This is a genomic window from Herbiconiux liukaitaii (assembly GCF_041927495.1).
Taxonomy (GTDB): Bacteria; Actinomycetota; Actinomycetes; order Actinomycetales; family Microbacteriaceae; genus Herbiconiux; species Herbiconiux liukaitaii.
On record NZ_JBHFHG010000004.1, the window covers coordinates 509,512 to 732,679 of the forward strand.

213 protein-coding genes and 3 tRNA genes (2 of these 216 running past the window's edge) are annotated in these 223,168 nt (G+C 70.7%); 123 read left to right on the top strand and 93 right to left on the bottom strand.

The genetic code is table 11. The features are described from left to right. Both ACEXQC_RS10015 and ACEXQC_RS10020 read right to left on the bottom strand, forming a co-directional pair. Positions 1-143: the 5' end (the start) of a cell wall-binding repeat-containing protein gene (locus ACEXQC_RS10015; protein WP_374821168.1), read on the bottom strand. 2,161 nt of this gene lie to the left of the window's left edge; 143 of the gene's 2,304 nt are visible here — the first part of the coding sequence; the start codon lies at positions 141-143; its stop codon lies off the left edge, out of view. 98 nt (positions 144-241) lie between these two features. Continuing rightward, the gene (locus ACEXQC_RS10020) at positions 242-2,842 is read right to left on the bottom strand and encodes a fibronectin type III domain-containing protein (RefSeq protein ID WP_374821171.1); all 2,601 of its coding nucleotides are present in this window, start codon (positions 2,840-2,842) and stop codon (positions 242-244) included. Here ACEXQC_RS10020 and ACEXQC_RS10025 point away from each other — a divergent pair. After that, positions 2,835-3,152: a hypothetical protein gene (locus ACEXQC_RS10025; protein ID WP_374821174.1), complete on the top strand. Its 318-nt coding sequence runs from the start codon at positions 2,835-2,837 to the stop codon at positions 3,150-3,152. The two genes, ACEXQC_RS10020 and ACEXQC_RS10025, sit on opposite strands and share 8 nt — an antisense overlap. A gap of 159 nt (positions 3,153-3,311) precedes the next feature. Here ACEXQC_RS10025 and ACEXQC_RS10030 read toward each other — a convergent pair whose 3' ends face one another. The 7 genes from ACEXQC_RS10030 to ACEXQC_RS10060 form a co-directional block, all read right to left on the bottom strand. Beyond that, positions 3,312-4,292: a hypothetical protein gene (locus tag ACEXQC_RS10030; RefSeq protein ID WP_374821177.1), complete on the bottom strand. Its 981-nt coding sequence runs from the start codon at positions 4,290-4,292 to the stop codon at positions 3,312-3,314. Beyond that, positions 4,289-5,125, bottom strand: a complete 837-nt coding sequence (locus ACEXQC_RS10035; RefSeq protein WP_374821180.1) for a heme ABC transporter ATP-binding protein — start codon at positions 5,123-5,125, stop codon at positions 4,289-4,291. The genes ACEXQC_RS10030 and ACEXQC_RS10035 overlap by 4 nt, the downstream gene beginning before the upstream one ends. Then, entirely contained in the window at positions 5,122-6,192 is a 1,071-nt protein-coding gene (locus ACEXQC_RS10040) for a FecCD family ABC transporter permease (protein ID WP_374822051.1), read from the bottom strand. The genes ACEXQC_RS10035 and ACEXQC_RS10040 overlap by 4 nt, the downstream gene beginning before the upstream one ends. Positions 6,193-6,278: 86 nt before the next feature. Further along, a complete protein-coding gene (locus ACEXQC_RS10045) occupies positions 6,279-7,418 on the bottom strand; it encodes a heme/hemin ABC transporter substrate-binding protein (protein WP_374821183.1) in 1,140 nt (379 codons plus the stop codon). A gap of 99 nt (positions 7,419-7,517) precedes the next feature. Next, positions 7,518-8,780, bottom strand: a complete 1,263-nt coding sequence (locus ACEXQC_RS10050) for an HNH endonuclease (RefSeq protein WP_374821186.1) — start codon at positions 8,778-8,780, stop codon at positions 7,518-7,520. Between the two features lie 174 nt (positions 8,781-8,954). Then, on the bottom strand, positions 8,955-9,941 hold the full coding sequence (locus ACEXQC_RS10055) for a DsbA family protein (RefSeq protein WP_374821189.1): 987 nt from the start codon (positions 9,939-9,941) through the stop codon (positions 8,955-8,957). A gap of 96 nt (positions 9,942-10,037) precedes the next feature. Then, positions 10,038-10,982, bottom strand: a complete 945-nt coding sequence (locus ACEXQC_RS10060) for an acyl-CoA thioesterase (protein WP_374821191.1) — start codon at positions 10,980-10,982, stop codon at positions 10,038-10,040. Positions 10,983-11,108: 126 nt separating this feature from the next. Between ACEXQC_RS10060 and lipB the strand changes: the two genes are divergently transcribed. After that, the gene (lipB, locus tag ACEXQC_RS10065; RefSeq protein ID WP_374821194.1) at positions 11,109-11,825 is read left to right on the top strand and encodes a lipoyl(octanoyl) transferase LipB; all 717 of its coding nucleotides are present in this window, start codon (positions 11,109-11,111) and stop codon (positions 11,823-11,825) included. A gap of 56 nt (positions 11,826-11,881) precedes the next feature. Then, positions 11,882-12,886, top strand: a complete 1,005-nt coding sequence (gene lipA, locus ACEXQC_RS10070; protein ID WP_374822055.1) for a lipoyl synthase — start codon at positions 11,882-11,884, stop codon at positions 12,884-12,886. Positions 12,887-12,897: 11 nt separating this feature from the next. On the opposite strand, the gene ACEXQC_RS10075 is transcribed toward lipA, so the two are convergent. Further along, complete coding sequence (locus tag ACEXQC_RS10075; RefSeq protein ID WP_374821197.1) at positions 12,898-13,143, bottom strand: hypothetical protein; 246 nt, start codon at positions 13,141-13,143, stop codon at positions 12,898-12,900. 344 nt (positions 13,144-13,487) lie between these two features. After that, on the bottom strand, positions 13,488-15,158 hold the full coding sequence (locus ACEXQC_RS10080; protein WP_374821199.1) for an alpha-amylase family protein: 1,671 nt from the start codon (positions 15,156-15,158) through the stop codon (positions 13,488-13,490). 85 nt (positions 15,159-15,243) lie between these two features. On the opposite strand from ACEXQC_RS10080, the gene ACEXQC_RS10085 reads away from it, so the two are divergent. The 3 genes from ACEXQC_RS10085 to ACEXQC_RS10095 all read left to right on the top strand — a co-directional run bounded on the left by ACEXQC_RS10085 (position 15,244) and on the right by ACEXQC_RS10095 (position 19,865). Continuing rightward, entirely contained in the window at positions 15,244-16,038 is a 795-nt protein-coding gene (locus ACEXQC_RS10085) for a DNA-3-methyladenine glycosylase I (protein ID WP_374821202.1), read from the top strand. A gap of 131 nt (positions 16,039-16,169) precedes the next feature. After that, positions 16,170-18,464: a cell wall-binding repeat-containing protein gene (locus tag ACEXQC_RS10090; protein ID WP_374821205.1), complete on the top strand. Its 2,295-nt coding sequence runs from the start codon at positions 16,170-16,172 to the stop codon at positions 18,462-18,464. 39 nt (positions 18,465-18,503) lie between these two features. Beyond that, a complete protein-coding gene (locus tag ACEXQC_RS10095) occupies positions 18,504-19,865 on the top strand; it encodes an aminotransferase class III-fold pyridoxal phosphate-dependent enzyme (protein WP_374821208.1) in 1,362 nt (453 codons plus the stop codon). 286 nt (positions 19,866-20,151) lie between these two features. Here the strand turns inward: ACEXQC_RS10095 and ACEXQC_RS10100 are convergent, their stop codons facing one another. Then, a complete protein-coding gene (locus ACEXQC_RS10100) occupies positions 20,152-22,491 on the bottom strand; it encodes a transglycosylase domain-containing protein (RefSeq protein ID WP_374821211.1) in 2,340 nt (779 codons plus the stop codon). A gap of 146 nt (positions 22,492-22,637) precedes the next feature. Here ACEXQC_RS10100 and ACEXQC_RS10105 point away from each other — a divergent pair, with 146 nt between their 5' ends. Then, positions 22,638-23,156, top strand: coding sequence for a mycothiol transferase (locus ACEXQC_RS10105; RefSeq protein WP_374821214.1), 519 nt, complete (start codon positions 22,638-22,640; stop codon positions 23,154-23,156). Between the two features lie 45 nt (positions 23,157-23,201). Here ACEXQC_RS10105 and ACEXQC_RS10110 read toward each other — a convergent pair whose 3' ends face one another. Genes ACEXQC_RS10110 through purF form a run of 3 tightly spaced genes read right to left on the bottom strand, consistent with a single transcriptional unit; the run spans position 23,202 to position 25,860 of the window. Further along, positions 23,202-23,855 carry a hypothetical protein gene (locus tag ACEXQC_RS10110; protein WP_374821216.1) on the bottom strand — a complete coding sequence of 218 codons (654 nt, stop codon included), beginning with the start codon at positions 23,853-23,855 and terminating at the stop codon, positions 23,202-23,204. Positions 23,856-23,893: 38 nt separating this feature from the next. Beyond that, positions 23,894-24,364 (bottom strand): NUDIX hydrolase, encoded by a 471-nt coding sequence (locus ACEXQC_RS10115; protein ID WP_374821219.1) that lies wholly within the window; start codon positions 24,362-24,364, stop codon positions 23,894-23,896. Between the two features lie 35 nt (positions 24,365-24,399). Further along, complete coding sequence (gene purF, locus ACEXQC_RS10120) at positions 24,400-25,860, bottom strand: amidophosphoribosyltransferase (RefSeq protein WP_374821222.1); 1,461 nt, start codon at positions 25,858-25,860, stop codon at positions 24,400-24,402. A gap of 202 nt (positions 25,861-26,062) precedes the next feature. Here purF and ACEXQC_RS10125 point away from each other — a divergent pair, with 202 nt between their 5' ends. Continuing rightward, complete coding sequence (locus tag ACEXQC_RS10125) at positions 26,063-26,794, top strand: hypothetical protein (protein ID WP_374821225.1); 732 nt, start codon at positions 26,063-26,065, stop codon at positions 26,792-26,794. A gap of 97 nt (positions 26,795-26,891) precedes the next feature. Continuing rightward, a complete protein-coding gene (locus ACEXQC_RS10130; protein WP_374821228.1) occupies positions 26,892-28,421 on the top strand; it encodes a serine hydrolase in 1,530 nt (509 codons plus the stop codon). Positions 28,422-28,458: 37 nt separating this feature from the next. On the opposite strand, the gene ACEXQC_RS10135 is transcribed toward ACEXQC_RS10130, so the two are convergent. Beyond that, a complete protein-coding gene (locus ACEXQC_RS10135; protein WP_374821231.1) occupies positions 28,459-28,893 on the bottom strand; it encodes a hypothetical protein in 435 nt (144 codons plus the stop codon). On the opposite strand from ACEXQC_RS10135, the gene ACEXQC_RS10140 reads away from it, so the two are divergent. From ACEXQC_RS10140 to ACEXQC_RS10150, 3 genes are all read left to right on the top strand, one after another. Further along, a complete protein-coding gene (locus tag ACEXQC_RS10140; RefSeq protein ID WP_374821233.1) occupies positions 28,865-31,378 on the top strand; it encodes a cell wall-binding repeat-containing protein in 2,514 nt (837 codons plus the stop codon). The genes ACEXQC_RS10135 and ACEXQC_RS10140 overlap by 29 nt on opposite strands. 23 nt (positions 31,379-31,401) lie before the next feature. Beyond that, positions 31,402-32,520 (top strand): phosphoribosylformylglycinamidine cyclo-ligase, encoded by a 1,119-nt coding sequence (gene purM / locus ACEXQC_RS10145; RefSeq protein ID WP_374821236.1) that lies wholly within the window; start codon positions 31,402-31,404, stop codon positions 32,518-32,520. 106 nt (positions 32,521-32,626) lie between these two features. Next, the gene (locus tag ACEXQC_RS10150) at positions 32,627-32,857 is read left to right on the top strand and encodes a response regulator (protein WP_374821239.1); all 231 of its coding nucleotides are present in this window, start codon (positions 32,627-32,629) and stop codon (positions 32,855-32,857) included. Between the two features lie 26 nt (positions 32,858-32,883). On the opposite strand, the gene ACEXQC_RS10155 is transcribed toward ACEXQC_RS10150, so the two are convergent. Then, on the bottom strand, positions 32,884-33,906 hold the full coding sequence (locus tag ACEXQC_RS10155; protein ID WP_374821242.1) for a helix-turn-helix domain-containing protein: 1,023 nt from the start codon (positions 33,904-33,906) through the stop codon (positions 32,884-32,886). Positions 33,907-33,985: 79 nt separating this feature from the next. Here ACEXQC_RS10155 and ACEXQC_RS10160 point away from each other — a divergent pair, with 79 nt between their 5' ends. After that, positions 33,986-34,651 (top strand): VOC family protein, encoded by a 666-nt coding sequence (locus ACEXQC_RS10160; protein ID WP_374821244.1) that lies wholly within the window; start codon positions 33,986-33,988, stop codon positions 34,649-34,651. A 7-nt stretch (positions 34,652-34,658) separates the two neighbouring features. On the opposite strand, the gene ACEXQC_RS10165 is transcribed toward ACEXQC_RS10160, so the two are convergent. The 3 genes from ACEXQC_RS10165 to purD are packed head-to-tail and all read right to left on the bottom strand — an operon-like array spanning position 34,659 to position 37,718. Further along, a complete protein-coding gene (locus tag ACEXQC_RS10165; protein ID WP_374821247.1) occupies positions 34,659-35,390 on the bottom strand; it encodes an alpha/beta fold hydrolase in 732 nt (243 codons plus the stop codon). A 58-nt stretch (positions 35,391-35,448) separates the two neighbouring features. Continuing rightward, entirely contained in the window at positions 35,449-36,411 is a 963-nt protein-coding gene (locus tag ACEXQC_RS10170; protein WP_374821250.1) for a phosphoribosylaminoimidazolesuccinocarboxamide synthase, read from the bottom strand. After that, a complete protein-coding gene (gene purD, locus ACEXQC_RS10175) occupies positions 36,408-37,718 on the bottom strand; it encodes a phosphoribosylamine--glycine ligase (protein ID WP_374821253.1) in 1,311 nt (436 codons plus the stop codon). Before purD ends, ACEXQC_RS10170 begins: the two co-directional genes overlap by 4 nt. Positions 37,719-37,856: 138 nt before the next feature. Here purD and ACEXQC_RS10180 point away from each other — a divergent pair, with 138 nt between their 5' ends. Both ACEXQC_RS10180 and ACEXQC_RS10185 read left to right on the top strand, forming a co-directional pair. Continuing rightward, on the top strand, positions 37,857-38,219 hold the full coding sequence (locus tag ACEXQC_RS10180; protein ID WP_374821256.1) for a sterol carrier family protein: 363 nt from the start codon (positions 37,857-37,859) through the stop codon (positions 38,217-38,219). An 88-nt stretch (positions 38,220-38,307) separates the two neighbouring features. After that, positions 38,308-38,646 carry a hypothetical protein gene (locus ACEXQC_RS10185; RefSeq protein WP_374821258.1) on the top strand — a complete coding sequence of 113 codons (339 nt, stop codon included), beginning with the start codon at positions 38,308-38,310 and terminating at the stop codon, positions 38,644-38,646. Positions 38,647-38,718: 72 nt separating this feature from the next. Here ACEXQC_RS10185 and ACEXQC_RS10190 read toward each other — a convergent pair whose 3' ends face one another. From ACEXQC_RS10190 to ACEXQC_RS10205, 4 genes are all read right to left on the bottom strand, one after another. After that, positions 38,719-38,919, bottom strand: coding sequence for a DUF3073 domain-containing protein (locus tag ACEXQC_RS10190; protein WP_374821261.1), 201 nt, complete (start codon positions 38,917-38,919; stop codon positions 38,719-38,721). A gap of 101 nt (positions 38,920-39,020) precedes the next feature. Continuing rightward, positions 39,021-41,033 (bottom strand): APC family permease, encoded by a 2,013-nt coding sequence (locus ACEXQC_RS10195; RefSeq protein WP_374821263.1) that lies wholly within the window; start codon positions 41,031-41,033, stop codon positions 39,021-39,023. A gap of 75 nt (positions 41,034-41,108) precedes the next feature. Continuing rightward, complete coding sequence (locus tag ACEXQC_RS10200) at positions 41,109-41,237, bottom strand: hypothetical protein (RefSeq protein ID WP_374821266.1); 129 nt, start codon at positions 41,235-41,237, stop codon at positions 41,109-41,111. Between the two features lie 93 nt (positions 41,238-41,330). Beyond that, positions 41,331-43,952 (bottom strand): ATP-dependent DNA ligase, encoded by a 2,622-nt coding sequence (locus ACEXQC_RS10205; RefSeq protein WP_374821269.1) that lies wholly within the window; start codon positions 43,950-43,952, stop codon positions 41,331-41,333. A gap of 59 nt (positions 43,953-44,011) precedes the next feature. Between ACEXQC_RS10205 and ku the strand changes: the two genes are divergently transcribed. Beyond that, positions 44,012-44,914, top strand: a complete 903-nt coding sequence (ku, locus tag ACEXQC_RS10210) for a non-homologous end joining protein Ku (protein ID WP_374821272.1) — start codon at positions 44,012-44,014, stop codon at positions 44,912-44,914. A 5-nt stretch (positions 44,915-44,919) separates the two neighbouring features. On the opposite strand, the gene ACEXQC_RS10215 is transcribed toward ku, so the two are convergent. The 3 genes from ACEXQC_RS10215 to ACEXQC_RS10225 form a co-directional block, all read right to left on the bottom strand. After that, positions 44,920-45,498: a septum formation family protein gene (locus tag ACEXQC_RS10215; RefSeq protein ID WP_374821275.1), complete on the bottom strand. Its 579-nt coding sequence runs from the start codon at positions 45,496-45,498 to the stop codon at positions 44,920-44,922. Then, positions 45,495-46,475 (bottom strand): DMT family transporter, encoded by a 981-nt coding sequence (locus ACEXQC_RS10220; RefSeq protein WP_374821278.1) that lies wholly within the window; start codon positions 46,473-46,475, stop codon positions 45,495-45,497. The genes ACEXQC_RS10215 and ACEXQC_RS10220 overlap by 4 nt, the downstream gene beginning before the upstream one ends. Positions 46,476-46,556: 81 nt before the next feature. Next, the gene (locus ACEXQC_RS10225; RefSeq protein WP_374821281.1) at positions 46,557-47,882 is read right to left on the bottom strand and encodes an alpha/beta hydrolase; all 1,326 of its coding nucleotides are present in this window, start codon (positions 47,880-47,882) and stop codon (positions 46,557-46,559) included. A gap of 136 nt (positions 47,883-48,018) precedes the next feature. Here ACEXQC_RS10225 and ACEXQC_RS10230 point away from each other — a divergent pair, with 136 nt between their 5' ends. Next, positions 48,019-49,401: a glycine--tRNA ligase gene (locus tag ACEXQC_RS10230; RefSeq protein ID WP_374821284.1), complete on the top strand. Its 1,383-nt coding sequence runs from the start codon at positions 48,019-48,021 to the stop codon at positions 49,399-49,401. Between the two features lie 47 nt (positions 49,402-49,448). Here ACEXQC_RS10230 and ACEXQC_RS10235 read toward each other — a convergent pair whose 3' ends face one another. Together ACEXQC_RS10235 and ACEXQC_RS10240 are read right to left on the bottom strand one after the other, a co-directional pair. Next, positions 49,449-51,293: an alkaline phosphatase family protein gene (locus ACEXQC_RS10235; RefSeq protein WP_374821286.1), complete on the bottom strand. Its 1,845-nt coding sequence runs from the start codon at positions 51,291-51,293 to the stop codon at positions 49,449-49,451. Continuing rightward, a complete protein-coding gene (locus tag ACEXQC_RS10240; RefSeq protein WP_374821288.1) occupies positions 51,290-52,246 on the bottom strand; it encodes an aldo/keto reductase in 957 nt (318 codons plus the stop codon). Before ACEXQC_RS10240 ends, ACEXQC_RS10235 begins: the two co-directional genes overlap by 4 nt. 84 nt (positions 52,247-52,330) lie before the next feature. Between ACEXQC_RS10240 and ACEXQC_RS10245 the strand changes: the two genes are divergently transcribed. After that, the gene (locus ACEXQC_RS10245) at positions 52,331-53,101 is read left to right on the top strand and encodes a MerR family transcriptional regulator (protein ID WP_374821291.1); all 771 of its coding nucleotides are present in this window, start codon (positions 52,331-52,333) and stop codon (positions 53,099-53,101) included. Between the two features lie 65 nt (positions 53,102-53,166). On the opposite strand, the gene ACEXQC_RS10250 is transcribed toward ACEXQC_RS10245, so the two are convergent. The 7 genes from ACEXQC_RS10250 to ACEXQC_RS10280 all read right to left on the bottom strand — a co-directional run bounded on the left by ACEXQC_RS10250 (position 53,167) and on the right by ACEXQC_RS10280 (position 59,258). After that, positions 53,167-53,694, bottom strand: coding sequence for a GNAT family N-acetyltransferase (locus tag ACEXQC_RS10250; RefSeq protein WP_374821294.1), 528 nt, complete (start codon positions 53,692-53,694; stop codon positions 53,167-53,169). Positions 53,695-53,731: 37 nt separating this feature from the next. Beyond that, positions 53,732-54,529: a nucleoside/nucleotide kinase family protein gene (locus tag ACEXQC_RS10255; RefSeq protein ID WP_374821297.1), complete on the bottom strand. Its 798-nt coding sequence runs from the start codon at positions 54,527-54,529 to the stop codon at positions 53,732-53,734. Next, on the bottom strand, positions 54,516-55,385 hold the full coding sequence (locus ACEXQC_RS10260) for a sugar phosphate isomerase/epimerase family protein (RefSeq protein WP_374821300.1): 870 nt from the start codon (positions 55,383-55,385) through the stop codon (positions 54,516-54,518). The genes ACEXQC_RS10255 and ACEXQC_RS10260 overlap by 14 nt, the downstream gene beginning before the upstream one ends. A 10-nt stretch (positions 55,386-55,395) precedes the next feature. Then, a complete protein-coding gene (locus ACEXQC_RS10265) occupies positions 55,396-56,361 on the bottom strand; it encodes a sugar phosphate isomerase/epimerase family protein (RefSeq protein WP_374821302.1) in 966 nt (321 codons plus the stop codon). 2 nt (positions 56,362-56,363) lie between these two features. After that, positions 56,364-57,164 carry an ATP-binding cassette domain-containing protein gene (locus tag ACEXQC_RS10270; RefSeq protein WP_374821306.1) on the bottom strand — a complete coding sequence of 267 codons (801 nt, stop codon included), beginning with the start codon at positions 57,162-57,164 and terminating at the stop codon, positions 56,364-56,366. Beyond that, positions 57,161-58,141 carry an ABC transporter permease gene (locus ACEXQC_RS10275; protein WP_374821309.1) on the bottom strand — a complete coding sequence of 327 codons (981 nt, stop codon included), beginning with the start codon at positions 58,139-58,141 and terminating at the stop codon, positions 57,161-57,163. Before ACEXQC_RS10275 ends, ACEXQC_RS10270 begins: the two co-directional genes overlap by 4 nt. A 94-nt stretch (positions 58,142-58,235) precedes the next feature. Next, the gene (locus ACEXQC_RS10280) at positions 58,236-59,258 is read right to left on the bottom strand and encodes a substrate-binding domain-containing protein (protein WP_374821312.1); all 1,023 of its coding nucleotides are present in this window, start codon (positions 59,256-59,258) and stop codon (positions 58,236-58,238) included. 192 nt (positions 59,259-59,450) lie between these two features. Here ACEXQC_RS10280 and ACEXQC_RS10285 point away from each other — a divergent pair, with 192 nt between their 5' ends. Beyond that, complete coding sequence (locus tag ACEXQC_RS10285; RefSeq protein ID WP_374821315.1) at positions 59,451-60,647, top strand: ROK family transcriptional regulator; 1,197 nt, start codon at positions 59,451-59,453, stop codon at positions 60,645-60,647. A 31-nt stretch (positions 60,648-60,678) separates the two neighbouring features. On the opposite strand, the gene ACEXQC_RS10290 is transcribed toward ACEXQC_RS10285, so the two are convergent. Both ACEXQC_RS10290 and ACEXQC_RS10295 read right to left on the bottom strand, forming a co-directional pair. Further along, positions 60,679-61,728 carry an NAD(P)-dependent alcohol dehydrogenase gene (locus tag ACEXQC_RS10290; protein WP_374821317.1) on the bottom strand — a complete coding sequence of 350 codons (1,050 nt, stop codon included), beginning with the start codon at positions 61,726-61,728 and terminating at the stop codon, positions 60,679-60,681. A gap of 20 nt (positions 61,729-61,748) precedes the next feature. Then, a complete protein-coding gene (locus ACEXQC_RS10295; protein ID WP_374821320.1) occupies positions 61,749-62,384 on the bottom strand; it encodes a response regulator transcription factor in 636 nt (211 codons plus the stop codon). Between the two features lie 333 nt (positions 62,385-62,717). On the opposite strand from ACEXQC_RS10295, the gene ACEXQC_RS10300 reads away from it, so the two are divergent. The 4 genes from ACEXQC_RS10300 to ACEXQC_RS10315 all read left to right on the top strand — a co-directional run bounded on the left by ACEXQC_RS10300 (position 62,718) and on the right by ACEXQC_RS10315 (position 68,524). Continuing rightward, positions 62,718-64,007 (top strand): glycosyltransferase, encoded by a 1,290-nt coding sequence (locus tag ACEXQC_RS10300; RefSeq protein WP_374821323.1) that lies wholly within the window; start codon positions 62,718-62,720, stop codon positions 64,005-64,007. Then, a complete protein-coding gene (locus tag ACEXQC_RS10305) occupies positions 64,004-65,914 on the top strand; it encodes a right-handed parallel beta-helix repeat-containing protein (protein ID WP_374821326.1) in 1,911 nt (636 codons plus the stop codon). Before ACEXQC_RS10300 ends, ACEXQC_RS10305 begins: the two co-directional genes overlap by 4 nt. Continuing rightward, positions 65,911-66,987, top strand: coding sequence for a right-handed parallel beta-helix repeat-containing protein (locus ACEXQC_RS10310; protein WP_374821328.1), 1,077 nt, complete (start codon positions 65,911-65,913; stop codon positions 66,985-66,987). Before ACEXQC_RS10305 ends, ACEXQC_RS10310 begins: the two co-directional genes overlap by 4 nt. A gap of 106 nt (positions 66,988-67,093) precedes the next feature. Then, positions 67,094-68,524, top strand: coding sequence for a UDP-glucose dehydrogenase family protein (locus ACEXQC_RS10315; RefSeq protein WP_374821331.1), 1,431 nt, complete (start codon positions 67,094-67,096; stop codon positions 68,522-68,524). A gap of 59 nt (positions 68,525-68,583) precedes the next feature. Here ACEXQC_RS10315 and ACEXQC_RS10320 read toward each other — a convergent pair whose 3' ends face one another. Beyond that, positions 68,584-69,162, bottom strand: coding sequence for a TerD family protein (locus tag ACEXQC_RS10320; RefSeq protein ID WP_374821334.1), 579 nt, complete (start codon positions 69,160-69,162; stop codon positions 68,584-68,586). A gap of 105 nt (positions 69,163-69,267) precedes the next feature. Between ACEXQC_RS10320 and ACEXQC_RS10325 the strand changes: the two genes are divergently transcribed. After that, a complete protein-coding gene (locus ACEXQC_RS10325) occupies positions 69,268-70,509 on the top strand; it encodes a hypothetical protein (RefSeq protein ID WP_374821337.1) in 1,242 nt (413 codons plus the stop codon). Between the two features lie 59 nt (positions 70,510-70,568). Here the strand turns inward: ACEXQC_RS10325 and ACEXQC_RS10330 are convergent, their stop codons facing one another. Next, positions 70,569-71,132: a TetR/AcrR family transcriptional regulator gene (locus tag ACEXQC_RS10330; protein ID WP_374821340.1), complete on the bottom strand. Its 564-nt coding sequence runs from the start codon at positions 71,130-71,132 to the stop codon at positions 70,569-70,571. Between the two features lie 89 nt (positions 71,133-71,221). Between ACEXQC_RS10330 and ACEXQC_RS10335 the strand changes: the two genes are divergently transcribed. Beyond that, entirely contained in the window at positions 71,222-72,286 is a 1,065-nt protein-coding gene (locus ACEXQC_RS10335) for a zinc-binding alcohol dehydrogenase family protein (RefSeq protein WP_374821343.1), read from the top strand. Positions 72,287-72,345: 59 nt separating this feature from the next. Here ACEXQC_RS10335 and ACEXQC_RS10340 read toward each other — a convergent pair whose 3' ends face one another. Beyond that, on the bottom strand, positions 72,346-73,074 hold the full coding sequence (locus ACEXQC_RS10340) for a GAF and ANTAR domain-containing protein (protein WP_374821346.1): 729 nt from the start codon (positions 73,072-73,074) through the stop codon (positions 72,346-72,348). 200 nt (positions 73,075-73,274) lie between these two features. Here ACEXQC_RS10340 and ACEXQC_RS10345 point away from each other — a divergent pair, with 200 nt between their 5' ends. Further along, the gene (locus tag ACEXQC_RS10345; protein WP_374821349.1) at positions 73,275-74,012 is read left to right on the top strand and encodes a VIT1/CCC1 transporter family protein; all 738 of its coding nucleotides are present in this window, start codon (positions 73,275-73,277) and stop codon (positions 74,010-74,012) included. Between the two features lie 34 nt (positions 74,013-74,046). On the opposite strand, the gene ACEXQC_RS10350 is transcribed toward ACEXQC_RS10345, so the two are convergent. Together ACEXQC_RS10350 and ACEXQC_RS10355 are read right to left on the bottom strand one after the other, a co-directional pair. Next, positions 74,047-74,685 (bottom strand): potassium channel family protein, encoded by a 639-nt coding sequence (locus ACEXQC_RS10350; protein WP_374821352.1) that lies wholly within the window; start codon positions 74,683-74,685, stop codon positions 74,047-74,049. A 37-nt stretch (positions 74,686-74,722) separates the two neighbouring features. Further along, positions 74,723-76,105, bottom strand: coding sequence for a TrkH family potassium uptake protein (locus ACEXQC_RS10355; protein WP_374821355.1), 1,383 nt, complete (start codon positions 76,103-76,105; stop codon positions 74,723-74,725). 182 nt (positions 76,106-76,287) lie between these two features. Here ACEXQC_RS10355 and ACEXQC_RS10360 point away from each other — a divergent pair, with 182 nt between their 5' ends. From ACEXQC_RS10360 to ACEXQC_RS10385, 6 genes are all read left to right on the top strand, one after another. Next, positions 76,288-77,913, top strand: coding sequence for a GAF domain-containing sensor histidine kinase (locus ACEXQC_RS10360; RefSeq protein ID WP_374821357.1), 1,626 nt, complete (start codon positions 76,288-76,290; stop codon positions 77,911-77,913). 13 nt (positions 77,914-77,926) lie between these two features. After that, positions 77,927-78,619, top strand: coding sequence for a response regulator (locus tag ACEXQC_RS10365; protein ID WP_374821360.1), 693 nt, complete (start codon positions 77,927-77,929; stop codon positions 78,617-78,619). A 131-nt stretch (positions 78,620-78,750) separates the two neighbouring features. After that, on the top strand, positions 78,751-79,482 hold the full coding sequence (locus ACEXQC_RS10370) for a hypothetical protein (RefSeq protein ID WP_374821363.1): 732 nt from the start codon (positions 78,751-78,753) through the stop codon (positions 79,480-79,482). A gap of 6 nt (positions 79,483-79,488) precedes the next feature. Beyond that, entirely contained in the window at positions 79,489-80,679 is a 1,191-nt protein-coding gene (locus ACEXQC_RS10375; RefSeq protein WP_374821366.1) for an amidoligase family protein, read from the top strand. Further along, the gene (locus ACEXQC_RS10380; protein ID WP_374821368.1) at positions 80,676-82,016 is read left to right on the top strand and encodes a sensor histidine kinase; all 1,341 of its coding nucleotides are present in this window, start codon (positions 80,676-80,678) and stop codon (positions 82,014-82,016) included. Before ACEXQC_RS10375 ends, ACEXQC_RS10380 begins: the two co-directional genes overlap by 4 nt. Next, positions 82,013-82,693 (top strand): response regulator, encoded by a 681-nt coding sequence (locus ACEXQC_RS10385; protein ID WP_374821371.1) that lies wholly within the window; start codon positions 82,013-82,015, stop codon positions 82,691-82,693. The genes ACEXQC_RS10380 and ACEXQC_RS10385 overlap by 4 nt, the downstream gene beginning before the upstream one ends. Before the next feature lie 49 nt (positions 82,694-82,742). Here the strand turns inward: ACEXQC_RS10385 and ACEXQC_RS10390 are convergent, their stop codons facing one another. From ACEXQC_RS10390 to ACEXQC_RS10415, 6 genes are all read right to left on the bottom strand, one after another. Further along, the gene (locus tag ACEXQC_RS10390; RefSeq protein ID WP_374821374.1) at positions 82,743-83,639 is read right to left on the bottom strand and encodes a universal stress protein; all 897 of its coding nucleotides are present in this window, start codon (positions 83,637-83,639) and stop codon (positions 82,743-82,745) included. A 12-nt stretch (positions 83,640-83,651) separates the two neighbouring features. Further along, a complete protein-coding gene (locus ACEXQC_RS10395; protein WP_374821377.1) occupies positions 83,652-84,233 on the bottom strand; it encodes a DoxX family protein in 582 nt (193 codons plus the stop codon). An 11-nt stretch (positions 84,234-84,244) separates the two neighbouring features. Next, positions 84,245-85,105, bottom strand: a complete 861-nt coding sequence (locus ACEXQC_RS10400) for a universal stress protein (protein WP_374821380.1) — start codon at positions 85,103-85,105, stop codon at positions 84,245-84,247. Continuing rightward, positions 85,102-85,548 (bottom strand): pyridoxamine 5'-phosphate oxidase family protein, encoded by a 447-nt coding sequence (locus ACEXQC_RS10405; RefSeq protein ID WP_374821383.1) that lies wholly within the window; start codon positions 85,546-85,548, stop codon positions 85,102-85,104. Before ACEXQC_RS10405 ends, ACEXQC_RS10400 begins: the two co-directional genes overlap by 4 nt. A gap of 117 nt (positions 85,549-85,665) precedes the next feature. Continuing rightward, on the bottom strand, positions 85,666-87,204 hold the full coding sequence (locus ACEXQC_RS10410; protein ID WP_374821386.1) for a M1 family metallopeptidase: 1,539 nt from the start codon (positions 87,202-87,204) through the stop codon (positions 85,666-85,668). 54 nt (positions 87,205-87,258) lie between these two features. Further along, entirely contained in the window at positions 87,259-87,723 is a 465-nt protein-coding gene (locus ACEXQC_RS10415; protein ID WP_374821389.1) for an HD domain-containing protein, read from the bottom strand. Positions 87,724-87,765: 42 nt separating this feature from the next. Between ACEXQC_RS10415 and ACEXQC_RS10420 the strand changes: the two genes are divergently transcribed. From ACEXQC_RS10420 to ACEXQC_RS10440, 5 genes are all read left to right on the top strand, one after another. After that, the gene (locus ACEXQC_RS10420) at positions 87,766-88,074 is read left to right on the top strand and encodes a hypothetical protein (protein ID WP_374821391.1); all 309 of its coding nucleotides are present in this window, start codon (positions 87,766-87,768) and stop codon (positions 88,072-88,074) included. 165 nt (positions 88,075-88,239) lie between these two features. Then, positions 88,240-90,087, top strand: coding sequence for an IPT/TIG domain-containing protein (locus tag ACEXQC_RS10425; RefSeq protein ID WP_374821394.1), 1,848 nt, complete (start codon positions 88,240-88,242; stop codon positions 90,085-90,087). Positions 90,088-90,235: 148 nt separating this feature from the next. Beyond that, a complete protein-coding gene (locus ACEXQC_RS10430; protein WP_374821396.1) occupies positions 90,236-91,078 on the top strand; it encodes an alpha/beta fold hydrolase in 843 nt (280 codons plus the stop codon). Positions 91,079-91,088: 10 nt separating this feature from the next. Beyond that, positions 91,089-92,885, top strand: a complete 1,797-nt coding sequence (locus ACEXQC_RS10435; protein ID WP_374821399.1) for a putative bifunctional diguanylate cyclase/phosphodiesterase — start codon at positions 91,089-91,091, stop codon at positions 92,883-92,885. Then, a complete protein-coding gene (locus ACEXQC_RS10440; protein WP_374821402.1) occupies positions 92,882-93,832 on the top strand; it encodes a DUF8686 domain-containing protein in 951 nt (316 codons plus the stop codon). Before ACEXQC_RS10435 ends, ACEXQC_RS10440 begins: the two co-directional genes overlap by 4 nt. Here ACEXQC_RS10440 and ACEXQC_RS10445 read toward each other — a convergent pair. Both ACEXQC_RS10445 and ACEXQC_RS10450 read right to left on the bottom strand, forming a co-directional pair. After that, positions 93,770-95,512 (bottom strand): alpha/beta hydrolase family protein, encoded by a 1,743-nt coding sequence (locus ACEXQC_RS10445; protein ID WP_374821404.1) that lies wholly within the window; start codon positions 95,510-95,512, stop codon positions 93,770-93,772. The two genes, ACEXQC_RS10440 and ACEXQC_RS10445, sit on opposite strands and share 63 nt — an antisense overlap. Positions 95,513-95,639: 127 nt before the next feature. Next, positions 95,640-96,158 carry a hypothetical protein gene (locus tag ACEXQC_RS10450; protein WP_374821407.1) on the bottom strand — a complete coding sequence of 173 codons (519 nt, stop codon included), beginning with the start codon at positions 96,156-96,158 and terminating at the stop codon, positions 95,640-95,642. A 64-nt stretch (positions 96,159-96,222) separates the two neighbouring features. On the opposite strand from ACEXQC_RS10450, the gene ACEXQC_RS10455 reads away from it, so the two are divergent. The 3 genes from ACEXQC_RS10455 to ACEXQC_RS10465 are packed head-to-tail and all read left to right on the top strand — an operon-like array spanning position 96,223 to position 98,550. Next, complete coding sequence (locus ACEXQC_RS10455) at positions 96,223-96,906, top strand: hypothetical protein (RefSeq protein WP_374821410.1); 684 nt, start codon at positions 96,223-96,225, stop codon at positions 96,904-96,906. Positions 96,907-96,934: 28 nt separating this feature from the next. Next, positions 96,935-97,336 carry a PadR family transcriptional regulator gene (locus tag ACEXQC_RS10460; protein WP_374821413.1) on the top strand — a complete coding sequence of 134 codons (402 nt, stop codon included), beginning with the start codon at positions 96,935-96,937 and terminating at the stop codon, positions 97,334-97,336. After that, on the top strand, positions 97,333-98,550 hold the full coding sequence (locus ACEXQC_RS10465) for a hypothetical protein (protein ID WP_374821416.1): 1,218 nt from the start codon (positions 97,333-97,335) through the stop codon (positions 98,548-98,550). The genes ACEXQC_RS10460 and ACEXQC_RS10465 overlap by 4 nt, the downstream gene beginning before the upstream one ends. On the opposite strand, the gene ACEXQC_RS10470 is transcribed toward ACEXQC_RS10465, so the two are convergent. From ACEXQC_RS10470 to ACEXQC_RS10485, 4 genes are read right to left on the bottom strand one after another with little or no spacing between them, the layout of a single operon-like run. Beyond that, entirely contained in the window at positions 98,502-99,680 is a 1,179-nt protein-coding gene (locus ACEXQC_RS10470) for an alpha/beta hydrolase family protein (RefSeq protein ID WP_374821419.1), read from the bottom strand. The two genes, ACEXQC_RS10465 and ACEXQC_RS10470, sit on opposite strands and share 49 nt — an antisense overlap. Positions 99,681-99,733: 53 nt before the next feature. Next, positions 99,734-100,387 carry a pyridoxine/pyridoxamine 5'-phosphate oxidase gene (locus tag ACEXQC_RS10475; protein WP_374821422.1) on the bottom strand — a complete coding sequence of 218 codons (654 nt, stop codon included), beginning with the start codon at positions 100,385-100,387 and terminating at the stop codon, positions 99,734-99,736. 18 nt (positions 100,388-100,405) lie between these two features. Continuing rightward, on the bottom strand, positions 100,406-100,561 hold the full coding sequence (locus tag ACEXQC_RS10480) for a hypothetical protein (protein ID WP_374821425.1): 156 nt from the start codon (positions 100,559-100,561) through the stop codon (positions 100,406-100,408). A gap of 10 nt (positions 100,562-100,571) precedes the next feature. Next, positions 100,572-100,760 (bottom strand): VOC family protein, encoded by a 189-nt coding sequence (locus ACEXQC_RS10485; protein ID WP_374822070.1) that lies wholly within the window; start codon positions 100,758-100,760, stop codon positions 100,572-100,574. 174 nt (positions 100,761-100,934) lie between these two features. Here ACEXQC_RS10485 and ACEXQC_RS10490 point away from each other — a divergent pair, with 174 nt between their 5' ends. From ACEXQC_RS10490 to ACEXQC_RS10525, 8 genes are all read left to right on the top strand, one after another. After that, positions 100,935-101,483, top strand: a complete 549-nt coding sequence (locus ACEXQC_RS10490) for a winged helix DNA-binding protein (RefSeq protein ID WP_374821428.1) — start codon at positions 100,935-100,937, stop codon at positions 101,481-101,483. 148 nt (positions 101,484-101,631) lie between these two features. Beyond that, positions 101,632-102,033, top strand: coding sequence for a hypothetical protein (locus ACEXQC_RS10495; protein ID WP_374821431.1), 402 nt, complete (start codon positions 101,632-101,634; stop codon positions 102,031-102,033). Further along, a complete protein-coding gene (locus tag ACEXQC_RS10500; RefSeq protein ID WP_374821434.1) occupies positions 102,030-102,227 on the top strand; it encodes a hypothetical protein in 198 nt (65 codons plus the stop codon). Before ACEXQC_RS10495 ends, ACEXQC_RS10500 begins: the two co-directional genes overlap by 4 nt. 126 nt (positions 102,228-102,353) lie before the next feature. Then, positions 102,354-103,271, top strand: coding sequence for an ABC transporter ATP-binding protein (locus ACEXQC_RS10505; protein ID WP_374821436.1), 918 nt, complete (start codon positions 102,354-102,356; stop codon positions 103,269-103,271). Next, on the top strand, positions 103,268-104,113 hold the full coding sequence (locus tag ACEXQC_RS10510; protein WP_374821438.1) for an ABC transporter permease: 846 nt from the start codon (positions 103,268-103,270) through the stop codon (positions 104,111-104,113). Before ACEXQC_RS10505 ends, ACEXQC_RS10510 begins: the two co-directional genes overlap by 4 nt. Continuing rightward, positions 104,110-105,435, top strand: coding sequence for a sensor histidine kinase (locus tag ACEXQC_RS10515; protein WP_374821441.1), 1,326 nt, complete (start codon positions 104,110-104,112; stop codon positions 105,433-105,435). The genes ACEXQC_RS10510 and ACEXQC_RS10515 overlap by 4 nt, the downstream gene beginning before the upstream one ends. Further along, positions 105,432-106,097: a response regulator gene (locus ACEXQC_RS10520; protein WP_374821444.1), complete on the top strand. Its 666-nt coding sequence runs from the start codon at positions 105,432-105,434 to the stop codon at positions 106,095-106,097. Before ACEXQC_RS10515 ends, ACEXQC_RS10520 begins: the two co-directional genes overlap by 4 nt. Before the next feature lie 121 nt (positions 106,098-106,218). Further along, complete coding sequence (locus ACEXQC_RS10525; RefSeq protein WP_374821447.1) at positions 106,219-107,499, top strand: DUF3500 domain-containing protein; 1,281 nt, start codon at positions 106,219-106,221, stop codon at positions 107,497-107,499. Here the strand turns inward: ACEXQC_RS10525 and ACEXQC_RS10530 are convergent. Next, positions 107,496-107,930 carry a MarR family winged helix-turn-helix transcriptional regulator gene (locus ACEXQC_RS10530; RefSeq protein WP_374821450.1) on the bottom strand — a complete coding sequence of 145 codons (435 nt, stop codon included), beginning with the start codon at positions 107,928-107,930 and terminating at the stop codon, positions 107,496-107,498. The two genes, ACEXQC_RS10525 and ACEXQC_RS10530, sit on opposite strands and share 4 nt — an antisense overlap. A gap of 74 nt (positions 107,931-108,004) precedes the next feature. Between ACEXQC_RS10530 and ACEXQC_RS10535 the strand changes: the two genes are divergently transcribed. After that, positions 108,005-108,925, top strand: a complete 921-nt coding sequence (locus ACEXQC_RS10535) for a zinc-binding alcohol dehydrogenase family protein (RefSeq protein ID WP_374821452.1) — start codon at positions 108,005-108,007, stop codon at positions 108,923-108,925. A gap of 40 nt (positions 108,926-108,965) precedes the next feature. Here the strand turns inward: ACEXQC_RS10535 and ACEXQC_RS10540 are convergent, their stop codons facing one another. The 4 genes from ACEXQC_RS10540 to ACEXQC_RS10555 form a co-directional block, all read right to left on the bottom strand. Beyond that, positions 108,966-109,238: a hypothetical protein gene (locus ACEXQC_RS10540; RefSeq protein WP_374821455.1), complete on the bottom strand. Its 273-nt coding sequence runs from the start codon at positions 109,236-109,238 to the stop codon at positions 108,966-108,968. Continuing rightward, positions 109,235-109,558 carry a DUF7882 family protein gene (locus tag ACEXQC_RS10545; protein WP_374821457.1) on the bottom strand — a complete coding sequence of 108 codons (324 nt, stop codon included), beginning with the start codon at positions 109,556-109,558 and terminating at the stop codon, positions 109,235-109,237. The genes ACEXQC_RS10540 and ACEXQC_RS10545 overlap by 4 nt, the downstream gene beginning before the upstream one ends. 189 nt (positions 109,559-109,747) lie before the next feature. Next, positions 109,748-110,467, bottom strand: coding sequence for an ANTAR domain-containing protein (locus tag ACEXQC_RS10550; protein WP_374821460.1), 720 nt, complete (start codon positions 110,465-110,467; stop codon positions 109,748-109,750). Positions 110,468-110,538: 71 nt separating this feature from the next. Beyond that, the gene (locus ACEXQC_RS10555) at positions 110,539-111,108 is read right to left on the bottom strand and encodes a GAF and ANTAR domain-containing protein (RefSeq protein WP_374821463.1); all 570 of its coding nucleotides are present in this window, start codon (positions 111,106-111,108) and stop codon (positions 110,539-110,541) included. 272 nt (positions 111,109-111,380) lie between these two features. Here ACEXQC_RS10555 and ACEXQC_RS10560 point away from each other — a divergent pair, with 272 nt between their 5' ends. Further along, positions 111,381-111,755 carry a hypothetical protein gene (locus ACEXQC_RS10560; RefSeq protein WP_374821466.1) on the top strand — a complete coding sequence of 125 codons (375 nt, stop codon included), beginning with the start codon at positions 111,381-111,383 and terminating at the stop codon, positions 111,753-111,755. A 29-nt stretch (positions 111,756-111,784) separates the two neighbouring features. Here the strand turns inward: ACEXQC_RS10560 and ACEXQC_RS10565 are convergent, their stop codons facing one another. Next, a complete protein-coding gene (locus tag ACEXQC_RS10565; RefSeq protein WP_374821469.1) occupies positions 111,785-112,669 on the bottom strand; it encodes an aldo/keto reductase in 885 nt (294 codons plus the stop codon). A 154-nt stretch (positions 112,670-112,823) separates the two neighbouring features. Here ACEXQC_RS10565 and ACEXQC_RS10570 point away from each other — a divergent pair, with 154 nt between their 5' ends. Genes ACEXQC_RS10570 through ACEXQC_RS10580 form a run of 3 tightly spaced genes read left to right on the top strand, consistent with a single transcriptional unit; the run spans position 112,824 to position 114,555 of the window. After that, complete coding sequence (locus ACEXQC_RS10570; protein ID WP_374821472.1) at positions 112,824-113,270, top strand: MarR family winged helix-turn-helix transcriptional regulator; 447 nt, start codon at positions 112,824-112,826, stop codon at positions 113,268-113,270. Further along, positions 113,267-113,878, top strand: coding sequence for an SRPBCC family protein (locus ACEXQC_RS10575; RefSeq protein WP_374821474.1), 612 nt, complete (start codon positions 113,267-113,269; stop codon positions 113,876-113,878). The genes ACEXQC_RS10570 and ACEXQC_RS10575 overlap by 4 nt, the downstream gene beginning before the upstream one ends. Continuing rightward, a complete protein-coding gene (locus ACEXQC_RS10580) occupies positions 113,875-114,555 on the top strand; it encodes a DUF4166 domain-containing protein (protein ID WP_374821477.1) in 681 nt (226 codons plus the stop codon). Before ACEXQC_RS10575 ends, ACEXQC_RS10580 begins: the two co-directional genes overlap by 4 nt. Before the next feature lie 12 nt (positions 114,556-114,567). Here ACEXQC_RS10580 and ACEXQC_RS10585 read toward each other — a convergent pair whose 3' ends face one another. Genes ACEXQC_RS10585 through ACEXQC_RS10595 form a run of 3 tightly spaced genes read right to left on the bottom strand, consistent with a single transcriptional unit; the run spans position 114,568 to position 116,518 of the window. Then, entirely contained in the window at positions 114,568-115,140 is a 573-nt protein-coding gene (locus ACEXQC_RS10585) for a TetR/AcrR family transcriptional regulator (protein ID WP_374821480.1), read from the bottom strand. Next, entirely contained in the window at positions 115,133-116,014 is an 882-nt protein-coding gene (locus tag ACEXQC_RS10590; RefSeq protein WP_374821483.1) for an alpha/beta fold hydrolase, read from the bottom strand. The genes ACEXQC_RS10585 and ACEXQC_RS10590 overlap by 8 nt, the downstream gene beginning before the upstream one ends. 48 nt (positions 116,015-116,062) lie before the next feature. Then, positions 116,063-116,518, bottom strand: coding sequence for an SRPBCC family protein (locus tag ACEXQC_RS10595; RefSeq protein WP_374821486.1), 456 nt, complete (start codon positions 116,516-116,518; stop codon positions 116,063-116,065). A gap of 191 nt (positions 116,519-116,709) precedes the next feature. Between ACEXQC_RS10595 and ACEXQC_RS10600 the strand changes: the two genes are divergently transcribed. Together ACEXQC_RS10600 and ACEXQC_RS10605 are read left to right on the top strand one after the other, a co-directional pair. Next, complete coding sequence (locus tag ACEXQC_RS10600; RefSeq protein WP_374821489.1) at positions 116,710-117,270, top strand: TetR/AcrR family transcriptional regulator; 561 nt, start codon at positions 116,710-116,712, stop codon at positions 117,268-117,270. Positions 117,271-117,344: 74 nt separating this feature from the next. Next, a complete protein-coding gene (locus ACEXQC_RS10605) occupies positions 117,345-117,767 on the top strand; it encodes an ester cyclase (protein WP_374821492.1) in 423 nt (140 codons plus the stop codon). 19 nt (positions 117,768-117,786) lie between these two features. Here ACEXQC_RS10605 and ACEXQC_RS10610 read toward each other — a convergent pair whose 3' ends face one another. After that, entirely contained in the window at positions 117,787-118,602 is an 816-nt protein-coding gene (locus ACEXQC_RS10610; protein ID WP_374821495.1) for a suppressor of fused domain protein, read from the bottom strand. Positions 118,603-118,680: 78 nt separating this feature from the next. Here ACEXQC_RS10610 and ACEXQC_RS10615 point away from each other — a divergent pair, with 78 nt between their 5' ends. After that, positions 118,681-119,136: a hypothetical protein gene (locus ACEXQC_RS10615; RefSeq protein ID WP_374821498.1), complete on the top strand. Its 456-nt coding sequence runs from the start codon at positions 118,681-118,683 to the stop codon at positions 119,134-119,136. Positions 119,137-119,154: 18 nt separating this feature from the next. Beyond that, positions 119,155-119,781, top strand: a complete 627-nt coding sequence (locus ACEXQC_RS10620) for an HhH-GPD-type base excision DNA repair protein (RefSeq protein ID WP_374821501.1) — start codon at positions 119,155-119,157, stop codon at positions 119,779-119,781. Here the strand turns inward: ACEXQC_RS10620 and yczE are convergent. Next, positions 119,720-120,481, bottom strand: coding sequence for a membrane protein YczE (gene yczE / locus ACEXQC_RS10625; RefSeq protein ID WP_374821504.1), 762 nt, complete (start codon positions 120,479-120,481; stop codon positions 119,720-119,722). The two genes, ACEXQC_RS10620 and yczE, sit on opposite strands and share 62 nt — an antisense overlap. Positions 120,482-120,543: 62 nt before the next feature. Between yczE and yczR the strand changes: the two genes are divergently transcribed. Then, positions 120,544-122,034, top strand: coding sequence for a MocR-like transcription factor YczR (yczR, locus tag ACEXQC_RS10630; RefSeq protein WP_374821507.1), 1,491 nt, complete (start codon positions 120,544-120,546; stop codon positions 122,032-122,034). Positions 122,035-122,120: 86 nt separating this feature from the next. Here the strand turns inward: yczR and ACEXQC_RS10635 are convergent, their stop codons facing one another. The 3 genes from ACEXQC_RS10635 to ACEXQC_RS10645 all read right to left on the bottom strand — a co-directional run bounded on the left by ACEXQC_RS10635 (position 122,121) and on the right by ACEXQC_RS10645 (position 124,418). Then, positions 122,121-122,663 carry a Dps family protein gene (locus ACEXQC_RS10635; RefSeq protein WP_374821510.1) on the bottom strand — a complete coding sequence of 181 codons (543 nt, stop codon included), beginning with the start codon at positions 122,661-122,663 and terminating at the stop codon, positions 122,121-122,123. Positions 122,664-122,724: 61 nt separating this feature from the next. Then, positions 122,725-123,210 (bottom strand): pyridoxamine 5'-phosphate oxidase family protein, encoded by a 486-nt coding sequence (locus tag ACEXQC_RS10640; RefSeq protein ID WP_374821513.1) that lies wholly within the window; start codon positions 123,208-123,210, stop codon positions 122,725-122,727. Positions 123,211-123,284: 74 nt separating this feature from the next. Further along, a complete protein-coding gene (locus ACEXQC_RS10645) occupies positions 123,285-124,418 on the bottom strand; it encodes an AI-2E family transporter (RefSeq protein WP_374821515.1) in 1,134 nt (377 codons plus the stop codon). Positions 124,419-124,505: 87 nt separating this feature from the next. Here ACEXQC_RS10645 and ACEXQC_RS10650 point away from each other — a divergent pair, with 87 nt between their 5' ends. After that, entirely contained in the window at positions 124,506-124,853 is a 348-nt protein-coding gene (locus ACEXQC_RS10650; RefSeq protein WP_374821517.1) for a DUF7882 family protein, read from the top strand. A 27-nt stretch (positions 124,854-124,880) separates the two neighbouring features. Here ACEXQC_RS10650 and ACEXQC_RS10655 read toward each other — a convergent pair whose 3' ends face one another. Further along, positions 124,881-125,081 carry a hypothetical protein gene (locus tag ACEXQC_RS10655; protein ID WP_374821520.1) on the bottom strand — a complete coding sequence of 67 codons (201 nt, stop codon included), beginning with the start codon at positions 125,079-125,081 and terminating at the stop codon, positions 124,881-124,883. A gap of 135 nt (positions 125,082-125,216) precedes the next feature. Here ACEXQC_RS10655 and ACEXQC_RS10660 point away from each other — a divergent pair, with 135 nt between their 5' ends. Genes ACEXQC_RS10660 through ACEXQC_RS10670 form a run of 3 tightly spaced genes read left to right on the top strand, consistent with a single transcriptional unit; the run spans position 125,217 to position 131,855 of the window. Further along, complete coding sequence (locus ACEXQC_RS10660; protein WP_374821523.1) at positions 125,217-127,859, top strand: DUF4118 domain-containing protein; 2,643 nt, start codon at positions 125,217-125,219, stop codon at positions 127,857-127,859. Next, positions 127,856-128,551 (top strand): response regulator, encoded by a 696-nt coding sequence (locus ACEXQC_RS10665; protein ID WP_374821526.1) that lies wholly within the window; start codon positions 127,856-127,858, stop codon positions 128,549-128,551. Before ACEXQC_RS10660 ends, ACEXQC_RS10665 begins: the two co-directional genes overlap by 4 nt. 58 nt (positions 128,552-128,609) lie before the next feature. Next, positions 128,610-131,855 (top strand): efflux RND transporter permease subunit, encoded by a 3,246-nt coding sequence (locus ACEXQC_RS10670; RefSeq protein WP_374821529.1) that lies wholly within the window; start codon positions 128,610-128,612, stop codon positions 131,853-131,855. Positions 131,856-131,896: 41 nt separating this feature from the next. Here ACEXQC_RS10670 and ACEXQC_RS10675 read toward each other — a convergent pair whose 3' ends face one another. Continuing rightward, complete coding sequence (locus ACEXQC_RS10675) at positions 131,897-132,286, bottom strand: DUF1304 domain-containing protein (protein WP_374821532.1); 390 nt, start codon at positions 132,284-132,286, stop codon at positions 131,897-131,899. A 49-nt stretch (positions 132,287-132,335) separates the two neighbouring features. Between ACEXQC_RS10675 and ACEXQC_RS10680 the strand changes: the two genes are divergently transcribed. Continuing rightward, positions 132,336-133,232, top strand: coding sequence for an NAD-dependent epimerase/dehydratase family protein (locus ACEXQC_RS10680; protein ID WP_374821534.1), 897 nt, complete (start codon positions 132,336-132,338; stop codon positions 133,230-133,232). 47 nt (positions 133,233-133,279) lie between these two features. On the opposite strand, the gene ACEXQC_RS10685 is transcribed toward ACEXQC_RS10680, so the two are convergent. Then, positions 133,280-134,557 (bottom strand): MFS transporter, encoded by a 1,278-nt coding sequence (locus ACEXQC_RS10685; protein ID WP_374821537.1) that lies wholly within the window; start codon positions 134,555-134,557, stop codon positions 133,280-133,282. Between the two features lie 60 nt (positions 134,558-134,617). Here ACEXQC_RS10685 and ACEXQC_RS10690 point away from each other — a divergent pair, with 60 nt between their 5' ends. The 11 genes from ACEXQC_RS10690 to ACEXQC_RS10740 all read left to right on the top strand — a co-directional run bounded on the left by ACEXQC_RS10690 (position 134,618) and on the right by ACEXQC_RS10740 (position 141,298). Further along, entirely contained in the window at positions 134,618-135,343 is a 726-nt protein-coding gene (locus ACEXQC_RS10690) for a GntR family transcriptional regulator (protein ID WP_374821540.1), read from the top strand. 96 nt (positions 135,344-135,439) lie between these two features. Beyond that, positions 135,440-135,769 (top strand): PadR family transcriptional regulator, encoded by a 330-nt coding sequence (locus tag ACEXQC_RS10695; RefSeq protein WP_374821543.1) that lies wholly within the window; start codon positions 135,440-135,442, stop codon positions 135,767-135,769. Position 135,770: 1 nt separating this feature from the next. Then, positions 135,771-136,160 carry a DUF1048 domain-containing protein gene (locus ACEXQC_RS10700; RefSeq protein ID WP_374821546.1) on the top strand — a complete coding sequence of 130 codons (390 nt, stop codon included), beginning with the start codon at positions 135,771-135,773 and terminating at the stop codon, positions 136,158-136,160. Next, entirely contained in the window at positions 136,160-137,023 is an 864-nt protein-coding gene (locus tag ACEXQC_RS10705) for an ABC transporter ATP-binding protein (RefSeq protein WP_374822058.1), read from the top strand. Before ACEXQC_RS10700 ends, ACEXQC_RS10705 begins: the two co-directional genes overlap by 1 nt. After that, the gene (locus ACEXQC_RS10710; protein WP_374821549.1) at positions 137,020-137,781 is read left to right on the top strand and encodes an ABC transporter permease; all 762 of its coding nucleotides are present in this window, start codon (positions 137,020-137,022) and stop codon (positions 137,779-137,781) included. The genes ACEXQC_RS10705 and ACEXQC_RS10710 overlap by 4 nt, the downstream gene beginning before the upstream one ends. Before the next feature lie 106 nt (positions 137,782-137,887). Beyond that, positions 137,888-138,100, top strand: a complete 213-nt coding sequence (locus ACEXQC_RS10715) for a three-helix bundle dimerization domain-containing protein (RefSeq protein ID WP_374821552.1) — start codon at positions 137,888-137,890, stop codon at positions 138,098-138,100. Positions 138,101-138,212: 112 nt separating this feature from the next. After that, positions 138,213-139,049, top strand: a complete 837-nt coding sequence (locus tag ACEXQC_RS10720) for a Rho termination factor N-terminal domain-containing protein (RefSeq protein WP_374821555.1) — start codon at positions 138,213-138,215, stop codon at positions 139,047-139,049. Then, positions 139,046-139,843: a ParA family protein gene (locus tag ACEXQC_RS10725; protein ID WP_374821558.1), complete on the top strand. Its 798-nt coding sequence runs from the start codon at positions 139,046-139,048 to the stop codon at positions 139,841-139,843. The genes ACEXQC_RS10720 and ACEXQC_RS10725 overlap by 4 nt, the downstream gene beginning before the upstream one ends. A gap of 29 nt (positions 139,844-139,872) precedes the next feature. Then, positions 139,873-140,496: an RBBP9/YdeN family alpha/beta hydrolase gene (locus ACEXQC_RS10730; RefSeq protein WP_374821561.1), complete on the top strand. Its 624-nt coding sequence runs from the start codon at positions 139,873-139,875 to the stop codon at positions 140,494-140,496. A 59-nt stretch (positions 140,497-140,555) separates the two neighbouring features. Beyond that, positions 140,556-140,984 carry a DMT family transporter gene (locus ACEXQC_RS10735; RefSeq protein WP_374821564.1) on the top strand — a complete coding sequence of 143 codons (429 nt, stop codon included), beginning with the start codon at positions 140,556-140,558 and terminating at the stop codon, positions 140,982-140,984. Further along, positions 140,984-141,298, top strand: a complete 315-nt coding sequence (locus ACEXQC_RS10740) for a DMT family transporter (RefSeq protein ID WP_374821566.1) — start codon at positions 140,984-140,986, stop codon at positions 141,296-141,298. The genes ACEXQC_RS10735 and ACEXQC_RS10740 overlap by 1 nt, the downstream gene beginning before the upstream one ends. Positions 141,299-141,344: 46 nt before the next feature. On the opposite strand, the gene ACEXQC_RS10745 is transcribed toward ACEXQC_RS10740, so the two are convergent. The 5 genes from ACEXQC_RS10745 to ACEXQC_RS10765 all read right to left on the bottom strand — a co-directional run bounded on the left by ACEXQC_RS10745 (position 141,345) and on the right by ACEXQC_RS10765 (position 146,540). Beyond that, a complete protein-coding gene (locus tag ACEXQC_RS10745) occupies positions 141,345-141,758 on the bottom strand; it encodes a CBS domain-containing protein (RefSeq protein ID WP_374821569.1) in 414 nt (137 codons plus the stop codon). A 148-nt stretch (positions 141,759-141,906) separates the two neighbouring features. Further along, complete coding sequence (locus ACEXQC_RS10750) at positions 141,907-143,202, bottom strand: aspartate aminotransferase family protein (RefSeq protein ID WP_374821572.1); 1,296 nt, start codon at positions 143,200-143,202, stop codon at positions 141,907-141,909. A 46-nt stretch (positions 143,203-143,248) separates the two neighbouring features. Further along, positions 143,249-144,004: a FadR/GntR family transcriptional regulator gene (locus ACEXQC_RS10755; RefSeq protein WP_374821575.1), complete on the bottom strand. Its 756-nt coding sequence runs from the start codon at positions 144,002-144,004 to the stop codon at positions 143,249-143,251. A 151-nt stretch (positions 144,005-144,155) separates the two neighbouring features. Further along, complete coding sequence (locus tag ACEXQC_RS10760; RefSeq protein WP_374821577.1) at positions 144,156-145,658, bottom strand: APC family permease; 1,503 nt, start codon at positions 145,656-145,658, stop codon at positions 144,156-144,158. Between the two features lie 81 nt (positions 145,659-145,739). After that, entirely contained in the window at positions 145,740-146,540 is an 801-nt protein-coding gene (locus ACEXQC_RS10765; RefSeq protein ID WP_374821580.1) for a carbon-nitrogen hydrolase family protein, read from the bottom strand. A gap of 241 nt (positions 146,541-146,781) precedes the next feature. Between ACEXQC_RS10765 and ACEXQC_RS10770 the strand changes: the two genes are divergently transcribed. The 12 genes from ACEXQC_RS10770 (at position 146,782) to ACEXQC_RS10825 (ending at position 162,173) form a co-directional block, all read left to right on the top strand. Further along, entirely contained in the window at positions 146,782-148,188 is a 1,407-nt protein-coding gene (locus ACEXQC_RS10770) for an HNH endonuclease (RefSeq protein WP_374821582.1), read from the top strand. A gap of 219 nt (positions 148,189-148,407) precedes the next feature. Further along, positions 148,408-148,992 (top strand): TetR/AcrR family transcriptional regulator, encoded by a 585-nt coding sequence (locus ACEXQC_RS10775; protein WP_374821584.1) that lies wholly within the window; start codon positions 148,408-148,410, stop codon positions 148,990-148,992. 139 nt (positions 148,993-149,131) lie between these two features. Further along, positions 149,132-152,200, top strand: a complete 3,069-nt coding sequence (locus ACEXQC_RS10780) for an MMPL family transporter (protein WP_374821586.1) — start codon at positions 149,132-149,134, stop codon at positions 152,198-152,200. Then, positions 152,197-154,308: a YhgE/Pip family protein gene (locus tag ACEXQC_RS10785; protein WP_374821588.1), complete on the top strand. Its 2,112-nt coding sequence runs from the start codon at positions 152,197-152,199 to the stop codon at positions 154,306-154,308. The genes ACEXQC_RS10780 and ACEXQC_RS10785 overlap by 4 nt, the downstream gene beginning before the upstream one ends. 128 nt (positions 154,309-154,436) lie before the next feature. Next, a complete protein-coding gene (locus ACEXQC_RS10790; RefSeq protein ID WP_374821591.1) occupies positions 154,437-155,693 on the top strand; it encodes an MFS transporter in 1,257 nt (418 codons plus the stop codon). A 26-nt stretch (positions 155,694-155,719) separates the two neighbouring features. Further along, entirely contained in the window at positions 155,720-156,646 is a 927-nt protein-coding gene (locus tag ACEXQC_RS10795; protein ID WP_374821594.1) for an LLM class F420-dependent oxidoreductase, read from the top strand. A 117-nt stretch (positions 156,647-156,763) separates the two neighbouring features. Continuing rightward, positions 156,764-157,162, top strand: coding sequence for an L-rhamnose mutarotase (locus ACEXQC_RS10800; RefSeq protein WP_374821597.1), 399 nt, complete (start codon positions 156,764-156,766; stop codon positions 157,160-157,162). After that, the gene (locus tag ACEXQC_RS10805) at positions 157,159-158,262 is read left to right on the top strand and encodes an amidohydrolase family protein (protein WP_374821600.1); all 1,104 of its coding nucleotides are present in this window, start codon (positions 157,159-157,161) and stop codon (positions 158,260-158,262) included. Before ACEXQC_RS10800 ends, ACEXQC_RS10805 begins: the two co-directional genes overlap by 4 nt. After that, positions 158,259-159,233 (top strand): aldo/keto reductase, encoded by a 975-nt coding sequence (locus tag ACEXQC_RS10810; protein ID WP_374821603.1) that lies wholly within the window; start codon positions 158,259-158,261, stop codon positions 159,231-159,233. Before ACEXQC_RS10805 ends, ACEXQC_RS10810 begins: the two co-directional genes overlap by 4 nt. Positions 159,234-159,329: 96 nt before the next feature. Beyond that, positions 159,330-160,580 (top strand): mandelate racemase/muconate lactonizing enzyme family protein, encoded by a 1,251-nt coding sequence (locus ACEXQC_RS10815; protein ID WP_374821605.1) that lies wholly within the window; start codon positions 159,330-159,332, stop codon positions 160,578-160,580. Then, the gene (locus tag ACEXQC_RS10820; protein ID WP_374821608.1) at positions 160,577-161,428 is read left to right on the top strand and encodes a fumarylacetoacetate hydrolase family protein; all 852 of its coding nucleotides are present in this window, start codon (positions 160,577-160,579) and stop codon (positions 161,426-161,428) included. Before ACEXQC_RS10815 ends, ACEXQC_RS10820 begins: the two co-directional genes overlap by 4 nt. After that, entirely contained in the window at positions 161,421-162,173 is a 753-nt protein-coding gene (locus ACEXQC_RS10825) for an SDR family NAD(P)-dependent oxidoreductase (RefSeq protein ID WP_374821611.1), read from the top strand. The genes ACEXQC_RS10820 and ACEXQC_RS10825 overlap by 8 nt, the downstream gene beginning before the upstream one ends. Positions 162,174-162,200: 27 nt before the next feature. Here ACEXQC_RS10825 and ACEXQC_RS10830 read toward each other — a convergent pair whose 3' ends face one another. Further along, the gene (locus tag ACEXQC_RS10830) at positions 162,201-162,947 is read right to left on the bottom strand and encodes a FadR/GntR family transcriptional regulator (protein WP_374821614.1); all 747 of its coding nucleotides are present in this window, start codon (positions 162,945-162,947) and stop codon (positions 162,201-162,203) included. A gap of 130 nt (positions 162,948-163,077) precedes the next feature. Between ACEXQC_RS10830 and ACEXQC_RS10835 the strand changes: the two genes are divergently transcribed. The 6 genes from ACEXQC_RS10835 to ACEXQC_RS10860 all read left to right on the top strand — a co-directional run bounded on the left by ACEXQC_RS10835 (position 163,078) and on the right by ACEXQC_RS10860 (position 170,927). After that, on the top strand, positions 163,078-164,436 hold the full coding sequence (locus ACEXQC_RS10835) for an ABC transporter substrate-binding protein (protein ID WP_374821616.1): 1,359 nt from the start codon (positions 163,078-163,080) through the stop codon (positions 164,434-164,436). Beyond that, positions 164,366-165,394 (top strand): carbohydrate ABC transporter permease, encoded by a 1,029-nt coding sequence (locus ACEXQC_RS10840; RefSeq protein ID WP_374821619.1) that lies wholly within the window; start codon positions 164,366-164,368, stop codon positions 165,392-165,394. The genes ACEXQC_RS10835 and ACEXQC_RS10840 overlap by 71 nt, the downstream gene beginning before the upstream one ends. Further along, positions 165,381-166,346 carry a carbohydrate ABC transporter permease gene (locus tag ACEXQC_RS10845; RefSeq protein WP_374821621.1) on the top strand — a complete coding sequence of 322 codons (966 nt, stop codon included), beginning with the start codon at positions 165,381-165,383 and terminating at the stop codon, positions 166,344-166,346. Before ACEXQC_RS10840 ends, ACEXQC_RS10845 begins: the two co-directional genes overlap by 14 nt. Positions 166,347-166,616: 270 nt before the next feature. After that, positions 166,617-167,039 carry a hypothetical protein gene (locus tag ACEXQC_RS10850; protein WP_374821624.1) on the top strand — a complete coding sequence of 141 codons (423 nt, stop codon included), beginning with the start codon at positions 166,617-166,619 and terminating at the stop codon, positions 167,037-167,039. Between the two features lie 248 nt (positions 167,040-167,287). Next, on the top strand, positions 167,288-169,948 hold the full coding sequence (locus ACEXQC_RS10855) for a DEAD/DEAH box helicase (RefSeq protein WP_374821627.1): 2,661 nt from the start codon (positions 167,288-167,290) through the stop codon (positions 169,946-169,948). A gap of 16 nt (positions 169,949-169,964) precedes the next feature. Further along, the gene (locus ACEXQC_RS10860) at positions 169,965-170,927 is read left to right on the top strand and encodes a DMT family transporter (RefSeq protein WP_374821630.1); all 963 of its coding nucleotides are present in this window, start codon (positions 169,965-169,967) and stop codon (positions 170,925-170,927) included. A gap of 347 nt (positions 170,928-171,274) precedes the next feature. On the opposite strand, the gene ACEXQC_RS10865 is transcribed toward ACEXQC_RS10860, so the two are convergent. Then, complete coding sequence (locus tag ACEXQC_RS10865; RefSeq protein ID WP_374821633.1) at positions 171,275-172,099, bottom strand: energy-coupling factor transporter transmembrane component T family protein; 825 nt, start codon at positions 172,097-172,099, stop codon at positions 171,275-171,277. Next, complete coding sequence (locus ACEXQC_RS10870) at positions 172,096-174,162, bottom strand: ABC transporter ATP-binding protein (RefSeq protein ID WP_374821636.1); 2,067 nt, start codon at positions 174,160-174,162, stop codon at positions 172,096-172,098. The genes ACEXQC_RS10865 and ACEXQC_RS10870 overlap by 4 nt, the downstream gene beginning before the upstream one ends. Positions 174,163-174,337: 175 nt before the next feature. Here ACEXQC_RS10870 and ACEXQC_RS10875 point away from each other — a divergent pair, with 175 nt between their 5' ends. Further along, positions 174,338-175,903: a hypothetical protein gene (locus tag ACEXQC_RS10875; RefSeq protein ID WP_374821639.1), complete on the top strand. Its 1,566-nt coding sequence runs from the start codon at positions 174,338-174,340 to the stop codon at positions 175,901-175,903. Positions 175,904-175,958: 55 nt separating this feature from the next. After that, positions 175,959-176,504 (top strand): ECF transporter S component, encoded by a 546-nt coding sequence (locus tag ACEXQC_RS10880; protein ID WP_374821642.1) that lies wholly within the window; start codon positions 175,959-175,961, stop codon positions 176,502-176,504. A 60-nt stretch (positions 176,505-176,564) separates the two neighbouring features. On the opposite strand, the gene ACEXQC_RS10885 is transcribed toward ACEXQC_RS10880, so the two are convergent. Then, positions 176,565-176,849, bottom strand: coding sequence for a DUF202 domain-containing protein (locus tag ACEXQC_RS10885; RefSeq protein ID WP_374821645.1), 285 nt, complete (start codon positions 176,847-176,849; stop codon positions 176,565-176,567). Then, the gene (locus tag ACEXQC_RS10890; protein ID WP_374821647.1) at positions 176,846-177,274 is read right to left on the bottom strand and encodes a YidH family protein; all 429 of its coding nucleotides are present in this window, start codon (positions 177,272-177,274) and stop codon (positions 176,846-176,848) included. Before ACEXQC_RS10890 ends, ACEXQC_RS10885 begins: the two co-directional genes overlap by 4 nt. Positions 177,275-177,361: 87 nt before the next feature. Here ACEXQC_RS10890 and ACEXQC_RS10895 point away from each other — a divergent pair, with 87 nt between their 5' ends. After that, on the top strand, positions 177,362-177,502 hold the full coding sequence (locus tag ACEXQC_RS10895; protein ID WP_259529161.1) for an LPXTG cell wall anchor domain-containing protein: 141 nt from the start codon (positions 177,362-177,364) through the stop codon (positions 177,500-177,502). A gap of 69 nt (positions 177,503-177,571) precedes the next feature. On the opposite strand, the gene ACEXQC_RS10900 is transcribed toward ACEXQC_RS10895, so the two are convergent. Next, entirely contained in the window at positions 177,572-178,840 is a 1,269-nt protein-coding gene (locus ACEXQC_RS10900; protein WP_374821649.1) for an isochorismate synthase, read from the bottom strand. A 135-nt stretch (positions 178,841-178,975) separates the two neighbouring features. Here ACEXQC_RS10900 and ACEXQC_RS10905 point away from each other — a divergent pair, with 135 nt between their 5' ends. The 3 genes from ACEXQC_RS10905 to ACEXQC_RS10915 are packed head-to-tail and all read left to right on the top strand — an operon-like array spanning position 178,976 to position 182,071. Further along, a complete protein-coding gene (locus ACEXQC_RS10905; RefSeq protein ID WP_374822061.1) occupies positions 178,976-179,641 on the top strand; it encodes a class I SAM-dependent methyltransferase in 666 nt (221 codons plus the stop codon). A gap of 10 nt (positions 179,642-179,651) precedes the next feature. Continuing rightward, complete coding sequence (locus tag ACEXQC_RS10910; protein ID WP_374821652.1) at positions 179,652-180,695, top strand: polyprenyl synthetase family protein; 1,044 nt, start codon at positions 179,652-179,654, stop codon at positions 180,693-180,695. 17 nt (positions 180,696-180,712) lie between these two features. Continuing rightward, positions 180,713-182,071 (top strand): FAD-dependent oxidoreductase, encoded by a 1,359-nt coding sequence (locus tag ACEXQC_RS10915; protein WP_374821655.1) that lies wholly within the window; start codon positions 180,713-180,715, stop codon positions 182,069-182,071. Between the two features lie 172 nt (positions 182,072-182,243). Here the strand turns inward: ACEXQC_RS10915 and ACEXQC_RS10920 are convergent, their stop codons facing one another. Then, on the bottom strand, positions 182,244-183,185 hold the full coding sequence (locus ACEXQC_RS10920; protein ID WP_374821658.1) for a DMT family transporter: 942 nt from the start codon (positions 183,183-183,185) through the stop codon (positions 182,244-182,246). Between ACEXQC_RS10920 and ACEXQC_RS10925 the strand changes: the two genes are divergently transcribed. Both ACEXQC_RS10925 and ACEXQC_RS10930 read left to right on the top strand, forming a co-directional pair. Beyond that, positions 183,184-184,671 carry an aminotransferase-like domain-containing protein gene (locus ACEXQC_RS10925; protein ID WP_374821661.1) on the top strand — a complete coding sequence of 496 codons (1,488 nt, stop codon included), beginning with the start codon at positions 183,184-183,186 and terminating at the stop codon, positions 184,669-184,671. The two genes, ACEXQC_RS10920 and ACEXQC_RS10925, sit on opposite strands and share 2 nt — an antisense overlap. A gap of 157 nt (positions 184,672-184,828) precedes the next feature. Next, the gene (locus ACEXQC_RS10930) at positions 184,829-192,580 is read left to right on the top strand and encodes a DUF5979 domain-containing protein (RefSeq protein WP_374821664.1); all 7,752 of its coding nucleotides are present in this window, start codon (positions 184,829-184,831) and stop codon (positions 192,578-192,580) included. 127 nt (positions 192,581-192,707) lie between these two features. On the opposite strand, the gene ACEXQC_RS10935 is transcribed toward ACEXQC_RS10930, so the two are convergent. Beyond that, the gene (locus ACEXQC_RS10935) at positions 192,708-193,397 is read right to left on the bottom strand and encodes an NUDIX domain-containing protein (RefSeq protein ID WP_374821666.1); all 690 of its coding nucleotides are present in this window, start codon (positions 193,395-193,397) and stop codon (positions 192,708-192,710) included. A gap of 2 nt (positions 193,398-193,399) precedes the next feature. After that, positions 193,400-193,888, bottom strand: a complete 489-nt coding sequence (locus ACEXQC_RS10940; protein WP_374821668.1) for a YajQ family cyclic di-GMP-binding protein — start codon at positions 193,886-193,888, stop codon at positions 193,400-193,402. Positions 193,889-193,941: 53 nt separating this feature from the next. On the opposite strand from ACEXQC_RS10940, the gene ACEXQC_RS10945 reads away from it, so the two are divergent. The 4 genes from ACEXQC_RS10945 to ACEXQC_RS10960 all read left to right on the top strand — a co-directional run bounded on the left by ACEXQC_RS10945 (position 193,942) and on the right by ACEXQC_RS10960 (position 197,611). Further along, positions 193,942-194,736, top strand: coding sequence for a lytic transglycosylase domain-containing protein (locus tag ACEXQC_RS10945; RefSeq protein WP_374821670.1), 795 nt, complete (start codon positions 193,942-193,944; stop codon positions 194,734-194,736). A 94-nt stretch (positions 194,737-194,830) separates the two neighbouring features. Then, positions 194,831-194,915 (top strand) — tRNA-Tyr (locus ACEXQC_RS10950). Between the two features lie 16 nt (positions 194,916-194,931). Continuing rightward, positions 194,932-195,816 carry an inositol monophosphatase family protein gene (locus ACEXQC_RS10955; RefSeq protein ID WP_374821672.1) on the top strand — a complete coding sequence of 295 codons (885 nt, stop codon included), beginning with the start codon at positions 194,932-194,934 and terminating at the stop codon, positions 195,814-195,816. 253 nt (positions 195,817-196,069) lie between these two features. Then, entirely contained in the window at positions 196,070-197,611 is a 1,542-nt protein-coding gene (locus tag ACEXQC_RS10960; RefSeq protein WP_374821674.1) for a peptidoglycan DD-metalloendopeptidase family protein, read from the top strand. Between the two features lie 154 nt (positions 197,612-197,765). Here the strand turns inward: ACEXQC_RS10960 and ACEXQC_RS10965 are convergent, their stop codons facing one another. Next, positions 197,766-199,550 (bottom strand): glycoside hydrolase family 13 protein, encoded by a 1,785-nt coding sequence (locus ACEXQC_RS10965; RefSeq protein WP_374821677.1) that lies wholly within the window; start codon positions 199,548-199,550, stop codon positions 197,766-197,768. 142 nt (positions 199,551-199,692) lie between these two features. Between ACEXQC_RS10965 and ACEXQC_RS10970 the strand changes: the two genes are divergently transcribed. Both ACEXQC_RS10970 and ACEXQC_RS10975 read left to right on the top strand, forming a co-directional pair. After that, positions 199,693-199,764, top strand: a tRNA-Thr gene (locus ACEXQC_RS10970). Between the two features lie 45 nt (positions 199,765-199,809). After that, positions 199,810-199,883 (top strand) — tRNA-Met (locus ACEXQC_RS10975). Positions 199,884-199,974: 91 nt separating this feature from the next. On the opposite strand, the gene ACEXQC_RS10980 is transcribed toward ACEXQC_RS10975, so the two are convergent. Further along, a complete protein-coding gene (locus ACEXQC_RS10980; RefSeq protein WP_374821680.1) occupies positions 199,975-200,271 on the bottom strand; it encodes a DUF2277 domain-containing protein in 297 nt (98 codons plus the stop codon). Positions 200,272-200,365: 94 nt separating this feature from the next. Here ACEXQC_RS10980 and ACEXQC_RS10985 point away from each other — a divergent pair, with 94 nt between their 5' ends. The 6 genes from ACEXQC_RS10985 to ACEXQC_RS11010 all read left to right on the top strand — a co-directional run bounded on the left by ACEXQC_RS10985 (position 200,366) and on the right by ACEXQC_RS11010 (position 206,481). Then, a complete protein-coding gene (locus ACEXQC_RS10985) occupies positions 200,366-202,486 on the top strand; it encodes an amidase (RefSeq protein ID WP_374821682.1) in 2,121 nt (706 codons plus the stop codon). Between the two features lie 76 nt (positions 202,487-202,562). Further along, positions 202,563-203,312 carry a cupin domain-containing protein gene (locus ACEXQC_RS10990; protein ID WP_374821685.1) on the top strand — a complete coding sequence of 250 codons (750 nt, stop codon included), beginning with the start codon at positions 202,563-202,565 and terminating at the stop codon, positions 203,310-203,312. Positions 203,313-203,473: 161 nt separating this feature from the next. Next, complete coding sequence (locus ACEXQC_RS10995; RefSeq protein WP_374821688.1) at positions 203,474-204,793, top strand: phenylacetate--CoA ligase family protein; 1,320 nt, start codon at positions 203,474-203,476, stop codon at positions 204,791-204,793. 52 nt (positions 204,794-204,845) lie between these two features. Next, a complete protein-coding gene (locus ACEXQC_RS11000; RefSeq protein WP_374821691.1) occupies positions 204,846-205,049 on the top strand; it encodes a hypothetical protein in 204 nt (67 codons plus the stop codon). A gap of 2 nt (positions 205,050-205,051) precedes the next feature. Continuing rightward, positions 205,052-205,957 carry a fumarylacetoacetate hydrolase family protein gene (locus ACEXQC_RS11005; RefSeq protein WP_374821694.1) on the top strand — a complete coding sequence of 302 codons (906 nt, stop codon included), beginning with the start codon at positions 205,052-205,054 and terminating at the stop codon, positions 205,955-205,957. Positions 205,958-205,989: 32 nt separating this feature from the next. Then, complete coding sequence (locus tag ACEXQC_RS11010) at positions 205,990-206,481, top strand: VOC family protein (RefSeq protein WP_374821697.1); 492 nt, start codon at positions 205,990-205,992, stop codon at positions 206,479-206,481. A gap of 27 nt (positions 206,482-206,508) precedes the next feature. Here ACEXQC_RS11010 and ACEXQC_RS11015 read toward each other — a convergent pair whose 3' ends face one another. Both ACEXQC_RS11015 and ACEXQC_RS11020 read right to left on the bottom strand, forming a co-directional pair. Next, complete coding sequence (locus tag ACEXQC_RS11015) at positions 206,509-208,137, bottom strand: thiamine pyrophosphate-binding protein (protein WP_374821701.1); 1,629 nt, start codon at positions 208,135-208,137, stop codon at positions 206,509-206,511. Between the two features lie 2 nt (positions 208,138-208,139). Further along, entirely contained in the window at positions 208,140-208,922 is a 783-nt protein-coding gene (locus tag ACEXQC_RS11020; protein ID WP_374821703.1) for a cyclase family protein, read from the bottom strand. A gap of 181 nt (positions 208,923-209,103) precedes the next feature. Between ACEXQC_RS11020 and ACEXQC_RS11025 the strand changes: the two genes are divergently transcribed. The 6 genes from ACEXQC_RS11025 to ACEXQC_RS11050 all read left to right on the top strand — a co-directional run bounded on the left by ACEXQC_RS11025 (position 209,104) and on the right by ACEXQC_RS11050 (position 216,162). Then, positions 209,104-210,312 carry an ABC transporter substrate-binding protein gene (locus tag ACEXQC_RS11025; RefSeq protein ID WP_374821705.1) on the top strand — a complete coding sequence of 403 codons (1,209 nt, stop codon included), beginning with the start codon at positions 209,104-209,106 and terminating at the stop codon, positions 210,310-210,312. Beyond that, positions 210,305-211,117 (top strand): ABC transporter ATP-binding protein, encoded by an 813-nt coding sequence (locus tag ACEXQC_RS11030; RefSeq protein ID WP_374821708.1) that lies wholly within the window; start codon positions 210,305-210,307, stop codon positions 211,115-211,117. Before ACEXQC_RS11025 ends, ACEXQC_RS11030 begins: the two co-directional genes overlap by 8 nt. Continuing rightward, positions 211,110-211,844: an ABC transporter ATP-binding protein gene (locus ACEXQC_RS11035; protein WP_374821711.1), complete on the top strand. Its 735-nt coding sequence runs from the start codon at positions 211,110-211,112 to the stop codon at positions 211,842-211,844. The genes ACEXQC_RS11030 and ACEXQC_RS11035 overlap by 8 nt, the downstream gene beginning before the upstream one ends. Continuing rightward, the gene (locus tag ACEXQC_RS11040; RefSeq protein ID WP_374821714.1) at positions 211,841-212,725 is read left to right on the top strand and encodes a branched-chain amino acid ABC transporter permease; all 885 of its coding nucleotides are present in this window, start codon (positions 211,841-211,843) and stop codon (positions 212,723-212,725) included. The genes ACEXQC_RS11035 and ACEXQC_RS11040 overlap by 4 nt, the downstream gene beginning before the upstream one ends. Next, positions 212,725-213,816: a branched-chain amino acid ABC transporter permease gene (locus ACEXQC_RS11045; RefSeq protein ID WP_374821717.1), complete on the top strand. Its 1,092-nt coding sequence runs from the start codon at positions 212,725-212,727 to the stop codon at positions 213,814-213,816. The genes ACEXQC_RS11040 and ACEXQC_RS11045 overlap by 1 nt, the downstream gene beginning before the upstream one ends. A gap of 72 nt (positions 213,817-213,888) precedes the next feature. Next, on the top strand, positions 213,889-216,162 hold the full coding sequence (locus ACEXQC_RS11050) for a bifunctional salicylyl-CoA 5-hydroxylase/oxidoreductase (protein WP_374821719.1): 2,274 nt from the start codon (positions 213,889-213,891) through the stop codon (positions 216,160-216,162). A gap of 36 nt (positions 216,163-216,198) precedes the next feature. On the opposite strand, the gene ACEXQC_RS11055 is transcribed toward ACEXQC_RS11050, so the two are convergent. Continuing rightward, positions 216,199-217,791, bottom strand: a complete 1,593-nt coding sequence (locus ACEXQC_RS11055; RefSeq protein WP_374821722.1) for a phytoene desaturase family protein — start codon at positions 217,789-217,791, stop codon at positions 216,199-216,201. Between the two features lie 108 nt (positions 217,792-217,899). Here ACEXQC_RS11055 and ACEXQC_RS11060 point away from each other — a divergent pair, with 108 nt between their 5' ends. Genes ACEXQC_RS11060 through ACEXQC_RS11070 form a run of 3 tightly spaced genes read left to right on the top strand, consistent with a single transcriptional unit; the run spans position 217,900 to position 219,634 of the window. Next, the gene (locus ACEXQC_RS11060; protein WP_374821724.1) at positions 217,900-218,325 is read left to right on the top strand and encodes a cupin domain-containing protein; all 426 of its coding nucleotides are present in this window, start codon (positions 217,900-217,902) and stop codon (positions 218,323-218,325) included. Beyond that, positions 218,322-219,212 carry an acyl-CoA thioesterase gene (locus ACEXQC_RS11065; RefSeq protein WP_374821727.1) on the top strand — a complete coding sequence of 297 codons (891 nt, stop codon included), beginning with the start codon at positions 218,322-218,324 and terminating at the stop codon, positions 219,210-219,212. Before ACEXQC_RS11060 ends, ACEXQC_RS11065 begins: the two co-directional genes overlap by 4 nt. After that, positions 219,209-219,634, top strand: coding sequence for a RidA family protein (locus ACEXQC_RS11070; RefSeq protein WP_374821730.1), 426 nt, complete (start codon positions 219,209-219,211; stop codon positions 219,632-219,634). Before ACEXQC_RS11065 ends, ACEXQC_RS11070 begins: the two co-directional genes overlap by 4 nt. On the opposite strand, the gene ACEXQC_RS11075 is transcribed toward ACEXQC_RS11070, so the two are convergent. Both ACEXQC_RS11075 and ACEXQC_RS11080 read right to left on the bottom strand, forming a co-directional pair. After that, positions 219,631-220,674: an LLM class flavin-dependent oxidoreductase gene (locus ACEXQC_RS11075; protein ID WP_374821732.1), complete on the bottom strand. Its 1,044-nt coding sequence runs from the start codon at positions 220,672-220,674 to the stop codon at positions 219,631-219,633. The two genes, ACEXQC_RS11070 and ACEXQC_RS11075, sit on opposite strands and share 4 nt — an antisense overlap. A gap of 11 nt (positions 220,675-220,685) precedes the next feature. Next, positions 220,686-222,017 (bottom strand): O-acetylhomoserine aminocarboxypropyltransferase/cysteine synthase family protein, encoded by a 1,332-nt coding sequence (locus tag ACEXQC_RS11080; RefSeq protein ID WP_374821735.1) that lies wholly within the window; start codon positions 222,015-222,017, stop codon positions 220,686-220,688. Between the two features lie 121 nt (positions 222,018-222,138). Between ACEXQC_RS11080 and ACEXQC_RS11085 the strand changes: the two genes are divergently transcribed. Beyond that, positions 222,139-222,912, top strand: coding sequence for an alpha/beta hydrolase (locus ACEXQC_RS11085; RefSeq protein ID WP_374821737.1), 774 nt, complete (start codon positions 222,139-222,141; stop codon positions 222,910-222,912). Positions 222,913-223,039: 127 nt separating this feature from the next. Further along, positions 223,040-223,168, top strand: partial view of an aminotransferase class I/II-fold pyridoxal phosphate-dependent enzyme gene (locus ACEXQC_RS11090; RefSeq protein ID WP_374821740.1) — the 5' portion only. 1,185 nt of this gene lie beyond the right edge of the window; 129 of the gene's 1,314 nt are visible here — the first part of the coding sequence; the start codon lies at positions 223,040-223,042; its stop codon lies beyond the right edge, outside the window.

Consider the following 223,168-nt stretch of genomic DNA (forward strand, 5'->3'; position numbering starts at 1 on the left):
GCGGTGGGTGCGGTCGCGTCGGCGGTTGTCGTGGATGTCGCCGCCGTGGCCGGGAGGGCTGTGAGGGCCGAGAGGGCGACGGCGGCGGTGATGCCGGTCGCGAGGGCGGCGGCTGCGCGCCCTCGGGTGTGTGATCTGTGCACGGAGGCTCCGGGAGTGAGGCGCAGCCCGGGACGACCGGGACACGGCGGATTATCAGGAATAAGGTAAGCCTAGCCTTAATTAGGTTAGGCACACCTAATTAACTTCCTGCTCCACCGGGCCGACCGAGCACCACCAACCCGCCGCCGACGCCGGTCACGAGCACCACGAGCCCGAGCGATGCCAGCAGGAGCAGCACGAGCAGCTGCTCGGTGGGGCTGAGGGCGCCGAGCACTCCGGCGGGTTCGACGATCACCACCGAGTGCGCGGCCGCACCCGCATCCTGAGCCGAGGCGGCGCCTGCGGGCACCGCGGTCGCCGTCAGCGGCGCGAGCGGCGTGCGCACGGGTGGCAGCAGAGCCACGGGTGTGCGCGGGGCCGCCTTCTCCACCGACGGAGCCGCGGCGGTCGGGGTCACGAAGGTCGAGGAGTCGTAGCCCACCACCGCTGGGGTCGCCGGCTTGGCGCCATCCGCGATGCCACCGCTCGAGTACCAGTACGCGGCCTGCCCGGTCTCCCGCTGGAAGTCCACGAAGCTCTGCGGGAACGATCCCCAGTCCGCTCCCGTGGTGGCCTGCGGCACCTGGCCGGCCGGCAGCTGCACCTGCACGCCCCGGTAGTCGGGCTGCACCGTGAAGCCGTCGGCGCCCACCTGCACCCCCGAGAACGTCGCGAGCGTCACCTCGCGTTCGGGCAGAGGCTGCCACTTCGTGAGGTCGTCCATGTCGGTGCCGAAGCCGCCGGTGGTGGCGGTGAGGGTGCCCACGCCGTTCTGCACCGTGAGCACCGGATCCGAGAGGTACCAGAAGGTCATGCCGCCGTAGTAGGCCACGGTCACGTCGCCCTGCCAGCGCAGGGTGGCACTGCCGGTGGCGCGATCGACCTCGCCCGTGCCGCCCGACATCACGAACTGGTTGCCGCCGTAGGGCGAGCTCGTGCCAGAGGTGAGCGGGCGGCCGTCGCGGTCGAGGCACCTCGTGGCGAACTGGGCCTGCACGTAGCGGCCGGAGGCATCCGGTTTCTCGATGGTGACGGTGCCCGACTTCGAGGAGTACTGGGCGGCGGTGAAGACCGTCGAACCTCCCGGGTCGGGGGTGCGGCCGGCGGAGAGGTAGTTGCAGCCGCCGAAGTAGGAGCCGTTGTTCGACTCGTCGTTGAGGCCCCAGCGCAGCACGGCGTCGTCGAGGGTGAGCACGGGGGCGGTGCTCGGGGTGATCGTGACGGTCACGGCGGTGGCCTGGCCGCCCGGGGGTGCGGGTTCGCCGTCGAGCTCGGCGTCGGTGACGAAGAGCACGCGGTGGGTGCCGGGGGCGAGGCCCGTGGTGGGGAGCGTGACGGCGATGGAGGCGGCGGCGGTGGTGGCGGATGCGGTGGAGACGGATGCCGCGAAGGTCGCGTCGCCGTACCACCAGGCCTCGCCGGACTGGGCTGTGCGCCAGGGGACCGTCACCACGATGTCGGAGCCCTGCTCGGCCGTGTACCCGGTGTTGGTGGCGCTGCCGTTGCCGGTGCCGGTGCCGCCGCTGCCGGGCGTCGCGTCGATGACGGTGCCCGCCTTCACGGCGGCCTCCAGTGCGGCGCGGTCGGCGTAGGCAGGCGGGCGGCTGCCGGGGGCGGACCCCGCCGGGAGGGTGACAGAGGCGCTGAAGTCGGAGAGCTCGCCCGTGCCGACGGCGTTCACAGCGGCCACGCGCACGGAGTACACGCCCCCGGGGTTCAGTCCGGCGAAGCGGGCGCTCGGCGCGTCACCCGCCGTGCCGACCGACACCACGGTGCTCTGGACGAGCCCTGTGCCGGCGCGGTGCAGTTCGATCCGGTAGCCGGTGATGGCACGACCGCCGGTGAAGCGGCCTGTCGTGGGCGCGCCGGTCCACGTGATGCTCGGGGCGGATTCGGCCACCGGGGTGGCCGGCACGGCGGGCCAGTCGGTGAGGGGTGCACGCGATCCGAGGGTCTGGGCGGGGTAGTCGCTCGCCCAGCCCGGAACGGCGCTCACGGCGGAGGAGGGGCGGTAGCGCTTCGTGCCGTCGACGAGGTCGTAGGCCACGACGGCGGCGAGGTAGCGGCTCGACCCCTCGAGGCCGTGCACGGTGGCGCGTGTGGCGGACCCCACATCGAGAGTGGTGGCGATGAACGAGTTGGCGGTGGAGGCGGCCTGGTCGTGGCGGCGCTCGAGCACGCGCAGCACGTACCCCGCGGGGGTGGGCGCGTCGTCGGTGGAGGCGGGGGCCCACTCGGCGGTGAAGCCGTCGGCGGTGGGGTTCGAGAGGGCCGGCACTCCGGCGCGGGCCGTGCCGAGGGTGCCGACGCTCGACGAGGGGATGCTGAGCGGCTCACTGACCAGCGGGTCGGGGAGTGCGCGCGCGCCATCGAGCACGGTGACCCTCGCGGTGACCGCGGAGGCGCCGAACGACACACCCTCCACGCGGTGACGGGTGGTGCCGGCGGGCACCTCGACCCGGGCCACGAGGTTGCTCAGGTTGCTCACCGACCGCCCGGAGAACAGCTCCACCCGGTACCCGACCACGGCGATGGCATCGGCGGCGGACGCCCCGGAGGCGGCAGCGCCGACGGTCGTGGCCGGGGGTGTGAGCGAGGTCTGGGAGGCGAGTGGTGCCCAGGTGATGTCGACGGCGTAGTCGATGCGGGCGGGGTCGGTCTGCAGCAGCACCTCGCCGGGCGCGGCCGAAGTGGTGGCCACCCATGTCGACGCGGGCAGCGGAACCGGATCGCCGGCGGGCACGGGCGCGGGGGTCGGCGTCGGGGTGGGAGTCGGTGTCGGCGCAGGGGTGGGCGTCGGCGTGGCCGTCGGAGTTGGAGTAACCGTCGCGGTCGGCGTCGGAGCGGGAACGTCGGTCGGAGGGGGCACCGGCGTCGGGGCAGAAGTGGCCTCGGGCGCGGGGCTGTCCGTGGGAGCGGGGGTCGGATCCGAGGTGGGTGCCGCAACGGGCGCCGGCGTCTCACCGGCACCCGGACCGGGGACGGCCGTGGGGGTCGACTCGGGCCCCTGACCGTCGCCTGCCGTCAGGGCGCCGGCAGCATCAGGCGAGGGCGCGGTGGCGCTCGCCGAAAGAGGAGCCAGGGGCGCGAGCGCCACGGACGCGGCCAGCGCAACCGCCACCAGCAGCCCCCGCCGGCGCGCGGCGCGGAGCATCCGGGGGCGGGGATGGTCACGCATCGGAACCTCCGCTGCCTGCCGCCGGTGCGGTGGCCGCGGGCGCGGGTGCTGGTGCCGCGGCCGGGGTTGCCGCGCGCTTGCGGGAGGAGAGCACCGCCCACACGAGGAAGCCGATCGCGGCGACCGCGAGCACCCCCACGCCCACCACCGCGCCGAGGAGGATCGGCACGAGGTCGCCGCTGTCCTCGACCGCCGAAGGCGCCGCGATGATCGTGGTCGTCACCGGCGCAGGCACGGCTTCGTCGGCCGCGAGCTCCTCCCCGGCGGGTGGCGTCGTGGCGGCGGGCGCTGCGGCCGCTGCTGCTGCGGCGGCGGCAGCGGCCTCGGCGGCGACCGCATCGTTCGAGTACAGATCCTTGAACGCGATGGGTGTGAAGCTCTCGTTGCTCGGGTTCACCACGCCATGGGCGCCGATCGTGATGATGCCGCACTGCACCGCGAGGCAGTCCACCGTGCTCACCCCGCCATCCCGGTCGTACGACTCGAAGCTCGACCCCGGGATGCGCATGGTCGCCGACCACGAGCCATCCGCCGACACCTCGCCGCCGTTCGCCGCGTACTCGGTGGAGCTTCCGGGGAAGCTCACGAACAGCTGGTACCCCACCGGGTTCGCCTCGTCGTCGTAGACGTAGCGGTAGCTCGATCCGGTCGCTCCACCCTGGCTCGGTGCCCACGAACCGCCCTCGACCCAGCCGAAGAACACGTAGATGCCGCCGAAGCCGTTCGGCACCGACTGGAACCCGGTGCCCGTGACGGTCACCTCGGTGAGGTACGCCGGATCGGCCACACCCACGAGGTCGGGCCGATCCTTGACCGTCACCTGCACGGATCCCGCCGCGTGCGCCGGAGCCGCCGGCCCCCCGAGCGCCGGGGTCAGCACCGAGGTGAGCACGGCGGCCGCGAGAGCCGTGGCCGCGGCCCACCGCCGCCATCCGCGGGCCTGCCGGGTGGGGGTGGTCGTGGTGGCGTTCATGTCGTCTCCTGAAGAGGCTCGGCGGTGGAAAGAGAAGCGGTGCCGGAAGCGGCGGGCTCATGGCGCAGCGGCAGGATGAGGGCCGTGCCGGTCACGGGGTGCCGCATCACCTCGACCGGCAGCTCGTAGACCTCACTCAGCAGCGGGGCGGTGAGCACCGCATCCGGAGCGCCGTCTGCGACCACCTGACCCGCGGCGATGAGCACGATGCGGTCGGCGTAGGCGGCCGCGAGGCTCAGGTCGTGCAGCACCACCACCACGCAGTCGCCCGCCCGCGCGCGGTCGCGGGCGATGCGCAGCACGTCCTCCTGGTGGCGCAGGTCGAGAGCGGCGGTCGGTTCGTCGAGCAGCAGGATGCCGGTCTCCTGAGCCAGGATGCGCGCGAGCGAGGCCCGCGCCCGCTCCCCGCCCGAGAGCGAGGGCAGGGGGCGTTCGCGGAAGCGCTCCATGCCGGTGAGCGCGATCGACTCCTCCACCACACGCTCGTCGTCGGCATCGCGAGGGGTGCCCTGCCAGGGGGCCCGCCCCATCTCCACGACCTCGCGCACCGTGAAGGGGAAGAACACACCGTTCTGCTGCAGCAGCACCGCGCGCCGACGACCGAGCTCCTTGAGGCTCCACCGGCCGAGGGCCCGACCATCGATCTCGACCGTGCCCTCCGTGACCGACTGGTCGCCCGTCATCACCGAGAGCAGCGTCGACTTGCCTGCACCGTTCGGGCCGATGAGGGCCACGACCTCGCCGGCCGAGGCCTCGAACGAGACGTCGTGCAGGATGCGGGTGCCGTCGATCACGACACCGGCGCCGGAGACGCGCAGGGCAGGTGCGCTCATCCCCAGCCCCCCGCCCGCTTGCGGGTGCGCCTCAGCAGCCAGAAGAAGAACGGCCCGCCGATGAGGGAGGTGAGCATGCCGATCGGCAGGTCCGCCATGGGCACGGCCGTGCGGGCCACGAGGTCGGCGGCCACGAGCAGCACGGCTCCGCCGAGGGTGGAGGCGATGAGCAGCGGCAGGTGCCTGGGCCCGATGATCATGCGCATGAGGTGCGGGATCACGAGCCCCACGAACGCGATGATGCCGCAGAACGCCACGGCCGCCGCCACGAGCAGGGCCACCACCACGATCGAGACGATGCGCAGCAGCTCGACGTTCACGCCGAGGTGGCGGGCGGGCTTCTCGCCGAGCGACAGCAAGTCGTAGCGGCGTGAAAGCGTGAAGGCCACGATGAGCCCCACGATCACGACCGGGAGCACCACGAACACGTCGGGCCAGCGCGATCCGTTGAGGCTGCCGAGCTGCCAGAACACGATGGCCTCGCGGGACTGCGTGTCGGCGAGGAACATGAACAGGGCGAGCCCGGCCCCCGCGAAGGCGTTGACGGCGATGCCCGTGAGCACGAGGGTGACGACCTCGGTCTTGCCGTTGGCGCGCGAGACGGCGTAGACGAGCAGGGTGGCGAGCAGTCCGGCCACGAAGGCGCTCGCCGCGATGGACCAGTCGCCGAGGAAGGTGAAGCCGAACACGATGCTCGCCGAGGCGCCGAGGGCGGCCCCCGAGCTCACGCCCACCACACCGGGTTCGGCGAGTGGATTGCCGAAGATGGCCTGCATCACCATGCCGGAGGCGGCCAGAGCGGCACCTACGAGAACGGCCATCGCCACGCGGGGGAAGCGGATGCTCCACAGCGCGCTGTCGCCGTTCGGGTGCTCGGGGAGGGGGAACCAGGTGATGCCGATCCTGTGCAGGATCGAGCCGAGCACCTCATCCGGAGCCACGGAGAGCTGGCCGGTGCCGGCGGCCACGAGGGAGATGGCCACGAGCCCGACGCCGAGGGCGGTGAACAGGAGGGCGCGTCGGCCAGGGCCCGCCCGCTTGGGCAGCGGATCGGCGCCTGCGTCCAACCCGGCGTCCAACCCGGCGCCCTTCCGGGCGGGCTGCGGGGAGGGCTGTGCCGCGGCGGGCTCGGTGCCCTGCGGTGTCGTGGAGGTCACTGGGCGCCCGACTCATCCGGTGCGTAGATCGCGCGAGCCAGTGCGTCGAGCACGGCGGCGGTGCGGGGGCCGAAGCTCAGGATCTCGTAGTCGCTCATGTCGACGATGCGGCGGTTCTCCCCGGCCGGTGTCTCGGCCACGGCCGGGATGCGTTCGAGCAGTCCGTCGACGCTGTCGACCGATTCGAGGCCCTTCGTCATCATGAGGATGAGGTCGGGTTGCGCCTTCACGATTGCCTCGGCGGTCATCGGGCGCATGCCGGTCCAGCCGATCTCGCCCGCCACGTCGATGCCGCCGAGTGCTTCGATGAGGGTGTCGGCCCCGGATTCGTCGCCGAAGATGTAGTACACCCCGGCGTTGCCGCGCACGTAGAGGAACAGGATGCGCGGCCGGTCGGCCGGATCCTCGGGGGTGACGGCAGCGATGGTGGCGATCTCGGCGTCGATCTCCGCGTCGACGCGCTCGGTGAGGGTGGCGCCTGCATCGGGCACGCCGAGGCCCGAGGCCACCATGGTCGCGATCTCGCCGAAGTTCTCGAGGTTGCGGTCGGGGGTCACGACGATCACGGGGATGCCGGCCTCGCGCATCTGCAGCACCACGTCCCACGGGCCGATGGAGGAGTCGGTGATGATGACGCTCGGTGCGAGTTCGAGCATCGCCTCGCCGTTGAGTTCGTGGCCGTTCTGGGTGACGAGCGGGAGGTCTTCGGCGCCGGCGAAGCTCGTGGAGGTGTCGCGGCCCACGATGCTGTCGCCGAGTCCGAGGCCGAACACGGTGGCGGCGAGGGTGCCGTAGATGTCGAGGGCGAGGATGCGGCTCGTGTCGGTGACCGTGACCTCGGTGCCCTGGTTGTCGATCACGGTGGCGGGGAGCGCGGGGGTGGCGTCGATGCCGTCGTCGGTGACCGGGGTGATGCCGGTGTCTTCGAGGCATGCGGTCGACTCGCCGACGTGGTTCTTGGGGTCGCTCGCCAGGTCGAGGCTCGCGAGCGGCACGTCGCTCTGGAGGCAGCTGGTGCCGCCGGCTCCTGCGGTCGACTCTGCCGGTGTCGAGCACGCCCCGAGCGAGAGCATCACGGCGGCGACCACGGTCAGCGCGAGGCCGGCGCGCAGGCGGCGAAGTGGACGAAGCGGCATCGAGTTCCGAACTGGTGGAGGGGAGGCCCTGAAGACATCACGAGCGCCCCGAGCCTAGTTAGGTAAGGCTAACCTAGTCAACCGGCATGCCGATCGCGATCAGGTAGGGGCAGTGCGGTAGGTGGCTCCGAGTGGGGAACACCATTCGAGTTCTCGTGATCCCGGCGGTGAACCTGGTGGTCGATCGACCTTCCAACCGCCGTTGTGCTTGAGGTGGTGGTGACTCGAGCAGAGGTGGGCCAGGTTGGAGGCGGTGGAGCGGCCCCCGTGGGCCCAATCTTCGGTGTGGTCGAGTTCGCAACGCGCCGCCCGCCGGCCGCAACCAGGGAACCGGCAGTGCTCATCCGCCACGATGAGGGCTTCTCGGAGGGCGGCGGGGATGCGGTACCGGCCGGCCACCTCGATGGTGTCGCCCGTGCCCGGATGCGTCAGCACCTTGAGGAAGGTGGGCGCCTTCGCGGCGAGGCGCTTGGCGAGCTCGGGGTCGATGGGGCCGTACCCGTGCAGCTGTGCACGCCTGCCGCGCGCCTCCCCACCATCGCCGTCGTCACCTTCGCACCCGGCGAGAATGGCCGCCGGCACCGTGACGATCACCGTGGGCGTGAAGCCAACCGCGCCACCGGTTCGGCCGAGGATCGTGTCAGCGAGGATGTCGGAACGCAACTGCGCCTGAGTGCGCGGCTCGGTGTCGGAGCGGGCCGCGCGAGCGGCCTGGTCGAGCACATCGTGAATCGCGAGCGCATCGACCGCGGGCAAGTGGTGGTGGAGGGTGGCCATGCCGTCGCGCTCGGCATCGAGCCACACGGCTCGGTCTTCGTGAGCCTTCTTGGCGCGCTGGGTGATCGAGTCGGGGTGGTGGGTCTCGCGGAGTCGGCGAGCCGCATCATCGAAGCGGGCCGCGTTGCACTCCTTCGCCCGCGGCAGGATCGCCTTCTCGAACGATTCGCGTGACTCGATCGGCAGAGAGGTCGCGTGGGTGACCATCGACCGGGCGTGAGCGTAGGAGATCCTGCCCGTCGACAGCTCCTTGAAGGTATCGGGGAGGTCGCTGACGAGCGTCTCGGCATCGGCGATCAGGCGCACGATCGTGCCCTCGGAACGGCGTGCCGCAGTAGCGATCTCGGTCTTCACCGACCGCCGCGCCCAGTCACGAGCATCCGGAGTCAACCCACCCGCAAGAATCCCCGCCTTCTCCTCCGACGCCTCCAAAGCCCGCGCCAGCAACCGCGCCTGTCGAGCCTGAATCGCCGCGATCATCCGATCCGCCCGCCTGAATCCCTCCACCGCGAAGCGGATCCGCTCATCACAACGCTCGACGGCGTCGCCCGCCTGAGTGACTGTCTCGGAGAAGATCGGCTTCATGAGATTTATTCAATCACCAGCCACCGACACTGAGACGCATCCATCCGATCCGAGGGCAAGCGCGCAGCGCGCGGCAGCCCAGTCGGCCCCCGAACCATCAGGGCAGGAGGCGACTAGGGCTGCCGCGCGCTACGCGCTTGCCCGAGGATGGCGTGGCTGAGTTCAGGCGGTCGGCTAGCCGGCTGGCGTGGTCGTTGCAGGCGTCGGCGTGGCCGTCGGGGCAGGCGTGGTGGTGCCGTCGGTGGTGCCCTCGGTCGTGCCCTCTTCTGCCGTGCCGTCCTCGGTGGCGGTCTCCGAGGTGGCCGTGAAGACCTCGGTGATGAAGGTGTTGAGCGCCTCCGTGTCGTCGAGCGCTCCGGTGTAGGCGGTGCCCGAGGCCACGAGCAGCGGCACGGTAGTGAGCTCGGTCACATCCGAGTTCGGGATCGACGCCTGGGCGCGCGCCGTCGCATCCGTGACCCAGTCGGAGAACTCGTTGCCGCGGATGCAGTTCGCGATCCCCTCGTCGTCGAGCCCCGCATCCGTCACGAGGGTCACGAGCTCGTCGTTGCTGAGCCCGTCGTCGTCGAGATCGGGCTGGGCGGCCACGAGGGCGTTGTGCACCGCGAGCGCCGCATCCGGAACCCCGTTCGCCACACAGGCGATGGTGTTCGCCGCCCGCGCCGAGTACGTGTCGGCACCCTCGAGCGCCACGGGGTGCAGCTCGAGACTCGCGTACCCGGCCGTCACGTAGCCCTGAAGGGCAGCGCCGTTAGTGGTCTCGAAGGTCGCCACGTCGTCGCTCGCGTAGTCGACGTACTCGGTGAGCCGCAGCACGGTCGAGGTGTCGAGCTCCGAGGCCACGGGCTTCTCGCCCGGCTGAAGAGCGGCGGTGGTGGTCGCGGCCACGGCCTCACCGCTGCCGGTGAAGAGGATGCCGTCGCTCAGCATGTTCGCCGGGCCCACGAAGCTCGCGCGCACCCCCGAGTAGATGGCGAAACCGGCACCGGCGAGCACACCCACGACCACCACGACGGCACCCGTGCGGAACAGGATGCGGTTGCGCTTGCGACGCTTGCGCTCCTCCTCGCGCTGGATTCGGGCGAGCTCGCGGTTGAGGGCCTGGCGGTCCTTCTTCGAGAGGCCTTCGTACATGCTCTTGTCGGGCTGCGCGGGGCTCATGCCGTGATACTCCTCGTGGTGGTGCACGGCGACTGCCGGGCGATGCGACCTCGACCCTATCGAGCGAAGCTATGAGCGCGCCATCGCCGTGCCGCATCACACCACAGGCAGCGCCTCGAGCTCGGCCCGCAGCCGGATGAGCTCCTGCGCGTGCTCGGCGAGCCGCCTGTCCTCCTCGGAGTCGAGCTCGAGCGGCGCCACCCGACGGGCCCGCCCCTCCTCCGGATCCACGAAGATGCTCATGCACTGCGTCGTCAACTCGAGCGCAGAAGGAGTGCGCGGCGAGCCCGATCGCACGTGGATGGCGACGTGCATGCTGCGGTCACCGGTGTGGATGAGTCGCGCATCCACCTCCACGATGTGCCCGATCCGGATCGGCCGGTAGAAGTGGATGCCGCCCGAATAGACGGCCACCGCGTTCTCCGAGCTGTGGCTCGCCGCGCACGCGAACGCGGTCTCGTCGATCCAGCGCAGCACGGTGCCTCCGTGCGCGTTGCCGCCGTAGTTGGCGTCGGCGGGCGCGGCGAGGAAGCGGAAGACGGTGCGCGGCGTGGTGCCCTCATCCGAGTACACCTGCTGCTGCATGGCATCGCGGATGACGCGGCGGGGCGCAAGGCGCTCCTCGGCGCGCTCGTGCAGCATGCGGTCGGCGGAGGTCTCAGGCACCCACTGGGGCACACCGTGCGGGGCACCCTCCGCATCGACCGCCACGAACACGAGCAGGCAGTGCGTGGCCGCGGTGAACTGGCGACTCCGCACATCCGCTGCCGCGACCGTCACGAGCACCTGCATGCTCGTGCGCCCGGTCTGGATGATGCGCGCGGTCGCCTCGATCATGTCGCCCGAGGCGATGGCACGCGTGAAGTGCACGTTTCCCACGTAGGCGGTGACGCAGTACGACGCGCTCCAGCCGACGGCGCACGCGTACCCGGCCTTGTCGATCCACTCGAGCACACGGCCTGCGGCCACGGTGGTGCCGCCCGCCGCGGTGTCCTGAGGGGCGGCGAGGAAGCGGAGGGTGATGCGGTCGTTCGTGGGCACCCTCCAAGGATGGCGTGGGCGCGGGGATCCTCGCTGCTCGCGGCCCTGCAAGAACGTCGGTTCTTTCCCGCTGGACAACTCCTGAGTGCATTGTTGTACGCCGTCCATCAATCGTAGGATGGCGGCATGACTGACTTCGTGGTGGAGGGCGTGGGGCGCCGACTGGTGCCCTATGAGGATGGACTCGCGCTGCAGAGACGACTGCACGAGCGCGTGGTGGCGGGCACGGCCCCCGACACGATGGTGCTGCTCGAGCACGAGGCCGTCTTCACGGCGGGCAAGCGCACCGAGCCGTCGGAGCGCCCGGCGGCCACGGATCCGACGCCCGTGATCGACGTGGATCGCGGCGGCAAGATCACCTGGCACGGCCCCGGCCAGCTCGTCGGCTACCCGATCGTGAAGCTCCCCGATCCCATAGACGTCGTGGCATATGTGCGCTCGCTCGAGGCGATGCTGCTCGACGTGGTGCGCTCGTTCGGCGTGGTCGCACATCGGGTGGAGGGGCGGTCGGGCATCTGGACTACGGTCACGGATGCCGGCGGATCGCACGTCGTCTCGAAGCTCGGTGCCATCGGCGTGCGGGTGGCCGGCGGGGTCACCTCGCACGGCTTCGCGCTCAACTGCAGCAACGACCTCGAGCCGTATTCGCGGATCGTGGCGTGCGGCATCCGGGATGCGGGCGTCACCACCATGAGCGCCGTGCTGGGCTACCCGGTCGAGCCCGTTGATGTGACGCGGGCGGTGATCGCCCGGTTCGAGTCGCCTCGAGACCGGCTGGAGCATCTCGAGCGGGTGGGGCACGACGCGATCGAGCGCACGCCGCTGCTGGGGGCCGGGCTGTGAGCGGCGGGTGCGCATCCGGCGCCGCCACTGGCACCACTGCCACCTCCGCCGGGCACATTCCCGAGGGCCGCAAGCTGCTCCGTCTCGAGGTGCGCAACGCCTCGACGCCCATCGAGAAGAAGCCCGAGTGGATCAAGACGAAGGCCCGCTTCGGCCCTGAGTACCGTGCGCTGCAGACCCTCGTGAAGGACAAGGATCTGCACACCGTCTGCCAGGAGGCCGCCTGCCCCAACATCTTCGAGTGCTGGGAGGACAAGGAGGCCACGTTCCTCATCGGCGGTTCGCAGTGCACCCGACGGTGCGACTTCTGCCAGATCGACACCGGCAAGCCCGCCGACTACGACCGCGACGAGCCGCGCCGCGTCGCCGAATCGGTCACCACCATGGGACTCCGCTACGCGACCGTCACCGGTGTCGCGCGCGACGATCTGCCGGATGAGGGAGCGTGGCTGCACGCCGAGACGGTGCGCGCCATCCACGCCGCCAACCCCGGCACGGGCGTCGAGATCCTGGCCACCGACTTCTCCGGCGATCCCTCCCTGCTCGCCGAGGTGTTCTCGTCGCGGCCCGAGGTGTTCGCGCACAACGTGGAGACGGTGCCGCGCATCTTCAAGCGCATCCGCCCGGCGTTCCGCTACGAGCGCTCGCTCGGCGTCATCACGCAGGCTCGGGATGCGGGGCTCATCACCAAGTCGAACCTCATCCTGGGCATGGGCGAGACGCGCGAGGAGGTGTCGTCGGCGCTCGTGGATCTGCACTCGGCCGGTTGCGACATCATCACGGTCACGCAGTACCTGCGGCCCACGCCCCGGCACCTGCCGGTGGCGTCGTGGGTGCGGCCGGAGGAGTTCGTGGACATCCGGGAAGAGGCCGAGTCGATCGGGTTCCTCGGGGTGCTCGCCGGGCCGCTCGTGCGCTCGTCGTATCGGGCGGGGCGGCTGTGGGCGCAGTCGATGGCGCGCAAGGGGCTCGAGGTGCCTGCTGCGCTGGCGCACCTCGCCGCCGCGGCGGCTGCTGAGCCGGCCGCGCCCGGGTCGCCGGCGTTCGCTCAGGCGGTGTGAGGCCGGGCGCATCAGTCGGCACCCACCCTGTGGAAGGCGGCGCCGAGGCAACCGGTCGCTCGCCAGTCGCCCTCCACGCGGCCGTTCTCATCCCGGGCGCCGAGGAGTGCTGTGCTGGCCTCGGGCCTGGCTTGGGCCGGTAGCTCGTCCAGCCACTGCTCCGGATGGCGGGGTCCTGCATGCCAGACCCACTCGGGGGTGAGGCCGTAGCCGTGGAAGTCGGCGGCCCACATGCAGTCACGGGTATACGACTCCACGGCCCACGCCATCCTTGCGTGGTGGCGGCGTGCGTCCGACCACGAGCGGGGGATGTCGAACCCGATCCGATCGACGAAGTCGCGGTCTTCGAACGGAGGGCGGTCCAGCTTCTGGGGCCCTTCGGTGGTCGGAGTCGTCGCCGGGATCGGGAAAACTGCGACCGCTCCGACCAGCATCCTCACCACGAGCAGGCAGGCCCACGATCGCTCCCTCTGACCCACTCGCACGTGCCCCGATCCTGCGCCGTGGTCAGCGCGGGATCAGTGTGCCGCCTCGACCCCGGAGCACGTGATGAGCAATCGCTACCCGGGCGCGAACGCCATACGCGGCCCGCCCGATCCGGTCAGTAGTGCAGCGGATCATCCTCCGCGACCAACCGCAGCCACGTGAACCCGTAGCCCTCGAGCTCCACCCGAGCGCGCCCCTTCTCGTCGAGCGGCACCTGCTCGCCGCCCAGCATGCGATCGAGTCGCCATCCGCCCCCCGTCGCATCCAGAGTCAGCGGCACGTCCACCGGATCGGCGCTGAAGTTGTGCAGCACCACGACCGTGCGGCCGTCCCAGCGCAGCGAGTGCACGAAGACGGCGGGGTCCTCCGAGGGCAGCACCTCGAACTCGCCCCACCCGAACTCGGGCGCATTGCGGTAGTGCTGCACGAGCATGCGCACGAAGGAATACAACGAATCCGGATCGCGTCGCTGCTGCGTGACGTTGACGTGCGCCGGTCCGTAGCCGCCCTCCACCAAGGCGTTCCGCAGCCGGGAGGGCGGTGCGGTGGAGAAGCCGCCCGACGGTCCGTCGTTCCACTGCATGGGTGTGCGCACGGCCATCCGCCCGTCGGCGTCGAGGTTCTCGCCCATGCCGATCTCCTCGCCGTAGAAGAGCACGGGAGTGCCCGGCATCGAGAACAGGAGGCTGTAGACCATCCGGATGCGCCGGGGGTCGCCCTCGAGCATCGGCGGCAGTCGGCGCACGAGACCGCGGTCGTAGATCTGCATGCGCTTCTCGGGGCCGAAGGCGGCGAACACCTCCTCGCGCTCGCTGTCGGTGAGCTTGTCGAGGGTGAGCTCGTCGTGGTTGCGCACGAAGTTGGCCCACTGCGAATCGGGGGATCCCTTCGGCCGCGACTGCAACGCCTCGATGAGCGGGCGGGCGTCGCGGCGCGCGAGCGAGAGGTAGAGGTTCTGCATCGCGATGAAGTCGAACTGCATGGTGAGCTCGTCGCCGTCCTCGCCGCCGAAGAACAGCTGCTGCTCGTCACGCGGGAGGTTGACCTCGCCGAGGAGCACGCCGTCGCCGCTCCGGCGCCCGAGGTAGCTGCGCAGCGACCGCAGGAAGCTGTGCGGATCCGGCAGCAGGTCGGTGCCGCCCACCACGCCGCTCGCGTCGATCAGGAACGGCACCGCGTCCACCCGGAACCCCGAGAGCCCCAGCTGCAGCCAGAACCCCATGATCTTCGCGATCTCGTCGCGCACCACCGGATTCGTGACGTTGAGGTCGGGCTGGTGCTTGTAGAAGACGTGCTGGTAGTACTGGCCGGTCTTCTCGTCGAGCTCCCAGTTGCTCGTCTCCTGGTCGGGGAAGACGACCTCGCCGTCGTCCTTGGGCTCGTCGCGCCAGACGTAGTAGTCGCGGTAGGGGTTGTCCCGGCTCTTCCTCGCCTGCTTGAACCACGGATGCTGGTCGGAGGTGTGGTTGATCACCAGGTCGGCGATCACCCGCATGCCGCGGTCCTGTGCGATGCGGATGACCTCCACGAGGTCGCCGAGGGAGCCGAGCCGACCGTCGACGCTGTAGAAGTCGGTGATGTCGTAGCCGTCGTCGCGGTCGGGCGTCGGGTAGAAGGGCATGAGCCAGAGGCACGTGACGCCCAGCTCGGCGAGGTAGTCGAGGCGGTGCGCGAGGCCGGCGAAGTCGCCCACGCCGTCGCCGTTCCAGTCGAGGTAGGTCTCCACGTCGAGGCAGTACACCACCGCCGTCTTCCACCACAGGTCGCTCGTATCGGTGACTCTCATGCCCCCAGTCTGTGCACAGTCCCGACTTATGCACAGGTCAGCCACCGCACCCCACAGCGCCGCCCCCGCCTGCCACACTCCCCCCATGACCGCCACCGCCCCCGCACCTACCGCCGCCGCACCTCCTACCGGTGCGACTCCCGCCCTCGCCGCTGCACCTGCCGCCGCGCGTACCGCCACTTCCGACGCCGCGTCTGCCGCGGGCGCTTCTATTGCCGCCGCGCCTCTTGCTGCTGCCACTCCTGCCCTCGCTGCGCCACCCGCCACCCCGGTCGCGCCCCACGCCATCGTCGCCAACACCCCCGATGGCACATGCCCCTGGGCCACGAGCAGCGCTGCGATGCGCGCATACCACGACGAGGAGTGGGGCATACCGCGCCGAGACGACCCCTACCTCTTCGAGATGCTCATCCTCGAGGGTGCGCAAGCGGGCCTCTCCTGGTCCACCATCCTGAGCCGCCGCGAAGGCTACCGTCGAGCCTTCAAGGGCTTCGACGTCGCGGCAGTAGCCACTATGACCGACGACGAGCTCACGGCCCTGATGGCCGACCCCGGCATCATCCGCAACCGCCTCAAGATCTTCGGAGCCCGTCGCAACGCCCTGGCCTTTCAGCAGGTGCAGGCCACCCACGGTTCCTTCGCGGCCTACCTCTGGGGCTGGGTCGGCGACGAGCCGATCGTCAACGGCCCGCGCACCTTCGGCGAGCTAGCCCCCACAACCCCCCTCTCCGACGAGATGAGCCGAGACCTCAAGAAACGCGGCTTCACCTTCATGGGCTCCACCATCACCTACGCCTACCTAGAGGCGGTCGGCGTAGTAAACGACCACATCCAAACCTGCCCGGCCCCCTCCACCCGGCCCACCCCACCCCGCGCCTGAGTACCCACTACTCCCCACCCCAACCCCACTGAGTACTTCCCCCTCCGCCCTAGGCCCACCACCCCCCACCTGATAAATTCTCGCGTTGATCGAGGCCCCTCGACCACCCCGCCCGGCCCCCGGAGACCCGCATGCGCGCACGCACCCTCGCAGCACTACTCACCACCGTCGCCCTAGCCCTCACAGGCACAGCAGCCTCCCCGGCGGCCCTCGCGTCACCCGCCGCCTCACGAGCCCTCCCAGGCCCCTCCGAAACACAGATGGTCAGCGTGTCCACCGCGGCCCCGGGAAAAGCGGGAGGTGGCAGTTCCGGCATTAGCCTCATAGGGCAAGCAGCAATATCAGGCAATGGCAGATTCGTCGTGTTCGGGTCTACTTCAAAGGACATCGGTCCTCGACAGATGGTCGCCCAGAGCGCGTACGTTCGCGATCTCGAAACGGGAGTTACGCGAAACATCGCCACACGGCCCGATGGTTCGATCGTCGACGGTTCCATTTATAGACCTGCGATTTCGGACGACGGCGGCGTGATCGCGTTTATCTCGGAAGCCCCCGACATCGTTCCAGGCGCATTGTTCAAAATAGACCAGGCGTACATCTGGGATCGGAGTTCCGACAGCTTTCGTGTGGCCAGTGTCTCGAACGACGCGGTGCCGCAGCTCGCGAACAGATCCGTCACCGACATCGATATTTCCGGCGACGGCACTGTCGTTGCATTTACCACGGAAGCAACAAACCTGGATCCGGCGGCGGCCGCGGGAGTCACTCAAGTATTCGCGCACGATTTCAGGACGGGCCGGACAACCCTCGTCAGCTCTAGTGATACCTCTCCCGGTGCTCCGTTGGGAGCCTACGATCCATCTGTGTCTCGCGATGGGAAGCGTATCGCCTTCGTATCACGCAGCGATCTCACGTCAACCCCTGCCCGGTCTGTACAGCAGGTCTACCTCCGCGACCTGACATCTAATCGGACTTCCCTGCTGTCCACGACACCAGGCCAGGATCGGGCCGGAAGCCACCCCTCGGAGCAACCCTCAATCTCCTCGGACGGAACCAAGGTGGCGTTCCATGGTCGAGCGGGCGAGTTGGTCGGAACAGCTCTCACGGAATCTCAGGTATTCCTTCGTGATCTCCAGGCGAATCGAACCAATCTGATCAGTGTCGCTTACGACACCGGACTGCCCCTCGGTTCGGCGGCCCGGTTCCCGGCAATCTCTGGAGATGGTCGCCACGTGACGTTCAGTACACAAGACCCCAGAGCAGCACCCGAGACTGCTCACCTTCCCGGCATTCTCAACCAGATATATTCTCGAGACCTCGAGAACTCGTCGACGACTCTCGTGAGCACACCCTCGAAGAGCGCGGACGGGGCAAACGATAACACGTACGAATCAGACGTGAGTTTCGATGGCTCGATCGCAACCTTCTCCTCGTCCGCGACGAATCTGACACCGGACGATACAAGTGGGCCGATGCGGCCACAGGTTTTCGTGAGAGCCCTTGATCGCGGGATCCGGATCGATCGAATCGGCGGCGAGAACCGCTACGACGTCTCAGCTGCGAACTCAGCCGATGCCTTTGCCCCGGGAGTTCCGGTGGCGGTCATAGCCTCCGGAACGGTCTATGCAGACGCCATGTCTGCTTCCCCAATGACTTCATGGACACGGGGGAGCAGTGCGGGTGGACCTGTGCTGCTTTCTTCGAGAGATGCCTTACCCGCAGCGGTGATCGCCGAACTCCAGCGGCTCAAGCCGGACAAGATTCTCATTGCCGGCGGGCCCGCCTCGGTGAGTATTGAGGTCGAGGCTCAACTGCGATCGTACTCGGGGAACGTCGAACGAATCTCAGGCGAGACCCGCTATGCGGTGTCGGCTGCGATAGCCCTCACTGCCGGACCTGATCGAGACGTGTATGTCGCCTCCGGGCAGACATTCGCCGACGCGCTGTCGGCGTCAGCCACGGCAGGCAGCAGGACGAGACCCGTGCTCCTCACACCTCGAGACTCGCTTCCCCAAGCGGTCGCGGATGCGATCACTACTCTGAAGCCGCCTCGCATTATCGTCATCGGCGGGCCCAGTACGGTGTCGGACGCTGTCGTCGACACCCTTCAGCAGATTGCCCCAACCGTGCGGGTGAGTGGGGCGGACCGCTACGAAGTGTCGGCCAAAGTCTCCGCGTCGAACTTCCCTGCGCGCACGCCCACGGTGTACGTGGCTTCGGGGGAGGTGTTTCCCGATGCGTTGTCGGGGTCGGCTGCTGCTATCAAGGCGGGGGCTCCTGTGCTGCTCGTGCAGAAGGACGGGGTGCCGGCGGCTATCGATGCTGAGCTCAAGCGGTTGAAGCCGGCTCGGATCGTGGTGCTCGGGGGGCCTGCGACAGTGTCGGAGGCGACGTTCGAGAAGCTGCGGGCTTACTTGACGTCGTGAAGTCGGGCGCATGTCCCGGGCCAAGAATAGGCTCGGGACATGACTGACACTGTTGCTTCTGCTGGGTCCGGGTTCGCTGTCGAGCAGGTGCGCAGGCTCGTGACCGAGCTCCCGGGGCCGAAGTCGCGCGAGATGCACGCGAGGCGACTCAAGACCGTCAGCAAGGGGGCCGGGACGCTCGCCGACATCTACATGGACCACGGCGCCGGCGCCATCCTGGTCGACGTCGACGGCAACCAGATCATCGACCTCGGGTGCGGAATCGGCGTCACCACGATCGGGCACGCCCATCCGGAGGTCGCCAAGGCGGCGGCCGAGCAGGCCGGCAAGCTCACCCACACGCTCTTCACCGTCACCCCCTACGAGCACTACCTCAAGGTGTGCGAGAAGCTCGCCGAGATCACGCCCGGCGACTTCGAGAAGCGCAGCATCCTCGTGAACTCAGGCGCCGAAGCGGTCGAGAACGCCGTCAAGATCGCGCGCAAGTTCACGGGGCGCCGCGTCATCGCCACCCTCGACCACGCGTTCCACGGTCGCACCAACCTCACCATGGCCATGACCTACCGCCCCTGGCCCGAACGCGCCGGCATGGGCCCTATGCCCGGCGACATCTACAGCGTGCCGATCAGCTACCCCTTCCGCGACCCCGACGGCATGACCGGTGAAGAGGCCGCCGAGCGAACCATCGACTACATCGTCACCCACATCGGCGCCACCGAGCTCGCCGCCCTCTTCGTCGAGCCGATCCAGGGCGACGGCGGCATCGTCATCCCCGCGCCGGGCTACTTCAAGCGCCTCAGCGAGTTCTGCACCGAGAACGGCATCGTCTTCGTGGCCGACGAGATCCAGGCCGGCATCGCCCGCACGGGAGCGTGGTACTCCATCGAGCACCACGGAGTCGTGCCCGACCTCATCACGAGCGCGAAGGGGATCGCGGGCGGCTTCCCGCTCGCGGCCGTCACGGGCCGGGCCGAGATCATGGACGCCGTGCAGCCCGGCGGCATCGGCGGCACCTTCGGTGGCAACCCCGTGTCGACCGCAGCGGCGCTCGCCGTGTTCGACCTCATCGAGCGCGACGACCTCCTCGGCGAGGCCCAGCGCGTCGAGCGCGCCTTCTTCGCACGCATCGGCGACTGGGCCGAGCGCTTCCCGATCGTGGGCGAGGTGCGCGGCAAGGGCGCGATGTTCGGCGTCGAGCTCGTGCTGCCCGGCACCAAGAAGCCGAACCCGGATGCGCTCAAGGCCGTCATCCAGCACGCGGCGGCGAACGGCGTGATCGTGCTGGACGCGGGCAGCTGGGACAGCGTGCTCCGATTCCTCCCGAGCGTCGTCATCTCCGAGGCCCTCATCGACGACGCGGCCACCGTGATCGAGCAGAAGCTCACAGAACTCTCGGCCTGACCGCGGCCCGTCGGCTCACCGCCTCGCGGTCGCGCCGCTTCAAGTTCAGAACCGCACTCCGAGTCCGGTGAAGCGTCGGACGGCGCGACGACTGCGTTTCTGAAGCGTCAGGCCGGACTTCGGCACTCATGGCGCGGATCGGACCGCAATGGGCCTCGGTCATCGGTAGGGGTGGCGTTGTCCCCGCCGCATCAACACCAGCACACGCGCAGCCGCAGCGGCGTGCCCCGGCTAGCGGCGCTGGTGTGTGGGTGTGCCCCCAGCTAGCGGCGCCGGGGCGGCGGCGTCAGGGCGCCGTTGTGGGGGTCGGCGCGGGCACCGGGTCGGCGGTCGGCTCCGGCTCGGGCGCAGGCGCCTGCGTGGGTGCCGGCGCCGGCACCGCAGGCACGACAGGGTCGGGCACGGTCGGCAGCGTCGGCGCAGTCTCATCAGACGAACCAGAACCAGAACCAGAACCAGAGCCCGATCCCGATCCCGAGTCGCCGAAGCGCGTCGATGACCCGTCCACCAGATCCTCAGAAGGCTCAGCGAACTCACCGCCCCCGAGCACCTCGTCGTTCGCCGTCATGACCGTCCGCCACATCCGATGCCGCACCGACGATCCAGTCCAGTCGTTGGGGTAGACATCCGTCATCGACACGTTGCCGGTGGCGTTTCCCACCCACACCACGGTGGCTGCGGTCGTCGAGGCGCCGGCCATCCAGGTGTCCTTCTCGTTGTCGGTGGTGCCGGTCTTGCCGATGTGCGTGATGCCGTCGTCCGGATCGGAGGCCGTCGCCGTGCCGCTCTCGATCGGCCCGAGCATGGCGTACGCCACGGTGTTCGCCACGGCCGGGTCCAGGCCCTGCGTGCAGTCGGCGGCCGGCGGCGTGATCTCTCCACCGGTCGGGTCGACGATCCGGTCGATCGCGATCGGCGCGCAGTACACACCGGAGGCCGCGATCGCAGCATACGAGGCCGCCATGGTGAGCGGTGCGATCTCGTTGGTGCCGAGCACGGCAGACGGCTCCGTGTTGAGCGGATCGCCATCCGCGCGGTGCACGCCGAGCGCCTCGGCGGTGTCCTTGATGGCGCACTGGTCGAGCTCCTGCGCCATCGCGATGAAGGCGTTGTTGACCGAGTTCGTGAGCGCGCTCTGCACCGACATGGTGCCGGGCCGCGAGCTGCCGTCGTTGGCCGGCTCCCACGTTCCGCCCATCGACGTGCACGAGTTGGTGAACTCCGCGAGATCCCACGTGGTCTCGTTGCCGCTCACCCGATCCGAGAGGGTGTGACCCTGCTTGAGCCACTCAGCCAGCGCGAACACCTTGTAGGTCGACCCCACCTGGAAGCCGGAGGATCCGCCGTAGTCGATATCGGTGTTGTAGTTCACCGCGGTGGCCCCAGGCGCTGCTGCGTCGGGATCGTCGTCGAACGTGGTGTTCTGGGCCATGGCGAGAATGCGTCCGGTGCCGGGTTCGACGGTCACGATCGTCGACCCGATCTCGATGTCCTCCATCGTGGCCGGGATGTACTCGCGCATGGTCTCGTCGGCGTTGGCCTGGAGATCCATGTTGAGCGTGGTGTAGATCTGGTAGCCGCCCTGCTTGAAGTTCGACCACCGCTGATCCGAGGTGTCGCCGAACGTGGGGTCGTTCTTCACGATCCAGGTCACGTAGTCGCAGAAGTACGCGGCTCCGGAGACGGCGGCCTGGCAGCCGGTGGTGCGCGGCGTGATGGCGGGGGTGACCGGAGTGGCCACGGCCTCGTCGAACTGCTGCTGCGTGATGGTCTTCTCGCGCAGCATCGACGCGAGCACGTCCTTGTCGCGACGGGCCTGGTTGCCCTCGATGTTCTCGGGTTCGTCGATCCGCAGACCGTTGGGCTCGTTCACCGTGGCCGCGAGGCTGGCGGCCTGTGCGAGCGACAGGTTCGCGGCACTCACGCCGTAGTAGTACTGGGCCGCGGCCTCGATGCCGTAGACCGAACCGCCGAAGTTGGCGATGTTGAGGTAGCCGAGCAGGATGTCGTCTTTCGAGTACTGCTTCTCGAGGGCGATGGCGAGGCGCATCTCGCTGAGCTTGCGGTCGACGGACTCCGTGGTGGCCGCCTCGTAGGCGGCGTCGCGCTCGGCGGCGGTGTCGAGCGACTCCGCCTGCTGCACGAGGATGTTGCGCACGTACTGCATCGTGATGGTCGACGCGCCGCTCTCCACGCCGCCCGAGGCCACGTTGCCGAGGGCTGCGCGCAGGGTCGACGCGACGTCGACACCCGCGTGCTCGTAGAAGCGCGGATCCTCGGTGGAGACCACCGCATCCTTCACGTACTGCGACACGCCCTCCCAGCCGACCTCCTGCCGGTTCTGGTCGAACACGGTGGCGAGCAGCACGGGTGACCCGTCGCTGTTCGTGGCGTAGATCTCCGAGGCCTGGGCGAGCGTGGTGGGGCGGATGTAGTCGGGCAGCGTGTCGAGCACGTCGACGGTGCGCGAGGCGTAGACACCGGTGATCGCCATGGCGGGCACGGCCATGAGGGTGACGAGCAGAGCGGATGCGAGGCTGAGGACCGCGATCATGCCGACGGGGCGCTTGGTGCCGTCGATGAGCCGCTGGAAGGCTGAGACGAGGCGGTGGGGACGTTCGGGCATATGCGCCAGCGTACGCGGGGTCGCTCGCAGAAAGCTGATAGGGTCTCGCGTCCGTGCTGAACGCGGTGGCCTGTGGACAACCTGCCCGGCCGCGTGCCTGGCGTTCGCCGCTGTGCTGAGTCGCATGCCGTGCCTAGGGTGAGGGCATGACGGACAGCATCGACCTCCTCGAAGACGGCTTCACCCGCATCCGCGACACCGTGCGGCGGGTGACGGATGGCCTCGGCCCCGAGACCCTCGGCGCACGGATCGATCCGGAGGCGAACACCATCGCCTGGCTCGTCTGGCACCTCACCCGCGTGCAGGACGATCACATCGCCGATGCGGCGGGCACCGAGCAGGTGTGGACGAGCGGCGGATGGGCCGATCGCTTCGGCCTCCCCTTCGCCGACAAGGCCACGGGATACGGCCAGTCACCGGCCGAGGTGGCGCAGGTGGCGGGGCCGGGCGTGACCGCGGAGTCGCTCGTCGGCTACCACGAGGCGGTCTTCGCCGCGACGACGGCGTACCTCCGGTCGATCTCGGAGGGCGAGCTCGAGCGCGTGGTCGACGAGGCGTGGGATCCGCCGGTCACGCTCGCGGTGCGTCTCGTGAGCATCATCTCGGACGACCTGCAGCACGCGGGGCAGGCATCCTTCGTGCGCGGAGTGGTCGAGCGCCTCTGACACAAGCATTGAGACAAAAGCTCCTTACGCGCGAGCACGTACGGCTCAGTCTTCGGGGGCGCGGGCGATCCAGCCGTCGAACGTGGTGGGCCGGACGACGAGGCCGCCCAGGCGCAGCTGCAGGCGAATCGCCTCGATCATCGCGGCGTCGACGACCTTCTGTCGCGTCGCCGGGATGCGCCAGGAGGAGGCGAAACGGATCACGATCCGGCGACGGCTGACGCCGGGGAAGAAGGTGCCAAAGAAGAGGGATCCGCCATGGAATCGCTGCCGCGAGGTGAGCACCACCATCCCGCCGCTGTAGCGCGACCGGTACCACCGGGCCCAGCGCATCCCGCAGATGTCGATCTCCCGGCCGAGCAGGCCGCCGCGCACGAGCATCGACCGGTCATCGCGCTTGCGGATACGGTGTGCGCCCATCGAGGTGCGGACCGCGATCACGAGGGCGATGGCCAGGCCGGCAATGAGCACGCGGACGTCGTGCTGCACCCAGGTGCCGAAGGCGGCGAGGGCCAGCACAGGGACGATCGTCCAGGCCAGCGGTGAGGTGAACCGGACGGTGTAGGGAGCGGGGGGTAAACGGGTAATCCATCGCGGCGGCCGCGTCGGGGTGCGATGGAAGTCGCGCTCTTTCTGCTGTCGGCGCTCGGCGTCGGTGCGCTCCTCGTCGTCGAGATTGCTAAAGGTATCCCAGGTCACGCCCCGAGTATAGCTGAGCAAAGATCAGCTATCGATGATCAGAACTCGAACCGCGCCGCGACCTCGTCGCCCAGGGCGTAGCGGATGCGCGCATTCATCTCGTCCGACATCGCGGGCAGCGCGTCGAGCGCGAACCACGCGGCCTCGGTGTTCTCGCCGTCGGCGGGGAACGGCTCGCCCGAGACGTAGCGGAAGTGGAACGTGACATCGATGTACTGCGAGCGGTCGCCGTTGGCGTAGACGATCTCGGGGATGGTGTGCACCCAGGCGAGGCGGGTGGGCACGGCCACCACGTCGGCCTCCTCGAGCACCTCGCGGGCGGCGGCCACGGCGGGCTCCTCGCCGGGGTCGATGATGCCCGTCACGGGGGTCCACGCTCCGTTGTCGGAGCGGCGCACGAGCAGCACGTCGCCGTTCTCGCGGGTGACCACCGCGGTGATGCCGCTCAGCCAGAGCGGCTCGTGGCCGATCTTCTCGCGCAGGGCCAGAACGAAGTCGGGAGTCGCCATGAGGAGATGCTATCTGCGTGCCGCGGGGCGCGGAGTCAGCTGAGCTGGTTCTTCTCCACCCACGCCAGGTACTCGGGGGTGACCGATCCGGTGACGTAGTCGCCCGTGAAGCAGCTCATCTCGAGGTCGTGCACATCCGGCGAGCCGAGGGTGATGGCGGCGCGCATGTCCTCCACCTCCTGGTAGATGAGGTGGTCGGCGCCGATGGCCGCCGCGATCTCGGGGATCTTGCGGTCGTGCGCCACGAGCTCGTGCCGCGACGGCATGTTGATGCCGTAGACGTGGGGGAACCGCACGGGGGGAGCGGCCGAGGCGAACGTGACCTTGTTCGCACCCGCCTGCCGCGCCATGTCGACGATCTCCTTCGAGGTCGTGCCGCGCACGATCGAGTCGTCGACGATGAGGATGTTCTTGCCCTTGAACTCCGACGACATCGCGTTGAGCTTCTGCCGCACCGACTTCTTGCGCGCCGCCTGGCCGGGCATGATGAACGTGCGCCCCACGTAGCGGTTCTTGTAGAACCCCTCGCGGTACTCCACACCGAGCTTCTGGGCGACCTGCATGGCCGCCGGTCGAGACGAATCCGGGATGGGCATGACCACGTCGATGTCGCCCATCGGCGTGTAGCGGGCCACGGTGTCGGCGAGGTAGTTGCCGAGCCGCAGGCGGGCCTCGTAGACCGAGATGCCCGAGAGCACCGAGTCGGGGCGGGCGAGGTAGACGTACTCGAACGAGCACGGGATGAGCCGCGCGTTCGGCGCGCACTGCTTGGCGATGAGCTCGCCGTCGAGGGTGATGAACACGGCCTCGCCGGGGGCGACGTCGCGCACCACGTCGTAGCCGAGGCTCTCCATCACGAGGGACTCGGAGGCCACCACGTACTCCATCTGCCCGCTCTCGAGCAGGCGGCCGCCGATGGTGAGCGGGCGGATGCCGTACGGGTCGCGGAAGGCGAGCAGCCCGTGGCCGGCGATCATGGCGATGGTGGCGTAGGAGCCCTCCACCCGCTCGTGCACACGCTCGACGGCGGTGAAGATCTGCTCGGGATCGAGCGAGAGGCCCGTGATCTGCGACTGCAGCTCGTTGGCGAAGATGTTGAGCAGCACCTCGGTGTCGGAGTTGGTGTTGAGGTGTCGACGATCGATGTTGTAGAGCTCGCTCGTGAGTTCGCGCGTGTTCGTGAGGTTGCCGTTGTGCACGAGGATGATGCCGTAGGGCGCGTTCACGTAGAACGGCTGCGCCTCCTGCTCGTGCGAGGCCGATCCCTGCGTGGCGTAGCGCACGTGCCCGAGTCCCATGGTGCCGAGCAGCGAGCGCATGTCACGCGTGCGGAACGCCTCGCGCACCTGGCCTTTGGCCTTCACGATGTGGAAGATGCTGCCTTCGGCGGTCGCGATGCCCGTCGAGTCCTGACCCCGGTGCTGCAGCAGCAGGAGGGAGTCGTAGACGAGCTGGTTGACGGGGTCTGACGAGACGATGCCCACGATGCCGCACATTGCAACGATTCTACCGGGCGTGGAGGGCGACCCCGTCGTTTCTGGGGGCGGATGTGTGCGGTGGGGTGGGGCGGATGCGCGGCGCGGTGGTGGGCGGGTGGATGCGTGGCGCGGTGGCGGTGGCGGTGGCGGTCGGCGGAGAGCGGATGCGCGGCGCGGGCTGCGGGTGGCCTGCCGGTGGCGGGTGGGTGAGGATGGGGGCATGACTCGGGGAGCGAAGGGTGTGGGCGTGCGGATGGGCTCGGGCGTGCGGATGCGTGGGCGACGTCGGGTGCGGATGGGTTCGGGCGTGCGGTTGGGTTCGGGCGTGCGGTTGGGCGCGGGCGTGCGGATGGCCGGGGCCGGTGGGGTGGCCGCTGTGGCGGTGCTGCTCGCCGGGTGCGTGGGCGGGGGTGCCGAGGGAGGCATCTCGACGTACGAGCAGCCGGATGCGTGCACGCTCGACGCCGCGCTCGTGACCGAGGTGATCGGCACGTCGGCGTATGTGGTGGCCGAGGGCGACGCATCCGCTCTGCCGATCGATGGGGCCGCCGAGCAGTCGAAGCAGGTGTACCTGTGCCGGGTTGAGGGGGCGGGGGAGGTGGCGATCGTGGTGGAGATCGGGGTCGCCTCGCCCGAGGTGGTCACGCAGCGGCAGCAGGCCATCGAGGCCTCCTCGCTCGTCTTCACGACGGACGCGGATGCCGGGTCGACGGATGCGCCGCCTGCGGACGGGTCGACGGGTACGGGGTCGACCGGCACGGGTGGGGTCGGGGCGCCGCCTCCGTCGTCGCCGGATGCCGTGCTGGCCGATTGGATCTGCGACGAGGTGGGGCTGACGGTCCGTGGCACGGCGGCCGAACCTCCCGCCCCGGAGTCGGTCGAGGCCCTCGTCACGGCCTTCGCGGCTCAGGCCGGCTGCTGGACCCGCCCCGCCCCGGCACCCGCCGGCTGAGCTCACCACCCGGTCGGCCGGTCTCTCCGCCTGTAGGGGGAGCGGCGTCAGCCCCTGGCCGGATGTTTATGCCGGGGTAAATGGCGAGGCTTGGAGCATGGACTTCACGCGCATCCCGAACTCGCCCCAGATCACGCGGAACCGGCGAGGCCGGCGCAGTCGCGCATCCGTCGCAGCGTCGGCGACCGCTCTCGTGGCCGTGCTCACGCTCACGGGTGCCGCGCTCACCGGGTGCTCGCCCGCCACGAACAGTGCCGTGAGCAGCTCGACCGCGCAGCCCGCCGCCGAGGCCGCCGCCCTGCCCGATTCGCCGCTCGGCACGCAGGCCGCCTGGCTGCTCGACGCCCTCAACGGTGACATCGAGGCCATCGACATCGACGCAGGCATCTCGGAGCGCTTCACGGCGCAGATGACCGAGGAGGTGAGCGTCTCGGTGCTCCGACAGGGGATCGAGCAGCTGCAGGAGCAGGGCCCGTGGCGGGTCGACGAGGTCGAGGATGCGGGCACGCAAGCGGTCATCACCCTGCGCCCCGCCGAAGGAGATGCGCTCGACATGCAGATCGTGGTCGACGCGGAGGGGCTCGTGTCGGGGCTGCTGTTCACGCCGTCGGCCGCCGACCGCGTGGCGGCGACGTCGTGGGAGGAGCTCGAGGAGGCCGTGGAGTCGTTCGCGGCCGACACCACGATGGTCGTCACGGAGGTCGACCCCGAGGCGGCGGACCTCGTGGGCGAGCGCCTGCTCGAGACCGGCGATCCCACCGCAGTCCACCCCTCCGGCTCCATGTTCAAGCTCTACGTGCTCGGAGCGGTCGCCGACGCGGTCGCGGCCGGCACCCTCACCTGGGAGACCCCGCTCACCATCACCGACGACATCAAGAGCCTCCCCTCCGGTGTGCTGCAGGACGAGCCCAGCGGCACCACCGTCACCTTGCGCGAGGCCGCGGGCAAGATGATCTCGATCAGCGACAACACGGCCACCGACCTCCTCATCGCCACGGTCGGACCGGAGGCTGTGGAGGCGGCGTTCGCCGACATGGGTCACCACAATCCTTCGCTCAACTCGCCCCTGATCACCACGCGCGGGCTGTTCCAGCTCGGCTGGGGGTCGCAGGGCGAGGGCGGTACCGCCGGTGCCGGTGCGGACTCCGAGGCCGGGGAGGCCGAGTCGCGCGCCGACATCCGCGAGCGCTGGAGCGAGGGTGACGAGGCCGAGCGCCAGGCCATCGTCGACGCGCTCCCCGGCGGAGCCGTGACCGTGGAGCCGACCGATCTGACCGACTCCGTGTGGCAGCTCGGGCTCGACTGGTTCACCTCCGCCGACGATCTCGTGGCCGCGCACGTCGCATTGCAGCAGAGGGCGGCGACGGATGCGGGTGCGCCGGTGGGGGAGATCCTGGCCGAGAACCCCGGGCTGGGGGCGATCGGCGAGGAGTGGTCGACGGTGGCGTTCAAGGGCGGGAGCTCGATCGGCGTGCTGGCCGGGTCGTGGTACCTCGAGCGCGAGTCGGACGGCAAGGCCTTCGTCATCTCCATCCAGGGCGAGACCCTCACTCCGACCGACCTCGCCGACACCTCCACCTTCTTCGGCCAGGTCGAAGACGCGGTAGCCCTCCTAGCCGCCGGCTGACGCCCCGGTCGGCCGGGCGGGCGCCCTCCGTGGCTGGTTAGGATGAGGCGGACCGAGCCGCGGAGTCGCCGGCTCCGAGACGGATCGCCCGGTCGAACGCCCGGGAGGCCCACGTGTTGCACCACCACCGCACCCCACCGCGTGGCCGCACCGCGCCGATCCACACTGCGCCCGCCCACACCGCGCCGAACCGCAGTGCGTCGACCAGCAGCGCGTCGAAGCGCAGCGCCGTGCGTGCGGTGCGGCGCGCGGCGCTCGTGGTGGGGGCCGTGGTCGCGCTGGTGGGAGCATCCGTCGCTCCGGCGACCGCGCAGGCGCTTTCTCCGGCGGCGAACGCAGCGGCGTCGATCGGCCCCGCCGCGACTGCGAACGCCTCCGACCCCACCGCCACCTCCGACACCACCGTCACCTCCGATTCCAGCTCCGCGGCGTCGACTCCCAGCGTGGATGGCGGGGCGGTGCCGGTCGTCATGGGGGAGTATGACGCTCGTTCCTATGGGGTCGAGGCCGCTGCGATTCCTGCGGACCTCGCATCCGCTCTCGAGGACGACCTCGGCGTCGCTCCCGCCGAGTACCTCGCCCGGGCCGATGCCGCCGCCGCTGCGGTCGACGTGGTCGACGGGCTCGAGGCGGCCGGGGTGGAGGTCGTGGGCTCCCGCCTCGACGGCACGTCGCTCGTGGTGAATCTGCCCGAGGGCGCCTCCGCCGAGACCGTGCAGGCCGTCGAGGCCGTCAACGCCACCGCGGAGCTCGGCGATCCCCCGCCCTTCGAGCAGACCGAGCCCGCGCAGTTCCTCGCCGACGCGCAGCCCCAGCCGCAGGTGGCCGATGTGGATCCGCCAGCCGCCGATCCGACGCCGACCGCCGACCCGACGCCGGCCGCCGACCCGATGCCGGTCGCCGACCCGCCGACGGAGGTCGCGCCGGGGGCGGAGGCCGAGTCCGCGCCGGCGGCGGAGGCAGAAGTGGAGACAGCGGCGGAGGCCGGGGCGCTGGCCGCCGGGCCGCAGGCGCTCGTGGGTGGGCAGGGGTACGCGTACGCCGACGGCGCGAGCCTGTACCTCTGCTCGTTCGCGTTCAACGGCATCGACCGTGCCACCGCCCGCCCCCAGGCGCTCACCGCCGGCCACTGCAACCTCCGCGCCGACCGCGACTACTCCCGCGCCTACCTGATGCCCCAGAGCAAGCCCAACGCGCTCGAGGTCGGATCCGTGATCGGCGCGCCCCTCCGCTCCACCTACTCGCTCGGCAACGAGCTCGACTCGGGCCGCATCGCCCTCGACACCGCCGCAGTCACCCCCGTCGCCGCCGTGGGCACCTGGGGCGACGGCGCCAACGACGCCCCCGTCACCGCGGGCACCCCTCAGGCCGTGCGCGACTACTCCCGCGCCATCGTGGGCCAGCCCATCTGCAAGTCCGGCCGCACCACGGGCTGGACCTGCGGCACCGTCGAGCAGGTCGACGCCCGAGTGAACGTGCAGAGCGGCAGCGAGGTGGTCGTGGTCAACAGCTACCTCTCCGACATGTGCGCCCTGCGCGGCGACAGCGGCGGCGCCGTGGTCTCGGGCCCCTACGCCATCGGGCTGATCTCCAACGGCACCTTCACCGCTTGCGGCGAAAGTGGCGGCACCGGCACAGGCTCGAGCACCTGCACAGGCCCCTGCTTCTCCGGCACCTTCCCCATGACCGCCCGCTCCGGCTACGGCTCGGTCGTGGCCTCCCAGACCGACTGGGAGCTCTCGGTGCAGGTCGCCGCACCCGTGGTCTCGTCGCCCGCGCCGGGCGCCACCGTGCCGCTCGGTTCCGCCCTCTCCGGCACCGTGCGGGACGGCGACGTGCGCCACACCGTGCGCATCACGATCGACGGATCCCGCAGCCTCACCGCCCCCGTGCAGAGCGACGGCACCTGGCGAGCCGACCTCGTCGACCTCCCGGCCGGCCCCCACACCTACACGGCGACCGCCGTCTACGCATCCGGGGCATCGACGTCGACGACGGTCTCCGGCACCTTCTCCCTCACCCGCCCCACCGTCTCGCGCATCCAGGGTGCCGATCGCTTCGAGGTCTCGGTCGCCGTCGCCGAGAAGGCGTTCCCCACACCGGCCACAGCCCCCGTGGTGTACGTCGCGACGGGCCTCAACTACCCGGATGCGCTCAGCGCCGGCCCCGCCGCGGCCCTCGAGGGCGGGCCCCTGCTGCTGGTGCTGCCCGATCGGGTGCCGGATCGGGTGGCCGCGAAGATCGCGTCGCTGCAGCCCGAGCGGATCGTGATCGTGGGTGGGCAGGCATCCGTGGGCGCCGAGGTCGAGAGGGCGCTCGGCCAGCTCGTGCCCTCGGCCGACGTGGAGCGGCTCGCGGGCGCCGATCGCTACGAGGCGAGTCGCGCGGTGGTCGCCTCCGCGTTCCCCGCCGGAACGGTGCCGCACGCCTATTCCGCCACGGGATCGACGTTCCCGGATGCCCTCTCGGCCGGCGCCGCCGCGGGTTCGCGCGGGGAGCCCGTCGTGCTCGTGCACGGCACGGGCACTCCATCGGGCGGGGTGGATGCGGCGACCATCGACATCTTCCGCACGCTCGGCACGACCTCCCTCACCCTCGTGGGAGGCAGGAACTCGGTGAGCGAGGGTGTGCAGGCCGCGCTCGCCGGAGGCATCCCCGCCACCGTCACGCGCATCGACGGCGCAGACCGTTACGAGGCATCCCTCAACCTCAACCGGGATTCGTTCGCCTCGGCCGAGACGGTCTACCTCGCGACCGGTCAGACCTTCCCGGATGCGCTCTCCGGAGGGGTCCTGGCTGCGGCCGGTGATGCTCCCCTCTACGTCGTGCCCGGCGACTGCGTGCCGCGCGGGGTCATCACCGATCTCGCACGCCTCGGGGCCTCGAACGTGGTGCTGCTCGGCGGGCCCGCCTCGCTCACCGCGCAGGTCGCCGGCCTCGTGCCCTGCGCGGGGTGATCGCCGTGCGCCACAATGGACGCATGAGCAACAGCTATGCCGCAGCCGGAGTCGACACCGAGGCGGGCGACCGCGCGGTCGAACTGATGAAGGCGGCCGTGCAGCGCACCCACGGCCCCGAGGTGCTCGGGGGTGTCGGCGGGTTCGCGGGGCTCTTCGACGCCTCGGCGCTGCTCGGGTACAAGCATCCGCTTCTCGCGACCTCGACGGACGGCGTGGGCACCAAGATCGCCATCGCCCAGGCGCTCGACAAGCACGACACCATCGGCCAGGACCTCGTGGGCATGGTGGTCGACGACATCGTGGTGGTGGGCGCCAAGCCGCTCTTCATGACCGACTACATCGCGTGCGGGCGGGTGGTGCCCGAGCGCATCGCCACGATCGTGGCCGGCATCGCGCGGGCCTGCTCCGAGACCGGCACCGCCCTCGTGGGCGGGGAGACCGCCGAGCACCCCGGCGTCATGGCTCCCGACGACTACGACGTGGCCGGGGCCGCCGTGGGCGCGGTCGAGGCGGATGCGGTGCTCGGTGCCGAGCGCGTGGTCGACGGAGACGTGGTGCTGGCCCTCGAATCCTCGGGGCTGCACTCCAACGGGTTCTCGCTCGTGCGGCACATCCTCGCCGAGGCCGGTCTCGGATACGCCGACGAGTCGGCCGAGCTCGGCGGGGTCGTGGGCGAGGTGCTGCTCGAGCCGACGCGCCTCTACACCGGGCCGCTCGTGCGCGTGCTCGCGGATCCGGCGCTGAGCGGCGCCATCCACTCGCTCTCGCACGTGACGGGTGGTGGGATCGCGGCGAACCTCGCGCGGGTGCTGCCGCGCGGATCGTGGGTCGAGGTCGACCGCTCCACCTGGTCGCCCGCGCCCGTCTTCCGGGTGCTGTCGTCGCTCGCGGGGTCGACGCTCGAGTCGTCGGAGGGCACCTGGAACCTCGGTGTGGGGTTCTTCGCGGTGGTGTCGGCGTCGTCGGCGGCCGCTGTGACGGCGGCCATCGCGGCCGAGGGGATCCGCACCTGGCAGGTGGGGACGGTCTCGCTGTTGGGCCGGTCGGCGGCGTCGCTCGCGGCCGAGGGCTTCGAGCAGGGGGCCAAGGGCGTGGACGGCGGCGCCGTGCGTCTCGTCTCGTCGTACGCGACCGCGTAAGCGCAGGGGGTCTCGCAAGCGCGGGCCGACCCTCAGGCGCGACGGCACGCCAGAGCGCGCCGGGGGCGATCGAGCCGGTGTCAGGGGAGGCGAGTAGCCTGTCTGCATGACTACACCTGCACTTGCGCACCTGTCGGGCGGCCCGCTCGACGCCCAGATCATCCCGCTCGACGACGGAGCACCCGAGGAGCTCGTGCTGCCCTACAGCGAGGGCCAGCTCGTCTACCGCCTCGTCCCTGCCGACGAGGCCGAGGCCGTCGACGGCCCGCCCACCGCGCAGTACCGCTTCACCGAGGTCTCCGAGATCCTCAACGAGGGCACCTACAACGAAGACTGATTCCCTTCGGATCCGCCTGAGCCGCCTCACCCCGCTGGTCGGTGGGGTGAGGCGCGGCGGGTCTCATCGGGGGTCTCGCCCAGCAGGCTGCTGTAGCGCCGGGAGAAGTGCGGGTAATCGGCGTACCCGAGTTCGGCAGCCAGAGCGCTGAGGTCGGTCTGCGGTTGCGCGTAGAGCGTGGTCGCGGCCTCCTGCAGTCGTCGGCACTCGATGAGCCACTTCGGCGTCACCCCCACGTGCTCGGCCACGAGTCGTTCGAGCGCCCGCACGCCGATCCCCGCACGTTCGGCCAGATCAGCGGATCGCAGGATCCCGCGGTCGGTCTCGGCCAGCTCGCCCACCCGGTTCATCAGCCGCCCGCGCTCACCGACGCGCCCGGCCACCGGCAGCAGCCACCCCCGCAGTGCGGCCACCACCCGCCGCCGTCCGACCTCCCCGATCCCGCCGGCCGCCCCGCCAGCCCCGGCTGCTCCGGACGCCCGGCCAGCCCTGGCTGCTCCAGACTCCCCGGTTGCCCTGGTCGCCCCGGCGGCCCCGGTAGCACTGCTCGCCGCCATTGCGAGCTCCATCGCGCTGGCGACCGCAGCAGCTGCGACGACCGCGGATGCTGCATCCGCATCCTGATCGCTCGGGTACGGGACCTCCCTGCCCAGCAGTTCGCTCGGGTGCGTGTCGCCCGCGAGGAGTGGCCCGGCTGCGGGCCGGAAGAGGATGCCGACGGCCCATGAGCGCCCGGTGAGCGTCACCACGGCGAGCTTCGGATCCGGTGCGGCGAGCGTCGTGCCCTCCGGCTGCATCACCACGTTGAACGCGGGGTAGGTGAGCATGCGCTGGGGGCGGGTCTCGCCGGCGGGCACGTCCCACCGCACGGCCCAGACGTGCCGCACGAGCTCGGAGAGCCCCGGCCCCAGCCCGAACCGATCGAACTCCACCCCGACCGCCCCCGGATTCAAGTGCCCCTTCGATGCGTGCGCCTCCGCCACCTGCGCCTCCGCGACCTGCGCCTTCGCTGCGTGTGCCTCCGCTGCGTGCGTCGATTCCCGCTCCATCGCCCGCCCTCCTCCGCGCCTGCGACCGGTTGTCGCAGAAGTTCAAGACGCCGCCGTTCGCACTCCCTACCCTGGCGTCATGTCCTCAGAAAACGAAGCCGCCACCTCATCCCCTCCCGCCACCCCCGCCGAGCCCGCCGGTACCCCCGCACCCGCTCCGCGTGCCGCCGACGGGGAGCACACCACCAACGGCATCCCGCACGGCTACACCTCGCTGACTCCCCACCTCGTGGTGAGCCCGGCGGCCGCCGCCCTGGACTTCTACCGCGACGTCTTCGGCGCCGTCGTCCTAGACGTCACCCGCTTCCCGTCACCCACCCCACCCGCCGATGTTGATTCGGATGCCTCCGCTGCCGTCTCCGGCGCTCCCGAGACCGCCACCACCGTGGCCGCTGGGGGCGTCGCGCAGGCGGAGCTCGTGGCGCACGCTGTGCTCGACTTCGGCACCGGGATGCTGACGCTCAGCGATCCGCTGGCCGAGTACGGACTCGTGGCCCTCGATCCAGCGGCTGGGCACCCGTACTCCCTCGCTCTGTACGTGCCCGACGTCGATGCCGTCACCGCAGCGGCAGAGGCGGCGGGAGCGACGGTGCGCGAGCACCCGGCCACGTTCGTCTCGGGAGACCGCTTCGCCTCGGTGCTCGACGCGTTCGGCGTGCGGTGGTCGATCATGACCCGAGTCGAATACCTCTCACCCGAGGAGAGCGCCCGCCGCGTGGCGGAGTGGGCCGCCACCCAGGCCTGAACCACCATCACTCGACGCGGTCGCCGGTGTCCGCGCCCCCTGCGGCCTCGGCTATGGCTCGGGTGAGCTCCTTCGGCTTGGTGAACTGCGGCCAGTGTCCGGTGGGGAGCTCGACGACCTCCACCGAACGGATCGACGGCAGCTCGGCGAACAGCGGATGCCCCGACGCCGTGTACTCGTCGAGCTCCGCCCGGGTGAACGTGCTGGCGATGAGCGTGATGGGCACGTCGAACCGCGCCGGATCCGACAGGCGCTGCGGCGACCGCGCCACCCCCACCGGCTCCGGCACCGCCACCGAGCGGAACCGCTGCCGCAGCGGCTCGGTGAGGTCGCGCAGATCGGCCTCGCCGAACACCTCCCAGCCGGGCAGCGGCACATCCGACCCCACCGCCTCGAGCTCCTCGTTGATGGCCATGCCGTCGGCCGTGGGCCAGCTGTCGACGTAGATGCCGCGTGCCACCGAGTGCGGCCGCGCATCCGCCACCGCGTGGATGACCGATCCACCGCCGGAATGACCCACGAGCACCACCTTGCCGCCCGATGCCGTCAGCTCGTCGACGAGGGCGATGACCTCGGCGACGTGCGAGGCGAGAGTGACCTCGCTCCTGTCGTCGGAGACCGACGACATGCCCGACAGGGTGGGCGTGTGCACCCGGAAGCCGGCGGCGCGCAAGCCCGGTGCCACCTCGCTCCACGAATCGCCCCCGAGCCAGAACCCTGCGATCAGTACGACATCCATGGCCAGACGCTACAGCGCAGCACCGACACCGCCCAAGCCCCCGCCCGGGATCCGGGTGCTACTGGCCGGTGAGGCGCTCGAGGAGCTCGCGGTAGCGCAGCACCGTCTGCTCCACGATCTCGTGCGGCAGGGTGGGCGGCACACCCGATCCGTCCCAGTTGGCCGCGAGCCAGTTGCGCACGATCTGCTTGTCGAAGCTCGCCGTGCGCTCCCCGGAGTCGTAGGCCGCGGCATCCCAGTAGCGGCTCGAATCGCTCGTGAGCACCTCGTCGGCGAGCGTGATCTCGCCGGTCGCCGCATCCCGCCCGAACTCGAACTTCGTGTCGGCGAGGATGACGCCCCGCGCCTCCGCGATCGCCGAGGCCCGCGCGTAGATGTCGAGCGAGAGGTCGCGCAGGGCCGTCGCATCCTCGAGCCCCACGAGCTCGACCGTCTTCTCGAACGAGATGTTCTCGTCGTGCTCGCCGAGCGGTGCCTTGTAGGCGGGGGTGTAGATGGGCTCCGGCAGGCGGTCGCCGTCGGTGAGGCCGGCGGGCAGGGGCACACCGCACACGCTCTGCGTGGCCTGGTACTCCTTCCAGCCGCTGCCCGAGAGGTAACCGCGCACCACGCACTCGATCGGGAACATCTCGAGCGAGCGCACCACCATCGACCTGGCGGCCACGGATGCGGGCACCGGCGGCAGAGCGGATGCGTCGGCCACGAGGTGGTTGGGTACCGTCGCTAGGGCGTCGAACCACCAGCGGCTGAGTGTGGTGAGCAGCTCGCCTTTGCCGTGGATGCCGGGCTCGAGCACATGGTCGAAGGCGCTCACGCGGTCGCTCGCTACCACGAGCAGCGCGGCCGGCGCAGCGGCACCCGCACCGCCGTCGCCTTCCGCACCGGCGTCGCCACCCGCGCTCTCGGGGGTGTCGGCGGGCACGTAGAGGTCGCGCACCTTGCCGCTGTAGATGTGGCGCCAGCCGGGCAGGTCGAGCGCGCCGCCTGCCTGTCCCGCTGCGGGCCCGTTCTCGGCGCTCATGCGGGCACGACCTTGGCGCCGATGTCGGTGCGGTGCTGGGATCCGCTGAGTCCGATGCCGGCGAGCACGCCGTACGCCCGATCGCGGGCCAGCGCGAAGTCGCCGCCCGGCGCGGTCGCGACCACGTTCAGCACCCGACCTCCCGTGGCACGTATGACCGGAGCATCCCCGCTCTCGTCCCGCTCCGTGGCCGCGTGCATCACCGAGACACCCTCGACGCCCACGGTGCTCTCGAGGCCCGTGATCTCCAGCCCGGCGAGCGGCGAGCCCGGGTAGCCCTCGCTCGCGAGCACGACCGTGATGGCGGCGTCGTCGTTGAAGACGGGCCGCGGTTCCTGCCCGAGGGTGCCCGTGGCGGCGGCGAAGAGCAGTCGGGAGAGCGGGGTCTCGAGGCGGGGCAGCACCACCTGGGTCTCCGGGTCGCCGAAGCGCGCATTGAACTCGATCACCCGGATGCCGCCCGGCGTGAGGATGAGTCCGCAGTAGAGCAGCCCGATGAACGGGGTGTCCTCGGCGGCGAGCTGCCGGATGGTGGGCAGGGCGACGGTGTCGATGACCTCGTCGACGAACGCCTCCTCGCTGCCGAAGCGCTCGGTCAGCCAGGGCAGCGGCGAGTAGGCGCCCATGCCGCCGGTGTTGGGGCCCAGGTCGCCGTCGAGCAGGCGCTTGTAGTCCTGGGCGGGGGAGAGAGGGGCGACCGAGTGGCCGTCGGAGATCAGGAAGAGCGACACCTCGTCGCCCTCGAGGAACTCCTCGATGAGCACGTCTCCGTGCTCGAGCCAGTGCCGGGCGTGGGATGTGGCGGCCTCGAGGTCGTCGGTCACGAGCACGCCCTTGCCGGCGGCGAGGCCATCGGCCTTCACCACGTAGGGAGCGCCGAACGACGCCAGGGCCTCCTCGGCCTCGGCGAGGGTGCTCGCGGTGAGGGCACCGCCCGTGGGCACACCCGCGGCCTCCATGATGCGCTTGGCGAAGGCCTTGCTGCCCTCGAGCGCGGCGGCCTCGCGACCCGGACCGAACACCGGGATGCCCCGCGTGCGCAGCGCATCCGCCACCCCCGCCACGAGCGGGGCCTCGGGGCCGATCACCACGAACTGCACGTCTTCGGCGATCGCGTAGTTGGTGACGGCCTGGGGATCGTTCGCGTCGAGCCCCACGGCGATCGGCACGTCGGCCGCGATGCCGGCGTTCCCCGGCGCCGCCACGATCTCGTGCACTCCGCCGTCGCGCCCGATCGCGCCCTCGCGCAGCAGTGCGGTGATGATGGCATGCTCCCGCGCGCCCGAGCCCAGAACCAGAATCTTCACGCCCCCACCCTACCGATCCACCCCGCCCCCACCCCTCACCGCGAGTCGCGCCCACGTGTCGTCAACCGCCGCCGATCCCCGCCCAGAGCGACACAAAAGCGCGACTCACCGCGGCGCCGAGGCGGGTAGCGTGGGGGGATGGCGAAGGCGAGGATCGACGCGGGCGTGGGGGCTGCGGCCGTGAGGGCGGCGCTGGCCGACTTCGAGGGGACGGGGCGCGAGGTGCGCGCCACCGCCGTGCGCTACCTGCTGCAGGCCCTCGCCGACTCCGCCGAGGGGAACTCCGTGGAGGTGCGGGTGCCACCCTTCGGCGCCGTGCAGTGCATCGAGGGCCCCGGCCACACCAGAGGCACCCCGCCGAACGTGGTGGAGATGGATGCGCGCACGTGGATCGAGCTCGCCACCGGCTCCCTCACCTGGGCCGATGGACGCGCAGCCGCCCGCATCAGCGCCTCGGGCCAGCGCGCCGACCTCTCGGCCCACGTGCCCATCCGCTACTGATCGGAGCACCGGCCGGAGGGCGGGGGATGCGCGAAATGGAGCGGGTTCTGCGCATCCCGCTTCCAGGCGGGTGGGGGAGAATGAAGGGGTGAGTGACCAGCCCGAATTCCGCGACAGCTCCGACAACCGCACGACGGCCGAGACCGTCGACTCCGTCACGGTGCGCCGTGCGCCGCGCTACTACCGCTTCATGGCCGTGGGCCTCGCGGTGGGCGTGATCGTGACGATCGCCCTGACGCTGTCGTTCCCCGAGCAGGAGGACTTCACCCGTCTGCAGGTGCTCGGCTTCACGGGCCTCTTCATCGTGGCCATCTGCGTGGCGCTCGCGGCCGTGTTCGCGCTCGTGATCGATCGCGTCAGCCGCCGTCGAGCCCGCACCGTGCAGGCCGCACGCGTCGAAGAGCACGACGCCCCACTCGACGTCTGACGACGGGGAGCTTCACGCTTCCCCGAGGTGATGCGGCAACAGGCGATACGGCAACGCTGAGACCGAGCGGCCTTACGCCAGCTTCTGCTCGTCGGTCGGACCGTACGCCTCGTCGGTCTCGTCGTCGTCTTCGATCCACTTGGAGTAGTCCGGCTCGCCGGCCTGGGCCCCACCGAGCTCACGCTCGAGCGCCGAATAGTTCGTGTCGGGGCTGAAGTACTTCAGCTCGCGCGCGACCTTCGTGTGCTTTGCTTTTTGACGGCCACGCCCCATGCGAGACCCCCTCACGAATCGGGCCGGGCGGCAAGCCCCCGGATGAGACGAATAACGACGAAAAACTGGGGTCAGCCTACCACGCGGGTTCCGGCAGGCTCTCAGCCGCCATGCGGGCGACGGGGTACCGGGCGCACCGGCTCCCCCCGGCGCTCCTGCCCCGGGAGGGGGCGGGAACGGCGGCCGTAGAGCAGCTCGGAGGAGTCGAGCAGCCACGGCACGAGAGCGAGCGTGACGCCGTGCACGAGCATGAGCTTCTTGCGGATGCGACGGGCCTTGTGGTTGTGCAGCATCGATTCCCACCAGTGCCCCACGATGTAGATCGGGGTGTACACCGTGACCACCTCGGAGCCGTGCGCCTGCCGGTGCTTCACGATGTACTGGCAGAGGGGCTCGGCGACGTCGCGGTAGGGCGACTGGATGATGGTGAGCGGCACCTCGATGTTCATCGCCTTCCAGTCGGCCTCGAGCTTGGCGGTCTGCTCGTCGTCGATGGAGAGGTGCACCGCCTCGATCGAGTCGTGCCGGGCGGCGATGGCGTAGTCGAGGGCCTTGAGCACGGGCTTCTGCATGCGCCCCACGAGCACCACGGCGTGGTCGCCGGTGGAGCCGAAGGTGGTGAGCGGGTCGACCTCCACCTCGGTCGCCACGTCGCGGTAGTAGCGGTTGACACCCATCATGAGGATGAACAGCACCGGCATGATGGCGAACACGAGCCACGCACCGTGGGTGAACTTGGTGATCGTCACCACGATCAGCACCACGGCCGTGAACACCGCGCCGATCGCGTTGATGGTGAGCGAGCGCACGATGGCAGGGCGCGCCGAGGCGGGGGTCTCCGGATCGCGCAGCGCCGTGATCCAGTGCTTCACCATGCCCGTCTGGCCGAGCGTGAACGACACGAAGACACCGATGATGTAGAGCTGGATGAGCTGCGTGAGGCTCGCCTGGTAGACGATCAGGATGGCGGTGGCCGCGAGGGCCAGGAGGATCATGCCGTTCGAGAACACGAGGCGGTCGCCGCGGGTGAGCAGGGCCTTGGGGGCGTAGGAGTCCTTGGCGAGCACCGATCCGAGCAGCGGGAATCCGTTGAACGCCGTGTTGGCCGCGAGCAGCAGCACGGCGGCGGTGGCGGCCTGGATGACGAAGAACATGATGCTGTTGTTGCCGAAGGTGGCGGCGGCCACCTGCGCGATGAGGCTGCGCTGCGGAGTCGTCTCGCAGTTGGCGAAGCCGATGAGGTGGCACGCGTTCTCGGCGTAGTGCACGTTGGCGATGAGCGCCAGGGCGGTGAGGCCCGCGAAGAGGCAGATGGCGATCGAGCCCATGAGCACGAGCGTGCGCTGGGCGTTCTGCACCTTGGGGGCCCGGAAAGCGGGCACGCCGTTCGAGATGGCCTCGACGCCCGTGAGGGCGGAGCATCCGCTCGAGAACGCGCGCAGCAGCAGCAGGATGACCGCCGCCTGCCCCAGGCTCTCGGCCTGCACCTCGAAGCCCGCCGACTCGGCGACCGGCGCGTCGCCGAAGGCTGTGCGCACGAGGCCGATCACGATCATGAGCGCCACGCTCGCCACGAAGACGTAGGTGGGGATGGCGAAGGCCTTGCTCGACTCGCGCACCCCGCGCAGGTTGACGGCCATGAGGATGATCACGAAGCCCACCGCGAGCTCCACCCGGAAGGGGTTGAGCTCGGGGATGGCGGAGATGATGTTGTCGACGCCGGAGGCCACCGAGACGGCCACCGTGAGCACGTAGTCGACGAGCAGGGCCGAGGCCACCACGAGGCCGGCCTTCTCGCCGAGGTTCTTGTGGGCCACCTCGTAGTCGCCGCCGCCCGAGGGGTAGGCCTTCACGAGCTGGCGGTACGACGCCACCACCACGAGGAGCAGCAGGATGACCGCAGCCGCCACCCAGGGCGCGAAGCTGAGGAACGCGAGCCCGCCGATCATGAGGATCATGAGCAGCTCCTGCGGCGCGTAGGCCACGGAGGAGAGCGGGTCGCTGGCGAAGATCGGGAGGGCGAGGCGCTTGGGGAGGAGCTGACCATCGAGCTTCTCGTTGGGAAGCGGGTCGCCGATCAACCAGCGCTTCGCCGAGCGGTTTTCTTGAACCACGAGTGAGAACACTACTCCCGGCCGCGCCCCTGTCAAACCGGGTGTCGAAGCGGGCGGCCGGGAGTGCGTTCTGCGCTAGTTGTCGCCCGGGATGTCGCTGTCGGTGTACTCGCCGGATTCGGGCTCCGGCACGTTCACGTCTTCGCCGTCCTTGTCGGTGTACTCACCGTCTCGTTCGCTGTTGTGCTCGCGCTTCTCGGTCATGAGATCCTCCTCGATGTCTGAGCCGATGGCTCCTGCCGCGAAGCTACCACCGGGCCGCCGCGCGGGCCAGGGATTGCACGCATGTGCATGGCGTCACTCGCGCACGACGTCGGCGGGCGACTTGTCGGGCCGCCAGCCGCGCCACGAGGGCTGCCGCAGCCGCCCGGTCGCGGTCCACTCCGCGAACTCCACCTCGCCCACGAGCCGCGGGGTCACCCAGCGGGCGTCGCGCGCATCCTCGGCCGGCACGTCGTCGAGCGGCGGGGTCTTGCGCTCGAGCCGCGCCAGCCGGGTGGTGATGGCGTCGAGATCGCGCTCGCTGAACCCCGTGCCCACGCGACCGGCGTACCGCAGCGCGCCCTCGGCATCCGGAACCCCCATCAGCAGCGACCCCACTTGCGACGCACGGCGACCCTTGCCAGGTCGCCACCCCACGACCACCACCTCCTGCGCGGCCGTGAGCTTGATCTTGAGCCACGCCCGGGAGCGACGGCCCACCGAGTAGGTGCTCTCGCGCTTCTTGGCCATCACGCCTTCGAGGCCGAGCTCGCGGCTCGCCGCCACGGCGTGCTCGAGGTCGCCGTCGAAGGCAGGGGGCACGTGCAGCGGCCCGTCGCTCTCGGGCATCGTCTCGGCGAGGATGCGCCGGCGCTCCACGTAGGGCAGCGCGAGCAGCGACTCGCCCTCGAGCTCGAGCAGGTCGAAGACCATGAGGTCGACCTTCGTGGTGGCGCGCGCGGCCTCGACCTCGCGGGGCTTGCGGAGCCCCATGCGCTGCTGCAGGCGGCCGAAGCTCGGGCGGCCGCGGGCGTCGAGCGCCACGACCTCGCCGTCGAGCACGAGCGAGCGGCCCGCGTAGGTGGAGGCGATCGCCTCGGTGAGCTCGGGGTAGCCGGCGGTCACGTCGTTGCCGTTGCGGGTGAGGATGCGCGCTTCGCCGTCTGCGACGTCGATGACGGCGCGGATGCCGTCCCACTTCATCTCGAACGCCCACTCCGCCTCGTGGTCGAGCTCGAGCGGGGCGGCGGAGGTGGCGAGCATGGGCTTGATCGTGCGCCGACCGCGGCCGCCGGGGGGAGTCGACGGAGGTTCGGGCGCGTCGGCGGGAACGACGGAGGGGGGATCGCCCTGCGCCGCCGAGCTCCGTCGTTTCGCCGCCCCAGCGGGCGCTCCGGCCTCCTTCGGCAGCATGCGGTGGATGAGCCAGTTCTTCGCCGCCGCCTCGCCCGTGCCGGTGTGGATGAGCACGACCTTGCGCGGGTCGCCGAGCCCACCGGACGGCTGCCCGTGCAGCGTGACGATGATCTCCTTGCCGTTGCGCCACTTCTCGAGCTCGTACTCCCCGAAGTCCCAGATGAGCACCTTGCCCGCTCCGTACTCCCCGGCCGGGATGGTGCCCTCGAACGAGCCGTACTCGAGCGGGTGATCCTCCGTCATGACCGCGAGGTGGTTCGACGCCGGATCGTCGGGCACTCCCTTCGGCAGCGCCCACGAGACGAGCACTCCGTCGTGCTCGAGCCGGAAGTCCCAGTGCAGGCGGCGCGCGTGGTGCTCCTGGATGACGAAGCTGCGCCCGCTCGTGGGTGCGGGCGCCGCGGCGGGCACGGGCTCCGGCGTTTTCGTGCCGTCGCGCTTCGAGCGGTAGGTGGCGAGCCGGTCGGCGCGATCCGATCCGGAAGCGCCGGCAGCGCCGGAGCCGGAGGATGCGGAGCCGGAGGAGCCGGACCCCGCCGCCGCTGCCCCAGGGTGCGCCTCCTCCTGATCCTCCGGGCCGCGATCCGAGTGCCACACCCCTCCCGGCTCCGCCACCGAGCCCGGTTCGACCGACGACGCCGCCAGCGGATCCCCCTCCGCCGCCACTCGCTCGAGCACCTCCTCGAGCTCGAGCTGCCGCAGCCCGGGCGCCGCGATCTCCTCCCACGTGCGCGGCACCGCCACCGTCGGCCGCAGCCGCCCGCGCAGCGAGTACGGGCAGATGGTGGTCTTGTTGGCGCTGTTCTGGCTCCAGTCCACGAGCACCTTGCCGCGCCGCTTCGTCTTCTTCATGTCGCTCACCACGAGGGTGGGATGATCCGCCTCGAGCGCCCTGGCGAGCTCGTGGGCGACCGCGGAGACCTGATCCGAGGTCTGGCGCCCGTCGAGGGGCGCGTACAGGTGGATGCCCTTGCTGCCCGAGGTCACGGGCACCGGATCGAGCCCCATGTCGAGCAGGATGCGCCTCGCGTGCCCGGCCACCTCCACGCACTCGGCGAGACCGGCACCCTCGCCGGGGTCGAGGTCGATCACGAAACGGTCCGGGTTCTTGGGCCGGCCGTGCGCATCCACCCGCCACTGCGGCACGTGGATCTCGAGCGCGGCCGTCTGCGCGAACCACGCGAGGGTGGCGGCGCTGTTGACGAGCGGATACACGTTCTCGTGGTCGGAGTGCTGGATGGTGACGCGGCGCACCCACTCGGGTGTGCCGTCGTCGAGGTTCTTCTGGAAGAACACCGGTGCGTGCCAGTCGGGCGTTCCCACGCCGTGCACCCAGCGCTTGCGCGTGGCGGGCCGATTGCGGGCGTGCGGGATGAGGGTGCTCGCGATCTCGGCGTAGTAGCGGAACACGTCGGCCTTGGTGGTGCCCGTCTCGGGGTACATCACCTTGTCGAGGTTCGAGATGCGCAGGCGGTGCTCGCCCACGCGCACGAGCTGCTCGTCCCCGCTCTTCGGCACCATGCCCCAATAATGCTCCGGATCGTGGGGTCTGGATGGGGGGTTTCGCGGTTGAATGGCATATGCGATCCATCTGGAAGGGCGCCATCACGTTCGGGCTCGTCAATGTGCCCGTGAAGGTCTACGGCGCCACCGAGGACCACGACATCTCGTTGCACCAGGTGCACGATGCCGACGGTGGGCGCATCCGCTACCAGCGCCGGTGCGAGATCGACGGCAAGATCATCGACTACGAGCACATCGCCCGCGCCTACGACGACGGCGAGCGCACCGTCATCCTCACCAAGGAGGACCTCTCGTCGCTGCCCGAGGAGCGCAGCCGTGAGATCGAGGTGGTGGAGTTCGTGCCGAGCGAGCAGATCGACCCGATCATGCTCGACAAGAGCTACTTCCTCGAGCCCGACTCGAAGTCGCCGAAGGCCTACGCGCTGCTGCGCAAGACGCTCGAGTCGACCGATCGCACCGCCATCGTGCACTTCGCGCTGCGGCAGAAGACGCGCCTCGGTGCGCTGCGGGTGCGCGGCGACGTGCTCGTGCTGCAGGCGCTGCTGTGGGACGACGAGGTGCGCGAGGCCGCCTTCCCCGCCCTCGACGAGCCCACGCGGGTCTCGGCCCAGGAGCTCGAGATGGCGATGTCGCTCGTCGACCAGTTCGCCGCCGACTTCGCGCCCGAGAAGTTCACCGACGGCTACCAGGAGCAGCTGCGCACGCTCATCGAGGCCAAGCTCGCCAAGGGCGACGCCATGGACACGGATGAGACCTTCGGCCGCGAGCCGGGCGAGGCCGAGGGAGGCGGTGAGGTGCTCGACCTCATGGAGGCGCTCAAGCGCTCGGTCGACAAGAGCCGCGGGGTCACCTCGAACGTGAAGAAGCCCGAGGACGAGGTGCCCGCCGAGAAGGAGCCGGCCGCGAAGAAGGCGCCGACCAAGAAGGCACCGGCCAAGAAGGCGACGAAGGCCTCCTAGCCCGACTACTCGCCGACGCCCTCGAGGCTGCCCGTGTGCGCGCCGTCCGGGTCGACCGCCATGCACTGCACGAGGCGGTCGTCGAACTCCGTCCAGGTCTCCTCGTCGGGTGCCACCAGCGCGAAGTCGTAGACCGACTCCTCCCACGGCACGCCGATGAAGTCCTCGAACGCCTCGAAACAGCCCTCGTCGGCCGCGTACGACATCTTGTCGTCGCCCGGATAGCTGCCGTCCTCGGTGTCGGGGACCTCGAACTCGGCGTAGACCTCGTAATCGTGCGGCTCAGAGCAGTCGCGGAACTGCACGCGACCGTCGTCCCCATCCGACTCCATGAAGCAGTCGCCTATCTCGTAGGCCAGCGGCGGTTCGTCGTAGGAATCGCCCGGCACGTCGTCCTGGTCGTCGTCGTCGTCCCAGGGGCCCTGATCCCCCTCCTCCCCGGTGGCCGGCGCGCTGAGCGACGTCACGAAGGTCTGGGCTGCCACGAACGCCGTGATCCCCGTGGTCCAGAACCCTCCGGCCCCCAGGAGGGCCGCCCCCGCGACGAGGGCGACGATGCCGGCTGTCGGGATGCGGTTGCTCATCGCGCGGGTCCTTCCGGAGGGAGTGCGGAGAACGCCTCGCTCGCCAACCGGTCGTCCTTGTTCTGCGCCCGCGACAGCAGGAACACCCCGGCGATCGCCACAGCTCCCGCGAGCACGAACACGATGACCGACCACAGCGGCGCCCCGGCGGCCTCCCCGAGGATGACGATGCCGAGCACCACGGCCACCACGGGGTCGATCACGGTGAGCCCGGCCACCACGACCTCGGGCTTGTTCTCGGTGTGCGAGAGCTGCACGAAGTAGATCGACAGGCCTCCGCCCACCAGGATGCCGAGCAGGCACAGGCCGGTGAGCACCATGCCGGAGTCGAACGAGAACTCCTCGCCGAGCTCCGAGAGCGCCGACTGCACCCGCAGGATGACGGTCTTGCCGAGCGAGGCCACGAAGCCCGCGAGCACACCGCCCGCGAACACGTGCACGATCGGATGCACGGGCGCCTTGCGCACGCGCGACACGACGAACACCACGGCGATCGCCACCAGCACCACGCAGAGCACCACGAGGATGGCGACGAGCTGCGAGTCGCGGATGGGGCGCTGCACCGAGACCACGGCGGCCACCGCCACGAACACCCCCACTCCCGCGATGCAGATGAGGATGGCGCGAGCCACTCGCTTCGAGGGCAGCTTCTTGGTGAACCACGCGGTGAGCAGGGCGGCGAACACGAGCGCCGTCACTCCCACGGGCTGCACCACGATGAGCGGCGCGAGCGAGAGGCTCGCGAGCTGCACGAGGATGGCGGCCACGAGCGCGAGCGTGCCGAGCAGCCAGCCGCGGTTCGTGAAGAGCCGCCGCACCTGCTTGAATCCGAGGCCGGCGGGCGCGTCGTCGCGCGCCGAGACCTTCGTGACCCCGCGGGACTGCAGCTCGTTGCCCACCGAGAGCAGCAGGGCGGCCACGACAGCGAGCGCGATTCCCGCGATGGGCAGAGAGGTGAGGGTGACCGTCTCGGTCATGCGGCAGTCTCCATGCTCCGAATATTGCACAGAATGCGACGGACCGACCGTCTACGGGGTCGCTTGCGCGCATTCTGTGCATTACCGGAGCGGCGCGAGCCCCCAGCGCGGGTACAGCAGCTCGAAGGCCCGTGTGAAGGCGTACTCGATGGTGGCCGCCTCGTGCCCGGTGCCCGGCGAGACCACGAGGTGCGCCTGCAGGCCCGCTTCGAGCGCCGCTGCGTGCAGCGTGCGGGTGTAGCCGAGGTAGGGCTCGTCGTCGGAGCCGTCGGCGAAGACCGCCACGGTGTCGCGGTAGAGCTCGGCGGTCGCCGGATCCGAGGCGCCCTCCGCCAGGATCGTCAGCGGCTTCGCGGCGTCGAACGCGGCCTGGTCGCCGCCGAAGCCCACCTCGAGGGTGCGCTCGTCGCCGCCCAGATCGGGCTCGATCTCGCCCGAGATGTCGATGACGTTGCCCCAGATCTCGGGGAACGCGGCCGCCGAGGCGATGCTGCACTCCCCGCCGTTCGAGAACCCCGCGATCGTCCAGTCGGTGCGGGACGGCAGCACGTTGAAGGTCTCGGCGATGAAGGCCGGCACGTCGCGGTTGACGTAGCTGAGGGCATCCCCCTGGTAGCCGTCGACGCAGAGCGGATTGTTCGTGCCCGACCCGCCGAGGTGGTCGACGGACACGACGATCGGTGCGAGCCCGCCGTGCCTGGCCGCGAACCCGTCGAGCACGGATCCGATGTCGGCCACGTCGGGCGCACCCGGCTGCCCGCTCAGGAAGACGACCACGGGCAGCGCCGGGGCATCCGGCAGCCGGGCGGCCGGCGGCAGGTACACGATCGCGTCGCGCGGCGTGAACGACGGATCGGAGGCCGGGATGCTCACCGACCCGTGCGTGCTCGTGGCGGGCATCGAGGCGGGCGGCTGCCACGACTCGTACAGCGGCCCTGGCGGGTTGGTGGAGGCCGGCGCGAGCTGGGCGGTGTCGAGCGGCTGCTCGATGGAGATGTCGAGCAGGTCGCCGAGGTTCTTGAGGATTCCGAAGTCGGCCGAGATGCCGAGGGTCGCCGTCCACGCGAACAGGCCGATCGCACCGACCGCCACCACCTTGCGCCACCAGCGCGAGTGCCGCAGGTTAATGAACGCGAGGCCGACGGAGGCGCCGGCCAACACGATCCACAGCCGCGCCATGATCGCCATCGGCGAGTTGAACAGGTTGAGAACGTCCTGCACCACGATGGTGACGAGGAGGGCGGCGAGAGCTCCGCCCACGAGGGCGCTCGCCGAGGTCACGAGCCACCTGCGGGAGGGCGTGCGCACCAGCAGGAGCACGAACACGGCCGCCGCGAGCAGGTAGGTGCCCCAGAGCAGCGGGCCGTCGACGATGCGGAGCGACAGCAGCCAGGTCCAGCCGTCCATCGCCCTCCCCCCTCGTCGGCCGCCCCGGTGCGCCCTTCCCGTCTTCGGTGCGCACGGGCGGTTCGACCGCTCCGATTAGAATTGTCGCTGATCCAGCGCGAGCAGCCGGCCGCGCGGAGATATCGGAGTCCACTTCATGCCTGCATCCCGTCTCGATTCTGTCATCGCTCTCGCGAAGCGCCGTGGCTTCGTCTTCCCCACGGGGGAGATCTACGGCGGCACCCGGTCGGCGTGGGACTACGGGCCCCTCGGTGTGGAGCTCAAGGAGAACATCAAGCGCCAGTGGTGGAAGGCGATGGTGCAGTCGCGCGACAACGTCGTGGGGCTCGACTCCGCCGTCATCCTGCCCAGGACCGTGTGGGAGGCCTCCGGCCATGTCGAGGTCTTCAGCGACCCGCTCGTGGAGTCGCTGCACACCCACAAGCGCTACCGCGCCGACCACCTGCTCGAGGCCTACGAGGAGAAGCACGGCCACCCGCCGGAGAACGGCCTCGCCGACATCCGCGACCCCGAGACCGGCCAGCCCGGATCGTGGACCGAGCCGAAGAACTTCTCCGGCCTCATGAAGACCTACCTCGGCGCCGTCGACGACGAGAGCGGCATGGCGTACCTGCGCCCCGAGACCGCGCAGGGCATCTTCGTGGACTTCAACGCCGTGCTCAACTCCTCGCGCCAGAAGCCGCCGTTCGGCATCGGCCAGATCGGCAAGAGCTTCCGCAACGAGATCACGCCAGGCAACTTCATCTTCCGCACCCGCGAGTTCGAGCAGATGGAGATGGAGTTCTTCGTGAAGCCCGGGGAGGACGAGGAGTGGCACCAGTACTGGATCGACGAGCGCTTCGCCTGGTACGTCGACCTCGGCATCGACCCGGAGAACCTGCGCATGTTCGAGCACCCCGCCGAGAAGCTCTCGCACTACTCCAAGCGCACGGTCGACATCGAGTACAAGTTCGGCTTCACCGGCAGCGCGTTCGGTGAGCTCGAGGGTGTGGCCAACCGCGGCGACTTCGACCTCACCACGCACTCGAAGGCCTCAGGCACCGACCTCTCGTACTTCGACCAGACCACCAACGAGCGCTGGACCCCGTACGTCATCGAGCCCGCCGCCGGCCTCACCCGCTCGCTCATGGCGTTCCTCGTCGATGCGTTCCACGAGGACGAGGCGCCCAACACCAAGGGCGGCGTCGACAAGCGCACGGTGCTCAAGCTCGACCCGAGGCTCTCACCCGTGAAGGCGGCCGTGCTGCCGCTCTCTCGGAACGAAGCGCTCTCGCCTCTCGCGAAGACGCTCGCGGCCGACCTGCGCAAGAACTGGAACGTCGACTTCGACGATGCAGGGGCGATCGGTCGCCGCTACCGTCGACAGGACGAGATCGGCACACCGTTCTGCATCACCGTGGACTTCGACAGCCTCGACGACAACGCCGTGACCGTGCGCGAGCGCGACACCATGGCGCAGGAGCGCATCTCGCTCGACCGCCTCACCGGCTACCTCGCCGAGAAGCTGGTCGGCGCGTAAGCGACGACTGATAGACGCAGTGGCGCGTCGGGTTCAGCCCCACCGAGTCACCCCGGGGTAGGGCTCGGCTTCGGCGTGGGCTCGCCGTCGACCGAGTCCAGGGTGCCGAAGAGCTGCCCGTGGGCATCCTGCGTCTGCATGAGGGCGGCGTAGGCCTCCCCGTAGGTCTGCGGCTCCTTCGCACCCGGCTCGCCGTACTTCGAGAGCAGCAGCCCGAGCAGCCCCTTCGCGGGGTTCGAGATCGGCTTCGCCTTGTGGTCGGCCGACGAGCTGTCGAAGTCGACCTCGGGGTTCGGCGGTGTGTACTGCGGCAGGGTCTGCGGCCAGTCGCTCGCCGGCCTCGGGGTCGTGAGGTTGATGGCGCCGAACATGTGGTGCGACCCCACGTCGCGCCGGGTGAGCGGCTCGAGCCCGTGCAGCTTGGTGAGCGTGGAGATGACCGAGCCGTGGTCCATCTGCTCGTTGATGATCGTGTTCTTGGCCGTGTAGGCCGAGATCGCGATGGCGGGAACACGGCAGCCCAACCGGTCGAAGGTGAACCCCATCTCGCCGGCGTCGCCCGCGCGCGGCGGGGTGGCGGAGGGCGGCGGCACGTGGTCGTAGGTGCCGCCGTGCTCGTCGAAGGTCACGAACAGCATGGTGTTGAGCGCGTTCGATCCGCCTGAGGTGTCGCTCGAGCGGATGGCCGAGTAGACGGCGTGCAGCAGGGCGTCGGCGGCCCGCGCATCCGACACCGCCCCGTCGATCACGAGACCGCCGTCGTCGGCGCCGTCGTCGCTCTCGCGGAGCACGCCCACCGGCGGATGCATGTCGTTGTGGTTGTAGACCATGCGCGGCTCGATGAAGGCGTAGTCGGGCAGGGTGCCGTTCTCCACGTCGTCGTAGAACTGCTCCATGACCCTGAAGTTGCTCTTCCAGTAGGGCTGCAGGGCGGGGGCGTGCAGCATGCCCGTCATCGAGACGAGCTGGGCGGCGTCGTAGTAGACGCGCCAGGTGAGCCCGGCATCCTCAAGGCGGTTGAAGATGGTGGTCGACTCGTCGGCCGGAACGTCGAGCCACTTGTCGTAGCCGCCCTCGCCCTTGTTGGTCACGAAGCCGTGCGAGGTGGAGGCGTGGAAGAACACGCGGTTGCAGAAGGTCTGCGAGGGCACCGCGCTGAACCAGTGGTCGAAGACCGCGAAGCCCTTGGCGAGGGTGGAGAACACCGGCAGCATCTCAGGGGTGAACCCGCCCATGGCGCGCTCGGCATCCTGCTTCGTGGGGGTCTGCCTGTTGCGGGTGATGTGGCGGTAGTTGATGAAGTAGTCCTGCACGAAGCCCTTCATGGAGGGCGTAGCCCCCGGGCCCGGGGCGTTGTAGGGGTACTGCAACCCGTTGGCGTGCAGGTCGTCGTTGCCGTCGGGATCGACGATCCCGAAGAGCTGCGTGTTGACGTGCGGGTACTCCTCGCCGGGGTCGGGATCGGGGCTCGACATGATCTCGTCGGTCGAGCCTGTGTAGGCGTGGGCCTTCATGACCTCGTCGGATCCGGGGATCGGGTTGGAGTGGTCGCCCTGGTGCAGGCCCTCGAACTTCTGGCCGTTCTTCAGCTCCTCGTTCTTGTAGAGCCAGCCGAGCACGTTGTCGAACGAGCGGTTCTCGTACATCATCACCACGAGGTGCTCGAAGCCCACCTTGGCCTCGGCCTTCTCGGCGGTGAAGTCCATGTCGGTCTCCTGGGCGTAGACGCCCACGCCGATCGAGGCGCCCGCGAGTCCGCCCGCCGCTGCGCCTGCTGCGCCCACGGCGGCGGCCTTGAGGAACGCGCGACGGGAGGCGACGGCGCCGTGCGCGTCGGGGGCGGCGGGTGTGGGGGTGTGCTCGGCTCGGCGGCGGCCGAGCGGGGGTGTCATGCGGTGCCCTCGGGGTGCCAGGCCGACACCTCGTCGAGCCGTGCGACCTCGTCGGGTGTGAGCTGCACGCGGCCGACGGCCACGAGGTCGGCGACCTGGTCGACGCGGCTGGCACTGGCGATGGGGGCCGCGACCGTGGGCTTGGCCGCGAGCCAGGCGAGGGCCGTGGTGGCGATGGAGGCGTCGTGGGCCAGGCCGATCCGTTCGAGCTCGTCGACGATGGCGAGGCCCTGCTCGCTCACGTACTTCGTGGCCGCCTTCGCGCGTGGTGAGCCCTCGAAGTCGGTCTTGTCGCGGTACTTGCCGGTGAGGAATCCGCTGGCCAGGGCGTAGTACGGGATGAGTGAGAGCTGCTCGCGTTCAGCGAGCGGCACCCAGTTCTCCTCCACGTCGTTCCGGTGCACGAGGTTGTAGTGCGGCTGCAGGGCCACGGGGCGGGCCCAGCCGTTCGCGTCGGCGATCTCGAGGTAGCGCTCGATGGTGGGGATCGCGAAGTTCGAGAGGCCGATGTACCGCACCTTGCCCGCCTTCACGAGGGTGTCGAAGGCCTCTGCGGTCTCCTCGAGCGGGGTCTCGGGGTCTTCGAAGTGCGCCCAGTAGAGGTCGATGCGGTCGGTCTGCAGGCGCTGCAGCGAGGCGTCGGCCGCGGCGGCGATGGTGGTGGCGGCCAGGCCCTTGAACTGCGGATGGCGCGACACCTTGGTGGCGAGCACCGTGCTGTCGCGTGAGCCGCGGCTCGTGAACCACTCGCCGATGATGGTCTCGGACTCGCCGCCGACGTTGCCCGGCACCCCCGCCATGTAGCTGTCGGCCGTGTCGATGAAGTCGCCGCCGCCCGCGGCGTGGGCGTCGAGGATGGCGAGCGACTCCTGCCGATCGGCCGTCCAGCCGAACACGTTGCCCCCGAGCGAGAGCGGGAAGACGTCGAGGTCGCTGCTGCCGATGCGTGCCATGCTCCGACGTTACTCCCCCCGCCGCCCGCGGCCCCGGCGCCGCCCACTTGACCCTGCCGCTGCGTCAACTCGTAGCGTGGGGGCATGAACGAATGGACCATCCAGGAGCTGGCGAAGCACGCCGGAGTCACGAGCCGCACCCTGCGGCACTACGACGCCGTCGGGCTCGTGCCGCCCTCGCGAGTGGGAGCCAACGGCTACCGGTATTACGACGCAGCGGCGCTCGTGCGGCTGCAGCGGGTGCTGCTGCTGCGCTCGCTCGGCCTGGGGCTGCCGGCGATCGCCCAGGTGCTGGCCGAGGTGCAGGAGCCCGTGGAGGCGCTCTCGCTGCACCTCGACTGGCTCGAGGGCGAGCGCGCTCGACTGGGCAGGCAGATCGCCTCCGTTCGCCACACCATCGATGCACTCGCAGAGGGAGGACAGCTCATGGCTTCGACGATGTTCGACGGCTTCGACCACACGGAGCACAAGGCGGAGGTCACCGCGCGGTGGGGTGCCGACGCCTACGCCGCGGGGGACTCGTGGTGGAAGGGGCTCGGTGCCTCCGGGCAGGAGTCGTTCCGGGCGGAGGTGGCGGCGCTCGATGCCGGCTGGCAGGCGGCGGTTGCGGCCGGAGACGACCCCGAGGGGCCGGCCGCGCAGGCACTCGCCGCCCGCCACGTGCAGTGGCTCGCGAGCGTGCCCGGCGTGCCGGGTGCCCAGGGCGCCGGGCCGGGCGACGCTGCGTTCCACGAGTACGTGCGTGGGCTGGCCGATCTCTACGTGAGCGACGCCCGCTTCGCCGCCCACTACGGCGGCCCCGCGGGGGCGGCGTTCGTGCGGAATGCCCTGCTCGCCCACCTCGGCGATCGGTAACTACGAGAATGCGCGGAACCGACCCCGAACAGGGCGTCGCTCCCGCGCATTCTGGTACTTACTCATCACCTGGGGAGGGGTTTGCGCATTTCGAGGTCGCGGTGGGTGCGGTCCAGGGGGTAGGGGGTGGTGCGGCCCGTCTCGGTGAAGCCTCGGGCGCGGTAGGCGGCGAGGGCTCTGGCGTTGTGCTCGTGCACCTCGAGGGTGAGGGTGTCGCCGCGGGTGGCGGCCCAGGTCTCTATGGCGGTGAGGAGCGCATCCGTCACGCCCGCCTGCCGACCGCGGTGGGAGGGGGCGACGTAGACGCCGAAGAGGTGGGGGCCCGAGGCTCCCGACGGCACCTTCGAGAGCATGGTGCCCACCCAGCGGCCGGCCTGCGGGCCCTCGGTGAGGATGGTGGCGAGCGTGATCGAGTTCTCCGAGCTGCCCTCGCGGGCCCACGCCCTCCACTCCGCCTCGGAGCGGCGCTCGGCCCGCGCGAGCGTCTCGAGGTAGGCGAGCGGGGTGTCGGCGAGCATCTCGAGGCGCAGGGCCCGCACCTCGCGCCAGTCCTCGGCGACCGTGCGCCGCACCACGAACCCCTGCCCCTGCATGCTCAGACCCTACGCCGCGAGGGGGAGGAGGGCGGTGCTAGGGGGTGGGGAGGATGGCGCCCGTGGTGCCCGAGACGAGGAGATCGGCTCGGGGGGCCGTCGACTCGATGAGCAGTGCGTTCTTTCCGTCGACCGTCTCGGCCCAGGCGAGGGCCGCCTCGTGCGAGCGACCGCCGATCTCGTGCCGCACGACCAGCCGGGAGACCCGCACCTCGTCGGGCGTCTCGCAGAACCAGGCCTCGGCGAGGAGGCCCTTCACCGAAGCCCACGGCCCCTCGTCGACGAGCAGGTAGTTGCCCTCCACGATCACGAGCTGCGTCGACGGCTCCACGGCCATCTCGCCCGCGATCGGCTCCTCGATGGCGCGGTCGAAGCTCGGCGCGTAGACCGTGTGGTCGGTCTCGGCCACGAGCCGGCCCAGGAGGGCCAGGAAGCCCCAGCCGTCGAAGGTGTCGATGGCGCCCTTGCGGTCGGCCCGGCCGAGGCGGCGGAGGGTCGACTCGGCGAGGTGGTAGCCGTCCATGGGCACGTGCGCCGCGAACGGTGCGCCTGCGCCCCCAGCTGCCTCGTTCAGCTCGTTGACGCGCTCGGCGAGCAGGCGGGCCAGCGTGGTCTTGCCGGCACCGGGGCTGCCCGCGATGCCGAGGATGGTGCGCCGCCCCGGCTCCACGAGCGCGAGCGCCCGAGCCGCCAGAGCATCGAGCCCCGCGATGCGCGGTTCGGTGATGGGCGGCTCGCTGATGCGCGGCTCGACGGGGGAGGTCACCTCGGGCGCGGAGTCGACCCCCGCGCCCGAGGGAGTCGTGCCAGAGGGGGCTGCGTCAGAGAGCGACACGGGTTCCCTCGATGATGTTCGTGAGGTAGCGGTGCGAGTGCGCCGCGAGCGCCGGGCCGTCGTTCCACAGGTTTCGCCAGATGGCGAGGTCGTTCGACAGCGTGGGCGACACGACGGCCGACGAGAACGACTCGAACGTGATGGGGCCGTCGTACGAGATGTCGGCGAGGGCGTGGAAGAACGCACCGAAGTCGAGGTGACCCGATCCGAGGTACCCGCGGTGGTTCTCGCCGATGTGCACGTAGCCCAGGCGGTCGCCCACGAGGTGCACGGGCCGCACGAGATCGTCCTCCTCGATGTTCATGTGGTATGTGTCGAGGTGGATGAGCACGTTGTCGTGACCGATGTCGTCGGCCAGCCGCAGCGCATCCGCCGCCGTGTTGATGACGTTGGTCTCGTAGCGGTTGCAGATCTCGAGCCCGAGCGTCATGCCGAGACGCTTCGCCTCGACGGCCAGGTCGCTCAGGGTCGACACCACGTTGGCGCGGCCCGCGGCCGAGAGGGCGTGGCCGTACTTGCCGAGGGCGCTGTAGAGGGCACCCGTGAAGTGCGTGCCGCCGAGCCCGTGCGTGATCTGCAGCGAGGTGTGCAGCAGCTCCGCACCCTTCTCCACGACCGCAGGATCCTCCGACGAGACGTCGGCCGCGAAGGCCAGCCCGCGCGAGGTCACGATGCCGAGACCGGCGGCGTCGAGCGCGGCACGCGCGGCGGGCACGTCGAGGTTCGCGGCGTCGTGCAGCGAGAGCTCGAGCAGGTCGAAGCCGGCCTTCTTGGTCTCGCCGATGATGTACTCGACCTCGGCGGGCGTGGTGCCTCCCGAGAAGACGAGGGCGTGGACTCCGAGCTTGTTGGTCATGGTGATTCCTTCAGTTGGTCGTGGTGAGAAGAGCGGATGCGGCCAGCTGCTCGCGCAGGAACGCGGCGGCCGAGTGGGTGAGAGCGACGGGATCGGTCCAGAGCGTGCGCCAGGCCCCGATCTCGCCTCGGGTGGCCGGGGAGATGACGGCGGGCGAGAACGACTCGAAGGTCAGCGGCCCGCGATAGCCGGAGGAGGCCAGGGCGCCGAAGAGCCCCACCCAGTCGAGCGATCCGGTGCCGAGCGCCCCGCGGTGGCTCTCCGAGAGGTGCAGGTAGCCGAGCAGGTCGCCCGCATCGTGCACCGCGGCGGCGAGCGAGAGCTCCTCGGTGTTGGCGTGGTAGGTGTCGATGTGCAGCAGCACGTTGTCGACACCCCGCTCGCCGAGCGACCCGATGAACGCGGCGGTCTGGGCCGCCGTGTTGAGCAGGTTGCTCTCGTAGCGGTTCACGTACTCGAGCCCGATGCGCACGTCGGCCTGGCGGGCGAGCCCCGCCACCCGGGTGAGCACCGCGAGCGAGTTCTCGCGCGAGGCCTCGGTGGCCGGATGGGCGTACTTGGTCATGGCCGAGTAGGTGACGCCGCCGATGTAGTTCGCCCCGATCGCGGACGCGAAGTCGACGGCGGCCCGCAGCCGATCCTCGCCCCGCGCGGAGAGCGCGGAGCCCTCCGAGGTGCCGACCTCGGTGTTGATGTCGGACGACGGATCGAGAGCCAGCGACACCACGGCGTCGAGGCCGGTGGAGTCGAGCAGCGCGTTCGTGAGCTGGATGTCGGCGGCGCCAGCCCCCGAACCCGACCCCGCATCCGGAACCGGGATCTCGATGAGCTCGAACCCGGCGGCGGCACTGCCCTCGATGGCCCGGCGAGCCGACGCCGCATCCCAGCCCTGCACCCACACGCCCGCATGTACGCCGAGCGGCACGGCCGTGTCGGCCGCCGCCCGCCGGAACGGGATGCGGAGGTCGAACGCCATGCTCAGGCCGCCTTGGCGCCCGTGATGAGCGACACGAGCTCGTCGCCCGAGGTCTCGCTCGTGCGGCGCTCGGCCACGGCCGTGCCGGCCCGCATCACCCAGATGTGGTCGGAGAGGCGCATGACCTGGTCGAAGTTGTGGCTGATGAGCAGCACGGCCACACCCGAGTCGCGGAGCGTGTTGATGACACCCTCCACGCGAGCGGTCTCCTGCACTCCGAGGGCGGCGGTCGGCTCGTCCATGATGACGATCTTCGAGCCCCAGCCGGCGGCGCGCGCGATGGCGACGGCCTGGCGCTGACCGCCCGAGAGGCGGCGCACCTTGCTCGTGACGGGAGGCACGTTGACCGCGAGGTTCTTGAGCAGGTCGCCCGCCGTGCTCTTCATGAGCTTGCGGTCGAGCGTGCGGAAGGGGCCGAAGCCGTGGGTCTTCTCGCGGCCGAGGAAGAAGTTCTGCCACACCGCGAGATCCTCCACGAGCGCGAGGTTCTGGTGCACGGTCTCGATGCCGCGCTCGCGGGCGGCGTTGGGGGTCTCGAAGGTCACGTCGTCGCCGTCGAGCCAGATCGTGCCGGAATCCGGGCGGTGGATGCCGGAGAGGCAGCGCACCATGGTGGACTTGCCTGCACCGTTGTCGCCGATGAGGGCCGTGATCTCGCCTCGGCGCATGGTCATCGACGCGCCCTTCAGGGCGTGCACGCCACCGAACGACTTCTTGATGTCGGTGGCCTTGAGGATGAAGTCGCGGGCCGGGGTGGTGCCGGTGTGCGGGGCCGCGGGAACGAAGTTGTAGTTGTCGGTCATTTCTTCTGGAACCTCGTGAGTAGGGCGGCCAGGACCACGACGAGTCCGACGGCGAGCGGCTGGTAGAACTGCGAGACGCCGAGCAGCGTCAGGCCGTTGGTGAGGGCGGTCAGCAGCAGAGCACCGATGACGGGGCCGACGATCTTCGCCTTGCCGCCCGTGAGGCTCACGCCGCCGAGCACGACCGCAGCGATCGAGTTCAGCAGGTACTGGGTGTTGATGGCGGGCTCCGCAGCTCCCACGCGGGCCACCAGGAGGAGTGCCGCGAGGCCGGCGAGACCGGCGGCGATGAGATAGACGGCCATGCGCACCTTGGTGGCCCTGATGCCGTTGGCCACGGCGCTCTCCTCGTTGCCGCCGACGGCCTGCACGTGCAGGCCGAAGCGGGTGCGGAACATGAAGAACCAGGCCGCCACCGCGATGACCGCGGCGAGGATGATGGGGTAGCCGAAGATGCCGATCGACCCCGAGGTGAGGGTGAGCAGCTCGGGGCTGTTGATCGAGATCGGCTTGCCGTTCGAGACGATGAGCGCGAGCCCCGTGGCCACCGAGAGGGTACCGAGGGTGGCGATGAAGTCGGTCACCTTGCCCTTGGCGATCAGCAGTCCGTTGATCAAGCCGATGAGCATGGCCGCGACCACCGCCACGAGCGCCGAGAGCCAGAAGCCCGCGCCGTTCGAGAAGGCGAGGCCGAAGCCGATGGCGCCGAAGGTCATGGTGGCCGAGATCGAGAGGTCGATGCCGCCCGTGGTGATGACGAAGGCCTGGCCGATGGCGAGGATCACGAGAATAGCGGCCGCCACGAGCATGGCCTTGATGTTGCCGAGGGTGAGGAAGGTGGGGGAGAGGATCGAGAACACGATCACGAGGGCGACGAGCCCGATGGGGGCGGCGTTCTCGGCCCAGAAGCTGAGCTGCTTCGTCTCGGCGGCGAGGGACTGGAGGCGGGAGGGCCTGGCCTGTTCCGTTGTTGTCATGGAGGTCACGTTTCTGTAGGGCTCGCGATCGGGCTAGGGGCTCCGAGGGGCGGGGCGGATGGCATGCCGCCCGCGCCGCCCCCCGGGGGAGCAGCTACTTCGCGAGCTCGTCTTCGAGGGGGTTCTCGAAGGGGGCGAAGGGCTGGGGGAAGGCGGCGATGGCGTCGGCCGCCTCTGCCTCGGTCACGAGCGCGGTGGGCGACTCGATGTTCGTGGGCAGCTCGCCGCCCGAGGTCGCGACCTCGCACGCCTGCAGGCCGAGCTGGCCGATGGCGAACGGGTACTGGGCCACGGTGGCCGAGAGGCCGCCCGCCTGCACCGACTCGAGCGCATCCTGGTTGCCGTCGACGGAGACGACCGTGATCTGGCCGGTGAGACCGGCGTTCTCCACGGCCTTCACGATGCCGAGGCCCATGTCGTCGTTGGCGGCGAAGAAGGCCTTGACGTTCGGGTTGGCGGCGAGGATGTCGGTCGCGGTGGTCAGGGCGACCTCGCGCTTCCAGTCGGCTGCCGACTCCTGGATGATGTCGAGGTCGCTGCCCACGGCGGCCTTGAAGCCGTCGATGCGAGCGCCGCTCGTGACGTCGCCGGCGACGCCGCCGATGATCGCGACCTCGGAACCGGCCTCGACCTGCTCGAGCACGAAGTCGCCCGCCTTGCCACCGGCTGCCTCGTTGTCGGTGCCGATGTAGGTGGCGATGTCGAGGTTCGCGGTCTCCGCGGCGTCCGAGTCGATGGGGGAGTCGATGTTGATGATGGGCTTGCCCGCGGTCGAGACCTGGGCGAGCGCCTGCACGAGGTTGTTGCCCGAGATGGGGTTCACGATGAAGCAGCCGAAGTCCTGGCCGGCGAGGGCGGTGAGCTTGTCGGCCTGGCCCGTGGTGTCGGCCACGTCGGCCGCCGCCTGGATGGTGACGTCGACGCCGTCGGTGTCCGCGGTCTCCTGGATGCCGGACTCCATGGCCTGGAAGAAGGGGTTGTCGAGGCCCTTGATGACCGCGGCGACCTTGGTGGAGCCGGAGCCTCCGCCGTCACCCGATCCGGTGTCTCCGCCGGCGCAACCGGCGAGGGCGAGAGCGGCGATACCGAGCGGCACCGCGATGCGTGCGGTGCGCATCCATGTTGCGTCTTTGCTGAACATTGTCATCCTTGGTGGGGTCAGGGCACCACTACGTGCCTTCGAAACCCAAACTACGCCTGCTTTTGACTTATTGCAAACCAAAAGTGCCATGACTTTGGTTCGACATGTGTTTACAATGGAGATCTCGGGTAAGACGAAGGCAACGGAGCTCTGCGTAAAGTGAAGGATGTGCGAACCCACGTCGGCGAGGTCCTGGCGCTCTTCCGTGCGCACGGCGAGCTGAGTCGCACCGAGGTGATCGATCTCTCGGGGCTCTCCCGCTCCACGGTCAACCAGCGGCTCGCCGCGCTCCACGGTGCCGGGCTCATCTCGGAGATCGGCGGTGGTGAATCCACGGGCGGCCGGCCGTCGAGCCGCTTCGCCTTCAATCGCTCGCGCGCCGCCTTCCTCACCGCCGACATCGGCGCCACCGGCCTCGTGGCCGCGCTCTGCGATCTCGCCGGCGAACCGTTCGCCCACACCCGGCGCACCATCGACGTCTGGGAGGGGCCGGAGCGTGTGCTCGGCACGGTCGACGCCGCCTTCACCGAGCTGCTGCAGCAGGCCACGGAGGCCACCGGTGCGGCTCCCGAGGTGTGGGGCATCGGCGTGGGTGTGCCCGGCCCGGTGGAGTTCGCGGCGGGCCGCGTGGTGAACCCGCCCATCATGACCGGATGGGACGGCTTCGACATCGTGGGCTGGTTCGCGGGCCTCGGGGTGCCCGTGGTGGTGGAGAACGACGCCAATTCGCGCGCCGTGGCCGAGTCGCGGCCGCGGGGAGCGGACGCGGTGCGGCACGACGACCTCATCAGCCTCAAGGTGGGCACGGGAATCGGATCGGGTCTCGTGTTCAACGGCCAGATCATCCGCGGCAGCGACGGAGCCGCGGGCGACATCGGCCACACGAGGGCCGCGGTGTCGGACGACGAGGCGCCCTTGCCGTGCCGGTGCGGGAACGTGGGATGCGTGGAGGCCTACGTGGGGGGCTGGGCGCTCATCCGCGACCTGGCGGCTGCGGGCGTTCCCGCGGCCAACGTGGCCGAGGTCGTCTCGCTCGTGAGGGGCGGCAACCTCGAGGCGGTGCGGCTCGTGCGGCAGGCGGGGCGGGTGCTGGGAGATGCCGTGGCCGACCTCGTGAGCATCCTCAATCCCGAGCAGATCATCCTCTCGGGGCAGCTCGCCGACTGCGGGGAGGTGCTGCTCTCGGGCGTGCGCGAGCGGGTCTACCAGCGCTCGCTGCCGCTCGCCACGCGCAACCTGTCGATCCTCGTGTCGTCGCTCGGCGAGTTCGCGGGCGTCACGGGCCTCGCGCTCATCACGGCCGACCAGCTCTTCGACACGGAGAGCATCGACGTGCTGCTCGCACGGCCGGCCCCGGCGGCCTGAGCGGTCGTCGGGGCCGGGCGAGCCGGGGGGTCTAAGCCGCGGGAACGAACGTCTTCGCGTCGATCACGAAGCGGTAGCGCACGTCCGAACGCACGACACGGTCCCACGCCTCGTTGATGTAGTCGGCCGAGATGAGCTCGGTCTCGGGCGCGATGCCGTGCTCGGCGCAGAAGTCGAGCATCTCCTGCGTCTCGGCGATGCTGCCGATGCCGGATCCGGCGAACGAGCGCCGGTTGCCGAACAGGGCGAAGACCGCCACGGGCAGCGGCTCGGCGGGGGCGCCGACGCTCACGAGGGTGCCGTCGAGGGCGAGGAGCCCCAGGTAGGCGTTGATGTCGATGCTCGCCGAGACCGTGTTGATGATGAGGTCGAACTCGTTGGCGTGATCCTCGAACACGGCACCGTCACCGGTGGCGTAGTAGTGGTCGGCACCGAGACGCAGGCCGTCCTCCTGCTTCGAGAGCGACTGCGAGAGCACAGTGACCTCGGCCCCGAGGGCGTGGGCGATCTTCACGGCGAGGTGGCCGAGGCCGCCCATGCCCACGACGGCGACCTTCTTGCCGGGGCCCGCGTTCCAGTGCCGGAGCGGCGAGTAGGTGGTGATGCCCGCGCAGAGCAGGGGAGCGGCGGCGGCGTAGTCGATCGACTCAGGCACTCGCAGCACGAAGTCCTCGTCGACCACCACGTGGGTGGAGTATCCGCCCTGGGTGATGGTGCCGTCGCGGTCGACGGAGGTGTAGGTCTGGGTGTTGCCCTTGAGGCAGTAGTTCTCCATGCCGGCGAGGCAGTTGGTGCACTCGCGGCACGAGTTCACCATGCAGCCGACGCCCACGCGGTCGCCGAGGGCGTGCTTGGTGACGCCGTCGCCCACGGCGGTGACGACGCCCACGATCTCGTGGCCGACGACCTGCGGGTAGGTGATGGGGCCCCACTCGCCGCGGGCGGCGTGGATGTCGGAGTGGCACACGCCGGCGTAGGCGATCTCGATGAGGACGTCCTTCTCACCGACCTCGCGGCGCTCGATGGTGGTGGGGACGAGGGGTTCGGTGGCGGACGGGGCGGCCCAGGCGTGAGTGATCATCTCTCCCCACGCTAGTACCGTCAGGCCGGGTCGGTGTCGAGGAGGGCGGATGCGTCGGCGCGGTTCGTGACGGCGAGCTTGCGGAAGATGCTCGTGATGTAGTTCCTGAGGGTCGAGTCGGCGAGGTGCAGCTCGGCGGAGATCTGCCGGTTGGGCGCGCCGGCCGCCATGAGCTCGAGGATCTCGCGCTCGCGCGGCACGAGCAGGTCGAGCAGCGCATCGGCGGGCGATTCCGCCGGCCTGGAGGCGCGATCGGGGGCGTAGCGGCCACGAGCCACCGTGCGCACCGCATCGGCCACCACCGAGCTCGGCGCGCGGCTCGAGATGGTGGCGTGCGCACCGCCGTCTCGCGCCGACCGCACGACGTTGCTGTCGTCGGCCAGGTCGAACACCACGAAGCGGATGGCGGGGTGCGCGGCGCTGAGGGAGCGCAGCAGCGCGCCGTCACCGCGGAAGGCCCTGCCGCCGATGACGGCGACCTCGGGCTGGGTGGAGCGGAGGAGCGGCCCGAGGTCGCGGAGCGACGTGGCCTCCCCCACGAGGGTCACGTCGCCGGCGTCGGCCAGCTGCTCGATGATGTCTCGGCGACCGATGGTGCGGGTCTCGACGAGGACGGCCCGGATGGGGTCGTCATGTCGGATGGGTTGGGTGTTCACGGGGGTCACTCGTCTCCTGACGGCCCGGGTCTCAGGGTCCAGGGTTCCCGGGTCTCCGGTCGTGTTCGGGGCCGTCCGCCGAATCGACGGGGACTCTGCGATCTGTGGGGCGTTCACTCAGGAACGGGCAGATCGCGCGTGACCTTACGTGCTGAGGTGCCGGATGTCGATGCCTGTTTCGAAACTTCTTCGTCGAGGTTCACTGTGACCACCCCGCCGGATCAGCGCAGTCACCCGCTGTCGCTCCCATCCGTGGTCATCGTCGACCGGTACCCGCCATGCCCCTGCTGGTGCTCGGATCCTTGCCCCGAAGACCCGACAAGAGACCCTTCAATGACCCCTCCGACAGACATCGTCGACGCCGTGAACAGCTTCACGGTCGCCTGGACCCCCTTCTGGAACACCGTGCAGGACGTGTTCCGCACCGTCTCGGTGTACTTCCCGCTCGCCATCGCAGGCCTCGTGGTCTGGGGGCTCTGGCTCTACAGATTCGTGCTCTCCCGGAGGGCGAGGCCCATCGAGACCGACTTCCGCACCACCACCTCGGTGATCGTGCCGTCGTTCCACGAGGACCCCGACATCCTCATGGACTGCCTCGAGTCGTGGCGCAGCCAGGATCCGACCGAGATCATCATCGTGCTCGACGTCGACGACCTCGAGGCCTACGGGCGCATCGTGGCCCTCGGCGACGACCGCGTCATCCCGATCCTCTTCCACCACGTCGGCAAGCGCTCGGCGCTCGGGGCCGGCATCCGCCAGGCCACGGGCGAGATCCTCGTGCTCACCGACTCCGACACCTGGTGGAAGCGCGGGCTGCTCGCGGCCGTGCAGATGCCCTTCGCTGACCCGCTCGTGGGCGGGGTCGGCACCCACCAGAACGTCTTCCAGGCCAGCACGAGCGTGTGGCGACGCATCGCCAACTGGATGGTCGACCTGCGCTACTACGACTACGTGCCCGCCATGGGCAAGGCGGGGGCCGTGCCGTGCCTCTCCGGCCGCACGGCCGCCTACCGGCGTCACGCCGTGCTCGCCGTGCTCGACCACCTCGAGAACGAGTACTTCCTCGGCCGCCGCTGCATCGCGGGAGACGACGGCCGGCTCACCTGGCTCATCCTCGCCTCCGGCTACAAGACGGTGCACCAGTCCAGCGCTCGCGCCCTCAGCATGTTCCCCGACACCTTCCGGGCCTTCGTGAAGCAGCGCATCCGCTGGAGCCGCAACTCCTACCGCTGCTACCTCACCGCGATCGGTCGCGGCTGGCTGTGGCGTGTGCCGTTCATCACCAAGGTGACCGTTCTGCAGATCCTGCTCACCCCGCTCACGATGGGGCTCACCATCTTCTACCTGATCTTCAGCAGGCTCGACCTGTCGATCCTCGGGGTGGCCCTCACGCTCGGCTGGCTGCTGCTCGGCCGCGGCATCCGCGGCTACTCCCACCTTCGACGGAACCCCGGTGACATCCTGCTGCTCCCGCTCTATGCGCTCGTCGTGATCCTCGTGGCGCTGCCCATCAAGGTCTACGCCTTCGTGACCATGAACAAGCAGGGCTGGCTCACGAGGCACGCCGACCAGATCGGCGGCGACGGCCAGGCCGCTCGCACGCTCGAGACGGTGGCATCGTGAGAGTCGCCGCAGCAGTCGGGATCGCCGTCGCCGGAGCCACCGCGGGTGCGCTCGTGGTGGTCGGCCTCACCTCCCTCACCGCATCCTCCGCCACGCCCGAAGCGTTCGGGCTCAACGAGATCGCCCGCAACGGCAACGTGCAGGGCGAGCTCTACCCGGGCGATCCCACAGCGGAAGCTGCCCTCGTGACCGAGGAGGACCAGCGCGTGGTCTACGTGCGCAAGGTCGCCTCGGCCGCCTACTGGAGCCTCGCCGTGAGCGAGCCGTACCGCTTCCAGACCGGCACCGAGACCACCCTCGTGCTGCCCGCCAGGGAGGCCGCGTACACGCTCGACGACATCAGGGCGCTCGCCCCGGAGACCCTCGTGCAGGAGCAGGACGGCATGTACCTGCTCAAGGAGGACATCGCGGTCATGGAGGGGGCGACCCTCGACCTCGCCTCGGCCGGCAGGCTCGTGCTCAAGCTCAGCAGCGACGAGCAGGCGTTCACCTCGATCATCGCCTTCGGGGGAGTGCTCGACCTCTCGGGCACGACCGCGGCGCCGATCTCGATCACGAGCTGGAACAGCGCCCTGGGGACTCCGGATGTGGACACCACAGACGGTCGCGCCTACATCAGGGTGATCGGCGGGAGCGCCTCCGTGGCCTCCACCGACATGTCGCACCTGGGCTTCTGGAGCGGCAGCACCGGCGGCTTCGCCGTGACCGGCAACGACGGGCTCGACGGTGCAGCGCTCGCCGAGGCCGTCACCGACGACGCGGCTCCACTGCCCGCGCTCGCCGGGGCTCCCGTGGTCGATCCCGAGGGGCTGTTCTCCGAGACCGACCCGTCGCAGCCGCTCACCGAGGCTCCGGATGCCGCGGCCGACGGCCTGGCCGAGGCCACCATCGCGGACTCCCGGTTCGACGGCAACGCCTTCGGCATCTTCGTGTCGAGCGCCGAGAACGTCACGATCGCCGACACCGTGGTGAGCGACAGCCTCGTGGACGGCATCACCTTCCACCGCCAGGTGACCGGCAGCTCGATCGCCGACACCACGACGCGCGGCAACGCGGTCGACGGCATCTCACTCGGCCGCTCCATCACGGGCGTCGGCCTCGACGGCGTGACGGCGGCCGAGAACGGCCGCAACGGCATCTCGATCGACGGCCAGTCGCTCGCCGACGGCCCGAGCGCCTCGGGCACCTCGGTGTCGCGCTACGGCGGCATCTCGCTGCTCGACAGCACCGTCGCCTCCAACGGGAGGTACGGCGCCGAGATCAGCGGCGGCACCGGCATCCGCGTGCAGCAGACCACGTTCGACGACAACCCCGACGGTCTCGTGCTCGACGAGGGCGCCGACCGGGTGACCGTGAGCGACAACGTCTTCACCGGCCAGAGCGGCCACTCGGTCGCCATCAGGGACACGGTGACGGAGGCGACCGTCGAGGGCAACACCATCGAGGGCGGCGACACCGGCATCTACATCCGCAACGCGACCGCCTCGGTCGAGGAGAACGTGCTGAGCGCCGTGACCGGCCACGGAGTCACCCTCTTGGGCGACGTCGCGGGCTCCGACGTGGCCGACAACACCATCGGCGGCAGCGGATCCTCCGCCGTGCGCGCCACCCAATCCGAAGGAGCACTCATCGGCGACAACGACCTGGGCACCTGGCGGCCGGCGGCCACCGTCGAATCCGTGGTGGGCTTCGTGCTGCAGCCGCTCACGATCGTGTGGCTCGTGCTCGCGCTGCTGCTCATCGGCACCGCCTTCACCCGCAAGGGCACGCAGTACGAGTCGACCGAGAGCATCCGGCATCCCTACGCCGAGCGTGTTCCGCTCACCTCGCTCTCACGCGGCATCGTGCCGTTCGAGTCGCTCACCGGCACGGCCGAACCGGCGGCGCCGGGGGCGGTGACCCGATGACGGCCAAGCGCGTGGGCTGGATCGTGGCGGCGGTCATCGGTGTCGCCGTGGTCATCACGGTGATCGTGGTGCTCATCGTGATGCCCGCGAGGAGCGACGACTCGTCGGCTCCCCGCCCCGAGCCGTCGGACGGCGGCCCCGCTCCGACCGCGCCGCCGGCCACCGGCGCCGCGTCACCCGGGTGCGAGACCCCCACGGTCGACGTCGGCACGGCGGGCGAGCTGCAGGCGGCGCTCGACGGTGCCGTTCCCGGAGCCGTGATCGCCCTGGCCGACGGCCGGTACCCCGGCACCTTCACCGTGACCGTCAGCGGCACGGCCGAGGCGCCGATCCTGCTGTGCGGGAGCGCCGACGCCGTGCTCGACGGCGGGCGGGTCGACGACGGCTACGTGCTGCACCTCGACGGCGTGAGCCACTGGGAGCTCTCGGGCTTCTCCATCCGCAACGGCCAGAAGGGCCTCATGGCCGACGGCGTCACCGACACCGTCATCCGGGGCCTCACCGTCTCGGAGATCGGCGACGAGGCCATCCACCTCAGGGCGTTCAGCAGCGACAACACGGTGACGGGAAACACCATCTCCGACACCGGTCAGCGCAAACCGCAGTTCGGCGAGGGCGTCTACATCGGCACCGCCGAGAGCAACTGGTGCGACATCACCGACTGCGAGCCGGATGCGAGCGATCGCAACGTGATCTCCGACAACACGATCACGGCCACCACGGCCGAGAGCATCGACATCAAGGAGGGCACGAGCTCCGGCACCGTGAGCGGCAACACGTTCGACGGATCCGCCCTCGTGGAGGACGACGCCGACTCCTGGGTCGACGTGAAGGGCAACGACTGGGTGATCTCCGACAACATCGGCACCTCGTCGCCGCAGGACGGCTTCCAGACGCACGAGATCCTCGACGGCTGGGGCACCCGCAACGTCTTCCGGTCGAACGTGGCCCAGGTCGACGGCCCCGGTTTCGGCTACTCCCTCACCCCCGAGCTCGAGAACACCGTCGAGTGCAGCAACAGCGCATCGGGGGCGGGCGAGGGGCTCAGCACCGCCGAGTGCGTCTCGCCGTGACCTGACCCGGTCCATCCCTACCTGCTCGATCCCCGATCCGCTCCATTCACGACCCGCTCCACCCCACCCACACCCATCCATCCATCCATCCCTTTGGAGACCCCGAATGCCCGAACTCACCGCTCAGAACACCTCCACGGCACCGATCGTGGAGCACCCCCGCATCACCGTGATCGGCACCGGCTACCTCGGTGCCACCCATGCCGTCTGCATGGCGATCCTCGGCTTCGACGTGCTCGGCGTCGACGTCGACGAGAAGAAGATCGCCGATCTCGCCTCGGGCACCGTGCCGTTCTTCGAGCCCGGCCTGCCGGAGAAGCTCCGCGAGGCCCTCGACTCCGGCCGACTCCGCTTCTCCACCGACTTCGACGAGGCCGCGCGCTTCGGTGACGTGCACTTCATCTGCGTGGGCACGCCCCAGGCCAAGGACTCCCACGCCGCCGACCTCCGCTACGTGGATGCGGCCTTCACGGCGCTCGCCTCGAGGATCGACCGCAAGGCCCTGCTCGTGGGCAAGTCGACGGTGCCGATCGGCACCGCGGCACGCCTCACCGCTCTCGTGCAGGAGGTCTCGCCCGTCGGGGCCGAGCTCGAGCTCGCCTGGAACCCCGAGTTCCTCCGCGAGGGCTTCGCCGTGAAGGACACCCTGCACCCCGACCGGCTCGTCTTCGGCGTCTCGTCGGAGTGGGCGCGCGCTCAGCTCGAGGCGGCCTTCCGGCCGATCCTCGACGACGCCACGCCCGTGGTGGTCGCCGACCTGGCCACGGCCGAGCTCGTGAAGGTCGCCGCCAACTCGTTCCTGGCCACGAAGATCTCGTACATCAACGCCATGGCCGAGGTGTGCGAGGCCACGGGTGCCGACGTCAACCTGCTCGCCTCCGCCCTCTCCTATGACACCAGGATCGGCGGACGCTTCCTCAAGCCGGGCCTCGGCTTCGGCGGCGGCTGCCTGCCGAAGGACATCCGGGCCTTCGTGTACCGCGCCGAAGAGCTCGGCGTGGGCCAGGCGGTCGGCTTCCTCAAGGAGGTCGACGGCATCAACCAGCGCCGACGCGTGCGCACGGTCGACCTCGTGCGCGAGCTCGCCGGGGGAGACCTCGCGGGCAAGCGGATCGCCGCCCTCGGAGCGGCCTTCAAGCCCAACTCCGACGACGTGCGGGATGCTCCGGCGCTCGACGTGGCGCGCTTCCTCTATATGGAGGGTGCCGAGGTCACCGTGTACGACCCCGAGGCCAACGCGAACGCCCACCGCGCCTACCCCGACCTGAGCTACGCCGACAGCATGGACGAGGCGCTGCAGGATGCCGACGTGGTGGTGCTGCTCACCGAATGGCAGGAGTTCCGCGATGCGGCTCCCGAGGGGCTCGGTGCGCTCGTGCGCTCCCGCAGGATCGTCGACGGGCGCCACGCCCTCGACGCCGATGCGTACCGTGCCGACGGCTGGACGTACCGTGCCCTCGGCCGCCCGTCCGATCCCCACACCGTCGCTCTCACGAGTGATGCGCGCGACGAGGTCAACGCTCTGCCCGTCGGCTGATGCGCTGATGCCCCGACGAGCTGGCCCGGGTGAAGTGAGCCCGGGTCAGCTCGGCCCGGTCAGCTCAGGGGCACGCCGAAGTCGGTGGCGATGCCCGCGAGGCCGGAGGCGTAGCCCTGGCCCACGGCCCTGAACTTCCACTCGGCGCCGTTGCGGTAGATCTCGGAGAAGAGCATCGCGGTCTCGCGGGAGGCGTCTTCGCTGAGGTCGAAGCGCACGATCTCCTGGCCGTCCTGGTCGAGCACGCGGCAGTACGCATCCCGCACCTGGCCGAAGTTCTGGCGGCGGGCGTCGGCGTCGTGGATCGAGACGGCGATCACGATGCGCTGCACGTCGGCCGCCACGAGGCCGAGGTCGATCACGATCTGCTCGTCGTCGCCGTCGCCCACACCGGTGCGGTTGTCGCCCTGGTGCACGACCGAGCCATCCGGGGTCGACATCTGGTTGTAGAAGATGAAGTCGGCGTCCGAGCGGATCTTGCCGTTCTCCGCCACGAGGATCGCCGAGGCGTCGAGGTCGAACTGCTCGCCGAGCGTGGTGCGCGGATCCCAGCCGAGGCCCACCGTGGCGATGGTGAGGCCGGGGCTCGCCTTGGAGAGCGAGAGGTTGTTGCCCTTCGAGAGGCTCAGTCCTGCCATGGGTGCGATGCTCCTTCGACTGCGGCGGAACGGCCCGCCGGTTGCACCTTCTACGTTAGTAGACGAGCGAGGGAACCCCGCCGGGACGAGCGGACATCAGAGGGTATGGACACAGAAGCTGCAGGGGGTGCCGGGGCGGATGCCTCGGAGATGGTCGGGGATCCGGAGCAGGTCGCGAGGGCGGCTCGCAGCAAGAGCCGACGCCGCGCCGCCGTGACGGTCGGCACCGTCGCGCTGGTGGCGGGGCTCTGCGCGGGCGGGTTGGCGCTCGTGCTGGGTGGTGCGTCGGCAGGTGGGGGTGATGCGGCGGCGCCTACGTCGGTCGCGGTGACCTCGACTCCGGGGCCGAGCTCCTCGCCTCCGCCGACACCCGCGCCCGCTCCTGAGCCGGAAGCGGCCATCGCGCCCGTGCGGGTTCCGCTCGAGTGCGACTCCCTGCTGCCCGAGAGCACCGCGGAGGGGCTGGCGGGGGTGGATCTCGTCGCCGTGGCGCCGAGCGGGCCCGATCCGCTGTCGTTCGCCGACGCTCGTGCTGGCGCCCTCTCGTGCGGATGGTTCGCCCCCGGGTCGACCGAGGGCGCGATCGCCTCCGGCTCGGCCGTGCTCACGATCGTGCCCGACGTCTCGCCCGAGGACTACGAGGACACCTCGCGGGGAATCGATCTCGGGCCCTACCCGCCGATCCCGGGCTACAGCGCCGATTCGCGGGAGGCCTGCACGGTCGGCGCTTCGTTCCCCTTCTGCTCGCTCATCGAGCGGATCGGGGACTACGGAGTCCAGCTCTCCATGACGCCGGGTTCCCAGGTGATCACCGAGGCCGACGTCGCGGCGATGCGGGATCGATTCGCCGTCGTGGCGGAGGCCGTCTCGGGCGCCGGTGCTGCCGCGCCGCTGTGGCAGCCGGAGGGTTCGAACCTCGTGGGGGTCTCGAGGTGTGACGGGCTGATCACCGCGGAGCAGCTCGGCACCATCGTGGGGGATCCGACGGTGGACGAGTACCGCTCGGCCGAGGGCGAGTTCCGCATCGCGACGTTCCGGAGCAACGCGCAGGTGGGAGGGTTCGCCTGCGGGTGGATGGGGGAGGGCGCCGGCATCTGGGCGTCGGTGCTGCCAGGCGGATCGGGATACTTCGCGGGATCGGCACCGTTGCAGGGTGGTGTCTGGAACCCGGTGACCGCGGATGCGGCGAGCGCGTACCCGGGCGAGGCGTACGTGTCGGATGCGGGAGACGAGGCGAGCGTGCTGGTGGACAACGCGTGGTTCCTGGTGCGCGTGCCCGCGGAGATGGCCGGGGACCTGCCGGCGATCATGGGGGCGGTGGTGGCGAACGTGACGGCCGCCGGATAGGCCGCGGATCGCCGGATCGCCGGATCGCCGAGTCGCCGCGCGTGCGCGTGCTCGTCCGGTCAGGCGGACAGGCGCGTGACCGTGGCCATGACGGTGTCGAGGATGTCGTCGAGCGAGCCGACCGCATCCTCCGCGAGCCAGAGCTCGAGGGTGGTGTCGTAGACCATTACCGAGAGCCGCCCGGCGATCTCGGCCTCGAGAGGCGGCACGCCCCGGCGGAGGAGTGCCGCACTGGCGGCGTCGTGCAGGATGGCGAGCTTGCGGAGCTCCCGTTCACGCAGCCCGTCGTCGGACTGCACGATGCGGCGGCGCACCACGAGCCCGTCGCGGAAGCTCAGCAGCCGCGGGAACACCACGGTGCGGAGGCCCTGGTGCGCCATCTCCAGGGGCGTCAGCCCTTCGTCGGCCTCGTCGAACATGCGCGCCACCACGCCCGGCAGCTCCTCCTCGCCGGTGAAGAGCACCTCGCGCTTGTCGGCGAAGTAGCGGAAGAAGCTGCGGGTGGTGAGCCCTGCGCGCTCGGCGATCTGCGGCACCGTGGTGGCCGCGAACCCGTTCTCGAGGAACAGCTCGAGCGCCGCATCGTGCAGTCGGCCCTCGGCGCCGGGTGCCCATCTCGTCATGACTCCATTGTACTTGACAGCACGCCGTGTCATCACTCACACTGTGATGACACGGCGTGCCATCAGGTGCCCGGTCGAGAGGAAGAATCATGACGAACGGCGATCTGGACAACGCGGCGCTCTGGCTGGGGTCGGCAGGTGGCGAGCTGCGGGTCGGGCCCGCTCCCGAACGCATCGCGGGCAGGGGTGAGGTCGTGGTGCGTGCTCGTGCCGTGGCCATGAACCCGATCGATGCGATGGGCGGCATCGCTCGCCGCGTGGTGCTGCCGTGGCTGACCTACCCCGCGGTGCTCGGCTCCGACGTGGCCGGTGAGATCACCGCGGTCGGCCCTGGCGTGACCGGGCTGCAGGTCGGAGACCGCGTGGTCGGCTACGCCGTGGGCGTCGAGCGATCGCGCAACTCGGCGGCCGAGGGTGCGTTCCAGACCCACGTGGTGCTCTTGGCGCACATGTGCTCGCCGCTCCCCGACTCCGTGACGTTCGCCGAGGCCGCCGTGCTGCCGCTCGCCCTCACGACCGCGGCGGCCGGCCTCTTCGAGAGCGACCAGCTGGCGCTGGAGCTGCCCAGGGCTGACGCACCCCAGAGGGACGAGACCGTCCTCGTCTTCGGGGGAGCCACGACCGTGGGCATGAACGCCGTGCAGCTCGCTCACGCCGCCGGGTACCCCGTGGTGGCCACGAGCTCGCCGCGCAATGCGGCACTCGTGAGGAGCCTCGGCGCCTCGGCCGTGCTGGACTACCAGGCCGGCGACCTGGTGGAGCAGCTCATCCGCGAGCTCGATGGGCATCCGCTGGCCGGCACGCTCGCCGTCGCTTCCGGCACCCTGAAGAACGCGATCGCCGTGAGCGGATCGCGCTCCGTCACCGGCACTCGCCGCGTCGCCTCGGCGCATCCGACTCCGATCACGACGGCCCGCGCCGCTCTGGCCAGGCGCCGCGGGGTGCACGTCTCGGCGATCTGGGGCGGGAGCCCGAAGGACACGGCCGTCGGGCCGGCGGTCTGGCGCGACTTCCTGCCGAGTGCGCTCGCGGAGGGTCGCTACCGGGCCGCGCCGGCGCCCATGGTCACCGGCCAGGGGCTCGAGGCGATCCCGGAGGCGCTCGCCCGGCTTCGCGAGGGAGTGTCGGCGTCGAAGGTCGTCGTCACCCTCTGACCGCAGCGCGCGGTCCCGCCCGGCGACGGCGCGGGACCGCCTCGTGCCGCGTGGGTGCGCTAGCCCGCCCTGGCGGCCTGCTCGGCAGCGCCGTCGACGACCTCCTGGGCCACGAGCGACAGCCGCCGGCCACTGTTGCGGGCGCGGCTCCGCAGCAGCACGAAGGCCTCGCCCATGTCGAGGCGCTCCGTCTGGGCGATCACGCCCTTCGCCTGCTCGATCAGCACGCGGCTGTCGAGGGCGCGCTGCAGCTGCTGCCTGGCGATGTCGGACTCCGAGATCGCCCGCTCCTGCAGGATGCCGATCGTGGCGACGTCGGCGAAGGCTCGCGCGATGTCGGTGTCCTTGGCATCCATCGGCCCCGGCCGGTCGCTGAAGAGGTTGAGCGAGCCGATCGTCTGCGAGCGGAGCCGCAGCGGGATGGCGTACATTGCCTGGTAGTCCACGCTCGCCGCTTGCGTGGCGAAGGTGGGCCAGCGGGCGTAGGTGGTGGCGATGTCGTCGACCGTCACGATGCGGCCCGAGGTGAACGCGTCGACGCACGGCCCCTCGTCGGCATCGAGCTGCAGCAGGCTCACGAGGTGACTGCGCTCGCTCGTCGCCGCGGCGACCTTGAGGGCACCCGACTCGTTCGGCAGCAGGATGCCGGCATCCGCCGCTTCGAGCACCTGCACGGTCTCCTCCACGAGGGTCTGCAGGAAGTCGACGATGTCGTAGTCCTCCACCAGGGTGTCGGCCAGGGTGATGAACGTCTGCGAGAGCCGGGCTTCGCGGGTTAGCTCGGTCAACTGCGGAGCCTGCCTTCCGTGTGCGGACGTATGCGGACGCATGCGTCTCACACCCTACGTACCCAAGCGGATTCTCGCGAAGATCCGCCTTCCCCTTTCAATTCGGGGATGGATCGTCTACCTTCTGCGCTGGGCCGCCGCTGTCGCGAGCGGACTCCTGTTCGTTGTTCTGGTGTGCTTCTTGGCGACAGGATGGGGGTATGGCTGACGGGAGTGCGGCGGGTGGGGCGCAGGGGCATGCCGGGGAGCCTCATCGGGGTGGTGTTGCGCAGCGGTTGAACTGGCTTCGCGCCGGGGTGCTCGGGGCCAATGACGGGATCGTGTCGGTGGCCGCGATCGTGGTGGGTGTGGCCGGCGCCACCACGGCTACCGGCCCCATCCTCACTGCCGGGGTCGCTGGGTTGGTGGGCGGCGCGATCTCGATGGCGCTGGGGGAGTACGTCTCGGTGAGCAGTCAGAGCGACAGCGAGCGGGCGCTCATCGCGAAGGAGCGGCAGGAGCTCGCCGAGATGCCCGAGGAGGAGCTCGACGAGCTGACCGCCCTCTACCGGGCGAAGGGGCTGACCGAAGACACGGCCCGCAAGGTCGCCGTCGAGCTCACCGCCAAAGACGCCCTCGCCGCGCACCTCGCGATCGAGCTCAACATCGACGAGGACGACGTCGTGAGCCCGTGGCACGCGGCTGCGGCCTCGGCGGCGGCGTTCACGATCGGCGCGATCCTGCCGCTGCTCGCCATCCTGCTGCCGCCCGAGGGGTGGCGGGTGCCGGTCACGTTCGTGGCCGTGCTGCTGGCGCTCGCCCTCACGGGCGCGGTCTCGGCGCACATCGGTGGCAGCTCGAAGGGCCGGGCGACGCTCAGAGTGGTCATCGGCGGTGCCCTGGCGCTGGCCGCCACCTACGGCGTCGGCCTGCTGCTCGGTGCTTCCGGAGTCGTCTGACCGATCGCCGACCTGGCCGCCAGACCCGCGGCTCTCAGCGCGGCATCGCGGCGAACTTCTCCGTCTTCTCCGAGGGGCCCAGCACGAGCAGCGGCTGACCGGCCAGGAGCACGGTGTCGCCGGTCGCGTACGTCCACCGATCGTCCTGGCGGACCGCCACGACGGTCACGCTGAAGCGGTCGCGGATGCGGGCGCTCGTCAAAGTGTGACCGACCACCTCGGCCGGTGTCGTGGTCTTCGCCATCACGAAGTCCTTCTCCACGGCGAGGAAGTCGAGCATGCCACCACGGACCAGGTGCGCGACTCGCCTGCCCATGTCGGACTCCGGGTAGACGACGTGCTCGACTCCGATCTGCTCCAGGATCAGCCCGTGCTGATCGCTGACGGCCTTGGCCCAGACCTCCCGGGTGCCCCGCCGCTTGAGCAGGGATGCCGTCAGGATGCTGGCTTGGAGATCCGTGCCGATCCCGATCACGACACGGTCGAAGTCGTCGATGCCGATCTGATCGAGCACGCCATCGCGGGTGGTGTCGGCCCGCACGACATGGGTGAGCACGCCATTGAGTGATTGCACGATGTCCTCGTCCGTGTCGACCCCGAGCACCTCCGTGCCGGACTCCACGAGCTCGGTGGCGAGGGCGCGGCCGAACCGGCCGAGACCGATCACGGCCACGGATTCGACACCTCTCGGTCGCTTGCTGGTGAATGCTCTAGCCAATGATCGGACGCTCCTTCGGAAGCTCGTACAGTCGGGTCTCTGTTCTCAGGGCGAGAGCCGAGCCCAGCGCGACAGGCCCGATGCGGCCCACGAACATCAGCACCACCAGGATGAGCTGGGCAGCGGGCGGAAGACTCGCGGTGATGCCGGTCGACAGCCCCACGGTCGCGTAGGCCGAGATGACCTCGAACAGCACCCGGTCGAGTGAGTAGTCCGTCATCAGCATGATCGCCGCCGTCGCGCCGATCACGAGGGCGAGCGAGAGCAGGGCGACCGTGATGGCCTCGCGGTGGGTCGAGCGCGGAAGCCGCTTGCCGAACATGTTCACGGCCGTTCCGCCGCGCAGCTCGGTCACGACGATGAAGAAGAGCACCGCGAAGGTCGTGATCTTCAACCCGCCGGCCGTGCTCGCCGGGCCGCCGCCGATGAACATGAGGATGTCGGTGACCAACCACGTCACCGGGTGCATCTGGCTGATGTCGAGATTGTTGAACCCTGCGGTGCGCGGCACGACTCCCGCGGTGAAGCCGGCGAGCACCCGGTCTGCGGGCGCCATGGCGCCGAGGGTGGCGGGATTGGACCACTCGAGTGCGGTGATCGTGAGGCTGCCGGCGATCAGGAGGATCCCGGTTCCGACCACGACGGTCATGGTGTTGAGGGTCCACCGCGACGGCGTGCGGAAGCTCCGGCGCAGCTCGAGGATGACGCCGAAGCCGAGGCCGCCGAGGATGATGGCGGCGCACACGGTCAGCGAGATCCACGGGTCGGTCGCGAAGCCCATGATGCTGTCGCTGAACAACGCGAATCCGGCGTTGTTGAAGGCCGACACCGAGTGGAACACGCCGTACCAGATCGCCTCGCCGGGCGGCCAGCCGTAACCGATCATCCAGCGCAGCGCCAGCACGGCAGCGCACACGGCTTCGACGACGAGGGCGATGATGATGACACCTCGGAGCACACGGCGCACATCCCCCAGAGCGAGCGTGTGCGTCTCGCTGACCGCCGTGAGCCTGGTCCGCAGCCCCAGTCGGCGGGCGACCAGCAGACCCAGCAGCGTGGCGAACGACATCACGCCGATTCCACCGATCTGGATGAGCACGAGGATGACGCCGTGCCCGAACGGCGTCCAGAACACCGGCGTGTCCACGATGATGTGGCCGGTGACGCAGATCGCGCTCGTCGCGGTGAAGAGAGCTTCGAGGAAGGTCGCACCTCCTGGCCCGACCTTCGAGATCGGGAGCATCAGCAGGGCGGTCCCCACGAAGGTGGCGGCCCCGAAAGCGAGCGAGATCACCTGCACCGGGCTCGCCGCTGCGAGAAGACGGCGGCGTCGCCGACTGCTGCTCGTCACTCGGGTCGCTCCGCCTCTGGCCACGCGAACACCCTAGCGGCGACGGGCCCACCGGATCCCACCGGGTGGGCGACTCGGCACCGTCATCGTCGAGCTCCGTCCGGAGGAATGCGAGAGCGGTGCCCTCGTGCGGCGCGTACGGTGGGGGGAGGCCTGCTCGACCGAGCGGCCAGGTTCGAGGCACGACGATCTGAGGCGAGTGCGACATGGCCGAAGCTTCGGTGAAGGGGCTCGAGGCGCTGCTCAAGGCGAACCACGCCGTGGTCGAGCAGCTCGAACTGCCCGTGGTGCTCGAGCGCATCGTCGAGGCCGCCGTGGAGCTCGTCGGCGCCGACTACGCAGCCCTCGGGGTCATCGACCCCCACGGCCGCATCGATCAGTTCATCCACGTGGGCATGGACGCCGCAACGGTCGAGCGGATCGGCCACCTGCCCCAGGGGCGCGGCCTGCTGGGTGCCGTGATCGACGACCCGCATCCCATCCGGCTCGACCGCATCTCCGACGATCCGCGATCCTCGGGGGTGCCGGCCGGGCATCCCCCCATGGGGGGCTTCCTCGGGGTGCCGATCCGGGTGCGAGACCAGGTGTACGGCAACCTGTACCTCAGCAACCGGGGCCACGGCGGCTTCGACGACGAGGACGATCGCCTCGTCACCGCTCTCGCCGCCACCGCGGGCGTGGCGATCGAGAACGCCCGCCTCTTCGCCGAGACCAAGCGGCGGCAGGCCTGGTCGGCCGCCTCCGCCGAGATCACCGCGGCGCTGCTCTCGGGCGAGCAGAGCGACTCGATCGTGCTGCTTGTCGACCGCGTGCTGCATCTCGCCGGTGCCGATCTCGTCTGCATGCTCACGACCTCCGACCAGCCGCACACCCTCATGATCGACGTGGCGGCGGGGGTCGGTGCCGGCGACCTGCGCGGTGCGCTCGTGCCGGTGGGGCCCTCGAAGGTGGCGAGGGTGCTGGAGGGCCGCCATCCCGAGCTCTTCGACGACGTGGAGATCACCCTCCCGAACGGTGTCGAGCTCGGCCCCGCCCTGGCCGTGCCCGTGATCGTCGCCGGGCGGGCCGAGGGCGTGCTCGTGGTCGCCCGCACCGCCCCGGCTCTCGGGTTCACGACGGCCGACCTCGAGATGGCGGCCGACTTCGCCGGACAGGCGAGCGTGGCCATGCAGCTCGCCAGGGCCAGAGCCGACCAGCAGCGACTCCTCCTGCTCGAGGACAGGGGCCGCATCGCGCGCGACCTGCACGACCACGTCATCCAGCAGATCTTCGGCACGGGCCTGGAGCTCCAGAGCATCGCCGGGGGTCTGGCGGGCACACCCGCCGCCGCGCGGTTGCAGGAATCCGTGGGGCATCTCGACGCCAGCATCTCGCAGATCAGGACCGCCGTCTTCGCCCTGTCGCCGCCCACGGGCGAGAACCGGGGCGGAGTGCGGCACTCGATCATCGATCTCGCCACCGAACTCGCTCCGCGCCTGGGCTCGACGCCCCAGGTGAGCTTCTCGGGGCCGGTCGACCTGCTCGTGACCGGTGACCTCGCGCGCGACGTCATCGCCGTGATCCGCGAGGGGCTCACGAACTCCGCCAAGCACGCCGCGGCACGCCGCACGTCCGTGAGCGTCACCGCCACCGACGGCCGCGTCGTGGTCGACATCGTGGACGACGGGGCGGGGATCGGCGACAGCACCAGGCGCAGCGGGCTCGCCAACCTCGCCCGCCGAGCGGAGCAGCGCGGCGGAACCCTCGACCTCGATCCGGAACGCGCCCAGGTCGAGGCCGTGGTCGGAACCCATGTGCGCTGGGCCGTGCCGTTCGAGCTGTCCGCCGAGTGAGAGCGAGCCCGTCATGATCCGCATCTTCCTCGTCGACGACCACGAACTGGTGCGCCGCGGCATCGCCGGGATGCTCGAGGCCGAACCCGACATCGAGGTGGTCGGCGAGGGCGCGACCGTGGCCCAGGGGATGGCGCGCATCGCCGCCACGCGCCCCGATGTCGCGCTGCTCGACGTGCGGCTCCCCGACGGCAGCGGCATCGATCTGTGCCGGGAGATCCGATCCCGTCACCCCGAGATCCAGTGCCTCATGCTCACCGCCTACGACGATGACGACGCCCTGCGCGCCGCCGTGCTCGCCGGTGCGGCGGGGTACGTGCTGAAGGACATCAGAGGCGCCGGGCTCGTCGAGGCGCTCCGCACGGTGGCATCGGGGCGCAGCCTCCTCGATCCGCGGATGGCCGTGAAGGTGGTCGAGAGCATCACCGCCCCCGTGCTGACGACGGATCCGCGGATGGGTTCGCTCACGCCCCGGGAGCACCAGATGCTCGCCCTCATCGCCGAGGGTCTCACCAACCGGGAGATCGGTGCGCGCATGTCGCTGGCGGAGAAGACGGTGAAGAACTACGTCTCCGTGCTCCTCGCCAAACTGGGCCTCCACCGCCGAGCCCACGCGGCCATCCTCCACCAGGAATCCCGCCCGTCCGGCGCGAGATTCATCCCTTCGGCGGAACGCGCCGACGATCGCGATCATCCCTCCGGATAGGAGGGGCGGACGGAGGGACGAACGGGGGCTCCAGCGCTTGTCGGGGCCGTCGGGCGGCTCGTAGCGTCTAGTCCTGTCGGCACGGGACGAAGCGCGTCCCACTCAGACCGACCGGAAGCAAGGAGCACCACATGGACCACTCGAACGAGAACCTCGCCCCTCGGAACCCCACCTCGGCCTCGGCCTTCCGCCGTGCAGGAGCGACGGTGGCGGTGGCCTGCGCGGTCACCGGCTCCATCATCGGGCTCGGCTCGATGGGCGCCCTCGCCGCCCCCGGCAGCTCCACGTCGGAGGTGGCGGCCTCGGTCGAGACCCCGGCACCCGCCGACGCCGGCACCACGGAGCCGGCGCCGAAAGTGACCTACACGGAGGCCGACCTGGCCGCGTTCGCGGCGTCCCCGTACGCCGCCGATGCCCTCAACCTCGCCGCCGTGTGGGGGCTCGACCTCGAGACAGCCCAGGGGAAGGCCGGCGCCAAGATCCAGGCCGGCACCCCGCTGCCCTTCGGACCCGGGGAGTCGGCGACCGTCGACTACACGCCCGACCAGGAGCGTTTCGCCTACTTCATGGCCGAGATCGACTCCGACCCCGACTTCGAGGACACCGTCGGGCTCGCCGTCGCGTGGGGATCCGCGAACCTCTTCGACGCGAAGGCGCAGGTCGGCGGACTGCTGCTGGCGCACGAGACCGTGCCCCCCGTGCCGACGACGTTCACCGACGACCAGAATGCGCTGGCGTTCACCCTCGCGGGGTACGGCGACGCCGAGGCGACGCAGCTCGCGGGCCTCTGGCAGACCGACACCCGCTCCGCGGTCGTGCGCGCGGGAGCCGAGATCCTCGCCGGCAACGATCTGCCCCGCTGAGCGCGCATGATCCTCCACGAACGCATCGGCTTCGAGATCGAGCTCCTCGCCCCGGCGGGGGCCGATCGCCGCACCCTCGCCGACCGCATCGCCCTCCTGCACGATGGGAGGGTCACGAGGTTCTTCCACACCGACTCCGAGCCCTCCCTCGTGCCCGGCATGGGCCACTTCTGGCACCTGACCCCCGGATTCACGGTGCGCGACCGGCACGGGGATCCGCTCGCTTCCCTCGTCGACGACGTCACGATCGCCGCCGACCTCCAGCGCGAGCGACAGCGCGAGCAGGAGCGGGAGCCTGACGCGACGGCGAAGCACGCCCGCGTCCCGATGCGACCGGCGCGACCGGCGCGATCCGACGAGCACTCCTACCGGATCCTCTCCGACGACGGCAGACTGCTGCGCCTCGTCGCCGACCACACCCCTCCCGACACACCGTTCGGCCGGGTGCTCGACGACGTCGGAGCCCTGTTCGGCAGCACGGTCGAGACCGTCGGAGCGGTGCGCCGCCTCCGCGACAGGGCCGGAGCGAGCATCGCCCTGGCGACCTCGCTCGCGACAGGGCGGGAGCGCCCGTGCGAGATCGTGACCCCACCGCTCGTGCGCGATCACGACGACGCGCTCGAGGCCCTCCTCCGACCGGCCAGGGAGCTGGGCTTCACGGTGCCCGTGGAGGCCGCCGTGCACCTCCACCTCGACGCGGCACCGTACCGGTCGGTGGCCGCGTTCTCCAACCTCGTGCGCCTCTTCGGGTACTGGCGTGAGGCGCTGCACATCGCGCTCGGCACCAACCCCGAGTGCACGCGGCTGCAGCCGCTGCCTGCCGTGCTGCTCGACCACGTCGAGCACGCCACCGCCTCGGGCGGGAGGGAGACCGAGGCCGATCGATGGAGGCGACTGCAGGCGGCCGCCGGCACCACGGGCCTCACCAAGTACTTCGACATCAACCTCACCGCCCTGCTCACCGACGCACCCGCGCGCGACACCATCGAGGTGCGGATCCTCCCCGGCGCGCTGCACGCCGATGACATCACCCGCCGCGCCGCCTTCGTGGAGGCGCTGCTCGCCCGCTGCCGCGAGCCCGATCCGTTCCCCCGCCCCAGGGCGACGACCCCCGCAGACGCCGCCGCCGAGCTCTGCGCGCTCGCCGACTTTCATCCCTTCGACCGACAACGCGATGTCGCGGGGAGGATAGCGTGAGTGTCGTGCCCACGCCCTCGCGTCTCCGGATCGGTGCACCGAGCGACGACATCGCACCGGGCCTGGGTTCCATCCCGCGCGTCCGTGCGTTCCTGGCCGGCCCGGAGAGACGACGCCTCCTCATCATCGTGGCCGTCGGGATCGGCTATCTCGTGGGGCTCGCGGTGGCGCTGCGCTTCGAGTGGTACCCCCAGGCGCTGCCCGGCTACATCTACCTCGGCGTCGTCGCGGTGATCGGAGCGGCGACCACACGCCGGTGGCCGCTCGAGACGCTCGTGCTCGTGACGGCCTTCACCGCGTTCACGACGCTCGCACCCCTCCCGCCCGAGCTCTACGGGCTGTACCTGGGAGCACCACAGGCGCTGGTGCCGCTGGCGATCATCACCTTCATCCTGATCTCGGACAACGGCCCCGTGGTGGCCCCCACCGCCACCTTCGGCACCCTCGCCGTGCTCGTCATCGTGCCCTGGCGCGACATCGTCGGCGCGCTGGACGCCTCGATCCCCCTCAGCGACGTCCTGCTGATCGACAGCGCACAGGACAGGTCGATGCTGATGGCCCAGCTGGTCGCGTGCGGCCTGGTGGTGCTGTTCGCCCTCATGCTGCGGCGACAGCGCAGGGCCACCGTCGAGCTCGCCCTGCGCAACCAGGAGCTCACCCAGCTGCGTGCGGCCGAGGTGGCCCGCATCGCCGAGCAGGAGAGGTCGCGCATCGCCCGCGACATGCACGACGAGGTCGCGCACCACGTGGCGGCCCTCGTCATCCGCGCCCAGGCAGCGGTGCGTGTGGCCGACCGGCAGCCGGACGAGCTCGCCCGTGCGGTGAGCGACATCGCCGAGGGCGGCCAGGACGTGCTCGCCCGCATCAGGGCCGTGGTGCGTGTGCTGAAGTCCACGCCCGTCCGTGAGGTGACGGCACCGCTCACGCTCGCCGCGGAGCTCGAGGTGCTCTTCGAGCGGATGCGATCGATCGGCTACGAGGTGGTCGGCGCGGTGAGGGTCGACGGCGACGTGCCCTCCGCGCACAGGGCGGCGATCGTGGGAGTCGTCCAGGAGAGCTTCACCAACACGATGCTGCACTCCGCCGCCCAGGAGCTGCGGGTCGTCGTGGAGGAGCAGCCCCTGTCGTGGACGGTGACCGTGAGGGATCCCGGCCCGGCGCGCGAACGGTTCCCGGATGTGCCGGGCGGCGGTTCGGGGCTCAGTTCACTGGAGGAGAGGCTCGCCGATCTCGGCGGTCGGCTCACGACCGGCGTCGGCGCCGACGGATCGGGATGGGCCGTGCAGGCGGAGCTCCCCCGGCTGGCCATCGCCTCCACGCGGAGGGCTGCGGCGTGAGCATCCGCGTGCTCGTGGTCGACGACCAGCCGATCGCCCGTGCCGGCATCGCCGCCATGCTCGACGCCGAGGGCGACATCGACGTGGTGGGCCAGAGCAGCGACGGCGAGGATGCTGTCCGCGACGCGCTCGCGCTCCGCCCCGAGGTCGTGGTGACCGACATCCGCATGCCGCGGCTCGACGGCATCTCCGCGACGAGGCGCATCCTCGCCGACCTGGACTGCGCCGTCGTGCTGATCACGACGTTCGACGACGACGAGCACCTCTTCGACGGCATCGCGGCGGGCGCCTCCGGATTCCTGCTCAAGGACTCCGGGCCGGATCTGCTCGCCGCCGCCGTGCGATCGGCGTCGCGCGGGGACTCGCTGATCGACCCCGCCATGACGCGGGCGCTGATCGAGCAGGGCGTCGATCGCGCGCGATCCTCCGGGCCCGCGCATGTCGCGGCCCCGGAGACGGAGGCGCTGCTGGCCGGGCTGAGCGAACGCGAGCGGGTGGTGCTGGATGCGGTGGCGCGCGGCCTCAGCAACGTCGAGATCGCCGCCGAGCTCTGGGTCAGTGTGCCGACGGTCAAGACGCAGATCTCGAGCCTCCTGGCGAAGACCGGCACGCGCACGCGGGTGCAGGCCGCCGTCTTCGCCTACGAGTCGGGCTTCACGAAGCCCAAGGGCGCTTAGGGGTCGGTGCCGCCGCGAGGTGGGTGCGGGCCCGAGGTGGGTGCGGCCCTCAGGCGGCGTGCACGATCACGGTGGGCGCCGCGAGGTTGAGGAGCACGTCGTGCACGATCGTGCCCACGGAGCCCGGGCGGTCGGACGCCCGGTGCGTGCGGCCGGTCACCACGAGGGCGGCCGACATCGACCCGTCGACGAGACCCTCCGCCGGGGAGCGGTTGAGGGTGCGCCGGCGGATGTCGAGGGAGGGATGGCCCTGCCTGGCGACCGCTTCCGCGGCGTCGCCCACGGGGTCCCACCTGGTCGGTGAGCCCTCTGGGCCGTAGTCGTCGGTGCTCGCGGGCCGGCAGTGCACGATCACGAGCTCCTGGCCGGTGCGGTCCGCCTCGCGGGCGGCGAAGCGGATGGTCTCCTCGTCCCGTGCGATACCGCCGACCCCCACCACGACCCCGTGCCGCGGCGAGCTCGCCGAGTTGGGGATGAAGGCCACGGTGCAGGCCGCGAGGGCCGCGAGCTGGATGAACCGCGAGCCGAAGACGCGCCCCTGCACGAAGCCCGTCTTGTGTGTGCCCACGGCGACCATGGCCCGGCCCGCTGACGCCTCGGCGAGCCTGTCGAGCGGATCGCCGCGGAGCAGCTCGGTGGTGACGGCGACGGAACGGTCGAGCAGCTGCGCGTGGGCGAGCTCGCCGTCGAGGAACGCGATCGCGGAACGCAGTCTCTCGAGGTCGACTGGGCCATGCGGATCCGAGGCACCGTCACCCACGTCGGAACCGTCGTCGTCCATGACGTGCGCGAGCACGACGGCCGCTCCCGTGAGAGAGGCGCGGCGCATCGCCCACGCGATGGCCGAGCGGCTGGGCGCTGACCCGTCGACGCCCACCACGATCGATCCCGTGCTGCGCTCCTCCGACACCCGGGTCGTCGCCGGAGCCTCATCCTTCGGCTGCACGAGCTGCAGCTGTCAGACGAGCCAGGGGAGGCGCTGCACGAGCGGCAGGCGCTTCCACGCGGCTCCGGCACCCCAGGTGTCGCCCGCCGAGAGCGCGGCGAGCACGATGAGCACGAGGGCGTAGATGATGTGGTAGTCCACGAGCGGGTTGGTCGACGCGGCGTTGGCCGCGAAGGGCCACTCCGCGAGGTACATGAGCACCATGATGGCGCTGCCGACCACGGCGCTGACGCGGAGCCCGATGCCGGCCATCACGGCGATGCCGATGCCGAGCATGCCGAGCTGGAACAGCACGTCGCTCGCCGGGCTGGCGATGGCGGCGAAGAAGCCCTTGAGGGGGCCGACCACGCCGTCGCTCAGCAGGAAACCCTGGCTCGGCGTGCCCCCGGCCACCCAGGCGCGCTCGGCGGGAGTGGAGAAGCCGAGACCGAAGGTCTTGTCGAGGAAGGCCCAGAGGAAGATGAAGCCCGTGGCGAGCCGGAGCACGGCGAGCACGCGCCTGCCCGCCCGGCTGGTCACCACGGCGGCCTCCCGGCGGATGGCCGGCGTGTCCGGGAATCGGGGGGCGAGGGTGGGATCGGTGCGAACAGTCATGAGGTGCCCTTCTAGTTCTGGATGACGTGCCCGGGCACGACCATGGTGGTGGTGCGCGAGTGCTGCAGCACGTTCTGGCTGACCGATCCCCAGAGCAGGCCCGCGAGGCCGGAATGGCCGCGCGTGCCGAGGATCATGAGGTCGGCCGAGTCGGTGGCCTGGATGAGCAGGTGGGCGGGGTTGCCCACGAGCACGCGGTGCTGGAGGGGGACAGAGGGGAACTCGGAGGCGACCGCGGCGACCATCTTCTCCATCAGGCCCTCGACCTCGGCCGGGTACGGGTCTTCGGAGTAGGCGTCGGGCAGCCAGCGGGCCCCGCCGAGGGTGTCGGCCCGCACGGCCGTGAGCGTGAGCGGCAGGTCGTGCATCGTGGCCATCTCGGCCCCCGCCCAGACGGCCGGGTTGAGGATGCCGGGCTCGACCGCCACGACGATCCCGTCGGTGCGGCCCGGATACATCGGGGCGGTCTGACCCGCGGGGACGACGATGGTGGGGCAGTGCGCATGGGCGGCGAGAGTGGAGGAGACGCTGCCCATCAGGCGGCCGGCGAACCCGCCGAGGCCGAGCGTGCCCACGACCACGAAGAGCGCGGTGCGCGAGAGCTCCACGAGCGTGCCGGCGGGCTGACCGCGCACGGCGGAGATCTCGACCGTCACGCCCGCGGAGACCGCCTTCGCCTCGGCGGCGCGGAGCACGGTCGTCCCGGCGTCCAGCAAGCTGACCTCGATGCGCGGATCGGTGATCAGTTCAGGGGTGACGACGGTCACGAGCTTCAACCGCGATCCGCGGAGGAGGGCTTCGTCGATGGCCCAGGCGAGGGCCGTGCCGCTCGAGGCGGATCCGTCGATGCCGACCAGGATGGTGTTCTTCATCGGCTCATCCTGAATCGCACGCCCGTGACGGTGCGGGGGCTGATCTCGAAGTAATTCCACTTGTCCGTGCCGGTCATGGTGGGCAGGTCGCTCACTCCGGAGTCGGTGATCTGGGCGTCGTCGTTCAACCGGTGCGCGTCACCGCGCACCACCACGCTGAACCGCTTGCCGGAGTCGGTGCCGTCGATCTCGAACGCGACACCCGGTCGCTTCGTGAGGCTCACGATCTTCGTGCCTGGAGCGCTGCGGAAGAACAGCGATCCGGATTCCACGAGGTAGTTGAGGGGGAAGATGTCGGCGCCGAGATCGTCGCAGACAGCCAGGCGGCCGACGCGGGTGGCGGCGAGCAGTCGCCAGCACTCCTCGGTCTCGAGTGTCTCGGTCTCGCCGAGGGACGGCGGCGGTTCGGTGGTGTCGAGGTACGGGTTGGGGGTGGCGCTCATGGCGGGATCCTCTAGTCGCGTGGACCCCCAGTGTGGGTGCGGCGCAACGGCGAACCCGGGCCCTTGGTCCCACATCTTCTCGACCGCGAGCAGGCACCCGGTCCGGTCGGGATGCCGCTAGGGCTTCTCGGTGCTGAAGATCCAGGTGGCGAAGAGGCCGTCCAGGTCGCGGCCTGTGCTCTGCTCGGCGAACTCCACGAAGTCGGCGGTGCCGACCGTGCCGCCCGCGTTGCTGCTCGCCCACGACTGCGCGAGCGCGAAGAACGCCTCGTCACCCACCTCGGTGCGGACGGCGTGCAGGGTCATCGCCCCGCGCTGGTAGACGGCGTCGTCGAAGATGCCGGTCGGGCCCGGGTCGGCCACCTCGGCCTGCCAGAACGGATCGCCGGCGGGGAGCTCCAGGAGCCGCTCGAACTCGTCGGCCGGTCCCGCGCCACCCGTGTGCTCGCTCCACAGCCATTCGGCGTAGGTGGCGAAGGACTCGTTCAGCCAGATGTCCGACCATCGCTCCACCGAGACGCTGTCGCCGTACCACTGGTGGGCGTACTCGTGCACGAGCAGTCCGAGGTCGTCCGGATCCTCCCACGCCCAGACCGGGTAGATCGGGCGGGTCTGGTTCTCGAGCGCGAACTCGAGCTCGGGCACGTCGTCGGCGATCCCGCCGGCCTCCGTGAACGGGTACGGGCCGAACACCCCGGAGAGGAACGAGACGATCTCGGGCTGCGCCTCGAACATCTCCTGGGCGACCTGCCCGTAGGTCGGTCCGCTCGCACCGGTCGACCCGCTCGCGCCCGGGATCGTGCGGTCGGACAAGGCGGGGTCGATCGCGTTCCAGTACTCGATGCCGTCGACGGTGACGGTCGTGAGCTCGAACCTGCCGACGGTCGCGGTCAGCAGATACGGAGCCATCGGAGATCCCGTGGCCCACTCCCACTCGGTGCGCCCCCCGTTGGTGGTCTGCTCCACCAGCCTGCCGTTCGAGACCATCGTCAGGCCCTCGGGCACCGACATCCGCACGTCGAAAATGGCCTTGTCCAGCGGATGGTCGTTCACGGGGAACCAGGTGGCGGCCACACGCGGCTGGCCGGCCACGAGCATGCCGCCGTCGCGGGGGTCGCGGAACACGCCTGCCGCTCCGAACTCGTCCTCGATGAGCTCGGGGGTGCCGCTGTAGTCGATCTCCATCGTGAAGTCGGCACCGTCGGCGATGCCCGTCGCGGGGGTGATGGTGAGCTCGGTGCGGCCGGGGGCTGTGAGCGGATCGCCGCTGCCCGCGATGTCCGGCTGGCCGGTGAGGGCGCTGATGGGGGTCGTCTCGAGGCTCCACTCGGCGGGCTCGCCGTCGACGGTGACCGCGTCGACGGTGAGGTCGTCGAGATCGAGGTCGAGGGCCGAGAGGTTCTGGGTGGCGGTCGCCGAGAGGGTCGCGGTGCCGTCGATCGCTCCGTCGGCGGGGTCGTAGTCGAGGTCGAGGGCGTAGTGCTCCACGTCGTAGCCGCCGTTGCCGTCGAGGGGGAAGTAGGGGTCGCCGATGCCGGGCGCGCCCGCGGTGAAGGCGCCGGCTGTCGCGGGTGGCGTGGACGGCGGGGAGCCGGTCGGGTCGGCTGCCGTGCAGCCCGCTGCGAGGACCGCGACGGCACCGGCGATGATCGCCATCCTCGTCCGCTCGCCCATGCGCCCCCCAGGTAGTCCCCGAAGCCTACCGAGGCGCTACCCGTGGATGACCTCCGGACCGTGGATGGCCTCCAGGGAGGTGCCGAGCAGGGCGGCGCTCTCGCGGTACTTCTGCAGGAGGCGTCGGCGCGTGGGGTCGTCGAGGAGATCCAGCCGGGCCGGGTCGGTGTTGTGGCGGATGTCGGCCTTCTTCACGCGCACCGCCCGGCCACCGCGCGCGAGGATCCGGTGGAGGTAGTCGACCCGGGATTCCTCCGGCAGGTGGGTGAGCGCGAGCACATCGTCGAGAACCTCCTCGCCGAACAGCTCGGCGAGCAGATCGGGTGGGCAGTCGGTGTCTTCGAGGATGTCGTGCAGGACGGCCACGATCCTGTCGTCCTCATCACTCAGCAAGGCGGCTACGGCCAGTGGGTGCTCGATGTAGGGGCGACCGATCTTGTCCGTCTGACCGCCGTGGTGCTCGCGGGCCACAGCGACGGCTCGGTCGAATGGTGTGCTCATGGAGCAGATCATCGCACACGAAGATGAGCTAAGGTCAACTCCATGGTGACTCCGAGCGGTGCGTACTGGGTGCGTGTGAGGCTGGATCGCGGGGTCGTGGAGTACCTCATCGGTTCGGAGCTCGTGGACATCGAACAGGTCGCCGACGTGACGGCGGTCATCAGGCTCGACGACGGCCGCGAGTGGCAGCTGCGTGTCATGACCTCCGACGCGCTCCTGGCCGAAGTCGACCGCTGGAGACGGTCTGCGGGGCCGCACGACCTCATGTCGTACACCGACCTGTTCGTGGTGAGCGCCAACGGCCTCGAGACGATGAGCGGGGCCATCGCGACGGCGCTCGCCGACCTGTGACGCGGCGGCGTTGAGAACGGAGTCGCAATCCGGTTCTGTCAAGCTCTGGCGGACGGGGGATTGCCGAGTAGGTTGAGCGCACCGGGGGCCAACGGGGGCAGCCGGAACAGCGATGGGTGGGTGCGCGTGTTCCAACGAATGAGGAATCGGGTTCTGGCAGGGCTGATGGCCGGGGGGCTGATCGCGGGCACGAGTCTGCTCGTCGCCTCCCCGGCGTACGCCGCTCCGGGGGATGCTTCGGCCATCGGCGCCGAGACCTCCCTGAACGTGGATGTGGCGGGGATCGTGATCGACGTCGATGCGAGCGTCGGTGAGGTCGGCGTGATGGGGGAGGGTTCGGACACGAGCGAGGAGCAGGACTACACCCTGGTCGACGCGCAGCTGGCGGACATCACGGTGGGCGCCGTGAGCACGTCGGCATCGAGCGACCCTGCCGGGTCCGAGGCGTCGTCCGTGATCTCCGGCGTCGACGCGTCGCTGCTGGGCCTCGACCTTCTCACGGTCGAAGCCGCTTCGGCCGAGGTGACCTGTCCGACGGATGGCGCCGCCACCGCCGAAGCGACCCTCGCGGGCGTGACGCTGCTCGGCGATGCGGTGGAGATCACCGCAGGGCCCCCCGCCGTCACGGCCACGGCGAGCCTCGGCGTCGTCGAGGGAGGAACGGACCTCACGGGGCTCGAGCTCACGATCTCGGTGAGCCAGGTCGAGACGGTCGACGACGAGGGCGCCATCGCGATCGCGCTCGTGGCCCTGGTGTCGATCGACGGCACGGTCGGCACGGACGAGTTCGCCGACGTGGTCGTGGCATCGATCACCCTCGCCGGCGCGGCCTGCGAGGCGCCCCTGGTGGCGCCGGTCACGGCGACCGCGATCACGCCCCAGGTCGGTCCGACCACCGGTGGGCAGACGGTCACCATCACGGGCAGCGGATTCGGGCCCTCCACCACGGTCGACTTCGGCGCGGACCCCGCGACCGACATCGTCGTGAGCGCCGACGGAACGTCGCTCACCGCCGTGACCCCGCCGGGCGCAGCGGGGCCGACCACGGTCACCGTGGCCAACCCGGGCGGCAGCTCAGCCGAGCTCGACTACACCTACGTCGCACCCGCGGCGGCCACGCTCACGCCGCCGACCGGCCCTGAGTACGGCGGCACGACCGTCACGATCACCGGCACCGGGCTCGACACGGTCACGGACGTCGACTTCGGTGGCACCGCGGCCACGATCGTCTCGGTGAGCCCCGACGGCACCCAGGTGGTCGTCACGGCCCCGCCGGGCACGGGCACGGTGGAGGTCACCCTCGACCTCGCCGGCGGCTCGTCGATCACCTCCGCGCAGGACTACACCTACGTGCCCGTCGCGGTGACCGCGATCGATCCCGACTCGGGGCCCTCCGCGGGAGGCACCACCGTGACCATCACGGGTGAAGGACTCGAGGGTGCCACCGAGGTGCTGTTCGACGGCGTGCCTGGCACGATCGTGGGCGCACCGACCGACACCGAGATCGTCGTGGTGACGCCCCCTGGCGCCGTCGGTGCGGTCGATGTCGTGATCGTGCTCCCCGGCGAGGATGTGGTGCTCGTCGACGGATACGAGTACCTGCCGGCTCCGGTGGTCGTGTCGTCCAACCCGGGCCAGGGCCCGGTCGCGGGCGGCACCGTGGTGACCGTCGACGGCACCGGCTTCGTGCAGGGAGCGACGACGGTGACCATCTGCGGTGTCACGATCCCGGTCGGTCAGGTGCAGGTCAACGAGGCCGGCACCCGGCTGCGGTTCACGACACCGCCGTGCGCGGCCGGTCTGGCGAGCATCGTGGTGAACACCGCGGGCGGGTCCAGCGACGCGCTCGGCTTCCGCTACGTCGCGGCCGCCTCGACGGGTGCGGGCGGCGGTGGCGGCGGGTCGCTCGCCAACACCGGATCCGACCCCGCTCCCTTCGTGGGCGCCGGCCTCGGGCTCCTGCTGCTCGGGCTGCTGACCGCGGTCGCGCTGCGCGTCCGACGCACCGCGTGATCTGAGGTCGGCGGGAGGGGGTGGGGGCGACCCCATCCCCTCCCGTCCGGTGCACAGGCCCGTCCGGTGCACAGGCCCGTCCGTCGCGCAGGGCAGGTCGGCGAAGATAGCGCGTCTCGAAGAGATGGTGTGTGACATGCTCAGGGGTATGCCAGCTCTCAGCGGGCGATCGCTCGCACCGGCCCAGGTGCTGGCCCGCAACAACGTCACCGTCCTGGGGCGGGATGACGCGCCTGTCGTGGTCTTCGCACACGGGTTCGGATGCGATCAGGGCATGTACCGACGCGTGGTCCCGTACTTCGTGGAGACGTTCCGGGTGGTGCTGTTCGACCACCTGGGTTTCGGCGGGTCGGACACGGAATCGTACGATCCGGTGGAGTACGGGTCGCTCGACCGCTACACCGCCGACCTGCTCGAGGTGTGCGACGCACTCGGCCTGACCGAGGTCACCCTCGTGGCGCACAGCGTCGGGGCGATGATGGCGATGGCCGCGGCTGTGCAACGGCCCGAGCTGTTCGCCCGCCTCGTGCTCCTCGCGCCGTCTCCGTCGTACCTCGACCATCCCGCTGCCGGTTACGTCGGCGGCCTGTCGGAGGAGGACGTGCAGGAGCTGCTGGGTTCTCTCGACGACAACCACCTGGCCTGGGCGACGACGATGGCGCCGGTGGTCATGGGTAACGCCGAGATCCCCGCTCTCGCGGGTGAGCTCGAGCAGAGCTTCTGCCGGGCGGATCCGCAGGTCATGCGCACGTTCGCTCGGGTGACGTTCCTGTCCGACGTGCGCGACCTCGTGCCGCAGGTGACCGTTCCGAGCCTCATCCTCCAGTGCTCGAACGACGCCCTCGCCCCTCTCGCGGTGGGCGACTACCTGCTCGAGACGTTGCCGAAGGGCCGGCTCGTGGTGCTGTCGGCGACCGGCCATGTGCCTCAGGCGAGCGCACCCGAGGAGACGGCGGAGGCGATCCTGCGCTACATCGCCGAGACGTCGTGACCGTGACGTCGTGACGCTCGACTTCGAGGCGCTCTTCAGGGCCGCGCCGGCAGGCTCCATCATCACCGGCCTCGACGGTCTCATCCTCGACGTCAACGAGGTCTTCACCACCTGGACGGGCCTGCGTCGCGAGGACGTGATCGGAACGGAGTTCCTGCGCCTCCTCTCCATGGCCGACCGCATCCTCTTCGCCACACGCTCCCTGCCCCTCCTCGACCTCACGGGGCACGTGCCCGAGACCGCCGCGACGCTGCTCGGGCAGGGACGGGTGGCGCTGCCGGCGGTGCTGGTCGCCTCGCGGGTCGAGACCGACCCCGCCGTGACGGTGTACCTCATGGGGCCCCGCCGGGAACGCTCCTTCGAGGAGGCGCAGCTGCTCTCCGCCGTGCACCGGGCGGAGGCCTCCGACACACGCCGCCAGGAGGCCGAGCACGACCTGCGGCGCAGCGCCGACCACGACACCCTCACCGGTCTCCTCAACCGCGAAGGCCTCGGCGCGGCCCTGGCCTCCACCACCTCGCCCGACGAGCGGGCCAGGATGTACTGGATCGGCCTCGACCACTTCAGGGTCATCAACGCGAGCCTCGGTCGGCCCGCCGGCGACGAGATCCTCACGACCCTCGCCCGGCGCCTCAGCCGGCGCTACGACGGCACCGACACTCTGGTGGCGCGAGCGGGCGGGGACGAGTTCATGATCGGGATCGGGATCACCGGGGCAGGCGGTGCCGGATCAGGGATCGCCGGCTCAGGGGCCGCCGGGATCGCGGAGGACGGTGACCCCGACGAGGACCACGCAGAACGCCTCATGGAGCTCATCGCCGAGCCCGTCACCGTCGAGGGCCTCGAGATCGTCGTCTCGGCGAGCATCGGCATCGCCTCGGGCCGCTCGGTGACGGTCGAGGACGCATCCGATCATCCGCCGCCGATCGAGATGCTCATGCGCAACTCGCAGGCCGGGATGTACGAGGCCAAAGCCTCGGGTCGCGGCCGGTGGAAGCACTTCACGGCGGCGACGGACGACTCCGTGATCAACGAGATCCGCCTGCTGGGCGAGATCCGCACCGGGATCGCGGCCGACCAGTTCCGCCTCGAGTATCAACCGCAGCTCGATCTCCGCACCGGCCGGCCGCACGGGTTCGAAGCCCTCATGCGGTGGGATCATCCGATGCGCGGCTCGATCGGTCCGGCGGGGTTCATCGATCTCGCCGAGAGGACCGGGCTCATCAACCAGCTCGGAACGTGGGCGTGCCGCACAGCGTTCCTGCAGACCATGGCGCTCGCCGACATCCCCGCCCTCGCACTCACCCGCATGTCGGTCAACATCTCCGCCCGTCAGCTCATGGATCCTCGATTCCCCGAGACCGTCGAGGAGCTGCTGCGCGACACCGCGTCGGATCCCGCTCGCCTCACGCTCGAGCTCACCGAGACCGGCCTCGTCGCCGACAGTGCGCACGCGGGCCGCGCCCTGCAGAGCATCGCGGATCTCGGTGTGCACCTCTCGATCGATGACTTCGGCACCGGGCACGCCGGTTTCTCCTACCTCAACGACTTCCCCGTCGACGAGATCAAGATCGACCGCTCGTACGTCGCGCGACTCGACACCTCGCCCGAGGCCGCGGCGATCGTGCTCAGCTGCATCGAGCTCGCGCACGCCCTCGACATCACCGTCGTCGCCGAGGGCGTCGAGACAGAGAGCCAGCTCTCACGACTCGAGGAGCTCGGCTGCGACATCGTGCAGGGATACCACTACGCCCGCCCCCTGCGGGCCGAAGCGCTCCGCCCGTGGGTCGCTATGCTCGGCAGATGAGCGACGCGCGACCCCAGCCCCCGCGCCGGCGCTGGCTCGTTCCCGTGGCGGTCGTCGTGGCGGTTCTCGTGTACGCCGTGGTCGTGCTGCTCTACGCCGGCGGTCTCCGATCCTCGAGCGACGTCTGCGAGACGGTCATCGCGGGTGACGACGGTGTGGTGGTGACGCTGCAGCCCGTCGCCGTGAGCGCGGCGAACCAGCGGCTGGAGTTCCAGGTGTCGCTGGAGTTGCCGGAGAGTCTGCTCTCCCGGGACGACTTCACGGCGAACCGCGACGTCAGCTTGTTGACCCTTCCGGTCGACGGTTCGAGTGTCGTGACATTCGCGGAGGGCGAGGCGCCGGCGAGCGCACCGCGGTCGTACTACGCCGAGGGCATCGTGGAGGAGTGGCCGTTCGACACCTACCGGGCGGAGCTCACCACCTTCGCCTTCATAGGGCAGGGCGACGAGCGTGTGGCGGTGCCCACCTCCGTGTGCCTGCACGACTCCGTTCCCGGCTGGCAGCTGCGCACCGCGGTGATCGAGGAGACCGACAACACCGTCAGAACGACCGTGGGCGACCGAGACCTGCCGACAGTGGCGATCACCGCCACGCGCTCGGCGAGCACCGTGGCGTTCGGGATCGTGCTGCTCGGGCTCATGGCGGTCACGCCGGTGCTCGTGCTGTTCGTGGCGATCAGCGCCTACACCGGTCGCCGCAAGGTCGAGGCCACGCTGACGAGCTGGATGGGTGCGATGCTCTTCGCCGTCATCCCGCTGCGCAACTTCCTGCCCGGCTCACCACCGGTCGGCTCCTGGATCGACTACCTCGTGGTGCTGTGGGTGGTCGTGGGCCTCATCACGGGTCTCACCATCTACGTGCTCGCCTGGAACCGCTGGGGCGCATCAGGTGCGCGTGGTGCGGAGGCGGGCGGCGAGGGCGGCCGCACCGGCGCCCGCCGTGGCTAGGCCTGTGGCGATGGCGGCTGCGGGGCCTGCATCGAGGCCCGTCGCGGCCAGGATCGGGTTGGACGGGTCGACGGGGGAGCCGGCGGCACCGGGGGCGACCGGCGGAACCGGCGCCGGGGGCACAGGCGGTGCCGGGGGCGCGGGCGGTGTCGGCGCGCGGCCGAAGATGCCGTCGAGCCAGTTGTAGACCACCTCGTTGCGTACCTGCGGGGCCATCGGCGCGCAGTGGAACTGAGCGCCCTCCGCCGAGGTGAAGTCGTGCTGGGCGAGGGAGGCGGCCGAGGTCATCCACGACCGCACGTCGACGTCCTGCCCGGTGAAGAAGTCGTCGCCCTCGTAGGTGAGCAGCAGCGAGTGCGACGTGATCGATCCGAAGAGCGCGCTGTCGCCCGTGTAGGTGCCGATCGCCGCGAGCAGCCCCACCAGATCCTGGATCACCACGCCCGTGAGGGCCTGGTCGTGGAAGGCCTTGCCGAAGATCTCGCCGCGCTTGTTGAGCAGGAAGCGCAGGGAGTCCTGGCTCGGGAAGCCGTGCTTCGGGAACGACGGATAGACGTCGTTCACCCACACGTCGTTCGGGATGCCCTGCAGCTCGGTGTAGGGGGTGAGCGGGTTGTAGAACACCGGATCGGCCACGACGGCCTTCAAGCGGTGCTCGAACGCGGCGGCGCGCATGACGAGCAGCCCGCCGAAGCTCCAGCCCGTGAGGGCGACGGCCGCAGGGTCGGTCTCGGGCTGCGTGATCACGAAGTCGACGAGCGGCGTGATCACGTCCTGCCAGTAGGGCGTGAACGAGATGTCCTGCTCGAACAGCAGCGACCCCTGGCCCGGGCCCTCGAACATGAGCGCGTTGTAGCCGCGCTCGAGTGCCGCAGCGCCGCCGAAGGCGTAGGTGTCGACCAGCTGGGCGTCGCTGCCGTTGTTGATGATGACGGTGGGCTTGGCGCCCGCACCTGCCGCGCGGGCCCAGTACGCGGGCACCGTGACGTTCCGCACCACGGGGATGCCCGCGGCATCCGGGAAGCGCACAGCCATGGGGATCTCGACCCTGGTCCACACGGGCTCGAGCAGCGCGGCGGCCTCGGCCCAGCAGCGCTGCATGGCGACGTAGAGCTCGGTCTCGCGGGTGGGGGCGTCGGTGCCCAGCACGAAGAAGAGCACTCCCGTGTAGTACCCGGCCGCTCGCAGGTACTTCGATCGGGCGCTCACGAAGCGCCCCGCCGCCTTGTCGGCGTCGGCGTCGGTGGCGAGCTTCACGGCCAGGGCCTCGAAGCTCGTGTTGTAGGGCTGGTAGACCGGCAGCATGTCGGTGCCGATCGCCGCCAGCGCGGCCTGCACCTCAGCCACGGCCGCCGCGACCTCACCCACCTCGGCGGCACCGTAGGCGGCTTCGCCGTAGTTGAACTGGGTCTGGAAGTTGAGGTCGTCCTGCTGGGGGAACGGGGTCAGCCCCGAGGTCACCGCCGGCGGTGCTGCGGGGGGCGCCGGTGCGGCGGGGGCGGATGCGCCTCTCGCGCCGGCCACTCGCGGAGCGGCCGAGGCGCTGGACTCGGCGGTCGTCGACCACAGCACGGCGCCCACGCCGCCCGTCGCCGCCAGACCGAGCAGACCGCGGCGGCTGACGCCGGACCGCGATTCCCCGTCGGAACTCCTCGTGACCGTCTTATCGCCCTTGGACATGGTTCCCCCGCCTCGTCGTGGTGGCGCGAGACCCCTGGCTCGCCGGAGACTTCACCGTCCCCCTCACGGAGGTTAGCGGAGACGACGCCGCAGCGCCGACCGGATCTCGCGCTCGAGCGATGGAGCGTCAGTGCAGGCTGAGCTTGGCGGCCACGAGGGCGATGGCGATGGCGAACGTGAGCACGCCCACGAGCAGCACCGCGAGCGGTCGCAGCCCCCGCACGAAGGCTCCGCCCGTGGCCACGGCCACGAGGTAGGCGAGGGCCGCCATGACCCCCACGAGCACCGCGGTCTCCCGATCCACCCCCGCGAGATCGAGCACCACCACGAGCGCGATCGGCACGAACGTGACCGAGACCATGGGTGCGCTCACCACGAGGTGGTGGCGCACCGCGGGCCAGCCCGCTTCGCCGGAACCGCCTGGCGCACCGATCGTGTAGGCGAACACGTGGGTGGCGTAGTAGATGAGGTTGGTGAGCACGACCACGAGGATGAGGCTGCCCATCGGCGTCTCGGTGAGACCGATCAGCGTGGTGGCGGCCACGAGGGCGCCGTAGCAGCCGGCGCTGATCCGCTCGGCGGCATCGGGGCCGAAGCGCTCCCGCCGCCTGGCCCGCGCGGAGGCCGTCGCACCGTCACCGCTCATCTCGGAACCCCATCCGCTCGTCGTCGCCGCCAAGTCTGGCACGCGGCCGCGCGATACTGGGGCCATGCTGAGTCGGGACGAGGCGGTGGAGGCTGCTGCGGGGGAGCTTGCTCTGGATGCGCACCTGCTGGGGGTGGAGGTCGGCCTGGGGCGTGGCGTGGAGACGCCTCACTTCTGGGTGTTCTACCCCGACAGCGTCGAGGCGATGGAGTCGTCGCTGTCGCGCGACTCCTGGGCCTCCCGCCTGCCGCCCATCGTGGTCGACCGCCGCACCGGGCGGGTGACGCGGCCGGTCGCCGCGGGGAGGCGCGTGACGGCTGAGGATCTCGGGCCGGGGGAGTGGTTCGTGGTGCCTCCCGGCCCAGCCCGGGCTCACGACCCTGTCGATGGACTCGGTCTCTCCGCCGAGGGGGTGGAGCTCCTGCACCGGCTCCGGCACTTCCGCCTGCGCCGGGCAGCCCGCGAATCCGGCGACACGCTCGAGGCCTCGGTGACTGCGGTGGAACCGGATGCGCTCGACCCCGGGCTGCGCGAGGCGGGGCTGCGACCGGCGACCTACGGATGGGAGACCGCGGAGGGCGGCTCCGTGCGGGTACGGCTCGACCCGCAGCGGGCCATCGCGCACCTCAGCGTCTCCGGCAACGGCCCCGGGGGCAGCCCGTGGACCATCACCGGGCACGACGTCGCGCTCGCCGCGCGCCTCGAGACGGCCCTCGCCGACGCGCCCTGGATCCGTTCCTGGGTGTAGCCATCTCTACATAGCTAGACTTGGGTGCATGACGCTGACGCCGCTCGCTCGGATCACCCCTGCCACCGTGGATGTGCTGCGCGTGCTGCAGGGTGACTCCCCGGTGTGGGGGATGCTCGTCATCAAGCAGATCGGACGGCCCGCGGGCAGTGTGTATCCCATTCTCGAGCGGCTCGAGGGGGCCGGGTGGGTGTCGTCGTCGTGGGAGGCCGCGACCGATCGGCACGGACCCCGCAGGCGACTGTACGAGCTGACGAGCGAGGGGGCTGTGGCGGCCCGCAGCGCGATCGCGCAGTTCGAGACGCGCGCGCGGGCCGCGCGAACCCCAGCTGCGCCGGCGCCCGCGGCGAGGCAAGCATTCGGTGCGGGGCGAATCGCTGGTGCCGGTCTAGGTCTCGGTGCCGGTGACGCGGCCGGGGTGACCGCATGAGTGTCGACCTGCTGCTCCGCATCCTCGCCCGACTCCTGCCGCCGCTCGCCCGCGTGCGCTACCTCGAGGAGTGGCGGGCCGACGCCGCGGGCGCCGCCGAGGCCGGCCTCCGCCGCCGCGACGTCGTGCTCGGCGCCGCGATGCTGAGCCTCACGATCGACCGCGATCTGCCCGCGCACACGGGCGAGCCCCGCGGCATGCTGCCCCGAAGGCTCTCCCGCCGCGGGTTCGCCCTGCTCGCCGCCGCGGCATCCATCCTGATCGGCGCGTTCCTCACGGGCGGGGGCATCGTTCCCGAGGGGGCAGCCGCCTCAGCGGGGGTCGTCGCCGCCCTCGAGGCGGTGGGCTGGGTGGCCATCCGCCTCGCACTCCTGATCGCCGTGCTCGGAGCGCTCTTCCTGCTGCGGGCCGCCGCCGTGGCGGAGACCCGCACCGCCCGCGCCACCCTCGTGGCCGCGGTCGTCGGGCCCGTGCTGCTCCTCGCCGGATCCGCACCGCCCGATTCGGCATTCGCCGGAATCACACTGCCCGCCGTGCCGTGGTGGCTGCCGCTGGTCGGCCTCGGCATCATGCTGCTGGCGCTCGTGGGGGGAGTCGTGGTGCTCGGAGGCACGAGGGCGATCGCGCTCCAGCACCGCACGGCGTCCCATCACGCCCGGGTCGTCGCGGCACTCGCCGGGGCCGCGCTCGTCGTGGCGGTCGTGGTCGTGGGCGCCATCGACCTGCTCGTCTGGAATCCGCTCGCCAAGGTGCCCGGCAGGGAGCTGTCGGCCATCTACGCGTCGATGGAGGCGGACGACGGCTTCTCCTTCGCCACCAGCGCGATCGCGGTGGCACTGTGGGCGGGCATCTGGGCGGGTCTCGCCCTCGTCGCGCTCGTGATGGCGAGTCGCCGCCGCGCTGCGGCCTTCACGCCTCGACGCGTCGCCATCGTCATGCTCGCGCTCGTGGGCGGCGCGATCTTCTTCCGCTTCTTCGCCGGCTTCGGGATCGGCATGTCGATCGCCGACACCTTCGTCACCAGCGGAGGCGACGCCTCCGTCGTCTCGGCGGCTCTCCCCTATGTGGGGCAGTTGGCCCTCGCCGGCGCCGCGATCGCCTTCGGCTGGGCTCCCCGGGCAGCGGGCTCCCGAGCGGCAGTCTCCGGTGCCGGGGCCCCGAGGGACTACCCGAACAGCGCGCCGGGGTCGTCGGCGAACTCCACCTCGGGGTAGGCGGGGGAATCCGTGCCGAAGTCGCCGCTGTCGTCGCCGTGCAGGTGCTTCTCGAAGAACCACGAGGCCTGCGTGCGGGTGATGTCGACGTTGTGGGCGGGGTCCATCCCTCCCGCGAAGAGCGCCGGCGAGACGAGGGCGAGATCGGTGAAGCTCTGGTGGATGAAGCCGTCGATCACGGCCGCGTCGAGCTCGGCGGTCGAGGTGCCGAGCGTGGCCCTGAGGTCGGCGTCGAGCTCCGGGGTGTAGCCGGCCGCGACATCCTTCGTGCGGAACGCCTCCGCCGTGGCCTCGCTCGCGAGGTACGCGAACGGCTTCGTGAGGCCCGTCGACGTCACCGACCCCCAGAACCCGCCCTCGAGGCTCAGCCCCACGTCGATCCGCTCGTCGACCGAGAGCGCCTGCACGGCCGTGGCCCCACCGAAGGAGTGCCCGGCGATGCCCACCGACTCGAGGTCGAGGCGGCCCTGCAGCAGCCCTGTGGGGTCGTCGTCGTTCAGGGCCGTGAGTCGGTCGAGCACGAACGAGGCGTCGGCCACGCGGATGCCGACCTCGGAGACGTTATAGGCGTACTCCTCCTCGGTGGTGCTCCCCGTGTCGGTGATGTCGTCGACGGCGGCCGCGGTGCTCCCATCCGGGAACTCCACCTCGCCCGAGGTGTACGGGTGGTCGATGCCCACCACCACGAACCCGCGGCTCACGAGCTCCTCGACCATGGCCATGCTCTGGAACCGCGTCGACAGCACTCCGGGGGAGAAGAGGATGACGGGGTAGGCGTCGGCCTCCGAGGCGACCTCGGCCCCGCTCACGACGTGGGTCGACACGAGTTCCGCGTGGGTCAACAGGGCGTCGGGCAGCCCGAACACCGAGCTCACCGCCGCGCCGAGCTGGCTCGGGTAGGGCTGAGGGGTCAGCCCCTCGGCGTCGTCGGGGTCGACCGGGTACCAGACGGTGGTCATCACGCGGCGGGTGTCGTCGGGGTCGGCGGTGTGCGTCTCGGGGCGGTCGGGGTCGTCGAACTCGAGGTCGACCGAGCCGATCGCGTAATCGCCGGTGGGGGTGGGCATGGTCCAGACGGGGAGGACGACGGCGGCGACGGCGGATGCGGCGAGCAGCCCGACGGCGAGCACACCGCGACCCTCGCCGTGCTCACCTTCCGCCGGTCGACGGCGGGTGCTCGAGGTCAGGCCCAGAGGCGCGCGGCGCTCCAGGCGCCCGAGGTGCGTTCGTAGCGCAGCCGGGTGTGGTTGCGGTCGGGCGAGCCCTGCCAGAACTCGATCGAGGTCGGCACGATCCGCCACACCGACCACTGCGGCGAGACCAGGCCCGGAGTGCGCTCGACCTCGTGCAGGGCCTCCGAGATCGAGCGCTCCGGATCGTCGTCAGGAGCCATGACGGAGCTCTGCCTGCCGGTCAGCGCGATCGCCTTCGCCCTGGGGTGGCGGGCCGCGAAATCGCGCGCCGAGTCCTCCGCGGAGGCGCGGTGGGCGGTGCCCCTGATCCGCACCGCGCGAGCCAGCGGCACCCAGTGGAACGACAGGGCGCACGCCGCATTGCCGTCGAGCTGCCTGCTCTTCGAGGACTCGTCGCCCGACGCGATCTCGAAGCCGCCGTCGGCCGTGACGTCCTTGAGCACGAGCACCCGCGCATCCGGAGCCCCCGCCGCATCGACGGTCGACAGCGTCGCCGCATGCGGTTCGACCACGCCCGAGCCGATCGCCTCGCGGAGCCAGGTGATGAAGAGCTCGGTGGGATCGGCCGGCGCCGCGTGCACCTCGAACGGCGGGGCGGTGCCGGTGATCGAGGGCAGGGGTCGCAGTTCGTCGCGCAGGGTCATCGTCGTCTGTTCCGACTACTACTTCGGGGGCTGCTGCGCGTCAGCGTCGGGGTCTGGGTTGTTCGTGCCGGCGGCCTCGAGCTCGCGGAGGCGCTTCACCGCCGACCACGGGTAGAAGGCGATCCACGCGATCGAGGCGATGGAGGCTCCCATGATCATCGCTGCGATATCCATGCCTCCGACCCTAGCCAGCGCCCGCCGCCTCCACATCCGTCGCCCGACGGAGATCCTCGGCGAGCATCACGATGATGCCACTCGGCCCCCGGATGTACGCGAGCCTGTAGACGTCCTGGTAGGTGGCGACACCTCGCAGCGGATGGCAGCCGTGCCGCGCGGCAATGGCGAGGGCCCGTTCCTGCCAATCGCCCCCCAAAGGAGGGGCCCATTTCCCTCTCGGCCGCCGAGGGTGCAACGGTGCACACAAGTGGGTTCTCCTCGGCTCTTAGGCCGTGGCTCGCGTGCAGACCATCGTCCCCTGCCTGTGCCCTCTCTTCGGCATCTCGAGGACAGACAGGCCCACTCGTGGGCGCACTCGAGGGCTCACACCATGGACGACGCGATCACCGATGCACCCCTCACGTATGCGCCCTCGACCGACAGCGCCACAGACGCTGTCAGCGCCGTCGAAGCCGCAGAAGCGGTCATCCTCGGATCGAGAGCGGTCCTCGGCATCGTCGCGCGATCCACCGAGGAGGCCCTCTCGAGGGTGACCCTCCTGGAGCTGCGCATGCTCGTGGTGCTCACCACCGCGGCCGGGCCGACGGGCGGGGTCGCCGGAGGTATCCGCAACGGAGAGCTCGCCAGACGCCTGCGCACCACGCCGGATCGTATCGTCGACGCGGTCGAGTCCCTCCAACCGGCGCACCTCGTGGTCGCCGGCGAGCCCGCGGCCGACTGGGAGTCGCAGTGCGTGCGCATCACCCCTTTCGGTCGGGCGATCGTCGACGGGGCCGCCACCCGCCGCCGCTCCGAGCTCGGCACTCTGCTCTCCAGCCTCCCTGCCGACCAGCTGCGACTGCTCAGGGATGCCTTCACCGTCTTCGCCGATGCGGCAGGCGAGCCGGAGTCGGAGGACCTCCTCATCCTGGGCCTCTAGCACCCCCATCCGGGGGCGGGGTTGTCAAGCCCCGTGGGCGCGCGGCCGGAGCTTCGTAGGGTGCTGAGCAGGGGCACGAGATGCCGTGGAGCCGCCATCGGTGTCGACATCTCACCGCCCTTCCCTGCTCAGTCGTTGGAGGCCGCCCATGTTCGCGAAGACGATCGCCCGCATCCTCGGGATCGTCGTGGCCGTGCTGGCGGTGGTCGGGCTGTTCGTCGAGGGCAGGCACCTCGCCGGTTTCGCGAACGTCGACCTCCCGCTCGACATCTCCCGCATCGTGATCGCCGCCGCCCTGCTGTGGGTCGGCTTCGGGCGGATCGGGCGGGGCGCGCTCGCCGCTGTTCTCGCGCTCGTCGGCATCGTGTACGTGCTGATGGGGGTGGTGGCGCTCATCGACAGGGAGCTGCTGGGTGTGCTCCCGACCGGCTTCACGGGCGTCGATGTCGTCTTCCACATCCTCGCCGGGTTCCTCGCCCTGATCGCGGCCTTCACGCTGCGCCGCGAGGTCGACACCCGCGCACCCAGCGGACTGCCCACCCGCTCGTGAGCGCCGACCGCACCCCCGACGTCGATCCCGCGGATCAGGCCGAGCAGGTGGCAGCGCCCGCCGACGACGCCCAGAACCACATCGACGTGGATGCTGCCGGCCGCCAGGCCGAGATCGCCAACCGCATCCCTCACCCCGAGCCGGGCGACGCCCACTCCGTGACCCCGTCACGCAGCGACCCACCCTCCGACTGACGGCAGCCCCGCCCCACCCTCCACCAGTACCCCGGTACTGGTGCGCCGAATCACCGTGGACTCCCGTCCGATGCGCTCCCCTCGCAGCCGCCCGTAGCGTGCTCGGCAGAGACAGGGAGGCTGCACATGATCAGAGCAGACGCGCTCACCAAGCGCTACACGAAGAAGGTCGCCGTCGACGCCATCGACTTCACCGTCGAACCGGGCAGGGTCACCGGATTCCTCGGACCGAACGGCGCAGGCAAGTCCACGACGATGAGGATGATCGTGGGTCTCGACAGGCCCACCGGCGGCGCCGTCACGGTGAACGGCCGACCCTACGCCGAGCACCCCGCGCCCCTCCGCGAGGTCGGCACTCTGCTCGATGCGAAGGCCGCGCACCGGGGCCGCACGGCCCACAAGCACCTGCAGTGGATCGCCGCCACGCACGGCATAGGCGCGAGCCGGGTGCGCGAGGTGATCGGCATGGCCGGCCTCGACTCCGTGGCGGGCAAGCGCGTGGGCGGCTTCTCGCTCGGCATGGGCCAGCGGCTGGGCATCGCTGCGGCCCTCCTCGGAGACCCGGCCACCGTCATCCTCGACGAACCGGTCAACGGGCTCGACCCCGAGGGGGTGCTGTGGGTGCGCACCCTGCTGCGTCGCCTCGCCGCGGAGGGGCGCACGGTGCTGCTCTCCTCGCACCTCATGACCGAGATGGCGCAGACCGCCGACCACCTCATCGTGATCGGCCGCGGGCGCATCCTGGCCGACGGCCCCCTGCACGAGGTCATCGCGGGCGCCACGCGGTCCGTGGTGCGGGTGCGCACACCCGATGTCGCACGGCTCGCCTCAGCACTCGCCGCCTCCGGGGTGACGGTCGTCACGCAGCCGGATGGCGCGGTCGAGATCGAGGGGCTCACCGCGCAGCAGGTCGCGACCGCCGCCGCCGCGGCCGGTGCCGTGCTGCACGAGGTGGTGCCGCTCACCGGCAGCCTCGAAGACGCGTACCTCGCCCTGACCGCGGGCGACGTGGAGTACAGCTCGAGGGCCGGAGCCCGTCGATGAGCGCCCCCGCCCAGCCGCGCACGACCTTCGTGCAGGCCCCCGAGCGTCAGCGCTTCGCCCACATCCTGCATGCGGAACTTATCAAGCTCACGAGCCTGCGCTCGACCGTCCTTCTCATCGCCGCGATGATCGGCCTCGGCCTCGGGGTGAGCCTGCTCTACGCACTCACCGCCGAGCAGGGCGGCATCCCGGATGCGCCGTCGACGCCCTTCCTGCTCGACGCGGTCACCCTCGGCACCCTCATCTTCAGCCAGATCATCGCGGGAGTGCTCGGTGTTCTCACGATCACCTCGGAGTACTCCTCCGGCACCATCCAGCCCACCCTCGCCGCGGTGCCCCGGCGGCCGCTCGCCCTCGCCGCGAAAGCGCTCGTGCTGTTCCCGCTCATGGTGCTCACGGCTCTCGTCACGCTCCTCGGATCGTGGGCCGTGACGTATCCGGTGTACGCCGAGCTCGGCATCCAGGTGGGGCTGGATGCTCCCGGGTTCGCGTTCGCCCTCGTGGGTGGAGCCGTCTATGTTGGGCTGTGCTCCGTGTTCGGGCTGGGTATCGGCACCCTGCTGCGCTCGGCGGCGGGAGGGTCTGTCGTGGTGATCTGCTCGACCCTGCTCGCCCCCATCCTCACGTCGGTGCTCCCCACCTCCGAGGTCGTGCGCACCATCCGGCTGTACCTCCTGTCGCACGCGGGCGACTCCATGGTGCGCCTCGGCGACCCCGCGCTGGGCTTCGCGGATGCGACGGAGCAGTACCTCAGCCCGGCCGGCGGCTGGATCACCGCCGTCGCGTGGGCGCTCGTGGCCCTCGCGGCAGGGGCCTCCGTGCTGCGCAGGAGGGATGCGTGAGCGGAGTCGCAGCGCTCGTGCGGCGACGGCCGTGGATCGCGGATGCCGTGGTGTTCGCGGGCTACGGCCTCGTCGTGGTGTGCCTGGCCCTGGTCTCGCTCGAGCCCCGGTTCGGCACCCCCTGGTGGGCGCCGACGCTCCTCGGCGTGGCGGGTCTCGCGCTGCTCGCCCTCCGGGTGCGGTGGCCGCTGCCCGCCCTCGCCGGCGCGATCGTGGTGGCCGTGCTCTCGCTCGCGGTCGGCACGGGGGCGGAGTGCCTGCTCGTGCTCATCACGCTGTACGGGGTGGGCCTCCGTCGCCCCGCGCACGTCGCGTGGGTGTGCACCGGTGTCGCGATCGCGAGCGGAGCCCTGGGCGCCTGGGTCTTCACCACCCGCCTGGCATCCGGCCCGTCGCTCTGGGGGTCGCCGCCCGTCACGCCTCGGGATGCGGCGGTCGACTGGGCGCTCAGCTTCGCCGCGGTCGTCGTGCTCCTGCTCCTCGCCTCTCTGCTCGGCACGACAGCGGGTGGGCGTCGGCGCCGCGTGGCCGCGCTCGAGGAGCGGGCGGAGCAGCTCGCTCGCGAACGGGACCAGCAGGCCGAGATCGCGAGCGCGCGCGAGCGCGAGCGCATCGCGCGCGAGATGCACGACGTGATCGCGCACAGCCTGTCGGTCATGATCGCGATGGCGGATGGCGCCCACGCGGCGGCGGAGGAGCGGCCCGACGAGGCGAAGATCGCGATCGGCCGCGTGGCGGAGACGGGCAGGCGCACCCTCGGCGAGGTGCGTCGGCTGCTCGGATCGGTGCGGGGAGACGACCCCGCCGGCGAGAACCCGACCCCGGCGAACCCGACCGCAGAGAGTCCGACCGCAGGGAGTCCCCCCGCGCATCCGTTCCAATCGCCGCAGCCCGACGCCACGCGACTGCCCGCGCTCGTCGAGGAGTTCAGCCGGGCCGGTCTCCCGATCCGGTTCACCGTGAGCGGCCCGCCCTCCACCGACCCGGCGATCGGCCTCACGGTCTACCGCATCGTGCAGGAGTCGCTCACCAACGTGCTCCGTCACGCTCGGGGTGTGCGCGACGTGGAGGTCACCGTGGCGTGGATCGACGGCGACGTGACCATCCTCGTGCGGGACCACTCCGCGACCCCGGGTTCGCCTCGGGATGCCGGCCGTGGCATCCTCGGAATGAACGAGCGGGTGGCCCTCTTCGGCGGCACGGTCGAGGTCGGCCCGGTGGAGGTCGGCCCGGTCGAGGGCAGCGCAGTGGAGGTCGGCCCGCAGGGCGGTGGCGGATGGCGGGTCTCCGCACGCCTGCCGTGGGAGGAGGAGCGACGATGAGCGACAGCATCCGGGTGCTCCTCGTCGACGACCAGGAGCTCGTGCGCTACGGCCTCCGCCTGGTGCTCGAGGCCGCCCCCGGTCTCCTCGTCGTGGGCGAGGCGGCCGACGGAGCGCAGGCGATCGGGGCCGCCGAGAGGCTCCGACCCGATGTCGTGCTCATGGATGTGCGCATGCCCGGCATCGGCGGCATCGAGGCGACCAGGCGCATCGCGGGCCTCGTGCCCGATGCGCGCGTGCTCGTGCTCACCACCTACGACCTCGACGAGGTGGCCTTCGCGGCTCTCGACGCGGGGGCGGCGGGCTTCCTGCTCAAGAACACGCGCCCCGAGGAGCTCGTGGCGGCCATCCGCGCCGTCGGCTCCGGTGACGCGGTGGTCTCTCCGCGCATCACGGCGAAGCTCATCGAGATCGCCGCCCCGCACCTCGTGGAGCGGCAGCAGGCAGACGTCGAGGATGCGCTCTCCGAGCTCTCGCCGCGGGAGCGGGAGATCTTCGTGCTGATCGGTCGAGGGGAGACGAACGGCGAGATCGCCGCGGCCCTCCACCTGAGCGAGTCGACCGTCAAGGCTCACGTGGGCCGGGTGCTCGCCAAGCTCGAGCTCCGCAACCGGGTGCAGGCGGTCATCCGCGCCTACGAGCTCGGCCTCGTCACCCCCTGACCCGCACGCCGACCCGAGCCCGCGCGTCGGGGTTTCGCTGCGCGCGGGGTAGTGGAGGCTCATAGGAAGCACATCGGATCGGCATAGGGCGCGTATAGATGGGCTTCCTAGCGTCGAGGTCATGACGAAGACAGACAGCTCCCCGCCCCTTTCTCCCCGCCGCGAAGTCCGCAGGCGCGCGACCTGGATCACCTCGGTGTTCCTCGTGAGCGGGCTGGCCCTGGCCGGATGCGCGGCAGGCACCTCGGGCGCCACCGGCACCGGCACCGGCACCGCCTCGACCTCCTCCTCGAGTGCGGCGACGACCTCCGACAGCTCGACCACCACGACATCGAGCACCGACGCCACGACCACCGCCCAGACCATCACCGACACCGCGGCCGCCGCCGAGGCGTTCCTCGCCACCCTCTCGGACGAGCAGCGCGAGGCGGTGCTCTACGACTACGACGACGAGACCAAGACCACCTCCTGGTCGAACTTCCCCGTGACCTTCGTGGAGCGCGCCGGCCTCAACCTGACCGACCTCACCGACGAGCAGAAGACCGCAGCCCTGGCCGTGCTCGAATCGCTCCTCAGCGACGACGCCTACGCCACCGTGGCGGGCATCATGGGCGGCGACGAGTACCTGCTCGAGAACAGCTCGAGCACCGAGGCATCCCTCGGCCAGTACTACATCGCCTTCTTCGGCGATCCCTCCGACACGAGCGCCTTCGAGGTGCAGTTCGGCGGCCACCACCTCGGCATCAACGCCACCCTCGACGGGTCGACGGAGGCGATCACCTTCGCTCCGACCCACCTCGGCGTGCAGCCGGCCGTCTACACCGCCGCCGACGGCACCGAGGTGCAGCCGTTCGACGGCATCTACACCGATGCGTTCGCCTTCTTCGACAGCCTCACCGCCGAGCAGCAGGCCACCCTCACCTCGGGTGACGTGAGCACGTGCGCGCCCGGCGACACCTGCGACTTCGCCACGGGCGACGGTCTCACCGGGGCCGACCTCACCGATGAGCAGAAGCAGCTGCTGCTCGACCTCATCGCGAACTGGTCGGGCATGGCCGACGAGGAGTCCGCGGCCACGGCCAGGGCCGAGATCGAGGCCACCCTCGACGACACCGTGATCGCCTGGTCGGGCGAGACCACCTACGACATGAGCACCGGCGACGGGATCAGCTTCTCGATCTCGGGCCCCAACGTCTACGTCTCCTTCCAGGCACAGCAGGGCTCAGCGGGCGCCGACGTCTCCGGCGTGAGCACCTCGGGATGGGGCCACGTGCACACCATCTACCGCGACCCCACCGACGACTACGCGAACAGCGTCACCCAGCAGCCCGCCTCCGGCATGGCAGGCGGAGGCGCGGGCGCCGACGGTGGGGCCGTTGGCGGCGCCCCGTCGGGCGGTTAGAGGGGCGCAGTGCCGAGCGACTGCTCGAGGAGCTGACGCAGGGTGCGGCGCTGCCCGGCCGTGAGCGCGAGCGTGTCGGGGAGCACCGCTGCCCGCACCTCGCCCTGCACGCGAGCCGCCAGGGCCTCGCCCTCCGCCGACAGGAACACCTCGACCGCGCGCCCGTCCGTGGCACTGCGGCCGCGCTGCACGAGTCCTCGGCGCTCGGCTCGCTCGACGAGCCCGGAGAGAGTCGACTTCTCCAGCCCGAGATGGGTGGCCAGCGGGCTCATCTGCGGGCGCCGCCCGCGCAGCACGCCGAGCAGCCGAAGCTGCGTGATCGACAGGTCGTTGTCGGCCGCGATGCGGTTCAGAACGCTCGTGATCGCGAACGCCGTCTGTGCCAATGCATCCACGAGCCGCAGCTGCTCGTCGTCATCCTCGTCGGTCATCGTCCGCCCTTGACATGGTTCGTAGTACGAATTAGATTGTTCGTATCACCAACTATACCCACCCGAGGAGTCCCATGCACGCCGCAGTCGTCACCCGTTTCGATGAGTCGCCCCGCTACCTGACCGTTCCCGAACCCGCGATCGAGCGAGACGACCAGATCGTCGTCGAGGTGCTCGCCTCGGCGCTGCATCCCCGTGTGCGCTCCCAGGCCGACGGTGCCCACTACACGGCAACGGGTGTTCTCCCTCTCGTACCCGGCGTCGACGGCATCGGCCGCGACGGCGACGGTGCGCTGCGCTACTTCGTAGTCGAGGAAGGCGCCATGGCCGAACGTGCCGTGATCGACCGCCGGGCGAGCGTGGTGCTCCCCGACGGCCTCGACCCCGTGACCCTGGCGGCCGCGATGAACCCGGCGATGTCGTCGTGGATCGCCCTGCGCCGGCGCATCGTCATGCCCGACCGCGCTCACGTGCTGATCCTCGGTGCCGCCGGGAACGCCGGTCGACTCGCCATCGGCATAGCGAGGCACCTCGGCGCGGCGCGCGTGAGCGCCGTCGCCCGGGACGCTTCGCGCTTCGCCGCGCTCACCTCCCTCGGTGCCGACGACGTGCTCCTGTTCGACGAGGTCGCCACGGCGGCTGCCGCCGACGTCGTGCTCGACTACGTCTGGGGTCCCCCCGCAGGCTCCGCCATGACGGATCTGGTCCGCGCACGCTCGGACCGTTCCCTGCCGCTCACCTGGGTGCAGATCGGTTCGATCGCCGGCCAGGAGGCGCCGATCCCCTCCTCAGCTCTCCGGTCCTCGTCGCTGCAGCTCGTGGGCAGTGGCCAGGGGTCGGTGAGCACGCGCGACATCATCGCGGAACTCCCCGCGCTCGCCGAGTTCGTCTCCTCGGGAGTCGACGTCACGGCGCGTGCCGTTCCGCTCCACGCAGTGGCCGAGACCTGGGCGGCCCCGCCCACCAGCGCAGACCGGATCGTGTTCGTCCCCTGAAGCCCGGGCCGGCGAGTCCGGCGGGTCCGGCGGGCCCCCGTCAGGTGGGGGCAGCAGGATTCCTCATCGACGACCCGGGCTCGTCCACGGCGCCGAAGGGCGGGCCGACCGTGCAGGTGGTCACGAGGCTGCGGAGCGGCTCGAGGCCCTGATCGGCCCAGTCCGCCTGGATGATGAGCTGGGTGATCGCGTCGCGCAGCCCGGGATCCGTGACATCCGACACCCCGGTGGCGTGCCCCGTGAGCTGGTGGGCCTTGAACTGGTCCTCATCGACGGAGAACTCGACATCGATGATGACCCTGTGGCGGTTCACCCGGCGCTGACGCGCTGCTCGGCCGGTTCGTCCATCACGTAGAGACCGGTGCCCGCGGAGCAGGAATCCGCCATCAGCTGCAGCCAGCCCCGGTTGAGATGCGGGGCGCGGTTGCCGAAGAACTGGAACCGGAGGTCGGTGCTGGGAGTGATCCAGAAGGTCTCCCGGCCGCTCCCCTGCTCCGCCGCGCGGGTGCAGGTGAACGAGATCCCCTGGCCTTTGCGCAGACAGCTGAGGATGACGATCTTCAGATGCGCGAGAGTCCGATCATCCAGCTGCACCGCCCAGCCGCTCGTCCCGATATGCAGGTACCCCATCATGACCACCTTTTCTCCTCTGAGAGGACAAGTCGGGGCTGGGACCTGAGACCTCTACCGCAGTAGCCCCCGTGGAGGCCGCAAGTAGTTCTGCCGACGACGCTACGGGATGCGAATGCTCCTGTCACGATCATGCTTTGGGGGTTGAAATCCGCGCGATCCTGTGAGAGGCGGCGGCATCCCGAGCCCGCTCTAGCGCGAGCGTCGCCCCGCAGCCGTGATGACCTCCTGGGCGACGTCGGAGAGCCGCCGACCACCCGTCCGCGCCCTGTCCCGCAGCAGGGTGAACGCCTCGTCCATCTGGATGTCCTCGGTCTGTGAGAGCACGCCCTTCGCCTGCTCGATGAGGATGCGACTGTCGAGCGCCCGCTGCAGCTGCTTCTGGGCGATGTCGGATTCGGTGATGGCGCGCTGCTGCAGGATGCCGATGGTCGCGACGTCGGCGAGCGCCCTGGCGATCACGGTGTCGGTCTCCCGCATCGGCCCCACGCGCTCGCTGAAGAGGTTGAGTGAGCCGATCGTCTCCTCGCGCAGGCGCATCGGGATGGCGTACATCGACTGGTATCCCACCGCGGCCGCCCCGGCGGCGAACGAGGGCCAGCGGTCGTGGGTCGACGCGATGTCGTCGACGACCACGATGGTGCCGGTCGAGTAGGCGTCGACGCACGGCCCCTCGTCGGCTCGCAGCTGCAGCAGGCTGATGAGGTGGCTGCGCTCGCTCGTGGAGGCGACCACCTCGAGCTCACCGGATGCGTCGGGCAGCAGGATGCCGGCATCCGCCGCCTCGAGGATGTGGGTGGTCTGCTCGACGAGGGTCTGCAGCACGTCGACGACGTCGTAGTCGGCCACGAGGGTGTCGGCGAGGTCGACGAACGTGGTGGCGAGCTGGGATTCGCGGGTCGGGGCCGTCATCCGTCTCTCCTGCCTTTCGGGTCTGGTGGGGTCGGGTCGGGTGTCATCAGGTCGGGTCTCATCAGGGCGGCTCACGGTCGCAGGGTGAGGCGACGTGCCGTGATGTCGGCGGCTGTCTCGCGCACAGAGCGTCCGGAGGCGTAGGCGTGGGCGCGGATGAGCAGGAGCGCGTCGGCGGGGGCGAGGTGCAGCTGGGCGAGCACCATGCCCGTGGCCTGGTGCACCTCGCGGCGGGAGAAGGGGCCGTCGGCGGAGGAGTCGTCGCCCCGGCGCGCGAGTGCGTGCCTCAGCACGTCGGCCGCCACCTGATCGGCCAGCGCGCCGGCATCGGCCACGGCGTCGGGCGTGAGCGTGTCCGTCCCCTCCGCGTAGAGATCGACCACACCGATCTGCAGATTACCGATCGCGAGAGGGAACGAGTAGATGGCGTGCACGTCGAGGTCGGCGATGGTGTGGGTGAAGACCGGCCACCTCGCGGGGGCGACGTCGCCGAGGTCGGGGATGAGCACGGGCGCCCTGGTGCGGTGGGCGTCCCAGCACGGTCCCTCGCCCGCGTCGATCTGCAGTTCGCTGATGCGGGCGGCCACGTCGTCGCTCGCACTGACGGTCTCGATGTCGAACGGAACACCCAGTGTCGACACGGCGGCACGCTCCACGTCGAGAGCCTCGACGAAGGGCGCGCCGTAGTCGGGGGGCGAAGCGGTGCGTTCCGACGTGATGGTGGCCTCGGGATCCGACGCGTGAGCGTCATCGGCGTGGGCAGCCGGGGTCCGGGACTGCGTGAATTTCCCTGACCATATCCAGGGGAAGGGGCCCTGGTGTAGACCCTTTCCTTTCCGCGCCGGATGATCTACGGTGAGCGCAAGCAGCCCTGGACCCGGTCGCCGCACCACACGAGCGGATCGAGTCCGTTGTGAGCAGTCATCCCGCCCCTCCGCTGTCCGTCTCGCTGTCGGCTGAGCTTCGCGCCTCGCCACCCGCGCCGCCGTCGGCTACTTCCGTCGAGTGGTGCGAACAGGAGCCGAGGCTCTGGGTCGCGCTCGTGGAGGGCGATGCGGTGGGCGCGGTGGAGTTCGAGCACGGTCACTTCGTGGCCCTTGGTCTCGACGGTCGCGAGATCACGAGCGCGAGCTCGCTGCCCGCGGCGAAGGCCGCCCTGGCAGACGCGGTGCTGGGCGAGACCGCCCAGCACCATCGCCCTGCCGCGGTGCCTCTGCCCTACCTCGTGGCCGTGGTCGGCACCGTGGCGCTGTCGGTCATGAGCATGACGCTCTTCTCGCTCGTCTAGCGGCAGGCCGCCGCGGGTTCACGCCCGCTTCACGCCTCGGGGATCTCACGGCTGAAGGTCTCGAGGGTCACCTGCTCGGGCGTGGGCCCGCCGCGCACCCCGGTGTCGAGGGCGTCGATCCGCGCCATCTCCTCGGCGGTGAGCTCGAAGTCGAACACGTCGAAGTTCTCGGCGATCCGGGCGGGCTTGACCGACTTGGGGATGACGGAGCGGCCGTGCTGGATGCCCCAGCGCAGCATGACCTGCGCCGGCGACTTGCCGTGGGCCGTCGCGATCTCCGTGATGACGGCATCCTCGAGGGTGCTCGTGTGACCGCTGTCACGGTAGAAGGTGATGCCGCCGATGGGCGACCAGGCCTGGTTGAGGATGCCGTGCTCGGTGTCGAACGCGAGCAGCTCCTTCTGCTGGAAGTACGGGTGCACCTCGATCTGGTTCACGGCGGGCACGACGGTCGCCGATTCCAGCAGCGTCGTGAGGTGCTCGGGCATGAAGTTGCTCACGCCGATCGAGCGCACCTTGCCGGCGGCGTAGAGCTCCTCGAGCGCCCGGTAGGCCTCGAGGGTGCGGTCGAAGGCGCTCGGGAGGGCCTGGTGCAGGATGAGCAGGTCGAGCTGCTCGACCCCGAGCTTGCCGGTTGACTTCTCGAAGGCGTGCAGCGTCTCGTCGTAGCCGAAGTCGTTGATCCACACCTTCGTCTCGATGAACACCTCCTCGCGCGGGATGCCCGAGGCGGCGATCGCCTGCCCCACCTCGCGTTCGTTGCCATAGGCGGCGGCGGTGTCGATGTGGCGGTAGCCCACGCGCAGGGCCTCCGCCACGGCATCCGTGGTCTCCTCGGGGGCGGACTGGAAGACGCCGAAGCCCACAGCGGGCAGCTCGACGCCGTTGTTCAGAGTCAGATTCGCAACAGTCATGCCCTCGACGCTACGCCGCTCCCACCCCCGCAGGGAGGCCCCACCAGAACCCGGGTAGAGCTCGCGGCTCAGGCGCGGTCGTGAAGGGTGATGTGGTACCCAGCGGGGTCGGCGAACGTGAAGGTGCGCCCGAACCATATGTCAGAATACTGACATGAGTCAAGACGGCATCGACCTCACGACCTCGCTCGGCTACCTGCTGAAGGAGGCGTCGAGCGCCCTCCGCGCGTCGATGGAGGCGGTGCTGCGGCCGCTCGGCATGACCATCACGCACTACTCGTGCCTCGAGCTCCTCGCCCAGCGCCCCGGTCTCTCGAACTCCGAACTCGCGCGAGGTGCCTTCGTGACGCGGCAGTCGATGAACGTGCTGCTGCAGACCCTGGAGCGCGACGGCTACGTCACGAGGCCCGCGGAGGCGCGGGTGGGCAAGGTGCTCCCGACGCAGCTCACACCCCTCGGCCGCGAGAGCCTCGAGAAGGCCACCGCCGCCGTGCGATCCGTCGAGGTCACCATGCTGAGCTCCCTGACGCCGGAGGAGCAGTCCGCCGCGTTCACATCGCTCCGCAGCATGATCCGCTCCCTGCGCGAGGGAACCCCGTGAGGTCGCGACCGCCTGCGCTCTACATCGAGACGCTCATCCGCGCCGATCTCGAGACCGTCTGGCGATTCACCCAGGATCCGGCGCTGCATCCGCGGTGGGATGCGCGCTTCAGCGCGATCGTGCCGCTCGACACCGACGATCGCGGCCGCACGCGCTTCCGCTACGAGCGGGCCCTGCCGTTCCACCGCATCGCCGGCACCGGCGTCTCCCTGGGCGAGCGGATGCGGCCCGACGGCACGAGGACCTCGGCGCTCTCGTTCGCCACCGACGATCGCCTCTCGCCGCTGCGCAGCGGCCGGGGCTACTGGCGCTACGTCCCGACTCCCGACGGCGTGCGGTTCATCACCGGCTACGACTACGAGCCGGGCTTCGGCCGGCCGCTCGACGTCGTCGTGCGCCCGATCGTGCGCTGGATGACGGCGTGGAGCTTCGATCGCCTGCGCCTCTGGGCCGAGACGGGCACGCCGCCGCAGCGGGGACCGCGCTCCCTGCTCGAGGTGCTCGCCTGGTGGAGAGCGGATCGGCCGCGCGCGAGCCGCTGCATCACCCGCCCGCCGCGCGGGGGCGCGATGGCGGACGCCCCGACGACACTTCAGGAGCTGCCATGACCCGCTCGATGTTCCGCACCGCCCTGGGCGAGGAGCGCTTCGCCCGGCTGCACCCGATGCTGCAGCGCCGCTTCGGGGTCTCGCTCGAGGCGGGGTACGCATGCGTGGGGCGCGGCACGATGGTGAGCATCCGGCGCGGGCCGTGGTGGACGGTGCCGTTCCTCCTGATCGGGCGGCTGAGGCACATCCTGGTCGCCGACACCGGCACGCAGGTGCCGTTCACCATCGAGAACTACCCGTATCGCGACCCCTTCGGCCGCGAGACGGTCACGTTCGTGCGGGAGTACCGGGTGCGCCGCACGCCGGCGCGCTTCGACGCGACGATGGTGCTGGACGAGAGTCGGGGTGTGGTGGTCGACTACCTCGGCACGCACCAGCACCTCGCGGTGGATCTCGATCTCGACGTGGACGAGAGCGGCGGACTCGTGCTGCGCTCGACCGAGCAGCGCTTCTACGAGGGGCCGTTCGGCTTCCGCTTCCCGATGGTGTTCTCCGGAACGGCCGAGCTGCACGAGCGCTTCGACGAGGAGCGGCAGGCGTTCCACGTGCGGCTCGAGGTGCGCAACCGCCTGCTCGGGTTCCTGTTCGGGTACGAGGGCTGGTTCACGTGCGAGTTCCCGCCGGCCACCGGAGCGCCCTCACGGCTCAAGCCGATCCGCCACGAGCGCCGCCTCTGACGGAGACGCTGCTCAGCCCTCGCGGAGGGTGCGGAGCCCCCTGTCGATGAAGTCGATCATCCAGGCGAAGCTCTCGTCGATGTCGGTCGTCATCTGGAACCCCTCTGCGGCCTCGAGGGTGCTGAACCCGTGCAGGCTGCTGCGCAGCAGGCGCAGGGCGTGCACCTCGTCGCCGGCCTCGAGCCGGTAGCCGCGCAGGGCGGCCGCGAGCGAGCCGAGGGTCCTCTCCACGGCCGGCGCGAGGGGATCGACGGCGTCGGCGGGGCGCGCGCCGGTGGTGGCCGCGTACCGCCCGGGGTGCTCACCCACGTAGGTGCGCAGAGCGAGCGCCGCGGCGGAGAGCGCTTCTTCTCCCGCCCGGCCCTGGGTGGCGTCGCGCACCGCGTCTCCCACCTCGGTCGCGCCGAGCACGGCGATGCGGTGCGTGAGGCCGGCGAGGCCGTCGACGTGCTTGTAGAGCGAGGGGGCCTTCACCCCGAGGCGCCCGGCCACCACGCTCATGCTGAGCTGGTCGAGGCCGATCTCGTCGGCGAGCGCGGCGCCCGCCTCGGTGACGGCGGCCGCGTCGAGCCCTGCTCTAGGCATTGTCGGCACGCGCGACAGGGGCGAGGGTCTTGCCGAGGAACGGCAGGAGCAGCGACAGGAGCGCATCCGGGGTCTCGGTGTGGGGGTAGTGGCCTGCGCCGTCGATCACGGCGAGCTCGCCGAGCCCGGTGGGGAGATCGGCGACGATGCGCTCGCCCTCGGCCCGCGGGTCGGCCCAGTCGGGATCGGCGCTGCCCTCGACGATGAGCACGGGGCAGGCCACGTTGGCCAGCTGGGCGCCGGCGTCGACGGGCGTGGTCTTCGTCATGGCGTGCAGCACCCGCTTGTGCTCGGGGCGGCTCAGGGAGGTCTCGATGCGTGCGCGCTCGCTGCTCCAGTCGGCCGGCTTGGCGGGCATCGCGAGCTCGAGGTAGGCCAGCCAGGCCTTGAGGCTGCCGGTCATCATGACCTTCACGAGCTCGACGGTGCCGGCGCGGTGCGCCTTGTTGCGCAGCAGGCCGCCCAGATCGGTGGACTGCTTGCGGGTGAACGGCGCGAGCTCGACGAGCCCGGCGACCAGCTCGGGCGCGGATGCTGCGGCGATGGTGGCCGCGCCGCCGCTGATGGACTGGCCCACGATCACGGCGGGGCCGCCGAGGTGGCGCACGAGGGCCACGAGGTCGCCGGCGATGTCGGTGCGGCTGTAGCCCGTCCAGTCGGTGCTCGAGTCGCCGCAGCCGCGGAGGTCGACGTTGGCCACTCGGTAGCCCGCGGCCACGAGGGCGGGGACGATGAAGCGGTAGGAGTGCCTGCTGTCACCCATGCCGTGGGCGAGCACCACGAGGGGCCCCTCCCCGACGAGGTCGTAGGCGATGGTTCCGTCGTCGAGGGTCAGGTACTCGGTCATGTCGTCCTCCAGGTGGGTGATGTTCATTGCTGTGTCGGTGTCGGTGTCGGTGTCGGTGCCGGCGTGAATCGGGGTCTATGCGGCGGGGATGAGCGTGGTGCGGCGGGCGGCGCGGGTTTCGACGCGGGTCTTGAGGGAGAGGTTGAAGGCGGCGTAGCCGCCCTCGTTGTGGTTCTTGGCGAAGAGGCCCTCGAAGGGCTTGGTGAGTGCGCCGGAGAAGGTCTCGGTGTTGGTGAGGCGGGTGGTGCCGTCGGCGAGGCGCTCGAGGGTGAAGGTGTGTGCTCCGAGGAAGAAGCCCGCGGTGGCGATCTTCGCCGACCACTGCAGCTCGCGGCTCTCGGTGACCGAGGTGACGGTCGAGGTGAACCAGAAGCCGGGCATGCGCATCTTGAGCTTGGTGCCGAGCTGCGGTGCGCCGTCGATGCGGGAGAAGTTGCTCCACTCGCCGTAGGTGGAGAAGTCGGCGAGAACCGCCCAGACCTCGTCGGGAGTGGCGTCGATGTCGATCGTGGTGGTGAAGACGATGCTCATGATCATTCCGTTTCTGTGGGGCAGCGGTGGAGCTGCGGTTGATATGGCTAGTCTCCATTGCCGTGAAGCTAATGTCAATAGCCAACCCAGAACAAAGCTATTGACTCTAGCCGGATGGGCGGGCAGGCTTAGCCGCATGGACACAACGAACAGCCGGCCCCGTGCCTAGGGCGGGACTGACCCGAGACCGCGTGGCGGACGAGGCGGCCGCGATGGCCGACGAGGTCGGTCTCAGCAAGCTCACCCTCGCCGCGCTGGCCGAGCGACTCGGCGTCAAGCAGCCCTCCCTCTACAAGCACATCGATTCGATGGCGGGCCTGCACCGCGACATTGCCGTGCAGGCCAAGCGCGACCTCGGCGAGGTGCTCGCCCGTGCCTCCGTGGGCCGCTCCGGAGCGGAGGCCATCTCCGCCATGTCGCACGCCTACCGCGACTGGGCGCGCACGCACCCCGCCCGCTACGAGGCCTCCAACCTCATGCCGGCCCCTGGCGACGTCGAGGACGCGGCCGTCTCGATGGCCGCCATCCAGGTGATCGCCGACGTGCTCCTGGCCTACCGCCTCGAGGGCGACGACGCCGTCGACGCCATCCGCGCGTTCCGCTCCACCCTGCACGGCTTCGTCTCGTACGAGATGTCGGGGGCGTTCCAGTGGAGCGCCGACGTGGATCGGAGCTTCGATCGCCTCGTCGACGGATTCACCGTGACCCTCGGCCAATGGGCCGATGCCGCAGCGTCCCATCCGACGCCCTAGGCCACACCCAGCCCGCTAGTCCCACCTCACCGAGCACCACCTCACCGCTCACCACGACTGAATCGGAGACCACCATGAACGCGAACGACCTCATCACCCAGTGGATCGCCCTCTGGAACGGCGACATCCCGGTCGCCGACCAGATAATCTCGGACGACAACCGCGTGCACGCCGCCATGTTCGACGGCGGCGACGGCAGTGCGGCAGGCGGCGTCTCCGGCATGAAGGATCTCGTGACGCAGATGCGATCCCTCATGTCCGACCTCGTCTTCTCCGTCGAGGTCGGCCCCCTCATCGACGGCGACCACGTGGTGGTGCGCTGGGTAGCCACCGGCCACTACGGCGGCGGCGTGCCCGGTGCGGGCGCGGCCGTGGGCACCGAGGTGACGTTCCACGGCACCGACATCCTGCGAGTGGAGAACGACAAGGTTGTGGAGTACTGGCTGAACGCCGACACGCTCGACCTCATGACCCAGCTCCAGGTCGGCGCCGGCTGATCCCACTTGCCTGGCGGGTCTACTCCTCCTCGAGGATGTACGTCCCCGAGGCGTCGAGGAAGAGACCCGTCTGCCCCGGCAGCGCCCGCCGCACGAACTCCGCGACCCAGGGGAAGCGTCGCACGAACGAGTCGACCGACCAGATCTCGTGGTTGGCCGGCTCGTCCATGTACTCCTCGGACTCCAGGCCGGTCACCGACTGCAGCTCGCTGCCGGTGAAGGTGACCCACCTGGGCGGATGCTCGGCGTGCAGCTTCGTCACGAACACCGGCGCGTTGCCCGGGAGGCCGGCGGGCTCGACGGTGTCGCTCCTCGTGACGTCGAGCAGGGCGTCGGGGGATCCCGCCGCAGCGACCAGTGCCTCCCAGCCGTTCGCCGAGGCGAACGACGCCTCCGCATCCGTGAGCAGTCGAAGGGTGCGCACGTGCCCGAGCAGAGCACCCTCTGACGACCGCACCTCGTCGAACGCCGCACCCCAGCGCGAGGGCGTCACCAGGATCGCCGAGATGCTGGTGCCCGTGAGGAACGGCTCGCTGTTGCGCCAGGGTGTTCCGACGGGAGGAACTCTCCGATTGGCCGCGATGTCGTCGCAGGCGATCTGGAAGGCGATCCGCCCTGCGCCCTCCTGGCCGTCGAGCACCTCCACGGCGAACTCGACGCGCTCACCGGAGTCGACCGGCATTCGCGACGCTCCCAAGGTCATCAACGTGATCGGACCCTCCGGCGGACGCTTCACGGCCACGAGGACCGCACCACCGATGCGATCGGACTGCACGGCCGGGTCCACGCCCAGCGAATCGAAGACGTGCTCGGCGAACTCGGAACCCTCGGTCATCGCCCCAGTATCGCCCACGCCCATCCCGCTCGCCACGGTAGCGTTACGGGCACGATCGAACCGAGAGGAGTCGTTCAGATGGATGACGCTGCGCCAGACGACACGCACCCGCTCGACCCCAGCCCGGCGGTGCTCGCCGAACTGGACAGGCTGAACGCCGCCTGCCAAGCCGCGCCGGCCGACATCCCTCCCCAGATCGCGCTCTGGACGGCGGTGGCTGCCCTCGACCGCTGGGTGTTCATCAATCGGGGCACGGCCGAGGCGCCTCGCCCCTACGCGATCGCGGCCGACGAGGGGCACATGCTGTGCATCTACAGCAGTGCGACCCGAGCAGCGGCCACAGCTCGCTCCAGTGGCTTCGTCGCTGCGGATGAGGCCGCGGCGCTCTTCAGCGTGCCGCTGCCCGCAGCGCTCGACTGGGTGCTGTCGTTCGGCGAGCGCGGTGTCGTCGGAGTGGTCATCGACTACCCCGAGCTCGGAGCCTGGTCGCCGCTGCGCAACCTGGCGCGGTTCGCCCCACCGCGCGAGCACTAGGCGTGTCAGCATGGGGGTATGGATGCTCGACTGCACATCACGGGTGACGGCGAGGCGGATGCGCTGCTCTCACGCGATCCCTTCGCCCTGCTCGTGGGAATGCTCCTGGATCAGCAGATAGCCATGGAGACGGCCTTCGAGGGCCCCAAGAAGATCAGCGATCGGATCGCCGCCGGCCAAGCGGGGAAAGCGGCGAAGGGCGCGAACGGCAAGCCGGGCTTCGACGCCGAGACTCTCGCCGCCTACGACCCCGACGCGCTCGTGGAGCTCTTCCGAGAGACGCCCGCCGTGCACCGCTACCCCGGCAGCATGGCCGGCCGTGTGCAGGCGCTCGCCGCGGCCCTCGTGGAGGACTGGAACGGCGATGCCACCGAGCTCTGGACCCGCGACGACCCCGACGGCAAGACTCTGCTCAAACGGCTCGAGTCGCTGCCTGGCTTCGGCGCGCAGAAGGCCCGCATCTTCGTGGCCCTGCTCGGCAAGCAGTACGGCGTGACGCCGAGCGGATGGCGCGAGGCCGCGGGCCCCTACGGCGAGGAGGGCTCGTACCGCTCGGTCGCCGACATCGTCGATCCCGACTCGCTCACACGTGTGAGGGAGACGAAGCGCGCCGCGAAGGCCGCCGCGAAGGCCGCGAAGAGCTAGCCCGCACGGCGTGCGCGGGCCGCGCATCCGCATCCGCATCAGGCCGCGCACCCGTCACCGAGCCTGAGCTCGCATCCGCACGCCCACGCGCCCGCGTCACTCCGAACCACCGCAGCGTCACCCCGCACAGCGGCCCCACGAACAGCGCGAACGCCACCGTGCCGAGCCCCACGTTGCCGCCGAGCAGCCACCCCGCGGCCAGCACCGTGCCCTCCACGGCCGTGCGCCCGATCCAGATCGGCCACCCCAACCGCGAGTGCAGCCCCGTCATGAGCCCGTCGCGCGGCCCCGGCCCCATGGCCGCCCCGATGTAGATGCCGCTCGCCACCGCGAGCAGCAGCAGCCCGATCGTGAAGTACAGCACGGTCACCACCACCGCCCACACCCCCGTGGCCCCGAACCACGAAGGGGCGGGGAACAGCCACAGCCCCAGTTCGATGAAAGGCCCCACGAGCAGCACGTTCATGAGCGTGCCGAGCCCCGGCCGCTGCCGCAGCGGAATCCACAGCAGCAGCACGGCGGCCCCGATGAGCACGGTCAGCACGCCGAGGCCTAGGCCCGTGACGGCCGCGATCCCCTGGGCGAACACCATCCACGGGCTCACCCCGATGGTGGCGTGCACCATGAGCCCCTCGGCGAGGCCGTAGAGGAGGAGCCCCGCCAGCAGGCGGAGGAAGCGCAGAACGAAGGAGGAGGACACAAGAGAGATCCAATTCCAGAATTGGCTGGATAACAAGAAGCCAATGTCAGTAGGGTGGATGCATGGTTGACGTCCGCATCGGCACTCGCGCCTTCATCGCCCTGCTCGGAGACTGGCGCGGATCCTCCTCCGGCCCCTCCTATCTGGCCCTCTTCGACCGCATCCGCCTGCTCGTGCTCGACGGCCGCATCGCCACCGACACTCGCCTGCCGGCCGAGCGCGACCTCGCGCAGGGCCTCGGCGTGAGCCGCACCATGGTGTCGGCCGCCTACCGCGAGCTCCGCGGTGCCGGCTACACCCACAGCGTGCGCGGCTCCGGCAGCGTCACGCGGCTGCCCGGCCGGGCGCCCGTGACCGGTCTCGACGCCGCGGGGGAGTACATCGACTTCTCGAAGGCCACCTCGGCGGCCTACCCCGGCCTGCACTCGGCGACGCAGCGCGTGATGGACGACTTCGCCGTGGAGCTCGGTGGCACGGGCATCGATCCGTTCGGTTCGCTCACCCTCCGGCAGGCCGTGGCGGATCGCTACACCGCACGCGGTCTGCCCACGAGTGCCGAGCAGGTCATGATCACTATCGGCGCCCAGCACGCCATCTTCCTGCTCGCCCGCACCCTGCTCGCCCGCGGCGACCGCGCGGTGGTGGAGCTGCCGAGCTACCCGCACGCCTACGAGTCGCTGCGCGCGGCCGGCGCGCGACTCGTGCCCGTCACGGTCACGGCCCGCGGCGACGGGGCCGGGGCCGGCGACTGGGCCGGGGACGGGGCTGGCGCCGGCTGGGATGCGCCCGGCCTGCAGCAGGCCTTCGCGCGCACGAGCCCCTCGCTCGCCTACCTCATGCCCGACTTCCACAACCCCACGGGGGAGTCCATGCCCGCCGAGCTGCGCGCCGAGGTGCTGCACCACGCCGCCCGCCAGGGGAGCGTGGTCGTGATCGACGAGACCACCGCGGAGCTCGACATCGACAGGCCCGAGAAGTTCCTGCCCTTCGCGGCCTACGGCGACGCGGCGACCGCGGGCTCGGTGGCGCTCATCGGCTCGGTGGGCAAGACCGTGTGGGCCGGCCTCCGGGTGGGGTGGGTGCGGGCGGAGCCCGCGATCATCCGCAAGCTCGCGGCCAACCGCTTCTCGGGCGACCTCGGCACCCCCGTGCTCGAGCAGCTCATCGTGGCCGAGCTGCTGCGCGACTTCGATCCCGTGCTCGAGCTGCGGTCGGCGCAGCTGCGCGCAGGGCGCGATGCCCTCGAGCGCACCCTCGCCGAGACGTTCCCGAGCTGGACCGTGCCGAAGGTGCACGGCGGCCTCGCCGCCTGGGTCAACCTCGGCGCCCCCGTGAGCTCGCAGCTCGCGCTCGCCGCGCGCTCGCACGGCCTGCTCATCACCGCGGGCCCCCGCTTCGGCATCGACGGGGCCTTCGAACGCTTCCTGCGCATCCCGATCCTGCACCAGCCGGGCGACTTCGAGCGCGGGGTGCAGGCGCTCGAGGCGGCCTGGAACGGTGTGGCGGGCAGACCCCTCATGGCCCAGTCGGATCTCTTCGCCGAGGTCGTGTGACGCGGAACGTGACCGCCCCCTGACACGACGGAACCCCCGCCTCGAACGAATGAGGCCGGGGGTTCCGGATGCAGCAGAGCTGCGACCTACCGCTTGGCGGGCTTGCGGTTCTCCGCGCTCACCATCCAGGCGTACTGCTCGAGCTTCTCGATGAAGCCGTGCAGCAGGTCGGCCGAGGTGGGGTCCTCGTCGTCGACCTCGTCGTGCACGTCGCGCATGGTGCCGACGGTCGCCTCGAGTCGCTGGGTGAACAGGTCGACGGTCTCGGCCGTGTCGACCTCGCCGTTGGGGTACTCGGGCAGGGTGGTGGTGGCCGCCACGGTGTCGCTGCGGCCGTCCGGCGAGGCGTGCAGGGCGCGCAGGCGCTCGGCGACCATGTCGCTGAACTCACGCGCATCCTCGATGATCTCGTCGAGCTGCAGGTGCAGGTCGCGGAAGTTTTTGCCGACGACGTTCCAGTGCGCCTGCTTGCCCTGGAGGTGCAGCTCGATGAGGTCGACGAGCACACGCTGGAGGTTGTCGGTGAGCTGCTTCGACGCCTTGAAGCCGCGCTCGGCGTTCTGGCGGCGGGTGGTGCGGGCTCCGCCGTCGGCGGGGGCCTCGGTGGTGCGATCCATGGTGGAGGTCATCGTCTTCCTTCTCTGTAGAGTGCGTGCGACGTGGAGTGCGTGCGGCGGGAGGGCCGACGACTCAGAGCTCGACCGACTTGTTCTCGCCGATGTCGGGGGTGCCGCCGGTCGCGGCGGCGCGGGCGATCTTGAACAGCTGCACGGCCTTGGGCTCGTCGGTGGCCCAGTACTCGGCCGACTCGGCCTCGATCTTGAGCAGCGCCACGGTGGGGTCTTCGCGACCGCCCGGGAACCACGCCTCGATGCCCTTGTTCCAGAGCTCGTCGATCTTGGCGGCATCCGTCACGACCGAGGCGGAGCCGGCGATCGAGAGGTAGCCCTTCGACGACTCGAAGGCGGCGTTGACCTGAGGATGCGCGGCGATCTCGTCGGTCTTCTCGCTCGGGTGCTGCGTGAAGAACCAGAGGTCGCCGTCGAACTCGGCCTCCTGCACCTGCAGCGGGCGGCTGTGCAGCTCGCCGTCGGCGGTGCGGCTGGTGACGAGTGCGGTCTTCGACGACTCGATCAGCGTGGCGATTACCTTGATGTCTTCGTCATGAGTGCTCATGAGGCCGAACCTACGCTCGCGCGCCGGGTTCGGCCATCAGCTCACAGCCAGACACCACCGGTGGTGCCTCGGGGTCAGACCTTCGCGTCCTGCTTCGGGAAGACGACCTTCTGCACGATGATGATCGCCGACGCGGCGATGGGGATGGCCACGAGCGCACCGAGCACCGAGCCGAGAGTTCCGCCGGCCACCGCGGCGATGACCACGATCGAGCCGGGCACCGAGACCGCGCGGTTCATGATGCGGGGGCTCAGGAAGTACGCCTCCACCTGCATGTAGACCACGTAGTAGATGGCGGCCACGAGCGCGGTGAGCGGCGAGGCGAAGAGGCACACGAGGGTGATGATGATCGCACCGCTGAGCGTTCCCACGAGCGGGATGAGCGAGGCCAGGAACGCGATGAACGCGAACAGGGCGGGCAGCGGGGCGCCGATGATGCTGAGGAAGATGAGGCTCAGGATGCCGTTGATGGCCGCGAGCCCGATCTGCCCCACCACGTAGCGACCCACGGCACCCGTGACGTCGTCGGTGAGCGAGGCGAAGGAGGCGCGCTTGTTGGCGGGCACGAAGCGGTAGGTGACCTTCTTCATGCTGCGGAGCGAGGCGAGGAAGTAGAGGGTGAGGATCAGCACGATCACAGCACCCGTCGCGCCGCTCGCGATCCCCGTTCCGACGGCCAGCAGTCCACCGCCGAGGGTGAGCAGGTTGCCCGGATCCTGGATGAAGCTCGTCGCATCCTTCACGGCCTGGTCGATGTCGATGACCCCGCCGATCTGGCTCTGCACCGCCGCCACGAAGTCGCTGTTCGAGAAGTCGGTGATGATCTGCGGGAAGTCCCGGCCGAAGTTCGTGGCCTGGTCGACGATCAGCGGGATGATCGCGAACAGCAGGCCGCCGAAGAGCAGGATGACCACGGCGAAGACGATCGTGATGGCGAGGGGGCGCTTCATGCGCCGCTCGAGCCACGAGACGAGCGGATCGAGGCCGAGCGCGAGGAAGAGCGCGACGCCGATGTAGATGAGCACGGTGCCGAGCTGCGAGACCATGCCGCCGATCACGATGGCGAGGAGCACACCGAGGCCGCCCACGAGACCGATGCGGAAGGCGTTCACCCGCACGGCGGGCAGGCTCGACTGTCCCGCGACCGCGAGGTCGCTGCCCGGCTCCAGTGCGGGGCTCTCAGGAACGCGCTTGATCCTCTTGAACACGAAGACACCTCATCTCATCCGCTGGCAACACTAGACCTCCGCAGGCCCGTGCGCCCGTCGGCCGCCCCGGCATGAGTTAATAGGCTCATGGGCAAGCTCCTCTACGGGTCGTCGGGCATCGAGATCGAATTCGACGACCGCACCCTCACGCATCTCCAGATCGTGATCGCGGCGAAGCTGCGGCGCAAGGAGAGCTTCTTCTTCTCCTGGAAGGACGACCCGGCGATCGGCGACGGCCGCTCGAGCATCTGGCTCGACGCCGCCATCCCCCTCTACTTCAAGTTCGCGGGCGGGCGCGTGCCGTCGATCAACCGGGAGTGGCTCGAGACCCTCACGGCCTCGTCGAACGGCAGCGGCGGCCTGCAGTTCACCGACGAGCCTGGCACCGGCGGCCACCCCCACAACGGCGCCTCGGGCCCGGCCACAGTCCGCTAGCCCCCCGGAGCCGCGGGAGCGCCCGTTCTAGAGGGCGGCTTCCAGGGCGGCTCGGGCCTCGTCGAGGGTGCGGTGGGTGCCGAGGTCTCGGCCGGTGCGGCCCGTGGCCACGAAGCGGTGCGGCGACTTCTCGGTGACGATGCCCATCGGCCGATCGTCGGTGCTGGCGACCCAGAGACCCTGGGGGGTGCGCCGCCACGTGAGGGCCGGCGCGAGTGTGTCAGTCATGGTTCTCCTTTGAACTCGACCGTTCGAACTCTAGCCGCCGCGTGAGGATTCCGTGAGGACCCGCCGGGGACTTGACAGGTGAACGTATCCTCGACTCCAGAGCACTCCGCGGGAGGGCTCGATCGGGAGGATCGTGTGAACAGGCGGGGCCGACTGCGCGTGCTGCTGGGGGCGGCCCCCGGCGTCGGCAAGACCTACGCGATGCTCGAGGAGGGTCGCCGGCTGAGGGCCTCCGGCCTCGACGTGGTGATCGCGGTCGTGGAGACGCACGAGCGCGCGGGGACCCGCGCCATGACCGCCGGCTTCGAGATCGTGCCGCGTCGGCGTGTGGAGCACCGCGGCGCCGAGTTCGACGAGATGGATCTGGAGGCCGTGCTCGCCAGGGCACCCGGTGTGGCCCTCGTGGACGAGCTCGCCCACTCCAACGCCCCCGGCCTCACGCACGACAAGCGCTGGCGCGACGTCGAGGCCCTGCTCGATGCGGGCATCGACGTGATCTCGACCGTCAACATCCAGCACATCGAGTCGCTCAACGACGTGGTGCAGCAGATCACGGGCGTGGTGCAGCGCGAGACGATCCCGGATGCGGTGCTGCGGACAGCGGATCAGATCGAGGTCGTCGACCTCGCTCCGCAGGCCCTCCGCGACCGTCTCGCCGCGGGCGAGGTCTACGCGGCGGCGCGGGTGGATGCGGCGCTCTCGAACTACTTCCGCCTCGGCAACCTCACCGCCCTCCGCGAGCTCGCGCTGCTCTGGCTCGCCGACGAGGTCGACAGCGCGCTGCAGAAGTACCGGGCCGCCCATGGCATCGGCGAGAAGTGGGAGGCGCGCGAGCGCGTGGTGGTGGCCCTCACGGGTGGCCCCGAGGGCGAGACTCTGCTGCGCAGGGGAGCCCGCATCGCGGCGCGCTCTGCCGGCGGCCGGCTGCTCGCCGTGCACGTGACCGCCCAGGACGGTCTGCGACCGCCGGGTGCTGGTGCCCTCGCCGCGCAGCGCGCCCTCGTGGAGCGGCTCGGCGGCACCTTCCACCAGGTCGTCGGCGACGACATCCCCAAGGCCCTCGTGGAGTTCGCGCGCAGCTCGGATGCCACGCAGCTCGTGATCGGTGTGAGCAGGCGCTCGCGGCTCGCGGCCCTGCTCACGGGGCCGGGCATCGGCGCCACGGTCGTGCGGGAGTCGGGCGACATCGACGTGCACATCGTCACCCACTCCGCGGCCGGCGGCGGCCTGCGCGTGCGGCTGCCCGGCGCCCGCGGTGCCCTCACGCTCAAGCGCCGGCTGCTCGGCTTCGCCTTCGCCGTGGTGGTGGGGCCGCTGCTCACCTGGCTGCTCACGACGTTTCGCAGCGAGGAGTCGCTCACCTCCGACGTGCTGAGCTTCCAGCTGCTCGTGGTGGTGGTCGCGCTCATCGGCGGGGTGTGGCCCGCGCTCTTCGCGGCGGTGCTGAGCGGCATCACGCTCGACTTCTTCTTCGTCGAGCCGCTCTACACCGTGACCATCACGGATCCGCTGCACTCGCTCGCCCTCGGCCTCTACGTGGTGATCGGCCTGCTGGTCTCGATCGTGGTCGACCAGGCCGCGCGCCGCTCGAGGGCGGCACGGCGGGCGGCGGCGGAGTCGGAGCTCGTGGCCACCGTGGCCGGCAGCGTGCTGCGCGGTGAAGACGCCCTCGACGCCCTCGTGGCGCAGACCCGCGAGGCGTTCGCCCTCGTCTCGGTGCGCCTGCTGCACGGCGATGGTGTGCTCGCGGCGGCCCCGCCCGGACTCGACCCCGAGGGCGAGGGCGAGGGCGCCTCGGGCGATGCCCCCTCACAGCAGGGCGTCGTGACGGTGCCCGTGCGAGACGGCACGGTGCTCGAACTGCGGGGGCGCGCCCTGCTGGCCTCGGATCGGCGGCTGCTCGCGGTGATCGTGGCGCAGGCCGCTGCGGCTCTCGAGCACGAGGGACTCGAGGAGACCGCGCGCGGCATGGCGCCGCTCGCCGCGGCCGACAAGGTGCGGAGCGCGCTGCTCGCCGCCGTGGGTCACGACCTGCGCCGCCCGCTCGCCGCCGCGACCGCCGCCGTCACGGGCCTCAGGGAGGGCGGTCTCGGGGAGGGCGCTCTCAGCGAGGGAGGCCTCACGGAGGACGGCCTCCAGGAGGGCGGCTCGACCGGCGGCACTCTCACCGACCGCGACCGCCGCGACCTGCAGCAGACCGCCGAGGAGAGCCTCGGCGTGCTCGCGAGGCTCGTGACCGACCTCCTCGACGTGAGCCGACTGCAGGCCGGAGTGCTCGGCGTCTCGCTCGAACCGGTGCACATCGACGACCTCATCCCCGCGGTGCTCGACGAGCTCGAGCTCGGCCCCGAGCAGGTCGACCTCGACCTGCCGGCCGGCCTGCCCGCGTTCGACGCCGATCCGGTGCTGCTCGACCGCGTGCTCGTGAACCTGCTCTCCAACGCCCTGCGCTTCGCGCCGGAGGGCACGCGCGTGGTGGTCTCGGCGAGCACCTTCGCGGGTGCCGTGCAGCTGCGGGTCGTCGATCAGGGGCCCGGGATCCCGGCGGATCGGCGCGACGAGGTCTTCGTGCCCTTCCAGCGCCTCGGCGACACGGACAACCTCACGGGTCTCGGCCTGGGCCTCGCCCTCTCGCGCGGCTTCGTGGAGGGCATGGGCGGCGAGCTCGCGGCCGAGGACACCCCGGGCGGCGGCCTCACGATGACCGTCACCCTCCCGGTGTCGGCAGCGCTCGAGGAGGAGACACCCGTCGCCGCGGATGCGAAGCTGAACCCGTGAAGCTGCTCATCGCCGACGACGACCCGCAGATCCTCCGCGCCCTCCGCATCACGCTGGGCTCGCAGGGCTACGAGGTGGTCACGGCGGCCGACGGCGCCGAGGCCATCCGGGTCGCCGCCGAGCAGTCGCCCGACCTGCTCATGCTCGACCTCGGCATGCCGAGGCTCGACGGCATCGAGGTGATCGAGGCCGTGCGCGGCTGGTCGACGGTGCCGATCCTCGTGGTCTCGGGCCGCTCGGGCTCCGCCGACAAGGTCGACGCGCTCGACGCGGGCGCCGACGACTACGTCACCAAGCCCTTCGCCATGGACGAGCTGCTCGCGCGCATCCGGGCCCTCACGAGGCGGCGTGCGCCGGCGACGGATGCGGGCGAGCCGGTCGTGACGTTCGGCGGCGTCACCGTCGACCTCGCCGCGCGCCAGGTGACGCGCGACGGCGACCGAAGCCCCATCCGCCTCACCCCCACCGAGTGGAAGATGCTCGAGCTGCTCGTGCGCAACCCGGGCAGGCTCGTGACGCACCAGGAGCTGCTCACCGAGGTGTGGGGAACGCATCAGGTGCGCGAGACCGGATATCTGCGGCTCTACATCGGTCAGCTGCGCAAGAAGCTCGAGCCCGTGCCCGCCAAGCCGCGGCACCTGCTCACAGAGGCGGGTATGGGCTACCGCTTCGTCGCCGACCCGCCTCTCTGAATGAGATAGTTAAGCACGTTAGGCGCCTGTCCCGCTCGGCCCATAGAGAGACGACCCTGTGCATTTCCTCGCCGTCATCAGCATGAAGAACCGGGCGCTCATCGCCCTCGTCACCGTGGTGGTCGCCCTGTTCGGGTCGCTCGCCCTGACGAGCCTCAAGCAGGAGCTCATCCCCTCCATCCAGTTCCCGCAGCTGGCGATCCTCACCCCGTACCCCGGTGCGAGCCCCGAGGTCGTCAACGACGAGGTGTCGACCCCCATCGAGACCGCCATCCAGGGGGTGGCGGGCATCGAGACCACGAGTGCGACGAGCAGCACCAACCTCTCGATCGTCTCGGCCACCTTCACCTACGGCACCGATCTGGCCACGGCCGAGCAGAAGATCACGCAGGCGATCAACCGCATCAGCGGCACCCTGCCCGAGGATCTCGACACGCAGGTGCTGAGCGGCAGCGTCGACGACCTGCCCATCATCTCGATCGCGGTCTCGGGGGAGGACACCAAAACGCTCGCGCAGCAGCTCGAGACCTCGGTGGTGCCCGGCCTCGAGGAGATCGACGGCGTGCGCGCCGCCGAGGTGCTCGGCCAGGTGGGCCAGCGGGTCACGATCACGCCCTCGAACGAGTCGCTCGCGGCCAGGGGGCTCTCGACCACCGACATCAGCGACTCCGTGAAGAACAACGGACAGCTCATCCCGGCCGGCACCCTCACCGAGGGCGACCAGACCTACGCCGTGCAGTCGGGGTCGAAGCTCGGTTCGGTCGAGGACATCCAGGCCCTCCCGCTGCCTGCCAGGAACGACGACGGATCGACCGTGAACATCGGTCAGGTGGCCACGGTCGAGCTCGTCGACGACCCGGTCACCTCCATCTCGCGCGTCAACGGCGAGGATGCGCTCACCGTCTCGGTCACGAAGGTGCCCGAGGCCAACACAGTCGAGGTCTCGCAGGCCGTGCGCGACCTGCTGCCCGAGCTCGAGTCGGCGCTGCCCGGCGCCACCTTCACGATCGTGTTCGACCAGGCGCCGTTCATCCAGGAGTCGATCGAGGCGCTCGCCACCGAGGGCCTGCTCGGGCTCTTCTTCGCGGTGCTCGTGGTGTTCGTCTTCCTGCTGTCGATCCGCTCCACGCTCGTGACGGCCATCTCGATCCCGACCTCGGTGCTCATCACCTTCCTGGGGTTGCAGGCGGCCAACTACACGCTCAACATCATCACGCTCGGCGCGCTCACGATCGCGATCGGGCGTGTGGTCGACGACTCCATCGTGGTGATCGAGAACATCAAGCGGCACCTCTCCTCGCTCGCCGGCGTGCAGCTGACGCCGAAGGAGGCGGGCGCCGCCCGTGCCGCGCTCATCGTGGATGCCGTGCGCGAGGTGGGCGGGGCCATCACGGCCTCGACGCTCACCACGGTGGCGGTGTTCCTGCCGCTCGCCTTCGTGAGCGACACCACGGGCGAGCTGTTCCGTCCGTTCGCGCTCACGGTCACGATCGCGCTGCTGGCCTCGCTACTCGTGGCGCTCACGATCGTGCCCGTGCTGGCCTACTGGTTCGTGCGCCCGCCGAAGAAGAAGACGGTGCACGCCCACGCCGACGTGCCCGCCACGGTGGCGGAGGCCGCTGAGCTGCCTGTGGCGGGCGGCCTCACCCCGGCGAAGGTCGAAGAGGCTACGCCCAGGGATGCTGTGGCGCCTCCGCTCCGCCGTGCGCGTGCCCACCGCACCGAGATCGAGGACGAGCCGCCCACCGCCCTCCAGCGCCGCTACCTGCCCATCATCGCCTGGACGCTCAAGCACTCGATCGTCACGATCGTCATCGCCATCGTGGTGCTCGGCGGCACCCTGCCGCTCACGCTGCTCATGAAGACCAACTTCCTGGGCGACAGCGGCCAGAACACCTTCACGGTCACCCAGACCGTGCCGGTGGGCTCGAGCCTCGACGCGCAGGCCTCGGCCGCCGACGACGTGGAGGCCGCCCTCCGCGGCATCGAGGGCATCGAGACCGTGCAGCTGACCATCGGATCGAGCGGCAGCTCGCTGCGCGATGCGTTCGCGGGCGGTGGCGACAGCGCCATCACCTACAACATCACGACCGACGAGAGCGTCGACCAGGAGGCGCTGCAGACCACGGTGCGCGACGACCTGGAGGCCATCCCGGACATCGGCGAGATCCAGATCGGCACGTCGTCGGGCTTCGGCGGCTCCAGCGACATCGCCGTCGACATCTCGGCCACGAACCAGGCCGATCTCGCCACCGCCGCCTCGGCTGTGCTCGACGCCGTGCAGGGGCTCGACGCCGTGGCGCAGGCCTCGAGCAACCTCAGCGAGTCGCGACCCTACGTGCAGGTGGCGGTCAACCGCGGGCAGGCCGCGGACGCGGGGCTCAGCGAGGTGGCGGTCGGTGCCCTCGTGTCGCAGGCCATGCAGCCCACGACGGCCGGATCCATCGTGATCGACGACACCAACTACACGATCTACATCGCGGCGTCGGATCCGCCCACCACGCAGGAGGCGCTCGCCGCGCTCGCGATCCCCACCCTCGCAGGGCCCGTGCGCCTCGACTCGCTCGCGACCGTGAGCGTCGTCGACGGTCCAGCGGCCATCACGACCGAGCGCGGCGTGCGCACCGCCTCCGTCTCGGTGACTCCCACGAGCGACGACCTGGGCACCGCGGGCACCGAGGTGCAGACGGCGCTCGACGACGTGGAGCTGCCGGCGGGCGCGACCGCCGAAGTCGGGGGAGCGGTGACCGACCAGTCGGATGCCTTCCAGCAGCTCGGCATCGCCGTGCTCGTGGCCATCCTGATCGTCTACGTGGTGATGGTGGCGACGTTCAAGAGCCTCATCCAGCCGCTGCTGCTGCTCGTCTCGATCCCGTTCGCCGCCACCGGTGCGATCGGTCTGCAGGTCATCTCGGGCATCCCGCTCGGTGTGCCCTCCATCATCGGTGTGCTCATGCTCGTGGGCATCGTGGTGACGAACGCCATCGTGCTCGTCGACCTCGTGAACCAGTACCGGGCCAGAGGTCTGCCCGTGCGCGAGGCGCTCATCGAAGGGGCGAGCAGGCGACTCAGGCCCATCCTCATGACGGCGCTCGCCACCATCTTCGCGCTGCTGCCGATGGCGGTGGGGCTCACGGGCCACGGCGGCTTCATCTCGCAGCCGCTCGCCATCATCGTGATCGGCGGCCTCGTCTCGTCGACGGTGCTCACGCTCGTGGTGCTGCCCGTCATCTACAACCTCTACGAGGGCTCGCGCGAACGCACCCGCGACCGCAAGGAGGAACGAGCCCGAGCCACCCGCTGACCCTCGACTGCCCCGCTGAGGGCTAGACGGCGCCGCGGACGCTATACGGCGAGGGAGAGCAGGAGGAGGGCGACCGCCAGGAGGGGGAACGTGCCCTGCGTGGCGGCCGAGCGGAGGCGGGAGCGGCCCGTGCTCAGGAGCACCGCCGCCGCGGCGAGCATGGAGCCGGTGCTGAGCAGCGCGAGGGCGTAGCCCGCCTGCTGCGCACCCGTGAAGAGCAGGATCGTGCCCACGACCGCGCCGATGGCGAGGAACAGGTTGTAGAAGCCCTGGTTGTAGGCGAGCGGCGCCGTGGTGTCGGCATCCTGCTGGTTGGCGAGGCCGAAGATCTTCCAGGTGGCAGGCTGCCGCCAGCGCACGCTCTCCAGCACGAAGATGTAGACGTGCACGAGGGCGGCGAGAGCGGTGAAGACGGCTGCGGCGATGAGCATGGCATCAGCCTAGGGTGGAGAGTTCCCCCCACCCTAGAAGGAGCAAGCCATGACCCGTGTCGTCGTCACAGGAGGCAGCGGCAAGCTCGGCCGCGCCGTGGTGCGAGAGCTGCTGGGAGCGGGGTACGAGGTCGTGAACCTCGATCGCGTGCCGTCGCCCGAGACCGAGCGCCCCGGACCCGGCGAGACGGTCACCGTGCCGCGCGCCCAGTTCGTGAAGGTCGACCTCGCCGACTACGGCCAGGTGCTCGAGACCTTCACGGCGGTCGACGACCGCTACGAGGGGGTCGACGCCGTGGTGCACCTCGCCGCCGTGCCCGCCCCGGGGCTCGTGCCCAACTCGGTGACCTTCGCCAACAACGTGCCCTCGAGCTACAACGTCTTCGCCGCGGCCGCCGCGGCCGGCATCACCAACGTGGTGTGGGCCTCGAGCGAGACCGTGCTCGGCCTGCCGTTCGCCGAGAACCCGCCGCCGTCGTTCCCCGTCGACGAGGAGTTCACGGTGCGCCCGTCGAGCACGTACTCACTCGGCAAGGCCGTGGAGGAGGAGATGGCGCGGCACTTCACGCGCTGGAACCCCGACCTCAAGCTCATCGGACTTCGGTTCTCCAACGTCATGGACGAGTCGGACTACGCCGGCTTCCCCGCCTTCGAGAACGATCCAGCCTCGCGCAACTGGAACGCCTGGGGCTACATCGACTCCCGCGACGGTGCGCAGGCCGTGCGGCTCGCGCTCGAGAGCACCTTGCGCGGCTTCGAGGCCTTCGTGATCGCGGCCGCCGACACCGTGCTGTCGACGCCGTCGGCGGAGGTGGCGGCCCGCTTCTTTCCCGACGTGCCGTTCAGCCGCCCGGTCGAGGGCACCGAGACGCTGCTCGGCATCGACAAGGCGCGACGGATGCTGTGGTTCGACCCCAAGCACTCCTGGCGCGACCACGTCGGCTAGGCCGGCGCCATATCGGCTCCACCTCGGCTAGGCCGGCTCCACCTCGGCTAGGCCGGCTCCTCGTCGACCCGGGGGATGAGCGCGAGTGAGGCGAGCGGCGTGAGCGCCACGAGCGCGAACGCGAACGGATAGCCCACCACGGTGATGAGGGCTCCGACCGCGGGCCCCACCGCCGAGGCGGCCACGAACTGGCCGGTGTTCTGGATGCCGAGCGCCCGGCCCGACCAGTGCGGCCCGGCCGCCTCGGCCACCGCCGTGAACGCGAGCCCGTTGTCGGCCACGCTCACGGTGGTGGCGAGGATGAGCATGACCGCGGCCGCCGCGCTCCACTCGAGCTCGCCGGTGAGCGCGAGCAGGAGCATGACGGCCACACCGCTCACCGCCACCCAGCGCATCACCCGGGTGCGGCTGTCGACGTGATCGCTCACCGAGCCCACGGCGATGCGCCCGAATGCTCCCACGAACTGCGAGAGTGCGATCACCGCGCCCGCGGCCACCGCGTTCCACTGCAGGCCGCCGATGAGCCAGACCAGACCGAACGTCGAGAGCGTGAACTGGGGTACCACGAGCAGCGCCGAGGCGAGGTGGATGCGCAGCAGGAACGGGCTGCGTCGGTAGGGACCGCGCGCCACCGACGGCGCGCCCGAGTCGGACGCAGTCGATCCACCAGCTGAGCCAGGCGCAGCCGAAGCCGGCGCAGCCGCAGCCGCTACCGGCACAGCGGCGGGCCGAGGCGGGTCGGCGATGCCGAACGCGCACGCGACCGCGAGCACCGCGAGCGCGATGCCCACCACGGCGAGAGGCGCCCCGAGACCCGCGCTCTCGGCGAGCGGCGGCACCACGAGCGCCGCCACGGCCACTCCAAGAGGCGCCGACATCTGGCGGATCCCCATCGCGAACCCCCTCCGCGACCTCGGGAACCACCCCACCACCACTCGCCCGCTGGCCGCGTTCACGCTCGCCGACGCGGCGCCGCCGAGCATCAGCAGCAGGCCGAGGGGCACGAGCCCCGCCTCCGAGACCACCACCGCCAGCAGCGCGAAGACAGCCGTGAGCGCGAGCCCGCCCGCGATCACCCAGCGCTCGCCGAAGCGGTCGGCCAGCGCACCCCACGCCACGAGCGTGAGCACCATGCCGAAGGTCGGCGCGGAGGCGAGCAGTCCGGCCTCGGCGAGCGACACCCCCTGCTGCACGTGCAGGAGCGGGATGAGGTAGGCGGGGATGCTCACGAGGAACGTCCCAGCGGCCTGCGCGGCGACCCCGAGCCCGAGCATGCGCCAGGCCGCGAAGGGCACGGGTGCGCTCAGAGGGTCTCTCGTGGTCATCGGGGGCTCCTGGTCATCGATCGTATGTGGTGTACGGTGATGGTATACCAAGGAGGCGTCATGGGCGACACGAGCGAGCGCAGCACCTACACGGCACTGCGTGCCGCCATCCTGTCGCTCGACCTGCTGCCGGGGGAGAGGCTCAGCGAGCGGGGCCTCGAGGAGCGGACCGGCGCCTCCCGCACCCCCATCCGCGCCGCCCTCATGCGGCTCGAGAACGAGGGACTCACGCAGCGCGCCGGCCGCGGTTGGCAGGTGGCGCCGATCGACCTCGCCGAGGTGCGAGCGGTCATGGAGTACCGGGAGGCGGTGGAGACGGCGGTCGTGGCTCTCGCCGTGCAGCGCGCCGGCGACGACGAGCTCGCCGCCCTGCGCCTGCTCGTGGAGCGCGCCCCCGACGCCGACCCGGATGCCGCGGGCGAGGGCGAGGGCGGGGGCGAGCAGGAGGCCGGCCTCCGCGACGGCGGCGACTTCCATGAGGCGCTCGCGCGCCTCTCGCGCAATCCGTTCCTCGCCGAGGCCATGGCGAACGCCCTGACGCGGCTCAGCAGAACCCGCTGGCTCGACGTGCGCACCCCGGAGTCGCGTGCCCAGGCGAGATCCGAGCACCTCGAGATCCTCGCGGCGGTGCGGTCGAGGGATGCCGAGCGCGCCTCGGCCCTCGTGGTGGCCCACAGCCGCGGCACCCGCGACCGCCTGCTCGGCCACCTCGCCGAGGAGCGGCGCCGCCTGCGGGGCCGGGGCCTGGCCATCGTCGAATCCTCTACGGCCCCGCCCCGACTCTGAGGCCATCCACGCTGAGAGCGCTTGCCCTCCCGTCACTATTAAGTGATACTGAGTACCAGTAGTCAGCATCACTCAGTAGCAGTCGTGGAGGCGCCGATGGGCAAGCAAGTGACCGAGATGCTCAAGGGCACTCTCGAGGGCATCGTGCTCGCCATCCTGTCGACGCGGCCTGCGTACGGCTACGAGATCACCGCGTGGCTGCGCGACAAGGGGTTCTCCGACATCGCGGAGGGCACCGTGTACGCGCTGCTGGTGCGGATCGAGCAGCGAGGCCTCGTGGACGTGCAGAAGGTGCCGTCCGAGAAGGGCCCGCCGCGCAAGGTGTTCTCCCTCAATGCCGCCGGCAGGGAGCACCTCGACGAGTTCTGGAGGAACTGGAGCTTCCTCTCCGAACGACTGGACGAGCTCCACAGAGGAGGAGAGTGACATGGGCATCTCGGAGATCACGGCCAGAGTGATCGGTGACAAGCGGCGCTGGCGCGAGTACAAGGCGCGCACGAAGCAGCTGCCGCCCGGCTACCGCACGGCGGTCGACGGCATCGAGCGGTACCTCATGTACTTCGGCCCCGCCGACGGCGACAGTGCGGCCACCATGTTCGAGGATCTCGTCGACCTGTTCGAGCGGGCCGCGGCCGATGGCACCCCCGTGCGGGCGATCGTGGGGGTGGATCCGGTGGAGTTCGTGGAGGACTTCGTGAGCAACTACACGGGCGGCGGCTACATCGACCGGGAGCGCAGGCGCCTCGTCGCGGCGATCGACAGCGCAGAGGCCGACTCGAGCGCAGACCCAACCCCCAGCGACGGGATCGGCTCATGATGCTCGAGACCGAGGTGGGTGGCACCGCGGTCGTCGGCGCCGCCGACGCGGCCATCCGGGTGCGCGGTCTCGAGAAGTCGTTCAGGGCGCTCCCGGTGCTCCGCGGAGTGGATCTGGAGGTGCCTCGCGGCAGCATCCTCGCCCTGCTCGGCTCGAACGGAGCGGGCAAGACGACTCTCGTGAGAATCCTCTGCACCCTGCTCCCCGCGGATGCCGGTTCAGCCGAGGTGAACGGCCTCGATGTGGCCGCCGACCCCGCCGGGGTGCGCGAGTCGATCAGCCTCACGGGGCAGTTCGCCGCGGTCGACGAGGTGCTGAGCGGCCGCGAGAACCTCGCCCTCGTGGCGAGATTGCGGCACCTCCCCGAGCCTGCTGCCGTCGCGGCCGGCCTGCTCGGGAGGTTCTCGCTCGTGGAGGCGGCCGACCGCCGGGTCGCCACGTACTCCGGCGGCATGCGCCGACGGCTCGACATCGCCATGAGCCTCATCGGCGACCCCGCCGTGGTGTTCCTCGACGAGCCCACCACGGGTCTCGATCCCGAGGCGCGCCAGGAGGTCTGGCAGGCCGTGCGCGAGCTCGCAGGCCAGGGCACCACGGTGCTGCTCACCACCCAGTACCTCGACGAGGCCGAGCAGCTGGCCGACCGCATCGCCATCCTGCACGAGGGCTGTATCATCGCCGACGGCAGCCTCGGTGAGCTCAGGGCGCTGCTGCCGCCCGCCACGGTGGAGTACGTCGAGAAGCAGCCCACGCTCGAGGAGATCTTCTTCGCGATCGTCGGGCGGCGAGCGGATGGCCCGGGTGCAGTGGATCCCACGGATGCCCCGGATGCGCGCACCGCCGACAGCGGGGCCGAGTCGTGAGCGGGCGCCTGCTCGGCGACACGGCCGTGCTCACGGGCCGCTCCCTGCGGCACGTGCTCAGGAGCCCCGACACGATCGTGACGACCGCGGTCATGCCCATCGCCATTCTTCTGCTGTTCGTCTTCGTGCTCGGTGGTGCCATCGACACCGGATCGGGTTCCTACGTCGATTACCTGCTGCCCGGCATCCTGCTCATCACGATCGCCTCGGGCATCGCCTACACCTCGTACCGGTTGTTCCTGGATCTCAAGGGCGGCATCGTGGAGCGCTTCCGGTCGATGCCGATCGCGCGCTCGTCGGTGCTGTGGGCGCACGTGCTGACCTCGCTCGTGGCGAACCTCGTCTCGGTGGCGGTCGTGGTGGGGGTGGCGCTGCTCATCGGCTTCCGCTCGGGGGCGGGGCCGGTGGAGTGGCTCGCGGTGGCGGGCATCCTCGTGCTCTTCACGCTCGCCCTCACGTGGGTGGCGGTCATCGCGGGGCTCTCGGCGAGTTCGGTCGAGGGGGCGAGCGCGTTCTCGTATCCGCTCATCCTGCTGCCGTTCCTCAGCTCGGCGTTCGTGCCGACCGACAGCATGCCCGGCCCCGTGCGGTGGTTCGCCGAGAACCAGCCGGTCACCTCGATCGTCGATGCCCTGCGCCAACTGCTCGCGCAGCAGCCCGTGGGCCCGGATCTCGCCGTGGCGCTCGCCTGGTGCGCCGGCATCCTCGTGGTCGCCTACGCGGTGGCCGTCACGCTCTACCGTCGGCGCACTGCCTAGGCGAGCCGCCCAGATGATCTGCCCAGGTGAGCTGCGCAGGTGAACAGTGGGGGTGGATCCGGGGGCGGATATTGACCCGGAGCGAGCGGCGGTTCATGCTTCAGGGGTGGCTAAAGAAGTAACCGACGAAGACACCATCCAGCAGGTCGTGACGCGGCTCGAGGCGAAGTATCCCGACATCCCCAAGGATGAGATCGAGACCGCCGCTCGTGCCGAGCTCGGTGAGCTGGCCGGTCGACCGGTGCGGGACTACCTCGCCATCCTGGTGGAGCGTGCGACGAAGAAGCGGCTGAAGAAGGCGGCCAAACCTTCTTCCTGAGCGGCCCCTGGGCGATTGCGATCTGACGGGCGGGGGCCCGTTCGTTCGCGACGTCTGCTGGGTACGGTGGGGGTAGAGCCCACCGAGGCAGACGTAACAGGAGGTGCGCATCATGGCGCAGACCAAGACTGACAAGAAGACCGCGGACAACAAGAGCGCGGAGAAGAAGACCGGCGAGAAGCCCGCAGGCGCGAAGAGCGCCGCGATCACGGCGACCGCGGTCTCGGCGAAGACGGCGGCGGCGAAGACCGCGGCGAAGGCGGCGGGCACGAGCTCCGACAAGAAGCCTGCTGACAAGAAGGCTGTCGACAAGAAGCCTGCTGACAAGAAGGCTGTCGACAAGAAGCCTGCCGACAAGAAGGCCAGCGAGAGCAAGGCCGCCGACAAGAAGAGCGCGCCGAAGAAGAGCGCCGCAGCCAAGACCGGTGAGAAGAAGGCCAAGAAGGCCCTCGCTCGCGCCGACAAGACGGTGCGGGCCGCGCACAAGGCCGTGCGCGATTCGAGCAAGAAGCTGCGCAAGCAGGCGCTCGCCCTCTCGAAGGAGACGGAGAAGCTCGCCGCCAAGCAGGCCAAGGCGGCCCGCAAGCTCGAGGTCGAGACGGCCAGGGCGGCCCGCGAGGCGGCGGCGGCCCTCACGAAGCAGCCGACGGCCCCCCTCACCCAGCCGGTCCCCGGATCGACCACCGCACCCGCAGCGCCGACGAAGGCCGCGCCGAGTGTCAAGGCCGCGCCGAGCGTGAAGGCCGCACCCGCCGCGAAGGCCGCGCCGAGCATCACTGCCGCACCCGCCGCGAAGCCCTCGCTCACGCCGCCGCTCCCCTCCCCGCAGCCCGCGGCCTCCACCCTCGCGGAGCTGCGTCAGCGTGCCAGGGAGCAGAAGATCGTCGGCTACTCCCGCCTCAACAAGGCCGACCTCATCGCCGCCCTCGAAGCACCCACCACGCCGTGAAGGTCGTCGCGGTCTACAGCACCAAAGGCGGTGTGGGCAAGACCACGGCGGCAGTGAACCTCGCGTGGGAGGCGTCGAAGGAGTTCCGCGTGCTGCTCTGGGACCTCGATCCGCAGGGCGCCACCACCTATCTGCTGCAGGTCAAGCCCAAGGTCAAGGGCGGCGTCGGGGCCCTCGTGGCCGGTGACAGCAAGGTAGCGGGCGCCATCCGCTCGACCGCGTTCGAGCACCTCGACGTGCTGCCGGCGGATGCGAGCTACCGCGACCTCGACCTGGTCTTCGACAGCGCCAAGAAGTCGGAGCGGCGGGTCGCCAAGATCCTCGAGCAGGTGGAGAAGGACTACGACGTCGTCATCCTCGACTGCCCGCCAGGGGCCTCGCTCGTGGCCGAGAACGCCATCTTCTCCGCCGATGCCGTGGTGGTGCCGCTCGTGCCCTCGCCGCTGTCGATGCGCTCGCTCGAGCAGGTGACCGCGTTCGTGGCCGACTCCGTGTCGAAGGCGCCCGTGGTGGCCTTCCTCTCGATGGTCGACCGGCGCAAGACGCAGCACCGTGAGGCCGTGGAGCAGCTGCCCGCGGCGCACAAGGCTGTCACAGAGGTGGTGGTGCCCGCGACCGTGCTGGTCGAGCGGATGGGCAGCGAACGCGCACCTCTCGGGAGCTACGCCCCCGGTGCGGAGGCGGCCCGCGCCTACGGCACGCTGTGGAGCCGCGTGCAGACGGTCGTGAAGCTCAAGCCCCGCAAGGCGCCCGCGCCCGCACAGAAGTCCGCGCCCCGCAAGGGCAAGCGCTAGCACCCGGGTGCGCGGGTACGGTCGTCTGTATGACCTCCTCCGCCCAGAGCACTCAGAAGACCCAGAGCACTCCGCCGCTCCGCCGTGTCGTCGTCGTGCACGGCTACAACGCGTATCCCACCGCGCACTGGTTCCCGTGGCTCGGTGAGCAGCTCGCAGCGCAGGGGATCGAGATGGTGGCGGTCGAGCTGCCCACGCCGGCCACACCCGTGGCGGAGGAGTGGGAGCATGCCGTCGCCGCAGCTCTCGGGGTGCCGGACGAGACGACCTGGGTGGTGACGCACTCACTCGGCGGCATCACGGCCCTGCGAGTGCTCGCCGCGCTGCCGCCCGGCTGGCGCCTCGGCGGTCTCGTGCTCGTCTCCGGGTTCACCGGAAGGCTGCCCAATCTCCCCGTGCTCGACGACTTCCTGGCCGACGACGTGGATGCCGAGGCGCTCGTCGGCAGCATCGGCGTGCGGCAGATGATCCGCTCGGACGACGACACCAACGTGCCGCCCGCCTCCTCCGATCGCCTCGCCCAGCGGCTCGACGCCGGTGTGCACGTGCAGGAGGGCGCTGGTCACTTCCTCGCCGCCGAGGGGATCACCTCGCTCCCGCTGCTCACACGCCTCCTCGCGGAGTCGGGCGCGCTCGCCGACCGCCCTGCCTGAGGACCCGCACTGCCAAGCGCCCCGCCCTGTCGAGCGCCCCGCCCTGCCAGGATGGCCCCATGAAGAAGTGGTTCCTGCTGGGCGCGGCGATCCTCACCGAGGTGTCGGCCTCGCTCTCGCTCAAGGCCGCGCTCGACCACCCCGGCTGGTACGTGCTGGTGGTCGCGGGCTACCTGGCGGCGTTCGTGCTGCTCGCGTTCGTGCTGCGGGCCGGTATGCCGCTCGGGGTCGCGTACGGGGTGTGGGGTGCACTCGGCGTGGCCCTCACCGCCGGGTTCGCGGCGCTGCTCTTCGGTGAGACGCTCACTCCCGTGATGCTCGTGGGCATCGCGATGGTCATGGCGGGAGTGCTCGCCGTCGAGATCGGATCCCAACGCGCCGCGACCGCCGCGACCGCCCCGGCGGGCACCGCCGCTACCGCGGGCCACGCGGGCACGGCCGCCACTTCCCCCAGTCTCGCCACTTCCGCCGATCCGGAGGGCATCTGATGGGGTGGCTGTTCCTGGTGGGCGCGATCCTGTTCGAGGTGAGCGGCACGCTCTCGCTGCGGATGGCGACCCACGGCAAAGCTGTCTGGTACGTGCCCGTCGGCATCGGCTACGTGGTGGCGTTCACCCTGCTGGCCTTCGCTCTCGGGGCGGGTGTGCCACTCGGGGTGGCCTACGGCATCTGGGCCGCGGCCGGCGTGGCCCTCACCGCGGTGGCGAGCCGCATCCTCTTCAAGGAGGCGCTCACCTGGCTCATGGGCCTCGGCATCGTGCTCATCGTGGGCGGCGTGCTGCTCATCGAACTCGGCCACTGAGCCGAGCCCAGAGCTGGGCCACCGAGCCGAGCCACTGAGCTCGCGGCTACTCCGAGATCTCCTCCACCGTCTCCCCGGTCTCGGCGGGCGAGAGCGACAGCGCGATGTCGGCCTGGCTGATGATGCCCACGAGCCGCCCGCCCTCGAGCACGGGCACCCGCCGCACCTGGTGCTCCTGCATGGCGTGCAGAGCCTCGCGGATGTCGTCATCCGCCTCCACCGTCACCGGCTCGCGGTCGGCGAGGTCGCCCACGAGCACCGACTCCGGATCTCCGCCGTCGGCCACGCAGCCCACCACGATGTCCCGATCCGTGACGATGCCCACGAGCCGCCCCTCCTCGCTGAGGATAGGCAGCGCCCCCACGTCGAGATCGCGCATGAGCACGGCGGCCTCGCGCAGCGTATGGGTCTCCCGGATGCCCTCGGGGTCGGCGGTCATGATGTCGCGTGCAGTCGTCATGCTGTTCTCCTCGGAGTCGTCAGCTCCCAGCATCCGTCGCCCGAAGCCGCCCGGCGCGGGCTTGACAGAACCCGCCGCCACCCAGCCACCCCGCCACCCCGTCGCCCGCCTGAGCGCCACCACGTGAACCGCGGCGAGCACTGCGACGTCAGACCGTGCCGAGCACCTCGTCGATGATGCCGAGCCCGCGCTCGGCCTCTGCGGCCGTCACCACGGCCGGCGGCACCACGTGGATGCGGTTCTCCGCCACGAAGGGCAGCAGCCCCCGCTCGAGCATCCCGCTCTTCACCCGGCCCATCGCCCCGGCGTCGAGCGGCGCCCGCGTCGTGCGATCCGCCACGAGCTCGATGGCCCAGAACACGCCGCTGCCGCGCACCTCGCCCACCACCTCGTGCCGGGAGGCCATCCGCTCGAGCGCAGGTCCGATCACGGTCGCGCCGACCGTGCGCGCGTTCTCCACCACGCCCTCGTCCGCCATGGCGGTGAGGGTGCCCACGATGCTCGCGGCGGCCAGCGGATGCCCGGAGTACGTGAGCCCGCCGGGGAACACCCGGTCGTCGAAGTGCCGCGAGATCGGCTCGGAGATGAGCACCCCGCCCACGGGCACGTAGCCCGAGTTCACGCCCTTGGCGAAGGTGATGAGGTCGGGCACCACGTCGAACGCGTCGAACGCGAACCACTCGCCGGTGCGGCCGAAGCCCGCCATGACCTCGTCGAGGATGAGCACGATGCCGTACCTGTCGGCCAGTGCGCGCACCCCGGCGAGGTAGCCGGGCGGCGGCACGAGCACCCCCGCGGTGCCGGGGACGGTCTCGAGGAGGATGGCGGCCACGGTGTCGCTGCCCTCCGACTGGATGACCCGCTCGAGGTGGCGGAGCGCCCGCTCGGCCTCCTGCTCGGGGCTCGTGGCCCAGAACTCCGAGCGGTAGAGGTAGGGGCCGAAGACGTGCACGTGCCCGCGGGAGTACTCGTTCGGCATGCGGCGCCAGTCACCCGTGGCCACGATCGCCGCTCCCGTGTTGCCGTGGTACGAGCGGTAGTGCGAGATCACCTTGTCGCGACCCGTGTACAGGCGGGCCATGCGGATCGCGTTCTCGTTGGCATCCGCACCGCCGTTGGTGAAGAACACCTTCTCGAAGCCCTCGGGGGCGCGATCGAGCACGAGCCTGGCGGCGCGTGCCCTGGTCTCATTGGCGTGCGCCGGAGCGACGGTCGTGAGCAGTGCGGCCTGCTCCTGGATGGCAGCGATCACCGTCGGGTGCTGGTGGCCGATGTTCACGTTCACGAGCTGGCTGGAGAAGTCGAGGTACTCGGTGCCCTCGAAGTCCCACACCGTGCATCCGCTGCCCCCGGCGATGGCGAGCGGGGCGAGGGCGCCCTGGGCCGACCAGGAGTGGAAGACGGTGGAGCGGTCGGCGAGGCTGACGGATGCGTTCGAGATCATGCCTCCAGTCTGCGGCGGGGCGCTCGCCGCGGCGGTGCCAGAGTGTCTAGTCGCCGATCCGTTCTTCGACGATCTGTTCTCCAGTCATCTGTTCTTCAGCGATCTGTTCTTCGACGATCCGTTCTTCCCTCAGTTCGCCCTCGCCGGAGAGGCCCACGTACATCGAGTCGTGCAGTTCGTGCACGTGCGCGAAGGCGAGCGCGGCGGCCGCACCGGCGTCGCGCCGTTCGAGGGCGTCGACGAGGTCGGCGTGCTCCTCGTTCGAGGCCCGCAGGTAGTCGAGGCGGTACGGGATGAAGTAGGCGTAGAGCTCGTGCGAGAGGCGGTGGTGCAGCGCGGCGGCGGCGGGCAGCCCGGATGCCTGCGCCAACAGGGCGTGGAAGGCCGTGTCTGCGACCCGGAACTCCGCCCAGTCGGCCGCGTCGCGCATCCGCTGCACCAGGTCGCGCAGGGAGTCGAGCTGGTCGGGGTCGCGCACTCCGCTGGCGCGGGCCGCGAGCCCGGCCTCGAGGGCGGCGCGCTGGTCGATGAGCCCGTGCACGTGCTCGGCGTCGGAGCGGTAGGCGGTCACGGCGGGGGCCACCGCGGTGCCGGCGGCGAGCGGGGGGCGGTCCGCGATGAACGTGCCCCCCGCGTTGCCGCGCCTGCTCACCACCAGGCCGTCGTCGGCGAGCAGGCGGTAGGCGCGACGCACCGACATCTCGCTCACCTCGAGCGCCTCCGCCGACTCCCTCGGGGTGGGCAGCCGCTGGCCCGGCGCGAGCATGCCGAGGTCGACGGCGAGCTGGATGCGGGCACGCACCGTGTCGACCGCCGAGGTGCGGCGGATCGCGGCGAGCTGCGGCGCGGCCAGTGCTTGCGCTTGCGCCTGTGCCTGTGCCTGCGACTGCGCGGGCGGCTGCCCGGGTGCCTGCGGTGAGGAACTGATCGGTGGCCTCGTCTCGGTCGTGGCGCTACTGCGCGGGCGGCGTCGCGGAGGTCGCCTCCGAGGTCTCCACCGTCTCACGATCGAGGCGGAACCGCCCGCCCATCACGATGCCGAGGAGCATGGCGACCGCGGGGATCAGTGCGAGCGTCACGCTCACGGGAACGCTGCCGCCCGTGATGAGGGTGAAGTTCGAGAGCACGAGCGCCATGGCGGCGATGAGGCCCACGACCGCGAGCACGGGGAAGACCCTGGCGCCCCAGGCGCGGCCGGCCGCGAGAGACGGGCGGCGCAGGAAGAACACGAACACGGCCACAGAGGTCGTGAGCATCAGCAGCACCATGCCGACCGTGGCCACGCCGGCCATCGAGCCGAAGACGCCCACGAGCGGATCCAGTCCCGAGAGGGCGAGCACAGCGAGCACCACGGCAGCGGTGACGGTCTGCACGATCGAGGAGCGGGTGGGGGAGTGGTGCTTGGCGCTGCGGTGGCCGAGGAAGGCGGGCAGCGCTCCCTTGTTGGCGAGGCTGAACTGGTAGCGGGCGATCACGTTGTGGAACGAGAGCACGCACGCGAAGAGGCTCGTGACGAGGAGCACCTGGATGACATCGCGCATGATGGGCCCGAGGTACTCGGTGGCGGTGTCGAGCAGCATGTTGCCCTCGCCTGCCAGGGTCTGCTGGGCCACGGCCACGGCGTTGCCCGCGCCCACGCCGGTCACGAGGGCCCAGCACGAGACGGCGTAGAACACGCCGATGATGATGACGGCGAGGTAGGTGGCGCGCGGGATGGTCTTCTCGGGGTTGCGGGCCTCGTCGCGGAACACGGCCGTGGCCTCGAAGCCGATGAAGCCGGTGAGGGCGAAGAGCACGGCCACGCCGAGTCCGCCGGTGAAGATGATCGACGGGTCGAAGGTCTCCACGGCGATGCCGCTCTCGCCGCCGGTGGCGAAGATCACGATGTCGAGCACGACCACCACGAGGATCTCGAGGGCCAGTGCGACGCCGAGCACGCGGGCGCTCAGGTCGATGTGCCGGTAGCCGAGCACGGCCACGAGGGCCATGACGGCGAAGGAGTAGAGCCACCACGGCAGGGCGGGGCCGCCGAAGAAGGTCACGAGGTCGTCGACCGCCCAGCCCAGGTAGCCGTAGACGCCCACCTGGATGGCGGTGTACGCCACGAGGGCGGTGAAGGCCGAGCCGAGACCGAGTCGGGATCCGAGGCCGGCGGTCACATAGGAGAAGAACGCGCCCGCCTCCTTCACGAACGGCGTCATGGTGACGAAGCCCACCGAGAACACGAGCAGGATGATCGCGGCCAGCGCGAAGCCCACGGGGGCACCGGCGCCGTTGCCGCTGCCCACGGCGAGGGGCACGTTGCCGCCGATCACGGTGAGGGGGGCTGCGGCGGCGATCACCATGAAGACGATGGCGCCTGTGCCGAGCTGGCCGTCGAGGCGGGCGGGCGTCATTGCTCTGCCCGTCGTGGTGGTGGCGGTGGGGCGCGTCGGGGGGATGGGGTCGATGGTCATGGGCTTCTTTCGGGGGAGGGATGGGGATGTTGGTGCGGGGTGCGGGGTGCGGGATGCGGGTTGCGGGGATGTTCGGGTGCGTTACGACGCAGGGTGCGGCGTTCCGTACAGCTCGGGGCGGCGGTCGTGCAGATAGGGGTTCTCGCGTCGGCCGCGGGTCACGGCGTCGGGATCGATGGTCGCCAGGAGCAGGCCCTCGGTGTCGGTGCCGCCGAGGGAGGCGAGGGTCGTGCCGTCGGGGGCGGCGGCGCTGCTGAGTCCCACGTAGTCGAGCTCGCCCTCCGATCCGCTGCGATTGATGTAGACCACGTGCACCTGGTTCTCCCAGGCGCGAACGGGGATGAGCTTCTCGGCGATGTGCGCGTAGGGGGCCATCTGGGCGGTGGGGACTATGACGGCGTCGACTCCCCGGTCGGCGGCGGCGCGCACGGTCTCGGGGAACTCGACGTCGTAGCAGATGAGGAACGACAGGCGAACGCCGTGCAGCTCGATGGGATCGGGCAGGCGGTCGCCGGCCACGAACAGCGTGCGGTCGAGGTCGCTGAACAGGTGGGTCTTCGCGTAGCGCAGCAGTTCGACGCCGTTCTCGTCGACGACCACCACGGCGTTCTGCAGGCCGCCATCGCGGGGGATCGGCAGACCGGCCGCGATCGCGATGCCCGCCTCGCGGGCGACGGTGGCGACGCGCTCGGGCAGATCCTTGGAGGCCACCTCGGCCAGCCGGTCGCCGATGTTGTAGCCCGTGATGAACATCTCGGGAGTCACGAGCAGTCCGGCGCCCGCCTCGCGGGCCGCGTGGGCGGCCTCGGCGACGATGCGCAGGTTGGCCTCGACATCGCCGGCGACGCCGCCGTGCTGAAGTCCGGCAACGGTGAGGGACATGCTGCTCCTAGAGGGCACTGACACCAGACCCCGACAGGCCCGGCCCGGACTATCCGGCCCCGCCATTCAAACAGATCACTTTGACCCCTTTGATTACCGAATTGTTTCCATCATGTTTCAAAATCCATGACCGAACCCATCCCATCTCGGGCAAGCGCGTAGCGCGCGGCAGCCCCATTCGCCTCCTGGCCGGATGGCTGGGTCGGTCTCAGTGTCAGTGGCTGGTGATTGAATAAATCTCATGAAGCCGATCTTCTCCGAGACACCCACTACGGGTAGCGACGCCGTCGAGCGGTGCGACGAGAAGTTCCGCATGGCGGTCGTCAGGTTCACGCGAGCGGATCGGATGATCGCCGCACTGCAAGCCCGCCAGGCCCAGGCGCTCGCTCAGGCGGTCGAGGCGTGTGAGGCGAGGGCGGAGATCCTCGCGGGGTCGTTGACTCCGGATGGCCGTGAGTGGGCTCGTCGCCTGGTGAAGTCCGAGGTCGCCACAGCAGCACGCCGTTCCGAGGGCACGATCGTCCGCCTGATCACCGACGCAGAAACGCTGGCGAACGACTTGCCCGACACCCTCGCCGAACTCGGCACAGGCAAGATCTCCTACGCCCACGCACGATCGATGGTCGCCCACGCAACCTCGCTTCCGGCGGAGTCACGAGGTTCATTCGAGCAGGCCGTCCTGCAGCGGGCGAAGGAGTGCAACGCCGCCCGCTTCGACGACGCCGCGCGCCGTCTCCGTGAGACCCACCACCCCGACTCCATCAGCCAGCGCGCGAAGAAGGCATACGAGGATCGGGCTGTCTGGCTCGATGCGGAGCGAGATGGCATGGCCACCCTGCATCACCACTTGCCCGCAGTTGATGCCCTAGCGATCCACGACGTCCTCGACCAGGCCGCTCGAGCAGCCCGCTCCGACGCGGAGCCCCGCACCCAGGCGCAGCTCCGCTCCGACATCCTCGCCAACACCATCCTCGGCCGCACCGACGGCGCCCTCGGCTTCACGCCCACCATCATCGTCACCGTCCCCGCGGCCACGATGGTCGGATGCGAAGGCGACGCTGGCGAGGAGAGCCTCGATGAGCACGCAAAGTTGCACGGGTACGGCCCCATCGACCCCGACCTAGCGCGACGCCTGGCCGCGGAGGCCCCCACCTTCCTCAAGGTGCTCGTGCACCCGGGCACGGGCGACACCATCGAGGTCGCCGGCCGCTACCGCATCCCCGCCGCCCTCCGCGAAGCCCTCATCGTCGCCGACGAGCACTGCCGCTTCCCCGGCTGCGGCCGCCGAGCCGCCCGCTGCGAACTCGACCACACCGAGGATTGGGCCCTCGGAGGCCGCTCCACCGCCTCCAACCTCGCCCACCTCTGCACCAGCCACCACCACTTGAAGCACAATGGCGGCTGGAAAGTCACCCGCCCACCCGGCGCCCCACCAGGATCACGCGAACTCGAATGGCGCTCCCCCCTCGGAGCCACCTACCGCACCACCCCACCCACCCGGCACTCCACCGCGCCACCCACCCAGCACCCCACGACCCCTCCCTCCCGGCATTCCGCCACCCCGCCCACTCAGCAACCCACCGCGCCACCCATCCGGCATTCCGCCGCGCCGCCCTCGCGTCCTGCGGCCGATCCGCCACCTTTCTGATCCCTGCCGCGGACGGTCGCCTTCCGGGGCGCCGTGCCTCCGTGCCTCCGTGCCTCCGTGCCTCCGTGCCTCCGTGCCACCGCGCCTGCGCGCCTTGCCGCGCGCGCGCTGCGGCCGGGGTGGCGGGGGCAGCCTGAGGGGTGGGCGATGCTGATAGGTGGCTTGGAATCTGACCGATCGTTCAGGCGCTGACCGATCGGTCAGATTACGCTCGAAACCGTGCCCACTCCCCACCCGATCGCCCGCCCGCAGACCGATGTCGCGGCCGAGATCCGAGCGATCGCCCTCGAGATGTTCGCCGAGCACGGCTACACCGGCACGAGCCTGCAGCAGATCGCCGACGCAGCCGGCTACTCGAAGTCGAGCGTGCTCTACCACTTCCGCTCCAAGGAGTCCCTCTTCGAAGAGGCACTCGCCCCCTCGGTGGCCCAGATCGAGGTGTTCCTCGACTCGATCGTGGAGAAGGCCACCTCCGACGACCTGCGCGGCCAGTTCACCGCCGACTTCGTCGACCTCCTGCTCGCCCACCGCCTCGCCGCCCACATCATCATCAACCAGGGCCAGACACTGTCCGACATCCCCACGGTGGACAGGGCACGAGGCCTGATCGAGCGCATCGGGCAGTCCTTCATGTCGGACCTGCCGAGCACGAAGCAGCGCATCCGCCTGGGTGTCGCCCTCGCCGGCGCGGCCTACATCATGGTCGCCACCCGCCCGAGCGCCACCGAGACCGAAGACATCGACGAGGTCAGGGAAGCCCTCATCGACGTCGTCGGCGAACTCATCACCCCCCTGTCGGTCTGACCGAGCCGAGACAGCACCACCGAACACCACAGCACCAGAACACGAACGCAAGAACACCAGAACACCAGAACACCAGAACACCCGAACACCAGAACACCCGAACACCACCCGAGACACCGAACACCCGAGGAGCTTCCCTGTGGCCACCCTGCTCTACCGCATCGGCCGATTCGCCTACCGCAAGGCCTGGTACGTCGTCATAGCCTGGGCCCTCGCCCTCGCAGCGGTCCTCGGCGGCGGCCTCGCCCTCGGCGGGCAGTTCTCCGAGAGCTTCACGATCCCCGGCACCGAGTCGCAGCAGGCCATCGACAAGCTCGAGAACCTCTTCCCCTCCGCCGCCGGAGCCGCCGCCACCGTGGTCATCACGGCCCCCGAAGGCGCGAGCGTGAACGACGATGACGTCACGCAGGAGATCACCACCCTCTCCGATGACATCGCCGACTTCGACCAGGTCGCCGCCGTCGTCTCCCCGTACTCCGAGTACGCCACCAACGCCATCTCCGAAGACGGCACCACCGCCCTGCTCAAGGTGCAGTTCGACGGCCCCTCCACCGAGGTCACCGACGCGACCCTCGAAGAGCTCCAGGCCGCCGGCGACACCCTCGAGGCCGACGGCATGACCGTCTCCTACGGCGGCGAGGTGTTCCAGAACACCGAGGTCGGCCTCACCCCCACCGAGGCCATCGGCGTGCTCTTCGCCGGCTTCGTGCTCTTCATCACCTTCGGCTCCCTGCTCGCCGCAGGTCTCCCGCTGCTCACCGCCCTCATCGGCGTGGGCATCTCGATCGGCGGCATCATCGCCGTCTCCGCGGTCTCCACCGTGTCGAGCACGGCACCCATGCTCGCGGTCATGATCGGCCTCGCGGTGGGAATCGACTACGCCCTCTTCATCCTCTCGAGGCACAGATCCCAGCTGGCGGATGGACTCGAACCCGAGGAGTCGGCGGCCAGATCCGTCGCCACCGCAGGCGCGGCGGTGCTCTTCGCCGGACTCACCGTCATCATCGCGCTCCTCGGCCTGCTCGTCGTGGGCATCCCCTTCCTCTCGGTGATGGGTATCGCCGCCGCGTTCGCCGTGTTCATCGCCGTGGCGATCGCCACCACCCTCCTGCCCGCCATCATGGGCATCGCCAAGGGCAAGCTCATCCCCAAGCCGGGATCGCGCGCAGCCCGCCGCGCCCTCGCCGCCAAGGCGCTGGAAGCCCAGGAGGAGAACCAGGCAGAGAACCAGGCAGCGAACCAGGCAGAGAACCAGGCAGCGAACCAGGCAGCGAACCAGGCAGAGGGCACGGCCACCGCAGGCAAGCCGCTCAAGCCCTCCCTCGGCGGTCGCTGGGTGGCCCTCGTCATGAAGGCCCCGATCGTGTTCATCGTGGCCGTCGTCGGCCTCCTCGGCGTGGCCTCCATCCCCGTGGCGAGCCTCGACCTCAACCTCCCCACGGCCGCTTCGCAGGCCGAGGGATCGACCGCCCGCACCGCCTACGACACCATCGCCGAGAAGTTCGGCGCCGGCTACAGCGGCACCATCGTGGTCGTGGCCGACATCACCCAGACCACCGACATCCAGAACGACCTCGAGGGCATCCGCAGCGACCTCGAAGCGGTCGACGGCGTCGCCACGGTGGGCCCCGGCCTGCCCGACGAGACCCTCGACACCGCCATCTTCCAGGTGGTCCCCACCACAGCCCCCGACTCGCCTGAGACCAAGGAGCTCGTGGAGCGCCTCCGCGACATGAAGGGCGAGATCGAGGACGAGTACGGCACACCCTTCGTGGTCAGCGGTCAGACCGCCGTGGCCATCGACGTGTCGACGCAGCTCACGAACGCGCTGCTGCCCTTCGGCATCCTCGTGGTCGGCCTCTCGATCATCCTGCTCGCCATGGTGTTCCGCTCCATCGCCGTGCCCATCAAGGCGGCCCTCGGCTTCCTGCTCACGGTGGGTGCCTCGTTCGGTGTCACCGTGGCCGTGTTCCAGTGGGGCTGGCTCGCCGACCTGCTGCACGTCAACGCCACCGGCCCCATCATCAGCTTCCTCCCCATCCTGCTCATGGCGATCCTCTTCGGTCTCGCCATGGACTACGAGGTGTTCCTCGTCTCCGGCATGAGGGAGGAGTACGTCAAGTCGAAGGATGCGCGGCGCGCCATCCGAATAGGGTTCCAGCAGGGAGCACGGGTCGTCACGGCCGCGGCGCTCATCATGTTCTTCGTCTTCTTCGCGTTCGTGCCCGAGGGCGACGGGCCCATCAAGGCCATCGCGCTCGCCCTCGCGGTCGGCGTGGCCGTCGACGCCTTCCTCGTGCGGATGACGCTCGTGCCCGCCGTCATGACCCTGCTCGGCGACCGCGCCTGGTACCTGCCCAAGTGGCTCGACCGCCTGCTGCCGAACGTCGACGTGGAGGGTGAGAGCCTGCGCGAGCACATCGAGCAGCGCAAGTGGACAGAGGGTCGCGACGACGCCGTGAGCGCCGAGCGCCTCGAGGTGGAGGGTGCGGGTGCACCCGCGACCTTCCGCATCCCCGCCGGGGCCGTCGCCGTGCTCACCGGGCCCACCGCCTCCCGCCGCCTCGTGGGCGCGGCGATCGCCGGCCGCATCGCGCCGAGCGCAGGGCACCTCCAGGTGCTCGGCCTCAGCGTGCCGTCCGAGTCCGGCGCCGTGGCCAAGCGCGTCACGCTCGTCGACCTCGAATCGCGCCGACTCGACCTCTCGACCACCGTGGGCGACGCCCTCGGCGAGCGGCTGCGGCTCTCCCGCGGCTGGTTCCGCGCCGTGCCCAAGGGAGCGGCCGAGCACCTGGTCGACCGCGTCAACCGGGCGCTCCAGCCCATCGAGGGCGAGCGGTCCATCACCATCCACCGCACGTTCGGCGAGCTGAGCCCCATGGCGCAGTCGCTCGTGACGGTGGCCCTCGGTGTGGCCGACGGCGCCCGAGTGCTCGTGATCGACGCCGGAGACGACGACGCCGCCCACCCCACCACCCCCGACTTCGTGCGGGCCGTCGCCGGCATCGCCGAGCGCGAGACCACCGTGCTCTTCGGCGCCGAGAGCCTGCACGCGGTGCACGCCGCCACGGACGCCCCCACCGGCATCCGCCCGCTCGTGCGCATCGATCTGGACGACGCCGCAGCTCCTGGCATCTCCGACACCACCCCCGCCACCGTCGGCACCCCGCAACGCACCTCCGACCTGCCCGAGGAGGGCAACCGATGAGCACCTCGACCACCATCCCCACCCCCCGGTCACGGCGGCGCACCAAGATCGCCCTGATCGTGATCACCGCGCTCGCCGTGGTGCTCACCCCCTTCGCGGTCAACGGACTCTTCGCCGGTGCCCTCGCGGATGCCGACACCAACCTCTCCTCGGTGCCGGCCGCGGTCGTGAACAACGACAAGATGACCACCACCACGAACGCCGACGGCACGGAGTCGGTGAACTTCGCCGGCCGCGCGGTGGTGACCGAGCTCACCGGCGGCGACGACACGGGCTTCGACTGGAACGTCACCAACTCGGCCGATGCCGAGAAGGGCCTCGCCGACGGCACCTACTACGCCGTGCTCACCATCCCCGAGGACTTCTCGGCGAGCATCAACACGCTCGCCACTCCCGACCCCGAGCAGGGCCTCATCCACATCACGACCGACGACTCGCACGGCTACCTGCAGGGCATCCTCGCCTCGACCGTGGCCACCGCCGTGCAGGCGGGCTTCGGCCAGCAGATCACCGCCCAGGTGGTCAACGGCATCTACACGAGCTTCGACACCCTCGGCACGAGCCTCTCGGATGCGGCCGACGGAGCATCGCAGCTCGCCACCGGCGCCGACGGCATCGCCACGGGCGGCACCCAGCTCGCCGACGGCCTCACCCAGCTCAGCACGGGAGCAGCCTCGGCCACCACGGGAGCCTCCGAGCTCGCCTCCGGCCTCGGCCAGCTCTCCGACGGCGCCACCCAGGCCGCCTCGGGCGCCACCCAGCTCAGCTCGGGAGTAGCGCAGTACACGGGCGGTGTGAGCGATCTCGCCACCGGGCTCGGCACCTTCAAGACGCAGACCACCGGCCTGGGGGCGCTCGGGCAGGGACTCGTGAACTACACGGGAGGCGTGACCCAGAGCGCTCAGGGCGCTGCGAATCTGGCGGCCGCCGCGGCTGCCGATCCGACTGTCCCCGCCTACATCACCGAGGGTCTCGCCGGGCTCTCCGGTGGTCTGCAGCAGCTCGACGCCGGCAGCGCGTCGCTCAGTGCAGCGGGCCAGGGCCTCCCCGCCCTCGAAGCGGGCATCGCGAGTGCAGCCGACGGAGCCGCGACCCTCTCCGCCGGTGGCGGCGAGCTCGCCAGCGGTGCCGCAGGCCTCGACTCCGGCGTCAACCAGCTCGCGGCCGGGCTGCAGCAGACCGCCCCAGGTGCCAGCACCCTCGCCGACGGCGTGGGCCAGCTGAGCACGGGGATCGCGCAGACGGTCCCCGGCGCGCAGCAGATCGCCACGGGTGCCGACCAGCTCGGCGCTGGCGCCACCACCCTCGCCGACGGCCTCACCACGGGAGCCGACCAGCTCTCGGCGAACGTCTCGGGTGACGGCGAGGCCGCCTCCGAGGTCATCGCACAGCCCGTGACGGTCGACGTGACGAGCCAGAACCAGGTCAGCGACATCGGCCAGGTGGTCTCCACCATCCTGCTGCCCGTCGCTCTGTGGCTCGGCGCGCTCGCCATGTTCCTGTGGCTGCGGCCGTTCTCCCGCGGCGTGCTCGCCTCCTCGGTCTCGACCGGTCGGCTCACGCTCCGCACCTTCGGCCGGGCGGCCATCATCGCCGCCCTCCAGGTGGTGCCGCTCGTGGCCTTCCTGCACCTCGCCCTCGGAGTTGCGTGGAGCTCACTTCCCGCCACCCTCGGCTTCTCGCTCGCGGTCGCGTTCGCGTTCACGGCCTTCCACCAGCTGCTCGCCACGGCGTTCGGCCGGGTCGGCGCCATCATCTCGCTCGTGCTGCTCGCGCTGCAGCTCGCCTCCACGGGCGGGTTGTACCCGGTCGAGATTCTCTCGGGTCCGTTCCAGGCCATCAGCGCCGTCAGTCCGCTGGGCTACGCGGTCGGCGGCATCCAGGCCATCCTGACCGGCGGATCGGCGTCGACCGTCGGCACGGCCCTCGGCGTCATGGCCGTCATGCTCGTGCTCAGCCTGCTGCTTTCGGGAGCTGCACTGGCGCGCAGGCGCCGACCCGTGGAGCTCGGCTGGGTGGTGCCCATCCCGAACCAGGCGGGGCCCGCCACGACCGGTCGCCGAAGCGGGCCGCGGCCTCAGGCGGTCGCGATCGGCTCGCGCGCGTAGAGGGTCTGACCCGAGTGCGCCGCAGGTCGTTGACGCGCGTAAAGTAGAAGCCAGCTCCGCACCCCCTTCACCGATGACGGCCCGCCGTCGGCGGAGCGCGGTGCGCACGGGAGCAGGACACCCCTCCGATGGATCGACTGAGCCGAGCGGTGAACTCGCCCTCCGCGCGTTTCCCGTGGGTGCTCGTGGCCGGCATCGTCTGCATCGGGTTCATCCTGCGCGGGCCGATCGTGGCGGTCGCCCCGGTCTCGGGCCTCATCGGCTCCGACCTCTCGCTCTCGGCGGCGCAGATCGGGCTGCTCACGAGCCTGCCCGTGCTGTGCTTCGCCATCATGACGCCGTTCGCCTCGATCTTCGTGGGCAAGGCGGGCGCCAACTTCGCCACCACCGTCGCCATCCTCGGTGTGGGCATCGGATCGATCGTGCGCTCGGCGGGCGGGGTCGAGGACACGTTCACGGGCACGATCGTGATGGGTGCCTTCATCACGATCGGCAACGTCGTCATCCCCGTGCTCATCCGGCGCGATGTGCCCGCGGCGCGCGTGGGGATCGTGACCGGGGCGTACACCTCGGCCATGAACGTGAGCTCGATGATCACGACGCTCGCCACCGTGCCGCTCGCGGCCGCCTTCGGGTGGCGGGGTGCGCTCGCGGCCTGGATCGGGTTCGTGGTGCTCGCGGCCGCCGCCTGGCTCGTCGCCACCGGGCGGGGGGCACTGCGCTGGGGTCCGCTCAAGCCCGCCATCGAGACCGGGGCGTTCGAGACCGTCGCCATCGACACCCGCGGCATCCCCATCGCCGCTCCCGAGCCGCGCACGTGGCGCAACCTCTCGGCGGTGCTTCTCGCGCTCGCCTTCGCCGGCCAGGCGTTCTCGTACTACGGTCTCACCGCGTGGCTGCCGAGCATCCTCGTCGACGAGATCGGGTACTCGGCCGAGGCGGCGGGCACGAGCTCGTCGATCTTCCAGATCGCGGCCGTGGTGGGGGCGCTGGGGGTGCCGTTGCTCTCGCAGCGGATCGGGATCCCCATCACGTTCGCTGCTGTCTCGGCGCTCTGGATCAGCTTCCCGGTCGGCATGATGCTCGCGCCCGACGCGTGGCTGGCGTGGGGGTTCCTCGGCGGGGTGGCGCAGGGCGGCGGCATCACGATCGTGTTCATGCTCATCGTGCAGCTGTCGCTGACCGGAACTCACGCGAGGCGGCTCTCCGCGATGGTGCAGGGGGTCGGCTACGCGCTCGGGGCCACGTCGCCCGCGCTGGTCGGGGCCGTGCACGATGCGACGGGTGACTGGACGCTGCCCATCGGGGTCGTGCTCGTCTCCACGCTCGTGTTCGCCGGGGCCGGGCTCGCGGGGGCCCTTCGGGCCACGCGGCGGCGGCGTTGACGGCGGGCCCGTCCTAGGCTGGAGGCGTGGACTTCAGAATCTTCACCGAACCCCAGCAGGGCGCCACCTACGACGAACTCCTCGCGGTGGCCAAGGCCACGGAGGAGCTCGGCTTCGACGCGTTCTTCCGCTCCGACCACTACCTGCGCATGGGCGACGGCGATCCGGGCCCCGGCCCCACGGATGCCTGGACCACGCTCGCCGGACTGGCGCGCGAGACGTCCCGCATCCGACTCGGCACGCTCGTGTCGTCGGTGACCTACCGCTACCCCGGCATCCTCGCGATCCAGGTGGCTCAGGTCGACCAGATGTCGGGTGGGCGCGTGGAGCTCGGGCTCGGCACCGGGTGGTTCGAGGAGGAGCACCGGGCGTACGGCATCCCGTTCCCGCCCAAGCGGTTCGACCTGCTCGAGGAGCAGCTCGAGATCGTCACGAGCCTGTGGGCCACCGAGCCGGGGGAGACGTACTCGTTCTCGGGTGAGCACTACTCGCTCGAGAACTCGCCGGCCCTGCCCAAGCCCGTGCAGTCGCCGCTGCCCGTGATCGTGGGCGGCAAGGGGGCCAAGCGCACGCCGCTTCTCGCCGCGCGGTATGCGAGCGAGTTCAACGTGCCGTTCCCCGATCCCGGAACCCTGCCCGGCCTCTTCGAGAACGTGCGCCGCACGTGCACCGAGCTCGGTCGCGACCCCGACAGCATCGTCTACTCGGCGGCGTTCGTGGCGGCGGCGGGGGCGGATGACGCGGAGGTCGCCCGTCGCGCCGCCGCGATCGGGCGCGAGCCCGCCGAGCTGCGCGAGAACGGGTTGGCGGGAACGGCCGCCGAGGTCGTCGACAAGCTCGCTGCCCTCCGCGAGCAGGGCGTCTCGCGCGTCTACCTCCAGATCCTCGACCTCCACGACCTCGACCACCTCGACTTCCTGGCCCGCGAGGTCCTCCCGCAGCTGGAGCCCTGACCGCCGCCCCACCCCGCCCACCACCGCCCCGCTCACCGGCCTCGCCCGCTGGACGCCCCCCGAGGGGGCTTGGCAGTCGCGCGAAGCGCAAAGGGCATATGTATGATGATGCGCGAAGTGGCAGCGAGGCAAGGGAGCATCGGCGTGGAGAACGGCAACGGGCAGCAGAGCGCGGGCGAGGGTCGGCGGGCCGAGCGGCACGCGGCCGTCGTGGGGATCGAACCGTCGAAGCGCGAGGAGTACCTGGCGCTGCACGCCGCCGTGTGGCCGCAGGTGGAGGCGACGCTCTCGGCCGCCGGGGTCACCAACTACACGATCTTCGTGCGCGGCGACGTGCTCGTCTCCTACTACGAGTACGTCGGCGACGACCACGACGCGGCGATGGCGCAGATCGCGGCGGATCCGGTGACGCAGGAGTGGTGGACCCGCACCGACCCCTGCCAAGTGCCCCTCTTCGCCGACCAGCCCGCGGGCGAGCGCTGGGCCCCCTTCACCGAGGTCTGGCACCTCCCGTGACGGCCACCCCCGCCACCCCCGCCACGGCCGCCGCGGTCGCCGGGGCAACGAGGGTGATCGTCGACGGCCACGCGCACGTCTGGGACCGCTCGCGCACCCCGATCCCCTGGATCGACGCCTCGCTCCCCGACATCGACCGCGACTTCTCCGTCGCCGAGCTCCACCACACAGCCACCACCGCCGTCACACTGTGCGCGGCGCGCCCGGAGGTGGCGAGACCCGGTGGCCCAGGGAGCGGCGCGTCGCCGCGCCGGCCCGTCGACGACGAGGTGGAATCCGACGGGGTGGGATCTGGTGGGGTGGCCGGTGGGGTGGTGTTCGGTGGGGCCGTGCTCGTGCAGGCGCTGAACGACGCGGGGGAGACGCTCGACCTGCTGCGCACAGCGCGCGGACCGGTGGTGGGCTGGCTCGACCTCGATGCCGACAGCGTTAGTGAGCGGATCGCTGCCCTGCGCGAGGCTCCGGGTGGGCACCGGCTCGCCGGCATCCGCCACCTGGCGCACGTCGATCCCGACCCCGAGTGGCTGCTGCGGCCCGGTGTCGCGCGCGGGCTCGAGGCGCTCGCCGCGGCGGGGCTGCCCTTCGACCTCGTGGTGCGCCCGTGGCAGCTGCCACTCACAGCCCGCGTGGCCGACGCCCACCCCACCCTGCGCCTCGTCCTCGACCACCTCGGCCAACCGCCCGCCGGCCCTGCCACCCCCACTGACCCTGACGCTGCGAGCGGGGCGTCGGATGACGAGGCCGGGCGCTGGGAGCGGGATCTGCGGGCGCTCGCTGAGCGGCCCAACGTGGTGGCGAAGGTGTCGGGGATCGCCGTGCGGGGGGAGGAGGCCAGCCGCGCGCGGCTTGCGTGGGCGGGCGGCGTAGCGCTCGAGGCGTTCGGGCCGGGGCGACTGATGTTCGGCTCCGACTGGCCGCTCGTACGGCTCGCCGACGACTACGCCCCCTGGCTCGCCCACTACCTCGACTGGTCGGCAGCGCTCTCCCCCGACGAGCAGCGAGCGTTCGACTCCCTCACAGCCCGCGCCGCCTACGGCCCCACCACCCCCGTCCCCCTCGGCCCGCGCGGAGACGACATCAGCACTGGAGCTCTCTCGTGACTACTTCTGGTTCTCTGCCCACGCGGGCGGTCGGCGGCACCGGGCTCGCCCTCACCGAGCTGGGGTTCGGGGCCGCGAGCCTCGGCAACCTCTACCGCGAGACCTCCGACGAGGAGGCGCGCGAGGCGGTCGACCGCGCCTGGGAGCGCGGCATCCGCTATTTCGACACCGCCCCCCACTACGGCCTCGGCCTCTCCGAGCAGAGGCTCGGGCGAGCACTGGCCGACAGGCCGCGGCACGAGTTCGTGCTCTCGAGCAAGGTCGGCCGCCTGCTCGTGCCCAACGAGCACCCCACGGGCCAGGATGCCGACTTCGTGGTGCCCGACACCCTGCGCCGGCAGTGGGACTTCTCCCGCGACGGCATCCTGCGCTCGATCGAGCAGAGCCTCGAACGGCTCGGTACCGACCGCCTCGACATCGTCTACGCCCACGACCCCGACCAGTTCGGCGAGCACGCGGCCTGGGAGGCCGCCGAGACCCTCACCGAACTGCGCGACCAGGGCGTGATCGGCGCGAGGGGCGTCGGCACCAACGACGCCGGCCAGCTGGCCGAGCTCTTCGCCGCCGATGCGATCGACGTGGCCATGCTCGCCGGCCGCTACACACTGCTCGAGCAGGAGTCGGCGCTCCCCGCGCTCGACGCGGCCGCAGCCCACGGCAAGTCCATCGTCGCCGTCGCCGTGTTCAACTCCGGCCTGCTCGCCACCGACCGCCCCGCCCCCGATGCCCGCTACGACTACGGCCCCGTGCCCCCCGAACTGCTCGCGCGCACCATCGCGCTCGCCGAACTCTGCGAGGCGCACGGCGTGACCCTGCCCCGGGCGGCCATCGCCTACCCGCTCGCGCATCCGGCGGTCGTCAATGTGACCCTCGGCATGCGCACAGCAGAACAGGTCGACCGCAACGCCGACCTCTACGGCACCCCGGTGCCGGATGCCCTATGGCACGCCATCCGCGCTCGCCAGAGATAGAACATATGATGTATGCTCTTTAGCACCCCACCCTCGATGCCGCGGAGTCCACCGCTTTCGAGACGTGCGGTCACCGCAGACAGACACGGGGAGAGCATGAAGATCACCGGCTTCACGAGCCTCGCCACTGTGCACGACTGGGGCCGCCCCGTGGGCGACGCGAACGGCGTCATCACCGGCGGCATCACGGATGTCGGTGTGCTCCTGCTGCACACCGACGGCGGGCTCACCGGAGTCGGCCTCGGCGCCCACGCCGACATCGCCCGGGTGTTCCCCGCCATCGAGGGGGAGGATCCGCGAGCCGTCGTGGCCCTCTACGACCGCATGCTCGCGCACGTCTTCAAGTCCGGTCACGCCGGGCCCACCTTCGGCACCATCGGCGCGATCGACATGGCGCTCTGGGATCTCAAGGCGAAGATGGCCGACGAACCCCTCTGGCGCACCCTCGGCGCCCGCGACCGCTTCGTGCCCGGCTACGCCTCCGGCCTCGACATCGCCCTCGACGACGACGCGCTCGTGGCCCTCTACGAGCGCTACGCCGACCGCGGCTTCACGAGCGCCAAGCTCAAGGGCGGCCTCGACGCCGAGACCGACATCGCGCGACTCCAAGCCGTGGGCGACGTGCTGCGGCGCAACACCCCGCATCCGGCCCTCATGCTCGACGCCAACGAGGCCTGGAACCGCAAGCAGGCCGTGCGCTACGTGTGCCAGGTCGAGGAGGCCGTGCCCCTCACCTGGATCGAGGAGCCCGTGCGCCGCTGGGACGCGGAGGGCCACGCCATCGTGAGCCGCGGCGTGCGCGCCTCGGTGGCCACGGGCGAGAACCTCGTGGGCCTCGAGCAGTACGGACCGCTGCTCGACGCGAACGCCGTCGACGTGGTGCAGGCCGGCATGGTGTGGGGGATCACGCACTTCCTGCGGGTCTCCGCCGTCGCGCATGCCCGCGAGCTGCCCGTGAGCCCTGTGGGCTACAACGGCAACCCCGTGGCGCACGCCGCCGCCGCGGTGCCGAACCACCTCGCCACCGAGGTGCAGGATCTCGGCTGGCCCGTGGGCCTCACCATCGACCAGACCATCACCGACGGCGGGATCGAGCTGGGCGACACCCCGGGTCTCGGCATCACCGTCGACCTCGAGATGATCGCCTCGCTCTCCGCCACCCCCGGCTGGCGAGTGCCCGCCGGTCCGCACGTGCGACCCGAGCGCGCCGGTCTGCGGCTCGCCGCCCACTCCCGCGCCCCCCTTGCCGAGCATTCCCTCAGCGGGCAGCCCCTCGCCGAGCACTCCCGAACCGAGAATCCCCGCACCGAGCACCCCCTCACCGAGCACAGAAAGCGCACCCCATGAAGCTGCAACGACGTGGCCCCGCCGGCCACGAGCTCCCCGCCGTGCTCGTCGACGGCACGGCCTACGACCTGAGCCCGCTCACGGGCGACATCGACGGCGCCTTCCTCGCCGGCGACGGGCCCGCCAGAGTGCAGGCCGCCCTCGACGCGGGTGAGCTCACCGCGCTCGCCGATCAGGAGGCCCGACTCGGCGCTCCGCTCGCCCAGCCCACGAAGATCGTCTGCATCGGCCTCAACTACCGTGATCACGCCGACGAGACGGGTGCGGCCTACCCGCCCGAGCCCGTCGTCTTCATGAAGGACCCGTCGACGCTCGGCGGCGCCTCCGACCCCGTGCCGATCCCGCGCAACTCCACGAAGACCGACTGGGAGGTCGAGCTCGGCATCGTGATCGGCCGCACCGCCCGCTACCTCGACTCCGTGGAGCAGGCGGCTGAGCACATCGCCGGCTACGTGCTCTCGCACGACGTCTCGGAGCGCGAGTTCCAGCTCGAGCTCGGCGGCACCTGGGACAAGGGCAAGAGCTGCGAGGGCTTCAACCCGCTCGGCCCGTGGCTCGCCACCGCCGACGAGTTCGACGACCCGCAGGCACTCGGCCTGCGCCTCTGGGTCAACGGCGAGCTGCGCCAGAACGGATCCACCGTCAACCAGATCTTCTCGCTGCAGCACGTGGTCTGGTACGTGAGCCAGTTCATGGTGCTGCGACCGGGCGACATCATCAACACGGGCACACCCGCCGGCGTGGCCATGGGCATGGAGGGCCAGCCCTACCTGCGCGTGGGCGACGTGGTGGAGCTCGAGATCGACGGCCTCGGCCGCGCACGTCAGGAGTTCGTGAGCCATGAGTGAATTCGCCGGCCTCACGGCCATCGTCACGGGCGGCGCCTCGGGGATCGGCCTCGCCACCTCCCTGCTGCTCGCCGCACGCGGCGCGCGGGTGGCCGTGCTCGACCTCAACGCGAGCGACCTGCCCGAGGGCCTCACGGGCTTCACGGCCGACGTCACCTCCCGCGACTCGGTGGATGCGGCCGTCGCGGCCGTGGCCGAGTGGGCGGGCGGCATCGACATCGTCATCAACAACGCCGGGGTGAGCGCCATCGGCACGGTCGAGGCCAACTCCGACGACGACTGGCGCCGAGTGCTCGACATCAACGTCATCGGCGTGGCCAGAGTGAGCGCCGCGGCCCTGCCGTGGCTGCGCGAATCCGCCCACGCGGCGATCGTGAACACCTGCTCGGTCTCGGCCAGCAACGGGATCCCGGAGCGCGCGCTCTACAGTGCGTCGAAGGGCGCCGTGCTCGCTCTCACCTACGGCATGGCCGTCGACCACGTGCGCGAGGGCGTGCGGGTCAACTGTGTGCGCCCCGGCACCGTCGACACGCCCTTCGTGTCGAACTACCTCAAGAAGTACGACGATCCGGTGGCCGAGCGGGCAGCGCTCGACGCGCGCCAGCCGACGGGTCGCATGGTCACGCCCGAGGAGGTCGCGCACGCGATCGCCTACCTCGCGAGCCCGCTCGCCTCGGCCACCACGGGCACCGCGCTCGACGTCGACGGCGGCCTCACGACCCTCCGCATCCGCCCGAAGGCCTGATCGTCCGCGGCAGCGGGCTCAGCGAGCTTAGCGGGGGAGGCGGCGCCGCTCCCAGGAGCTCGCGATGTGCTCGCGCATGAGCACGGCCGCGGCCTCGGCATCGCCCGCCACGATCGCATCGAGCACGTGCTGGTGCTCCACGAGCGTCAGCGCGAGCGCCTCGGGCCCCGGCTCGCCGTGGAACCGCGCGTACTCGCTGGCCCGCTGCACGAGCGTGTGCGCGATCGACTCCGCCAGGCGGCTGCCCGAGGTCTCCATGATGCAGCTGTGGAAGGCCCGGTCGAGCGCCTGGAAGGCCTCGATGTCGGCGATCGCATCGCGCTGCACCTGCAGCGCCGTCTTCAGGGCCTCGATGTCCGCGTCGGTGCGGCGACGAGCGGCCGCGGCGGTCATGGTGGACTCGAGATCGCCGCGCACCTGCGCGAGCTCGTCGAGGATCCCGAGCGTCTCGTCGTTCTCGATCATCGTCGAGATCACCACGCGGTCGAGCAGGTTCCACTCCGAGGGCTGCGTCACGACGGTGCCGCGCCCCTGGGCCACGGTCACCATGCCCTTCTCCTCGAGCCGCTTCACCGACTCGCGGATGACCGTGCGACTCACCCCGAAGGCGCTCACGAGCTCGCCCTCGGGGGGCAGCGGATCGCCCGGCTTCACGGATCCGGTGACGATCGCGGCCACCAGGTCGTGCACCACGGCCACACCCAGCCGGGTGGCGGGCGCACGCTTCTCCCCGCCGGCGAAGAGGCCGGTGGCGGGAGTGCTCGACAGGGTCATGACGCACATCCTAGTAAACTGTCAGGGTATGGCAGCGCTAACTATTGCTCATACGTAAGATGTATGATCAGATAGCTCCACCGCTCGGAAACAGCGGATCGACAACGACGCCGACATGAAGGACTCGCTCATGGCAGGACAGCACCGCCGCTCCATCGCCCGGATTCTCGCAACCGCTACGGCCGCCTTCACGGTGGTCGCCCTCGCCGGCTGCGCCGGCGGCTCGGGCGAGGTCAACAGCGACTACGGATTCGCCACCGCCGACCAGGAAGACGGCAGCACCATCACCGTCTGGGTCGACGCCGCACGCGAACCGATCGCGAAGGCCTTCGAGGAGGCCAACCCCGATGTGCCGATCAGCATCGAGACCTACGACGGCAACGCCGGCGGATCCGGATCGTTCCAGACCAAGGTCGCGCTCTTCGACCAGTCAGGCGAGGGCTGGCCCGACGTGGTCTTCTCCACGCAGACGAACGACGCATCCTGGGCCGCCAAGGAGACCAACGGGGTGCAGGCCTTCGCCGCTCCGCTCAACAAGGGCTACTTCAGCGACGAGTTCCTCGACGGCTTCACCGACGGCGCCAACGACCCCATGACGGTCGACGACACCGTCTACGGCCTGCGCAACGACCTCGCCCCCGTGGTGCTCTGGTACAACCAGAAGCTACTCGACGAGTTCGGCTACGAGATCCCCACCACGTGGGAGGAGTACGAGGCGATGGGCGAGAAGCTCGCCGCCGAGCACCCCGGCTACATCCTCGGATCGGTCGGCGACTCGTTCGTGGGCACCTACGTCTACTACTGGGGCGCTCAGGCCCCCATCTTCCAGCTCGACGGCGAGACGTTCGTCTCCGACTTCGACGACCCGCACTCGGTCGCGATGACCGACCTGCTCGACGGCATGGTCGCGAACGGCAGCCTCGTGCAGGACAGCGTGTTCAGCGCTCCGTTCGTGGAGAACTACTCCGACAAGATCGTCGCGATGCCGGGGCCGGCATGGTACGCCGGGGCGCTCTTCCAGAACCCCGACAGCGTCAACGCCGAGGCGGGCACGTTCGGTGCCGCCGATCCGCTCTACTGGGAGGGTGAGGACAAGGTGACCGGCAACGTCGGCGGCGGCGTCTGGTACGCCTCGAGCCACTCGAAGAACCTCGACGCCGTCGAGACCTTCCTCGAGTTCGCCACCGCCTCCGACGAGTCGGCCGCGCTCAACTCCGGTCTCCCGGCCTACGACTCCGCGGCATCGACCTGGCTCGACGCCCAGGCCGAGAGCGCCTTCTTCGTGGGCGACTTCAAGTCGGCGGTCTCGACCGCGGCAGCCAGTGTCTGGGACGGCTGGAGCTTCCCGAGCTTCAGCCCCGAGACGGCCTACGCCGCCGTGGTGGTGCCCGCGCTCGCCGAGGGCAAGACCATCGCGGATGTCGTGCCCGACTGGCGGGAGCAGATCCTCAACGAAGCCCAGGTCCAGGGCTACACGGTCGAGCAGTAAGGCAGAGATCATCACCACCACGGCCCAGCTCACGGCTCCTGCCGCCGCCCCTCTCGAAGACGAGGGTCGGCGGCAGGGCCGCCGCCGCAGAAAGCCCGATCGCAGCCAGACCCGCATCGGCTACCTGTTCTCCAGCGGCTACGCCATCCTGCTCATCGCGTTCGGCATCGTGCCCGCGCTGTACGCGGTGGTCCTGGCGTTCACGAAAAACGGTTCCTTCGTCGGCATCGACAACTTCGTGAAGGTGTTCGCGGACTACCGGTTCTGGCCCGCGGTGCAGCACGTGGCGCTGTTCGTGGCGATCTGGCTGATCTCGCTCATCATCCTCGTGGTGCTGCTGGCCCTTCTCGTGCACGCCATCCGGGTGCGCTGGCTGTCGTCGGCGTCGCGCTTCCTCTTCTACATCCCGGGGGCTCTCGCCGGGGCGTCGAGCGTGATGCTGTGGCTGTTCCTGCTCGACCCGGCCGTGAGCCCCGTGGCCGGCCTCCTCAACCTCTTCGGTCTCGAGACCTTCGTGCAGACGGTCTCGCTCGACAACCTGCCGATCATCTTCACGCTCATCGCCTTCTGGGCGGGGGCGGGCGGCTGGATCATCATCATGTACGGCGCGCTCAACAACATCCCCGTCGAGGTCATGGAGGCGGCGCGCATCGACGGTGCCGGCCCCGTCAAGACCGCGTGGCACATCCAGATCCCGCTCATGCGCAAGTGGATCTCGTACATGGCGGTCATGTCGCTCGCCGCGGGAACCCAGCTCTTCGTCGAGCCGCGAGTGCTCTCGCAGGCCTCGAAGGGCGTCGTGCCGCCCGACTACTCCCTCAACCAGCTCGCCTATCTCTTCGCCTTCCGGCAGAACGACTTCAACGGATCGGCTGCCATCTCGCTGCTGCTGCTCGTGGTCGCCGCCGGGCTCTCGGCGCTGTTCGTCTTCCGTGGAGGTCTCTTTGAGCGCGAGTGAACGACTCATCGTGAAGCCGGGGGCGGATGCATCCGCTCGCCGGTCGGGTGGGCGCGGGCTGACCCCCGGCTCCGGCTCCGGCCCCGGCCCCGGTCGATGGATCGGGCGGGTGCTGGCCTGGAGCGTCATCGGCGTCTTCGTGCTGTTCTTCGTGGTGCCGATCGTGTGGCTGCTGCTGGCGCCCACCAAGACCGCGCGGCAGCTGCTGCTCGATGCGCCGTTCAGCTTCGGCGGGTTCGAGACGCTGGCCTCCAACTGGGGCGAGCTCATGGCGTTCCAGAACGGGATCGTGTGGGTGTGGCTCGGCAACGCCACGCTCTACACCGGGGTGGCGCTCGTGATCACGCTCGTCGTGAGCATCCCGGCCGGGTACGCGATGGCCATGGTGGAGTACCGGTTCCGCAAGGTGCTGCTCGTCACCACGCTCATCGTCATGCTCATCCCGAACACCGCGCTCGTGCTGCCGATCTTCCTCGAGCTGAGCGCGCTCAAGCTCGTGGGCACGCCGCTCTCGGTCATCCTGCCGTTCTCGTTCTTCCCGTTCGGGGTGTACCTCACGTACATTTACTTCTCCACGGCGGTGTCGCGCGACCTGCTCAATGCGGCGCGCATCGACGGGGCGGGGGAGTTTCGGGTGTTCGCGCAAGTGGCGATGCCGCTGGCGACCCCGGTGATCGCGCTCGTGGGGTTCTTCAGCCTGGTGGGCAACTGGAACAACTACTTCCTGCCGTTCGTCATGGTGCCCGGGCGCAAGTCGCCCATCCAGGTGGGGCTCGCTGAGCTGCTGTCGAACGTGCCGCTGTTCAACCCCACCACGGCGGGGTCGGTCACCATCTCGTTGCCCGTGCTGGCGTTGGCGACGCTGCTGTCGGTGGCGCCTGTGCTCATCATCTTCCTGTTCTCGCAGCGGTTCCTGGTGAGCGGGCTGACGGCGGGTGGCACGAAGGAGTAGGGCGGGCCGCGTCGTGCTGGCGCGTCTCTTGCTGGGCTCTGGGGCTGGTCATAGAGGGATGCAAGGTCGGGTGCTCACAGTGGGTGGATGACTGAGAATCGACCGCCTGCTGGATCCGCTGAACGCGCTGCCTCCGCTGAATCCACTGCGCCTGCTGAATCCACCGCGCCTGCTGAACACGCTGCATCCCCTGGGTCCGCTGCGCCGACCGAATCCGCCGCTCCAGCCGAATCCGCCGCTCGACGGGGTTCGTTCACCACGGGGGCCGTGGTGGGCATCGGGGCAGGGGCGCTGGTCATCGGGCTGCTGCTCGGGGGTGGCGGCGGCGTGGTGGCGGGGCTCGCCGCTGGGCCTGTGGTGTCGGCGATCCAGAGCGGACTGGGCGTGGGATCCGGAGCCGATGGCAGCGGGGGGCCGGGGGCGGGCTACGGCCCTGGATCGGGCGACGGGTCGGGGTCGGGCGACGGGTCTGGGTCGGGTTCAGGATCGGGTTCGGGATCGGAGTCGGGTGGCGGCCCCGGGTTCGGCGGCACGCCCCCCGAGGGCTTCACGCCTCCTGGGGGCGGCACGTTGCCTGAGGAGGGCACGATGCCGGAAGGCGGCAGGCTACCTGAGGAGGGCACGATGCCGGAGGGCGGCACTCAGCCCGAGGAGGGCACGACGCCCGACGGGGGCACTCAGCCCGAGAGCTGATCGGGCGTGCGGCTCGACCTTCGGGGGCGGATCGTGTAACGTAGTCCGGTCGGCTCTGGACACCGCGAGTTGCATCGCGGAAGGGTTTGTAAGTCTGGTGGGCCGGTTTCTCCAGTCAGTGCGTTGATGCGCTGGTCACTGGTGAACGTCGCGTACGACACGGCCCCGGATAGGCACTAGCCGGGTTCTGAAGATCACCTCCAACGGGCGTTGGGGTGTGCGCATTTCGAGATAACCCGGAAAGAACCATGCCCAAGAGCAACAAATCGGGCGGCTTCAAGGCTGCCAAGAACTACGAGCCCCGCACTCCAGGCAAGGGCGGCCCCAAGGCCGGCAGCCGCAGTGCTGGACACCGGGGCTTCCGCCCCGAAGAAGAGGGCGCAGCGCGCAAGCAGCGCTGGAACTCCGACGACCGCGCCTCCCGCGGTGCCGCCCCCAGCGGCCGCGGCACCGACCGCCCCTCGTACGGCGACCGCCCGGCCCGTGGCGAGCGTCCCTCCTACAACGACCGCCCGGAGCGCGGCGCCTACGGCGACCGTCCGGCCCGTGGCACCGACCGCCCGTCGTACGGCGACCGTCCTGCCCGCGGCACCGACCGTCCCTCCTATGGCGACCGTCCGGCCCGTGGCAACGACCGTCCCTCCTACGGTGACCGTCCTGCTCGTGGCAACGACCGTCCCTCCTATGGTGATCGTCCTGCTCGTGGTGGAGACCGACCCTCGTACGGTGACCGCTCCGAGCGTCCGTCGTATGGTGATCGTCCTGCTCGTGGTGGGGACCGTCCCTCGTACGGTGACCGTTCCGAGCGTCCGTCGTATGGTGATCGTCCTGCCCGTGGTGGGTACGAGCGTCCGAGCCGCGAGAACGGATTCCACAAGTCCGGCACCGGCACCGGCCGCAGCGAGCGCCCCGGCACCGGCCGCAGCGAGCGCCCCGGTTCCGACCGTGGCGAGGGTCCGGCGTACGGCCGCGACGAGCGCCCCGCCTACAACCGTGGCGAGCGCCCCGCGTACAACCGCGACGAGCGCCCCTCCTACGGTCGCGACGACCGCGGCGGCCGCAGCGAGCCCGCTCGCACCGACCGCCAGAAGTGGAACGACGCCCGCAACGAGGAGCGCCGCTCCGCCATCGCGGCCGAGCGTGCCGCCGAGCGCGCCGCCGGCAAGACCGGCAAGGCACCTCGCGTCGACGAGAACGGCTTCAACCGCTCCACGCGCCCCGAGAAGGACTTCCGCCCCGCCGAGCGCACCGAGCGCCCCAAGCGCTCGTGGGATCGCGACGACCGCGCCCCCCGCACGAGCGACTACCAGCGCCCCTCGACGGATCGCACCGAGCGCCCGTCGCGCTCGTTCGACCGCGACGACCGCACCGAGCGCCCCGCCCGCACCGGCGGCTACGACCGCGCGGCCCGCGACGAGCGTCCGGACCGCACCGAGCGCCCCGCCCGCAGCTTCGACGACCGCCCCAAGCGCTCGTTCGACCGCGACGAGCGACCGGCCCGCACCGGCGGCTACGACCGCGCCGACCGCGGCCCCCGCAGCGACGACCGCAGCGCCGGCACCGAGCGCCCCTCCAGCTTCTACCCGAACCGCGACGCCAAGCCCGCCTACGGCACCAACCACGGCGACGACGACATCGTGCTCGAGCGCCTCGAGGCCAAGGCCACGATCGCCGAGGAGGTCGAGGGCGTGACCTTCGCCGACCTCGGTCTCGGCGAGAACATCGTCAAGATGCTCACCGGGCAGGGCGCTGACAGCCCGTTCCCCATCCAGGCCGCCACCATCCCCATGGTGCTGAAGGGCAAGGACGTGCTCGGCCGCGGCCGCACCGGCTCCGGCAAGACCATCGCGTTCGGCGCCCCCCTCGTGGAGCGACTGCTCGAGAACGGCGGCGGCGCCAACCGCAAGCCGGGCCGCAAGCCCCGCGCGCTCATCCTCGCCCCCACCCGCGAGCTGGCCCTGCAGATCGACCGCACCGTGCAGCCGATCGCGCGATCCGTGGGCCTCTTCACCACCCAGATCTACGGCGGCGTCTCGCAGCACCGCCAGGTGGGTGCGCTGCAGCGCGGCGTCGACATCATCATCGGCACCCCCGGTCGCATCGAGGACCTCATCGAGCAGCGTCGACTCGACCTCTCCGAGGTCACCATCACGGTGCTCGACGAGGCCGACCACATGTGCGACCTCGGGTTCCTCGAGCCCGTGCAGCGCATCCTCCGCCGCACCCGTCCCGGCGGCCAGAAGCTGCTCTTCTCGGCCACCCTCGACAAGGGTGTGGCCAAGCTCGTCGACGAGTTCCTCGTGGAGCCGAGCGTGCACGAGGTCGCGGGTGAGGACCAGGCGTCCTCCACCATCGATCACCGCGTGCTCATCGTCGAGAGCCGCGACAAGAGCGACATCATCAAGCAGCTCGCCGACCGCCACGGCAAGACGCTCATCTTCTCGCGCACCAGGGCCTACGCCGAGATGCTCACCGAGCAGCTCGAAGACGCCGGCTTCCCGGCCACGAGCCTGCACGGCGACCTCAACCAGTCGCGCCGCACCCGCAACCTGCAGATGCTCACGAGCGGCAAGGTCAACGTGCTCGTGGCCACGGATGTCGCGGCCCGCGGCATCCACGTCGACGACATCGACCTGGTCATCCAGGCGGATGCGCCCGACGAGTACAAGACCTACCTGCATCGGGCGGGTCGCACCGGCCGCGCGGGCAAGAAGGGCACGGTCGTGACGCTCATCGGCCGCAGCCGCGGTCGTCGCATGGACGAGCTGCTCGGCCGTGCCGAGATCGAGGCCGAGATGATCACGGTGCAGCCGGGCGACCGGATCCTGCGCGAGATCTCGGCGGACACCGACCAGACCGGTGCACCCACCGGGCCTGGTGCATCCGCCGGTTCTGCCGACGCGAGGTAGGGCTCATCCCCACCGCATGACCATCGCACCGCCGCCGACCGCCGGCCGCCTGCCCCTCTGGGCGGCGGTCGGCGTCGCCGTCGCGTGCGGCGTGCTCATGGCCACGCAGTCGCGCGTCAACGGCGAGTTCGGCCGGCGCCTCGGCGACGGCTACACGGCGGCGGCCGTGAGCTTCGGCGTGGGGCTCGTGATCGTGGTGGTCATCGTGCTGCTCACGCCCTCCGCGCGGCACGGCGCGAGACGCGCCTTCGCCGAGGTGCGCGCCGGCCGACTGCCGTTCTGGATGCTCTTCGCGGGCTTCGGAGGCGCCGTCTTCGTGCTCACGCAGAGCCTCGCGTCGGCGCTCGTGGGGGTGTCGCTCTTCACGATCGCGTTCATCGGCGGGCAGACCATCACCGGGCTCATCGTCGACCGCGTCGGCATCGGACCGGGCGGGCGGCGCTACCTCACCGTGCGGCGGGTCTTCGGGGCGGGCATCGCGTTCGCCGTAGTGGTGTGGTCGGTGGCCGCCCACATCGATCCAGAGATCCCGTTCTGGCTGCTGCTCCTGCCGTTCGCGGCGGGGGCCGTGCAGTCGGTGCAGCAGGCGGCCAACGGGCGGATCGCGGCCGCCGCGGGCTCTGCCGTCACCTCGACGCTCTTCAACTTCATCGCGGGCGCCGGCATCCTCATCCTCATCGCGCTCGTGCATGCTGCGGTGGTGGGCGGGTTCCCGACGGCGTTCCCCACGGAGTGGTGGCTGTACCTCGGCGGACCGCTCGGCGTCACGTTCATCTTCGGCCTCGCGACGGCCGTGCGGGTCACGGGGGTGCTGCTGCTCGGGCTGTGCTCGATCTCGGGGCAGCTCGTGGGCTCGATCGCGATCGACCTCATCGCGCCGGGCCAGGGCCACGGTGTCGACTGGACCACCCCCATAGCGGCCGCCCTCGTGGTGGTAGCAGTCCTCGTGGTCTCCCTCCCCGTCAGAGCCCGCCCCTAGCCCCCCGCCCCGCCGCTCGCGCCGCACCCCCACCCGCCCGCGCCCACTCCACCGGCCCGCCACCCGCGCCGCACTTCCCCTACCGGCCCCGGGCCCACCCCGCCCACCCCGCCCCCCCCGGGCCCGCCATCCCACCTCCGCCCCGCCCCCCGGGCCCGCCATCCCACCTCCGCCCCGCCCCCCCCGGGCCCGCCATCCCACCACCTCCCCGCCGCACAGGGCCCATCCGACTCCCCCCTGCCGCATCGGGCCCACCCCACCCCACCCACCCCCGGTGAGTCGCGGCTAAGTGTCGCTATTCGGGCCGAAACGGCGGGTTTGGCGACACTTGGGCGCGACTCACGCCGTCAGGGGAGGAGGGGCGCGGTCGTGAGGACTGCGGCGGTCGCGAGCCAGAAGAGGAGCATGAACGCCCAGTCGCGGGTGCGGAAGGGCACGAGGTGCCGCTCGGTGCGGGTGGGGTGGGCGCCGAATGCGCGGGAGTCCATGGCGAGTGCCACCCGTTCGGCGTGCCGGATGCCCCCGGCCAGCAGCGGCACCACGTAGCCGAGCCAGCGGCGCACGGCCGAGAGGGGGCCGCGGCCCGGCGCCATCCCGCGCACCCGATGGGCCTGGCGGATGACCTCGAGCTCGTGCCCGAAGCGCGGCACGAAGCGGTAGGCGGCGAGGGCCGTGTAGCCCACGCGATACGGCACGTGCAGCTGCTGCACGAGCGCGCGCACGAGGTCGGGGCCCGTCGACGTGAGGCCGGCGAGCAGCGAGAGCACGAGGATGGCGATGAGCCGCAGCGAGGTCGCGGCACCCACTGCCAGCGCGCCGAGGTGCAGGCGGTAGTCGCCGAGCTGCAGGAGCACGGGGGTGTCGTCGACGCGGGAGGGGTCGGTCCAGACGCCGAAGCTCACGGAGAGCACCGCGGCGGCGAGGGGGAGCGCCACGAACAGGCCGAGCAGGGCACGGCCGCCGAGGTGGGCGCCCACGAGGAGCAGCGCGAGCGCGAGCACGATGAACGCGAGCGGCACAGCGATGTCCCGCGACACGACGAGCGCCACGATCGCCGGCAACGGCGCCGCCACCTTCGCCAGCGGGTTCAACCGATGCAGGAATCGCACGGCCCCGAAGTCCCCGGCCTCCGCATACGGATCCACCCGCCCCCGCCCCGCCTCCACGCTCACGACCCCACCCGCGGCTCGTGGCCGCCCGCCGTGGGAATCGCGGTCGCGGTGGCGGCGGGGGCCGGGGGGTCGAGGTCGGTGAGGCGGGTGAAGGGGTGCCACGCGGGGTCGGCGGCGGCGCGGAAGGCGCGCACGAGCGGGGGTGCCGCGAGGCCCGCGGCCTCGAGCGCGCCCGAGGCGAGCACCGCCGCCGTGCGGTCGAAGGCGGCGACGCGACCGCTCTCGAGCACCACCACGTGCGAGGCGTAGTCGGCCACGAGCTGCAGGTCGTGCGTGACCACGAGCACGGTCGTGCCCGCCGCGTTCAGGGCGCCGAGGATGTCGAGGAGCTCGGTGGCGCGGGAGCGATCCTGACCGAAGGTGGGCTCGTCGAGCGCGAGCACCGGCGCGCCCGCGATGAGCGCGGTGCCCACCGAGAGCCGCCGCTTCTGCCCACCGGAGAGGAGGAACGGATGCACGTCGCGGTGCTCGGCGAGACCGAAGCGGTCGAGCATCCGCGCGACCTGTTGTTCGATCTCGTCGACCCCCACCCGCTGCAGCTCGAGCCCGTGCGCGAGCTCCTCAGCCACGGTGCCGCGGATGAACTGGTGCTCCGGATTCTGGAACACGAACCCGATCGTCCGCGCGAGCACCCGCACGTCGACCCGCGCGGGGTCGATCCCGAGCACCTCCACGGTGCCTCGCGGCGGCCGCGCCACCCCGGCGATCGACTGCAGCAGCGTGGTCTTGCCCGCCCCGTTCGTGCCGACGATCGCCACGAACGCCCCCCGCCCCACCTCCAGATCGACCCCATGCAGGATGCGCGCGCCCCCCTTCTCCATACGAAGCCCCCGCACCACGACAGCCGCCGAGGGGGTGGTGGCGGCGATGGGCGCCGCGCCGGCGGGTGGTGGGGTGAGTCCACCGGCGGAGACGGCAGGTGCGGAGGCGGTGGGCGGGTTGGTGGCGGCGGGTGCCGCGTTGCCGGGCGGTGCGGTGGGTCCACCGTCGGAGACGGCAGGTGCGGAGGTGGCGGCGGGTGGGGCGGCAGCGCTGGTCGTGAGTCGTGCTGCCGGGCTGGAACCGGTGGTTGGTGGCGCGGCGGGACCGGCAATGGACGGGGCGGCGGGTTCGGTGGGGGCGGGGCCGGCGGCGGGTGGTGTGGCGGGGCCGGCGGTGGGGGCAGGTCGAGCGGCGGGGGCGGCGGTGGGGGTGCGGGGCGGGGGCGGGAGGGTGTCGAGGAGGGTGGTGAGGGCGGCGGGGGTGAGGGGGAGGTCGGGCACGGGGTGGCCGGCGGCTCGGAGGCGCTGGCCCGCCAGGAGGGCCGTGGGGAGCCAGACGCCCATGGCCGCGAGCTCGTCGGCGTGCTGTCGGAGCACCGACCCGGCGGGGCCGTCGAAGGCGGGGCGGCCCGAGCGGTCGATCACCACCACCCGGTCCACGAGCTCCAGGGCCGCATCGAGGTTGTGCTCCACGAGCACGAGCGCGTGCTCCCCCGTGCGCACGAGCCGCTCGAGCACGGCGTACACCTCGTCGATGCCCACCGGATCGAGGTTCGCGGTGGGCTCGTCGAGCACGATGAGCGGCGACCGCAGCGCGAGCGCGCACGCGATGGCGAGCCGCTGCCGCCCGCCGCCGGAGAGCCTGTCGGGGTTCTCGTCACGGCGCTCCCAGAGTCCCACCTGGCGCAGGGCCTCCTCGGCGCGTTCGAGCACCTCGGCCACGGGCACGAGCAGGTTCTCCGGCCCGAAGCACACCTCGTCGAGCAGGGTGCCGGTGACGATCTGGGCATCCGGATCCTGGAACACCATCGACACGCGCCGGCTCAGCTCGGCCACAGTCGAGGCCGCGGTGTCCAGTCCGTCGACCACCACGCTGCCCTCGAGCTCCGCGGGAACGGCGTGCGGCACGAGCCCGTTGAGGGCGAGCGCGAGCGTGGACTTGCCGCTCCCCGACGGCCCGAGCACGAGCACGACCTCGCCGGCACGCACATCGAACCCCACGCCGTCCGGTGTGAAGCGCTCGCTGCCGTCGTGCCGGATGCGCACGCCGCGTGCCCGCAGCAGCGGCTCATCGGGGGTCATGCCTCTAGCTTAGGTAACCCTCAGTAGCCCTCGTCGATGGCGCTCGTCGGGACGGATGGAGAACCCGCTCTGGGGTTTTCCAGGCGGATTTGTTAAGCTGGTGCAATCCCCCTAGTCGTGGCCTCGTCATCACCCGTGTGCGAGCCACCCCCGATCGACCCGAGAGCACTGACGTTTGACACATCCGGATCCGCGCGCTGACGGCCAGCCGCCTCGCGACCTGAACCCCGATCCGGCACCCCAGAACTCTCTCGACGACCAGCCCGTGCTCACGCGCCGCCAGCTGCGCGAACAGCGCCTCGCCGAGATCGCCGCCGCCGAGACGACCGCACTCCAGGCATCCGGTGCCGCCGCCCCGCTCACCCGCCGCCAGCTGCGCGAGCGCGAGCTCGCCCTGCGCGCCGAGGAGATCGCCGACCTCGAGATCGCCCCCGCCGGCTCCGCGCCGCTCGACCCCCACGTCGACCTCCCGCTCCCCCCGGCCCCCGACGCCGAGCCGACCGACGCAGCGCCGACAGACGTAGCGCCCGACGCCACCTCGCCCGCTGCCGCCGCGGACACTGCGCCCGCCGACGCCGAGTCTGCAGATGCAGCGCCCGCCCACGACGAGCCCGCTGTCGAGACAAACCGACAGTCCGCGGCGCGTGACGACGATGAGGATGACGACGTCGTCGAAGCTCTCGTCATCGCCGACGACGAGTCGACTCCCGTGTCACCCACCCCCGCAGCGTCAGCCTCCGCGAGCCGCCGCCGCGACCTGCGACCCTCCGCACCCGCGGTCGCCGAAGAGCCAGGCTTCCCCACCGACCTCATCGCCACCCGCAGCGAGGGCACCCGTCGCCGCCAGCCCGCCATCCGCAGCGCCGCATCTTCTCGCGCCGAGCGCACCGGCCCCGCCAGCCCCACGAGCAGCTCCAGCCCCGCCACCCGCCGATCCGGCCCCGCAGCCGCCCGCTCGAAGCGCCGCTCGTGGGCCAAGTCGGGCATCACCGCCGTCGCCATGGCCTTCGTGGTGGCCATGACGGCCGTCGTGGCCCTCCCCGCCACCGTCTCCGCCGATCCCGACGACGCGCTGGCCATGAACCTCAGCCTCTCCTCCGCGGCCCCCGCCACCCAGCAGCTCGTCACCGCCGCCGACGCCTCCACCGAGTTCGTCGACCGCGACGGCTACAGCGTCTCCGATGCGGGCGAGCTGCAGGCCGCCGGCTACTCCACGGCGCAGCTGCTCGTGGGCCGATCGCTCGCCCAGGAGCTCGTCGACGCCATGGACTCCGGCAAGCTCGTGGGCTCCGTGCCCGACCACCTCAAGGAGATCCGCTGGATCGCCCAGGGCGTCACGGTGCCCGACTGCGGTGTCGACTACCGCGTGCTCGAGATCATCGCCATCGCCGTGCGCAACTTCGACCAGGTCGGCGTGAGCGACATCAACCGCAAGTGCACGGGCCAGATCGAGGGCGCGGGCACCAACTCGTCGCACTACATCGATGGCGGCGGCCACGCTGTGGACTTCTACCTGCTCGACAACAAGAGCCTCAACGGGGCAGACCCCGGCACGCTCAAGATGATCAGCCTGCTCGACCCCGTGATGCCCGTCGGCTCCCGCGTGGGCCAGGCCGGCTGCCGCGCCTCGGCCGGCGTCACCGTGAACCTCACGAACTGGACCGAGTTCGACGACACCTGCACCCACATGCACGTCGACGTGCCGGTGACAGACGCCCCCCTGCTGCTCCCCGCCGAGTAGCCGCAGAGCCCACCCGACACCAGCGACCACCGACCAGCCGGGCAGCCGACCAGCCATGAAGAGCACCAGCACACGACTGCTGCTGAGCTGCGCGGCCATCGGTGTCGCGGGCGGCATGCTCTTCATCGCGAACGCCTACATCGGCAACGTCGTGATCGCCGTGCTCCCCATGCTCTACGGCCTCACCCTCGGCGTGTACTTCCTGCCCGGTGTCATCGCGCAGCGGCTGTTCCGCCGCGCGGGCGTGGGGCTCCTGGTCGCCACGCTCTCCGGCCTCGTGTCGGCGGCCTTCCAGCCGCTCGGGTTCGTGGCCGTGCCGATCGCGGTGGGCATCGGCCTGGCCTCGGAGGTGCCGTTCCTCGTCTTCCGCTACCGGCGGTGGAGCACGGCGCAGTTCCTCGTGGGGTCCGTGCTCATCGGCGTGGTGCTGGCGTTCGGGATGTACCGGCTCGTGGGGTCGGAGGATCTGGATGCGGCGGGCGCCGCCCTGCTCGTGATCGGCTCGGTCGTGTCACCCGTGATCGCCACGGTGGTGGGCCTAGCGCTCGGCCGTGCGCTCGAGGCCACCGGCGTCGCGCGAGGCCTCGACCGCCCGCGCTGACGCACCCGGCCTGGTCCAGGGTCGGCCAAGTTCGGCCCGGATCGACCAGCGCCCGACCGGCTAGAACAGGATCAGCACGGCCAGCACGGCGCCGATCACCGCGGTGGCCATGATGAGCGCCGTGATCCGCACGAGCGGAGTCCACGCCGACCGCTGCTGCCGACGCCCCACGAACAGGGTCACGGCCGCGCCCACGGCGACGAGCCCGGCGAGCAGCGTGCCGATCAGGAACCCGCCGCGCAGGCACGCGAACGCCACCACGACCGCCACCATCGCGGTCGAGAGCGCGGTGCGCTGCCAGGCCAGCGCGGTGCGCTCGGGCTGCAGACCCGGATCCCGCGTCACAGGTCTCCCACGAGCTCGAACACGGCGTAGGCCGCGAGCACGAGGGCGAGCGCCACGACGCCGCCCACGAGCCACGGCAGCGCCGCCGGCGCGGGCAGCGAGCGCCCCTCGCGGAGGGCCCGTTCGGCTCGACGCCACGAGAAGAGAGCGGATGCGGCGAGGGCGCCACCCGACAGGCACGCCACGAGCGCCACGGCGTCGATGACCCACGGCAGGTCGGCGAGGGCCGCGAGGGTCGTGAGCGCGACGCCGCCGGCCACGAGCGCGAGCCCCGTGCGCACCCAGGCGAGGGCGGTGCGCTCGTTGGCGAGGCTGAACCGCACATCCGGATCCGACCCCACGCCGTACACCGACCGCGGCCGCCTGTCGTCGGCCTGCCCACCGGATGCCTGCCCGCCGGTCGAGCCCTCGGGCGCATCGCTCATGGGGCCAGCCTAATCGGCGAGTCGAGGCGCCTCCGGTTAGAGTGAGCGGGAACGCCGTTCATCCGCACCATCCAGAGGGGCTCCACCGTGACTTTCGCATCAGAACTCGCCAGCACCGGCGCCAACGGCCAGATCGCGCTCATCATCGGCGGCATCGCGGTGGCCGTGCTGCTCGTGGGCGGCATCGTGCTCTTCGTGGCGCGCCGTCGCCGCTCCAACAACGGCTGACGAGATCAGCCCGGCTGAATGCAGCTCAGCCGAACGCAGCCTGGCTGAACGCAGCTCAGGCGACGCGGCTCAGCCGAACGCCTCGACGATGGGCCGGAACTTCATCTTCGTCTCGAGGTACTCCCGCTCGGCATCCGAGTCGGCCACGATGCCGCACCCGGCGTACGCCGTGATGTCGCCGTTCGCCTCAACCTGCGCCGAGCGCAGCGCCACAGCCCACTCGCCGTCGCCGTCGGCCCCCACCCAGCCCACCGGCCCGGCGTAGCGCCCGCGGTCGAAGGGCTCGAGTTCGTCGATCAGCGCGAGCGCCGCGTCACGAGGCGTTCCCGCCACGGCCGCCGTGGGGTGCAGGGCGGCGATGAGGTCGAGCGAGGTCGAGCCGTCGCTGAGCGTGCCCTCCACGTCACTCGCGAGGTGCCACAGGTTCGGCAGCTTGAGCGTGAACGGGATGTCGCTCGTGGTGAGATTGCGGCTGTGCGGGGCGAGGGCGTTCACCACGCTCGTCACCGCGTAGCCGTGCTCGTCGAGGTCCTTGGCCGAGGTGGCGAGCGCCACGGCCTTGTCGTGGTCGGCCTCCGCATCCGTGCCCCGCGAGGTGGTTCCCGCCAGCACGCGGGCGCTCACGCTGCCGTGCGAGACGCGCACGAGCGTCTCGGGGCTCGAGCCCAGGAAGCCGTCGACCGCGTAGGTCCAGCAGTCGGGGTAGCCGAGGGCGAGGTCGAAGAGCGGGCGGCGGAGGTCGGACCCGGCCGGCAGGTGCCCCACGAGGTCGCGGGCGAGCACCACCTTGGCGAGCTCCTGCCGCTCGATGTGCTGCACCGCGTCGTCGACGGCCGTGCGGAACGCCTCTGCGCTCATCGCCCCAGGCAGCAGCGAGATGCGGTACTCGGAACCGAGCGCCCGCGGCGAGGGCAGCGCAGGAGACGCACCAGATGAGACGGGAGCCGTCTCCGCACCCTCCACGCTGAACGTCGTCACCCAGTACCGCCCATCGCGCTTGCCGAGCAGCAGCCGGGGCACGATGAGCACGCTCACGGCCGACGACGCATCCGCGAAGGCGAAGCTCCCGAACGCCACGAGGCCCGTGCCCGGCACCTTGAGCGGGTCACTCACCACGGCCTTCTCGGCCACCGTCTTCCACGCGGCGCACGCGTCGAGCATGCGCGAGGGGCCGCTGAACTCGAGTCGCAGCGCCTCGCCGACTCCGGCGATGCCCTGCCCCTTGCGCATCCAGATGAGCGGATGCTCGGGATCGATGAGAGGGAGGAGCAGCTTGAGCTGGTCGACCGGCCTGGTCTCGACCCTGATGACGGGGACATGACCTGCTGTAGCGCTCACGGTTTCAGCTTACGCCCGCCTCTCACCCCCTCCGCCGGCCGTCAGAAGGCTCCGACGCGACTGTCAGCCAACTGAACGTAAACTGGGACAGTGACTAAGGCTGACCTCACCAAGCGACCCGAGCAGGTGTCCGCCATGTTCGACCAGGTGGCAGCCGGCTACGACCGCACCAACAACGTCCTCTCCGTCGGCAACGCCGTGCTGTGGCGCGTCGCCACCACACGTGCCGTCGCCCCTCGCCCCGGCGAGAAGATCCTCGACCTCGCCGCCGGCACGGGCACCTCGAGCGCCTCGCTCGCCCAGAGCGGCGCGCACGTCGTGGCCGCCGACTTCTCGCCCGGCATGATCGAGGTCGGGCGCCGCCAGCAGGCCGCCGTGCCCAACATCGAGTTCGTGGTGGCCGACGGCATGCACCTGCCGTTCGCCGACGCCGAGTTCGACGCCGTCACCATCTCGTTCGGTCTGCGCAACATCGCCGATCCGAAGGTCGCGCTCGCCGAGCTCTACCGAGTGACCAAGCCGGGTGGCCGCATCGTCATCTGCGAGTTTTCGCGGCCCATCAAGCCGCTCCGCTCCGCCTACTTCTGGTACCTGCGCCGCGTCATGCCGGCCCTCGCGCGTGCCGTCTCGTCGAACGACGCGGCCTACGACTACCTCTTCGAGTCGATCGCCTCGTGGCCCGATCAGAAGACCCTCGCGGGCTGGTTGCGCGAGGCGGGCTTCCGCTCGGTGCGCTACCGCGACCTCAGCGCCGGCATCGTGGCGCTGCACAAGGGCGTCAAGCCCGCCGCGGAAAAGTAGGCTTGACCTCGTGACCCCCAGTCTGCGCCGCACCAATGCGCTCTCGCTCGCCGACCGCCTGTTCTCCACGGGCGAGGATCGGCGCACCGCGCGGCTCATCGAGGAGAGCATCGCCACCCTCGAGGCGCGGCTGGCCGAGGAGACCAAGTTCTCCGGTGGCCTCGTCGATGTGGTGTCGCGCTACCTGCTCGAGGCCGGCGGCAAGCGCGTGCGCCCCGTGCTCGCCTTCCTCACGGCCCAGCTCGGCGACGGCGTGAACCCCGACGTCATCACGGCGGCCACCTCCATCGAGCTCACCCACCTCGCCTCGCTCTACCACGACGACGTCATGGACGAGGCGGATCAGCGCCGCGGTGTTCCCAGCGCCCAGATGGTGTGGGGCAACTCGGTCGCCATCCTCGCCGGAGACCTGCTCTTCGCGAGGGCCAGCGCCCTGCTCGCCATACTCGGGGAGCGGGCCATCCGTCTGCAGGCCGACACTTTCGAGCGCCTGTGCCTCGGCCAGCTCAAGGAGACCATCGGCCCCGGCGCGGGCGACGACCCCGTGGAGCACTACCTCGACGTGCTGGCCGACAAGACCGGATCGCTCATCGCGGCCTCGGCCCAGCTCGGCGTCATCTTCGGTGGCGGCGACGCCCGTTTCGAGCAGCCCGTGCGCGAGTTCGGTGAGAAGGTGGGCATCGCCTTCCAGCTCGTCGACGACGTGATCGACATCGCACCGAGCGACGCGGAGTCGGGCAAGACGCCGGGCACCGACATCCGCGCGGGCGTGGCCACCCTCCCCGTGCTGTTCCTCCGGCAGGCCGCCGAGACCGACCCGGCGGCTGTCGCGTTGCTCGAGAAGCTCACCCCCGAGGCGCTCGACGCCGCGGGCGAGGGCGGATCGGCCGAGACCATCCGCGAGCTCCGCGAGCACGCCGTCACGCGGCGCACGGTCGACGAGGCCCGCCGGTACGCCCACGAGGCCATCGCCGCGCTCGCGCCGCTGCCCGAGGGCACCGTGAAGAAGACCCTGACCCGTTTCGCCGAGACCGTGGTGGAACGCACCAACTGAACAAAGGAACCTCACCCGTGACCAAGCTCCGTTTGGCCATCGTCGGAGCCGGCCCCGCCGGCATCTACGCCGCAGACCTCCTCGTGAAGGCGGAGCGGCAGTTCGACGTCTCGATCGACCTCTTCGAGCAGCTGCCCGCCCCCTACGGCCTCGTGCGCTACGGCGTCGCGCCCGACCACCCGCGCATCAAGGGCATCGTGACCGCTCTGCGCGAGGTGCTCGACTCCGGCGTCATCCGCTTCTTCGGCAACGTGCGCTACGGCGTCGACATCACGCTCGACGACCTCAAGAAGCACTACAACGCCGTCATCTTCTCCACCGGCGCCATCCGCGACGCCTCGCTCGACGTGCCCGGCATCGACCTCGAGGGCTCCTACGGGGCCGCCGATTTCGTGAGCTGGTTCGACGGGCATCCGGATGTGCCGCGCACGTGGCCGCTCGAGGCCCAGTCGGTCGCGGTGATCGGAAACGGCAACGTGGCGCTCGACGTGTCGCGCATCCTCGCCAAGCACGCCGACGACCTGCTGTCGACCGAGATCCCCGCCAACGTCTACGAGGGGCTCAAGGCCTCGCCCGTCACCGACGTGCACGTGTTCGGGCGTCGGGGGCCGGCGCAGGTCAAGTTCACGCCGCTCGAGCTGCGCGAGCTCGGCGAGATGAACGACGTCGACATGATCGTGCACGACGAGGACTTCGAGCTCGACGAGGCCTCGAAGGCCGCGATCGCGTCGAACAAGCAGGTGTTCGTGATCAACAAGGTGCTCAACCAGTGGCGTGAGCGGCCCGTCGGTTCGGCGTCGAGGCGCCTGCACCTGCACTTCTGGGCGAAGCCGCTCGAGATCGTGGGCGACGAGGCGGGGCGGGTGGCCGCCATCCGCTTCGAGCGCACCGAGCCCGACGGCGCGGGCGGCGTGCGGGGCACGGGCGAGATCCGCGAGATCCCGATCCAGGCGCTCTACCGTGCGGTCGGCTATTTCGGGTCGCCGCTCGACGGCATCCCGTTCGACGAGCAGCATGGCGTCATCCCGAACCACGAGGGTCAGGTGCTCGACGACTCCAACGACATCATCCCCGGGGTCTACGCCACCGGGTGGATCAAGCGCGGGCCCGTCGGCCTCATCGGGCACACCAAGTCGGATGCGATGGAGACCCTCTCGCATCTCGTGCGCGACCAGGGCAACTGGTGGACCCCGGCCGAGCCGTCGGAAGACGCAGTGCCCGCGCTGCTCGAGTCGCGCGGCGTGCAGTACACCGACCTCGAGGGCTGGCACAAGCTCGACCAGCACGAGCTCGCCCTGGGCGAGGCCGATGCCCACACCCGCGTGCGCGTGAAGGTGGTCCCGCGCGAGGACATGATTGGTATTTCGCGCGCCTGAGGGTGCGCTCATTTCCGCGCCGCCGCCTCTGCGGCGCGGGCGATGTGTTCGGGCGCCGTCGCTTCGCGGCGGCGTCCTCACCTTGTGGCTGGGTGGGTGCGGCCTGTTGCGTTCGCTCGGCCCACTTCTGTTGTGGTGAAGGCAGGCGGGGTCGGGTGGGGCGGGCTTTGGGTCAGCTGACCCGGGAGCGTATGGCTAGGGCTGCGCAGGCTATGACTGCGAGGGCTCCTAGGAGGGTGAGTGGGGTGAGGGGCTCTGCCAGGAGGAGGGCTGCCCAGGCGAGGGTGAGCACCGGCTGGAGGAGCTGCATCTGGCTGACCGTGGCGATGGGGCCGATGGCGAGACCTCGGTACCAGGCGAAGAAGCCGAGGAACATGCTGATCACTGCCACGTAGGCGAACGACAGCCAGGCGCCCGGCGAGATGCTGGCCGGGTCGAGCGGATGCGCGGAGAGCGAGACCGCGCTCAGCACCACCATCACGGGAGCCGCCGCCACGAGCGCCCAGCAGATGGTCTGCCACGAGCCGATCTCGCGCGAGAGCAGCCCGCCCTCGGCGTAGCCCGTTGCAGCGGCGACCACCGCGCCGAGCAGCAGCAGATCCGAGAGGTGCAGCCCGCCGAGGCCGCCTCCCGAGAGCACCGTGAAGCCGATCACGGCGGCCGCCCCCGCGAGCGAGGCCACCCAGAACAGGCGGCTCGGCCGCTCCCGACCGCGCAGCACGGCCACCGCTGCGGTGGCGGCGGGCAGCAGCCCGATCACCACGGCGCCGTGCGAGGCCGGCGAGGTCTGCAACGCGAACGACGTGAGGAACGGGAAGCCCACCACCACGCCCGCCGCCACCACGAGCAGCCGCGGCCAGAGCGCCCGGGCCGGCAGCCGCGTGCGGGTGACGAGCAGCACCACGGCGGCGAGCCCCGCCGCCACCACGGCCCGCCCCGCGCCCACGAGCAGCGGATCGAACTCCGCCACAGCGATCCGCGTGAACGGCAGCGTGAACGAGAACGCCAGCACCCCCACGAACCCCCACACGAGCCCAGGCGCCACCCGCCGCCGAGTCGACACCGCGGGTAGCGGTGCGGTGAGTGGGGGAGTAGCGCTACTGTGGGGGTTCATGGTCAACGATAGCAGTGCGGAGAGGATCGCGGCAGTGCTGCGCTCCGAGGTGGCGGCGGCGCGGGCGGGCACGCGGCTCGCGGCGACCCGCGCCCTCACCGAGCGCTTCGGCGCCAGCCCCGTCACGGTGCAGCAGGCCGTGCGGGCCCTCGTACGCGAGGGCCTCGTGGAGTCGCGCCCGGGAGCGGGCAACTTCGTGCGCCACGTGGCCCCGGTGCCGCGGGCCGACTTCGGCTGGCAGACCGCGGCCCTCGGCCCGGTGCGGAGCGACGGCGGCTACATCGGCTCCACGATGCAGACCCCCGGCCACGACCTGATCGCCCTGCACAGCGGCTACCCGAGCGACGACCTCCTGCCCGTGCGCGCCGTGCAGTCCGCACTCGCGAGGGCCGCCCGCTCGAGGTCGGCCGTCGACCGACCGCCCGCTGCGGGCCTCCCCGCCCTGCGCACCTGGTTCGCCCAGGAGATCGCCGAGGCGGCCCCGGCCGGCGGATCGCCCCCCGCCGCCTCCGACGTGCTCGTGATGCCGGGCGGCCAGAGCGCCCTCTCCTCCGTCTTCCGCGCCCTGGCCAGGCCGGGGGAGCCGATCCTCATGGAGTCCCCCGGCTACTGGGGTGCCATCGCCGCGGCTCGCCAAGCGGGCCTCGTGGTGGTCCCGCTGCCGCGAGCCGGCGGATCCGGAGCCGTCGACCCCCTCGTGCTCACCGAGGCCTTCGAGCGCACCCGCGCCCGCCTCTTCTACGCCATGCCGCACTTCGCCAACCCCACGGGCGGCACCTGGACCCCCGAGGAGTCCATGCGCCTGCTCGACGTGGTGCGCCAGAACGAGGCGTTCCTCGTGGAGGACGACTGGGCCCACGACTTCGCCCTCGACACCCCCGTGCGCCCCCTCGTGGCGCACGACGCCGACGGCCACGTGGTCTACGTGCGCTCGCTCACGAAGAGCGTCTCACCCGCCGTGCGCGTGGCGGCCGTGATCGCCCGCGGGCCGGCCGGCTCGCGCATCCAGACCGACCGCGTGGTCGACGGTCTCTACGTGAGCGGTGTGCTGCAGGCGGCAGCGCTCGACGTGGTGACCGCCCCGGGCTGGGCGGCGCACGGCCGACGGATGCGCGAGCAGCTGAGAGGGCGGCGGGATGCGCTCGCGGCACTCGTGGAGGAGCACCTGCCCGGCACCCTCACCGCCGTGCCGGCGGGCGGCCTCAACCTCTGGCTGCGCCTGCCGGAGGGCGCAGACGCCGACCGCTTCACCGCCGAGGCGGCCCGCCGCGGAGTGCTCGTCTCGCCCGGCGCGGAGTGGTTCCCCGCAGAGCCCACGGGCCCGTTCGTGCGGCTGAACTACTCAGGGCCCGACCCCTCGCGGTTCGCCGAGGCGGCCCGCATCCTCGCCGGGTGCCTCCCCAGAGGATCAACAGCACGCGGATCAACAGCACGCGGATCAACAGCACACGGATCAACAGCAGGCGGGTCAACAGCGGCCGGGTGAACAGCAGGGTGAATAACGCACCCCCGGCCGGGCGGGCTCCGAACCGCTTCCTACGCTGAAGCTCGACTCCGGCGGCGATCGGAGCAGCCCTCAGCGCTCACACGGCGCAGATCGGCCCGATCGCCCCGGAGCACCGTTGCTCTAAGGGGATCCGATCGTGAAGTCACACTCCAGCCTGCCCACCGGCCGTCGAGACACAGGCCGTCAAGGCCGAAGCCGGCACCACCGAACCGCGGGGGCCGGCAAGCGCTGGTACCAGCGCCTCGGCCTCGTCGCCTCGACGCTCACGATCGCCCTGCTCGGCGCCACGCTCGTGGTGACGCCCGCCACGTCGGCCTCGGCAGCCAACCCGAGCTACCTCGAGATCGCCAAGACGGTGAACGGCGAAGACGCCATCACGATCGCCCCCGGGGACGAGTTCACCTACACGGTCTCGGTGAGCTGCAGCGACGAGGACTGCACCGATGCGGTGCTCACCGATCCGCTGCCCGCCGCGTTCGGCCTGCCCGGCCAGGGCTTCCAGATCCTCGGCACCGACACGGTGCCCGCCGGCATCGCCGACATCACCTTCGAGGGCTGCAGCACCACGGTGACCGAGGGCTGCACGCTCACGGCGACCTACACGCAGGATCTCGGCAACGGCACGGTCGGCATCCCCCTGGGCGAGTCGGTCGACGTGCAGGTGACCCTCAAGGCCCCGCAGAACCTCCCCGCGAGCTGGCCCTCCAACGGCATCGCCGTGCCCAACACCGCCACGGTCGACGCCCCCAACGCCATGAACGGCCCGGTGAGCGACTCCGCCGACGTCACCGTCGCCATCCCGGTGAGCGTCGCCACCGACGTCACCAAGACCTGGCAGCCCGCGTCGCAGCAGTTCGCTCCCGGAGCGGAGTCTGCCGTCACCGTCACCTCGCAGAACACCTCCAACGTGGCCGCCACGAGCCTCGTGCTGCAGGATCCGAGCTCCGCCACCGCCGGCGCCACCTCGCTCGGCGCCGACAACCCCTTCCTCGTCACCGACTTCGCGGGCTTCGGCGCTGTCTCGCTCCCCGCCGGCGCCACGACCGTGCAGGTCGACGCCTACGTGCTCACCGGAGGCACCTACCAGTGGGTGCCCGGTTCGCCGAGGGCCCCGGGTGACATCGCCCTGCCCGACGGCGTGGCCGCGGGCGACGTGACCGGTCTGCGGTTCACCTTCGCGGGCGACGGCGCCTCGCTCACCCCGGGCGGATCCGCCGGCAGCGTCGTGCTCGAGCTCGAGCAGCGCGCCACGAACCGCGGCACCGGTGCGAGCCTCGTGGGCGGCGCCCAGGTGACCAACACGGTCATCGGATCCGTGAACGTGCCCGACCAGCAGCCCGCGTTCGACAACGCTGCAGCTCCGTACTCCATCGCCAACCTCACCGTGGCCGTCGAGGCGCTCAAGACCATCTCCCCCTCCCGCGTTCCCGCGGGCGTCACCGCGAGCGCCGTGATCACGGGCAAGAACAGCTCCAACGGGGCACTCAGCGTCTTCACGCTCGACGACCTCGACTTCTTCACCGCCGACGTGCTCTTCGCGGGCTTCCAGGCACCGGTCGGCTACCCCACCGGCGCCACCGGAGCAACGATCACGTGGCACTTCGCCACCGCGGCCCCCTCCACCGTGCCGTTCGCGGCCGGCGACACCCCGACCGCGCCCACCCCGGGCGCCGGCGACCACCTCACGGGCTTCTCGATCGCCTACACGGGTGCCACCGCCCCGAACGCGCAGGTGAGCGTGCAGTTCGGCATCACCCCCGGCACGGGCCTCGTGCTCGACCCCGCCACCTCCGAGACCCTCACCAACACCCTCGAGGTCTCGGGCACCAACACCGTCGGCACGGCGAGCGACACGGCCGACGCACCCCTCGAGGTGTTCTACCCCGACATCGCACTCACGATCGACAAGACCATCCAGCCCTCCGGCGCCGTGTCGCCTGGCGCGACCGTCGTGGTGCAGCTGCCCACCTCCACCTCCACCGACTCCGCGTTCGTGAACCCCGACAGGATCGTGGTGGAGGACCTCTACCGCGACGGCGTCGCCGACGACTTCTGGAACGCCTTCCAGCCGATCGCGATCGCCCCCACCCAGGTGCTCGCGGGCTCCACCCTCACGATCGAGTACACCCTCGACGGCAGCGCGTGGCAGACCTTCGAGACCGTCGGCCCCTCCGCCAGCACCGAGGTCTACTCCGGCACCCTGCCGACCGCCGACGTGGCCGACATCGTGGGCCTCCGCTTCACCTTCGAGAACCCCGACGGCTTCCCCCAGGGCACCACGGTGAGCCCCAACGCCATCTTCCAGGCGCTCCCCACCACGCGTTCCGGCGGCACCCCCACCTCGGTGCCCAACGCGGGCCCCACCGCCTACACCGACATCGCCACAGCCCAGGGCGAGGGTACCGTCGCCGGTGGCACCGTGCCCGTCGTGAGCGACGTGGTGCAGGATGACGCGGTCGCACAGATCCAGAGCGAGACGGGCGCGGGCACGCTCCTGGGCTCCAAGGCCTGGCGCACCACCGACTTCACCGCCGACCTCGACCTCCTCAGCTCGCAGTCCTCCGAGCGCGCGGGCACCCGCCTCGGCTGGGGCGTCACCTCCACGGGCTACAGCGAGGTCACGGTCTCCGACCCCGCCTCGGGCTTCGCCTCGCCGCAGAGCACGGTCTTCCAGGCCTTCGACCTGAAGTCCATCCCGGCCATCACCTACGCGATCGATCCGCTGCTGCGCTGGGACACCGTGCAGGACGTCGAGTTCTACTACGACGGCCAGTGGAACCCCGCCACCAGCACCCCCGCGGGCGGCTGGATGACCGGCAACGGCTTCTCGGGCTACACCCTCACCGGCACCGAGTCGCAGAAGGCCACCGGCGTGCGCTTCGTGGTCGTGCCGAACGACGATGCGCGTGCCGCCAGCGCGAACCCGCTCACCCCGCCCGTGGGCTCCGGAGTCGCCACGAGCGCCTTCAACAGCCCGCGCGAGTTCCGTCTCGTGTGGGAGCTGCGCTCCAAGCTCCGGGTCGAGACCACCAACCCCTCCTACCCCTGGGTCACGGCCACGCAGTCGTTCAACGACGCCGCGGCCGGCACGATCGTCAACACCGTGGCCGTCTCCGGTATCCAGAACGGCACCCCCGTCGGCCCGCGCACCGGCAGCGACACCATCGCGCTCATCAACCAGCCGCCGGGCGTCGACATCACCAAGTCCACGCAGAAGACCGAGATCGTGGTGCCGAACCGCGGTGACGTGCCGGCCACCGGCTACCCCACGAACGACTTCACGCTGTCGGTCAAGAACACGTCGTCGTCGAAGGCCTCGTACCTGCGGGTCTCCGATCCGATGCCGTGCGTGAACGTCAACGACTGCGCGAGCGCGGCCGACGCCTGGGCGGCGAACCCCTACGCGACTGCCGCCTACGAGCCGGCGACCAACCCGTTCGAGCGCTTCACGCTCACCGGGCTCGAGTTCACGGTCAACACCACCCAGATCGACCCGGCCGCCTCGGTGGTGCAGCTCTGGGAGCGCGCCTCGAACGGCACGCTGACCACCCGCACCACCACGGTGGCCGCGGCGGGGTCGCTCACCGACCTGCAGAACGTGGTGGGTGTGAGCGTGACCTACCAGGGCACCGACCCGGCCGTGAACGGCGGATCGATCGTCTCGGGCACCGAGGCCAAGCTCGTGCTGAAGACGCAGCTGCGCGAGACGCTCCGCAGCGACAGCACCGTGGCCGTCTCCCCGTTCACCGTGGAGAACCACGCCTTCGCGCAGACCTACGACCCCATCCTCTACCCGATCGGCACCCCCGGCGCCGTCAACTACGACAGCGACCACAAGGCGGTCACCCTCCTCCAGGGCCGGCTCGACGTGACCGCGTCGAAGGTCTTCAGCCCCGACACCCTGCTCGAGAAGGATCGCGACACCCTCGTCACGGCCACCCTGCAGGCCACGCAGGGCTCGTCCACGGTGCCGACCCACGAGGTCACGATTACCGACACCGATGCCGACTTCTGGAACCAGTACGCCCTCACGGGCCTGGCTGCTGGCGACGTGACGCTGCCGACCGGCGCCAACCGCGTGCGGGTCGACGTGCAGCTCGGCGGCTCGGCCGACTGGATCACGGGCACGGCCGCGGCCACCGCCGCACTGCCGACCCTGCCCGCAGGCACCACGGTCGCCGACGTCACGGGCATCCGCTTCGTCTTCGACCGCGTGGTCGACGGCGTGCCCGCGCTGCTCTCGAACACCGCGATCCCGGCGAACTACACCGCCACGGCACGGCTGAAGGTGCAGCTGCTCGACGTCGCCAGGAACGGCGACCCGATCCTCTTCCCGAGCTCGGTCGACAACACGGTGCAGACCAACTCGCACCGGCTGGAGGATCCGTCGGTCTACCCGGATGCGAACGCCGAGAGCACCGACACCATCGCACTGCTGCCCGGCGTGCACTCGCTCGACGTCTCGAAGACGCCGTTCAACAACGTGCACACCGTCACGCCGCTCACCCCGAACGAGTGGACGCTCACCTTCCGCAACTCGGGAACCGGCTTCCTCACCATCACCGACCTCGTGGACACGCTCCCCGAGAAGCTGAACTGGGACGGCGAGGCCCCCGTGTTCGCCACGAGCACGGGAGGCACCCTCTCCACCGACGTGGCCGTCGTCTACGACGCCGCCACCAAGAGGCTCACGCTCACCTGGCCCGAGGGCGGGCAGCGCATGAAGCCCGAGGAGATCTTCACCGTGAAGCTCGGCATCGTGCTCGACGTGGGCCTCACGAGCGGTCAGCGCGCCACCAACCAGATCGTCGTGTCGACGGGGCAGACCCTGCAGGCCTGCACCAACACCTCCGGCAACGGCCAAGGCACCCTCGCGGGCGTCGACGCCACCCAGTGCGGCACCACGAACTACGTGGGCCCGCAGCCGGGCAGCGCCATCATCTCGACCAAGTCGGTCAAGGGCGATGTCGTGGAGCCGACGGTCTCCGGTGCGATCAACTCGGTCGACCCGGCCCAGCCGTGCCTCGCCGACGCCGAGGGCTACTACCGCTCGCCGTGCGCCGCGAACACCGTGGTGGGCGGCACCGACAGCTGGAAGCTCGCGCCCGTCAACAACGGCACGATCGCCGTGACCTCGCTCACCGTCGTCGACGCGCTGCCCTTCGCGGGTGACCGGCGTCTGGCCACGGGTGTGACCCGCGGATCGACGTTCAAGCCCGTGCTCGCCGTCGACTCCATCTCGGTCTCGGCTCCGGCGGGGTCGACGAGCACCGTGGAGGTCACCACGGCCGCCGCGGTCTGCGTGGGCACCGACACCGCGTCGGCCTGGCCGACCGATCCGACCTGCTCCACGCATCCGGTGGCCTCGCAGTGGGTGGCCGCCGACGCCTTCGACGGTGACCCCGCCGACATCACGGGACTGCGTGTGGTGCTGGACTTCGCCTCCGCCGTGAACGGCGTGCTGCCGCCCGGCGGTGCCGTGACCGTGCGCTACGACACCGTCAACCAGCCTGCGACCTCTGCGGATGCGGGACTGGCCCCGGTCGAGGTGCCCGTGGGTGACGAGTTCGCCTGGAACCAGATCGGCATTGTCGCGCAGTTCGTGACGGGTGCGCCGAAGAGCGCGGCCTCGAACTACGCGGGGGTCACGCTGCACGGCGGACCGATCGAGGTCACGAAGGCGGTCACGGGCGACGGGGCGCAGTTCGCTCCCGAGTCGTTCGAGGCCACCGTGGCCTGCACCGTGGCCGGTGCCGACGTGCAGTTCGAGTCGGATCAGCTCACTCTCGTTGCCGACAACGACTACACGGCCCGCATCGACGGCATCCCGCTCGGCGCCGACTGCTCGGTGGTGGAGAACGGTGACGACGGATCGTACGGCGAGTCCACGCGCTCGGTGACGCCCTCGTCGGTCAGCATCTCGACCTCCGCTGAGGTGACCGCGCCGGTGCCCGCGGCTCAGACCGTCGCGATCGTGAACGACTACGCGCTCGCCTCGCTGACGGTCTCCAAGACGGTCTCGACGCTCGCCACGGTCGGGAGCTTCGGCCCGTTCGACTACACGGTCGACTGCCTCACGGCGGGCGGCGATCCCGTTCCGCTGCCTGCGGGCGACGCGGCGTTCAGTCTCGCCGCGGGCGAGTCGCGCACCATCGCGGGTATCCCGGTGCTCGCCGAGTGCACGGTGACCGAGGCGGGCACCGATCACGCGCTGGATGCGGGCAACTCCGTCACCACGGTCGTGAACGCCGGTGAGCCCACCTCGGGCACGGTCGCCACGGTGCCTGTCGGGGCCGAGGGCGCATCCGTCGACTACACCAACACCTACGCCGCCGGCACGCTCACCGTGTGGAAGGGACTCGACGGAGACGGTGCGGGTGACGGCAGCGGATCGCCCTCTCCCGAGGACGGCTACGGCCAGGGCCCCTTCACCATCCAGGTGGTCTGCACCTACGACGGGCAGGAGCTCTTCGACGACTCCTTCGAGATCGTGGGCGGCGAGTCGCACCTCGTGGAGCCGGTCTTCCCGATCGGCACCCTCTGCTCGGTCGAGGAGACCGTCGATGGCGGGGCGACCTCCACGAGCGGCGAGACGTCGGTGCTCATCGTGGGGCCGGCGGACGACACGCAGACCGTCGGCAGCGTGCAGGTCGACGTGGTCAACACGTTCGGTGTCGGCAGCGTCGAGGTCGTCAAGACCGTCGAGGGCGCTGGTGCCGAGACCTACGGGGCCGGGCCGTTCACCGCGGTCGTCACGTGCACCTGGGTGAAGGACGGCGAGACGCTCACGCTCCCGCTGCCGGGCGGCGGTGTGGTGGAGCTCTCCTCGGAGAACGGCTACCGGGCCACCGTGACGGGGCTCATCGCCGGAGCGGAGTGCTCAATTGTGGAGACCGTCGCGGGCGGCGCCACGTCGACCACGTACGCACCGGATGGGGGCACGGATGCTGATGGTGTGGATGCTGGCGGCACCGTGGTGGTGCCCGACGGCGATCCGGTCGAGGCCGGCATCACCAACACGTTCGACACGGGCTCGCTCGAGATCGTGAAGGAGCGTGTGGGCACCGGGGTCGAGCAGTTCGGCGACGGACCCTTCACCGTGCAGGTCGTCTGCACCTGGACGAAGGACGGTGTGGTGCTGCCCATCGCGCTCGACGACGACGGGGTGATCGTGCTCTCCGCGGAGAACGACTACCGCGCCACCGTCGAGGGCCTCATCGTGGGCGCCGAGTGCGTGGTGACCGAGACGGATCGGGGGCTTGCGACCGACTCGTCGATCTCTCCGGAGGACGGCATCACGATCGTGGCCTCGGACGACTCGGGCGACGCGGCCGGCCCCGCCACCGTGACGGTCACCAACACCTTCGACGTGGGGCAGCTGCAGCTCTCGAAGACGGTGGACAAGAAGGCGGCAGTGGTGGGCGACACCCTCGTCTACACGATCACGCTCGAGAACGTGGGCGAGATCGACGCGACCGACATCACGGTCACCGATGTGCTGCCCGCGGCGCTCACGGTCGTCTCGACCGATCCGCCGGCCACCACGGCCACGGCGGGCGAGCTCACGTGGCTCGTGGAGTCGCTTCCCGTGGGGGCGTCGCGCACCTTCGTCATCACGGCCACGGTGACCGCGGCGGGAACGGTCGCCAACCTGGCCACCGTCACCAACCCGACGGGGCCGTGGGGTGAGGTGAGCCACGAGGGCGACACCGCGCCGAACGGCGACTCGCAGGCCGTCACCGACGTGACCGTGCCCGTGCTGCCCGGCACGCCGGGGCTCGCGAGCACGGGCTCCGGACTGGCCATCGGCCTCGCCGGGGGAGCAGGAGTGCTGGCCCTGGGGCTCGCGCTCGTGCTGGTCATGCGGCGGCGCCAGACGGCGGGCTGATCCGGCCGCATCCGGCCGGGGTCCTCGGATCCCGGCCCCCTCGACTGCGGGCCCGGCCCGGCGAATCCCCACCGCCGGCCGGGCCCGCTTCACGCCGTGCGCACGGGTCCCGCGAGAAAACGGCTCGTCAGCGGGCGAAGGGGCCGCGGAGGGCCGCCCACTGCAGCAGCATGATGGTCTTCGCGTCGATGATGTCCACGCCGATGCGAGCAAGTGCGTCGTCGATGTCCAGCTCGACGAGCTCGATGTCCTCGCCCTCGTCCGCGAGCCCGCCCCCCGCATCCGCCCGGTCGCCCGCCTCGTAGGGGGCGGCGTAGAAGTAGAGCTTCTCGGTGACGGATCCGGGGCTCATGTAGGCCTCGAACACGGGCTCGACCTCGCCGATCGCGTAGCCGGTCTCCTCGCGAGCCTCGCGGCGGATGGCGGTCTCGGCGTCGTCCTCGTCGAGCAGCCCAGCGGGCGCCTCGAGCAGCTCGCCGGTCGGGTGCCCGTTGACGTAGGCGGGGAAGCGGAACTGGCGGATGAGCAGCACCGTGCGCCGCTCGGCGTCGTACAGCAGGATGGTGGCCCCGTTGCCGCGATCGTAGGTCTCCCGATCCTCGGTCGACCAGTGGCCGTCTCGGTGCTGGAAGCGGATGCGCGTGGTGCGCGTGACGTACCAGTTCGAGCTCAGCAGCGTCACGTCCTCGACCAGCACGCGGGGGTTGCCCGTGAGGTCGCGGCCCGTGAGGTGCAGGCCCGTGCGACCGCGCCGGTCGGGGACGTCGACGCCGGGGGTGCCGGTCGGGACGCTCTCGCTGTGGTCGTTCACACCCACGCTCAGCGGAAGTTGATGAACTGGAGGGCCACGTCGAGATCCGCGCCCTTCAGCAGCGCCATGGTGGCCTGCAGGTCGTCGCGGCTCTTCGACGAGACACGCAGCTCGTCGCCCTGGATCTGCGACTTGACGCCCTTGGGGCCCTCGTCGCGGATGAGCTTGTTGATCTTCTTCGCGTCGTCCTGGGCGATGCCCTCCTTCATGGAGGCCTCGAGGCGGTACTCCTTGCCGCTCGCGTAGGGCTCGCCGGCGTCGAGCGACCGCAGCGAGATGCCGCGCTTGATGAGCTTCGACTCGAACACCTCGAGGATTGCCTTCACACGCTCCTCGGAGTTCGCCTTCATCATCACCTTCTCGCCGCTCCACTCGATCGAGGCGCCGATGTTCTTGAAGTCGTAGCGCTGAGCCACTTCCTTCTGCGCCTGGTTGAGGGCGTTGTCCGCCTCCATCTTGTCGACCTTGCTGACCACGTCAAACGATGAATCTGCCATGGCCGCCACTTTACGCGGTCGGGACTGTCAGGGGCGTCTGGTTGAGTGGGGGCATGCTCTTCGCCACGTCGTCCCGGCTCGGTCTCGCCGTGGGGGCGGTGGCTGCTGCGGCGCTGCTCGTGAGCGGATGCACGGGCGGCGGCATCGGCGGCGCAGGCGGCGGCACAGGCGGCGACGGGGGGCCGGATGCCACCTACGCCGTGTTCGCCGAGACGCAGGCCGCCGAGGGCGCAGGCAGCTACGCCGACGGCACGCCCACCTCCGAGCTCGCCGATCCGGGGTGGCTCGACACGGTCGCCGAAGCGACCGGCATCCCGCGCCGCGCCCTGCAGGGCTACGCGGGCGCCGCTCTCGTGAGCCAGGAGGTGCGCCCCGACTGCCACCTGGGCTGGAACACGCTCGCCGGCATCGGCTGGGTCGAGTCGCACCACGGCACGATCTTCGGCGGCGAGATCCAGGAGAACGGCGTCACGAGCGACCTCATCATCGGTGTTCCGCTCGACGGCGTGGGCTTCCAGGAGATCCCCGACTCGGATGCGGGGGCGGTCGACGGCGACACCGAGTGGGACCGCGCGGTGGGGCCCATGCAGTTCGTGCCCACCACGTGGGCGGCGTGGGCCACCGAGGCCAACGGCGACGGCGTGCCCGACATCCACAACATCGACGACTCGTCGCTCTCGGCGGCCGAGTACCTCTGCTACTCGGGCGGCGACCTCGGCACAGAGGAGGGGTGGCGCGCGGCGATCACGGGGTACAACGAGTCGCCCGCCTACCTCACCGAGGTGCTCGACTACGCCGACCGCTATGCAGCGGAAGCCGCCGAGGCCACGGGCTCCGAGGCCGGCTGAGCCTCTCCGCCGTCGCGATTTCGCGCCGGGGCCTCCCGCGGGTATCCTTGGTCAGCGCCTTCGGTTGTGTGATGAACTCGGTCGGGTGCGCCCTGGCGAGTTACCCAAGCGGCCAAAGGGATCTGACTGTAAATCAGACTGCTCAGCATTCGGGGGTTCGAATCCCTCACTCGCCACCACATCTACGGAGAAGTCATGCCCGGAGCATCGTCCTCGTCCACCTCCTCATCCTCTCCTTCTTCTCCCGCGCCGGTCGAGCTGCTCGAGATCGCCCGCTCCATCGGGGTGGAGGCCGGTGAGCTCATCGCCCGCCGCCGGTCAGAGGGCGTGAGCGTGGCGGCGTCGAAGTCGGCGCCCGAAGACGTGGTGACCTTCGCCGATCGCGAGAGCGAGGACTTCATCCGCGCCCGCCTGGCCGAGCTGCGCCCGCACGATGGATTCCTCGGCGAGGAGTCGGCCGGATCCGTGACCTCGGGCACCTCGGGCATCGTCTGGGTCGTCGACCCGATCGACGGCACCGTCAACTACCTCTACGACATCCCCGCCTACGCCGTGAGCATCGCCGCCGTCGCCGTCACTCCCGGTGAGCCGGTGGATGCCGCCCACTGGCAGGCGCTGGCCGGTGTCGTGGTCAACCCCGTGCTCGGCGAGGTCTTCGCCGCGAGCGCCGGTGGGGGAGCGTTCCTCGGCGAGCGACGCCTGCAGGTGAACACGGGAGTCGAGCTCTCGCAGGCGCTCGTGGGAACGGGCTTCGCCTACAGCGCGGAGCTGCGGGTGAAGCAGGGTGAGTTCATCCGCGGGCTCGTGGGGATCGTGCGCGACATCCGGCGCGCCGGATCGGCGGCACTCGACCTGTGCTCGGTGGCGGCGGGGCGTCTCGACGCCTACGCCGAGCGCGGCCTCAACCCGTGGGACCACGCCGCCGGTGCGCTCATCGCCCGCGAGGCGGGGGCCGTGGTGGGCGGGTTCGATGGTGCTGCCGAGAGCACGGTCATGACGTTCGCCGCCGCGCCCGACCTGGCCGCCGAGCTCGGGCCGCTGCTGTTCGACCTGCACCGCGACGCCGGTCTGCCGCTCTGATCCGAGCCCTGTGCGGGAGGAGCCGCCCGCACGGTGGTAATCCACAGGATGGGCGGATAGCCTTGACCAGTTCCCGAGATCTCGCACACCCGAGACGCCGCACGACGATCAACCGGAGATACTTTTTCACGTGGCACGCCCGACTTCACGCCAGGATGACGACGCATCCAAACGCGAGGCCCCCGGTTCGACGACGCATCAGTCCTCTTCCTCCTTGCCTTCCCGCCGCAGCCTTCGGTCGACCCCGAACGCCGTGAGTGCTCCGGGTGAGGCATCCGTTGCCGCCGGGAACACCCGCGCTGTTCAGGATGCGCTTGCTGCCGCCCCGACCGCCGCTGCCGAAGCCGAGGCCGCCGCGAAGGCCGAGCGTGCCGCCACCGCGAGCCGCCGCCGTCGTGACCTGCGCGTAGCAGCCCCCCTCGACGAGAAGCCCACCACGGATGCCGCCGACGACGAGGCCGCGAAAGCGCGCGTCAAGGCCTCGGCCCGCCGCGCAGCCCGTCTGGCCGCCGCGAGCACGGTGACCGCCCCCCGCCCCCACGCCCAGCCCCAGGTTGCCGACAAGCCGGCCGCCGACAAGCCGGCCGCCGAGAAGCCGGCCGTCGAGAAGCCGGCGATCCACGTCGAGGGCACGCCCGTCACCGGCAACGCCACCGACGCCGCGACCGCCGCTGAGCGCCGCCGCGCCGGCCGCCGTGCCGCCGAGGCGTTCTCCGACGCGATCGAGCGCCCGGCCGGTGGCCGCCGCGCGGTCGTTCCGGTCCCCACCACCGTCGTCCCGCTCGAGCCCGCCACCCCGCAGCCCACCGCTGCACCGGCCAAGTCCGCGCCCGCCGCCGACACCTCCGTTGCGGCCCAGGCTGCGCCCGCGAAGGCTGCGCCTGCCGCCGCTGTCGTCTCCAAGGCGCCCGCCTCCAAGCCGCTCAGCCGGCGGTCGCTCCGCACCGCCACTCCCGCCGTGCCGGCGCCCGAGGCGAGTGTCGAGGGTCGCAAGGCGGCCGGATCGGCCGTTCCCCCCACCTCCGGTGCCGCATCCACCGCCCCCGCGTCGGGCCGTCGCGGCAAGCGCGCGGGCGGAGTCGCCAAGGGCACCTTCAGCGTCATCGCCATGCTCTTCGCCGCCGGCATCGCCGTGGCCACCACCATGCCGGCCACCGCAGTGCACTCCGCCTCCGGCGCCTCCTCCACCGTCTCCGAGACGGTGCTCGCCGACGTCGCGCCCCTCGAGGCCCAGCAGCTCACCACGACCGCCGGTGCCGCCAGCACCATCGCGCGCGACGGCTACGACGTCTCCGACCCGCGCCTGCTGCAGGCGGCGCTCCGCGCGAGCGGCATCCGCGTGGCCGACACCTTCACGAACAACCCCCTCGGCTCGGTGCAGTGGCCGTTCCCGGTCGGCGTGCCGATCTCGAGCGACTTCGGTCCGCGCGAGTCGCCCGGCGGCATCGGCAGCACCAACCACCAGGGTGTCGACTTCACCCCGGGCGAGGGCACGGTCATCCAGTCGATCGCCGACGGTGTCGTGAGCAAGGTCGTCTCCTCCGACAACGGCGGTCTCGGCGTGCACGTGATCGTCGACCACGTGATCGACGGTCAGGCCGTCTCGAGCGTCTACGGCCATATGCTCACCGGCTCGATCGACGTGAGCGAGGGCCAGGTCATCAAGGTCGCGCAGGCGCTCGGCAAGGTCGGCAACACGGGAACCTCCACGGGCGCGCACCTGCACCTCGAGATCCGCCTCGACGGCACCACCGCGTTCGACCCCTACGCCTGGCTCCAGGCCAACGCCCGCTAACCCCACCACGCCCGCCCGCTAGGCGCCGCCTGCGTCGTCCCGCCCGGCCACGGGCCCCGCGGACGAACACGAACGTCGCCGCAACCGAGCCCTCTATCGGGGTGGTTGCGACGACGTTCGTCTTTGTCCGCGCGAGCAGTTCGCCCGCGGCGGCTCAGGCCAGCCAGACCGCCGTGTCGGCGGGCAGCGCGGCCTCGTGGATCTCCTCCGAGGCGAGCAGCAGCTCACCCACCGGCAGCTCCACCGGCGCGGTGCCGAGGTTCGCGATGACCGTCACGCCGTTGTTGCGCAGCGCCATCACGTCGTCTCCGTACCCGGGCAGCCACTCCAGCGACCCCGTGCCGAGCGCGAACCGCGCCCGGAGCGCGAGCGCGAGCTTGTACAGCTCGAGCGTGGATCCGGCCACACCCTCCTGCGAGGAGCGCGTGTAGCCGTCCCAGTCGCGCGGCTGCGGCAGCCAGCTCGCGGTCGACCCCTCGGGGCCGAAGCCGTAGGTGGGCGAACCCGGCTCCCACGGGATGGGCACGCGGCATCCGTCGCGCCCGTAGCGCTCGCCGTTCGTGCGGAACCAGGTCGGATCCTGCCGCGCCTCATCCGGGAGCGTCACGTCCTCGGGCAGCCCGAGCTCCTCGCCCTGGTAGACGTAGGCGCTGCCGGGCAGCGCGAGCATGAGGGCGGTGGCGGCGCGGCCGCGGCGCAGCCCGAACGCGGTGTCGGGGATGCCGGTCGACTTCGGTCCGATGCCGTGACCCTGCGGGTTGCCGGCGCCGAGCGCGAGACGCGTGGCATGGCGCACGACGTCGTGGTTCGAGAGCACCCACGTGGAGGGCGCACCCACGGAGCCGAAGGCCGCGATGGAGGTGTCGATGACCCGGCGGAGCTCTGGCGCCGACCAGGTGGCCTCGAGGTAGGTGAAGTTGAACGCCTGGTGCATCTCGTCGGGCCGCACCCAGCGGGCGAGCTTCGTGAGCGGCTCCACCCAGGCCTCGGCGCACAGCACGCGGTCGCCCTCGTACTCGGCGAGCACGGAGTGCCAGGCGCGGTAGATCTCGTGCACGCCGTCCTGCGCCCAGTAGGGAGGGGTGGCCGGGTCATCCGCGGCCTGGCCGTCGATGCCGGGCTCGAGGCCCACCGTGTTGCCCGGGCCACCGGGAGGCACCGTGCCGCCGCCCATGCTGCCCGCGTCGGCGGGAGGTGTGTAGTCGGGCAGGCCCTCCTGCTTGATGAGGCCGTGCGCCACGTCGACGCGGAAGCCGTCGACCCCGCGGTCGAGCCAGAACCTCAGGATGTCGTGGAAGCGCTCGCGCACCCACGGGTTCTGCCAGTTGAGGTCGGGCTGCGACTTGTCGAAGATGTGCAGGTACCACTGGCCTGGCGTGCCGTCGGGGTTGGTGGTGCGCTCCCACATGGGGCCGCCGAACACGCTCTCCCAGTTGTTGGGCATCTCGTCGCCGTTCGGGCCCTTGCCGTCGCGGAACATGTAGCGGTCGCGCTCCGGGCTGCCCTCGGGGGCGGCGAGGGCCTCTTTGAACCACTCGTGCTCCCACGAGGTGTGGTTCGGCACGAGGTCGACGATGACCTTGAGGCCGAGCTCGTGGGCGCGGGCGAGGAGGAGGTCGAAGTCGGCGAGGGTGCCGAAGATCGGATCGACGTCGCAGTAGTCGGCCACGTCGTAGCCGGCGTCGTGCTGGGGGGAGGTCATGAAGGGCGAGAGCCACACGGCGTCGACGCCGAGCTCGGCGAGCGAGGTGAGGCGAGAGGTGATGCCGGGGAGGTCGCCGATGCCGTCTCCGTCGGAGTCGGAGAAGGAGCGCGGGTAGATCTGGTAGATGACGGCGGATCGCCACCATTCACCGCCGGTTCCGACGAGCGTGGTGGTGGTCTCGATGCCGGTCTCGGCCTCGGGAAGACCCGAATCGGGGGAGGTCTCGATAGTCATGCCGAGAACTCTAACGGGAGCAGGTGCGCGGCTGGAACCGTTTGCACACAGGTGGCTTTCGTGCCTGCGGGGCACGCGGCGGGAGAGCCCTCCGCGGGATGCTATTCTCTACTGGTGCCAAAAGCCGCTTGCGGCTGTGCGCGCCCCCTTAGCTCATTGGTAGAGCACTTCCTTGGTAAGGAAGAGGTAGTGGGTCCGATTCCCACAGGGGGCTCCGGCTTCCGGCCGCGGCCCGTTCGGGTCGTGCGGCAGGAGTCATGGCGGGGTAGCTCAGTTGGTTAGAGCACACGGCTCATAATCGTGGGGTCGCGGGTTCAAGTCCCGCTCCCGCTACGAAAACCCCCAAGATCTCGCCGTCTTGGGGGTTTTCTCTTTCCCTGCTTCCCTCTTCGGTCTTCCGTCTTGCCCGAGGCCGCTCGGCGTGTCAGGCGGGAGTCGTGCGCAGGCGGACTTCGCGCTCCATGCGCTTCTCGTGGCGCTCGCGGCCCTTCACGGCCTCGAGGGCGCGGTCTTTCGGTGGGGCGTTCGTGACCAGGGAGTCGAGGAGGTGGCGCGTGGCGGCGGCGATCTCGTCGATGGCGTGGTCGAAGGCCTCGGTGTTGGCCCGGGAGGGGTGGGTGGAGCCGCTCACCTTGCGCACGAACTGCAGGGCGGCTTCGCGCACCTCGTCGTCGGTGGTGGGCGGATCGAAATTGTGGAGCACACGGATGTTCCTGCACATGCCCGAGAGGTTACTCCGGCTGTCCACAGGTCTGCGAGGGTTCTCGGCCGGCGCTGTGGTTGCTGGGAGGATGTGGGGGAGGGAAGGTGGGCGCATGGAGCGGACGGGCGACGAGCGGACGGGCGACGAGCGGATGGGTGGCGAGCGGATGGACGTGGCGCGGGTCGACGTGGTGGAGATGGGGATCGCGGAGATGCTCGCGGCACTCGAGGCCGGAGCCGTCACGAGTGTGGAGCTCGTGTGCGCGTACCTCAACCGCATCGCGTACTACGACCGCACGGGGCTGTGCCTGCACGCCATCGCGGTGCTCGATCCCTCGTGTCTCGAGCAGGCTGCGGCCTCGGATGCCCGTCGTCGCGCAGGTCAGGCCGGCCCCCTCGAGGGTGTGCCGTTCACGGTGAAGGACAGCTACAAGGTGAAGGGCCTCACCGTGGCCTCGGGCAGCCCCGCCCTCGCCGAGCTCGTGGCGAACGACGACGCGGCATCCGTGGCCCAGCTGCGGGCCGCCGGTGCCGTGCTGCTCGGCAAGACCAACATGCCCCCGATGGCCGCGGGCGGCATGCAGCCCGGCCTCTACGACTACGCACGCAGCCCGTACCACCCGCAGTACCTCACGGCGGCCTACGGATCCGGCTCGTCCAGCGGATCGGGCACCGCGACGGCGGCGAGCTTCTGCGCGTTCGGCATGGCCGAGGAGACCGTCTCGTCGGGGAGGGCTCCGGCGTCGAACAACAGCCTCGTGGCGTACACGCCCTCCAGGGGAGTGCTGTCGATCCGCGGCAACTGGCCGCTGCGGCCCACGTGCGACGTCGTGGTGCCGCACACCCGCACCGTTGCCGACCTCCTGGTGCTGCTCGATGTGCTCGCCGTGGAGGATCCCGACCGCTCGGGCGACTTCTGGCGGCAGCAGAGCGCCGTGGCGCTGCCGTCGCCGGAGCAGGTGCTGCCGAAGCCCGTGTCGCGTCCCCGCCGCGGGCGGCTCGACGGCTTGCGCATCGGGGTGCCGCGCCTCTTCATCGGGGAGGATGCGGAGCCCATCGATCCGCCCGCCATCCGTCGGAGCGTGCGTGCGCTGTGGGATCGGGCCGCGGCAGACCTGCGGTCGCTCGGCGCCGAGGTGGTGGAGGTCGACTTCCCGGTGGTCTCGAACTACGAGGAGGACAGGCCCTCGGCGGAGGGGCTCGCGGCGCGCGGGCTCGTGCCGGCCAACTGGCGCACCCTCGAGGGCGGCACGGTCACGGCCATGGCGCTCGACGGGTTCCTGCGCGACAACGCCGACCCGAATCTCCACAGCTGGGCCGACGTCGACGGCGACACCGTCTTCCCCGTCGACGACGCACCGGTGCCCGTCTGGATCACGAGGGCCCGCGGCGGCTTCGACTGGCAGCGGCTCGCCGAGCTCGTCAAACAGGGGCTGCCGGCGACCTACGACGACGTGCCCGACCTCGCCCACCTGTTGAGGGGCCTCGAGCGGGCCCGCAAGCAGGATCTCGAGGACTGGATGGCGGCATCCGGTCTAGACCTCGTCGTCTTCCCGGCGGCGGGCGACGTCGGCCGGGTCGATCTCTTCACGCGCCCCGAGAGCCTCGAGTCGGCGTCGCGCAACGGCGTGGTCTACTCCACGGGCAACCGGGTCATCCGGCACCTGGGCATCCCGACCGTGACGGTGCCGATGGGGTTCATGGCCGACATCCAGATGCCCGTGGGGCTCACCTTCGCGGGGGCCGCCTACAGCGACGACGCGCTCCTCGACTGCGCTGCAGCCTACGAGGGCGCGACCCGCCGCCGCCAGCCCGCCTTCCTCACCCCGACCCTCCCGAGCAACCAGATCGACCCCACCCCCGGCGCAGGTGGTGCTGCTCCCGTGGCACCAGGTGGCGCCACGGCCACGGGCGGATCACCCGACAGCCGCGAAGGCGGTCAGGTCGCGTCCGCGCCGACCGTCTCCATCGGGGCGCGCGGCCGGTCGTGGCACGTGCAGGTGCGACTCGGCGGCGTCGCGAGCGAACGCGGTGTCGATGAAGCCGATGCGCGGGTCTGGGCCGACGGCCACATCCTCCGCCCCACGGGCGAGCCCGGAGTCTTCGCGGGCACCGTCTCCCTCGCCCGCAAGCGACTCACCCCCGAGATGATGATCGTCGCCGCCCCCACCCGCGCCACGGCCTCCCTCACCATCGCCCCTCTGCCGGAATCGCCCCTGCCGGCCGGAGAGTAGCCGGGTAGAGTCGCGAGCGGTTCCGTACGGGACGGGTGCCGCCGACGAGGGCGGTGCGGATGCACTGGAGGATCCCATGACGAGGACGTCGATCACCCGCCGCGAGTACGACGAGTGGGTGCGCGAAGCGGCCGCCCTGGGTAAGGCCCTGCGCTACCCCATCACACCGGAGATGGTCAACGACTCGGCCGGCATCGTGTTCGGCGACGACCAGTACGACGCGTTCGAGAACGGGATGTGGTCGGGCGAGGCCTACGAGGCGATGATCATCTTCGAGTCGCTCAACGAGCCGGCCGTCGACGGTCTGCCCGTCGGAGCGGGTGCGTTCTCCGAGTTCTCGGGGCTCTGCGACAAGCTCATGATCGTGCACCCCGGCAAGTTCTGCCCGCCCCACCACCACGAGCGCAAGACCGAGAGCTACGAGGTGGTGTTCGGCGAGATGGACGTCTTCTACAGCCCCACCCCTTCGGTCGTGGGCGACGGCGAGGTGCTGAGCTTCTCCGGCATGCCCGCGGGAGAACCGTGGCCGGCGGATGTCGCCGTCCCGGCCGGCCGCGAGGAGTCTTACCGCGAGCTCACGAGCTACGTGCGCCTGCGCCCTGGCGACCCCAAGTTCGTGATGCACCGCAAGCACCTGCACGCCTTCCGCTGCCCCGCCGACTCCGACGTGCCGCTCGTGGTGCGCGAGGTCTCCACCTACAGCCACGAGCCCACCGAGGCCGCCGAGGGCACGCGCTCCCCGCTCCCCGGCTGGTCCGGCATCCACGACAACGCCTTCGTCTCGCCAGCCGCCAACACCGGCAGGCTCCGCACGGCCATCACCTGAGCACCAGGGCGCGAGCCCGCGAGCATCCGGCGACCAGAAAAATCCATTCCGCACTAGTGACGATCGTAACTGCAATGTAATCTGGCCGAAACGAACGAACCCTACTGTCGGAGTGAGTACCCGCTCCGTCACGCCGGAATCGAACGAAAGGTGATTCGCTGATGAATGACAGCCCGTACTGGAACCCCAAGACCGAGACGATGTCGCGGGAGGACCTGTCGGCCCTGCAGTTCGTGAAGTTCAAGCGTGTGGTGGAGTGGGCGGAGTCGCGCAGCGTCTTCTACCAGAAGGCCTTCAAGCGGGAGGGTTTCGACTCGACCCAGCTGAAGACCTGGGCCGACTATGACCGAGTCCCCTTCCTCACCCGTGAGGAGTGGATGCGCAGCCAGAACGACTTCCCGCCCTACGGCGAGCTGCCGGTGGCGGGCCACGAGCACGCCATCCGCTTCCACACCACGAGCGGCACCTCGGGCAAGACCCCGCTGCGGGCGCTCGACAGCCGCAAGGACTGGTCGTGGTCGGCCGAGATGTGGTCGTATGCACTCTGGGGCATGGGCGTGCGCCCCCACGACATCGGCTACGTGGCGTTCGGCTACGGCACCTTCATCGGCTTCTGGGGCCTGCACAACGGCCTCGAGAAGCTCGGCGCCACCACCATTCCCGGCGGTGCGCAGCCCACCCCCACGCGCGTCAAGCAGATCATCGACTACGACGTGACCGTCGTGGCCTCCACCCCCACCTACGCCCTGCGCCTCGCGCAGGAGGCGGAGTCGCTCGGCATCGACCTGCGCTCCTCGAAGGTGCACACCATCGTGCTCTCCGGCGAGCCCATCCCGCCGCAGACCAAGGAGCTCATCGAGGAGCTCTGGGGCGCCAAGGCCTTCGACACCGCCGGCATGACCGAGATCTCCACCATCTTCATGTTCGAGCCCGCCGACCAGCCGGGCGGCGCCCACATCATCGAGGACCAGTTCGTGGAGCGGGTGATCGATCCCGAGACCGGCATCGAGGTGCCGTACGGCGAGCGGGGCGAGCGGATCACCACGTCGTTCGGCCGCAGCATGATCCCGCTCATCAAGTACCGCACCTCCGACCTCGTCGTGAAGGTGCCGCACACCACCGCCTCGAACGGCCGCACATGGGATCTCTACCAGGGCGGAATCCTCGGCCGGGTCGACGACATGAAGCTCGTGCGCGGAACCAACGTCTACCCCCGCGCCGTCGAGGCCATCGTGCGTGCGTTCCCCGTGATCGACGAGTTCCAGGTGAAGATCACCCGCGAGGGCATCCGCGACGAGATCACCCTGCTCGCCGAGCCCGTGCCCGCGGTCACGGATGCCGAGTGGTCCGAGCTCATCACGAAGCTCGGCACCGAGCTCGCCGACGGCCACGAGGGCCTCCGCTTCATCATCGAGCGCGCGCCGGCCAACACCCTGCCGCGCTTCGAGCTCAAGGCGAAGCGGCTGCAGGACCTGCGCTGACCCGCAGCCGGCCGGACCGCAGAAACGTACACGCAGAGACTAGGAGTACGACATGGCCGTGGATCTCATCGGCAACGAACTGACCATCAAGGAGCAGCAGCTGCTCGACGCCTACGAGAGCCTCAAAGCTCTGGAGGCCGGGGGTGGTCTCGCGCCCAGCACCGAGTCGAACGTGCGGGTGGCACTCGCCGCCCTCGGCGTGGCCGTGAGCGATCTGGCGCTCTGCTACGAGCACCTCACCGACAGCAGCTGCTGAGCATGCGGCTGGCACGCGTCGCGCACGGCGACGGAATCCGCACGGCCGTGCTCGGCGAGGGCGACGACCTCCTCGTGCTGCCCGCGGGCGCCCCGACGGTCGATGACCTCGTGCGGCTCGGGCTCGCATCCGCTCTGTCCACGGTGACCGAGCTGCTGCCCAGCGCCGAGACCGTCTCCGCCGCCGACGCTCGGCTGCTCGCGCCGCTCTCGCGCTTCAACCGCGACATCCTCTGCACCGGCTGGAACTACACCGACCACTTCTACGAGTCCCTCGGCAAGCGCGAGGGCCAGGGCCCCGCCGAGATGCCCGAGCACCCGACCTTCTTCACCAAGGGCCCGGGCGTCGTGATCGGTCCGACCGATCCGATCGCCTTCGATGCCGGTCTCTCGGCCAAGTGGGACTACGAGGCCGAGATCGCCCTCGTCATCGGCACGGCAGGCCGATCGCTCCGTGCCGACACCGCGGCCGACCACGTGTTCGGCTACTTCGTGGCCAACGACGTCTCCCAGCGCGATCTGCAGCGCCAGCACGGCGGGCAGTGGCTGAAGGGCAAGAGCGTCGACGGCACCATGCCCATCGGCCCGTGGATCACGACGGCCGACGAGGTCGACCTCGCAGCCCTGCATCTCTCGCTCACCATCAACGGCGAGACCAGGCAGAACGCCTCCGCCACCGCCATGGCGTTCTCCGTGCCCGTGCTGCTCGAGGAGCTCAGCCGCGGCATGACGCTCGAGGCGGGCGACGTGCTGCTCACCGGCACGCCGAGCGGCATCGGCAGCGCCCGCGAGCCCGCGGTGTTCCTCGCCGACGGCGACGAGATCGCGACCCGCGTCGACGGTCTCGGCGAGCTGCGCAACCGCGTGACGGCTACGGATCTGACGTCCCCGTCTCCCATTCCCTCCTGACGACACATCCGCCCACGACGAACGAGGAACCCATGGCCACGCCACCCCCCGCCACCGCCTTCAGCCACGTCGGGGTCACCGTGCCCGACCTCGAGAAGGCGATCGACTGGTACCGAGAGACGCTCGGCTACTACCTGCTCACCGGCCCGCTCGAGGTGCTCGAGGACGACTCGCCGCTCGGGATCGCCGCCGCCAACATCTACGGTGTGGGCTTCACGAGCTTCCGCTTCGCGCACCTCTGCGGCGCCGATGGAGCGGGGCTCGAGCTCTTCCACTTCGCCTCGCCCGCGACCGTCGCGCCCAAGAACAACTTCGAGTTCTGGAAGACCGGCCTCAACCACTTCTCGCTCACGGCCGTGGACTTCGACGGTGTGCGCGACCGGATCGTGGCGGCCGGCGGCCGGGCACGCTCGGCGCCCGTGGTGATCGACCCGGTCAAGGGCTACTGCATCCAGTACATGGAGGACCCGTGGGGCACCGTGGTGGAGCTGTGCTCCCACCCCTACACCCAGATGTGGGCGTAGGAGCGGGAGCTCAACCCGAGCGAGCGCTCAGTGGCCCTTGAACGCCTCGTGCAACCACCACGAACCGCCGTCGGAGGCGATCTTCGCGTCGATGACGAGCGGTGAGGTGGGCCCGGCGGCCAACCACTCCTCGATGCCCGCGAGGTCGTCGACCGTGCGCACCGTGAGCGCGCTCGCCCCGTAGCCGCGGGCGATCGACGCGATGTCGGTCTCGGGGAACGTGACGGTCGAGAGATCGGTTCCGGTGCCGAAGTGGTGCACCTCGGCGCCGTAGGCGGCGTCGTTGTAGACGATCACCACAAGTGGCATGCCGATGCGCACAGCGGTCTCGAGCTCCGAGATGGCCATGAGGAACCCGCCGTCGCCCGTGCCGAGCACCGGCAGCCGCGAGGGCTGCGCGAGACCCGCACCGATGGCGGTCGCCAGGCCGAGGCCGATCGACTGGAACGCCTGCGTGAAGCAGAAGCCGCGTTCGTCGGGCACGGCGAGGTAGGCGCTCGGGTAGCCCATGAAGTTGCCCGAGTCGATCGAGACGATCCGCTCGGCCGGCAGCCGCAGGTCGATCTCGCGCGAGAGCTCTCGGGGGTCGATCGTGGTGTCGGTCGAGAGGTCGTCGGTCGCCACATCGTTCCAGCGCACCGAGCCCTCGAGCGGCGCCGAGCGGTAGCCCGCATCCGCTCGCGGGGAGGCCTCGAGGGCGGCGAGCACGTCGGCGGCGGTCAGGGCGGAGTCGCCCACCACGCCGAGGTCGATGGGCCGGTTGGCCCCGAGGGCGCGCCCCTCCACGTCGACCTGCACCACGGTGGCGTCGGGCCCGATGAGGTTGCCGTGCCGCATCGTCCACATGTTGAGAGCGCAGCCCCAGCCCACCACGAGGTCGGCCGACGAGATGAGCTCGGCGGTGCGGGGCGACGAGAAGCCGCCGGAGATGCCGAGCGAGAACGGCTCGTCGTGGAAGAGCCCGTTGGCCACCGCCGAGGTGGCGAGCAGCGCTCCGGATGCCTCGGCGAGAGCGATGAGCTCGGGGCCTGCCCCACGGGCTCCGCGCCCGGCCACGAAGACGGGCCGAGAGGCCCCGCGGATGGCGGCGGCCAGCGAGGCCACCGCGTCGGCGGAGGGGCGGATGGGGGAGTCGGCGAGCACCGAGAGCTCGTCGGGCAGCGGCGGCGCGGCGGCGGCCTGCACGTCGAGCGGCAGGCTGATCACCACGGTGCGGCGCTCGTTGACGGCCGTGCGATAGGCCCGCACCACGTCGGCGAGGGCGGTGCCCGGCGAGTGCACACGCTCGGCGACGGCACCGAGGCTCCTGGCGAGCGCATCCTGATCGATCTTGAAGTTGGAGGCCACGGATCCTGTGGCCACGTCGGCCGTGAGCACGATGAGGGGGGTGCGGCTCTTCGCCGCCTCGCCGATGCCCGTTGCCGCGTTGGTGAGCCCGCAGCCCTGGTGCGTGGTGAGCACGGCGGGGAGGTCGCTCATGCGCGAGAACGCATCCGCCATGGTGGCGGCGCCGCCCTCATGGCGGGCCGTGGTGCAGGGCACCCCGGCCGCCACGAGTGCGTTCGTGACCTCGAAGTTGCCGCTCCCCACCACCGTGAAGACATGGCCGACCCCCAGTCGGGCCAGAGCGGTGCCGACGAATTCCGCGACGTTCACGCTCAGGCGCCGGTGATCGCGAACACGCGCGTGGGGCTGCCGGTGCCGCCGACGATCGGCAGCGGGCTGACCACGATCATCGCACCGGTCGCGGGCAGCGACCCGAGGTTCTGCAGCGAGGTGAGGCCGTACTTGTCGGCGCCCAGCAGGTAGTAGTGGGCGGGGAACGCCGGGTCCATGCCGCCGGCCGAGCCCGCGTCGATGCCCACGGTCTCCACGCCGAAGCCCGAGATGGGGCGCTCCTCGGCGAGCCACTTGGCGCAGGCGGCCGAGACGCCGGGGGTGTGCGGGCCGTTCTCGTCGGCGTTCGTGAACGCCTCCTGGCTGCCTGCGAACTTCTCCCACCCCGTGCGGAGCAGCAGCCAGCTGTTCTGGGGGAGCTCGCCGTGCTCGGCCTCCCAGGCGAGGATGTCGTCGACCTCGAGCAGGAAGTCGGCGTTCTCGGCCACCTCCGCGGTCTTGTCGATGACGCAGGCCGGGCCGATGAGGCGCTCGGGCAGGATCTGGGAGACGTCGAGGCCCTCGCGGCCGGTGGCCCAGTGCACGGGAGCGTCGATGTGGGTGCCGATGTGCTCGCCGGTGTGGATGTTGTGGTGCTTCCAGTACGGACCGGGCTCGTTGTAGGCGCTGACCTCTTCGAGGCTGAAGTCGATCAGATTGGCGAAGGGATCCGGCAGCCTCAGCACGGGGGTGCTGCTGCTCAGCTTGTTGGTCAGGTCGACGACCTTCAGCGAGCCTCCGGTGATCCCGGACAGGAATTCGGCGATGACATTCGATCCGCTCACGATTCTCCAATCAGATGTGTGCCCCGACTCTAGCGCCCGCGCTCGAGTTCTGGCACCCTCAACTAACGATCGTCATGCCGCTGTAATTATTTGGAAACGCAAGCACCGTAGCTTGGGGATTCAGATCACACCGCAGACCCCGTCCGAACCGCCCCGCATCATCCCTACCGGAGGCTCACCCATGAAACCCATCGCACGCACAGGAGCGGTCGTCGTCGCCGCTGCCTCGCTCTTCCTCGCCGGCTGCGTCAGCACCGCGGACCCCGAGTCGACGTCGTCAGGATCCGGCGAGGGCGAGGGCGGTGGACTCACCATCGGCGTCGTCATGGCCGAGACGGGCTTCATGTCGCCCTTCGACATCCCGGCCCTCAACACCATGAAGATGGAGGTCGACGCGGTCAACGAGGCCGGCGGCATCGACGGCGCTCCCATCGAGCTCAACATCGTCGACACCGGATCCGACCTCGACCAGTACGCCTCGGCCGCCCAGCAGGTCATCGACGCCGGCGCCGACGTGATCGTGGTCACGTGCGACTACGACGTGGCGAGCCCCGCCTCGCTCGTGGCGGAGGCCGCGGGCATCCTCAACATCGCACCCTGCGTGGGCGACACCATCTACGGACCGGCCGGTGGCCTCGAGCTCGGCTTCTCCATGGGCAACGGAACGCCCGGCGAGTCGTCGGTCATGGCCGAGTTCGCGGTCGAGCAGGGCTGGAACAACGCCGTCTTCCTCAGCGACACCTCGATCAAGTACACCGTCGGCCAGTGCGACGTGGCGCAGAAGCGCTTCGAGGAGCTCGGGGGCACGACCGTGGGCACCTACGACTACGTGCAGGGCGAGTCGATCGTGGAGACCGTCTCGCAGATCACCGCGGGCACCGCTCCCGACGTGGTGTTCAACTGCGGCTACAGCCCGGGCGGCGCCCAGGCGGCCAAGGACCTGCGCGACAACGGCGTGACCGCGCCCATCGTCTCGGGCTTCGGAATGGACGGCACGTTCTGGCTCGACTCGGTCCCCGGGCTGAGCGACTACTACACCGTGACCTACTCCTCCATCCAGGGCGACGACCCCAACGCCGCCGTGAACGAGCTGGCCGACGGCTACGAGGCCGAGTACGGCGAGCGTCCCAGCGTGGGCAGCTTCGTGACCGGCACCTCCACCATCCAGGCGCTCGTCGCCGCGTACGACGTGACCGGATCGTGGGACGGCCGGGCTCTGGCCGATGCCTTCCTCGGCTTCGACGGCGAGGACCTCCTGGTGGGCCCGACGAGCTTCACCGACGAGCTGCACATCAACGTGGAGCGCCCGCAGCGCGTCATGAAGATCACCGGCGGCGAGCTCGCCTTCCTCGAGGAGCGCGCACCCGAGAAGGTCGTCTTCGTTGACTGACAGCCCCACCCCGCAGGGCGCTCCCTCTCCGCTGCCAGGTCCCGCTTCGGCGGGCACCCTGGCGGCGGAGGGGGTGACCCGGCGCTTCGCCGGGGTCAAGGCCCTCACCGACGTGCACCTCGAGGTGCCGGCCGGCCGCATCACGGGCCTCATCGGCCCGAACGGCGCCGGCAAGTCGACCCTCGTCAACATCCTGAGCGGCTACGACAGGCCGGATGAGGGCCGGGTGCTGCTCGGCGGCGTCGACCGCACCCGCGAGCGCTCCTACCGCCGCACCCGCCGCGGGGTGGCGCGCACCTTCCAGCACGGCCACATCTTCAAGGAGCAGACCATCCTCGAGAACGTGCAGCTCGGGGCCCTCGGCACGGGCCGCAGCTCGCGCGCGGCCCGCCGTGAGGCCGTCGAGATCCTCGACCGCTTCGACCTGCTCGAGCACGCGGGCGAGAGCGCGGCGCACCTGCCGCACGGCGTCGAGCGCCGCCTCGGTGTGGCGCGCGCCCTCGCCACCCGCCCCAGCCACCTGCTGCTCGACGAGCCGGCCGCCGGCCTCAACGACGGCGAGATGGAGCTCTTCAAGAGCGCCATCCGCTCGGTGGTCGACGACCTCGGCGTGGGAGTGCTGCTCATCGATCACAACATGCGGCTCATCTTCGGTGCCTGCGACCACATCCACGTGCTCGCGGCGGGTGCCAACGTGGTCGACGGCCCGCCGTCGACCGTGCGCACCGACCCCCGCCTCGCGGAGTCGTACCTCGGCAGCATGGCGGCCACGATCGCGACGGATGCGGGGACCACGGATGCCTGACCGCCCCGTGTTCGACCGCCCGATCCTCGAGGTCGAAGACCTCACCGTCGCCTACGGCGGCGTGACCGCTGTGGCCGGCATCTCGTTCCACGTCGGCCCCGGCGAGCTCGTGGGCATCATCGGCCCGAACGGCGCGGGCAAGTCGTCGACCCTGCTCGCCATCGCGGGCGCCGTGCGCGGCAAGGCCGCGACGCTCGCGTTCGACGGCACCCCTCTTCTCGGTCGCAAGCCCGAGCAGATCGCGCGCGCGGGCCTCGCGCTCGTGCCGGAGGGGCACCACGTGTTCGGTGGGCTCTCGGTGTCGGACAACCTCCGCCTCGGCGAGGTCGCCCGCCGCACCAAGACGGGGTTGGCCGCGACCCGCGAGTGGGTGCTCGAGCTCTTCCCGATCCTGCGCGAATTCCTCGCCCGGCCCGCCGGCCTGCTCTCGGGCGGCCAGCAGCAGCAGCTCGCCATAGCGCGGGCACTGCTCTCCGAGCCCACCCTGCTCGTGCTCGACGAGCCCTCGCTCGGGCTCTCGCCCACCGCCATCGACACCGTCTTCGAGGCCATCACCGCCGTGCAGCGCTCCGGCACCGCCGTGCTGCTTGTGGAGCAGCGTGCTCAGCAGACGGTGGCCGCCGCCTCCCGCACCCATGTGCTCGGCGAGGGCAGGATCACGATGACCCTGGGCCCCGCCGACGCCACGAACGCCGAACTCCTCGCGAAGGCCTATCTCGGATCATGACCTCCTTCCTCCAGGCCCTCATCGACGCCACCTCGGCCGGCGCCGTCTACGCGCTCGCCGCCCTCGGCATCGGGCTCGTCTTCGGTGTGCTCCGGCTCGCCAACTTCGCCTACGGCGAGATCATCACGGCCTCGGCCTACACGCTCATCATCGTGTGGCCGATCAACCCGGTGCTCGCTGTGGTGGGCGCGGCCGTGGTGGGCGTCGGTGTGGCGCTCCTCATGAACTACGCCGTATTCTCCTGGTTGCGCTCGCAGTCCTCCGCCACGCTGCTCATCGCGAGCTTCGGTCTCAGCATCCTGCTGCAGCGCATCTACGAGGGCATCTTCGGCGCCAACGTGCTCTCGGCCTCCGTGGCGGGCTCGCTCTCGACCTCCATCAACCTCGGCGGAGTGCGGTTGAACCTGCTCTCCGTGGTCACGATCGTGCTCGCCGCCCTGCTGCTGGTGGGGGTGCAGCTGTTCCTCACCCGCACGAGCATCGGCCTGCAGGTGCAGGCGGCCTCGGCCGACTTCCGCATCGCGCGGCTGCTGGGTGTGCGCTCGGGCCTCGTGATCGCCGTCACCTTCGCCATCAGCGGGTTCATCGCCGCGGCCGTCGCGTTCGTGCTCACCGTGCAGTCGGGCACCGTCGATCCGTCGTTCGGTGTGCAGCCCACCCTGTTCGGGCTCATCGGCGCCGTGATCGGGGGCCTCCGCAACCTGCGCGGCGCCGTCGTGGGCGGCTTCGTGGTGGGAGTGGCGCTCTCGCTGCTCACGAGCTGGCTGCCTCCGGAGATCAACCCGTTCCGCACGGCCTTCGTCTACCTCCTCGTCATCGCCGTGCTCGTGCTGCGGCCGAACGGCCTGTTCTCCGCAGGCGCCGGAAAGGTGCGCACCTGATGCCACGCGACCGCAAGGCCACGGCCACCAGAGCCCCCGGCCTCATCCCTGTTCCCGAGTGGGTGGGCGACGCGTGGACGATCGCCGCGCCCCTCGGCCTGCTCTACCTCGTGACCGCGATCTCGAGCGGAGTCTCCTCCTCCGCCCGCGTCGACCTCGGCTACATGCTCGTCAACCTCGTGATCGTGGTGGGCCTCTCGATCTTCGTGAGCAACAGCGGAGTGCTCTCGTTCGGCCACCTCGCCTTCGTGGCCGTCGGGGCGTGGACGATGTCGCTCCTCACCATCCCGGTGGAGATGAAGGACTCGATCATGCCGGAGCTCCTCCCGGCACTCCGCGACGCCTCGCTCCCGCCGCTCGTCGCGGTGCTCGTGGCCGCCGTGGTGGGCGGCGTCATCGCCCTCATCGCCGGTGCCGCCCTCATGCGGCTGCACGGCCTCGAGGCGGGCATCGCCACGTTCGCGCTGCTCATGCTCGTGGTGCAGGTGCTCACCTACTCCACCGCCCTCGGGCCGCGCTCCGGGCAGTCGATGGTGGGCATCCCGCAGTCCCTCGACCTGCAGAGCATGCTGTTCATCGCCCTCCTCATGGTGGTCGTGGCCTGGTTCTACAGCCGGTCGCGCAGCGCCAGGCTGCTGCGGGCGTCGCGCGACGACATCACCGCGGCCCCCGCCTCGGGCATCCACGTCACGAAGCACCGCATCATCGCCTTCGCGATCTCGGGGGCCGTGGCCGCCGTGGGAGGCGCGCTGTGGGCGCAGACCAACCGCGTGGTGCAGGCCTCCCAGTTCAACCTCGACTTCACCTTCACCACCATCGCCATGCTCGTGATCGGTGGCATGTTCTCGCTCTGGGGCGCCGTGGTGGGTGTGATCGTGGTCTCGGTGCTCAACCACGTGCTCGGCCTGCTCGAGGCGGGCATCCAGCTCGGCGGCGTGATCGTGTCGCTGCCCTCCGGAAGCCGGCTCATCATCGTGGGCCTCGTGCTCATCGTGGTGCTCATCCTGCGACCGGGCGGGCTCACCGGCGGGCGCGAGGCCAGGTGGCCGCTGCGGCCGCGTCTCGCCCTGGGTCTAATTCGCAACTCGTGACGATCGTCATTTCAGAGTAATATCAACAGTGCACGTCTTCTACTCGACCTCACGGAACGGAAAGCAGCCACGATGAGAATCGCCAGCATCGGCGGAGGCCCGGGCGGCCTGTACAGCGCCATCCTTCTCAAGCTCGCCGATCCCGCCCACGAGGTGACGGTCTACGAGCGCAACGCGGTCGACGAGACCTTCGGCTTCGGTGTGGTGTTCTCGGAGGAGACCCTCGACGGTCTGCGCCTCGCCGACCCGGTGAGCTTCGAGCGCATCGAGAAGCTGTGGCGCAAGTGGAGCGCGATGGATGTGGACTTCCGCGGCTACCAGGAGCGCAGCGACGGCCACGCCTTCGCCGCCCTCGCCCGCAAGGACCTGCTCATGGTGCTGGCCGAGCGCGCCCAGGAGCTCGGCGTGCGGCTGCAGCACGACACCGTGGCACCGCTGGCCGAGGAGCTGCGCGAGACCCACGATCTCGTGATCGCCTCCGACGGCGTCAACAGCCGCACGAGAGAGACCTACGCGGCCGAGTTCGGCGAGAAGGTGGGGGTGCGCCCCTTCAAGTACGCCTGGTTCGGCACCGACCGACCCGTGGAGTGCTTCACCTTCCTCTTCGTCGACACCCCGTACGGGCTCTTCTGGGCCCACATCTACCCGTACAGCGAGAACGGATCGACCTTCCTCGTCGAGACCGATCCCGAGACCTGGCGCCGGGCGGGCCTCGACACCGCCGAGCGGGTGCCGGGGCAGACGGATCAGACGGCCCTCGCCTTCTGCGAGGAGATCTTCGCCGACTACCTGCAGGGCCACTCGCTGCAGGGCAACAACTCCAACTGGCTCAGCTTCCGCGACGTCTCGAACGAGCGCTGGCACACCGGAAACGTCGTCATCATCGGCGACGCCGCGCACACCGCGCACTTCTCCATCGGATCGGGCACCAAGCAGGCGCTCGAAGACGCCGTCGCCCTCGTCGGTGCCATCTCGGCCGAGAAGACCGTCGAAGACGCGCTCGTGCGGTACGAGAGCATCCGTCGCCCCGTCGCCGCGTCGCTGCGCCGCTCGGCCATGACGAGCCTCGAGTGGTTCGAGAGCATCCACCGCTACACCGACCTGCCGCCCGCGCAGTTCGTGTTCCAGCTGCTCACCCGCAGCCAGCGCATCACCTACGACAACCTGCGGGTGCGCGATCCGCTCTACATGGCCCGCGTCGACGACTGGTTCGCCGAGGATCAGGCCTCGCGCGGCAACGGTGCGCCCTCCGGCACGCCGCCCATGTTCTACCCGCTCACGCTCCGCGGCCTGGAGCTCAAGAACCGTGTGGTGGTGTCGCCCACCGCGCAGTACTCCGCGGTCGACGGCCTGCCCACCGACTGGCACCTCGTGCACCTCGGCTCGCGCGCCGTGGGCGGTGCGGGGCTCGTGTTCACCGAGATGACCTGCGTCTCCGCCGAGGGGCGCATCACGCCCGGCTGCCCCGGCATCTGGGACGACGAGCAGGAGGCTGCGTGGAGCCGCGTGGTCGACTTCGTGCACTCGAACAGCTCCGCGGCGATCGGGCTGCAGATCGGCCACGCCGGCCGCAAGGCCAGCACCAAGGTGATGTGGGAGGGCATGGACGAGGCCCTCGACGAGGGCAACTGGCCCATCGTCGGCCCGTCTCCCATTCCCTACCTCGCCGAGGGGCAGGTGCCCCACGAGCTCACCGAGTCGGAGATCGCCGGCATCGTGGAGGAGCACGCGCAGGCCGCCATCCGCGGTGCACGCGCGGGCTTCGACATCCTCGAGCTGCACTTCGCGCACGGCTACCTCGTGTCGAGCTTCCTCTCGCCGCTCTCGAACCAGCGCACCGACGGCTACGGAGGCGACCGCGACGGCCGCAACCGCCTCGCGCTCGAGGTGTTCGACGCCGTGCGGGCCGTCTGGCCGGAGTCCAAGCCGATCAGCGTGCGCATCAGCGCCACCGACTGGGTCGAGGGCGGATTCACGGGGGACGACGCCGTAGCGCTGTCGATCGCGCTCAAGGAGCACGGCTGCGACATCATCGACGTCTCGACCGGGCAGACGAGCACCGAGGCCAAGCCCGAGTACGGGCGGCTCTACCAGACGCCGTTCAGCGACCGGATCCGGCTCGAGGCCGGCATCCCCACCATGACCGTGGGAGCAGTGTCGTCGATCGACGACGTCAACACGATCCTCGTGGCGGGGCGTGCCGACCTGGCGCTGCTGGCGCGGCCGCACCTCGTGGACCCGTACTGGACGCTCAACGCCGCCCTCGACCTCGGCTACCGCGACTCGACCGTGCCGGTGCAGTACAAGTCGGGCCTCCGAGCCCGCCGCCGGGCACAGACGCCGTAGTCCGGTCCAGCTCCACAGGGGCACCGCCCCCGCAGCTCAGGCGCGGGGGCGGTGCTGCTTGGTGAGGGCCGTGGCCACGAGGTGGCCGGAGCCCGCGCCGAGGCCGGGGCCAGGGTGCGAGGAGGCGCCGAGGTGCCAGACGCCCTTGACGGCCGTCTTGTGCGACCCCGCCGAGGGGAGCGGCCGCCACAGCAGGTTCTGGTCGATCTCGGCCGAACCCGCGTAGGGGTCGCCCGCCACGGCGTTGGGGTTGTAGGCCTGGAGATCCTGCGGCGTGATGACCTCGGTCTTGAGGATCGAGTCGCGGAGGCTGGGGGCCACCGACTGCAGCCGGTCGAGCACGCGGTCGACGTAGGCCCGCACCACATCGGGCGACCAGCCGTTCTCGGCGCCCGCGATGGTGCCGGAGGCATCGCCCTTCGGCTCGAACGGCACCTCCTGCAGCTGCAGCCACAGCGATCCGGCGCCCTCGGGCACCCGCGTGGGGTCGAGCAGGTGCTGCCGGCCCACCACCACGGTGGGGTCGCTCGGCAGCAGCCCGGCCTCGGCCTGCGCGCAGGCGATGCCGGTGGAACCCGATCCGTCGCTCACGTGCACGAGCGGGGACTCGTCGAGCCGCGCATCCGTGAACCGGAGGGGTGCGTCGAGGGCGAGGTGCAGCTGCATGGCGGCGCGACCGTAGCGGTAGCGGGCGGCTTCGCTCCGGATGCGCGAGGGCACGGCGTCTGTGGGGAGCAGGTCGCGGAAGAGCGCGCCGGGGGTGGTGCCCGCGAGCACCGCGCGACGGGCCAGGATGCGGCCGGAGCTCGTCTCCACACCCGTCGCCCTGCCGTCGGTCACGATGATCTTCTCCACTGTGGTGCCGGTGACGATCTGCACGCCGTTGGCCTCGAGCACACCGCGGAAGGCCTGCACGAAGTTGCCGGCGCCGCCCTTCACCACGGGCAGGCCGAAGGAGTGCATCGAGAGCGCCATGATGGCGAACATCATGCCGCCCGTGGCGCTGTCGGGGCCGAGGCCCGCGTGCAGCAGCCACGGCGCCCACAGGCGGTCGGCCTCCTCGCCCTTGAAGCGCTCGCGGGCGAACGAGCGACCGCTCATGAGGGCGTCGCGGGCGAGCGACTCGCTGCCCTTGAGCTTGAAGGTGCGCAGGGCCTTGGCGGCGAGGCCAACGGCGCTCGTGGTGCGCAGCTCGGAGCCGAGGGCGCCGAAGACCACCGGTGCGCGCGAGCCCATCTGCTCGAGCATGCGGCCGTAGTTCTCGCGGTCGGAGGCGTGCTCGAAGGCGGCGGCGGTCACCTCGGGGTCGCGGTGCGCCACGGCGGCGCGACCGTCGGGCGAGACGCTGCCGGTGAGAGGGCCGTCGGTGTTGCAGTACTCGAGGCCCTGGGCGTGCAGGTCGTCGCCGAGCGCGGCGTAGGCGGCACCCGAGACGAAGAGCGGATGCCACGACGAGTAGGTGTCGTGCACGTAGCCGGGCTCGGTGAGCTCGCCCGAGGCGATGAATCCACCGATGTCCGCGTTCTGCTCCACGAGGGCGACCGACCACCCGGCCTTGCCCAGTTCGGCCGCGGCGACCATGGCGTTGATTCCGGATCCGATGATGACGGCGTCGACTGTGCGCTCCATGACTCGACGATACCGGGCCGAGGCGTCGATTTGGCACATTCATGTTACGAACGGAATAAAAGTGTGTGATCCGTCCGGTCCGGTGATAACGTGCCGGTGGAGGTTGCCATGTCAGCAGAGATCGTCCCCGTCGTCACCCGCCGTGGTGAGGAGCACACCGAGACCGGCCAGTCCGGTGGAGCCGTCCGCGTCTCCGGAGTGAGCATCCAGCACACTCCCGCCACCAGGATCTGGTTCGGCCAGGTCAGCAACGAGCCGGGCTACCGCTCGTTCCCCCACCACCACGGCGAGGCAGAGACCGGAGGCTACGTGCTGCGCGGCAGCGCCCGCATCTACTTCGGCGAGGGCTTCACCGAGTGGCTCGACATGAGCGAGGGCGACTGGGTCTTCGTGCCGCCCTTCATGCCCCACGTGGAGGCCAACATGTCGACCACCGAAGAGCTCGTGTGGCTCACCACCCGCACGCCCGAGAACATCGTGGTGAACCTCGACGACGTCGACGACTCGACGCTCGAGGGCTACCGCCGGGCATGAGCGGCGCACTCCCGCCCACGTCGGCGCCGTTCCTCGCAGCGGTCGATCTGACGGATGCCGGCTCCGACGTCTTCACCGCGCAGACGCAGTACGTGCCGTGGCCCAAGGCCTACGGCGGAGACATGGTGGCGCAGGCGCTCGCCGCCGCCATCCGCACCACCGGGTCTGATCGGCGCGTGAACTCGTTCCACGGCCACTTCCTGCGGCCCGTCGACGTCTCGAGCGAGGTCTCGTACGAGGTCGAGCGGGTGCGCGACGGCCGCGGGTACTCCACTCGCACGGTCACGGGGCGGCAGGGCGGCAAGACCGCGTTCCTCGCCACCGTCACGTTCCAGGTGCCCGAGGACGGGCCCGACATCCAGATCTCCATGCCCGCCTCGCTTCCCGATCCCGAGTCGCTGCCGTCGTCGGCCGAGGCCGTGGCCGGGGTCTCCGGGCCTGCCGCCGAGTACTGGGCCACGGGCCGCAGCTTCGACATGCGGCACGTGCCCTCGCCCGTGTACTTCGACGTGCAGGGCGCTGCGGTGCCGCACCAGGCCGTGTGGGTTCGCGCGTTCTCGCCGCTGCCCGACGACGTCGATGTTCACCGCACCGCCCTCGCCTACGTGTGCGACTACACGATCCTCGAGAGCGCCCTGCGCGCCGTCTCGACCCCGTGGGCCGCCCCCGGCCTCTCGACCGCGAGCCTCGACCACGCCATGTGGTTCCACCGCGACGGGCGTGCCGACGAGTGGGTGCTCTACGCGCAGCAGGCGCAATCGCTGCAGAGCGCTCGTGCCCTCGTGCACGGCTCGTTCTTCTCCACCGACGGGCGGCTGCTGGCCTCCGTCGCCCAGGAGGGCATGATCCGCCTGCCCTCACCCGCCTCCACAGGAGCCTCGTCATGACAGAGACCACGCAGACAAAGCAGACCATCAACCCGCCGAGCCTCTCGAAGCCCTCCGGCTTCGCGCACGGCACGAAGGTCGGTTCGACCGTCTACCTCGGCGGGCAGACCGCCATGGGTGCGGATGGGGCGATCGTGCCCGGCGGCATCGTGGAGCAGTTCCGCCAGGCCTTCTCCAACGTGCTCGCCACGCTCGAGCACGCGGGCGGCACGCCGTCCGACCTCGTCGACGTGACCATCTACCTCACCGACATCCCCGACTACCAGGCCCACGGCCGCGAGATCGGCCGCATCTGGCGCGAGCTCGCCGGGTCGGACTACCCGGCCATGGCGGGCATCGGCACCACGGGGCTGTGGCAGCCGGAGGCCCTCATCGAGATCAAGGGCGTGGCGGTCATCGGCTCGTCGACCCCGGCCGCCTAGGCACGGTTCACGAGGGGGAAGACGTCGCGGGCGATGCGCTCGAGCTCGTCGTCCAACGGTGAGGACTGGATGAGCAGGAGCGTGATGCCGGCCTCCTGGTAGGCCAGGATCCGCTCCGCCACCTGCTCCGGCGTGCCCACGAGATTCGGCCGCAGACCGCGGGTGCCCACCGAGTACTCCCGCCGCGACAGCTCCACGTCGAGCTTCGAGTTGGCGCGGAACTCCTCGAACGAGGCGTAGCCGGGGGAGTCGGGGTCGACGGTGGTAATGCGCTCGAGCTCGCGCCGCGCCTCGGCCTCGGTGTCGCGCACGATGACGTAGGCGGCCATGCCGAACTCGGCGAACGGCGATCCCGCGATCCGCTGCCGTCGCTCGTCGAGGTCGGCGACCTTCTCGCGCGCCTCCTGCACGGTGCCGCCGTGCAGGACGTAGGAGTCGGCGAAGCCCGCGATGGCCTCACGGCCCGACTCGCTCTCGCCGCCGGCGAAGATGGCGGGAGGCGAGGCCGGCTTGGGCGAGAGGATGGCGCCGTCGACTGAGTAGTAGGTGCCGGAGTAGTCGAACGGCGTCTCCCGCCACAGCCCCCTCAGCACGTCGACGAACTCGCGGGCCTGCACGTACCGGTCGTCGTGGGAGGCGAACGTGCCGCCGTACTGCTTGGCCTCCTCGGCCCACCATGCAGCCACGAGGTTGAGCGCGAAACGGCCCTCGACCCCTGAGGCGCCGGCGATCGAGTCGATCGTGGCCGAGGTCTTGGCGATCACGGTGGGCAGGTGGAAGCCGGGGCGCACGGCGGTCATCACCCTGAGCCGCTCGGTGACCGCGAGGATGGCGGTCGAGAGCGACCACGCCTCGAGGCTCGGTGCGTCGATGCCCTTGCGGTCGTTGAGGTAGAGCTCGGGCACGAGCGTGGTGTGGTAGCCGAGGCGATCCGCGAGTGTGGAGACCTGCCGGATGTAGTCCCAGGTGGCGGGCATCCCCTCGTCGCCGAGGTTGCGCAGGAAGCCGCCGTAGACGGGGGTCCAGTAGCCGAAGTGCACGGTGCTGCTCCTTAAGGGGTGGTGCTGGTGGTGGCGGCTCGGCCGAGCGGGGCGAGCGACCGGTCGAGGTCGGCGATCAGATCGGCCACGTCTTCGAGCCCGATCGAGAGCCGCACGGTGGCCCGGGTGAATCCGGCGAGCTCGAGCGCGGCATCGTCGAGGTGGCTGTGCGTGGTGGTCGAGGGGTGGATCACGAGACTCCGCGCATCCCCGATGTTCGCCACGAGACGGAACACCCCCAGGCTGTCGACGAACTCCTCCACCACCGCTTCGCCGCCCGCGAGATCGAACGAGAAGACCGAGCCGGCGCCGCGCGGCAGGTACCGGGCGGCGGCGGCGTGCCCGGGATCGGCGGGCAGGCCGGGATGGCGGACGAGCGAGACAGCCGGATGCGCGGCCAGGTGCGCAGCGATCGCCAGCGCGCTCGCCGTCTGCTTCGCCACCCGCAGATCGAGTGTCTCGATGCCCTGGATGATCTGGAACGCGTTGAACGGCGAGAGCGACGGCCCGAGGTCGTGCACGAGCTTGACCTTCGCGTAGACGAGGTACGCGCTGCCCTCACGGCCGAAGGCCTCCCACAGCACCACGTCGCCCACGCGGGGGAAGGGCTCGGTGAACTGCGGCCAGCGGGCGGGCTCCGCGCCGAAGTCGAACGTGCCGAGATCGACGATCACCCCGGCGAGCGAGGTGCCGTGGCCGCCGAGGAACTTGGTGGCCGAGTAGACCGTGATGTCGGCTCCGAACTCCTTCGGCCGCTGCAGGAAGGGCGTGGCGATCGTGTTGTCGACCACGAGCGGCACCCCGGCGGCGTGGGCGATGTCGGCCACCTCCTGCACGGCGAGCACGGAGGCGGTGGGGTTGCCGATGGACTCGGCGAAGAAGGCGCGCGTGGTGGGTCGCACGGCGCTCCGCCAGGCTTCGAGGTCGTTCTGGTCCACGAGCGTGACCTCGATGCCGAAGTCGGCGAAGGTGTCGGTGAGCAGGTCGAGGGTGCCGCCGTAGAGCTGCCTGGCGGCCACGACGTGCTCACCGGTGCGGGCCAGGGCGAGCAGCGCCACGAGCACGGCCGACTGACCCGACCCCGTGGCGAGGGCCGCGACACCGTCGTCGAGCGCGGCGATCCTCTGCTCGAGCACCGTCTGCGTGGGATTGCCCGTGCGGCTGTAGAGGTTGCCCGCGCGTCGCAGCGCGAAGATCTCCTTCGCGGCGCTGTGGCTCTCGAACTCGTAGGCGGCCGTCTGGTAGATGGGCACCACGGCGCTGTTCTGCAGGCTCGCGCGGGTGTAGCCGCTGCGGATCTGGCGGGTGGAGAAGCCCTCGGAGGGCGCGCTGTGCTCGGTCACGGTGTCGAGTCTGGGCGGCTGCTCCACCCGAGGGCAATCGTCTTACGTTATGTTTCCAAACAAAACGACGGATCGACATAATGGGCAGAACATAACTTCGCCACCGACCAGAGGAACCGCCGTGAGCAGAGAAGAGACCACCACCGCACCGCCCACGTGGCGCGAGCCCACCGCAGCTCTGCGCGGCTCGGTGGTGGTGCTGGCGGGCCGCGGCGAGGGGGAGGCCGTCTACGAGCGGTTCGCCACCCGGCTCGCCTTCGACGGCTACCGCGTGGCCGTGCTCGCGGATGCCGCGGCCGAGCTCGAGAAGACGGTGGCGGTGGCCGCTGCCCTGCTCGCCGAGCGCGACGACGTGCCGCGCATCCTCGTGGGGTCGGACACGGGCGCCTCCGCCGTCGTGACCCTCCTGGCCGAGGGGCGGCTGTTCGCCGACGTGGCCGTGCTCGCGGGGCTGCCGGCCGCGGGCGGGGTGACGAAGCCGGTCGCCGGCGGGCTCGACTGGGAGCAGGAGCTCTCGCTGCGCAGCGCCTGCCCCGTGCATCGAGGGGCGCTCGAGCGCGCGGGATCCCTGACGCCAGGCGCCCTCGCTCGCCGCGACGCCCTGGCCGACGGTGTCGACACCCGCCTCGCCTCCGGTGTGCTCGTCCCCGTGCTCGCCCTGCACGGCGCTGCCGACGAGGTGAGCCAGGTGGCCGCAGCGCTCGAGCTCTACCGCGCCGTACCCGATGCAGAGATCCAGCTCGTGGAGGGCGGGAGGCACGACATCCTCAACGACGTCACCCACCGCTCCGTGGCCGCCACCGTCGTGCTGTTCCTCGAGCGTCTGCGCACCCCCGGCCGCCCGCCGGTGGTCGTGCCCGCCACCCGGGAGGAGGGTCGGTTAGTGTGGGCCTGAACGCCCCGGGCCCCGCTACCCGGCGCAGCCGAGGAAAGGCACGCTCATCCCGCTCACCCGCCCCGACCACCAGGTCGTCGAGGCCGATTGGCTGATCGCCAGACTCGACGAGCGCACGGCCGCGGCGATGGGGGAGCGGATCGCCGAGCTCATCGAGGCCGGAGAGCTCGAGGCCGGGGTGCGGCTGCCCACCGTGAGGGCGTTCGCCAAGGCCGCGGAGGCGAGCATCGGCACGGTGCTCGCCACGTGGAACGTG

Bases quoted from the DNA above. Each gene is read 5' to 3' on its own strand.
- ACEXQC_RS10030 (WP_374821177.1), bottom strand. From the start codon at position 4,292: ATGAACGCCACCACGACCACCCCCACCCGGCAGGCCCGCGGATGGCGG.
- ACEXQC_RS10035 (WP_374821180.1), bottom strand. From the start codon at position 5,125: ATGAGCGCACCTGCCCTGCGCGTCTCCGGCGCCGGTGTCGTGATCGAC.
- ACEXQC_RS10045 (WP_374821183.1), bottom strand. From the start codon at position 7,418: ATGCCGCTTCGTCCACTTCGCCGCCTGCGCGCCGGCCTCGCGCTGACC.
- ACEXQC_RS10050 (WP_374821186.1), bottom strand. From the start codon at position 8,780: ATGAAGCCGATCTTCTCCGAGACAGTCACTCAGGCGGGCGACGCCGTC.
- ACEXQC_RS10055 (WP_374821189.1), bottom strand. From the start codon at position 9,941: ATGAGCCCCGCGCAGCCCGACAAGAGCATGTACGAAGGCCTCTCGAAG.
- lipB (WP_374821194.1), top strand. From the start codon at position 11,109: ATGACTGACTTCGTGGTGGAGGGCGTGGGGCGCCGACTGGTGCCCTAT.
- ACEXQC_RS10080 (WP_374821199.1), bottom strand. From the start codon at position 15,158: ATGAGAGTCACCGATACGAGCGACCTGTGGTGGAAGACGGCGGTGGTG.
- ACEXQC_RS10085 (WP_374821202.1), top strand. From the start codon at position 15,244: ATGACCGCCACCGCCCCCGCACCTACCGCCGCCGCACCTCCTACCGGT.
- ACEXQC_RS10090 (WP_374821205.1), top strand. From the start codon at position 16,170: ATGCGCGCACGCACCCTCGCAGCACTACTCACCACCGTCGCCCTAGCC.
- ACEXQC_RS10095 (WP_374821208.1), top strand. From the start codon at position 18,504: ATGACTGACACTGTTGCTTCTGCTGGGTCCGGGTTCGCTGTCGAGCAG.
- ACEXQC_RS10100 (WP_374821211.1), bottom strand. From the start codon at position 22,491: ATGCCCGAACGTCCCCACCGCCTCGTCTCAGCCTTCCAGCGGCTCATC.
- ACEXQC_RS10105 (WP_374821214.1), top strand. From the start codon at position 22,638: ATGACGGACAGCATCGACCTCCTCGAAGACGGCTTCACCCGCATCCGC.
- ACEXQC_RS10115 (WP_374821219.1), bottom strand. From the start codon at position 24,364: ATGGCGACTCCCGACTTCGTTCTGGCCCTGCGCGAGAAGATCGGCCAC.
- purF (WP_374821222.1), bottom strand. From the start codon at position 25,860: ATGTGCGGCATCGTGGGCATCGTCTCGTCAGACCCCGTCAACCAGCTC.
- ACEXQC_RS10125 (WP_374821225.1), top strand. From the start codon at position 26,063: ATGACTCGGGGAGCGAAGGGTGTGGGCGTGCGGATGGGCTCGGGCGTG.
- ACEXQC_RS10130 (WP_374821228.1), top strand. From the start codon at position 26,892: ATGGACTTCACGCGCATCCCGAACTCGCCCCAGATCACGCGGAACCGG.
- ACEXQC_RS10135 (WP_374821231.1), bottom strand. From the start codon at position 28,893: ATGACGACCGGCACCGCCCCGCCATCCACGCTGGGAGTCGACGCCGCG.
- purM (WP_374821236.1), top strand. From the start codon at position 31,402: ATGAGCAACAGCTATGCCGCAGCCGGAGTCGACACCGAGGCGGGCGAC.
- ACEXQC_RS10150 (WP_374821239.1), top strand. From the start codon at position 32,627: ATGACTACACCTGCACTTGCGCACCTGTCGGGCGGCCCGCTCGACGCC.
- ACEXQC_RS10155 (WP_374821242.1), bottom strand. From the start codon at position 33,906: ATGGAGCGGGAATCGACGCACGCAGCGGAGGCACACGCAGCGAAGGCG.
- ACEXQC_RS10160 (WP_374821244.1), top strand. From the start codon at position 33,986: ATGTCCTCAGAAAACGAAGCCGCCACCTCATCCCCTCCCGCCACCCCC.
- ACEXQC_RS10165 (WP_374821247.1), bottom strand. From the start codon at position 35,390: ATGGATGTCGTACTGATCGCAGGGTTCTGGCTCGGGGGCGATTCGTGG.
- ACEXQC_RS10170 (WP_374821250.1), bottom strand. From the start codon at position 36,411: ATGAGCGCCGAGAACGGGCCCGCAGCGGGACAGGCAGGCGGCGCGCTC.
- ACEXQC_RS10180 (WP_374821256.1), top strand. From the start codon at position 37,857: ATGGCGAAGGCGAGGATCGACGCGGGCGTGGGGGCTGCGGCCGTGAGG.
- ACEXQC_RS10190 (WP_374821261.1), bottom strand. From the start codon at position 38,919: ATGGGGCGTGGCCGTCAAAAAGCAAAGCACACGAAGGTCGCGCGCGAG.
- ACEXQC_RS10200 (WP_374821266.1), bottom strand. From the start codon at position 41,237: ATGACCGAGAAGCGCGAGCACAACAGCGAACGAGACGGTGAGTACACC.
- ACEXQC_RS10205 (WP_374821269.1), bottom strand. From the start codon at position 43,952: ATGGTGCCGAAGAGCGGGGACGAGCAGCTCGTGCGCGTGGGCGAGCAC.
- ku (WP_374821272.1), top strand. From the start codon at position 44,012: ATGCGATCCATCTGGAAGGGCGCCATCACGTTCGGGCTCGTCAATGTG.
- ACEXQC_RS10215 (WP_374821275.1), bottom strand. From the start codon at position 45,498: ATGAGCAACCGCATCCCGACAGCCGGCATCGTCGCCCTCGTCGCGGGG.
- ACEXQC_RS10220 (WP_374821278.1), bottom strand. From the start codon at position 46,475: ATGACCGAGACGGTCACCCTCACCTCTCTGCCCATCGCGGGAATCGCG.
- ACEXQC_RS10225 (WP_374821281.1), bottom strand. From the start codon at position 47,882: ATGGACGGCTGGACCTGGCTGCTGTCGCTCCGCATCGTCGACGGCCCG.
- ACEXQC_RS10230 (WP_374821284.1), top strand. From the start codon at position 48,019: ATGCCTGCATCCCGTCTCGATTCTGTCATCGCTCTCGCGAAGCGCCGT.
- ACEXQC_RS10235 (WP_374821286.1), bottom strand. From the start codon at position 51,293: ATGACACCCCCGCTCGGCCGCCGCCGAGCCGAGCACACCCCCACACCC.
- ACEXQC_RS10240 (WP_374821288.1), bottom strand. From the start codon at position 52,246: ATGGCACGCATCGGCAGCAGCGACCTCGACGTCTTCCCGCTCTCGCTC.
- ACEXQC_RS10245 (WP_374821291.1), top strand. From the start codon at position 52,331: ATGAACGAATGGACCATCCAGGAGCTGGCGAAGCACGCCGGAGTCACG.
- ACEXQC_RS10250 (WP_374821294.1), bottom strand. From the start codon at position 53,694: ATGCAGGGGCAGGGGTTCGTGGTGCGGCGCACGGTCGCCGAGGACTGG.
- ACEXQC_RS10260 (WP_374821300.1), bottom strand. From the start codon at position 55,385: ATGACCAACAAGCTCGGAGTCCACGCCCTCGTCTTCTCGGGAGGCACC.
- ACEXQC_RS10265 (WP_374821302.1), bottom strand. From the start codon at position 56,361: ATGGCGTTCGACCTCCGCATCCCGTTCCGGCGGGCGGCGGCCGACACG.
- ACEXQC_RS10270 (WP_374821306.1), bottom strand. From the start codon at position 57,164: ATGACCGACAACTACAACTTCGTTCCCGCGGCCCCGCACACCGGCACC.
- ACEXQC_RS10275 (WP_374821309.1), bottom strand. From the start codon at position 58,141: ATGACAACAACGGAACAGGCCAGGCCCTCCCGCCTCCAGTCCCTCGCC.
- ACEXQC_RS10280 (WP_374821312.1), bottom strand. From the start codon at position 59,258: ATGCGCACCGCACGCATCGCGGTGCCGCTCGGTATCGCCGCTCTCGCC.
- ACEXQC_RS10290 (WP_374821317.1), bottom strand. From the start codon at position 61,728: ATGATCACTCACGCCTGGGCCGCCCCGTCCGCCACCGAACCCCTCGTC.
- ACEXQC_RS10300 (WP_374821323.1), top strand. From the start codon at position 62,718: ATGACCCCTCCGACAGACATCGTCGACGCCGTGAACAGCTTCACGGTC.
- ACEXQC_RS10310 (WP_374821328.1), top strand. From the start codon at position 65,911: ATGACGGCCAAGCGCGTGGGCTGGATCGTGGCGGCGGTCATCGGTGTC.
- ACEXQC_RS10315 (WP_374821331.1), top strand. From the start codon at position 67,094: ATGCCCGAACTCACCGCTCAGAACACCTCCACGGCACCGATCGTGGAG.
- ACEXQC_RS10320 (WP_374821334.1), bottom strand. From the start codon at position 69,162: ATGGCAGGACTGAGCCTCTCGAAGGGCAACAACCTCTCGCTCTCCAAG.
- ACEXQC_RS10325 (WP_374821337.1), top strand. From the start codon at position 69,268: ATGGACACAGAAGCTGCAGGGGGTGCCGGGGCGGATGCCTCGGAGATG.
- ACEXQC_RS10330 (WP_374821340.1), bottom strand. From the start codon at position 71,132: ATGACGAGATGGGCACCCGGCGCCGAGGGCCGACTGCACGATGCGGCG.
- ACEXQC_RS10335 (WP_374821343.1), top strand. From the start codon at position 71,222: ATGACGAACGGCGATCTGGACAACGCGGCGCTCTGGCTGGGGTCGGCA.
- ACEXQC_RS10345 (WP_374821349.1), top strand. From the start codon at position 73,275: ATGGCTGACGGGAGTGCGGCGGGTGGGGCGCAGGGGCATGCCGGGGAG.
- ACEXQC_RS10360 (WP_374821357.1), top strand. From the start codon at position 76,288: ATGGCCGAAGCTTCGGTGAAGGGGCTCGAGGCGCTGCTCAAGGCGAAC.
- ACEXQC_RS10365 (WP_374821360.1), top strand. From the start codon at position 77,927: ATGATCCGCATCTTCCTCGTCGACGACCACGAACTGGTGCGCCGCGGC.
- ACEXQC_RS10370 (WP_374821363.1), top strand. From the start codon at position 78,751: ATGGACCACTCGAACGAGAACCTCGCCCCTCGGAACCCCACCTCGGCC.
- ACEXQC_RS10375 (WP_374821366.1), top strand. From the start codon at position 79,489: ATGATCCTCCACGAACGCATCGGCTTCGAGATCGAGCTCCTCGCCCCG.
- ACEXQC_RS10395 (WP_374821377.1), bottom strand. From the start codon at position 84,233: ATGACTGTTCGCACCGATCCCACCCTCGCCCCCCGATTCCCGGACACG.
- ACEXQC_RS10400 (WP_374821380.1), bottom strand. From the start codon at position 85,105: ATGAAGAACACCATCCTGGTCGGCATCGACGGATCCGCCTCGAGCGGC.
- ACEXQC_RS10405 (WP_374821383.1), bottom strand. From the start codon at position 85,548: ATGAGCGCCACCCCCAACCCGTACCTCGACACCACCGAACCGCCGCCG.
- ACEXQC_RS10410 (WP_374821386.1), bottom strand. From the start codon at position 87,204: ATGGCGATCATCGCCGGTGCCGTCGCGGTCCTCGCAGCGGGCTGCACG.
- ACEXQC_RS10415 (WP_374821389.1), bottom strand. From the start codon at position 87,723: ATGAGCACACCATTCGACCGAGCCGTCGCTGTGGCCCGCGAGCACCAC.
- ACEXQC_RS10420 (WP_374821391.1), top strand. From the start codon at position 87,766: ATGGTGACTCCGAGCGGTGCGTACTGGGTGCGTGTGAGGCTGGATCGC.
- ACEXQC_RS10425 (WP_374821394.1), top strand. From the start codon at position 88,240: ATGGCCGGGGGGCTGATCGCGGGCACGAGTCTGCTCGTCGCCTCCCCG.
- ACEXQC_RS10430 (WP_374821396.1), top strand. From the start codon at position 90,236: ATGCCAGCTCTCAGCGGGCGATCGCTCGCACCGGCCCAGGTGCTGGCC.
- ACEXQC_RS10440 (WP_374821402.1), top strand. From the start codon at position 92,882: ATGAGCGACGCGCGACCCCAGCCCCCGCGCCGGCGCTGGCTCGTTCCC.
- ACEXQC_RS10445 (WP_374821404.1), bottom strand. From the start codon at position 95,512: ATGTCCAAGGGCGATAAGACGGTCACGAGGAGTTCCGACGGGGAATCG.
- ACEXQC_RS10450 (WP_374821407.1), bottom strand. From the start codon at position 96,158: ATGAGCGGTGACGGTGCGACGGCCTCCGCGCGGGCCAGGCGGCGGGAG.
- ACEXQC_RS10455 (WP_374821410.1), top strand. From the start codon at position 96,223: ATGCTGAGTCGGGACGAGGCGGTGGAGGCTGCTGCGGGGGAGCTTGCT.
- ACEXQC_RS10460 (WP_374821413.1), top strand. From the start codon at position 96,935: ATGACGCTGACGCCGCTCGCTCGGATCACCCCTGCCACCGTGGATGTG.
- ACEXQC_RS10465 (WP_374821416.1), top strand. From the start codon at position 97,333: ATGAGTGTCGACCTGCTGCTCCGCATCCTCGCCCGACTCCTGCCGCCG.
- ACEXQC_RS10475 (WP_374821422.1), bottom strand. From the start codon at position 100,387: ATGACCCTGCGCGACGAACTGCGACCCCTGCCCTCGATCACCGGCACC.
- ACEXQC_RS10480 (WP_374821425.1), bottom strand. From the start codon at position 100,561: ATGGATATCGCAGCGATGATCATGGGAGCCTCCATCGCCTCGATCGCG.
- ACEXQC_RS10490 (WP_374821428.1), top strand. From the start codon at position 100,935: ATGGACGACGCGATCACCGATGCACCCCTCACGTATGCGCCCTCGACC.
- ACEXQC_RS10495 (WP_374821431.1), top strand. From the start codon at position 101,632: ATGTTCGCGAAGACGATCGCCCGCATCCTCGGGATCGTCGTGGCCGTG.
- ACEXQC_RS10505 (WP_374821436.1), top strand. From the start codon at position 102,354: ATGATCAGAGCAGACGCGCTCACCAAGCGCTACACGAAGAAGGTCGCC.
- ACEXQC_RS10510 (WP_374821438.1), top strand. From the start codon at position 103,268: ATGAGCGCCCCCGCCCAGCCGCGCACGACCTTCGTGCAGGCCCCCGAG.
- ACEXQC_RS10520 (WP_374821444.1), top strand. From the start codon at position 105,432: ATGAGCGACAGCATCCGGGTGCTCCTCGTCGACGACCAGGAGCTCGTG.
- ACEXQC_RS10525 (WP_374821447.1), top strand. From the start codon at position 106,219: ATGACGAAGACAGACAGCTCCCCGCCCCTTTCTCCCCGCCGCGAAGTC.
- ACEXQC_RS10530 (WP_374821450.1), bottom strand. From the start codon at position 107,930: ATGACCGACGAGGATGACGACGAGCAGCTGCGGCTCGTGGATGCATTG.
- ACEXQC_RS10535 (WP_374821452.1), top strand. From the start codon at position 108,005: ATGCACGCCGCAGTCGTCACCCGTTTCGATGAGTCGCCCCGCTACCTG.
- ACEXQC_RS10545 (WP_374821457.1), bottom strand. From the start codon at position 109,558: ATGATGGGGTACCTGCATATCGGGACGAGCGGCTGGGCGGTGCAGCTG.
- ACEXQC_RS10550 (WP_374821460.1), bottom strand. From the start codon at position 110,467: ATGACGGCCCCGACCCGCGAATCCCAGCTCGCCACCACGTTCGTCGAC.
- ACEXQC_RS10565 (WP_374821469.1), bottom strand. From the start codon at position 112,669: ATGACTGTTGCGAATCTGACTCTGAACAACGGCGTCGAGCTGCCCGCT.
- ACEXQC_RS10570 (WP_374821472.1), top strand. From the start codon at position 112,824: ATGAGTCAAGACGGCATCGACCTCACGACCTCGCTCGGCTACCTGCTG.
- ACEXQC_RS10580 (WP_374821477.1), top strand. From the start codon at position 113,875: ATGACCCGCTCGATGTTCCGCACCGCCCTGGGCGAGGAGCGCTTCGCC.
- ACEXQC_RS10585 (WP_374821480.1), bottom strand. From the start codon at position 115,140: ATGCCTAGAGCAGGGCTCGACGCGGCCGCCGTCACCGAGGCGGGCGCC.
- ACEXQC_RS10590 (WP_374821483.1), bottom strand. From the start codon at position 116,014: ATGAACATCACCCACCTGGAGGACGACATGACCGAGTACCTGACCCTC.
- ACEXQC_RS10595 (WP_374821486.1), bottom strand. From the start codon at position 116,518: ATGAGCATCGTCTTCACCACCACGATCGACATCGACGCCACTCCCGAC.
- ACEXQC_RS10605 (WP_374821492.1), top strand. From the start codon at position 117,345: ATGAACGCGAACGACCTCATCACCCAGTGGATCGCCCTCTGGAACGGC.
- ACEXQC_RS10610 (WP_374821495.1), bottom strand. From the start codon at position 118,602: ATGACCGAGGGTTCCGAGTTCGCCGAGCACGTCTTCGATTCGCTGGGC.
- ACEXQC_RS10615 (WP_374821498.1), top strand. From the start codon at position 118,681: ATGGATGACGCTGCGCCAGACGACACGCACCCGCTCGACCCCAGCCCG.
- ACEXQC_RS10620 (WP_374821501.1), top strand. From the start codon at position 119,155: ATGGATGCTCGACTGCACATCACGGGTGACGGCGAGGCGGATGCGCTG.
- yczR (WP_374821507.1), top strand. From the start codon at position 120,544: ATGGTTGACGTCCGCATCGGCACTCGCGCCTTCATCGCCCTGCTCGGA.
- ACEXQC_RS10635 (WP_374821510.1), bottom strand. From the start codon at position 122,663: ATGACCTCCACCATGGATCGCACCACCGAGGCCCCCGCCGACGGCGGA.
- ACEXQC_RS10640 (WP_374821513.1), bottom strand. From the start codon at position 123,210: ATGAGCACTCATGACGAAGACATCAAGGTAATCGCCACGCTGATCGAG.
- ACEXQC_RS10650 (WP_374821517.1), top strand. From the start codon at position 124,506: ATGGGCAAGCTCCTCTACGGGTCGTCGGGCATCGAGATCGAATTCGAC.
- ACEXQC_RS10655 (WP_374821520.1), bottom strand. From the start codon at position 125,081: ATGACTGACACACTCGCGCCGGCCCTCACGTGGCGGCGCACCCCCCAG.
- ACEXQC_RS10675 (WP_374821532.1), bottom strand. From the start codon at position 132,286: ATGCTCATCGCCGCAGCCGTCTTCACCGCTCTCGCCGCCCTCGTGCAC.
- ACEXQC_RS10680 (WP_374821534.1), top strand. From the start codon at position 132,336: ATGACCCGTGTCGTCGTCACAGGAGGCAGCGGCAAGCTCGGCCGCGCC.
- ACEXQC_RS10685 (WP_374821537.1), bottom strand. From the start codon at position 134,557: ATGACCACGAGAGACCCTCTGAGCGCACCCGTGCCCTTCGCGGCCTGG.
- ACEXQC_RS10690 (WP_374821540.1), top strand. From the start codon at position 134,618: ATGGGCGACACGAGCGAGCGCAGCACCTACACGGCACTGCGTGCCGCC.
- ACEXQC_RS10695 (WP_374821543.1), top strand. From the start codon at position 135,440: ATGGGCAAGCAAGTGACCGAGATGCTCAAGGGCACTCTCGAGGGCATC.
- ACEXQC_RS10700 (WP_374821546.1), top strand. From the start codon at position 135,771: ATGGGCATCTCGGAGATCACGGCCAGAGTGATCGGTGACAAGCGGCGC.
- ACEXQC_RS10705 (WP_374822058.1), top strand. From the start codon at position 136,160: ATGCTCGAGACCGAGGTGGGTGGCACCGCGGTCGTCGGCGCCGCCGAC.
- ACEXQC_RS10720 (WP_374821555.1), top strand. From the start codon at position 138,213: ATGGCGCAGACCAAGACTGACAAGAAGACCGCGGACAACAAGAGCGCG.
- ACEXQC_RS10730 (WP_374821561.1), top strand. From the start codon at position 139,873: ATGACCTCCTCCGCCCAGAGCACTCAGAAGACCCAGAGCACTCCGCCG.
- ACEXQC_RS10735 (WP_374821564.1), top strand. From the start codon at position 140,556: ATGAAGAAGTGGTTCCTGCTGGGCGCGGCGATCCTCACCGAGGTGTCG.
- ACEXQC_RS10740 (WP_374821566.1), top strand. From the start codon at position 140,984: ATGGGGTGGCTGTTCCTGGTGGGCGCGATCCTGTTCGAGGTGAGCGGC.
- ACEXQC_RS10745 (WP_374821569.1), bottom strand. From the start codon at position 141,758: ATGACGACTGCACGCGACATCATGACCGCCGACCCCGAGGGCATCCGG.
- ACEXQC_RS10750 (WP_374821572.1), bottom strand. From the start codon at position 143,202: ATGATCTCGAACGCATCCGTCAGCCTCGCCGACCGCTCCACCGTCTTC.
- ACEXQC_RS10760 (WP_374821577.1), bottom strand. From the start codon at position 145,658: ATGACCATCGACCCCATCCCCCCGACGCGCCCCACCGCCACCACCACG.
- ACEXQC_RS10765 (WP_374821580.1), bottom strand. From the start codon at position 146,540: ATGTCCCTCACCGTTGCCGGACTTCAGCACGGCGGCGTCGCCGGCGAT.
- ACEXQC_RS10770 (WP_374821582.1), top strand. From the start codon at position 146,782: ATGAAGCCGATCTTCTCCGAGACACCCACTACGGGTAGCGACGCCGTC.
- ACEXQC_RS10785 (WP_374821588.1), top strand. From the start codon at position 152,197: ATGAGCACCTCGACCACCATCCCCACCCCCCGGTCACGGCGGCGCACC.
- ACEXQC_RS10790 (WP_374821591.1), top strand. From the start codon at position 154,437: ATGGATCGACTGAGCCGAGCGGTGAACTCGCCCTCCGCGCGTTTCCCG.
- ACEXQC_RS10815 (WP_374821605.1), top strand. From the start codon at position 159,330: ATGAAGATCACCGGCTTCACGAGCCTCGCCACTGTGCACGACTGGGGC.
- ACEXQC_RS10820 (WP_374821608.1), top strand. From the start codon at position 160,577: ATGAAGCTGCAACGACGTGGCCCCGCCGGCCACGAGCTCCCCGCCGTG.
- ACEXQC_RS10825 (WP_374821611.1), top strand. From the start codon at position 161,421: ATGAGTGAATTCGCCGGCCTCACGGCCATCGTCACGGGCGGCGCCTCG.
- ACEXQC_RS10830 (WP_374821614.1), bottom strand. From the start codon at position 162,947: ATGACCCTGTCGAGCACTCCCGCCACCGGCCTCTTCGCCGGCGGGGAG.
- ACEXQC_RS10835 (WP_374821616.1), top strand. From the start codon at position 163,078: ATGGCAGGACAGCACCGCCGCTCCATCGCCCGGATTCTCGCAACCGCT.
- ACEXQC_RS10840 (WP_374821619.1), top strand. From the start codon at position 164,366: ATGTCGTGCCCGACTGGCGGGAGCAGATCCTCAACGAAGCCCAGGTCC.
- ACEXQC_RS10855 (WP_374821627.1), top strand. From the start codon at position 167,288: ATGCCCAAGAGCAACAAATCGGGCGGCTTCAAGGCTGCCAAGAACTAC.
- ACEXQC_RS10860 (WP_374821630.1), top strand. From the start codon at position 169,965: ATGACCATCGCACCGCCGCCGACCGCCGGCCGCCTGCCCCTCTGGGCG.
- ACEXQC_RS10870 (WP_374821636.1), bottom strand. From the start codon at position 174,162: ATGACCCCCGATGAGCCGCTGCTGCGGGCACGCGGCGTGCGCATCCGG.
- ACEXQC_RS10880 (WP_374821642.1), top strand. From the start codon at position 175,959: ATGAAGAGCACCAGCACACGACTGCTGCTGAGCTGCGCGGCCATCGGT.
- ACEXQC_RS10890 (WP_374821647.1), bottom strand. From the start codon at position 177,274: ATGAGCGATGCGCCCGAGGGCTCGACCGGCGGGCAGGCATCCGGTGGG.
- ACEXQC_RS10905 (WP_374822061.1), top strand. From the start codon at position 178,976: ATGTTCGACCAGGTGGCAGCCGGCTACGACCGCACCAACAACGTCCTC.
- ACEXQC_RS10925 (WP_374821661.1), top strand. From the start codon at position 183,184: ATGGTCAACGATAGCAGTGCGGAGAGGATCGCGGCAGTGCTGCGCTCC.
- ACEXQC_RS10920 (WP_374821658.1), bottom strand. From the start codon at position 183,185: ATGAACCCCCACAGTAGCGCTACTCCCCCACTCACCGCACCGCTACCC.
- ACEXQC_RS10940 (WP_374821668.1), bottom strand. From the start codon at position 193,888: ATGGCAGATTCATCGTTTGACGTGGTCAGCAAGGTCGACAAGATGGAG.
- ACEXQC_RS10945 (WP_374821670.1), top strand. From the start codon at position 193,942: ATGCTCTTCGCCACGTCGTCCCGGCTCGGTCTCGCCGTGGGGGCGGTG.
- ACEXQC_RS10955 (WP_374821672.1), top strand. From the start codon at position 194,932: ATGCCCGGAGCATCGTCCTCGTCCACCTCCTCATCCTCTCCTTCTTCT.
- ACEXQC_RS10965 (WP_374821677.1), bottom strand. From the start codon at position 199,550: ATGACTATCGAGACCTCCCCCGATTCGGGTCTTCCCGAGGCCGAGACC.
- ACEXQC_RS10980 (WP_374821680.1), bottom strand. From the start codon at position 200,271: ATGTGCAGGAACATCCGTGTGCTCCACAATTTCGATCCGCCCACCACC.
- ACEXQC_RS10985 (WP_374821682.1), top strand. From the start codon at position 200,366: ATGGAGCGGACGGGCGACGAGCGGACGGGCGACGAGCGGATGGGTGGC.
- ACEXQC_RS10990 (WP_374821685.1), top strand. From the start codon at position 202,563: ATGACGAGGACGTCGATCACCCGCCGCGAGTACGACGAGTGGGTGCGC.
- ACEXQC_RS10995 (WP_374821688.1), top strand. From the start codon at position 203,474: ATGAATGACAGCCCGTACTGGAACCCCAAGACCGAGACGATGTCGCGG.
- ACEXQC_RS11000 (WP_374821691.1), top strand. From the start codon at position 204,846: ATGGCCGTGGATCTCATCGGCAACGAACTGACCATCAAGGAGCAGCAG.
- ACEXQC_RS11005 (WP_374821694.1), top strand. From the start codon at position 205,052: ATGCGGCTGGCACGCGTCGCGCACGGCGACGGAATCCGCACGGCCGTG.
- ACEXQC_RS11010 (WP_374821697.1), top strand. From the start codon at position 205,990: ATGGCCACGCCACCCCCCGCCACCGCCTTCAGCCACGTCGGGGTCACC.
- ACEXQC_RS11025 (WP_374821705.1), top strand. From the start codon at position 209,104: ATGAAACCCATCGCACGCACAGGAGCGGTCGTCGTCGCCGCTGCCTCG.
- ACEXQC_RS11035 (WP_374821711.1), top strand. From the start codon at position 211,110: ATGCCTGACCGCCCCGTGTTCGACCGCCCGATCCTCGAGGTCGAAGAC.
- ACEXQC_RS11040 (WP_374821714.1), top strand. From the start codon at position 211,841: ATGACCTCCTTCCTCCAGGCCCTCATCGACGCCACCTCGGCCGGCGCC.
- ACEXQC_RS11045 (WP_374821717.1), top strand. From the start codon at position 212,725: ATGCCACGCGACCGCAAGGCCACGGCCACCAGAGCCCCCGGCCTCATC.
- ACEXQC_RS11050 (WP_374821719.1), top strand. From the start codon at position 213,889: ATGAGAATCGCCAGCATCGGCGGAGGCCCGGGCGGCCTGTACAGCGCC.
- ACEXQC_RS11055 (WP_374821722.1), bottom strand. From the start codon at position 217,791: ATGGAGCGCACAGTCGACGCCGTCATCATCGGATCCGGAATCAACGCC.
- ACEXQC_RS11060 (WP_374821724.1), top strand. From the start codon at position 217,900: ATGTCAGCAGAGATCGTCCCCGTCGTCACCCGCCGTGGTGAGGAGCAC.
- ACEXQC_RS11065 (WP_374821727.1), top strand. From the start codon at position 218,322: ATGAGCGGCGCACTCCCGCCCACGTCGGCGCCGTTCCTCGCAGCGGTC.
- ACEXQC_RS11070 (WP_374821730.1), top strand. From the start codon at position 219,209: ATGACAGAGACCACGCAGACAAAGCAGACCATCAACCCGCCGAGCCTC.